A 230,686-nucleotide genomic window follows, 5' to 3' on the forward strand; every position below is an offset into this window, starting at 1 on the left:
CTGGTCGCCTGGTGCCGGGAGACCATGGCCGCCTTCAAACGCCCCCGCGCGGTGGTCCCGTTGCCGGAGCTCCCGCGCACCCCCACCGGCAAGATCCGCCGCGCTGAGCTGCGGGCCATGCTCCGCGACGCCGACGGGCACCGGGCCGGCCCCGTCCCACCGTCGAAGACACCGGCCTGACGCCCCGCTTCCCGTTCCCCCCGGCGCGTACCCGCCGCAACACGAAGGAGCCGCAGTGATCGACGGCGAGACCGTGGTCGACGCCCATGTCCACGCACCCAGGCTCGCCACGGTGAAACCGGCCTGGTCCGAGTGGGCCGAGAAGTTCTCCAGAACGCACCCCTGGCGCAGTGCCTACGACGAGCAGGGCGACCCCGTGCCCGAGCGTCTTGACGCCCTGATGGAGAGCGAGGGGGTCGACCGCGCGCTGCTGTTCTGCGAGTACAGCCCGCGGGCCACCGGCATCCAGCCGATCGAGGACCTGCTGCCGATCCTCGCGTACAACCCGGCCCGGTTCCGGTTGGTGGCCAACGTCAACCCGCATCTGCACCACCCGGTCGCGGCGGAGGCGGAACGCCAGCTGGACCTGGGGGCGGTGGCGGTCAAACTCCACCCCGTGCACGGTGGGTTCGACCCGGCCGACCGGGAGCTGTACCCGTTGTACGCGCGGTGCGCCGAGCGCGGTGTGCCCGTCATCATCCACTCCGGTACCTCCAGTTTCCCCGGCTCCCGGGCCCGGTTCGGCGATCCCCAGCTCCTGCTGGACGCCGTGGAGGACTTTCCCGACGTGCAGTTCGTCCTCGCCCACGGCGGGCGGGGCTGGTGGTACGACACCGCTGCCTTCCTCGCGCTGGCCACCCCGAACGTATGGCTGGACCTGGCGGGGCTACCGCCGCGGAAACTCCCCGAGTACTACGCGCGGTTCGACCTGCCCCGGCTCGCCGGCCGATGGATCTTCGGCACCGACTGGCCAGGCGTCCCCGGCACCGCCCGCAATGTCGCCGCGCTGCGTGCCCTGGACCTGCCCCAGCAGACCGTGCGCGACGTGCTGTCCGGCAACGCGGCGAAGGTCTTCCCCGGCCTCGGCGTCTGAAAGGGCGGGTGGCACCCGCTTCCCGTGGCCGCCGTCCCCCGTCCGGCGGCCGGCCTCACCCCGCGTCGTGCCCCGAGGTCAGTTCGTCCCAGCGCCGCAGCGCCACCGGACTCCATTCGGCGTGCCTGCGGTGGAACAGCTCGGCGGCCTTCGTACCGCTCCAGTCGGCGGGCAGCAGCGTCGGCGGCAGCTGGGGGTCGAGGAACGGGAAACGGCGCCACTCGTGCACCAGCATGCTCTGGGCGCACAGCACGGCGTCGTCGTCGGCGGGATGCAGCCCGGTGAACTCGTCGACGAAGACCTCGTAGCCCTCTTCGACCCCGCTGAGGTCCCAGGCGCGCGACACCATGGCGGCCTCGCTGCCCACGGCGCCGTACGACGCGACGAACGACATCGCGTCCCCGGCGAGGCCGAGTTCCTTCAGGACACCCAGGGCCTCGGGCTCACGGGTCGCGTGCGGGGTGACCCAGACGCCCGGTTCGGGGGAGCCGAAGCCCGCCCAGCTCAGCCGGGTACGCACCCGGTGCCGCAGATCGCGTTTGGTCTCCGGCACCGAGACCAGGATCACCAGCCAGCTGCCGTCCCACGCCTGGTCCCGCCTGCCGAAGTCGAAGATCCGCTGGGCGCCCTCGGTCAGCAGCCGGCGGCCGGGCGGGGTGAGCGCCCACCGCACCCGCCGGCCCATCCGCTCCGAGTCGAGCCAGCCTTCGGCGGCGGTGCGGGCGAGCGCCTGGCGGGCCGACTTCTCCTCGACGCCGAACATCGCCAGGGCCTCCACCAGCGCGGACGTCCACACGGGGCGCCCCTTCGGCAGCATGTACTCGCCGAGCATGGTCATCAGGAGCGAGCGCGCGCTGACGTCCCCGATCTCGCGCCGTCGACTGACCACCGGCCGGGCGCCGCGCGCCATGGCCCGGCCGCGCCGCGCGCCCCGGGCCGCACGGCCCGACGCCCCGTCCACCATCGTCCTTCACATCCCTCACTGCCGGCCGACCCCGAGATGCCGCCCGGCCGTCCGGCGCGCCGCGCAGCGGATCCGCGACCGCAGATTACTCGACAGATATATGTCGTGACGACAAAAAAGTATGGGACAACATCGGCCGGGCCGTGCAGCCGCCCCACCTCTCCGCCTTCTCCCGCGGCCCAGGGTCCCGCACCGCTCCCCAGCCCTCAGCCGTCCTCCGCGGTCACCCGATCACCGGGCGCGGGTGGTGTCGTCCCCGTGGCGCCCGCTGCGCGTCGCCCGGAGGCCGTCGACCGCCGAGAGGGGAGCAAGGCGGCGGGCAGGAGAGCGGTGGCGGCGAGTGCGGCCATGAGGAGCATGGCCGATCCCATGGGCGCAACGGTCGCCGTCGGGTGTGCGGCGGCCGTGGACGCCACGGATGGCATGACGCCGGTGGCTATGGCGATGCCCAGGGCGGACCCGACGTTGTTGGCGGTCTGCTTGAGGCCACCGACGACTCCGGCGTAGCGCGGGGGCGCGTCACCGACGACGGTGCCGGTGGCGGTGACCATGACGGTGGCGAAGCCCGCCCCCATGGCGGTGAACCCCGCAGGTCCCGCCCATCCGGCCCGACCGAGGGCGCCGAGCGCGGCGATGCCGAGTGCCACCAGGAGCACACCGCCCAGCGCGGTGCGGCGCGCTCCGACGCGGCGCAACGCCATGCCGGCGACGGGGGCTCCCACGATCATGAACGCGGTGAGCGGAAGAACCCGCAGCGCGCTGGTGAACGCGTCGAGGCCCAGCCCGTGCTGGAGGTAGAACGCGGCCGCGAACAAGGTGCCGAACACACCGGCGGTCGTGGCCAGCAGCATCGCCGTCGAAGCGGTGACGGGCCGGGAACGTGCCACCGTGCCGGGCACGATCGGATGCGTCGCACGTCGCTCGTGCGCCACGAGACCGGCGGTGGCGCACGCCGCCACGGCGAAGCCGAGCAGGATCGGTGCAGCGGTCCAGCCGTGCGCCGGAGCCTCGACCACCACCGCGACCAGGGCCGCGAGGGCCACCGCGAGCAACCAGGCGCCCGCCAGGTCCAACTGCTCCTGCGGCCTGCGGCGTACGACGCGTGGGATCCGCGTCGCGAGGGTCAGGGCGACGGCGACGAGCGCGAAGGGGACGTTGAGGAGGAACACCGAACGCCAGCCCAGGTGTGCCACCAGGGCCCCACCGAGGGCGGGACCCACCGCCGAGGCGATGCCGATCGCGCTGGTCCGGATGGCCACCGGCCGAGTGAGCCGGTCAGCGGGGTAGGCCGTGCGCAACAGCGCCAGCGTGGCCGGCTGGAGCAGCGCGGCGAAGACACCCTGGACGGCACGCAGGCCGATCACCCATCCGATGCCGGGAGCGGCGGCGATACCGGCCGACGCCGCCGCGAAGCCGCACAGGCCGGCGAGGAACGTGCCCTGGTGTCCGTAACGGTCGCCGAGGCGCCCGGAGACGACGAGCAGCGCGCCGACCGCGATCAGGTAGGCGGTGCTGGCCCACTGGACCTGTGCCACGCTCGCCGCCAGCCCCTGCTGAAGGCGGGGCTGTGCGACCAGCAGCACGGTGCCGTCCAGGGCGACGAGGGATGCCCCTGCGACGCTGGCCGCCAGCGCAAGTCGAGGGCGTATCGGGGCGTTCACCGGCGGACCGGACCGAGGTGCGCATCCAGGGCGGCACCGAGGAGTTCGGCGAGCCGGTCCGCGCCCGGTGGTTCACCCTCCAGCATGAGCGGCAGGCTGCCCCGACTCCACAACTGGGCGATGCCGTGCACGTTGGCCCAGAGCGCGGCGGTCGTCACCTCGGGCCCGCCGGCTTTGCCGGGGCGGTGGGCGAACGCCTCCGCCTGGTGCCGGGCGACCAGGTCCACCAGGCCCCGGAACAGCGGGAGGGTCGTTTCCCGAAGCCGTGGCTGGTCGGACGCCTGCCCGTCGCTGTCGAGCAGGTCGTGGCGGAACATCAGCTCGAACATGCCGGGGTTCTCGACGGCGAACCGCACGTAGGCCGTTGCGATCGCCGCCAGCCGTTCGCGCGGTGCCGCCGTGCTCTCGCCGGCCGCGGCGAACCGGGCCTTCAGGTCGGCGAAGCCGCGGTGGGCGATGGCGCTGAGCAGCGTGTGGTGGGTCGGGAAGTACCGGCGCGGCGCTCCGTGCGAGACGCCCGCCCGGCGGGCGATCTCCCGAAGCCCCAGCGCAGCCGTCCCCTCGGAGGCCACCAGTTCCACGCCGACGTCGACCAGGCGCTCGCGCAGAGGGGTCTCGATGTCCATGGAAGCGGTCTACCACCAGCGAGTAGACACTGTCTACTCGACGTTCGGGCAGGACAGCCTGCTCGCGCGAAAAGATCAAGCCCGGACCGTGCGGCTGTGCCAGGATGCTCGGCATGTCCGGTCGTGCACTGAGCTTCGGCGTGAAGGCGGAAAGCTACGAACGGTTCCGGCCGGGATATCCGGCGGAGCTCGCCGACGTGGTGATGGCGTACGCAGCCCACCCCGTTCGCACCGCCCTCGAGATCGGTGCCGGTACCGGCAAGGCGACCCGCCTCTTCGCTGGACGCGGGGTCGCGGTCACCGCGACCGAGCCGGACGCAGCCATGCTCGCCGAACTGCGCCGGCATGTGCCGGCCGACGTCAGGACGGTGCAGGCCGCCTTCGAGGACCTGGCGACGGGGGAGACGGCGGGGGAGAAGTACGGCCTGGTGTACGCGGCGGCGGCGCTGCACTGGACGGATCCGGCCGACCGGTGGCCGCGCATGGCCGCACTGCTGGAGCCGGGCGGCGTGTTCGCCTCGTTCGGCGGGCCCGTCCGGCTGGCCGACCGGGACGTGGCGGAAGCCGTCGCAGCGGCAAGGGCGCCGTTCCTGGAGAGCGACGAGATCCCGTCCCCGGACGGGACACCGCCGGAGCACGCCATGCAGTGGCCGGGGACGGAACTGCAACGGTCCGAGTGGTTCACCGATGTCCGCCAGTCGGAGATCCCGCGGCGTGTGACGTTCGGCGCCCGGGACTACGTCGGCCATCTGTCGACCATCTCGGCCTACCTCGTGTTGCCGGCCCGTGCGCAGGAGCAGGTGTTCAGCCGGATCATGCGGGTGCTGCCCGAGCAGGTCGAGATGGTGGCCGACATCACCGTGCACCTCGCGCGTCGGCGCCCCGAGCGGTAGGGCGCGCCGCCTCGCGCATCCTCGTCGACCGGTGCGGGGTGCGGGTGTCCCGACGACGAAAGGAGACCGTGTGGCGGCCGAATCCGCGCTGCTGCTCGCCGCGGCGGGCTTCGCCGCCGGCCTGGCCGGCTCGATCGCCGGGCTGGCCTCGCTGGTGAGCTACCCGGCGCTGCTGGCCGCCGGCCTGCCGCCGCTGGCCGCCAACGTGACCAACACGGTCGCGATGTTCTCCACCGCGGTGGGCACGGCGGCCGGCTCACGCGAGGAACTGCGGGGCCAGCGAAGGCGCCTGGGCCGGCTCGCGCTGCTGGCGGCGCTGGGTGGCTCGGTCGGCGCCGCGCTGCTGCTCGGCACGCCGTCCTCGACCTTCGAACGGGTGGTGCCCTGGCTGATCGCCTCGGGGTCGGTACTGATCCTGGCCCGCAATCCGCTTCGCCGCCTCGCCGCGAGGCGGTCGGGCATGGCCGACGGTGCCGTCCGCAGGGGGTTGCTACCGGCCGGTGCGGTCCTGCTGGTGGGGCTGTACGGCGGCTACTTCGGCGCTGCCGCCGGTGTGTTGATGCTCGCCGTGCTGTCGCTGTCCCACACCGAACCGCTGCCGGTCACCAACGCGGTGAAGAACATCGCCACGGGCGCGGCCAACGTCACCGCCGCGGTCGCCTACGCCTTCCTGGCACCGGTCGACTGGGGCGCCGCCGCGGCCCTCGGCCTCGGGTGCCTGGGCGGCAGCTGGATGGGGCCCGTGGTGGTGCGCCGGCTGCCCGAGACCCCGTTGCGCATCGCCATCGCGCTGGCCGGCCTCGGTCTGGCCGTCTCGCTGTGGCGCGCGGGGGGCGGGAGCTGACGGTTTCCCCGACGCCGGTGCGCTGCCCTAACGCCAGTCCGCGTCACGGGACGCCGACGGCGGCAGGGTCTCGATCTTCGCTCGGATCTCCTGCATGACGGCGACGATGCGGCGCTCATGCTCGTCGGTGAGCCGGGACACCGGCACCGAGCAGCTGATGGCATCGACGGGCGGTGCGTCGTAGCGCAGCGCGAAGCCGAATCCGGTGATGCCGACGACCGTCTCCTCGTGGTCGATCGAGTAGCCGCGCCGGCGGACCGTGGCGAGGTCGGCGAGCAGCGCGGCGCGTTCGGTGTGGGTGTTCTGCGTGCAGGACGCCAGCGGCCCCTCGGGCAGCGGGAGTTCGTCGTCGGGGCGTTCGGCGAGCAGCGCCTTGCCGAGGGCGCCGGCGTGCGCGGGGACCCGCCGGCCGACCCGGCTGATGGTGCGCAGGTACTCATGGGATTCACGGGTCGCGAGGTAGACCACGTCCGTGTCGTCGAGGCGCGCCAGGTGGATGGTCTCCCCGAGGGCGTCCGAGGCCTCGTCGAGATACGGGCGCACCCTTCGCACCCGGCGGTCGCCGTCGAGGTAGCTGGTGCCGGTGAGCAGGGCACGGATCCCGATGCCGTAGAGCGAGCCGGTCGTGTCGATGCGCACCCAGCCGTGTTCGACGAGGGTCTGCAACAGGGCGTACATGCTGCTGCGCGGTACCCGCAGCTGTTCGGAGATCTCCCGCAGCCGTGCCGGCCGGTCGCCCCGGGAGGCCAGCAGCTCCAGCACCGCGACGGTACGCACCGCCGACTTCACCTCGGGGACGCCCCCACTCTGCGACATGCACCGATCGTAGATCCGTCGCTGCACACCCATTGACCTCGTGCGCCGCGGGTCCCTAACCTCCATCCCCATACTTAGACGCTGTCTTCATATGAGGACAAGTAAGGCAACTGCTGGGACACCGCTCGAGTGGGGAATCGACTTCATGCCACTTGTTGTCGTCGGGATCAGCGTGCTGGTCCTGCTTCTGTTGATGACGAAGCTGCGTCTGAACGGCTTCGCCGCCCTGCTGCTCGTCGCCGTGGGCGTCGCAGTGGTCCGGGGGATACCCCTGGAGAAGATCCCGGACGTGCTCTCGGAGGGCATCGGGGGCCAGATCGGCGACACGATGCTCACCATCGGACTCGGCGCCATGATCGGCCGGGTGATGGGTGACTGCGGCGCGGCCCAGCGCATCGCGGGCAAGCTGCTCGACATCTGCGGCCCGCGCGGGGTGCAGTGGGCGATGGTGCTGAGCGCCATGGTCATCGGCGTCACCATGTTCTACGAGGCCGCCTTCGTCATCATCGTGCCCGTCGCGTTCACCCTGGTCAGAGTTACCCGAGCCAACCTGCTGTGGGTCGGCCTCCCGATGTCGATCGCGCTGTCCACCATGCACAGCTTCCTGCCCCCGCACCCCGGACCGACCGCGGTCGCCTCGACCTTCCACGCGTCGATCGGCCTGACGCTGCTCTACGGCCTCTTCATCGCCGTGCCGGCCGGCGCGCTCATCGCCCTGGTGTGGCCACGGCTGCCGTTCGTGCGGGCGATGCACCCCACCATCCCCGAGGGCCTGGTGAGCGAGCGCACGTTCACCGAAGAGGAGATGCCGGGGATGGGCTGGTCGCTGTCGGTGGCCCTGCTGCCCGTGGTGCTGATCGCCGGGGCCGCGATCACCGACATGGCCACCTCCGGCTCCGGTCCCGTCCTGCACACCGTCGCCTTCGTCGGTGCGGCGCCGATCGCCCTGCTGCTCACGCTGCTCGTCGCCGTCTGGGCGTTCGGACCGCGCATCGGCCGGAGCCTGGACGAGGTCAGCGCGTCATGCCGGTCGGCGGCCCAGGCGATGGCCATGATCCTGCTCGTCATCGGCGCGGGCGGCGCCTTCAAGCAGGTCCTCGTCGACGGTGGGATCTCCGACTACATCAAGGACGTGAGCGGCGGCTGGTCCATCTCCCCCATCATCCTGGCCTGGCTCATCGCGGTCATCCTCCGGGTGGCCCTCGGGTCGGCGACGGTGGCCGTGGTCACGGCCTCCGGCGTGGTGCTGCCGCTGGTGGCGGGCAGCGGGGTACACCCGGAGATCATGGTGCTCGCCGTCTCGTGTGGATCGATCGCCTTCTCCCACGTCAACGACCCGGGCTTCTGGATGTTCAAGGAGTACTTCAACCTGTCCGTCATCGACGCGATCAAGGCGCGCACCTCCTACACCACGGTGCTCGCCGTCCTAGGCCTGGGCGGCGTACTGGCCGTGGAACGGGTACTGGACGTCATCGGCGTGTGAGGCTCCCGAGCGTGTCCCGTGCTCGAGGTCACCGCGAGCGCATATCTTTCCGCAGCGTGCCGCCTCCCGGCGCGCGTACGCCCACGCGATCCGTTGGAGGAACCCCCGTCATGAGCCAGCCCGTCGTCACCGCGTTCACCGTCTATCCGGTCGCGGGCCGAGACTCGATGGCGCTGAACCTCTCCGGCGCCCACGGCCCCTACTTCACCCGGAACGTCGTGGTCGTCGAGGATTCCGAAGGGCGCACCGGGCTGGGCGAGGTACCGGGCGGCGAGCCGATCACCCAGACCCTGCGGGAGGCCGCTCCCCTCGTCGTCGGCGCACGCCTCGGCGATTACCAGGCCGTGCTGCGCGCCGTCGGGGACCGGTTCGCCGACCGCGACCGGGCCGGCCGGGGCGAGCAGACCTTCGACCTGCGCACCACCGTGCACGCCGTCACCGCCGTCGAGTCGGCGCTCCTGGACCTGCTGGGGCAGCACCTGGAGGTCCCCGTCGCCGCCCTGCTGGGCAACGGCAAGCAACGTGACGCCGTCCGGGTCCTCGGCTACCTCTTCTACGTGGGCGACCCCGACCGGACCGACCTGGAGTACGCCCGAGAGGCCGACGCGGACGTGGCGTGGTACCGGATCCGCCACGAGGAGGCGCTCACTACGGAGGCCATCGTCCGGCAGGCCGAGGCCACCCACGACCGGTACGGATTCAGCGACTTCAAGCTCAAGGGGGGCGTCCTGCCGGGCAGCGCGGAAGTCCAGGCGGTGCGGGCGCTCAAGGAACGCTTCCCAGCAGCCCGGATCACCCTCGACCCGAACGGGGCGTGGTCGCTGCGGGAAGCCGTCGACCTGTGCAGGCCCCTGGTGGGCACGCTCACCTACGCCGAGGACCCGTGCGGCGCCGAAGGCGGCTACTCCGGGCGGGAGATCCTCGCGGAGTTCCGCCGGGCCACCGCGCTGCCCACCGCCACCAACATGATCGCGACCGACTGGCGCCAGCTGACCCACGCACTGGCCTTGCAGTCGGTCTCCATCCCGCTCGCCGACCCGCACTTCTGGACCATGCAGGGGTCGGTACGGGTGGCCCAGCTGTGCAACGCGATGGGGCTGACATGGGGTTGCCACTCCAACAACCACTTCGACATCTCCCTGGCGATGATGGCCCACTGCGGCGCCGCGGCGCCCGGCGCGTACAACGCCCTGGACACCCACTGGATCTGGCAGGAGGGCATGGAGCGGCTCACCGTCGAGCCCCCGGCGATCGTCCAGGGCGAGGTCGCCGTCCCGGACACCCCCGGACTCGGTGTGCGGCTCGACAGGGACAGGCTGCTCGCCGCCCACGAGCTCTACCAGGAGAAGTCCCTCTCCGGCCGGGACGACGCGACCGCCATGCGGTACCTGATCGACGGCTGGGCGTTCGACGCCAAACGCCCGTGCCTGGTGCGCTGAGGCCCGGCACTGGAACGGTTCAGTAGATGGGTGCGCTTCCTGACGGTGGATCGGCACCCGATCGGCCCGCCGGGCACGGTACCCTCGGGGCGGCGCGCAGGGCGGGCGCCGGACGATGCCACTCAAACGGTTCCGTACCGCTGCGCGTTGCAGACGGCCCGGAGCGGCTCGCGTTGACGGGCGACCGGCGCGGTGACGGTGCACGACGATTCCGGGACGAGAGCGGGCGCGGCGAGTGAAGCAGCAGGATGGCAGGGCCACCATCAAGGACGTGGCGGCCCGAGCAGGTGTGTCCCCCTCGGCGGTGTCCATGGCGCTGCACGGCCGCCCCGGGGTGTCGGCAGCGACCCGCGAGCGCATCCTGCGCGCGGCCGGCGACCTGGGCTGGCAGCCGAACACCGCGGCCCAGTCGCTGTCCGGCCGGCACGTGCACACCGTCGGACTCGCCATCGCCCGCCCCGCCCGCATGCTCGGCCTCGAACCCTTCTACATGGAGTTCATCTCCGGCATAGAGAGCGTCCTGAGCGGCCGGTCCTGCTCGTTGCTGCTGCGCCTGGTCGAAGCCGGCCAGGAGACGGAGGTGCATCGCGAATGGTGGCAGGGCGGCCGGGTCAACGGCAGCATCCTCGTCGACCTGCGCGTCGACGACCCCCGTATACCCGCCCTGGCCCCGATCGGACTGCCCGCCGTGGTGGTCGGCCACCCCTCGCTGGCGGGGCCGTTCACCTCCGTGTGGACCGATGACGAGTCCGCCGTCCGTGACGCGGTCCGCTATCTCGCGGCCCTGGGCCACCGGCGCATCGCCCGGGTGGGCGGGCCGCCCGAACTCGGCCACACCCTGATCCGCACCGAGGCCTTCGACCGGACCGCTCGCGAACTCGGGCTGGCCGCACGCACCACCCACACCAGCTTCTCGGCCGACGACGGGGCACACGCCTGCCGCGCCCTGCTGCTCGCCCCCGACCGGCCCACGGCCATCATGTTCGACAACGACATCATGGCCGTCGCGGCCCTCGGCGTGGCCGCCGAGTTCGGCCTGTCGGTCCCCGGTGACCTCTCGCTGCTCGCCTGGGACGACTCGCAACTGTGCCAGCTCACCCGCCCGATGCTGTCGGCGATGCAACACGACGTCTTCGCCTTCGGCGCCGATGTCACCCGGACGCTCTTCGACGTCATGGAAGGCACCGCGGCCGAGTCGCACGCCGCGCAGTCGCCCACCCTGATGCCCCGCGGCACCACGGCACCGCCGCCCTACGGATGAGCCTGCCCTCCGGCCTCCTCACCGCCCTCTGACTGCCTTTTACTTACACGTTTTAGTTCCCGCTGCGTCGAGCATTGACATGCCCACGGCGTAAGCCTACCTTTCCAGAGCATTGGTCCAGGCCATCTGGTGAGCTCTGGCGACGGCGCCGCTCTGCCCGTCACTTGAAACGCTAAAGCTACCGGCTGGTCAGGTAAGGACCGTGGATGAGCCCTCGCGCGTGAGGGGCGTTCCGTGCGGGTCGTCCCGTGCGAGCCACGCTCCCTACGCGTCGCCCCGTACGTGCCACCCCCCCCAACCTCTGGAGCATGTGATGAGACATCTCCCCGCGTTCCGGTCCCGCAGGTTCCCCGGGCCCCGCCACCTGTACGCGCTGCTCGCCCTCCCGCTGATCGCCGGCGGGCTGCTGCTGTCCGATCCGGACCCGGCCGAGGCCACCGGCGCCACCGCCCCCTCCGCGGTGGTCGACTACCTGCACCAGATCACCGGCAACCACATCATCAGCGGTCAGCACAACAAGGAGCCGGCCAGCCAGCCCGGCGCCTACACCGCCAAGGCGCACGACATCACCGGCAAGTGGCCGGGCCTGTGGGGCGGCGACTTCCTCTTCGGCGCCTCCGACGTGGCCGACCGGCAGTCCGAGATCGACCAGGCCACCATCGAGTGGTCCCACGGATCGCTGGTCAACCTCACCTGGCACGTCTGCCCGCCCACCCGCGGCTCGTCGTGCGGCTGGGACCCGGGTACCGGAGTCGAGGACCACCTGTCGGACCAGCAGTGGAGCGAGCTGGTGACCGACGGGACCACGCTCAACACGGCATGGAAGCACCGGCTCGACGAGGTGGTGCCGTACTTCCAGCAGCTCAAGGACGCCGGAGTCCCCGTACTGTTCCGGCCCCTGCACGAGATGAACCAGGGCTGGGCGTGGTGGGGCGGCCGCCCCGGGGCGGACGGAAGCCGCCGGCTGTACCAGATCACCCATGACTATCTGAGGAACACCAAGGGCCTGGACAACATCATCTGGGTGTGGAACGTCAAGGACATCGCGGGCGGCGCCTCCCACGTGGCCGACTACTACCCGGGCGACGCCTACGCGGACGTGGTCAGCCTGGACGCGTGGGAGCAGAACTACCCGTCCACCGAGTGGTACCAGGCCATCCAGAACATCGCGCACGGCAAGCCGACGGCGCTGGCCGAGGTCGGGAAGATCCCCAGCCCGGCGGACCTGGACGCACAGCCGAACTGGGTGTGGTTCATGGTGTGGTCCGAGTACCTGACCGACACCGCCTACAACACCCCGGACGCCGTCCGTGCCACCTACAACGCACCCCGCGTCCTGAGCCAGGGCGAGTTCGGCATCCCCGGCGCAGGCACGGCCGCCTCGGCGAAGTAGGCCGCCCGCACCGTCCCGCGCCCCGGGCGACCGGGGCGCTCCGGGCGGTAATGTCAGCCCATGGCAAGGGATTCACTGCTCACCGGTCCGGTCGAGGTGCTTGCGTCGCGCGGCGTGGTCTTCACCGCACATCCGCATCCGGCCCTCGACGACGCACGGGACGTCTGCGCCACCCTCGGCGTGGCGCTGGAGGAGACCGTCAAGATGCTGGCGTTCGTGACACCGCAGGACCAGCTGGTGCTGGCCGCCCTGCCGGGACATGCCAGGTTGAAGTACGGGGCACTGGCCCGGGCGGCCGGTGTGCGCCGTGCGGACCTGCGGCCGGCGTCCGCGGAGCGGCTGGCAGAGGTCGGCATGGAGCCGGGCGGGGTCTGCCCCGTCTCGGCGGACAGCGCTGCCCTCGTCGTCTTCGACGAGTCGGTCGCCGACCTGGGGAACGTGTACTGCGGCAGCGGACGCCGGGACAGCTCCCTCGAACTACGCGCCGCCGACCTCATGGCCGCGGTCCCGTCCGCGCGCAACGCCGCCATCGCCAGCACGGGCTGAGGATTCGTACTCGGACGCGCTCACGTGCCAAAACGGCCGCCGGTGACACGGCAGCGTGCGGCCCGGCGGCGTCGACACACGAAGACACACGTGCCGAGCCACCGGGCCGCGTCCCATGTCACATGGCCGACGCGGCGGCGAAGTGCCTCACCTCGGGTAGTGGCCGCCCGGCAGCTGCCCGGTGTGCAGCGAGGCACCGGCACCGGAACCCATCTGCTCGAACCGGTCCTGGAACTGGGCGGCGATCTGCCGCGATTCCTGGCCGCGGTTCGGCTGCCCGGTGACGTCCATGGCCACCGTGAGCACCCCGCTGATCACGGACGCCCCGGGGGAGAGCTTCACCGGTGTGCAGGTGAACGAGTACGTCTTCGGCGACGATGAGTTGTAAGGGATCAGCTGGGCCTCGGGCAGGGTGATGGTCTGGCCGGTGTGGAAGGCCTGGTCCATCGTCTTGAACACACCCACCGAGTCCAGCCCGCTGAGCGCGTACCGGCCCCGGCTCAGCCGCGGTACGAGGCCGAAGGCATCGCCCTGGGTGGCGTTGGCATAACGCAGCAGGTGCTCCGGGCCCTCGGTAAGCATGATCGGGAAGGGCGCCCGGTCGAAGATCGCAAAAAGCTGCTGCTGCTGGGTCAGCAGGCTGTCACGGAGCTTGAAATCGGACAGCAGCGTCTCCGTGAGCTGCTGCATGGTCTCCTTGCGCTCCCGACCCCACTGGCGCGGCTTCATGTCGGCCACGCAGAGCGTACCGAGGATCATGCCATTGTGGTCGCGCAGCGGCGTGCCCAGGTACGAGCGTACGCCCATGTCGTTGACCAGCGCATTTCCCTTGAATCTGGGGTAGTCGAAGACATCGTCCAGGGCGAGCTGGGAACCCTGCGCGACAACGTGGGGGCAGAAGCCGTAGTCCGGCGGGGCTTCCCGGGCGACCTCGCTGAGGTCGAAGACTATGCCGTCGTTGTTCCTGGTGTCCGCGTCCTCCGACGCCGGTGGCAGGTACATGCCGCGGAACATCTGACGGTCATTGCTGATGAAGTTCACCATGGCGAGGGGCGCCTGGGTCAAGGACGCCGCGATTTTCGCTACGCGGTCGAACGTGGCTTCCGCGCCCACCGAGTTGAGGCCGAGGACCTGGAGCCGGTGGGTACGCTCCTCCGCGAGGCGGTCGTGATCAGGTGACAGGGAATCCATGACTGGAGATGAAACCAGATCCTTCCGGTTCCCGTACCGCCCTCAGTACGGAACTTTGGCTGTCTCCTGTCACATCCGCTACCTGACTGTCGCCCCGTCAGGTGCCTGAAGGCCACTGGTGGCATGGTCATCGGGGCCGGTCACGGGCTTGAGGGCAACCTGGAATCCTGTCCAGTTACGCTGAGTTCCAATCGTGGAACGATCAGTTCCTGCCAATCCTTGATGTGGCAACGACTCCATCGGTTCTTACATATGACAATTGTTCAGTGGTTGGCTGTTGGGACCTGTGAGCACAGCGGTAACCTCAGCGCGGCTCGATGGGCGGTACACGTGTGCGGGTACAGGTGTGTCGCGGCTGCCCTCGAGCTCGCATGGGTCGGAGCTCGAATCGCGGTCGGAGGGAGGGTCATGCGGTCGGCCGGGTGCATCGCCTCAGGGCGGGGCCTTGAGTTATCCCGCAGCGGCGAGTGTGGGGCCGGAACGATACAGCACGGTGGTTCTGGACAAGGCTCGTCGCCTGCTGTCTCTCCTGGTGGGAGACGCAGGGCCGCGGAACGCCCAGATCCCCTGTCGATGCCCCCCGAGGTGCCCGTGGGCACATCAGAGGGTGGCCGGGGGATCGCCCGGGGTGACGGAGCGGCATATGCTCCGTACGGTCGTCAGGCGCACCACACGCCGCACTCCGCTATCGGACGCTGACGGTACGAATCAGGACGCAGCCATCTCGTGTCGAATTCCCGCCTGTCAGAATCCGAGATTCCGCACCGCTTCGGCGGCACGGGATCGTCACGGCCGCCCCCTTGGGTTCGCATGACGCAGGCGCAGAGGCAGTAATCGCGGCGATACCCGGGGAAGCATCGAAGGAGTGTTCTTTGAACAGGTCGACAGCAAGCGTCGAGACACGGTCGGTGGCGGTGATCGGCATGGCCTGCCGGTTCCCGGGTGCCGCAAACGCCGACCAGCTGTGGGAGTTGCTGTGTGACGGTGCGGACGCCACAAGCGAGACGCCCCCTGACCGCTACGACGTTGACGCGCTGTACTCCGCAGATGCCCAGCCCGGAACCCTGCGCAGCCGCCGGGCCGCCTACATCCGTGACATGGCCGCCTTCGACGCCGAGTTCTTCGAGATGTCGCCCACCGACGCCAAGGAACTCGACCCGCAGCAGCGGCTGCTGCTGATGACGGCGTGGGAGGCCCTGGAGGACGCGGGCCAGCGCCCCGATGTGCTCGCCGGCTCCCGGACCGGCGTCTACGTGGGGAACACCCGGGCCGACTTCCTGGAGATGCAGTACCGCAAGGGGCTGAAGTCGGCGACGGCCGCGCAGTTCCACAACTACCGGCCGCTGCTCGCCGCCCGTACCTCCTACTTCTTCGACTTCCGCGGCCCCAGCGTGGTGCTCGACACCGCCTGCTCGTCCTCGCTGGTGGCCGTCCACAACGCCGTGCAGAGCATCCGCGCAGGGGAGACACCGCTGGCGCTGGCCGCCGGAGTGAACCTCAAGCTCCGCGCGGACGAGGGCGTGATGATGACCGCCGCCGGCACGCTGGCCCGCGACGGGCGCAGCAAGTTCGGCGACGCGAGCGCCGACGGCTACTCGCCCAGCGACGGCGTGGGCGTCGTGGTCCTCAAACCGCTGGCGAACGCGCTGGCCGACGGCGACCGGATCCGCGCGGTGATCCAGGGCAGCGCCATCAGCAACGACGGCCGCACCGGCGGCTCCCTGCTGACCCCCTCGCTGGCCGGCCAGATCGACGTGCTGCGCTGGGCCTACGAGGACGCCGGAGTCAACCCGGCCGACGTGGACTACGTCGAGGCGCACGGCGTCGGCTCCCCCCAGCTCGACCCGCTCGAGTTCGCCGCGCTCGGCGAGGTCGTCGGCCACGGCCGGCCCTGGGACCGGCCCTGCATGGTCGGCTCGGTGAAGACGAACATCGGCCACTCGGAGGCGGCCGGCGGCCTCGCCGGGCTGATCAAGACCGTGCTCTGCCTGGAGCACGGCCAGGTACCGCCCAACCTGCACATGCGCGCCCCCAACCCGCGGGTCGCCTGGGACCGCCTGCCGCTGCGGATGCCCGACCGGATCGAGGCACTGCCCTACACGGGTAGACCAGCCATCGCGGGGGTCTCCGGGCAGGGCGTCTCCGCGCTCAACGCCCACCTGGTGCTCCGCCAGGGCGACACCGTGGCCGCCGGCCGTATCCCCTCACCCCGCCAGGAGCACGGCGAGCAGGCGTACCTGCTGCCCCTGTCGGCGCGTACCCCCGAGGCCCTCGAAGACCTGGCCCGGGCGTACACCGCATATCTGAGCCCGCACGGCAAGGGCGGCGGCTACGCCTTGCGCGACATCTGCTTCAGCGCCTCCCTCCGGCGCCAGCACCACCCGTACCGCATGGCGGTGGTCGCCACCTCGCACGAGGAGATGGTCGGGGCACTGAGCGGCACCGGCGAACCCCGCCGCATCCGGCGCGGCCGGCCCGTCGTGGTGGTCGCCGAACGGTACTGCAAGGGCGAGGTGGTCGACTGGCACGAGCTGTACGACCCGGGCTGCCGCTACGTACCGCTGCCCGGCTATCCCTGGCAGACGCAGCGTTACTGGCCGGGCGAGTCGGAGCCCCAGCAGAACGGTGCCGACCTCGCCGACAACGTGCTGCGCGAGCACGCACGCACCGCTTACACCGAGACGTCGATGCTCTCCGAGATAGGCATCGACTCCCTGGCGATGCTGCGCATCATCGTGGACCTGTCGGAGAAGTTCGAACGCCAGGTGGAGCCCGAGGAACTGGCCCGGTTGCACGACGTGGCCGCGCTGCGGCAGTGGCTCCGGGAACTGGAGGCACAGACCGCATGAGCGATCCGCAGACCGCCTATGCCTGGTTCTCCCGCACGGCCGACCGGCTCGGCCATGCGTGGACCGCACTCGAGGTGGGCCAGGACAAGCTGACCTACGCCGAGCTGCGGGACCGGGCAGAAGCGCTGGCCGCCCGGATCGTCGCCGCCGGCACGGGGCACGCCCCCCGCCGGGTCGGACTGCTGGCGAGCCGCTCCGTGGCCGCGTACGTCGGCTACCTGGCGATCCTGCGGGTAGGCGCGGCGGTCGTCCCGCTCAACCCCGAGAACCCGGCGGCGCGCAACGCGTCCATCGCCAAGGCAGCCGAGCTCGATCTGGTCCTGACCGATGCCCCCGCGGCCGGGACCGATCTGGGCGTGCCGCTGCTGTCCGCGCAGCCCTGCGACGCCCCGGCCCTGGCCCCCGCGCCCCCGCCGCGGACCACGCCCGACGACATCGCCTACATCATCTTCACCTCGGGCTCCACGGGCACCCCCAAGGGCGTACCCGTGCGGCACCGCAACATCTGCTCCTACATCTCCCACCTCATCACGTGCTACGAGGCCGGGCCCGGCAGCCGGATGTCGCAGGCCTTCGACCTGACCTTCGACGGTTCGGTGCACGACCTGCTGGTGACCTGGGGTGCCGGCGCCACCCTGGTGGTGCCGATGCGGCATGAGCTGATGTCGCTGGTCAAGTTCATCAACAGCCGCCAGCTCACCCACTGGTTCTCGGTGCCGTCGCTGATCACCTTCGCCTCCCGGCTCGGCACCCTCGCTCCCGGCAGCATGCCCACCCTGCGCTGGAGCGTCTTCGGCGGTGAGGCACTGACCCTGGCGTCGGCACAGGCCTGGCAGGCCGCAGCTCCCCACTCGGCCATCGAGGTGCTCTACGGCCCCACCGAACTCACCATCTCCTGCACGGCCTACCGCCTGCCCGACGACATGGCCGCATGGCCGCGCCCGGCCAACGGCATCGTGCCGATCGGCACCCACCACCCCGGCATGGAACACGTCCTGCTCGACGAGGAAGGACGGCCCGCCCCCACCGGCGAGCTGTGCCTGCGCGGCGTCCAGCGCATCGACGGCTACCTCGACCCGCGCAACGACACCGGCAGGTTCCTCCTCTTCGACGAGCACGGCACCGCCCATCCGCTCCGCGAGGGCGAAACGGTCACCGACGCCCACTGGTACCGCACCGGTGACCGGGCCACCGAGGAGGACGGCCAGCTGCTGCACCTGGGCCGGGTGGACCAGCAGGTCAAGATCCGCGGTCACCGGATCGAACTCGGCGAGGTGGAGGCGTTGCTGAGGGAGCAGAGCGGAGTGGAGGAAGCCGTCGTCTTCGCGGTCGCCGGTCGCGACGGAGAGCCCGAGCTGGAGGCCGCAGTGACCGGCGCCGACTGCGACGGCACCCGGCTCTTCAGCGCGCTCGGCGACCACCTTCCCCTTTATATGCTGCCTCGCCGGATCGTCCCGTTCGATCACCTGCCGCTCAACTCCAATGGCAAGATCGACCGGCGGACGCTGCGCGCCACCCTCGACAGCACCCGCACCTGAACAGCCCCTGACCGCCGCACCGACCGGCAACGGCCCCTTCCCACCACCAGGGCCGACCGCCGACCGCCGACCGGCGTACCCCCCACGCCCCGCCCCCGTCCCCGTATGACTTGTCTGTGAGGCTCGCACATGTTTGACGCCATCGTGGTGGGAGCGCGCTGCGCCGGAGCGCCCACCGCCATGCTGCTCGCCCACGCGGGCTACCGGGTACTCATGGTGGATCGGGCGGACTTCCCCTCCGACACGCTCTCCACCCACCTCATCCATCAGCCCGGTGTCGCGGCACTGGCCCGCTGGGGCCTGCTGGACCGCATACGGGACTCCGGATGCCCCCCGTTGAACAACGCGATCTACGAGGTGGCCGACGTCCGGCTGGAGGGCTGCGCCCGAGGTGTGGAGGGACAGCGGGCGGGCTACGCACCGCGGCGCACCGTCCTCGACGCGATCCTGGTGGACGGCGCCGTCGAGGCCGGCGTCGAGTTCCGGGACAAGTGCAGCGTGACGGACCTGCTGCGGGACGAGGCGGGCCGGGTGGTCGGTGTGGTGGGCCGCTACCGCGGTGTCCCCTTCACGGAGCGGGCGCACCTGGTGATCGGTGCGGACGGGATGCACTCGAAGGTCGCGGCGCTGTGCGACGCCCCCTTCACCGTGCATAGACCCAGGCTGACCTGTGCCTACTACGCGTACTGGCATGACGTGCCAGCCGACCTGGAGCTGTACGAGGCTCCGTCGAGCTGGGTGGCGGCCGTGCCCACCAACGACCGTGCCACCCTCGTCCTCACCTACTTCCCGCAGTCGCGCTTCGACGAGGTGCGCACCACGAACACGTACCACGCCTACCTGGAGCAGGTGCGCACCACCGCCCCGGCCCTGCACGAGCGGCTCCAGGGCAAGGTGCTCGCCGAGCGGCTACGGGGCACGGGGGACCAACAGAACTTCTTCCGGCGCTCGCACGGCCCAGGGTGGGCGCTGGTGGGCGACGCAGGGCACCACAAGGACTCCATCACGGCACGCGGCATCAGCGACGCCTTCTTCCAGGCGGAGTGCCTCGTACGGCAGGTGAGCGGGCGGCTGGGCGGGGATCCCGGCCTGCTGGACGCGGCTCTCGAGGCCTACGAGCAGGAACGGGACGCGGCACTGACGCCGGGCTTCCAGGCGACGCTGGCCGCCGCGCAGCTCCAGCAGCACGAGCAGCGCCTGGAGTTGCTGCGCGCGGTGCAGACCGACCCCGACCTGAAGGCCATTTACTTCGACATCGTCGCGGGAATCGAGCCCATCAGCGCCCTCTACGTCCCGAAACTTCTCGCCTTGCTGTGAACCGTTCGCCTGTTTGACCCTGCGCCCGCATTCCTCCCAGTAGTTTGTGCGCGTGTGCAAGCCCAAGCCGGGTACTTGACCGTCCACGGACCACATATGCCAGGAACCCGGTAGAGTCCGTTCGGTCGTCCGTTCGGCTCCGCCACCACCTGGTGGGGGCTGGGCCAACCCGGAACGCCAGGTTCACAAGGCGCTGGACTCGTATGATTAGTCAGTCCATGATCCTGGTACGGTTCACCGGGTCGTGATCGTGATGACGGCACGTCAGACATGGCGCGCGCTGGGAAAAACAAGGCATGTCGCACCATTTGCTACCGCTACCAGTTTCGCTGCAGTTCAAGGAAACAGATGCCAGCTATACGCGACGGGCACACAGCTAGCAGAGCAGCTCACCGCAAATCCCTCCGGTCCTCATCGGTTCTTCCGGTGGCGATTCCGGCGGCGCTGCTCGTGGGGCTGTGGGGCTACACGGCAACCGGGCTCGTCGCCGACCAGATGCAGGTGCACGACGAGACGGCCCTGGCCACTTCGGTGGATGAGCCCGCTTTCGATGTGCTCACCAAGCTCCAGGTCGAGCGGCGTCTCACCGAGACCTGGCAGGCCGATCACGCCGAATCATCGCGGGTCGCCCTGGAGAAGGCGCGGAGCAACACCGACACCGCCCTCGACACCTACCGCCGCTCGTCGGAGTCCGCCCTCACCGGCAAGGAACTCCAGGACCGCGCCAAGTCGCTGAACACCGCGGTCGTGAAGCTCTCCGAGAACCGCAGCGCCATCGACCGGCGCAGCATGAGCAGCTCCAAGGCCTTCGAGTACTACTCGGACACGATCTCCCAGATCGCCGCCGTGATCGAGCTGGCCACCCGGCCCGACGACCCGGACCTCGCGAAGTCCAGCAGCGCCACGCGGTCCCTGATGCAGCTGACGGAGATGCTCTCGCGCGAGGACGCGCTGCTCTCCAGCGGGCTCGCCTCCGGGGAGCTGCCCGAGTCGATCCGCACGCAGTTCGCGCAGTACGTCGCCATCCAGCGGCACATCCGCACCGCCCTCCTGGACACCGACGACCTCCCTGGCAAGGAGGCCGCCGCCTACGAGCGCATCGTCAGCGACCCGCAGTGGAAGGCGCTGACCACCATCGAGGACGCCGTCACCAGCAGCTCCGGCACCAAGCCGCCGGCTGCGGCGAGCGGTTGGCGCACGGCGGTGGACACCGTCAACGGCGGTCTCCAGCGCACCGGCGCCGACTCCTTCGACGCACTCGCGGACGAGGGCTCCGACCGGGCCGACGCGCTGCTGATGCAGTTCATCCTCGGCAGCCTCGCCGTCATCGCCGCGCTGGTGGTCACCGGTGTCCTGCTGAGACGCTCGACCGGCGCCGCATCGCACCGCCTGACCGCGCTGCTGGCGCAGATACAGGAACTGGGCGAGCAGCGGCTCCCCGAGATCCTCCAGCAGCTGGACCGCGGCGAGCACATCGAGACCGACGGCGAGCTGCCCGTCGCGGCACCGGGCGCCGACGAACTCGAGCGCCTGGGTGTGTCGGTCAACCGCCTCGGCCGGGAGTTCGAGTCCGCGCTGGTGCGGCAGGCGCGCGGTCGGGAAGGCACCGAGAAGGTCTTCGCCAACCTCACCCGCCGCACCCAGATCCTGGTGCACCGCCTGATCTCCCTGCTGGACGATCTGGAGCGCAAGCACGAGGACTCCGACCTGCTCCAGGACATCTTCAAGGTCGACCACCTCGCCACCCGTGTCCGGCGGCACTCGGAGAACCTGGTGATCCTGGGTGGTTCCGCCCCCGGACGCCGCGGCATCCGCCCGCTGTCCATCACCGACGTGGTGCGTGGCGCGGTGTCCGAGACCGAGCAGTACCGCCGGGTCACCGTGCAGTCGCTGCCGCCGGGCCGGCAGGTGCTGGTGGCCGCGCGCGCCGTCACCGACATCACCCACCTGCTGGCCGAACTGATCGAGAACGGCACCACCTTCTCGCCGCCGGACACCCAGGTGCAGATCAGCGCCCGTAAGGTCGCCAAGGGTCTTGCGCTGCACGTGGAGGACCGCGGCCTCGGCATGCCGCCCGAGCAGTACGAGCACCTGAACGACCTGCTGGCCAAGCCGCCGCAGCCCGACATGGACGCGCTCGGCAAGGACCCGCGCCTCGGCCTGTTCGTGGTCGCGAAGCTGGCCGAGCGGCACGGTCTGAAGGTGTCGCTGCGCGAGTCCGACTACGGGGGGACCCTCGCGGTCGTCCTGGTGCCCGCATCCATGCTCGAAGAGCATGAGTCGTCGCTGCCGAAGGAGCTCAAGCAGGCCGCCGGCCTGGCGAACGGCAGCGCCCCGGTCAGGTTCCCCGACACCCTCGTGGCCGACAAGGCCCCGGCCGAGACGAAGCCTCCGGCCCGCAAGCCCGGCCCACCGAGCACCCCCACCGTGCCCGGCCCCCGGAGCGCGCCGCCGAGCACGCCCAGCGTGCCCAGCACACCGAGTGTGCCCAGCGTGCCGGACACGATCACCGTGCCGGAGATCGTCACGGCCCACGCCACCACTACTCCGCCGCAGTTCGAAACCCATGGGTTTCCCGACTATGGAGGCGCAGGACTGTTGCCGGCCTCGTCGGAAGGTCAGGAGGCGGCCGGCTCGCCGCCGTCGGCATGGTCGCCCGTGCAGGAGCACACCGGCGCCCAAGCCGATCCGTACCCCCAGCCGTACGGCGAGTCCGCCGGGACGTACGGCGAGTCAGCCGGTACGTACGGCGAGTCAGCCGGGACGTATGGCGAGTCAGCCGGGACGTATGGCGAGTCAGCCGGTACGTACGGCGACGCCTACGTCGAACCACAGATAGAACATGTCTCTCCGTCGGCCGGCCTCCTGGAAGCGGAGTCCTCCGGGCCGCTGGACGAGCCCACCGTCTTGCCCACCAGGACACGGGGCGCGAGTCTCGCAAGGCAGTTGCGAGAAGAGGCCGGCCCGCCGCGCACGGACCGGGAAAACGTTGAGGAAGAAGTGAGCAGTAGTTTCACACCTGGCAGGTCAGCTGCCAACATGATGGCCATTCAGCGTGAGACGAGGCGGGCCAGGGAAAGTCAGGCTCCCCAGCCCGCCGAGCTGAGTGGCCCGGCAGAGTCGCGTCAACACGGCACCGACGAACTGTGAGGGATGAACCGGTAATGACTGAACAGGTGGAAACCCTACCCAGGCTGGACTGGCTGCTGGACAGCCTCGTCGACAGGATCCCGGAGATCCACCACGCCATCGTCCTCTCCGAAGACGGCCTGACGCTCGCCAAGTCCAAGACGCTGGCCCGGGAGGACGCCGAGCAGCTGTCCGCCATCGCCTCGGGTCTGCAAAGCCTCTCGCGCGGTGCCGCCAACCGGTTCCAGGGCGGGCAGGTGCGCCAGACGGTCGTGGAGATGGACACGGCCTTCCTGTTCGTCACGAGCGCGGGTCAGGGAGCCAGGCTTGCCGCCTTCGCCAGTGACACGGTCGACGTCGGGATGATGGCTTTCGAGATGAACACGCTCGTCAAGCAGGTCGGCCAGTACCTGAGTGCGGCGCCACGCGTCGAAACCCAGTTCGTGCGGTACGGTAAGGGTGCCTGACCAGCCAAGGTCCGACGTCGACGGGGTCGGGCACCACGTCCGGCCCTATGCCATCACCGGGGGACGCACCCGCCACAGCGAGCATGAGTTCGCGTTGATCACGCTGGTGGTCACTCGTTCCCCGGATGGATTCGGCGAAGGATCCGTCGAACCGGAGTCGGCCGCGATCCTGGACATGTGCCGGTCGCGGGCGGTGGCCATCGCTGAGATCGCGGCACACTTGGACCTGCCGGTGAGCGTGGTCAAAGTGCTCTGCGGCGACTTGTTGAACTCGGATCTGGTCCTCGTCCAATCTCCGCCGAAGGAGAGCGACGCCCCGAGTGTGGAACTGATCGAAAGGGTCATGGATGGCATACGCCGCCTCTAACCCAGTCATGCCGACGGCGTTGAAGATTCTCATCGCGGGAGGCTTCGGCGTGGGCAAGACCACCATGGTCGGCTCCGTCAGCGAGGTCCCGCCGCTGGAGACCGAGGAACGCATGACCGTGGCCAGCCTCGGCCACGACAACCTGGCCGGTGTCGAGGGGAAGTTCGCGACCACCGTCGCCATGGACTTCGGTCGCATCACCATCGCTCCGGAACTGGTCCTGTACCTGTTCGGCACGCCCGGCCAGCACCGTTTCTGGTTCATGTGGGACGACCTGGCCCTGGGCGCCCTCGGTGCCGTGGTGCTGGCGGACACCCGCCGCCTGGAACAGTGCTTCGCCTCGGTCGACTACTTCGAGAAGCGTGGCACCCCGTTCGCCGTGGGCGTCAACTGCTTCCACGGTAGGCGCGAGTGGAACCCGGAGCAGGTCCGCAAGGCGCTGGACCTCGGCCCGGACACACCGGTCATGCTGTGCGACGCGCGCGACCGTGAGTCCAGCAAGAGCGTGCTCCTGGCGCTGCTCGACGTGGCGCGCGCCCAGGCCCTGGCCCGCTCGGCCACCCTGCCGGGCACCACCGGAGCCCTGCCCGGCCGCTGACGCCGGACGCGGTGACGCCGGCGCCCGGTGGGGCAGGCCGGCGCCGTGCCCGGCCGCGCGGTGACGCGTCGGCCGGCGGGCGGTGACCTGACACCGGTGGTGGAGTGGCTCACCACCGGTGGTGCGTCCGCGCGCCCCTCAACCGATGTGTCGACCCGTCACCAGGGCGGTGTCACCCGGCCGTCTTGGCGACCTCGACGGTGCACAGCGGGTCGGCGCGGAACGGCTCGAGCTGCTGCTCGCTCGCCCCGTCGTCGGTGATCAGCGTCCACGGCGTCTCGAACGCCGCCCACCAGTACGACTCCTCGCGGCCCAGCTTCCCGGAGTCGGCGAGTACGTACACGGCGCGGGAGCGGCTGATCATCAGCTGCTTCAGCGCGACCTGTTCCGGGCGGGCCTCGCAGAGACCACGCCCGGCCACCACGCCGTCCGCCCCGAGGAAGACGGCCTGCGCGGTGAGCCGGGCCACCGCTGCCTCCGCCAACGGTCCCACCATGCCGAGGCTGAGCGGGCGAACCGTGCCGCCGAGCACGATCAGCTCGATCCCCGGCACACCGGCCAGCGCTTCCACGGACGTCAACCCCGGTGTGGCCACCGCCAGATGGCCGCGCACCGCGAGCCGGGTGGCCAGCGCACCGACCGTCGTCCCGGCGTCCAGCAGCACCAGCCCGCTGCCGCTGATGTGCGTCTCGGCCACCCGTGCGATGGCCTCCTTCTCCCGACGGGCCAGCAACTCCCGCTCGTGCAGCGACTGTTCCTCACCGGCCGTCGACGACACCGCGCCACCGTAGGTACGGACGATCTCACCCGACGCGGAGAGCTGGCTCAGATCACGCCGGATGGTCGACTCCGACACCCCGTACCGCTGCGCCAGCTCCGCCACCGTCAGCGGGTGGGTCTGGAGCAGCTCGCGGATCGTGGCACGCCGATCGGCACCGCTCATGCCGTCTCGCTCCCCGTGGCCGTCGCCGTGCTGCCGTGCTCCGGCGTGGCGTGGCGCGGTGCCAGCTCCACGGCTTGGCGCAGTGCCTCCACCATGCTCGCCTCGTCGGCCCGGCCGGTGCCCGCGATGTCGAAGGCGGTGCCGTGGTCGACGCTGGTGCGGATCACGGGCAGGCCGACCGTGATGTTCACGCCGGCGTCCAGACCGAGCACCTTCACCGGACCGTGGCCCTGGTCGTGGTACATGGCGACGACCAGGTCGAAGTCGCCGCGTACGGCACGGAAGAAGACCGTGTCGGCGGGCAGCGGCCCCTGCGCGTCGACGCCGTCGGCGCGCACCGCCGCGATGGCGGGCACCACCTTGTCCTCCTCCTCGCCGTGGCCGAAGAGGCCGTTCTCGCCGGCGTGCGGATTGATGCCGCAGACCGCGATGCGCGGGGCGGCGACCCCGGATGCCGCGAGCGTCGCGTGACCGCGCCGGATGGTCCGCTCCACCAGGCCCGGCTCGATCTTCGCCACCGCGTCGACCAGACCGATGTGCGTCGTGACGTGGATGACGCGCAGCTGGGGTGCCGACAGCAGCATGGAGACCTCGGGCGTGCCGGTCAGCTTGGCGAGCAGCTCGGTGTGACCGGGGTAGCGGTGCCCAGCCGCGTGCAGCGCCTCCTTGTTCAACGGTGCGGTGCAGACGGCGTCCACCTGGCGCTCGGCGGCGAGCTCGGTGGCGGCCTCGATGAAGCGGTACGCGCCCTCCCCGGCCACCGGCGAGAGCTGCCCGAACGGCAGGTCGGCAGGGATGCCGCCGAGGTCCAGGCAGTCCACCTGCCCGGCCTGCCAGGTGGCCTCGGAAACGGAGCGGACCGGGTTGATCCGCAGCTCCACGCCGCAGAGCGCGACGGCCTTCTCCAGGCGGGCCGCATCGCCCACCACCAGCGGCCGGAACGGCAGCTTGGCAGCGGCGCCGGCCAGCGCCTTGACGATCACCTCGGGGCCGACGCCGGCGGCGTCTCCCATGGTGATGGCGACAACAGGTTCGGACATGGTGACATCCTTCCGCAGCCGCGGGTGTGCGGCGTCGTTCTTTCCGGCCGGATCAGGGGACGGCCGGGTGGGCGGCCGACCGGTCAGGGACACGGTGGGCCGGTGGGGGAGGGCTCGGTACGGGGGCCGGCGGCGCCGGCCGCCACGTGGGGTGCCCCAGCGGTGGGGGAGAGGGCCGGCCTCCTCGGTGCGCCGGTGTGGCCCGGCAGGGCGTGGGCGGCCCGCAGCAGGGTGCCCTCGTCGCCGAAGGCACCGGCCTTGGTGACCACCGGCAGCCCGGCGGGCGTGCGCATCCGCACCACCCCGGGCGCCGGCTCACCCTCGACGGTCAGGTGGGTCACGCCGACCGTGCGCAGCACGGCGCGTGCGGTCTCCCCGCCGGTGGCGACGAGTCCGCCGGCCAGCGGGAGCGCGTCCCGGGCGGCGGCGGCCAGCGCGGCGGCGAATTCCTGGGCCCTGGCCGGTGTCACGGGCAGCTCGGGATCGTGGCACAGCACCGTGTCATGCCCGGCCCGCAAGGCGGCCCGCACCTCTTGGGCCGCCGCCCGGCGGCCGTCCTGCCCGGCCGGCAGGGCGACACCCACCGCGGGCAGTCGCTCGACGACCGCCCGGCACTGGGCACGGGCCTGCTCGCTGCGGCTGCCGACGCAGATGAGCAGGGGACCTGCCGGGTCCGCGGGACGACGGGCCGAGACGGGTGTCGCGGTCGCGTCGCCGCCGACCCGTCCCGGGGCGGCCGGCCGGTGGGCCAGGCCCCCCGAGCCGACGAGCAACACGGGCAGGTCGGCGCAGGCTGCCAGGACGTCGGCCAGGTCGTCGTCGGTGAGCGCGTCCACGACGACCGCGTCGGACCGGCCGGCCGCGATGGCCAGCCGTGCGGCCGCCCGGCCGCCCCGCAGGGTGTCGAGGTCGAGCAGTTCCACGGTGAGGCCCACCGCCGTCAGCTGCTCGGTGAGCGAGGGCCGGTCCACCGGACGGGGCTGGCCCAGGGTGCCGTCGGCCACCAGGACCTGCCCGTCGCGCACGGTGCGGCCGGTGGCGGGGAAGGCGGGCGCCAGCACGGCCAGGCACGGTCCGTGGCGCCGGGCGCGCAGGGCGTCCAGGCAGGCTCGTACCTCCGGCCCGATGTTGCCGCGCAGGGTGGAGTCGATCTTCTTGTAGACGCGGGTCTCCGGGCCGGCCGCGGCGAGCGCCTCGTGCACCCGGGCCGCCGCCGCCGGTCCCGGCAGGTAGCGACTGTCGGTGTCGACGGCGAGCACGGCGGTGGTCGGCCTGGGTTCCGTGGCGTCCAGCAGCACGGCGACGTCCGTGCGGTCAGCGAAGGCCACGGCACTGTCCGCCGCCCCGGACAGATCGTCCGCGACGATCAGCAGGCCCGGGTCGTACGAGGTCACGGGGTCACGGTCCCTTCGGCCCGGTCGGCGGGTGCCGGCGCGTCCGCCTTGGGCGCGGTGTCCTCGTCGGAGGCGGCGGCTCCCGGCCCGGCATCGCCCACGGAGTCCGGGGCGAGCCGCTGGAGCCGCCGGTGGTACGCGGCGGTGGCCACCGGCACCAGCAGGGAGGTCACCACGACCGAGGCGGCCACCAGCACGGTCGCCTTGTCCGCCGCGGCCCGGTAGGCGGGGTTGGCGGCGGCGACCAGTGCGGGGACCGCGGCCGCGTTGCCCGCGGTGCTCGCCGCGGCGATGCCGGCCAGGCCGGTACCGCCGACCAGCCGGTCGGTCACGAACAGCGTGGTACCGGACACGATCATGACGAACAGGCCGAGCCCGATACCGAGCAGGCCCGCGGTCCACACGGTGGACAGGTCGATGCCGGCGCCCAGCGCAAAGCCGAAGAACGGGATCATGACCGGTACGGCGGCGCCGAGGAACTTCCGCATCTGCGGGTCCAGGTTGCCCAGCACCATGCCGACGATCAGCGGCAGGATGGCGCCGAGCATGGTCTGCCACGGGAAGGACGACAGGCCGGCCACGCCCAGCGTGACCATGGTGAGGAACGGCCCGGACTCCAGGCTCATGACCGAGTAGGCGGCCGCGTCCTTGGCCTTGCCGAACTGGCCCATCAGCGCCATGTACAGGCCGCCGTTGGTGTCGTTGAGCGCGGCCACCACGGCGAGCGTGGACAGACCGGCGAACGCTCCGCCGCCGACCGGGCTCTCGCCCAGGAAGTGCCCGAGCACGATGCCGACGACCACCGCGATCAGGGCCTTCACCACCAGCAGCGCGCCGCCCTTGCGCAGCACGTAGGGGGTGGTGCGCAGCTCGATGGTGGCGCCCATGCAGACGTAGAAGACGGCCAGGATGGTCAGCGAACCGGAGAACAGCGCACCGGTGAACGAGCCGAAGAACTCGCCGGTGCCTTGGTGCACGGTGTTGATCACCGCGCCGACGAGCAGCGGGATCAGCATCATCCCACCTGGCACCCGCTCCAGGCTCTTCTTGATCGGTATGGACATGGCGGCTCCCGTCTCGTTCGTGGACGGGTCTGCCGCCCTTTGCCCCGCCAGGCCGGCGAGGGGAAGAGGAATCAGGCGTTCCGTCCGCGGTCGACCGTAAACCCGAATGCGCGTTTCATGCAATGTGCTCGAAGTGAGCAAGGTGTCGGGCGACCCGAATCGTGCGGCGAGGCGGGCACGGCCCAGGGCGTCAGGGACCGCCGCGGTGCGCCGTGGCGCGCCAGGTCGAGGCAGGTCGAGGCAGGTCGCGCCGGCCGGCGCGGCGGACAGCGAAAAGGCCCCGCTCGATGAGCGGGGCCTGAGCCGTGCGTGCCGCGGAGTCGTCGTGCCGCGGGACCCGCTTGCTCAGATCGCGCGGCGGCCTGGGGCACCATGCGGCGCTGGCGGGGCGCCATGCGGCGATCGGATCCACCTGCTCTGGTGATCCGGCGGAATCACCAGAGCTTCGTGGTGCGCTCGCCGGTCCGCTCAGGTCCCGTGATCACCGCGGGGAGGCGGCGCCGGGACGTGGGACGGGCGGGGCGGCCGCGGGGATCAGAACTTGAACACGTTGTTCGTGCCGATCGCGGCGAAGCATGTGTTGGTGAATATCTCCTTGTACGACACCGGCGTGCCGTTCCACGTGCCCTCGGCGACGGCCTCCACCGGGGCGTACGTGGTGGGGCAGGCCGGCACTCCCGACACGTTCGGGAGCTTGGCGAAGTCTCCGCCGACCTCGGTCAGCGCGGCGCAGGCTTCCTTGGGGGTCGGGTGGGTGCCGCCCACCGGGTCGCACTCCAGGGTCACGCTGGACGGCTGCCCGGGATTGTTCTCCACCGGGATGAGGCCGAGGACGAGCGAGCTGGCCGCGGTCGTCGCGTCGTCGGCGGCGCTGGCCACACCGCCCGCGCCCAGCGCGAACGCTGTTGCGGCGGTGGCGGCGACGACGGCGGTGCGGGATCTGAGGAACGATCTGACGTTCATCTCTACCTCCAGTGTCCGTGGTCGGATACCGCCAGCGTGCGCCCGGCGGGCAGGTGCCCGGACAGCACAGCGGCCGCGACGGGCAGATGCCGCCGCGGCCGGGTGTGCGTGCCGGTGGCCCGCCATCCCCCGTCGGCCGGCGGACGGGAAGAACCTAGAGCCAGCCGCCGGTCAACGGGGCGTGCGGAATGAGCCATTGCTGAACAGCTCCTGTGGGTGGACCGCACGTCGGATAACGGAAATACGATCAGACAATCCCCTCGGCAATCTCGGCCTGTTCCCAGTCCGAGCCATACGCGGACGTGTCCGGCGTGCCGTAGGTGCGGCGTGCCACGTACCACCACACGCTGGCCAGAATCAGTACCGCGGCCAGCGCGATCACCGCGTAGTTCATGGAGTCGACGGTGATCGGCGACGACTGCGGCAGGCAGAAGAGGACGGTCACGAACGCCACCCAGACCACGGCCACCCAGCCGACCGGGCGGCTCCAGCGCCCCAGGTGCCACGGGCCGCGCTGGAAGCGGTCGCCCGCCCGCAGCCGCAGCAGCACCGGAATGGCGTACGCCGGGGTGATCCCGATGACGTTGATCGCCGTCACCGCGCCGTACGCGGTCGTGGAGTACAGCGAGGGCAGGGCCAGCACGCAGGCCACCACGACGGCCAGCCACACCGCCGGCACCGGGGTCTGGGTACGGCTGGAGACCTTGCGCCAGAGTGCGGAGCCCGGCAGGGCGTTGTCCCGGCTGAACGCGAACACCATGCGACTGGCCGCGGCCACCTCGGCGTTGCCGCAGAACAGCTGTGCCACGATCACCACCAGCAGCAGCACCTCCGCGCCGCCGGTACCCAACGAGTCCAGCAGGATCTGCGCGGGCGGCACCCCGGTCGGGCTGTTCTGGGTGCCCGCGTAGTTCTGTATGGAGAAGGTCAGACCCGCCAGCAGCACGAATCCGGCGAGCCACGACACCCAGATCGAACGCACTATGCCCCGGGCCGCGGAGACCGAGGCGTTGGAGGTCTCCTCGGAGAGGTGCGCGGAGGCGTCGTAGCCGCAGAAGGTGTACTGCGCCAGCAGCAGACCGATCGCCGCCACGTACAGCGGGTTCGACCAGCCGGTGTCGTTGTTGAACTTGGTGAACACGAACGAAACGGACTGGTGGTGGTCGGGCACGATGGCCAGCACGGCGACGATCAGCGCCACCCCCGCCAGATGCCACCACACGCTGGCCGAGTTGAGCAGGCTCACCAGCCGCACACCGAACAGGTTCAGCACCGCGTGCAGCAGCAGGATCGCGCAGAAGATCAGCATGGTGGAACCGGGGGTGGGCGTGAAGCCCCACTTCAGGTTGAGGAAGGCACCGGTGAACAGCGCGGCACCGTAGTCGATTCCGGCGATCGCGCCGAGCAACCCCAGGAGGTTCAGCCAGCCCGTGTACCAACCCCAGCGGCGCCCGCCGAGCCGGTCCGCCATGTAGTACAGCGCACCGGACGTCGGATAGGCGCTCGTCACCTCGGCCAGCGCCATGCCGATGAAGAGCACGAAGAGCCCGACCCCGGCCCAGCCCCACAGCATGACCGCGGGCCCGCCGGTGTTCAGGCCGAACCCGTACAGGGTCATGCAGCCGGACAGGATCGAGATGACGGAGAAACTGATGGCGAAGTTGCCGAAGCCACCCATACGGCGGGCCAGTACGGGGCGATAGCCCAGTTCACGTAGTCGTCGTTCTTCGTCGTGCGGCGGAGTCTTGCCGTCGGGCACGTTCGAACTCGACCAGGGGGCGCGGGGCACGGTGTTACCTCCATGAACAACAGACGACGGACGAAAATGTGAACATCAGGGGTGAAAGCACAAAGACGGCAAACCGGCGGCGCCACGGGATCACCGCGGCGGCGGCCGGGCGGCACTAACTGCCGGGGGAGCCGTCCAGCGATGCCAGGCACCGGGTGCGGGCCTGGACGAACAGCTCGATCGCCTCGGTCGTGTCCTGCGGATTGGACCCGCGGTACACCCAGGGCACGGGGGTGTAGTACGGCCCGAGCGCCTGGAACACCCAGGCGGCTTCTCGGAACTGGATGGCCCCCCACAGCCCGTGGGCGAGATGGCTGAGGTCCAGGAGCGAGCACTCCTGGGGAGAGACGTGGTCGAACCAGTCGTAGAAGGCGCGCCGCGCCTCCCGGGTGGCGTCCTCCGACACCCAGTGCAGGTCCAGCGCCTTGTCCCGGCGCTCATCGCGCCGGCGGTACCGCTCGACGTGCAGGTACAGCGGCAGCACGTGCAGCGCGGAGCCGGTCGGTGCCGACGCGACCGCCCAGTGCACGAAGTTGACGGCCTCGGTCAGCCGGCCGCCGGTGCTGGGACGGATGTACAGGAACTGCAACATCCGGTGGTAGGCCTCGCGGTTGAACGGGTCCCGCTTGTCGGCCTGCGCGAGCAGACCCCACGGGCCCAGCGGCAGCATCGGCTCCGGTGGTGCGGTGCGGTGCTCCGGCCACTGCTGCCACTCGTCCAACCGTGCCAGTGCCAGGAGGCACACCCACGGCACCGGATCGTCCTCGGCGGTGCGGGCCGCGATCCGGCAGGCCTCCCAGGCCGACTGCCACAACTCCTGGGTGTGCCGGCTGCCCTCACGGTGCGCCCGCAGTGCGCGCTCCACCGCGACCCGGCCGTACATCACCGCCGCCGCCACGCTCTGACGCTCCTCGGAGCGCCAGGCGTCGATCAGGTCGGTGCCGGCCGCCGCGGCGGCGAGGACCTGGGTGCGCTGGGTCCACACGGCCCAGTTGGTGGTGGCCTCCAGCAGGTTCCGCATGGACATCCAGCGTCCCGCCCGCAGTTCCTGAAGGGCGATACGGAGGTCGGAGTCATGCGCCGCAGGATGGTACGCAGGACGAAACCCGGGGGACATCAGCCTTGGACCCCAACGCGCGGGTGACGGACGGACAGAACTGGCAACGCGGTGCTCCGCAGAAGTACGTGGGGGGACTGCCTGGACGGCGGCCAGTGTAGAGGTGCGGGTTCCGGTGAACGGAAGGATCATCGGCCGTTCTCCACGCATAGTTGCGAAATGGATATAGAGAGTGAGCGCTGGTCGGCGGGTGCGCTTGACGGTGTCAGGCGCCTGGACCAGGCTGGCGCGCGGCATTGATCACCCACGAGGTACGGAAGTGACACCATGACGGGCCCGGTACTCGCCATCGACCAGGGCACTTCGGGGACGAAAGCCCTCGTCGTCTGCCCGGAGCGCGGGGTGCTGGGCTCGGCCACCGCCCCGGTCCACCCCCGCCAACTGCCGGGCTCACGCGCCGAAGTCGATCCGGCCGAGCTGTACGACTCCGTCGTGGCCGCCGGACGACGGGCCCTCGCGGCGGCCGGGGTCACCGTCTCGGCGGTCGGCCTGGCCAACCAGGGGGAGACGGTGCTGGCCTGGGATCCGGCGACCGGCCGGCCGTTGACCGACGCCATCGTCTGGCACGACAAGCGCGCCGAGGACGTCTGCCGCGACCTCGCCCCGCGCGCCGCGGAGTTGCAGCAGCTCACCGGGCTGCCGCTGGACGCCTACTTCGCCGCGCCCAAGATGGCCTGGATCCGCCGCAACCTGACCGGTCAGGGCGTGGTGACCACCACCGACTCCTGGCTGGTGCACCGGCTCACCGGATCCTTCGTCACCGACGCCGCCACGGCCGGGCGCACCCAACTCCTCGACCTCGACGGCGTCGCCTGGTCCCCGGCCGCACTGGACGCCTTCGGTCTCGGGGGCGAACGGCTGCCCGAGATCGTCGACGCCGGCTGCCGCGCCGGTACCACGACCGCCTTCGGGCCCGAACTGCCGGTCACCGGGCTGCTCGTCGACCAGCAGGCAGCGCTGCTCGCCCAGCGCGTCACGGAGCCGGGCCTCGCCAAGTGCACCTACGGCACCGGCGCGTTCCTTCTCGCGCCCACCGGCGAGATGCCCCGCAGGAGCGGTGCCGGCCTGGTCAGCTGTGTCGCCTGGCGGCTCGCCGGCCGCACCAGCTACTGCCTGGACGGCCAGGTCTACACGGCTGCATCGGCCGTCGGCTGGCTCACCGGCCTGGGGGTGATCTCCGGCGCCGCCGACCTCGACACGGTCGGTTCCTCGGTGCCCGACAGCGGCGGCGTCACCTTCGTTCCCGCGCTCGCCGGGCTCGCCGCCCCCTGGTGGCGCGGCGAGGTGCGCGGTTCGCTCACCGGGCTCGGCCTGGACACCGCACCGGGACACGTGGTGCGCGCCCTGTGCGAGGGCATCGCGGCTCAGGTCGCAGAGCTCGCCGACGCCACCGCCACCGACCTCGCCGCCCCGCTCGACGTGCTGCGGGCCGACGGCGGTCTGACCCGCTCGGCCCTGCTGATGCAGACCCAGGCCGACCTGCTCCAGCGGCCCGTGGAGGTGTCCGCGGTGCACGACGCCACCGCGCTCGGTGTCGCGGCCGCCGCGCGCCTCGGCCTCGATCCGACGCTGACCGTGGCCGACGCCGTCCCCGCATGGCGGCCGGCCGCGGTCTACGAGCCCCGCATCACGGCCGACGAGGCCGCGGCGCGGCGGGCGGAGTTCCGTGCCGCGGTCGATGCGCTGCTCGCCCCCGCCCCGGCCGCCGTATGACCGTCACCACCACCGGGCCGCTGCCGGACGCGCCCTACGACGTCGCCGTCATCGGAGCCGGCGTGGTCGGCTCCGCCATCGCCCGCGAACTCGCCCGCCACCGTGGCCTGCGGGTCGCGCTCGTGGAGGCGAACGGCGACGTCGGCGAGGGCACGTCGAAGGCCAACACGGCGATCCTGCACACCGGATTCGACGCCGTGCCCGGCTCCCTCGAAGCCCGCCTGATGCGCGAGGGGTCGGCGCTCCTCGCCGGCTACGCCGCCGAGACCGGCATCCCGCTGGAGCGCACCGGTGCCCTGCTGGTCGCCTGGGACGCCGACCAGCACGCCGTGCTGCCCGAACTCGCCGCCAAGGCACGCCGCAACGGTGTCGACGACACCCGCATCCTCGAACCGGCCGAGCTCTACGCCCGTGAGCCCCGGCTGGGCCCGGGCGCCCTCAGCGCCCTCGCCGTCCCGGGCGAGAGCATCATCTGTCCCTGGACGACCACCCTCGCCTACGCCACCCAGGCCGTCCTCGCCGGCGTCGACCTGCACCTCGGCTGCCGGGTGCGGCGCATCCGCGACCGCGCCGGCCGGCACGAGGTGACCAGCGGGCGCGGCGTGCTGCACGCCCGTTACCTGGTCAACGCCGCGGGCCTGGACGCCGACGCCGTCGACGCACTGATCGGCCGGCACGACTTCACGGTGAGCCCGCGGCGCGGCCAACTGCTCGTCTACGACACGTTCGCCCGCGCTCTCGTCCGGCACATCCTGCTGCCCGTGCCCACCGCGCTCGGCAAGGGGGTGCTCGTCGCGCCGACCGTGCACGGCAACGTGCTGCTCGGCCCGACCGCCGAGGACCTGCACGACAAGCGGGCCACCGAGTCCACCGCCGAAGGGCTCGCGGCGCTCCGCGAGAAGGGCCGGCGCATCCTGCCCGACCTCCTCGACGAGGAGGTCACCGCCGTCTACGCCGGGCTGCGGGCGGCCACCGAACACGACGACTACCAGATCCGGGCGGATGCCGAACGGCGCACGGTCACGGTGGGCGGGATCCGCTCCACCGGACTCACCGCGTCCCTCGGCATCGCGTCCCACGTCGCCGGCCTGCTCGCCGATGCCGGCCTCGACCTTCCCGCCCCCGACGACCTGCCGCCGCTGCGCATGCCGTCGCTCGGCAGGGACACCCCGCGCCCCTGCGAGCAGCCGGCGCTCGTCGCCGCCGACCCCGCGTACGGCACCCTCGTCTGCTACTGCGAGCGGGTCTCACGGGGCGAGGTACGCGACGCGCTCGCCGCCCCCGTGCCCCCGGCCTCCCTGGCCGGACTGCGGCGCCGCACCCGGGTGCTCAGCGGCCGCTGCCAGGGGTTCGCCTGCGGCGCGCAGGTACGCGACCTGTTCGAGCGGTCGCGGGCCGTCGGGCCGGTCACCGGAGCACCTCCGTGGGGTGCGGCGGGGTCGGGATGAGCCGGCGGTCGTGGCAGCGCAGCGGTGCGTGACACCGTGGGCGGGGAAACGAGGGGCACGGCAGGAGTGGTGGGCACGGTGCGTGCAGACGACGGGGCGGGCAGCGCAGAGGAGGCGGTGATGGGCGCGACGCAGCCACTGCCGTTGCGGACCGTGGACGTGCTGGTCGTCGGTGCCGGCCCCGCCGGTCTGGCCGCCGCTGCCACCCTGGCAGCCGGGGGCGCCGGCGGCGTCCTGGTGATCGACCGCGAGCAGCAGGCCGGCGGTGTGCCGAAGTACTGCCGGCACGGTGGCTTCGGCCGGCCGGGCGGCCCGCGCACCGGGCCCGAGTACGCGGCGCGGGCCGTCGAGTACGCGGTCAGGTCGGGCGCCGAGCTGCGCACCGGGGTCACCGCCCTCGGCTGGGCGGGTCCGCGCACCCTCGCCGTCACCAGCCCGCAGGGCCCCGAGCAGCTCGCCGCGCGCGGCGTCCTGCTCGCCACCGGAGCACGCGAACGCCCCCGCGCCGCACGCCTCGTGCCGGGCACCCGGCCCGCGGGCGTGTTCACCGCCGGGGAGCTGTTGCAGATGGTCCACCTGTACGGGCTTCCGGTGGGCTCGCGCGCCGTCGTCGTCGGCGCCGAACCGGTGAGCTACCCGGTGCTGGACGCCCTGCGGCAGGCCGGCACCGCCGCGGTCGCGATGGTCACCGCCCACCCGCACGGCCAGGGCGGCCGGGCCCGCGCCCAACGTGCCCGACTGCTCCGCGGTGTACCGCTGCTGACCGGGGCACACGTCACGGAACTGCGCGGCAGGACCCGGCTGACGGGTCTGGGGCTACGGCACGACGACGGTCGCACCGCCACGCTGCACTGCGACACGGTGATCTTCACGGGCGATCTCGTCCCCGACCACGAACTGGCCAGGAGCGGCGGCCTGCTGCTCGACCGGGGCACCCGAGGCCCCTGCGTCGACCAGGACCTGCGCACCTCATGCGAGGGCGTCTTCGCCGCCGGCGGGGGACTGCACGCCGTCGAGAGCGCGGCCACGGCGGCCCACCAGGGCGCGCTCGCCGCCCGGTCGATGCTCCGCCACCTGACGGGGACCGCCCCGGCCTGGCCGGAACCGGAGGAGGACCTCGTCCCGGTACGCGTCGAGGCACCGTTGCGCTGGATCGCACCCCACCGCATCCTCCCGGGTGCTCCTGCCGGCACCGGATTCCTGCTGTCCACGGACGCGTTCCTCATCCGGCCCACCCTGGTCGTCACCCAGGACGGACGGGTCCTGCACCGCGAACGCCACCACCGCACGGCCGTCCCGAACCGGACCGTCCGGCTCTCCGGCGCCTGGCTGCCTCGGGTGAGCGCCGGCGGGGGACCGGTGCATGTCGCCGTCGAGTGATCGGGATGAACGAGGCTGAGGGGTGAGGTGAGGCTGTTGATGGGGCTCAGCGGTCCTCGAACGACCCGTGGCGGCCCGCCCCTGCCGTGAAGCGCGCCGCACCCTCCGCCGCCGCAACCAGGACGCCCATGCCATGGCGGAGCTCCCCGGCCATCGCCGCCTGCTCGTCGAGGCCCTCCTGGTCCAGGACCGAGGCCCGGTCCGCACGCAGGCACGCCTGCGGGAACCGCGCGATCTGCGCCGCCAGTTCCTCCGCCTGCGCGCGGGCGCTGCCGGGCGGCACCACACGGTCGGCCAGACCCATGGCCAGGGCCTCGGCGGCGGGTACGGGACGGCCCGTGAGGATCATGTCCATGGCCCGGCCGGTGCCGATCAGCCGGGGCAGTCGCACCGTGCCGCCGTCGATCAGCGGCACCCCCCACCGCCGGCAGTACACCCCGAACACCGCGGTCTCCTCAGCGACCCGCAGATCGCACCAGAGCGCCAGCTCCAGGCCGCCCGCCACCGCATGCCCGGCGACCGCCGCGATCACCGGCTTGGACAGCCGCAGCCGGGTCGGGCCCATCGGCCCGTCACCGTCCGGCGCGACGCGGTTGCCGCGTTCGGTACCGATCGCCTTGAGGTCGGCGCCCGCGCAGAACGTGCCGCCTTCGCCCCACAACACCGCCACCCGCGCCGCGTCGTCGGCTTCGAAGGCGCGGAAGGCGTCGGCGAGCGCGGCGGCGGTGGCGCCGTCGACCGCGTTGCGCGCCTCGGGCCTGGCCAATACCACGGTCGTGACGTGCCCTTCGCGCTCACTGCGCACCGACATGCTGTCGCCCTTCCTGTCGCCTGACCGGGGGACGCCCTGCGCCTGCGCGGCCGCGTCCGGTTGCGTGGGTGCCGTCTCCCGTCGCGCCGGTCCTGTCCCGTGGCCCATCATCCACAAATTCGGTTGCGTGGCACGTTCGCGATCTCGTTACCTGGCGGTGTGACGCCGATGACGACAGGACGTACCGACACGTACTTCGTCTGCGCGACACCGCGTACCGGCAGCTCGTTGCTGCTCGGGCTGATGGAGTCCACCGGGGTGGCCGGCCGACCCCAGGCGTACTTCCGGGCGCCCGACGAGGAGCTGTGGGCGGAGCGCTGGGGCCTTGACCGCGGTGCCCAGGGCCGCGTCGACTACGCGGACTTCGTGCGGGCCGCGCTCACCGCCGGCCGCAGCGAGAACGGCGTCTTCGGCGCCAAGCTGATGTGGGGCACCCTCGACGAGGTCGTCGAGAAGCTGGCCGGGGTCCACCCGGACCTGGCCGGGCGGGACACCGCACTGTTGGAGCGGGCCTTCGGCCGTACCCGGTTCGTCTACCTGCACCGTGACGACATCCTGGCGCAGGCGGTCTCCTGGCTGCGCGCCGAGCAGACCGGCACCTGGTACATCGGCGGCCACGGCGAGATCGGCGGCGGGGCGGCCGGCGGCGGATCGCCCCGGTTCGACGCGGCCGGCATCGACCGGTGGATCCGCACCATCCGCGAGCACAACGCGGCATGGCAGGCGTGGTTCGCCGCGACGGGCATCCGGCCCCACACGGTGCGCTACGAGGATCTGGCCGCCGATCCGGCCGCCGTGGTCCGCGGCATCCTCGACTTCCTCGGTCTTGCCCTGCCCGAGGGGCGAGGCGTGCGGGCCTGGCACAGGCGCCAGGCGGACGGGCTCAATGCCGCGTGGATGGAGCGATACCGCGCCATGTACCGCGGGGACGGGCACCTGGACGGGCCGCTTGAGGCTCCTGGGGACCAGGACTAGGGTTCCCCAGAGGACGAGCTTGAAAGCTTTCAACCGCCAACCGCCCTTGCCCCGCCTTCTCGCCCCCCGCCCCTACGGAGCACTCCGGGACTGCCTGTGCAGCGTGTCTGTTTCCTGTTGAAGGTCCGCCGTGATCGCATCGACGAGTACCGCGCGCGCCACGCCGAGGTGTGGCCCGAGATGCTGGCCGCGCTGTCCCGTACGGGGTGGCACAACTACTCGCTCTTCCTCCGCGAGGACGGCCTGCTCGTGGGCTATCTGGAGACCGAGGACTTCGAGCGGGCCCGCGCCGCGATGGACGAGACGGACGTCAACGCCCGCTGGCAGGCGGAGATGGCCGAGTTCTTCGAGGATCTGGACGAGGCCGCCCCCGACGGCGCGATGCGCCCGCTCACCGAGGTCTTCCACCTGGCCTGACGGACCCTTCGTCCGGCCTGCCGCACGGCCCTACCGCTCATGGCCCGGGAGCCGTCCGCCACTCCCGGGCAGCTCCTCGCGCCCCGTTTCGGTCCCCGCGGGAAGTCGCTGGTAGGAGAACTGCTCGTGCTCCTCGTCGCGATGCCTCTCCGCCCGCTTGGCCCGCTTCAGAACGAGCAGGGTGACGGGTCCACTGAGCAGGGTGACCACCGGTACGAGCGCCCACCACGTCATGGGCCGTCCTCTCCTGCACGGCCCGAATCCGTGCACCTGTTTCGCCAACGGGCCCCAGCTTGCCGGAGTTCTTTAGAACGGGCAAAGGCGAGGATGCGAGATTTCCCTCCCTCGGCTACTGGACGGCGCGCTTGGTTACTGCCTAGTTTCATGCCCGTCGCCGAACTGGTGTGCTGCTCACCCAGCCGGGACCGCACCATCGCTCCTGCGCGCCGCCGACCCCTGTCCTGCGGCGCACGAAGGACGTGCCACGACCCCGAAGCATGCGATCGACGCACGACACCGAAGCCGGAGGTGAGGTCCGCTTGGACGACAGCACCGACAGACCCGGTGCCGTCCGCACCACCAGCACGGACGACGCGGGTGAACTACGGATGGCGGACCGCCCTCGATTCAGGGTCCTGGGCCCCCTGAGCATCACCAACGGCCTGGAGACCGCCGTGCTCCAGGCGTCCCGCCCCGCGGCCCTGCTCGCCGGCCTGCTGCTGCGGGCGAACACGGTGGTCTCCGCGGACTGGTTGCGCTGCCTCGTCTGGGGCGAGCGCACCCCGGCGAACGCCCGGTCGGCGTTACACACCTGCGTGTTGCGGCTGCGCCGGCTCTTCGAGAAGTACGGGGTCGGGGGCAACCTCATCGAGGCGGTGCCCGGCGGGTACCGGCTGAGCGCCGACGCGGACACCCTGGACCTGCTCGGGTTCCGCGCCACGGTCGCCCGGGCGCGGACCTGCGACGAACCCGAGGAAGCGGCACGGCTGCTCCGGGCGGCGCTGGCCCTGTGGCAGGAACCGCTGCTCGGCAACGTCAACTCCGAGCTGCTGCACCGCGACGAGGTGCCCCGGCTCGCCGAGGAACGGCTGCGGGTCGTCGAGGGACTCTTCGACGCCGAACTCCGGCTCGGCCGGCACCGCGAGATCCTGACCGACGCCTGGCAGGCGGTGCGCGCCCACCCGGCGCACGAGCGGCTCGCCGCCCAACTCGTCGAGGCGCTGTACCGCTCCGGCCGGCGGGCCGAGGCGCTCGCCGAGTACCGCCGGATCAAGGAACACTTGGCCGACGAGCTGGGCGTGGACCCCGATCCGTCGCTGCGCCGCCTCGAACTGGCCATCCTGCGCGGCGAGCTGCCGGACGAGCCGCGCTCCGCCATCCCGGTGGCCGCCCCGCGGTCCGTGCGGGCCGGGCCGCCCGCCGGCACCGCAGCCGCGGACCCGCAGGACGACCCCGCCACACCGGCACCGACCCCGGACGGCGCCACCGGCGCCGGCGTGCTGAAGATCCTGGTGGCGGCGGGCCTGTTGGAGGAGCGGCCGGAAGGCCGCTACCGGATGCACGACCTCTTGCGCACCTTCGCGCAGGCGGCCAGCGGCACCCCGCTGCCCGTCGCACCCCCCGGCCGGGACGACCGCTCCGACGCGGACGCGGCCCCGTCGCGGCCGGACGACTCCCCATGGCACCCCACGGAGGTTTGACTGCCATGACCGAGACGCTGACGCCCTATGAGGAGATCGCCGGGACACGGCCCCGCATGCGCAGGGACGTGCTCTACACGCGGACCCCGTCGGGAGTGCTGTTCCACAACGCCCAGGGCGGCTTCAACGTCTCCTCCAAGGAGGCATACCGGTTCGCCACGGTCCTGGTGCCGCATCTGAACGGGGAGCGCCGGGTCGAGGACCTGTGCCAGGGCCTCGGGGAGCGCCAGCGCGACATGGTGGTCCGCCTCGTGCACGCACTCTACGCGCGTGGCTTCGCCCGAGACGTGCCCCCAGGCAGCGACGCCGCGGTGCTGCCCGAGCCGGTCGCCGAGCGGTTCGCTGAGCAGATCGGCTACCTCGACCACTACGCCGACGCCCCCGCCGAGCGCTTCGGCCGGTTCCGCGACACCCGGGTGGCGGTGCTCGGCGACGACCCGCTGGCTCGCTGGGCCGCGCTGAGCCTGCTGCGCAACGGCTGCGCCACGGTCGGCGTGACCGCGGACGTGACCGGCGCTCAGGAGTGGCGCGAGGTCCGGGAGGAGGCCGACGCACTGGCGTCCGCCGGCTGCCCCGTCGCGCTGGAGAGGGCGGGCGGCGACGGGGGACAGGACGGTGCCGCGCCGCCGGACTGGTCCGCGCTCGAGGGTTACGACGTCGTGGTGGCGACCGGTCAGGACGCCGGGCTGCGGCACCTGGTGCGGCTGCTGGAGCAGGGTGTGCCGCGGGGGCGCACCCTGCTGCCCGCCTGGCAGTTCGGGCGGAAGCTGGTCGTCGGCCCGTCGATGACGGCGGACGGCACCGGCTGCTGGTCGTGCGCCGCGCTGCGGTTGGGGGCCAACGGCGCCGCCGCCGACGCCGCGCAGCTGTGGAGCGGCCTGAGCCCGGCCGGACCGCTGGACGGTGGGGCGGCGCCGGTCACCGGACCGCTCGCCGCCATGGCCGGCAACCTGCTGGGCTACGAGGTCTTCCGGCAGCGCACCGGAGCCCTGCCCGCCGAGACCGAGCGGCAGCTGATCGTGCAGGACCTCGACTCGCTCGACGTCGCCGCCGAGCCGCTGCTGCCGCACCCGCGCTGCCGGTACTGCGGCCCTGCGCCGGCCACGGCGGACGGCACCGAGCCGGCCCCCGACCTGCTCGCCGTCGACCTGGACGCGGCGGACACGCCGGCCGGGCCGGACGCCCTGCCGGCCGACGGGGCGGCCGACGAGCAGGCGGCCCGGGACGCGCTCGCCGAGCTGGACCGCCGTGCGCCGCTGGTGCAGGAACGGGCCGGCGTCTTCGGCGCCTTCACCGACGAGGACTGGGAGCAGACCCCGCTCAAGATCAGCACGGTGCGCCTGGGCATCGCGCCGGGCCGGCACCGGGAGGTCGCAGCGTGCGACGTGCACCATGTCGCGGGCGCCCGGCTGCGGGCGCTGCTGGCGGCGGCGGAGGTGTACGCCGAGCACGTGGTGCCGGCGGCGGTGCTGGACGGTCCTGCGCTGGAGAAGGCCCGCGCCACCTGGCCGCTCGTGGCGCCCGCCGCGCTGGCCATCTCCAGCGGCCTGGCGGCCCGGCCCGACGCCGTCGCCCGGTGGGCAGCGGCGACGTCCCTGCTCGACGGGCGCACCCACCTCGTGCCGGCCGCCGCCCTGCGCCCCTTCGGCCCGGAGAACGCGACCGGTGTGTTCGAGCGGACCGGCGCGGGCATGTCCGCCGGGGCGACTCGGGACGCCGCCGCGGCAGGCGCCCTGGCGTCGGCCCTCGCGTACGACGCCCTGCGCCGCGCGGTGCGCCACGAGACGCCGGTGACGTCACTCGAGCTCCAGCGCCTCGCCGACGACCCCGAACTGCTCTTCCTCACCCGTTCCGCCGGCCATCTCGGCGTCACCGTCGAGCTGCTGGACCTCGGTTCGGACCCGCTCGCCGTGGTGCTGGCCCGCGCGGTGGACCCGCGCACCGGCGCGTGGCGCTGGGCCGTCGCGGGCTCGCCACGACGGCGCCAGGCGGTCCTCGAGGCGCTGCGCGACCTGCTGGGCGCGGTGCAGCGCGCCGCCCAGGTGGCCGACGGCTCCGACGGTGTGCACGGTGGTGCGGGCGATCCGCTCTGGGCCGGCCTCGACGTGGGCACCCTCGCCGCGGCCGGCGACTGCGGGGCGGCCCTGGACGCGGCGGTCACCTGGCACACGGCCCTGGACGCCCTGCGCGCCGCCGGCCGGGACGCCCTGGTGGCCGATGCGGACGCGGCCGACCTGCGCTCCGGTGGCGTACACGTGACCCGCGTACTGCTCGTCGACGGGATGCGGCACGGTGACTGAGGTGCTCTCGCCGCAAGGCCCCGGGGCGGGCGCGGCGCGTGTAGAGCGCCCTGTCCAGCCGCCGGGGCCGGGCCGTGCCCCGCTGGCCGTGACGGGCTTCACCGGTCCCTGGCGGACGGCCTGCGCCCGGCTGGCCGACGCACTCACCGCCCGCCTCGCGCCCCATGCCGCGGCCGGCCTGACCGGCCTGGACGTCGAGGTGTCCGCCCTGGGCGCACGTGACGAACTGGCCGTTTCCGCAGCCGATTCGGCCGACCCCGACCGGGTGCCGGTGCGCCTGTACGGGCACACCGCGGTGGTCGGGCCGTTCCCAGCGGCGCAGGGGGTGCGTTCCTCGGCAGGGGAGCGGCGGCCCTGCGCGCTGTGCCTGGCCCGCCGCTGGCAGGCGGTGCGCGCCGACACGCTGCGGGACGCCGTCGAACTCGGCGACGGCACCCGGGCGGCGGGCAGCCCGCCCGGCACCGGAGGCTTCGCGGCGGACGCCCTCGCCGCGCTGGTCGCCGGGCACCGCATCCGGGAGCGGGCCGGCGGCGGCCGCGTGGCCGGCTACGCCGCGGTGTACCTGGTCGATCTGGAGACGCTGCACGTCTCGGCCTTCCCGCTGGTACCGGAGGCGGAGTGCCCGCGCTGTGACGTCCGCACCGACGACGGGCCGGAGGCTGCCCGGGTGGTGCCGGAGTCCGCGCCGAAGCCGACGCGGAACACCTTCCGGCTGCGCCCGATCGACGCCTACCACCTGCCGTTGGAGGCGTTCGTCAACCCGGTCACCGGCATGCTCGGCCCCTCGGTGGTGCCCGATCTGGCGTCGGCCTCGACCTCGTCCGTGGTGGGCGCGTTCACCACACGGTCCGGCAGCTACCTGCGGGACTGCTTCTGGGGCGGGCACGCGGGCAGCTACGGGACCAGCGTGCGGGTCGGGGTGCTGGAGGGCCTGGAGCGGTTCGCCGGCATGCGGGCACGTGCCCGGCGCACCACGGTGACCGCTTCCCTGGACGAGTTGGGCGAGACGGCGCTCGACCCTCGGGTGTGCGGTCTGTACGACGACGCCTGCCACGCCGCCGAACCGGATCTGCCGCGGTTCGACCCGAGCCGTCCGATCGCCTGGGTGTGGGGCTGGTCGCTGCGCGACGAGCGCCCCGTGCTCATCCCGGAGATCCTCGCGTACTACCACGCACCCGGCGGGGCACGGCGACGGTTCGTCCAGGAGAGCTCCAACGGCTGCGCCTCCGGCGGCAGCATGACGGAGGCGGTGCTGTACGGCCTGATGGAGGCCGTGGAGCGGGACGCCTTCCTGCTGGCCTGGTACGGCCGGGCCCCGCTGCCCGAGATCGACCCCGCGAGCAGCACCCGCCCCCAGACCCGGGCGATGATCGACCGGCTCGCCCTGTACGGCTACCGCGCCCGGTTCTTCGACACCCGCGTCACCTTCCCCATCCCGGTGGTGACCGCGGTCGCCGAGCGGGTCGACGGCGGCCTGGGCCGGATGTGCTTCGGCGCCGGCGCCGGCCTGGACCCGGAGGCGGCGCTCGCCGCGGGGCTGTGCGAGATCGCCACCGACTCCGTCAACCTGCGCCGCCGCACGGTGCGCGAGGAGCGCCGGCTGCGGGCGATGGCCGACGACTTCGACCGGGTGGCCGTCCTGCACGACCATCCGCTGCTGTACGGACTGCCGGAGATGGCGCCGTACACCGCGTTCCTGCTCGACCGTGAACAGGGCGAACGGGGTGAACGGGGCGAACGCGGGGCGGACGGCGCGGACGGTGACCGGGCCGGCCGCCCCATGACGCCGCTCACGGCACTGGCGTCCGGGCCCGGCGCGCTCGTCCCGGGCGATGACCTCCGGGACGACCTGGAACGCTGCGTCGCCGCGGTCACCGCGCACGGCTTCGACGTGCTGGTCGTCGACCAGACCAGCCCCGAGCAGCGCGACCTCGGCTTCGCCACGGCCCGGGTGATGGTCCCGGGGCTGCTGCCGATCGACTTCGGCTGGCGGCGCCAGCGCGCGCGGCACCTGGCCCGTACCCGTACCGCGCTGCGCCAGGCCGGCCTGCGCACCCGGGACCTGCGCACGGACGAGATCAACCCGGCGCCGCACCCGTTCCCCTGAGCACGCCGCCGCACCGACCCACCCGCCTGCCGACCGTTCACGAAAGGGAGTGGCCATGGGGTTCGCCCATGAGTACGCCACCGCGATCATGCGCAGAGGCCGGATCCCCATGGAACCGGCCGACTGGGTGCCCGACTGGGGCGACCGCCCGCGCAAGGGCAAGTTCTTCCCCGGCGTGGACTCCTTCCCGCTGCCGGACGGCGGCTGCCCTGCGGACGCCACCCTGCACCGCGGCCTGTACGGGCCGGGCGGCGAGCGGCCGTTCGACCTGCCGCTGCTGGGCGCGATGCTGCGGGACTCCTACGGTCTCGTCGGCCGCCGCCTCGCCGTGCAGGCCAACACGGACCTGGGGTCGCTACCGTTCTACCGGCACGCCAACTGGTCGCGCGGCACGGCCTCCGGCGGCGGGCTCTACCCGGTCGGCGTGCACTGGGTCACCGGCCCGAGCGGTCCCCTCGCGCCGGGCGTGTACTACTACTCCACGCCGCACCACAGCATGCAGCGGCTGCTCGCCGGGGACGTCACGGGCGAGGTGCGGGCGGCGCTCGGCGGGCGTGCGGCGGCCGACGGCTGCGACCAGTTCCTGGTGCTCGGCGTCTCCTTCTGGCAGAACGCGTTCAAGTACAACAGCTTCTGCTACCACGCGGTCACCATGGACGTGGGCACCGTGCTGGGGACCTGGCGCTTGTGGGCGCGTGCGGCCGGCGCGCACATCGGGCCGCACCTGTGGTTCGACGAGCCGCGCCTGGGCCGGCTGCTGGGCCTCGACGCCGACGAGGAGGGGCTGTTCGCGGTGGTGCCGCTGCGCTGGCGGGGCGCCGCGCCGCGCACGGAACGACCGGTCGACGCAGGAGTACCGGGTGCGCCCCGGGTGCGCCTGTCAGACCAGGTGCTCTCCCGGCGCGTGACCACCTTCGAGACGGTGCAGCGCATCCACGCGGCGACCCTGGAGGGCGCCGCGTACCCGCCCGCCCCAGGGGCCCTCACCCCGGCGCTCCCGGCGCCCCCGGCACCGGACGCCCGGGTGGTCGCGCTGCCCGAGCCGCCGCCGCTCGACATGACCGTACGCGCGGCGCTGCGGCACCGGCGCAGCAGCTTCGGCCGGTTCGAGGCGACCGAGCCGATCGACGCCCGGCAGCTGTCCGGCGTGCTGGCCGCTGCCGACGGGTGCGGCGGCCTCGGCAGCGAGCCGGAGACCGCCGGGCAGACCCCGCTGACCAGCCTGTACGTCATCGTCAACCATGTGTCCGGGGTGGCACGCGGGCTGTACCGGTACGACCGCGACGGCCGGTCGCTGCGGTTGGTGAAGGAGGGCGACTTCGGGGCGTTCCTCCAGACGAACTACTTCCTCTCCAACTACAACGTCGAGCGGGCCGCCGCCGTCCTGGTGCCGGCGGTGCGCACGCACGCCGTCCTGGACGCCGTGGGGGACCGCGGCTACCGGCTGGTGAACGCCACCGTCGGCGCCGTCGCGCAGTCGGTCTACACCGCGTCCGCCGCACTGTCCCTCGGCTGCGGGGTGGCCCTGGGCTTCGACAGCGTCTCCTTCGCCGAGCAGATGGGCCAGGACGACGTGACCGGTGAACTGCCACTGCTGATCATGATGATCGGTCATGAGCGGCCCCGCCCGGCCGACTTCCGCTACGACATCGCCTAGCCATGCGCACCATCACGGGGAAGGGGGGACCGTCATGACCACGACGGACTCGACGACCGCGGCCACCGCCGCACGCGCCGCGTGGCTCCTCAACGACCGCTTCATGCTGCGGGTCGCCGGACTGCCGATCGAGACGGTGCACCGGCTGCGCTGCCCGGACGTCGCCGACTGGGCGGAGCGTGCCCTCACCGAAGAGCGCCGTACGGCGCACCTGGGGGAGGCACTGAGCGATCCGCTGGCCGAGGAGGTCGGCCGCACCGAGGACGCCGCCGTGCGCCGCCGGCTGCTCGCACTGCGCCGCCAGGTGTTCAACAACCGCCTGCCGTCGGACCGCGCCGCCGCCCGTGCGACGGCCTCGGCCATCGGCGGCGAGACCGGGCGGCTGCTCACCGAGTGGCTGCACGCCCGGGAGCGGTGGGAGGAGCTACGGGGCGCCGGAGCCGGACTCCTCGCCGCGGGCCTGGCGCGCAGCAGGGCCGAGCTGCGTCGACTGGCCGCCGACGAGGAGCGGCTACGGCTCGGACTGCTGCTGGCCTCGCCCACGCTGGAGACCCGGCTGGACGACTACATCCGCGCCACGGCCGCCGTCCCCGACAAGAAGACCCGCAAGAAGGAGCGGTCACTGCTGGCCTACCTCTACCGCACGGCCTGCAAGACGAGCCCCTTCAGCACGTTCACCGGAGTCGCGCTCGGCGGATTCCGCCCGTCTGCGGAAGGGCACGCGTCCCCGGGAGCGGACGGGCGCCTCCCCCTGGGCACGGGCGTGGACGTACCCGCGCACCCGGACGCGGGCGCGTCGGCGGGACCGGTTCCGGACCTGCCGGTGGCCGACGAGTGGCGCGGCCACCCTCGGCTGAACGTCGTCGTGCTGGCCCGCCTCGCGGAGCTGATCGCCGCCGATCCGGCCCGCCGCGACGACCTGCCGGTGGCCCTGGCCAGCGGCTGGAAGCTGGACGACGACCGGGTCCGCTATGTGCAGCGTGCGGTGACCGCGGGCGACGACAGCGCCCCGGTCAGCTTCGACGCGGCCCAGGACCGGCTGTTCTTCCTGCGCCGCAGCGGTGCGCTCCAGGGCATGCTGGGCCTGTTCGCGCAGCGCCCCCTGATCCCGTGGCGGGAGCTGTCGGGCTGGCTCAGGGACCGGACCGGCGCCCTGGCGCCGGAGGCCGAGCGCTACACCACGGCCCTGTACGAGCTGGGCATGCTCCAACTCCCGCTGCTCGCCACCGATGTGCACGCCGCCGACCCGCTGGGCTCCTTCCGGGCCGCGCTGCGCTCGCTGGGCCGCCCGTGGGCCGACCAGGTCGCCGACCGGCTCGGCGGGCCGGCGGCCGCCGTGGCCGAGTACCCGTCCGCCGCTGCCGCCCGCCGCCGTGACCTGCTCACCGGGCTCCGTGCCGAGCTGGGCGCGCTCCAGCAGTTCCTCGGGGCGAAGGAGCCCGTCCTGCCGCAGACCCTGCTCTACGAGGACACCGCCGCCGGCACCGCCGTGGCCCCTGCCGAGACCTGGTCCCGCCTCGCGGCCGGGCCGCTCACGTCGCTCGCCCGGATCCTGCCCGCGTTCGACGTGGCCCTCGCCCAGCGGCTCACCCTGAAGGGCTTCTTCCTCGCCCGGTACGGTCGCGGCGGTCGCTGTGACGACCTGTTGCGGCTGGTGCACGACTTCCACGAGGACATCTTCCGGCAGTACCTCCAGTTCACCGCCACCAAGGACACGTACGACGCGGACGGCGCGTACGTACCCGAGGAGAACTGGCTGGGCATGGCGGAGATCACCGCACTCGACCGGGCAAGGGCCGCCCTGGGCGACCGGATGCGGGCGCGCTGGGCCGAGCTGCCCGCGGACGCCGAGGAGTTCGTCCTCGACGAGGAGACCGTCGAAGCGGTCGCGGCCGAACTCGCCCCCGCGGCACCCGACTACCAGCCGCAGAGCCACTTCCTCCAGCTCGCCCGGCGGGACGGCGAACCGCTGGTGGTGCTCAACAACTCCTTCGGCGGGCTGTGTTTCCCCTTCACCCGCTTCACGCACTGCTTCCCGGCCGGGACGACGCAGGAGAGCGGTGACCTCACCGAGGCGCTCCGCGCGACCCTGCGGCGCTGGCAGCCGGACGGCGCGGTCTTCGCGGAGATCACCGCGGGCGCGGCGACCACCAACCTCAACCTGCACGGGCGGCTGACCGACCACGAGATCGTCTGCCCGGGAGAGCGCAGTTCGGCGCCGCCCGAGGACCGGATCCACCTGGACGACCTGTACGCGGAGCACGACGAGGCGGCGGACCGCCTGGTGCTGCGCTCACGCCGGCTGGGCCGTGAGGTGGTGCCGCTGTACCTGGGCTATCTGGTGCCGATGGTGCTGCCGGAGATCCCGCGCACCCTGCTGCTGCTGTCGCCCACGGCGCGTGCCGTCCCGGACGTGTGGCGGGGAGTGCCCCAGCGGCCGGCCGTGGACGGTGTCACCTGCCGCCCCCGGGTGCGCTACCGCAGCGTGGTCCTCCAGCGGCGCGCCTGGACAGTGACGGCCGGCGCGCTGCCCGGGCGAGAGCCGGGGGACGACGACGCGCGGTGGTTCCTCGGCTGGCACCGGTGGCGCACCGCACACGGCCTGCCGGCCCGGGTCTTCGCGGCCGTCCACGAGGAGCAGGACCCCGCGGCGACCGACGGTCCGGGGCGGGACGGCGGCGGGGAGGAGGCCGGCGCCGCCTGGTTCGGCGGTTCCAAACCGCAGTACGTGGACTTCGACAGCCCGTTGTCGCTGCTGGCCCTGGAGGGCCTGCTCGCCCGCAGACGGGCCCGGGTGGTCCTCACCGAGATGCTCCCCGGCGAGCAGGAACTGCACGTGCGCTCCGCGCGCGGCCACCACGTCGCCGAGCTGGCCGTGGAACTCGTCCCCCGCCCGGTCGCGCCGGGCCGCCGCCCCGACGGCGCCCAGGAAGGATCGAAATGACCGCACCGACGACGCCGGCGGCCGGCGCACCCGCGCCCTGCACACAGCCCGGCGCATGGCAGGCCGTGCACGTCTTCTACGCCGCGTCCCCCCGACCGCTGCTGCTGGACTGCGTCCGGCCGCTGGTCGACGCGCTCACCGAGGAAGGGCTGCTGTCGGGCTGGTTCTTCATCAACTACTGGCTGGAGGGACCGCACCTGCGGCTCCGGCTGAAGGCGAGCAGCCCGGCCGCCGAACCGGTGGTCCGGCAGCGGGCCCACGAGGCGATCGACGCCTTCCTGCGCCAGCGCCCCGCCCTGTACGAGGTGAAGGCCGGGTTCCTGGCGGACCTGTACGAGACGCTGTTCAAGCTGGAGTACTCCGACGAGCAGCGCGCCGAACTGCTCGGCCCGGACGGCCGGATGCGGCTGCGCCCGAACAACTCCTTCGCCGACCTGCCCTACGAGCCCGAGTACGGCAAGTACGGCGGTCCCGCCGGGGTCGAGCTGGCCGAATGGCACTTCCAGCACTCCAGCGACCTCGTGATCGAGGCGTCCCGGACCATGAACCTACATCTGCGCACCATCCTGCTGGGCCTGTCGGCGCAGCTGATGATGGTCATGTCGGCCACCATGATCCCCGACGCGGAGGCGCTGGGTACCTTCCTGGACCGCTACCACACCTTCTGGAACAACGCCTTCAGCGGCACCAACTTCACCGCACAGCAGGGGTACGACCGGGCCTACGCCGAGATGGGCGGCTCGCTGGTGGAGCGCTTCCGGCAGGTCCGGGCGGCGCTCGCGGACGGTGCACCGGAACGGTTGCCCGGTTTCCTGCGCGGCTGGGCGGAGCACTGCGGCGAGCTGCGACGCCGCGTCGAGAAGCTGGCACGCGACGGTGAGCTGGTCTTCCGATCCTGGGACGGCACCCGTGACATCACCCTGTCCGACCCCGGTGACGCCCTGCCGATGCTGCTGTCGCCGTATATGCACATGACCAACAACCGGCTGTCGATGACCATCCGGGACGAGGCGTTCCTCTCCTACGTGCTGGCCCGGGCGCTGCGCGAACCGACCCAGGCGGTCCCGCGATGACCACCAGCGCGCTGCTCGCGGCGCGCCCGCGGATCGCCGCGCACGTGGTGCTCGGACCGGAGCTGACCCGCGGCCCCGCCGTCATCCACCTGCTCAAGGACGGGCGGGACGGGCGCCGCATGGAGGTCGGCCCGAAGGAGTACTTCATCATCGCCCGGCTGGACGGCACCAGGTCGCTGGAGGAGATCGGGCAGGCGTACGCGGAGCGGTTCGGCGCCCGGCTCGGCGAGGCCCAGTGGGGGCAGATGCTGCGGTTGCTGCACTCCCGGCGGCTGCTGGACGACGGATCGGCCGCCCGGGCGCAGGGGACCGCGACCGCATCCGCATCCGGCTCCGGGACCCCGGCCGCCGCCGCACCGTCCCCCGCGGACCCGACGGGCCCGGCGGACGGCACCCGCCGGTCCACCCTGCTGAACGGTCACACCCGGCTGGTGGCGGACGCCCCTCGCCTCATGGACCGGCTGTACGCCGCCACCCCTGCCGTCGCCCGCCGCCCTTCCGGCCTGGCCGTGCTGGGCGCGGCCGTGCTCGCGCTGCTCGTCGGCATCGGTGCGCACGCGGGCGAGCTGGTCCGGCAGACCGCCCGTACCGTGCACCAGCCGGTCCTGCTGCTGGCCGTCGGCTGCGTGCTGTGGGTGAGCCTCGCCGTGCACGAGCTGGCGCACGGCCTGCTCGCCCGGGCGTGCGGCGGGCGGGTGGTGGAGATCGGCCTGCGCTGGCGGCTGATGGCCACCTATCTGTACTGCGAGGTGGCGGACGTCCGGTTCTTCCCGCACCGCCGGCAGCAGGTGGCGACCGCCGCCGCCGGCGCCGTCGCCAACCTCGTCTTCCTGCTGCCGTGGTACCCGCTGTGGGCGCTGCTGCCGCAACACGCCCAGGCCCGGACGCCGCTGGGTGCGCTGCTGCTGCTGGGCACCGCCATGGCGCTGCTCAACCTCGTCCCGCTGCCACCGCTCGACGGGTACAAGGCGCTCTGCTACGGCCTGGGCTGCGTGGAACTGGCCACCGGCAGCCGGGCGTTCGTCCAGCTGCTGGGCGCCGCGGCACTCCGGCGCGGTCCGGGCGTGGCCGCGTACCGCACGCGGTTGCGGCTGGTCTACGGGGGCTATGCGCTGCTCTGCGCGGCCCTGGCGGTCGCCTTCCTCGCCGGGTGCGGGCCCGCACTGCGCATCCTGCTGCCGGAGCGCTGGGCGGGCGCCGCCCCCTACGTACCGCTGGCCGTGGCGGCCGCCGCGCTGCTCCTGTGGGCCCTGGGCCTGGTCGGCCGGCGGCTGCACGGCCGGCGCCGGCAGGACGCCGCGGCCGGCGACTCCCGCGCCGCGGACGGCTCCGGCACCGCTGCCGCGACGGCGGTCCGCCCCGGAGCGGCACCCGCACCCGCGCACCCCCCGCAGGGCGCAGCCCGCGCCGCGCCCCCTGACGACGACGCCGGCACCCATCCACCCCAGCAGAGGAAAGGCGAGATGACCGCAACCGAAGACGCCACCCCCACCGAGCCCGTTGTCGTGCTCGACTCCGTCAGCAAACGCTACGGGGAGGTCCAGGCGCTCGACGGTGTCTCGCTCAGCGTGCGCCGCGGCGAGTTCTTCGGCATCCTCGGGCCCAACGGAGCGGGCAAGACCACCCTCGTGGAGATCGTCGAGGGGCTGCGGCAGGCCGACGGCGGCACCGTGACCGTGCTCGGCCGCACCCCCTGGCCACGTGACATCGCCCTGCTGGGCCGCCTCGGCGTGCAGACCCAGGCCTCGGCGTTCTTCGTCCGGCTGACCGCGGGGGAGCACCTCCAGACGGTGGCCGCCCTCTACGGGCTGCCCCCCGAGGCCGCGGAGCGCGCCCTGGAGACCGTCGGGCTCACCGAGAAGCGCGACACCCGGGTGGACGCCCTGTCCGGGGGGCAGCGTCAGCGCCTGGCCCTGGCCAGTGCGCTGGTCCACGAGCCGGAGCTGATCTTCCTCGACGAGCCGACGGCCGCCCTCGACCCCGAGGCCCGCCGGGACCTGTGGAGCGTGCTGCGTTCGCTGCGCAGCGCCGGCCGCACCATCATCTACACCACCCACTACCTCGACGAGGCCGAGGCGCTCTGCGACCGGGTGGCGATCGTGGCCCGCGGCAGCCTGGTGGCGCTCGACACCCCCCGCAACCTGATCCGTGCGCTGGGGGCCCCGGCCCGGCTGCTGGTCCCCGCCGCCGACCTGACGGTGGAACAGGCCCGCGGCCTCGAAGGCGTGGACCGCGTCACCACCGAGGGCGGCGAGCGGGTCCTGGAGACCGCCACCGCCAACCGGGTCCTGGCCGCCCTCGGCGACCTCGTCGACATCGAGGCGGTGCAGGTGCGCACCGCCACCCTCGAGGACGCCTACCTGACGCTGACCGGAGTGGAGGACCACGCGTGAGCCGTTACGCCGCACTGACCAAGGCCACGTACCTGGCGAGCCTGCGGGACACGACGACGGTGTTCTTCACCTTCGCCTTCCCGCTCGCCTTCCTGGTGCTGTTCGGGCTGATCTTCCAGGGCCAGCAGGTGGGGGACAGCGGGCTGTCCTCCATCAACTTCATCGCGCCCGGCGTGCTGTCCTGGGGCATCGGCAACGCGGCGGTGTTCTCGATCGCGTTCGCCCTGATGCACTGGCGCCGGGACGACATCCTGCGCCTCATCTGGCGCACCCCGACGCCGCTGCGCACCGTGTTCGCCGCACGCTGGACCATCGCCGTCGTGATGGGGCTGATCCAGACGGTGCTGTTCACCGCCATCGCGCTGCTGCCCGTCTTCGGGCTGCACCTGGCGTCGAGCTGGCTGCTGGCGCTGCCGCCGATCCTCTTCGGCATCACCGCGTTCCTGACGCTCGGCATGCTCGTCGGCACCCTCGCCAACACGCCCGAGGCGGTCGCCGCCATCGCCAACGTGGTGATGGTGCCGATGGCCTTCCTGTCCGGGTCGTTCTACCCGGAGGAGCTGATGCCGGGCTGGCTCCAGAAGGTCGCCACCGTGCTGCCGCTGCACTACCTGAACGACGCGCTCACCGACGCCTTCGGAGGTCGCGGCGGCACCGGTGGCGTCGCCGTGGACTGCCTGGGCCTGGTCGTCTTCGCCGTCCTCTTCGGGCTGCTCTCCGCCCGCCTCTTCCGCTGGAGCAACCAGACATGACCACCCACGCCGCCGCTCCCGAAGCGGCCGCGGCACCCGGCCGAGCCGGCAGACCCGGCCGACCGCTGGAGCGGGCCCGCCGCGCGCTGGCACGCGGGCTCGCCGCCCGGGCCCGTGCCGGGTCGCTGCCGACACCCCGGGTCGCCGTCATCGGCGCGGTGAACGCCATGGGCGAACGGCAGCACGACCAGGGCGGGTCGAGGGAGGCGGACGGCGGACCCGGGCCGCACGAGGCCCTGGTGCACCTCGCTCCGGACGCCGTGCTGATCGGCCCGTGGCAGGACACCGCCGGCGGCGCCACGGCGTGCGGGGCCTGCCTGGCCATCCGTTGGCAGCGGCTGCGCACCCGCAGCGAGCGGGACGCCCTGGAGACCGGCCTGGTCACCGTGCCGGTGGGCGACTGGCCGCCACTGCCGGACCACACCGTCGACGCCGTCTGGGCCCTGTACCTGCGCGCCACCACCGGAGGCCCGGCGCAGGACGCCGGCACCCGGCACGTCACCCCCGCGCACGGCGCCGCGGCACCGCGCGCCGGCAGATCGACCGCCCCGACCCCCGCCGCCGACCCGGTGCTGCCCCGCGTCACCCGGCTCGACCTGCGGACCCTGCTGGTGCGCACGGTGCCGCTGCTACCGGAGCCGCTCTGCCCGCACTGCGCTCCGGCCGTGGCCGCGGACACGGCCGGGGACGCGGTCCCGTCGCCGCTGGTGTCCAGGCCCAAGCCGGACCCGGGCGGCTACCGCCTGCGCCGCCCCGGCGACCACCCGCTGCCGACCGAAGCGCTGGCGAACCCGGTGTGCGGCGTGCTGGGCGCCGCGACCTGGCGGGACGTCACCTCGCCGACCACCGCGCCGGTGGCGGGCACCGTCTTCATGCGCGGCTACGCCGGGCTCACCGACGTGACCTGGAGCGGCCAGGCCAACTCCTTCGCACGCAGCCGCGACCTGGCCTTCCTGGAGGGCATGGAACGCTACGCCGGTACCCACCGCCGCGACCGCGCCTCCATGACGGTGGACTCCCTGGCGAACCTGGGCGACGCCGCCCTGGACCCGCGCACCTGCGGGCTCTACGCGCCCGAGACGTACGCGGCCGACCCGATGGTGGCACCGTTCGACCCCGAGCGGCCGATCCCCTGGGTCACCGGATACTCGTTGCGCGACGAACGGCCGGTGCTCGTGCCGGCCCGGCTGGTCTACTACAGCGCCGGCACCGCGGCCGACAACTTCGTCTTCGAGTGCTCCAACGGCTGCGCCATCGGCTCCTGCACCGAGGAGGCGGTGCTGCACGGGCTGCTGGAACTCATCGAGCGCGACGCCTTCCTGCTCGGCTGGTACGGGGATCTGCCGCTCACCGAGATCGACCTGGACTCCTGCGCGTCACCCGCCGTGCGGGCCATGATCGCCCGGGCCGCACTCCAGGGCTACGACGTCCACGTCTTCGACAACCGGGTGGACCTGGCGGTACCGGTGGTCACCGGGCTGGCGGTGCGCCGTGACGACGGCCCGGGCGCCCTCGCGTTCGCCGCGGGAGCGGCCTTCGACCCGGAGGTCGCGGTGGAGTCCGCCGTCGCCGAGATCCTCACCTACATCCCGCACCTGCCCCGGCAGGTGGCCGAGCGGCCGGACGAACTCGCGGCGATGGCACGCGACTACCACCTGGTGCGCCGGCTGCCCGACCACGCGGCGCTGTTCGGGCTGCCGCAGATGAAGCGGTACGCAGGCAGTTACCTCCGTCCGCCGGCGCTCCGCCCGCTCGGTGCGGTCTACGCCGGCTGGCAGCAGCGCCGGCCGGGCACCGGTGACCTCCTCGACGACGTGCGGCTGCTGCGCGACGACCTGGTCGGGGCCGGCTGCGACGTCATCGTCGTGGACCAGACGACGCCGGAACAGCGGTGCGCCGGGCTGGTCACCGTCTGCACCCTGGCACCGGGCCTGCTGCCGATCGACTTCGGCTGGGCGCGCCAGCGCGCGTTGCACCTACCGCGGTTGCGCACCGCCGCACGCCGCGCCGGGCTGCGCGCCACCGACCTGACCGACGCGGAGCTGCGCCGGGTCCCGCACCCGTTTCCGTGAACCGGCCGGTCCGCCATCCGGCAGTCGGCGACCGCCGGTCCTGGCCATGCGTCGGCACCCGGGGAGGGCGAAACCTCCCCGGGTGCCGAGTGCGCCGCGTGTCAGGCGGTGCAGCTGGTGGTGCTGGTGGTGCTGGAGCACGTGCTCGTGCTGGAGCAGCTGGTGGACGAGCCCAGCATGACCTCGCTGGCGTCCGAGTAGTCGGTGATCTCGAAGGTCTCGGCCTCCAGGTCCAGGATCTCCTGGGCGAGGGAGGCGAGGCTGATGTCAGGAGTCTTGTCCACGATCGCTCCTTTTGTAGTAGGAAGACGGACACCGGTACGGCCCGAGGCCGTGCCGGACGCGCCGGGTCGGGCGGTGCCGCGGACACCGCAGGATCCGGCACCGTCCTTTCTACGCGCGTCCACTCACACCGCCCCCTCCATCCGCTGTCACTTCGCTGTCACGACCCGACGGAGACCCGACGATGAGACCTCCCGCCGCCGCGGAGCCCGCCCACAGACCCGGCCCGCTCCCCGGTGTCGCACCGCTGCTGCCGCCCGTGGTCGAGCTCTACCTCGACCTGCACCGCGCCCCCGAGCTCTCCGGCGCGGAAGAGCGCACCGCGGCCCGCTTCGCCACCTGGCTGGCGGCCGACGGCTACCGGGTCGAACGCGGCATCGGCGGCCATGGCGTGGTGGGCGAACTGCGCAACGGTCCGGGCCCGGTGGTGCTGCTCCGTGCCGAACTGGACGCGCTCCCGGTGCGGGAGGCCACCGGGCTGCCGTACGCCAGCACCGCGACCGGCACCACCGCCGACGGGCGTACCTGCCCCGTGGCGCACGCCTGCGGCCATGACGCCCATCTCGCCTGCCTGGCCGGCGCCGCCGCCTGGCTGGCCCGGTCCCGCGACCGCTGGCAGGGCACCCTGCTGATCGTCGGCCAACCCGCCGAGGAGACCCTGAGCGGCGCACGCGCCATGCTGGAGGACGGCCTCTACCAGCGCTTTCCACCGCCCGCCGTGGTCCTCGCGCAGCACACCGCGCCGTTCCCGGCCGGGATGGTGGCCCACGGGGACGGCGCGGTGATGGCCGGCAGCACCACCCTGGAGGTCGTCATCGAAGCGAGCGGCGGTCACGCCGCGACGCCCCATCTGTGCGCCGACCCGGTACTGATAGCCGCCGCCGCCGTGCTGCGCCTCCAGGCCGTCGTCGCCCGCGAGACCGCGCCGGCCGAGCAACTGGTCCTCACCGTGGGGGCGTTGCAGGCAGGCCTGATCGGGAACGTGGTGCCGGACCGCGCGCTGCTGCGGGTCACGGCACGTGGCTTCACCGAGCAGGTGCTGGACCGGGCGGCCGCCGCGGTGGAGCGGATCGTACGGGCGGAGGCGGCGGCCTCGGCCGTGCCAGCGGAGGTCGGCGTCCGGGTGCTGTCCCGGTCCGCCGCCACGGTGCCCGATCCGATCGTCACGGACGCGGTCCGCGCGGCACACCAGGCGCAGTTCGGGGCGCACCGGGTGGCCCGCTGGCAACCCTGCCTGGCCACCGAGGACTTCCCCCTGCTCACCGGCGCCGGCGCGGCGCTGCACGGGCTGCCGGAGATCAGGGCGGGCTACTGGATGCTCGGCTCGGCGGGCCCCGACCAGTGGGCGGCGGCACCCGGCGACACCGCCGCGGAGAAGCTGGCGGCGCTCCCGCAGAACCATGCGCCGCAGTACCGTCCGCATGCCCGGCTCACCCTGGAGACGGGCGTCTCGGCCCTGGTGGCGGCGGCCCTCGCCGAGTTCGGGCGGGCCACCGGCGAGGACGTCGAACGGTAGCGCCGGGCTGCCGCGCGCCGGGGCGGTCGCGTCCCGGCACACGGCGGCGTCCCACGGCTGCGCGGTCCGGCCGGCCGTGCTGGTGCGCCACGGCGGGCCGGCACGTCATGCCGCAGGTCACCCGGGTGCCGCGGGCCCCGGGGCGGGCGCGGTGGGCCGGAGCTGGTCCAGGGCCGCGACGGTGCGGTGGCCCGGGACGTCGGGGCCGCGCGGGTCGTCGTCGCGCCGCACCCCCACGGTCTGCCACCCGGCCTCGGCGGCGGCGTCCAGTTCCGCCGCGACGTCGCTGAGGAAGACGGTGTGCCGCGGCGCCGTGCCGATCGCCGCGGTGATCTTCCGGTACGACGTGGCGGACCGCTTGCCGCCCGCCGTGGTCAGGTCGTGGTAGCCGCACAACAGGCCGGACAGATCGCCGTGATTGCTGTACGTGAACCAGTTGCGCTGGGCGTCGACCGAGCCGGAGGAGTAGATGTGCACCCCGATGCCGTGCTCCCGCCAGGTCGCGATGGCCCGGGGCACCTCGGGATAGACGTGCCCGGTCAGGGTGGCATCGGCGTACCCCGCGGCCCAGATCGCGGCCTGCACCGTCTTCAGCGACGGCATCTTGACGTCGTCGTCCGTCCACCGCTGAAGCAGCGCGACGGCGTCGGCTTCGGTCAGGGCCGGGTCGCCGGCGTCGGCGCGCACCGCTTCGAGCGCGTCCGGCACGGCCGACCGGCCGGCAGCGGAGCGCCGGTCGGCGAACCAGCCGGCGAACCGCTCACGGGCGTACGGGAACAGCACGTCGTGCACGTGCCCGGCAGAGCCCGTGGTGCCCTCGATGTCGAGGACCACGGTGTGCACGGACAGCGAGATCACCGGCCGGACTCCGTCAGCTCGTCAAGACGCGGGAAGTCCTGGGAGATGGGGCTCCCGGTGAAGTCGCCCACCCAGCCGTCCTTCTCCTTGAAGAAGCGGATGGCGGTGAAGTCGGGGCGCTCTCCCATGTCGAACCAGTGCCGGGTGCCCGCCGGTACGGACAGCAGATCGCCCGCGGTGCACACCACCGCGTACACCCGCCCGTCGAGGTGGAGGTAGAAGCAGCCGGTGCCGTGCGCGAAGTAGCGGACCTCGTCCTCCGCGTGGCGGTGCTCGTCCAGGAAGGTCGAGCGGGCCTTGGCGGCCTTCTCGACCCACTCGGGGCCCTCCTCGGGGTGCAGCTGGGCGACGTCCACGACGACCAGGCCGTCCCGCGCGCACAGCTCGTCGACCTCGGCGCGGTAGGCGTCGAGGATCTCCTCCTGCGCCATGCCGGGCAGGGCCGCCGGGCGCACCGGCCACCGCCGGAAGGCGACGCCGTGCTCTTCGAGGGCCTTGCCGATCTGATGTTCGTCCTCGGTGCGCAGCACCGTCTCGCCCGGCGCGTCGTCGGGCATGACCTGAAGCAGTGTCATCACAGTCACCTTTCCGTGGGCTGAGGGGTGCGGACCGTGGCGTGGCCGGTGAGCAGCAGCAGCTGGCAGATGGACTCCACGCACTCCAGACGGTTGCGTGCCTCGGTGAGGTCCCGGCCCCAGGTCGTGATGCCGTGGTCCGCCACGAGCAGGGCGGGGGGCGCCTGCGGAGTGCTCGACAGGTAGCGGGCGACGTCGTCGGCGATCCGGGAGACCGCGGGCCAGTTGACGAAGACGGGCAGGTCGGTCCGGGACGGATCGGCGAGCCCCAGACCCTTCAGCAGCTCGAACCCGTCCAGCGGCAGTACGCCGACGTCCTCGCCCGGCGCCGGCCTGGCCACCGCGGTGGCGTAGGGCGAGTGGACGTGGATCACGGCGCCGGCGTCGGTGGTCGCGTAGACCGCGGCGTGGATCGCGGTCTCGGCGGAGGCCCTGCGCGTCCCGGTGCCGACCGGCTCGCCCGTGCCGGCCTGCACCAGGACCATGTCGTCGGCGCCCAGCTCGCCCTTGGACAGCCCGCTGCCGGTGATCAGGGCGTGACCGTCGCCGTCCGGCAGGCGTAACGAGATGTTGCCGGCGGTGCCCGGCATCCACCCCCGCCCGTACAACGCCTTCGACATGGCGGCGATCTCGGCGCCGAACCGCAGGGCCGGGGACTGCGGTGGCTCCTGCGGGTGCACGGCCCGCGCTTCGGAGACCAGCGCGGTGACCAGCTCGCCCGGGGTGACGTCGAAGGCCGGGTTGTACACGGCGGCGTCCGGGGGCGCCGTCGTCGTGCCGGCGAAGGCCGTCACCTCGTCGGCGGAGCGCTCCTCCACCACGATGTCGGCGCCGTGCGCGAGTTCCGGGTCCCAGGTGGATTCGGGTGCGACGACGACGAACGGGATGCGGTGGCGCGCGGCGGCGACCGCGAGGCCGTAGGTGCCGATCTTGTTGGCGACGTCGTTCCCGGCCGTGATCCGGTCGGCGCCCACCAGGACGACGTCGACGAGGCCCCGGTCCATCGCCGCGGCGGCCGCCGAGTCCACGCAGATGCGGTAGGGGATGCCGGCCTCGCCGAGTTCCCACGCGGTGAGCCGGGCACCCTGCAACAGCGGCCGGGTCTCGTCCACCAGGACCTCGTCGACCAGGCCACGGCGGGCCAGCTCGACGATCGCACCGAGCGCCGTGCCGACCGCGGCCGTGGCGAGCCGGCCGGTGTTGCAGTGCGTCAGGATGCGCAGCGGACGCCTGTCGACGAGGCGTGTCACGACGTCGGCCGCGCGGTGGGCCGCGGCCCGGTTGGTCTCGACGTCCTCGGCCAGCATCGCCCTGGCCTCGGCGAGCACGGCGTCGGCGCCCTCCGGCAGACACGCCAGGGCGCGCTGCACGCCCCAGGCGAGATTGACGGCGGTCGGACGGGCCTCGGCCAGCCGCTGGGCGTCCGCCCGCACGGCCTTGTCGTCCGGTGCGCCGTCGGGGAGTCGGTGGCGGCGGGCGGAGAGCGCCACGCCCAGGGCGCCGGCCAGGCCGAGCGCCGGCGCCCCGCGGACGGCCAGCGCGCGTATCGCGTCGATGACCTCGTCGACGGTGTCGAGCCGGAGCAGGTGGTAGGCGCCGGGCAGGGCACGTTGGTCGACTGCGACGATGCTTCCTTCGTCCCAGCTGAGGGACGTCTCCAACGGGGTGTCGGCGCCGGGCGGGTGGACCGCTGGATGACTCATGCCGAGGGCTCCTTTGCGGTTTCACGCACGTGGGGCCACGACGACGAGTTCGCTTCCACAGCCCGATCCCCTCCTCGTGGACGCGCGGCTTCGCGGAACGACTTGGGCACCATCATCGCCCTGAAGGCCCCGCCCCGTCGACGCCGCCCGGCCGATGTTCCTACGCCTGCAACAGTGCGGCCCGGTCGTGGAAGGCGTGCCGTACGGCTTCGATGCCGGGCCTGTCCCGGGTCGGGTGGACCCGGTTGGTGAGCAGCACGGCGTAGCGTCCCGTGGCGGGGTCGATCCAGATGCTGGTGCCGGTGAAGCCGGTGTGCCCGTAGGCGTCGGGCCCGAAGGAGGAGCCGACCGGTGAGCCGACCGGGTCCTGGCCCTGCCAGGCCAGGCAGCGGCGCAGGGCCAGGGTGTCGGTGTGCCCCGCCGTCATCAGCGCGAACGTGTCCGGCTTCAGCAGTGCGCGGCCACCGCCGGCCAGGGCCTGACCCAGGCGTTCCAGATCGGCCAGCGGCGCGAAGAGCCCCGCGTGCGCGCAGACGCCGCCGAGCACCGCCGCGTTCTCGTCGTGCACCTCGCCGACCACGGTGCGACCGCGCCAGGGACACCGCTCGGTGGCCACCGCACGGGCCCGGCCGGCCGCATCGGGAGTGAAGACGGTGCCGGTCATGCCCAGCGGTGCGCACACCAGCTCGGACACCAACGCGTCCAGCGGTCGCCCCGCGGCGGCCTCGGCAACCAGACCGAGCAGGATGAAGCCCTGCGAGGAGTACGCGACCCGGGTGCCGGGTGCGGCCTGGAGCGGTAGTGCGCCGAGCGCCCGCAGCAGCTCGGACCTGGTCGGACGGGAGCGGTAGAGGGGGACTTGGCCGGGCAGTCCCGAGGTGTGCGTCAGGAGCTGATAGAGCGTCAGATTGGCTGCGGTGCTGCCGCGGTACTCCGGCCGATGGGTGCCCACGGTGTCGGTGAGGGCGAGCGCGCCCCGTTCGACCAGCGCCATCACGGCGAGTCCGACGATCGGTTTCGTGACGGACGCGAGGTCCCACAGCTCGTCGCCGTCCAGCGCGCCGTCGTCCACGGTGCCGACGTCCCCCGTGCGGTCGTTCGGGTTGCCGCTGCCGGCCCCGTCCGCCCCGCCCCAGCTTCTGGTGCCCGTCCAGCCGCGGTCCAGCGGGCCGTCCGCTGTCCCCACCGACCAGGCGGCACCGGAGTAGACGCGGCGCCGTCGGCCGTCGGCCAGCAACTCCGCCAGGCTGCTCACGCCATGCTCCCGCCGGTCGTACGGGTCGCTTGGTCCGCTGGGGCCGCGATCCCCAACTGTGGCGCCGAGCGTCCCAGGCCTGCGGAGACGGCGCGGGCCGCGGCGCGCACCATGGGGCCGAACACCGCGACGCTCGCGTCGTCCAGCGAGAACGTCAGCCCCGACACGCCGATCGCCCCCACGGGGTGCCCCGCGGCGTCGAGCACCGGTGCGGCGACGGACCGGACGTCCGGCTCGTCGTACTCGTCGTCGAGGGCGTAGCCGCGCCGGGCGGTCTCGTCGAGCGCGGCGCGCAGGGCGACGGGGTCGGTGAGGGAGCACGGGGTCCGGGCGGGCAGGGCGGCGCCGTCGAGCAGTACGTCGGCCAGGATCGCGTCGGACTGCTCCGGCGGCAGCGCGGAGAGCATCGCGAGTCCGACCGCGCTGGTGTGCAGGGGTGTCCGGTCGCCGGGTCGGACGCTCATCCGGTACTCGCGGGCCGGTTCCGACATGTCCAGATGGACGGCTTGGGCGCCGTCGCGCACCGCGTAGTGGGCCAGTTGGCCGGTGCGGCGGCGCAGGTCGGCCAGGGCCGGGCGGGCCAGCCGCAGGTCGGGCCCGGTGTGCAGGGCGGCGGCCGCCAGGCCCAACAGCCGTGGGCCGGCGCGGTAGGCACCGCCCTCGGCGGCCTGCGCGAAGCCGCACTCCGCCAGGGCGCGCAGATGGCGGTGGACGGTGGGTTTGGTCAGACCGGTGCGACGGGCGATCTCGCCCAGGCGCTGCGGCCCGCCTGCCCGCGCCAGGGCTTCGAGCACGTCCATCGCCTTGTCGACCGGGCCCTTGGCGGGTTCGTGCGCATGCGAAGAGGTGTTGACCGGTTTCCCCATGTCGCTTAGCTTAACCCCACCTCGTTCCGGAATTCGGAACGATCGATACGTTCAATGGAACGATGCGTCGGAGGTGGACGGTGGGCCAACGCGACACACCGGAGCGGGCCGGTCCCTCGACCCGGTGCGACACGCCGGAGCATGACGGGCCGCCAGGCCCTGGCGCAGCGCGCGCCCGCCAGGCTCCCGAGCAGCGGGCCGCGCACCGGCCGGACCCGGGCCGGGCAGCGGGGCGCCGGTCCCGCCGGGAAGCGCTGCGCCTGGGCGGCCTGCTGGTCCCCGCGCTGTCCGCGCCCGCGCTGCTGACCGGGTGCGGTGCCTCGCCCGGCCGCGGCGCCGGCAATGTGCTACGGGTGTCGCAGCCCACCGACCCCACGACGCTGGATCCCCAGAAACAGGGCGACATGGCGTCGATGAACGTGCTGGTCAACATGTTCGACACGCTCACCACCCGGGGCCGTGACAACCGGCTGCACCCACGGCTCGCCCTGTCGTGGGCGACCCGCGGCCCGCGGGTGTGGCGCTTCACGCTCCGCCCCGGGGTGACCTTCCACAACGGCGAGCCGTGCGACGCGGCAGCGGTCAAGTTCAGCATCGAGCGGCTCCTGGACCCGGCGACCAAGTCACCGATCGTGGAGCTGCGTTACGTGCGGGGCGTGAGCGTCGTCGACCGGCTGACGGTGGACGTCCACACCACGCTGCACGACCCGATCCTGCCGGACAAGCTGTCCCTGTTCGGCGGCGTCGTGGTGCCGCCGCGGCACCTGGCCGAGGTGGGCGACGACGCCTTCGCCGCGCACCCCGTCGGCACCGGCCCCTTCACCTTCGTGCACTGGCAACGCGACCACGAACTGCGCATGCGCGCCTGGGACCACCACTGGCGGCGCCGCCCGCACATCGACGAACTGGTCTTCAGCCCCGCGCCGAACGCTTCCTCGTCCCTGGCCGCCCTCCAGAGCGGTGGGATCGACCTGGTCACCGGGCTCACCCCGGACGCGGCGCAACAGCTCGACGGCTACACCGGCGTCACCCTGGACAGCTACACCGGCATCCGCACCTCGTACCTGTCGCTGAACACGCTGGACGACGGGCCCCTGAAGGACGCCCGGGTGCGCCAGGCCCTCAACCACGCGATCGACGTACCGCTGCTGATCAAGGCCGTGCTGGGCGGCAAGGCCCGCGAGGTGCCCGCGATGATCCCGCGCGGCGCCTTCGGGTTCGATCCCGCGGTCAAACCGTTCACCCGCTCCGTGGCGACCGCGCGCAGGCTGCTCGCCGACGCCGGCCACCCGCACGGCATCAGCACCACCCTGACCGCGTCCAACGTCGACTCCAACGTCGCCGAGGCGCTGTCCGGCCTGCTGGCCAGGGCCGGTGTGCACGCCAAGGTCGACCTGCTCGACCCCGGCACCTACGCCGCCCGGCTGACCTCCAGCAACCACGCCGCGCTCGGGCCGATGTACCTGGCGGCCAGCACGGTCTGGACGCTGGACGGCGAGAGCATGGTGCAGTCCAACGTGCGCAGCGACCGCCGCCAGAGCCGCTGGCACTCCAAGGAGGCGGACGGGCTCGTCGACCGCGAGGAACTCTCCGTCGACCCCGCCGCACGCAAGCGGGCCTTCTCCGACCTCCAGCGGCTGATGCGCACGCAGGCCCCCTTCGTCTTCCTCTACCAGCTCGACAACATCTACGCCCGCAACGACCGGCCGCACTGGCGGCCCGGTGCCGCAGGCGTGCTCGACATGGCCGATGCGGAGGTCTCCCGATGAGCCCACGCCCCTTCCGGCACCCGCACGCCGACGCCGACGCCGTCGGCACGACGGACGCCTCCGCTGCGGACGCCGACGCCTCCGTCGGCACGACGGACGCCTCCGGTCCGACCGGCGGTGCGGCGCGGCCCGGCGGCGGTTCCGTCTCCCGCGGCACCCGGGTCCTGTGGATGGTCCTCGGCCGGGTGGCCGGCGCCCTGCTGGTGCTGCTCTGCACGGCGACGGTGTCCTTCTTCCTCGTACGGCTCTCCGGAGACCCCGTCAAACTCCTGCTGCCGCCCGACGCCACCGCCCACCAGGAGGCCGTGCTGCGCGGCAGCCTGGGCCTGGACCGGCCGCTGGTCACGCAGTACCTGGACTATCTGTGGGGGCTTCCCCGGCTCGACCTGGGCAGCTCGCTCTTCTACCACCAACCCGTCAAGGACGTGCTCGCCGATCGGCTGCCCGCCACGCTGCAACTGGCCGCCGGCGCCCTGGTGGTCACGCTCGCGGTGGCGCTGCCCGCCGGGGTGATCGCCGCGATGCGGCGCGGGCGGGCCACCGACCGGGGTGTGATGACGGGGGTGCTGCTCGGCCAGTCCACCCCGCCGTTCTGGGTCGGCATCCTGCTGATCCTGGTGTTCGCCGTCGGGCTGCACGCCCTGCCCGCCTCCGGGTACGGCACCTTCGCCAACCTGGTCCTGCCGTCCATCACGCTGTCCGTCTACTCCGTCGCCGTGATCGCGCGGCTGCTGCGCTCCTCGCTCATCGACGTGCTCGCCGCCGACCACATCCGCACCGCACGCGCCAAGGGCTTCGGCCCGCTGAAGGTGGTGCTCACCCACGGGCTGCGCAACGCCTCCCTGCCGGTGGTGACCGTCATCGGCCTGGAGGTCGGCAGCCTGCTCGGCGGCGCGATCCTCACCGAGCAGGTGTTCTCCTGGCCGGGCGTGGGACAGCTGACCATCGAGGCGATCTCGCACCGTGACTTCCCGCTCGTGCAGGCGGCCGTGCTGTTCTTCGCCGCGACCTTCGTCGTGGTGAACCTGCTGGTCGACCTCTCCTACCGGCTGCTCGACCCGAGGGTGAGGGCCTCCTCATGACCGTCGTCTCCACCACTGAACGCCCGAACGCCGCTACGGAGGCGGAACGCCACGGGCCGCGGTCGGCGGCGCTGCGTACCCTGCTGCGCAACCGGCTCGCCCGCACGGCACTGGCGTTCCTCGCGCTGTTGCTGCTCACGGCCGTCCTCGCACCGTTGTTCGCGCCCGCCGACCCCAACGCGCAGGACCTGCTGATGCGGTTGCGCCCACCGGCCTGGCAGAGCGGCGGCTCCGGCGCCCATCCGCTCGGCACCGACCAGCTCGGCCGCGACATGCTCTCCCGCGTCGTCTACGGCACCCGGGTCTCCCTGCTGGTCGGCGCGGGCGCCGCGGTGCTCGCCGGGGTGGTCGGAACCGTGGTCGGGCTCGCCGCCGGGTTCTTCGGCGGCTGGCTCGACCGGGTGCTGATGCGGCTCGCCGACATCCAACTCGCCTTCCCGCCGATCCTGCTGGCCCTGGCGATCGTGGGCTTCCTCGGCTCCGGGCTGTGGTACGTGATCCTCGTCCTGGGCTTCACGGGCTGGGTGTCCTACGCCCGGGTGGTGCGCTCGGAGGTGCTGTCGCTGCGCTCGCGCGACTTCATCACGGAGGCGCGCGCCATCGGCGTCACCGACGGCGCCATCATGCGCCGGCACCTGCTGCCGAACGTCATGGCGCCGCTCGCCACCATCGCCACCCTGCACGTGGCCGCGGCCATCGTCGCCGAGGCCTCGCTGAGCTACCTCGGGCTCGGCGTGCCCAAGGAGACCGTCACCTGGGGCTCGATGCTCGCCGACGGCCAGCTGTACCTGGGCACGTCGTGGTGGGTCGCGGTCTTCCCCGGCGTGGCCCTGATGCTCACCTCGCTCGCCATCAACATCACGGGCGACGCCCTGCGGGACGTCGCGGACCCGAAGGCGTACCGCCGATGAACGACCTGCAACCCGACCGGGACCCCGCCGAGCGCGGGCCGCTGCTCGACATCGTCGGCCTCCGCGTCGACTTCCGGCTCGACGACTCCGTCGTGCACGCCGTCCGGGGCGTGGACCTGAGGGTCGCGGCCGGCGAGACCGTCGCCGTCGTCGGGGAGTCCGGCAGCGGCAAGACCGCCACCGCGCTGTCCGTGCTGCGGCTGAACCCCGAGCCCCCGTGCGCGTACCCGGGCGGTGAGATCCGCTTCGACGGACGCGATCTGCTCACCCTGTCCGAACCGGAGCTGTGCCGGATCCGGGGCCGGGACATCTCGATGGTGTTCCAGGACCCGATGACCAGCCTCGATCCGCTCCAGCGGGTCGGCACCCAGGTCGCCGAAGTGCTCCGCCACCACCGGGGAGTGTCCCGCGCGCAGGCGCGCAAGACGGCGCTGGCGGCGCTGGCGGAGGTGGGCATCCCCGAACCGGAACGCCGCTACCGGCAGTACCCGCACGAGCTGTCCGGAGGCCTGCGCCAGCGGGTGATGATCGCAACGGCGCTGGTGACCCGGCCGCGGGTGCTCATCGCCGACGAGCCCACCACCGCCCTGGACGTCACCGTGCAGCGCCAGATCCTGGATCTGCTGCTCGATCTGCAACGGCGGCACGGCATGGCGATCGTGCTGATCACCCATGACCTGGGCGTGGTGGCCGAGACCGCCGACCACGTCGTGGTGATGCACCACGGCCGGGTCGTGGAGAGCGGCACCGCACTCGACGTCTTCGACCACCCCGCGGACGACTACACCCGCCGTCTGCTGGCCGCCACCCCCCGTCTGGAGCGGGCATGACCACCACCACACCGACCCCCACGGCCACCCCCGCCGCCCCGGTCCTCGTCGAGCTGACCGGCCTGCGCAAGGAGTTCGGCGGCGCGGCGGGCGGCGTCGCGGTCGACGACGTGTCCCTGACCGTGCACGAGGGCGAGACGCTGGCGCTGGTCGGCGAGTCGGGCTGCGGCAAGACGACCCTGACGCGGCTGCTGCTGCGGCTGCTCACGCCCACCGCGGGACGGGTCAGCTTCGCCGGCCGGGACCTGGCCACGCTCTCCCCCGAGGAGCTGCGCCGCCTGCGGCGCCAGATGCAGGTGGTCCTCCAGGATCCGTACTCCAGCATGAACCCGCGCTGGCGGATCGCCGACATCGTCGCGGAACCGCTGGTCACCCATGACCCGGCGGCCCGCGGGCGGCGCGGCAGGGCAGGGACCCGGCGGCGGGTGGGCGAACTGCTGGAGGCGGTCGGCCTGACGGCCCAGATGCAGGACCGCTATCCGCACGAGTTCTCCGGCGGTCAGCGCCAGAGGGTCTCGATCGCCCGGGCCCTGGCCCTGGAGCCGCGCCTGGTGGTCCTCGACGAGCCGACCAGCGCGCTGGACGTCTCCGTGCAGGCCCGCATCCTTGACCTGCTCGCCGAGTTGCAGCAACGGCACGGCCTGACGTACGTCTTCGTCTCGCACAACCTCGCCGTGGTCCAGCAGGTGGCCGACCGGGTCGCCGTGATGCGCAGGGGGCGCATCGTGGAGGTGGGCGACGCGGCACAGGTCTTCCACGCGCCCCGGCACCCGTACACCCGGCAACTGCTGGACGCCGTACCGATCCCCGACCCACGCCGGGCCCGCCGCGCGGGCGGTACGGCGCCGCAGGCCCCGGCGGACGCGGTGGTGCCTGCGGACGGGGCGGGGGCAGACGAAGCCGTCCCGGACGGCGGCGGGGCGGTGGACCCGGGCGGCGCGCCGTGAGCCCGCCCGGCCCGCCGTACCCACGGCCCCCGCGCCAGCCGTGCCTACACGTGGGACAGGACGAGCCCCGCGCCGCCCAGCAGGGCCACGTCGTCGACGGCCGCCTCGCTGACCAGCACCCGGGGCAGTTCCGCGGCCACCGCCGCACCGTCGCGGCGCAACCGCCGCTCGATCAGCGCCCGGAAGCGCTCGCCGCCGTCCCGTGCCTCGCCGTGCAACACGAAGAGGCCGGGCGCGAACAACTGCTGCACGTTCACCAGGCCCAGGGCGAGGTTGTCGGCGTACTCCTCGACCACCTCGCGGGCCGCCGCGCCGTCCTGCCGGGACAGCGTGCCCAGGGACGCCTCGGTGCCGAGCCCGGCCGCTGCCGCCCGGGCCCGCAGCCAGCGGGTGGTGGCCAGCGTCTTCCAGCAGCCGCGGCCACCACAGGTGCAGCGCTCACCGCTGGCCGACACGGTCATGTGGGCGCCGCTGCGCCCGCCGTGCGGAGCCAGCACCTCGCCGTCGTAGAGGATGCCCACGCCCAGCACCTCACCGGTCGACACCGACGCGAAGGTGCGCCGCCCACGGCCGGCACCGAACCAGCGGTCGCCGAGCACCTGGAGCCGCGCCCGGTGCTCGACGTGCACCGGTACCCCGGTCAGGTCGTGCAGCCGCGCGGCGACCGGATAGCCGTGCAGCGCGGGCGCGTCGTTGACCTCGGTGATCACGCCCGCGTCCGGGTCGACGAGCCCGGCCGCCGCGATGCCGATGCCGACCGGCCGCCGGTCGGCGAAGACGCCGGCGGACCGGGCGAGGGCCGCATCGACCTCCGCGGGCCGCGGCACGGCGGCGTCGTACGCCACCTCCGACCGGTCGAGCACCCGGCCCGAGACGGTGAGGACCGCCGAGCGGATCCGCCCGGGCAGCAACTCGACCGCTCCCAGCATGCGGGGCGCGGACGGGGTGGACGGTTCCGGCGCGGGCTCGGGCACCAACCGCAGCGAAGGACGTTCATGGACCATGCGCCGACTCTGCCACGCCGGGCATTTCGGATGGGAGAGCCCTGAGATGACGAAAGCCAGCACGATGAGCCCAGCCACCGGACCCGACCCGGACTCCGGCACCCCGAACGCCACCGACCCGACCACCCACCACCCCGGCCACGATCCCGGCACCGCCGGCGAACCGGCCCACCTCACCCGGCTCACCTGGCGCGCGGTGCGCGACGCCGGGGCGCACGCCATCGCGTTGCTGCCGATCGGCTCGCAGGAGCAGCACGCCGGACATCTGCCGATGGGCACGGACACAATGCTCGTCGAGGCCGTCACCGACCGGGCGACGGCCCTGCTCACCGCGGAACCGGACGCGCCCGCGCTGGTACGGCTGCCCACCCTGCCCTTCGGGCACAGCCCGCACCATCTCTTCGCCGCCGCGCTGTCGCTCTCCGCGCCCACCCTGGCCGCCGTCCTGGACGACCTGCTGGAGTCGCTGGTGACCAGCGGCTACCGCCGGATCATGGTGGTCAACGGGCACGGCGGCAACGACGAGATCATGCGGCTCGCCGTGAAGCGCTTCGCGCTGCGCGCCCCGGCCACCGTGGCGGCGTGCTCGTACTGGACGCTCGCGACCGGAGAGGAGTCCGCGGAGCGCCCGGCGCGCACCCCGGGGCACGCCGGCTGGTTCGAGACCTCGCTGATGCTTGCCGCCCACCCCGACCTGGTGCGCACCCCGGTGCCGGTGCGCGCCCCCGTGGAGCCGCCGCTGTTCGACCGGCCGCCGTACCCGGGCCTGACCGTCGAGCGGCACGGCGAGTGGCAGCGGGTCGGCGGCGCCACCGACGACGCCTCCGAGGCCGACGCGGAGCTCGGCCGCCGGCTGCTGGACGACCGGGCCCGGGGCCTGGCCCGGGCGATCCGCGCGTTCGACGCGGCAGCCCCCGCGGCGGAGCCGTCCGCCACCGCGGACCAGACGACCGCCCACGCGCGAGGAGAGGCATGAAGATCACCGACATCGAGGTGCAGGTCGTGAACCTGCCCCTCACCAACCCGTTCACCAGCTCCTTCGAGACCAAGACCGGGGAGACGCGCACCGTGGTCCGGCTGCGCACGGACGACGGTCTGGAGGGCTGGGGCGAGACCATGTGGGGGAGGCCGGTCGCCGCGATCATCGAGTCGATCGCCGGGGACCTGATCGGCTCCAGCCCGTTCGCGCTGGAGCGTTTCCACCGCAAGCAGCACATGGTGCCGTTCTTCTACGGCTATCTCGGCTACGCGGCGATCGCGGCCCTGGACGTGGCCTGCTGGGACGTGATGGGGAAGGCCACCGGCCAGTCCGTCACCGACCTGCTCGGCGGTCCGGTACGCGACGAGGTGCCCATCACCGCACTGGTGACCCGCGCGGACGCGCTCGGCGCCGGCGCCGCCGCGCTGCCGGCGGCCCTCGCCGACCATGCGGCACGGGTGGTCGCCGAGGGCGGCTTCGAGGCGGTCAAGCTGAAGGGCACCCGGGACGTCGAGGGCGACGTGGCGATCCTGCGGGCGCTGCGGGCGGCCCTGCCGGGGGTGAACCTGCGGGTGGACCCGAACGCCGCCTGGTCCGTGCCGGACGCGGTGCGGGCCGGGATCGCCCTGGAAGAGCTCGACCTGGAGTACCTGGAGGACCCCTGCGTGGGCATCGAGGGCATGAGCCAGGTGGCGGCCAAGGTGCGCATCCCGCTGTGCACCAACATGTGCGTCGTCCGCTTCGAGGACTTCGCCCCCGCGGTGCGGCTGAACGCGGTGGACGTGGTGCACGGCGACGTCTACAAGTGGGGCGGCATCGCGGCCACCAAGGCGCTCGCGGCGCACTGCGAGACGTTCGGGCTCGGCATGAACCTGCACAGCGGGGGAGAGCTGGGCATCGCGACCGCCGCGCACCTGGCCGTGGTGGCCAGCACGCCGGTGCTCTCGCGGGCCATCGACAGCATGTACTACCTGCACGCCGACGACATCGTGGAGCCGTTGCACCTCGAAGCGGGCCGGCTGCGGGTGCCGGACGGGCCCGGCCTCGGGGTCCGGGTGGACGAGGACAAGCTGCGGCACTTCGCGGCGGTCAACGAGCGCGACGGGGACCTGACGGGGTGAGACCGCCGGCGGCCGTCACTCACGCGGTGCGGACGGCCGCCTTGCAGCGGGAAGCCATGCGTGAACGCCGGCGGGTGCCGAGGACTACGCGGAGATGCCGGTGAGGGCGAGGAACTCGCCGCGCGAGCGGGCGTCGTCGCGCAGGGTGCCGAGCAGCGTGGAGGTCAGGGTGCTGGAGCCGGTGGCCCGTACCCCGCGCAGGGTCATGCAGGTGTGCTCCGCCTCGATGACGACGCCGACCCCCTTGGGTTCCAGATGGGTCTGGAGCCAGTCGGCGACCTGCTTGGTGAGGCGCTCCTGCACCTGCGGGCGGCAGGCGAAGTGCTCGACGACACGGGCCAGTTTCGACAGGCCCAGGATGCGCCGGCCGGGCAGGTAGCCGACATGGGCGGTGCCGACGAAGGGCAGCAGATGGTGCTCGCACACCGAACGCAGCGGGATGCTGCGCGCCAGCACCAGTTCGTCGTAGTCCTCGTCGTTGGGGAAGGTCGTCAGGTCGAACGGGCGCGGGCTGAACAACTCGGCGTAGGCGCGTGCCATGCGGCCCGGGGTGCTGCGCAGGCTCTCGGTGTCGGTACTGATGCCCAGGGCCCGCAGGAACCGTCCGGCGGCGGCCTCGGCCGCGACCAGGTCGACACCGTCGGTGTCGTGGACGACGCGCAGCGGGGCCGTGACGGGCGCCGCGGACCCGGGGCCCTCCGAGCCGGACTGCGGGTCGAACGGAGGCCCGTACGAGTCCGCGAGAGCGGCGCTGCCCCGCCGTATCGCCCGCTCCGTGCGCTCCTTCTGCCGGTGCAACCGATCGGTCATCGCAAGAGCCTCCTTTTTCGCCAACAAATATTGGTCTTAAGTGGATTGGGGGTCAACCCCCCGCCCGTCGGATCCGCTCCGGCCTGGCCTTCGTCCACCGCCGCGGGAGCTACTGTGTGAGGGTGGTCGCCGATATGCACGCATCGCCCGGGACGGGCCCGTCGCCCGGGGCGGGGCCCCTGCCCGGGGCGGGGCCCCTGCCCGGGGCGGGCCCGTCGCCGGGTGCGGACGCCTCGTCACGGGCGGGCGCGTGGCCCGCGGTGGACGATGCGGCGATCGACTCCGTGAGCGTGCTCGGCGAGGACTCGCGCCGGCGGATGTTCGCCTTCATCCGGCACGCCCACCGGCCCGTCACCCGGGACGAGGCGGCCGAGAGCGTCGGCATCTCCCGCAAGCTCGCCGCCTTCCACCTCGACAAACTCGTCGACGCCGGCCTGCTGCGCGCCCGCTACGGGGTGCCAGGAGCCGCCCGCAGGGTGGGCCGTCAGCCCAAGGTCTACGAGGTGGCCGACACCGAGATCCGCATCAACATCCCCGACCGCCGCCACGAACTGCTCGCCGAGCTGTTGCTCACGGCCGTGCTCACCGAGCAGGACGACGAGAACGCCGTTCAAGCCGCGTTGCGCACCGCCCGGGAACGGGGCAGCGGCCTCGGTACGGCCGAGCGCACCACGAGCTGCCCCGGCGTGCGGGGTACGGCAGCAGGCCTGGCGGCCTGTGAACGCATGCTGGAGCAGCACGGCTTCGAACCGACCCGCCCCTCGCCCGACCGGCTGCGCCTGCACAACTGCCCGTTCCATCCCTTCGCCGGCCGGGCCCCCGAGCTGGTGTGCGGCATGAACCACGCCTTCGTCACCGGCTACCTGCAAGGGCTGCAGATCACCGGTGTGCGGGCCGCCTTGGCGCCAAGACCCGACGCCTGCTGCGTCGAGATCGGCCCCGAGCACGCCTGACCCCGGGCGTCGACAGGGCGTCGTTGACCATGGGACCTGCTGGCGTTTCCGGCCCTACTGGCTCGCCTGCAACAGGGCGGTGCCCCTCGGCGTCAGGGTGTGGATCATCTGATTGCCCGACCGCGTCGCGGCGAGCAGCCGTGCTTCGCGCAGGACCGTCGCATGCTGGCTGGCCGTGGACGGGCTGACCCCGGCCCGGCGGGCCAACTCCGTGGTGGTGCAGCCGTCCTCGGCCGCCCGGAGCACCGCTGCCCGGGTGGCCCCGAGGAGTCGCCGCAGGCCGTGCAGCGCGTTGTCGCACCCGGGCTCCTCCTGCCACCCCGGCTCCTTGCCGACCGGATAGACCAGTACCGGACGCAACCCCGAATCGCAGAAGGTGACCGGGGAGTGCCAGCAGAAAACGGACGGCACCAGCAGCAGCCCTCGGCCGGCCAGGTACACGTCCCGCTCGTGCGGGTAGTCCATCTCCAGCACCGGGCGCCGCCAACGCAGCAAGGGCCACAGGCTGCCGAGCAGGCCGTCCACGCCCCGGGTGACCATCACGCGCGCGAGCGTCATGCGTTCGACGTCGACGAGGGTGCGGATCCGCTCCCAGTACGGCGCCAGCACCAGCTGGTGGTACTGGCGCAGGGTCTCCTGGAGCAGCGTGACGGCCGGTGCCTCCCCCTCCGCCAGCGGGCCTAACCAGGAGGGCCGGTGCGCCGGCACGGACAGGTCGTCGCGGAGCCGGCCGCGCGGCGTGCCCGTGATCTGTGCGATGCCTTCGTCGAGCCCGGAGTCTCCTGGAACGGCGTCAGGAAATCCGGGAAGTCGCCGACCGAAGGCATGAGACAGCGGATCAGGCTGGCCCGCTGGCGGGGCAGGGCACACAGCCGGCGCCTGGCCGCCCTGCACCAGCCCTCGAACACCAGTCGCCCGTAGGTACCACTGAGCACGTGCACGCTCAACACGGTCTCCCACATCGGATCCGGACCCGCCGCCACGCGTAACCCGGCAAGGTCATCGCCCGTGAAGTGCATCCTCAGCACCATGTTCCCCCTAGAAAGACGATGAACGGACGTGCCCCGAGCAGCACCGCCCTGCGCGCCTGCGACCAGCATGTTTCGTCAGGGACCACAACACCCTTATCGTCCGGCCGCCAGTCGGGACATCCTTGGGTGATGTCGAAAGGCTGACAGACGCCGGCATTTCATACCAGAGCGCATCTCGTGCCGAACGCCGCCGGCCAGGGTGTGCTGTGAAGACTTGGGGGTGCGCTCGTATGGGACCCGCAACGGACAAGGAGTTCGTGCCATCGCGCTACGTCAGCCTGTCGCACCAGGCGGACGGCGCGCTCGTACTGCACTGTGCACGCACCGGGGCCATCGGAACCGTCGAGGGAGAGCTCGCGGCGGACGCCCGGCGGGCACTGCTCCCCGACACCGTCTCGCGCCGTGACGACAGCCCGGTCGTGAGCGACCTGATCGACGGGGGGTTCCTGGTGCCCCGGGGAGTGGACGAACGCGCCCTCGTCACCCACCAGTACGCCGGTCGCTACGTCGACAACAGTCTGCATCTCATCGTCATGCCCACCGAGCAGTGCAACTTCCGCTGCGTGTACTGCTACGAGGAGTTCAAGCGCCCCAGGATGAAGCCCGAGGTGGTCGAGGGCATCAAGAACCTGGTCGACGGCGACGACGACCTGGATTTCCTGGCCCTGTCCTGGTTCGGCGGGGAACCCCTCCTGGCGTCCGACATCGTGCTGGACGTCACCGGGCACCTCAGGCGCAGCTGTGAGGCCAAGGGCGCCGGGTTCACCGCGCTGGCCACCACCAACGGCTCGCTGCTGACACCCGCGTACGCGGACCAGGTGATACCGGCCGGCCTCAGCCAGTTCCAGATCACGCTGGACGGCCTCGCGCACGAACACGACGCCCGCCGGGTGGGCGCCCTGGGGGAGACCGCCTTCCACACGATCTGGCGGAACCTGCTGTACCTGCGCAGCACCGACCACGACTTCACGGTGATGATCCGGCACAACTTCGATCCGGAGAGCCACGCGCGGTTCCCCGATTTCCTGGCGGAGCTGGAGCGGGAGTTCGGAGCGGACGAGCGCTTCTCCATGGAGCTGTCCGCCATCGGCAAGTGGGGCGGCCCGAACGACGACAACCTGCACGTCTTCGAGGGCCGCGACGCTTCCCGGGCCGTACTGCACAACAAGTGGCTGGCCCTGAAGGCGGGCTTTCCCGACGCGATCTCGCAGCAGAAGATGCAGCCGAACGGGGCGGTCTGCTACGCCGCGAACCCGCACTCGTTCGTCGTGGGCCCCAACGGCGACCTGCACAAGTGCACCGTCGAACTCGACTACCACGACCGGAACATCGTCGGCAGCATCCACCGCGACGGGTCGCTCACCCTGGGCTGGCAGAAGATGGCCCTGTGGTGCGAGACCGACGGGTCCAGCTGGGACGCGCCGACGAAGTGCACCACCTGCTACTTCAACCCCTCCTGCCATGGCGCCGTCTGCCCCAAGGAGTGGATGGACGAGCCCGAGTGCGCCTGCCCGAACGCCAAGCAGTCCATCGGCGAGACGCTCACCCTCATCCGTGAGGAGAGCCTGTACTCACGGATCCGCTAGCTGGCAGCCCGCTGTCCCTGTGGGACTGCCGGAGAGGAAAACCACCGTCCTTAAGAGGAGGCAGTCATGACCTGGATCAACAAGGGGTCCCAGGACGCCATGCGCAAGCGGTCCAACGGGAACAACTGCAACTGCTGATCGACGGCAGCCCATCGGAGATGTCCGGGCGGGGCGGTCCAGCCGCCTCGTCCGGGCACGGACGAAGGAGCGACGCACCGTGAAGACGAACGCACCGTGCCGCAGCGCCCTGATCCTGCGCGCCTGGTCCCTCGACGCCGCGCTGACCGACCCCCTCACGACCGCTCTGACGGCCCGGCTCGCGCCCCGGGTCGAGCAGCGGACCGTCCCTTTCGACACTCCCTGCGACACCCACGGCGGCCACGACCTCGCGGTGGCCGTGCTCGCACCCGGCTCGGCCGACGACCCTGCCGTGCTGCGGGACCTGACGTCCTTCGCGGGCCGGATCCGCACCCGGGTCGCCTGCATCTGGGCCCCGGGCGGGGCCGCCGACGACGGCAGCGCACCGGGCGCGCACCAGCTCGCGTCCCTGGGCTGGACCGTGATACCGCCGGTCGTGGCCCAGCGGGACATCAGCGGCAACCGTTGGGAGCTGCTGCCGCCGCTCAGCGACGTCGTCCTGCCGACCGTCTGGCGTGCCGTCATGCGGTCCCTGCGCGCCTCCTACTGGGACGAGGCCGTCGCCGAGGAGCCGCGGGTCCCCACCCCCGCCGCGGTGCGCGGGCCCCTCGCACCCGTCGACGTGCTCATCACCCAGCGGCAGGGCGGCGGCGGTCGGTGACGACACAGACGCCGCAGGCCCCTCGCCCGGCGTGGCGCGAGGCCCCGTACCGGCGGTTGCTGATCGGCCAGGGCACGTCACTGCTGGGCGACCAGGTGTGGCTGGTGGTCCTGGCGTGGCTGGCGACGGGTCGGGTGGCGCCGGGCCTCGCCGGGCTGGTCATCGCCGCTCCGTCGATCCCGCGGGCCCTGCTGTTCCTGTGGGCCGGCGCCACCGTCGACCGGCGCGCCCCGGAGCGGGTCGCGGTGGTCTGCGACGTGCTGCTGGCCGCCGTCTTCGTCATCGCCGCCGGCCTCGCCTGGACCGCCGGAGCCGCCCAGCTGACCGTGCTGCTGGCCGCCGTGGGTCTCACGGTGGGCATCGCCGACGCCTTCTTCTTCCCGGCCACCGCCGCCCTCAGACCGAGGCTGCTGGCCGAGGAGCAACTCGCCGGCGGCACCTCCGCCTACGAGATCGTCAGCCGTACGGCGATGATCGCGGGGCCGGTGCTCGGCGGCGTGCTGGTGGGTTTCTCGGCCGTATGGCTCGCCTGTGCGGCGAACGCGGCGACCTTCCTGGTCTCGGCGGTGTGCCTGGCCGGACTGCGTCCCCGCTCCGCACCGCACGCCACCGCCCCGCACCGCCGCACGCTCGGCATGGTGCGCGAGGGCCTGGCCTACCTCTGGTCCCACCACCAGCTGCGTGCCCTCGTCGCCGTCCTGACCGCGTTCAACCTGGCCATCGCCGGTGCCCTGAACATGGGCGGCATCCTGGTCGCACGGCACCGCGGCATGGGACCGACCGGCGCCGCCGCCCTGTTCACCGGGTTCGCCGCGGGCGCGATCGCGGGCGCGCTGACCCTGACGCTGCGCCGTCCGAAGGACCGGGACGACCCGATGCGCTGGATCGGCGGCGCAGGGCTCCTCCAGGCGATCGGCATCGCCTGCATCGCCTTCTCGGGCGACGCCGTGCAACTCGCCGGGGCGTCCCTGCTGTCAGGGGCTTCCTCCGCGATCATCGGCGTGCTCGCCTCCACGCTGGTGCAGCAGGCCACCGACGATCGCTTCCGTGGCAGGGTGAACAGCGTGACCGGCCTGGTCAACTACGGCGTTCCGCCGCTGGCCCTCGGCCTCACCGGAGTGCTGGCCGACTGGCGGGGACCCACCGCGGCCCTCCTCGTCCTCGCCGCCGCCGAGGCGGTGGCGGCAGCGACCTGCCTGCGCCGCGAACACCGCCGGCACGTCCGTGACCGCACCGACCCCGCGCCACGAGCGAGCCACTGACCCGCCGGCGACGGTTCGGCGCCTGGAAGGACGCCCGGAGTGACGCCTGGAGAGCGCCCTGGAGGGACGCCCGAAGGACGCTGCTCCAGCCTGCCGCCGAAGGTAAGCTGAAGCCCAAGTGCTCGCCCTGCCGGGGACGTGCAGGGCGCAGTCGGCTGCAGGCGCGTGCAGCCCTTCCCTGACAAGAGAAGGAGCCGTCGTGCCCACGCGCCACCCCCTCCGTCTGCGTGCCACCGTCCGCACCACCGTGGCCGGCGCCGTCGCGCTGGCGGCCACCTTCACCCTGCCGGCGCTGGCCGGCCCACCGAGCGCCGTCGCGGCCACCGCCGCCGCCCCCACCGCCGGCCAGAACATGGGCGCCCACTACGACTCGACGGCCTCGCACATCACCTTCCGGGTGTACTCGTCGCGGGCGACCCGTATCGAGGTGTACCTGTACGCGGCGGCTTACGGCAGCCAGGAGAAGGTCTCCTACCCGCTGTCCGAGGACGCCTCCACCGACATCTGGTCGGTGACCGTTCCGGTGGCGACGCTCAAGGACACCTACGGCATCACGGGCCCGGTGTACTACGGCTACCGCGCCTGGGGCCCGAACTGGCCGTACACCTCGTCCTGGACGAAGGGCTCGTCGGCCGGCTTCATCGCCGACGTGGACTCCCAGGGCAACCGCTTCGACCCCAACAAGCTGCTGAGCGACCCCTACGCACGCGAGCTCAGCCACGATCCGCGCACCCCGGCGAACACCAGCGACACCGTCTACGCCACCGGTTCGCAGTACCGCGCCCTGGACAGCGGCAACTACGCGCCCAAGGGCATCGTGCTGGCCGACGACACCACCAGCACCGGCACCAAGCCGACCAGGGCACTCAAGGACGACGTCGTCTACGAGGTGAACGTGCGGGGCCTGACGAGGAACGACCCGTCGGTCCCGGCCGCCTACCAGGGCACGTACCAGGGCGCCGGGCTGAAGGCGGCGAGCCTGGCGGCGCTCGGCGTCACCGCGGTGGAGTTCCTGCCCGTGCAGGAGACGCAGAACGACGCCAACGACGTGGACGCGACCTCGACCAGCGGCGACAACTACTGGGGTTACTCCACGCTCGACTACTTCGCACCGGACCGCCGCTACGCCGCGGACCGCTCGGCGGGCGGTCCCACCCGGGAGTTCAAGGCCATGGTGAAGGCGTACCACGACGCCGGGATCAAGGTCCTCAGCGATGTCGTCTACAACCACACGGCCGAGGGCGACCCGCAGAACGCCGCAGGCGCGAGCACGTACAGCCTGCTGTCCTGGCGCGGCCTGGACAACCCGACGTACTACGAGCTGACGTCCGACCTCCAGGGCCCGTACGACAACACCGGCGTGGGCGGCAACTACAACACCTACAACCCCGTCGCACAGCAGATCATCCTGGACTCGCTGGGCTACTGGAAGGACTCCATGGGAGTCGACGGCTTCCGGTTCGACCTGGCACCGGTGCTGGGCAACACCTGCCAGTCGGGCTGCTTCCGGTACAGCAGGACCGACTCCGCCACCGCGCTGAACCGCATCACCGCCACCATGCCGGCACGCCCGGTGCAGGGCGGCACCGGCACCGACTGGATCGCCGAACCGTGGGCCATCGGCGACGGCACCTACCAGCTCGGCAACCTGCCGGCCGGCTGGTCGGAGTGGAACGGCGACTTCCGCGACACCCTGCGGGCCGACCAGAACGACCTGGGCGTGGTGAACGTGACCCCCGGTCGGCTCGCCGACAGGATCGCCGGATCGTCCGACCTGTTCCAGGACGACGGCCGTGCCCCCGGGAACTCCGTGAACTTCATGGTCGCCCACGACGGCTTCACCCTGGCCGACCTGTACGCCTGCAACGGCAAGAACAACGGGCAGGCCTGGCCGTACGGCCCGTCCGACGGCGGCTCCGACGCCAACTACTCGTGGGACCAGGGCGGGGTGGCCGCCGACCAGCGCAAGGCCGCCCGCAACGGCCTCGCCCTCCTGATGCTGTCGGCGGGCACACCGATGACGACCGGCGGCGACGAGTACCTGCGGACGCTGCGCTGCAACAACAACCCCTACAACCTGGACTCCTCGGCGAACTGGCTGACCACGTCCTTCAGCGGCGACCAGAGCACCTTCCGGGGCTACGCACAGCGACTGATCGCGTTCCGCAGGGCGCACGCGGCGCTGCGACCCACCGGGTTCTACCGGGCCACGGACGCAAACGGCAACGGCATGGACCAGCTCGACTGGTACACCCCGGCCGGGTCGGCACCCGACAGCGCCTACTGGTCCGACCCGAACGACCACGCGCTGGGCTGGCGGCTCGACGGCACCGAACTGGGCGACGCGAACAGCGCCCTCTACGTCGGCTACAACGGCTGGTCGGGCGATGTCACCTTCACCCTGCCGTCGCCCGGCGCCGGCAAGAACTGGTACCGGGTCACGGACACCGCCGGCTGGGCCGAAGGACCCGACCAGATGGCGGCGCCCGGCTCGGAAGCGCTGATCGGCGGCGCGGGCACGACCTACACGCTGCACGGTCGCGCCCTGCTCCTGCTCATCGCCAAGTAGGCCCCGCGAGCCCAGCATGATCCAAACGACCGGCCCCAGGCCACCCGCCTCCGGACACGGCCCCCCACTCGCGGGCGGATGCGTCAGCCGAACAGCTCCGGTCGCTGCTCCGCCAGCGCGATCAGGCCGCCGGCCGCCAGCATGTCGATCAGGAACGGATCCGCGGGGCGCCCCGAGCACGTCTCGCCGGTCGCCGTGTTCGTCACCAGGCCGGTGGTGATGTCGACCGTGAGCGGGTCGCCCTTGCGGGCGAGGGCGGTGACGCCCTCGGCCTCCAGGGCTGGCAGTCCGATCTCGAAGCAGTTGCGGTAGAAGGTCCGGGCGAACGTCTCCGCGACCACGCAGCCGATCCGGGTGGCCTGGAGCGCCTTCGTCGCGATCGCACGGCCGGACGACTGGCCGAAGTGGCGGCCGGCGACGACGATGTCGCCGGGCCGTACCGCATGCGGGAACTCCGGGTCCAGGTCCTCCAGGACGTGCTTGACGATCTCGTCCATCGGGTCGAAGACGTAACGGGACTTCACCAGCTGGTCGGTGGGGATGTTGTCGCCGAACGTCCAGCACCGTCCTTCGAACCGCCCCGCGAGCCCGCTCCCGGAGCCCACCGCGCCCGCGGCGGCCCCGGCCGCCGGTGCGCCCGTCGTGCCTCCACTGCCTGCGGCCGTCATGCCACGCCCCTCTCCGCACCCGTGTCCGTACCCTTCGCGGCCGGCACCGCGCCGTGCGCCCGGGCCGCGCCGACCAAGGCCGCCCCCGTGATCTCCCCGGCCACCGCCGACGCCGCGACCGTGCCCGCCGACGCCAGGTACACGGCCGCCTCCGTGCTGCCGTTGCGGCCGGGAAAGTTCCTGGAGTGGGTGCAGACCATCGCTTCGCCCGCGGCCATCGCGCCCATGTTGATCGCCTGGTTGGAGCCGGTGGACGGGGGGAACCAGGTCGCGCCCGCCTCGTGCAGCGAGGCCACCAGACCCTCGCGTACGGCCTCGGCGAACACCTCGCGACTGGACGGCACGATGTTCAGGCGGGTGTGCGGATGGACGCGCCGGCCCCGCAGCACCTCGGCCGCCTCCCGGATGTCCTCGATGCGCCCGCCGCCGTGCCCGCCGAGTTCGGCCCAGCCGACCGGGGTCCCGGCGACGTCCGTGACCGGCTTGGTGTTCCCGACCGTCGGCGGGCAGGCCACCTGCGGTACGACGGCGCCGACGTCGTACCGCAGCACCGTCGCAGCGTCCTGGGCACCGTCACCGCGCGGCAGCTCGCCGGCGAAGCCGCCGGACGGCCCACCGGGCAGCGTGCGGACGAACGCCGCGGTGACCTCGTCCGGTTCGACGTACGCGCACTTGGCGCCCAGGTCGACGCAGAGCAGCGGGAACAGCCAGCGGTCCCAGAAGGACGCCTGCTTGACGTAGGGGCCCGCGAACTCCAGCGCCCGGTAGTTCAGCGCGCCCTCACCGATCTGCGCGACCAGCCACAGCGCGACGTCGCGCGCCGTGGTGCCGGGCCGCGGCGTCCCGTGCAGCTCGATGCGGACCGTCTCGGGGACCCGGAACCACGCCTTCCCGTGCGGCAGCACGGTCCCCGCGTGCGAGTCGTTGCCGAGCGCCACCGCGAGCGTCCCGAGCGCCCCGTGTACCGGGGTGTGACTGTCCGAGCCGACGACGATCATGCCCGGCCGGACGTACCCGCCGCGCACCGCCGCGTGGTGCAGGTTGCCGTTGCCGCAGTCCAGCAGGGTGATGCCGTGCTTGCGTGCCCATGCGCGGTTGGCTTCGAGGATCTGCGCCTGGCGTTCGGTGGGCGGTGAGAAGTGGTGGTCGAAGACCATCACCGCACGCTCCGGGTCGGGGATGGGACGGCCGATGCGCCTCTCGTACACCTCGGAGGTGAGATAGCCGCTGAGGTCGTGCATCAGCAGCCGGTCCACCTGCGCGATGACGATCTCACCGGGCTCGACCGAGGCCCGGCCGCTGGCCCGGGCGAGGATCTTCTCCACGAGGTTCATGACCCGTCTCCTTCGGTGCGGCCGGCACCGGCCGCCGCGGCCACCCGAGATGTGCGCGTCTCGGCCAGCACCTCGGCGGGGTTGGTGATCACCCCGCGGATCGCGGAGGCCGCCGCGGTGGCCGGACTGCCCAGGAAGATCTTCGACTGGTAACTGCCCATCCGACCCTGGAAGTTGCGGTTCGCGGTGGACAGCGTGGCCTCGCCGTCGGCCATGGCGCCGCCGTTGCCCGCGCAGGCCCCGCAGCCGGCGTTGGTGATCATGGCGCCGGCGTCGATGAGGGTGGCAAGGACGCCGGTCGCCGACGCCTTGGCCATGACCGCGCTGGAGGCGGGGGTGACCACGAGCCGTACGCCCCGTGCGACCCGGTGCCCGGCCAGCACCTCGGCGGCGATGGCGAGGTCGTCGTACTTGGCGTTGGCACACGACCCGATGAACACCTGGTCGAGCCTGGTGCCGCTGACCTCGTCGACGGCGACGACGTTGTCCACCGTGTGCGGGACCGCGATCTGCGGGGTGAGCGCCGAGCAGTCCAGGCGCACCACGTCACGGTAGGCGGCGCCCGCATCGGGCAGCAGCACCTCGTAGCCGTCGGCCGGGACGCCCGCCTCGTCGTGCAGATAGGCCCGGGTGATCGCGTCGGGCGCCACGTAGGCGTTCTTGGCGCCCATCTCCATCGCCAGGTTGCAGAACGTCATGCGTTCCGACACCGACCGGGAGGTGACGTACGAGCCGCCGAACTCGGCCGAGCAGTAGGTCAGCCCGTCGGCGCCCAGGTCGCCGATGAGCTTCAGCATCACGTCCTTCGCGTACGAGCCCACCGGCAGCGCCCCGTCGACCTCGATGCGCACGGACTCGGGCACCTTGACCCACAGCTTCCCGGTCACCCAGGCCGCGGTGATCTCGCTGAAGCCGACTCCGGTGCCGAAGGCGCCCAGCGCGCCGTAGATGGTGGAGTGCGAATCGGTGCCGATGATGAACTGACCCGGCCTGACCAGGCCGTTCTCCATCAGCACGATATGCGCGATGCCGGCCTGCACGTCGAAGAAGTTCGTGATGCCCATCCGCTCGGCGAACGTCCGGCAGAGCTGGTGGTCGGCCGCGGTCTTGGCGTTCATGGCCGGCGAGATGTGGTCCATGACCATGGCGACCCGGTCGCGGTCGTAGAGCCGGTCGACGCCCATGCGCTCCAGCGTGCGGATGCACCGCCAGCTCGCGGTGTGGCTCATGTAGAGGTCGGGGTAGGCGTCGACGATCTGCCCGGGGGCGAGGTCGTGCTCGCCGGACGCGCGCTCTATCGCCTTCTGGGCGAACGTCCTGGGGGCCTCTGTCGGCTCGGTGCTCATCGTGCCGTGCCTTCCTCTGCGGCGTCGGCCTGCTGGAAGCTGCGCATCAGATGGGGGATCAGGCCGCCGTCCTCGAGGATGTCCCGCAGGCCTTGCGGATACGGGGCGAAGGTGAAGGTGCCGCCCGCGGTCTCGACGGTGCCGGCGTCGTAGTCCACCCACATCTCGCCCGCCGGCTCGCCCTCGCCCGCGGCGGCGCCCAGCGCCTGGACGGCCCCGGGACATTCGACGGCCACCAGGCCGGTGTTGATCGCGTTGCGGAAGAAGACCCGCGAGAACGAGACGGCGACCACGGCCTTGACGCCGGCACCGATCAGGCAGCTCGCGGCCTGCTCGCGGGCGCTGCCGCAGCCGAAGTTGCGCCCGGCGACCACGACCCGGCTGGCGCGGAGGCGTCGCTGCACCTCGGGGCCGAGCGGTTCGAAGGCGTGCTCGGCGAGTTCCGCCGGGTCGATGCTGACGAGGTAGCGGCCGGGGATGACGACGTCGGTGTTGACGTCGTCGCCGAAGACGATGGTGGTGCCGCCCACGCGGTGTGGGCTGTCGGATTGCATGACGGGTGTGCCTCTCTGCCGGACGGGCCCGAAGGGCGGTGGGACGGTGTGCACGGCGCTCTCACGGACTCGTCGACTCCAGGAACCAGTCCGTCGGCACCTCGTGGCCGAGCCCGCGCTGCTCCGCCAGCCGGAGCGCCCGTGCGCACACGGCCGCGAACTGCACGCCCATGCCCGTGTTGTTGGCGAACACGGTGATGTCCTCGGGCGAGCGGCGCCCCGGCGCGGCGCCGATCAGCACCTCGCCCAGTTCGCGGATCTCGTCGAAGGCCATCCGGCCGCGTTCGACGGGGCCGAGGATGTCGTACTGCTTGTCGTGGTGGACCTGCTCGCGGGAGAGCACGGTGATGCGGTCCGCCCGGTCGAAGGTGGTGTCGTCGAGCTCCCGGCGGGTGGCGGTGCCGTCGGGTGAGGTGATGGCCGTGACATGGGTGCCGGGCTCCAGCCAGGCCCCGTCGAAGCAGGGCTCCATGGTCGCCGTCGCACACGTGACGATGGCGCAGCCCGTGACCGCGTCCCGCGGGTGGTCCACGGCGACGATGCGGCGGCCGGTGCGTTCGCTCCAGGTCTTGGCGAAGGTCTCACGGTGCTCGGAGGTGGGGCTGTACACCCGCACCTCCTCGATGCCCGGGCGGACCAGCAGCAGCGTCTCCAGGTGCGCCTCGGCCTGCCAGCCGGAGCCGAACATGCCGGCCACCGTGGCGTCCTCGCGGGACAGCTCCCGGATGCCGAGCGCGGAGGTGGCACCGACCCGCATCTTCTGGATGTAGCTGTCGTGCAGGATCGCCAGCGGTTCCAGGGTGGTCAGGCTGTACAGGGTGACCAGGCCGACGAAGCGTCCGCCCGGCGCGGCCGGGACGAGACGGCGGCGCTGTACCCCGCTCGGCAGGGTCTCCACGCCCGCCAGGTCGGACGTGATGCGCAGCGCCCACACCCCGCTGGAGACGTTGCCGCCCTCCTGCGACTTGAAGCGGTAGCAGAAGCCGGGGTACCTCTCGTCCTCGACCGGGAAGTAGGTGTGGTTGCGGGGGCGGTTGGCGCCCAGGCCGCGGGTCAGCTCGCCGTAAGCGGTCTGGAGGGTGTCCAGGCACTCTTCGGCGGTCAGCACCTGCTGAATGTCGTCGTTGGACAGAATCCTCACTGCGTGGACCTCCCGCCGGGCGCTGCCGCCCTGTTGGTGCTCTGCTCGTGCCGGTCGTTCTCGTCGTGCTGCTCGTGCTGGTGGGAACCGTCGTCGCCGAGTGCCCCGGTGCCGCAGCCGCGGGTGAGGGGCCGGGCGCCCTGCGCGGTGACGAACACGGTGTCGGCGAGCGCCGCGTAGCCGCCGCCCGGCAACAGCGCGTCGACGGTGACGGCCACGGCGGAACCTGCCCGCAAGGGGGTGCCGGCGGGCCGTACGCGGTACTCGCCGCCGGATGCCAGATCCGTCTGGTCCACCCAGCCGACCTGGGCGTTCGAACCCTCCGGCAAGCGGTCGAGCGCGGGACGCGCGGCTGCTTCCAGGTCGGCGTCGCAGGCACCCTCGCGTGCCGCGGCCAACGCCGCCTCATGTGCCTCGCCCAGCGCGGCGGCCCAGCCGGACCCGGCCGCGCCCGCCAGCCGGGCGGCGTGCACCCACAGCGTGCGGTACTGCCCGGTGACCTGCACGCACTCCACGCCGTCCAGGCCGTGGGCGGTGTGCACCTGGACGTCGAGGAAGCCGGCGCCCCGTACGAGGCGCTCCACCGTGGCGACCCGGTCCCGCCCGCCGGGACCCTCTGCGGCTGCGGCGGGGGGGGGCGAGCCTTCGGTGCCGGCCGGGGCGGCATCCTCGACCGCCGCGTCCACGGCCCGGCCCACGACCCGCCCCGCCTCCGCCAGCAGCGCACGCTCGGCCGCCGAGGGCACCGCGCGCTGCTCCCGCACCCAGGAGGGCAGTTCGCGCACCTGCCAGCCGGGCAGTGCGGCACGTAGTTCGGCGACGACGGACGCGGGCCACAGGGGCGCGTCGATCAGGCCGAGCGTGCCCGGCTCGCCGCCGCCGGGCAGTTCCGCCGCGGCCTTGGCGGCGAGCGCACCGAACTGCTTGCCGCTGGCGATCCGGGTCACCGTCGACACCCGCCGCATCCACGGGTGCACCCGCGGCGAGAGCTTGGTGAGGAACACCGGCTCCCCGGTGGCCGGGACGGCGAGCACCCCCTCGTTCCAGTAGATGCACAGGTTGGTGAGGTAGGCGATGTCGTCGGAGGCGAAGACGTCCCCGTAGACCAGCGCCAGGTCCACACGCTCTTCGGCCAGGCGACGTTGCAGGTCGGCGACCCGCTGGCGCCATTCGTCCACCGGCACCTCGGCCGGGTCGAGTACGACGAGTCCACGCTTCATGCCGCGGCCTCCTTCCCCGGGCGGCCGGTTCGGCCCTGCGCGCCCTCGGCCGAGTGGAACAGCTTGCGTTCCGTGCTGATCAGCACCTCGGGACCGTCCTTGGTGACGCGTACCGGATCGCCCAGTACGTGGTAGCCGGCGATCGGCGTGTAGGTGTTCGGGTGGATGATGAAGACGGCGTTCTCGGGGAGCACGGTCTCGTTGCCCTCGATGATCGGCGTCTCGTCCAGGTGCAGCCCGTGGCCGTGGCCGCGTACCCGGGTGTACGTGCTGGTGCAGTACTCGCCGTAGCCGTGCCGGCGGAAGACGTCGTTCTGGGCCTTGGCGACGTCGTGCGCGGTGACGCCGGGCCGGGTGGCCGCCATGCCGGCCTCCACGGACTCGTTGAAGAGGTCGAAGGACCTGCGTTGCGCGTCGCTGGGCGGGCCGACCACCGCCGAGCGGCAGATCTGCAACCAGTAGCCGGCCATCTGCGGTGTCAGCTCGGTGCGCACCATGTCACCCGCCTCCAGGGAGCGCGGGGTGGGCGCCGTCATGCCGCGCACCTCGTCGCCACCGGAGGCGATCAGCATGAAGTTGTCCTCGGCGCCGAGCCGTTTGATCTCGGCCTCCACCTCGGCGACGATCCGGTACTCGGGCAGCCCCGGTTCGAGCACGTCGACGAAGGCCTGCCAGCCGGCCGCGCAGACGGCCGCGGTGCGCCGCATCCGGGCCAGCTCCCAGTCGCTCTTGACCAGCCGCACCCGGTCCATGAGGGCGGTCGCCGAGACGAACTCCGCACCCGGCAGGGCCCGCCGCAGTGCGTCGGCCAGCAGCCCGGGCAGCAGCTCGAGGTGTGCCACGCCGACCCGCCGGGGCCGCAGGTCACGCAGGGGATCGGTGAGCGCGGCGGGCTGCGGGGCGTCGAGCAGGGCGGTGCGGCCGACCCAGCCGGGCGCGGCCAGCGCCGGCAGGTCACTGCGGCGCGTGGAGAAGGCGCTGACCTCGGCGGCCGCGGAATCGGCGGGGAACAGGACGAACGACGCGGCTCCCGTCAGGCGTGCGTCGGTGAAGTACCGCACGTTCTCCCTGCGCCAACCGGGCGCGAAGGCCAGCAGCGCGTCCAGACCCTCCTCCGCCATCGCGGCGCGCACCCGGCGATGGCGGAGATCACGCTCGGCGAGGTCGGCCGGGTCGAGGGAGGTGCCTGGGGCGGTGGACGTTTGTGGGGTGCGGGATGGGGTGGTGATCATCCTTCACCTTCCTGTTCCGGGTCGTACGGGGTGGTGGCCATCGGCAGCGGTGTCGTTCGGCGCCGTGCCGCGTGCCGCGATGTGTGCCGTGATCTGCTCGACCGTCTTGCCGCGCGTCTCGAAGGTGGCGAGCAGCGCGGAGATCCCGGCGAGCACCGAGACACCGGCGAAGAGCACGAAGAAGACATAGCCGGGGGCGTGCGCGGCGAGGATCCAGCCGATGACCGTGGGAATGACGAGCCCGCCCGCCTTCTGCCAGGCCGCCGCCCAGCCGAGGCCCGTCGCGCGGTTCACCGTCGGATACAGCTCGCTCGCGTAGACGAAGAGGGTGCTGCCCGCGAGCCCGCTGCCGAAGAACGTGGCGCAGCAGCCCAGCACCACCACCGCACCCGTGGCGTCCGCCGCTCCCCACACCAGGCAGAACGCGCCGCTCACCAGGAACGAGACGCCGATGGTGATGCGCCGGCCGATCCGTCCTGCGATCTGCCCGGCGAGCAGCGCACCGGCCACACCGGTGGCGGTGATGATCGCGGTGTAGGTGAGGCTGCCCAGCAGGCTGTTGCCGCGTTTCTCCAGGATCGAGGGGAGCCAGGTGGACAGGCCGTAGAGGAAGGCGCCAGCGCACAGCTCCATGAACCAGAGGGAGACGGTGAAGGCGGCGTAGCGCGGGCTGAGCAGGTTCAGGACGGAGCCGGCGGGGTTGCGGGCCGAGGCCTCTTCCTCCGGGAGCACGACGCCGGGTTCACCACGGCCGGACGGGGCCTTGGCCGGCCGATCGTCCTCGGCCGGGGTCGCGGTGGCCGTGTCCTTCGGCGCACCCGATCCGGCCGCACCCGATCCGGCCGCATCCGAGCCGGCGGCATCCGGTCCGGCCGCCAGCGATCCGACGATCTCCCGCGCCGCGTCGACGCGTCCGTGCCGCAGCAGATAGCGCACCGACTCCGGCAGCACCGCCAGGATCAGCCCGCTGACCAGCACGGGGACCGTCCCCACGACGAACATCGCCCGCCATGACAGCGCCGGCACGAGCGCCGCACCGACCACGGCGGCCACCGGCAGCCCGATCAGCCACGCTCCGGTGGCGCTGGTGACCAGGGGAGCGCGGTGTCGATGGGGCACGAACTCCGTGATGTACGGCAGCACGATGGCGATCTCGGCGCCAAGGCCGATGCCTTGGCAGAACCGCGCCGCCATCAGCGACGAGTAGTCCCAGGAGAGCGCGGCGAGCACGGAGAACCCGCCGAAGACCAGCAGGCAGAACGCGAGCGGCACCTTGCGGCCGAACCGGTCGGAGACCGCCCCGGCGACGGCGGCACCGACGAGCATGCCACCGAAGAGCACGGAGCTGAGGTAGCCGGCCTGGTCGCTGGTCAGGTGGAAGTCCGGGATCACACCAGGGAGCACGACCCCGGTCAGATTGATGGTGAATCCGTCCAGGAAGTGCCCGATCAGCGCCGTGCCGTAGATCACCGCATGGCGTCGGGTGAAGCGGGAGTGGTCGAGTCGGTGGAGTAGCTGGGCCGGTTGTGCGGTGGTCGTGCTGTCGGGCGCGCGGTCACGCGTCATGATCGATGCCACCTCCTTGTGGCTGACTCTGCGTCTCCCGGGCGGAAGTGAGGAGCGGGAGCGGGAGCGGCTGTACGGGACAGGGCGGCCCGTGCGTGGTGCCGCGGCGGTCCGTGCGTACGGGGCCCTGTCGGTGGCCCGGTGAGCACACGCGTCGCCTCGATCGGCGTTGCGCGGGGATCCGCGTGCCTGCGGGCGGGGCGTGCGCGGGTCTTGCCGGGCGCTCGGGGATCGGCCGGCCGCGTGGCAGTGTGTCGCCGGGCCGGAACGCGTCGCTCGCACTCGGGCGGCGAGCGATCGGGAGGGTGGAGCACCGGGTCGCCCACGGTGCTGCGGTGGTGCGGAGCTGCGGTGGTGTGGCGGTGTAGAGCTGCGGTGGTGTGGCGGTGGGCCGCCTGCTCACCCGTGGGGTGTGCGGCGGGCGACGTGCTACCGGCTGTCCAGGTGCCCCTGGATCTCGGCGTACAGCTGGTAGAGCGCGGGACGGATCAGGTCCCGTGTCTCCTCCGGCAGGCGCGCGGTGAGTTCTGCCGTGAACTTCCCGAGCGCCTGGTCGCCCGCCTCCAGCGCCGCGAGCCCCGTGTCGGTCAGGGCAAGGCGCATGGTGCGACGGCTGGTGTGGGACACCCCGCGGGTGAGCAGCCCCTGCTGGACCAGCTTGTCGACGCTCTGCGACACGGTCGACGGGTTGCGGTGGGCGAGCTTGCACAGGGCGGTCAGCGAGGTGTGGCCGTTGTTCACCCGGGAGAGTATGCGGTACTGACGGATCGTCAGCGGTTGGCCCAGGCCGGCCAGCAGCTCCGTCTGCAACCGGGTGAGTCGGCCGCCGAGGGCGAGCAGCACCTCGCCGATGTCGTCCGGTGTGGGGGCTACCGCGTCCGCGTCAACGGGTTCCGCTGCGACTGCTCCCGCGGTCCCGGCATCGGTAATGCCATCGCCAGACCTCCTCGTGTCGCCCTTGCCCGAGCCTTTGACGGTGCCGCCCCGGTCCTCCTGGGGGGCGTCGGCGTCTGCGGAGGACGAAGCGCGCGAAGCACCTGCTGGTGTCACTTTGGCCTCCGAACTGTTCGGTACCCGAAGCTTTTCGTTGCAGGGGAAGTTACCGCCGCCTCGTGGCCGCGGCAAGGGGTGCGGGTGAGAAACTTCGGTCACCGAACAGTTCGGCGGAAGGGAGGGTGCCAGGGTGAGGCCTCAAGGGATAGCGCCGGTGAGGGGATACCGGCGGGGGTGGGCGGCGTTCGCGGTGCACAACGGCGGAAGCCGCACCGTCCACCCCGAACCGGGTGGACGGTGCGGCTTCCGCCGGGCGAGCCGTGCGCTCCTGTACCTGCCGCCTAGCGCGTGGTGGGGCGGGACAGGTAACGGCCCTGGGGGGTCCCGAGGACCTTGCCGTCCCCGTAGATCTGCTGACCGCGCAGGAACGTGGACTGCACGCGCGCACCGATCTCCATGCCTTGCAGCGGGGTGTACTCCTGAGCCGACTCCGAGTCGGCCGCGTCCACGATCCACGACGTCGACGGATCCACGAGCACCACGTCGGCGTCGTAACCCGGGGCGATCCGGCCCTTGGTGGGCAGGCCGAAGCGCTGTGCCGGCGTCCAGGCGGTCAGTTCCGCGACCTTCTGCAAGGGCAGGCCGTGGGCGGGCGCCGCACCGGCGAGGCCCGGCAGCAGGTACTCCGTACCGCCGAACCCGGACTTGGCCGCGAACACGTTGCTCTTGGGATCGCCGAACTTCGTCTCCTCCTTGCAGCAGGCGTGGTCGCTGACGACCCAGTCGACGTGGCCCGCCACCAGGTGCTCCCACAGCGCGTCCACGTCCTCCTGCGGGCGCAGCGGCGGGTTGACCTTGCCGCCGATGCCGGACGCCGTCTCGATGTTCGCGAGCAGGTGGCCGATCGTCACCTCTCGGCGGAAGTTGACCTGCGGAAACGTCCTGGCCATCAGCATGGCCGACTCGATCGCCTTGCGCGACGACAGGTGCAGCAGGTTGATGTTGGGCAGCTCCGTCTCGGCCGCGAGGAAGCTGGCGATGGTGACCGCGAGCCCTTCCGAGTGCGGTGGGCGCGAGGCGCTGTAGGCGGCGAGACCGTCGAGTGTGCCCTCCTCCTCGACGATCCTGGTGTAGGCCGTCATGATCTCGGCCGTCTCGCAGTGCAGGGAGAGCGAGATGGCGTCCGCGAGCTCCGGGTGGGCCTCGCGCGCCGCCTGCACCCCGCGCATCACGAACTCGAAGTGCGCCAGGTCGTAGCGCTCGTCGGGCGGGATCATCAGGAACGCGTTCTGGTCGGCGGAGCGCCCGTGCAGGCCGTGGCTGCCGTAGAACATGAAGATCTTGAACGAGGTGACGCCGAAGCGTGCGATCAGCTCGGGGATCTCGTCGATGTGCGACTTCTGCATCGGCGCGAGGTGGAACCCGTAGTCGACGTGCGACCGTCCTTCGGCGGCGTCGAGCACCAGAGGGAAGATCTCGTGGTAGCTGCCGCCGCGGTTCATGTAGTACTGGCCGGTGCGCATGTAGGTGAGAGCCGTGGTCACGCCGCCCTGGGCGCACGCGCCGCTTTCGGTCGCCGTGTCGTCCGACAACGGGTTGTAGATTCCCCAGTGCTGGTGTGCGTCGACCACTCCGGGAAACGCGAGCAACCCCTTGCCGTCGACCACCTCGCCGGCCCCGGACACTTCAATGTCGGGGGCGATGCGGTGGAACACCCCGTTCTTGATGCCGATGTCCGTGGTGGGGATGTCCGATGCGTCGTGCCTCACCAGACGGACGTTCTTGATCAGCAGGTCCAGCTCGGTCATGGTGCTCGTGCCTTCCTCTATCGCGTGGTGTCCGTGGTGTCCGTGGCGCCGGACAGGGCGTTCGCCGCCTGCCAGGCGAGTCCGAGCGCCGGCAGCAGGCCGTTGCCCGCCAGATAGCCGTCCGCGCCCCGCCCGGAAATACCGTGTGCCGCCCCGCCCGAGGCGAAGAGCCCTCGGATCGGCGACCCCTGGCCGTCGAGGACGTGCGCGTCGCCGTCGACCACGAGGCCGCCCTGGGTGTGGAACAGGGCGGGGATCACCTCGACGGCCGCGAACGGCCCGCGCAGCGGCCCCTCGAAGAACGTCCGGCCGAACCGGTCATGCCCGGTGGCCGCCGTGGCCAGCGCGACCTGGTCGGAGACCGACTCCTCCAGGGCCTTCGCTGCACACCCGGTGCGTTCGGCGAGCGCGGTCAGGTCATCGGCCCACACCAGCGCTCCCGCCGCCACGGTCTGCTGGAAGTCCGAGAAGGGCAGGCACAGGTCGTGGATGCGGCGATCCATGACGATCCAGCCGCGCGCGCCCGGGCGGGCGGCGAGCGCCGCCGCGTACTCGGAGTAGCCGGTGGTCTCGTCGCCGAACCGGCTGCCTGCCGTGTCCACCATGATCGCGCCGTGCATGACGGTGGCCCACCCGACCAGCGTCCGTGAGCGGCGCGCGAGTGCCGCGTGGCCCTGGTAGGCGTCCATGAACGCGGACCGCGCGCCGTGCCGCAGCCCGATGGCCAGGCCGTCTCCGGTCGAGAACTGGCCGCCGTGGTAGTCGGCCGCCGCGATCTGGGGCAGGTGCCGCTCCACGAGGCCCCGGTGGGCGCCGTAACCGTTGGTCGCCAGCAGTACCGCCCGGGTGGCGATGGTCTCCCGCCGGCCGTCCGGGTACTCCACGACCGCGCCGGTGACCCTGCCGGCGGCACCGTCGGGGCCGCGCTCGACGTCCACCAGCCGCGCCGGGACCAGCAGGTCGATCGAGGGGGAGCGCCGTACCCGTTCGTACAGGTGCCGCAGCAGCGCCGAGCCGTGCCGGGTGCGCACCGTGTGCAGCCGGTCGGCGCTGTGGCCCGGATAGCTGAAGTCCCGCACCAGCTGGAGCGGTACGTCCACACCCTCGGCCAGCCACTCCACCAGCGGCGCACTGATCTTCGCGAGGGCGGCCGCCAGCGTCGGATCCGCCGTGCCACGGGTCTTCGCCGCGATGTCGGCGAGGAAGCGCGCGGGACCGTCCTCGACGCCGGCCGCACGCTGCCAGCGGGAGCCCGCACCGGGGATCATCGCGGTGGACATCGAGGTGTTGTTGCCGCGCAGGAACTGCTCGTCGGGGTCCACGACGAGCACGCTCAGGCCGTGCTCAGCCGCCCTGAGCGCACCGGCGAGACCACCCCCTGCACCGGCCACCACCAGGTCCACTCCCCAGTCGTCCGGGTCCCTCGCCGCTTCCGGGGTATCGGCCCTGTCTGCTTCTCCTGTCATGTCCGGCCTCCCGCCGCCAGGAGCCGCAGCGCCAGTGCCGCCGGGTCCACCAGCTCCACCGAGTGCCGTGCGTCGGTGTCCACGGCCGAGCAGCCGTTGATCACGGCCCGTACGCCCCGCGCCGCGAAGCCGTCGAGTGCGTCGTGCACCGCGTCGTTCCAGTGCCGGGTGTCGGCGATGGCGTCGAAGGCGAGGTCGAGCACGGTCACACCGGCGAACCACGGACCGTAGCCGTACTCCTCGATCCGCTCGGCGAACGCGTCGCCGATCACGCGGTTGCGGGTGACCGCGCCGAAGGTCCGTCCGGTCGCGACCAGGTGCGCCGCGCACAGCCGCAGCATGCCGACGGTCGGGACCCGCGCGCCGTCCGGTGCCACGGGGACGGCGGGGTCGAGCACGCAGTCCGGCATCCGGACGGCGAAGCCCTCGGATGGCGCCGCGGCCAGCGCCCGGGCCACCGCGGTGGTCGAGGCGGCGATGTCGTCCGGGGTCGCGAGCTCGCCGGGCGCATCGCCGCCCGCCTCCTCGAGGACGCAGGTGACTCCGGGCGGCGAGAGCCGCCGGTAGCGGTCGCGGCGTCGTGCCAGCTCGCCGGCGGCCATCCGGATCGGGGTGACGGAGAGGATGTTCATGCGGTGCCTCCTGGTACCGGTGCCGGCGGCGGCGTGCGGGCGGCGAGCGCCCGCAGCGGCGGTCCCACGTCGTCGGCGGTGCACAGGGCGTCGGCCGTGCGCCGCAACCGTTCCACCACGGCGCGCCCGCCCAGCAGTCCGGCGAGCACCGGCGACAACGTGTCCGAGGTGAACGGATGGTGGCTGCTGTCGCCGACCGGATGCGGTGCGCTGAGCTCCACGCGCCGGCCGCCAGCCAGCACCGCCGTCAGCCGGGTGGCGCGCTCGTCCGGTAGCCGCGCGGTCAGCGCCGGGTCCTCCGTGACCCTCACCCGGCGGGCGAGCGCGAAGACATCGGGCCGGTCGGCGGCGGTCGCCTCCGCCGCCGCGGGGGTCACCGCGCCGTCCAGCAGGGCCGTGGCGACGGCGTAGGGGATCGAGAACATCGCCCCCAGGCTGTTGTTCCAGTGCGTGCGCCGCAGCGGTGCGGCCAGCGCGTGCGTGTCCACGCGCACCTCGACCACTGCGTCGACGAGCTGCGCCTTCGTCACGGTGCGCAGATGCCGGGCGCGTAGCTGAAGGGCCAGGTCGGCGGCCGGGTGGGTGTACGAGCACGAGGCGTGCCGCTTGAAGTAGTTGTGCTGGATCTGCCAGTCCTCGCCCAGCCCGTCGGTGAGCACCTCGGCCGCGAAGTCACCGAGCAGGGTGCCGAGCGACAGGGCGGCCGTGCCCGTGTCGCGCACGACACCGGCCGCGGCCAGCCGTGCCGCGGCGAGCCCGGACACGGCAGCGGCGCCGATCCAGGCGTCCCGCACGCGGTGCCCGTCGAGCGCGGAGTCGAAGTGGCCCGCGATCGGCAGTCCGGCGGCCGTGTCGATGGCAGCCGCGACCTGCGGCGCGGGCAGGCCGAGCAGGATCGCGCAGCCGGCGGCGGCGCCGGTCACGCCCCAGTTACCGTGCGGATGGACGCCCCGGTGCAGCGCGGTGGCGCGACCGAAGCGCGCGGCCACCTCGTATCCGGCGAGCAGGGCACGCGCGGTGAGCTCGCCGGGGGAGCCCGACGACGCGGCCAGGGCGAGGATCGCGGGGAACGCGTGGCCGGCGGGATGGCCCTTGGCGTACTTTCCGCCCTCGTCGAGCTCGTTGCACACCAGAGCCGTCGCGTTCAGGTACGCGGCGGTGTCCACCTGCGTCAGGACGCCGGCGCCGAGCACGGGTGCGTCGCCCGCGGGCTGCGGCCAGGCGGCTCGGATGCGCCGCTGGCCCTCGGTGCCGGCTCCCGCGAGCGTCACCGCGAAGGTGTCGAGCAGGACCAGCGAAAGCCGGCTCCGCACCGCGTCCGGCACATCGGACCAGGCCAGTCCGGCCGCCCAGCGCGCGAGCTGCGAGGTGTGCTCCCGCGCCGCGGCCTTGGCGTCGCCCGCCGGGGAGGGGCGGTCGCATACGGCGGCCAACTGTGCGTCGGATGGTTCGGAAGGCACTCGCCCACCTCCTTCCCTGATGTTCCACTCAGCGGAACGATCATTGCCTCAATGGTTTCAGTGATCCGGAAACGACGTCAACACCTACCAGGAAGATCGGACCAACCGCGAGATTTAGGGCCGCTTCCCTTGACCGGGTGTGGTGTCAGTGTTTCCCTGATGTTCCATTGAGCGGTACGGACAAGAGATCGATCCGAGTGAGCCGCGGATCGCGAGCCAAGGGAACAGGCAAGAATGAGCCCATGACGACCCAACCTGGAACCGAGACCGCCGGCCGAGTCATCGACGTTCTCCTGCTGTTCACCGATGGACCCGACGACCTCGGGGTCTCCTGGATCGCGCGTGAACTCGGCCTCAGCAAGGCCGTGGTGCACCGCATCCTCCAGACCCTCGTCGCCCGCGGCATGGTGGTGCTCGACCCGCAGACCCGGCTGTACCGGCTGGGCCCGACCGCCGCGGCGCTCGGCGCCCGTGCGCTGCGCGAGTTCGACCTGCGCGCCGTCTCCGCCGGCACCCTTCGCCGCCTGGCGCAGGAGACCCGCGAGACGGTGACGCTCACGGCCCTCGTGCCCGGCGGGCGTGCCTACATCGACCAGATCGTCAGCACCCACGAGGTGAAGATGACCGTGGAACTCGGCCGCAGGTTCCCGCTGCATGCGGGCAGTTCCGGCAAGTGCCTCCTCGCCTTCCTGCCGGACCGGCAGTGCGAGGAGATCCTCACCGCGGAACTCTCCGCGCTCACCGACAGGACCATCACCGACCCGGCGACGCTCCGCACCGAACTGGCCGCGATCAGGGAACTCGGCTACGCGAGCTCCCAGGGCGAGCGGCAGGCCGACGCCGGCTCCGTCGCCGCGCCCGTGTTCGGCCTCGACGGTGACGTCCGCGGCTCGGTGTCGGTGTGCGGGCCGCGCTCCCGCTTCACCCCCGAGTTCGTCCGCGCCTGCGCGCCCCGCGTGGTCGAGGCGGCACGTGACATCTCCCACCTGCTCGGCTGGCAGGCCCCCGGCGCCAACGGGCGGGTGGCGTCCCTCGCGGCCTCCTCGCACGCGACGACGGAAGGATCTCCATGAACGACACCGCACCCACCGGCCGGGCGGCCGGCCGGGCCGCCCTCGACGGCATCAAGGTGCTGGACATCGCCACGCTGTTCGCCGGCCCCCTCGCCGCCACCCTGCTCGCCGACTTCGGCGCCGACGTCACCAAGGTCGAGCACCCCAAGGGCGACCCGGTGCGCCATCACGGCGCGAGCAAGGACGGCGTGGGCCTGTGGTGGAAGATGCTCTCGCGCAACAAGAAGGCGATCACCCTCTACCTCGGCAGCCCCGAGGGGCAGGACATCTTCCGCCGCATGGTCGCCGACGCGGACGTCGTCATCGAGAACTTCCGCCCCGGCACGCTGGAGCGCTGGGGCCTCGGCTACGAGACGCTGGCCGAGATCAACCCGCGCCTGGTACTGGCCCGCGTCACCGGGTTCGGGCAGCAGGGCCCCTACTCCAAGCGACCCGGCTTCGGCACCCTCGCCGAGGCGATGAGCGGGTTCGCCGCCATCACGGGCCAGCCCGACGGGCCGCCGACCCTCCCCCCGTTCGGCCTGGCCGACGGCGTGTCCGCGCTCACCGCCGCGTTCGGCATCATGACCGCACTGCGCGCGAGGGAGCACACGGGCCGCGGCCAGGTGCTCGACCTGGCGATCATCGAACCGATGATCACCCTGCTCGGACCGCAGGCCATCACCTACGACCAACTCGGCCAACTCCAACCGCGCACCGGCAACAGGTCGGCGAACAACGCCCCGCGCAACACCTACCGCACCAAGGACGGCACCTGGGTCGCCGTCTCCACCAGCGCGCAGTCCATCGCCGAGCGGGTGATGCGGCTGGTCGGACGCCCCGAGTACATCGACGAGCCGTGGTTCGCCTCCGGCGCCGAACGGGCCCGGCACGCGGACGAGTTGGACGACGCCGTCGGCTCCTGGATCGCCGAGCGCACCCGCAGCGAGGTCATCGCCGCGTTCGAGGAGGCCCAGGCCGCCGTGGCGCCGATCTACGACATGGCCGACATCTTCGAGGACCCGCAGTTCCAGGCCCTTCAGACGATCACGGAAGTGCAGGACGAGGAACTCGGCAGCATCAGGTTCCAGAACGTGCCCTTCCGGCTCAGCGACACCCCCGGCACGGTCCGCTGGCCCGGCCAGCGCAAGGGCCGCGACACCGCGGAGGTGCTCGGCGCGTACGGCGTCGGCGCCGACGCGATCGCCTCCCTCGCCGAGCGGGGCGTCATATGAGCACCCCGGACCACCCCATCTGGACACGGTCCTGGCTGTACGTCCCCGCCACCCGCGCCGACCTCCTCGACAAGGCGATGCGTGGCGAGGCGGACGCCGTCGTCCTCGACCTGGAGGACGCCGTACCGCCCGACCGCAAGGACGAGGCACGCGCCGCCGCGGTCAAGGCCGTGGGCGAGGACTGGCCCAAGCCGCTGTGGCTCCGGATCAACCAGGTCCGGCTCCCGCACGGGCAGGCCGACCTGGCGGCCCTCGCCGGCGCCCGGGTGCCGGGGCTGCGGCTGCCCAAGTGCGAGAGCCACCAGGACATCGCGACCGTGCTGGACCACGTGGACACCCGGCTCCACCTGCTGTTCGAGACGGCGCTCGGGGTGGAACGCGCCTTCGAGCTCGCCACCGCCGCCCCGCAGGTGACGTTCCTCTCGCTCGGCGAGGCCGACCTCGGCGCCGACCTGCGAGTCCGTGGCGACCAGGCGCTCGACTGGGCGCGGGCCCGCCTCGTCAACGCGGCGCGGGCGGCCGGCCTCGCGGGCCCGGTACAGAGCGTGTGGACCGACGTGACGGATCTGGCCGGTCTCGCCACCAGTACCGAACGCGCCGCTGACCAGGGATTCTTCGGAAGGTCCGTGGTCCATCCGAAGCAACTTCCCGCTGTCAACGCGGCCTTCACCCCGCGACCCGAAGAGGTCGACGAAGCCCGCCGGCTGGTCGACTCCCTGCACCGGGCCCAGGACGCCGGCAGCGCCGCCTGGCTCGACGACCGCGGTCGGCTGATCGACCCCGCGGTCGTGGCCCGCGCCCACTGGGTGCTGGACCGCGTGAGCTGACCGCCCGCGCACCCCAGCGCACGGCAGGCGCACCGCACCCCCAACCCGCACTCCCAAGCAAGGCAGGTCATGACCGCACCCCAGCCAACCCAGCCGTCCGACCATCCCCTGCTCGCCGCGCTCCCGGCGGACCCGCACATCGTCGAGCTGGGCCAGCCGCTGTTCACCGGGATGCCGTGCTCGCCCAACCACCCCGGCTTCCGTATGACCCTGGCACGCCGCCACGGCGACATGGTCCGCCCCGACGGGGGCTCAGCCGCCAACGAGGTCATCGTCACCGGAGGCCATGTCGGCACCCACATCGACGCGCTCAGCCACGTCAGCCACCAGGGCAAGCTGCACGGCGGGATCGACGCCGCCGAGGCACAGACCGGCGGGGCCTTCGCGCAGCACGGCGCCGAGCAGACCCCCGCCATGGTCACCCGGGGTGTGCTGCTCGACGTCGCCGCCGTGCACGGCGTCGACACGCTGCCCGGCGGGTACGGCGTCACCGCCGAGGACCTCCAGCGCGCGGCCCGACTGGGCGGCGCCGAGCCCGGGCAGGGCGACGTCGCCGTCGTACGCACCGGCTGGGCGCGTCACTTCGACGACCCGGTCGCCTACCTCGGCAAGGAGTCCGGCGTCCCCGGCATCACCGAGGACGCGGGCGCCTGGCTCGTGGCACGCGGCGTACGGGCCGTCGGATCCGACACCACCGCCTGCGAGCAGATAGCACCGGGCGCCGGCCACAGCGTGCTGCCCGTCCACCGGCTGCTCCTGGTCGAGCACGGCGTCTACATCATGGAGCACCTCGCCCTGGAGGACCTCGCCGCAACCGGCCAGCACACCTTCCTCTTCGTCGTCACCCCGCTCAGGATCGTCGGCGGCACCGGGTCTCCCATCCGCCCCATCGCGGTGGTGGCCTGATGCCCGACGACCCCAGGCCCACCACGACCCCCGCCCAGCGTCTCGCCGACTTCGCCGTGGCGACCCGGGACGGTGAACTCCCCGCCGAACTGCGCGAGAAGGTCACCGGGCACCTGCTCGACCTGCTCGGCAACAGCCTCGCCGCGCTACCCGAACGGCCCGGTGCCGCGGTGCGGGAACTGGTCGACGAATGGGGCGGCACCCCCGCCGCCACCGCCATCGGCTCCACGACCCGGCTGCCCGCACCCTCGGCGGCGCTGGTCAACGGCACCCTGGCGCACAGCCTGGACTTCGACGACACCCACCTGCCGTCCGTGCTGCACCCGTCGGCTTCCGTGCTGCCCGCGGCCCTCGCCACCGCGGAGGCGGTCGGCGCCACCGGGGCGCGACTCCTCGATGCCGCCGCCGTCGGTATCGAGGTCACCTGCCGGCTCGGCATGGCCCAGTACGACGAGGAACTCGGCAACTCCGTCTTCTTCGACCGCGGTCTGCACGCCACCGCCATCTGCGGAGCGATCGGCGCCGCCGTGGCCGCCGCCATGCTGCGCGGCATCGACGCAGCGGGCATCTGCTCGGCGATGGGCATCGCGGCGAGCATGGGCTCCGGCATCATCGAGGCCAACCGCACGGGCGGCACCGTCAAACGGGTGCACTGCGGCTGGGCCGCGCACGCCGGTGTGGTCGCCGCCGACCTGGCACGGCTCGGCCTGACCGGGCCGCCCACCGTCTTCGAGGGCCGCTTCGGCTTCTTCCAGGCGTTCTGCGGGGCACATTTCGACGCGGACGGCGTGGTGGCGGCCCTCACCGAGGGACTCGGCCGCCACTGGGAGCTCTCCCGGCTGTTCATCAAGCCGTACCCCTGCAACCACTTCACCCACGCCGGGGTGGACGCCGCCATGCGGCTGCGCCGCCGCGGTGTCGACCCCGCGCGCATCAGCCGGCTGACGCTCGGCGTCCCCGCGCCCGTCCTGCGCACCATCGCAGAACCCGCGGCCGAGAAGGCGCACCCGCGCTCCGGCTACCACGCGGCGTTCAGCGGCCCGTACACCGTGGCCGCCGGACTGCTCGCACGGCCCGGTGCACCGGGCCACGGACTCGGTGTGTTCCACGAGGACTTCACCGACGAGGCAGCGGCAGATCCCGCGCGTCTCGACCTCGCCGCACGCGTGACCTGCGTCGCGGACGAGGAATGCACCGCCGTCTTCCCACACCAGTTCCCGGCCGTCCTCACCGCGGAACTCGACGACGGATCCACCATGACCGAACGGGTCATGGTCAACAGGGGGAGCCCGCAAGACCCGCTCGACGCTGCCGAACTCACCGCGAAGTTCCTCGCCAACGCCCTCGGCGCGGGTGCCGAGCCCGCCGTGCGGGCGCTGGCCGACGAGGTGTGGAACATCGCCGGGGCCGCCGACACCGCCGCACTGACCCGCGCCCTGTCCGCGGTGGTGAGCAGCCCATGAGGCAGCACAGATTCCTCCTCACACCATCGAGGTGATTCCATGCATTCCTCGCGTTCCCACGTGCGGTGGCTGACGCTCGGACTGATCGTCGCCCTCATCGTGATCAACTACATCGACCGGAGCGCGATCGCCTACGCGGTCGACCCGCTCACGAAGGCCTTCGGCATCAGCACGTCCCAGTACGGGCTGATCAGCAGCGCCTTCTCCATCGGCTACATGGTCTTCGCCTTCCTGGCCGGCCCGCTCGTCGACCGCTACGGCGCACGGCGCATCCTGCTCGTGGGGGTGGCCCTCTGGTCGGTCGTCACCGCGGTGACCCCCGTGGCGGGCTCCTTCGTCGGCCTTTTCGCCACCCGGATCATCCTCGGTGCCGGGGAGGGCCCCGGGTTCCCCGCCGCGACCCGCACGGTCAGTCGCTGGATGCCGCTGAAGGAACGCGGGATCGCCCTCGCGATGGTCGGCGGCGTGGCCGTGGCCGGCTCGCTGCTGATCGGCGGTCCGCTGGTGACGCAGCTGATCGCGGCCCTGAGCTGGCGCGGCATGTTCTGGGCGCTCGCCGGGCTCGGCGTGCTGTGGTGCGTCGTCGCCGGCGCGCTGCTCAAGAACACCCCCGACGACCACAAGCGGGTGTCGGCGGCGGAGCGCGCGCACATCGCCGCCGGACAGCGAGAGGAGGAACGTGCATCCACGGGGCGCGTCCAGTGGCGCCCGATCCTCACCAACCGGAACCTGTGGATCATCGCGGTGGGGTACTTCGCATGGGGCTTCATGTTCTGGGGCTTCATGTACTGGCTGCCGGAGTACCTGTCGTCGGAGTACGACCTCAGCATCACCGCCGTGGGCCTGTTCACCGTGGCCCCCTGGGCGGCCGGCATCGTGGGCGCCCTGATCGGCGGCGTGATCACCGACCGCGTCTTCACCCGCACCGGCAGCGCGCGGAGCCGCCTCACCATCATGGGGACCGCGCTGCTGCTTTCCGGCGCCGCGCTGATCCCGATCTTCACCGCGCCGTCCCTGACCGTCTCGGTGACCTTCATCTCGATCGGAGTCGGCTGCGGCTTCGTCACCGGTGGCATCTGGTGGGTCGCCGCGATCGACGCGGCGCCCTCGCAGCCCGGTGTCGCGGCCGGTTTCGCCGACGCGGCGTTCGCCCTGTCCGGCATCGTCGCGCCGTCCGTGATGGGCTTCATCGTCAGCGTGACCGGCAGCTTCTCCAGCGGTTTCGTGGTGATGACGGTACTGGCCCTGATCGGCGCCGGATCGATGCTGATCCTTCCGAAGCGGGCCGCCGGGCAGGTGCAGCAGCCCGCCGACACCCCGGCCGACCTGGCCACCCGGGCCCGGTGAGAACGCACCCGCGCAGCCGACCGACCCGACCGCCGCCGCCCGCACCGGAACATGGTGCGGGCGGCGGCGGTCGGCCGTGCAGGGGGTCAGGGCCCGGTGACCGCCGGTTGCTCGGCCGGTTCGGTCGGCTCGGGCACCGGCCCTCGGTCGGAGCGGGTGCGGTCACGGGCGCCGAGGCGTAGCACGACGAGGCCCGCGAGGAGCATCGGCACCGACAGGGCGTAGAAGACCGCGGAGGCCGACCAACCGGCGCCGATGGCCGTGCCGACGGCGAGCGGGCCGAGGATCCCGCCGACCCGTCCGATGCCCAGCGCCCAGCCGACTCCCGTCGAGCGGATGGCGGCGGGATAGTAGACGGCGGCGAGTGCGATCAGGCTCTTCTGCCCGCCACTGACGCTGACCCCGGCGAGGAACGTCGCCGTCAGCAACAACCAGACGGGGGAGTGCAGGACGACGCCGGTGAGGGCGACGAAGACGAAGCCGACGCCGTACAGGACGGCGAGGGTGGCGAAGGCACCCAGCCGGTCCATGGCGGGTCCGGTGACGAACGCGGCGGCGATGCCCCCGACCGTGGTGAGCGTGGTGGCGGTGACGACGACGCTGTTGGAGTCGCCGAGATCGCTCAGCATGGTGGGCAGCCAGCTCTGCAGGGCGTAGAACTCACCGAGGTTGATCATGAAGACCAGCCAGAGCAGTACGGTCCCCACGATCTGCTTGCGGGTCACCAGCGCCGACAGGGCCGCCCGGGTCGAGCCGCCGTCGGGCTCGTCCAGCACCACCACGGGTCCGTCGTGCTTCGCGGGGCGCTCGGGAAGCTCCCGCCCGATGCGCCGCAGCGTGCCGTAGGCGCGGTCGATGCCCGCGTCCGTCCCCTGCTTGACCAGCCACAGCGGCGACTCGGGCAGCCACTTCAACAGCACCGGCACCAGCAGGAACGGCGCCAGGGCCCCCACCCAGGGCATGATGCGCCAGCCGTGCGCGGGGATGAGCCAGCCCGAGACGGGCCCGGCGACCGCGAAGCCCACGGAGAAGCCGCAGTAGATGGCCAGGACGAAGCTGGCCCGAAGCCGCTTCGGGCTGAACTCCCCGGTGAGGGTGACCGCGGACGGTGCCGCGGCGCCCAGCCCGATGCCCGCGAGGAGACGCAGGACGAGCAGCTCGGTGACGTTCTCGGCGCCGGCCGTGCCCAGCGTGGTGACGCCGAAGATGACGGCGGCGCCGATGATGACACGGCGGTGCCCGAACCGTTCCGAGAGCGGGGACAGCACGAGGTAGCCGATCATCAGGCCGACCAGCGCGGCGGAGAACACGGGCCCGAGCGCCGCGGACTGGAGCCCCCAGTCCGCGGCGATGTGCGGGGCCATGAAACTGATGGCCTGCGTGTCGAACCCGTCCAGGAACATGACGAGACCGCACAGGGTGACCACGGCGTACTGGTATCGGGTGACACGTCGTTCGTCGACGAAGTCGGGGAGACGCACAGGAAGGTGCCGGGACATCGCTACCTCGATTCGCGGGGAGCCGGTCGGCGGGGCGGGGCGGGGCGGGGAGAGGCGGGGCGGCGGTCAGACGGCTGCTGCGGTAGCGGCGTCCTGGCGTTGCTCGCCGGAGGCCACGAACGCGTCGCAGAAGAAACGTGCGGGGTCCAGTGCCCCCTTGGTGGTGAGCGTGTCGAGGGCGGCGCGGGTCATGGTGTCGCTTCCGCAGGCGTAGACGTCGTGGCCGGACAGGTCCGGGTGGTCCGCCAGCGCCGCGTCCTGGACGTGGCCCACGCGGCCCGGCCAGCCGGTTTCGGGTCGGGACAGCACGGGCGTGAAGGTGAGCCAGGGCAGCCGCGCGGCCCAGCCTTCGGCGGTGTGCCGCTCGTAGAGGTCCTGCTCCCGGCGCCCTCCCCAGTACAGGTGGAGGGGTCGTTCGTCGCCGCGTCTGACGCAGTCCTCGATGAGGGAACGCACCGGGGCGAACCCGGTGCCGGTGGCGAGCAGGACCGCGGGCCGGCCGGACCCGTCGGAGTCCGTGTCGAGCCCGAACTCGCCGTGCGGCAGTTCGACGGTGAGCTGGTCCCCCTTGCTGAGGCGGGGGGCGATCTGCGCGGAGAAGCGTCCGTGCGGAACCACGCGGACGTGCAGCAGGACGCTGTCGTTGCGGTGCGGGGGGTTGGCCAGGGAGTAGCTGCGCGTGTCGCCGTCGGGAAGAAGCACCTTGAGGTACTGACCTGCGGTGAACCTGACGCGCCGCCCCGCGGGAAGCCGGAGCTGGAGGGTGACGACATCGTCGGCGGGCCACGTGACCCGGTGCACCCGCAGGGTGTGCACGGTCCGGGACACGGCGCCGCGCTCGGTGATACGGCGCGGGGCGACCACGAGGTCACCGCGCGGCCGGGTCTGGCAGAGCAGCACGTCGTCCGCAGGGCCCTCGACCGCCCCGTGCCCGCGCACCTCGGCCCGCCCCCCGGCGAGCCGGCCCGCGCAACTGGAACAGACTCCCTTGCGGCACGAGTGGGGCAGGGCGTATCCGGCGCGTTCAGCGGCGTCGAGAACGCTTTCGTCGGGGGCGCAGGAGAAACGGATGCCGGTGTCGGCGACGGTGACCTGGTGGTTCATGGACGGGTCTCCCCAGAGTGGGCGGGGTCGGCGGGCGGGGCGCTCGGGGCGGTGCCCGCGGTGAGCCGGAGCGCGGTGAGGACGGCCGAGGGGTCGGCGACGCCGCGGCCCGCGATGTCGAAGGCGGTGCCGTGGCCGACGCTGGCGAAGACGAGGGCCGCACCGACGGCGAGTGCGGCGGCACCCCGTCCGGCCAGCAGTTTGACGGGGATGTGGCCCTGGTCGTGGTACATGGCGACGTAGGCGTCGAAGCGCCGCTCTCCCGTGCGGTCGCCGAGCACCATGTCGGCGCCGAACGGGCCGTGCACGTCGATCCCTTCGGCGCGCAGCATGCGCACCGCGGGTTCCGTGACGCGTTGGTCGTCGTCCCCGAAGAGGCCGCCCTCGCCGGCGTGCGGGTTGATCCCGAAGACCGCGATGCGCGGTGCGGCGATTCCGGTCCCGGTGAGGTAGGCGTGCGCGGCACGCGCGGCGTGGCCGACCCGCTGCGGGGTGAGCTCGCCGGTTGCGTCGGCCAACCGCTGGTGGAGCGAGGCGTGCACGATGCGCAGCCCACCCCCGACCAGCAGCAGGCAGACCCGCTCCTGCGCCACGCCCACCAGCCGGGCGAGCAGCGACGGGTAGCCGGAGAAGCGGATGCCGGCCGCGTTCACGGCCTCCTCGGAGTGCGGGCATCCGACGACGGCACGGGCGCGCCCCGCCTGGACGGCAGCGACCGCCGTGCGCAGCGCAGCGATGGTCGCGGCGCCGGCCTCGGCACGTATCTCACCCGGCCGGAAGGCCGCGGGGGGCAGCGCTTCGGGGACCGGCAGCAGGTCGAGGACGTCCGCCTCGGCCACGGCCGTGCCGTCACCCTCGCGCACCCGCAGCCCGGACCGGGCCGCGTAGTGCCCGACGACGTGCCGGTCGCCGACCACGACCGGGGCCCCGGTGCCGAGTTCCCGTACCGCCCGTACGGCGAGTTCGGGTCCGACACCGTTGGGGTCACCGGTGGTGAGCAGGGTCCGGAGCGCCGGCCGGACGGGCACCCGGACGGCCGCCTCCGGGGCGGCGGGGTGGCCGGGCGCGGTCACAGCGGGATCGCCAGCAGCGTGTCGACGGCCGGGCTGTCGAGGACGACGGTGCGCTCGGCGAGCAGCAGGCGGGTGTCGTCGTACACGTAGCGGTCCACGTAGCGGCCGGTCGCGAAGACGCTGGTGGCTCCGTCCCGCATGATGCGGGCGACCAGGAACCCGGTCTCGCTGCGCACGCCGTCCGTCGACTCCTCGAGGATCGCGGGCATGCCGAGGATGTGACGGTAGGCGTGCTGCTCGTAGATGTTCGCCTCGCGCAGGGCCGAGATCCGGTCGGCGAGCATGTCCCGGTTGTCTGCCCAGACCAGGCCGGCGGGCAGGCCCTCCCGGTGGTTGGCCGCTGTGGTGATCCGGTAGTGGGCGTCGGCGGTGAAGAACGACGGCCACTCCTCGAGACGGTCGCCGTCGATGCAGCGCGCGTAGGCGGCCTGTGCCTGGGCGACGTCCCGGAAGGCGTCGGCTTCCCGGGCCGGCCGTGCGGGGGCGGTGGTCACTGGGCGGCCTCCTTCTGCTGGGCGGCTGCGGTGCCGGGGAGCGGGCGGGCGGCGACGGGCTGCGGGGCGGTTGCGGGGGTGGGGGCGGTGCCAAGGTCCATGCCGCTGCGGTACTCCTTCCAGAAGCCGCGTACCGACGCCTCGGTCACCCGGCTTCCGCTGGAGGCGGCGTCGGCGCCCCCCATCTCCAGGACCGCCTGCTGGGTGGCCGCCCCGGCGATGCCGCGCTGGACGAACCCGCCCACGCAGCCGTCCTCCATGGAGACGAATCCGGCCGGCCCGACCAGGTTGGACTGCTTGAGTCGGACCTGCGTCTGCTCCGGGGTGTCGTCGGCGAAGCCGAGGTACGTCCAGTTCAGCCGGGTGGACGCGACCCCGCGGGGCAGGATCTGGCGCACCGCCACCGCGTTCTGGATCTGCTGGAGCACGAAGCCGGGGAACACCGACAGGATCTGGAGGGTGATGTCGTCGCCGACCTCGCTGAAGCCTTCCAGCAGGGACGGGTCCTTCAGCGTGTACGCGCTGTCGGACCGCAGGTTCTGGCGGCTGTAGCCGCCGTCCTTCTCCGCGCCGTCGATCGCCGAGTACGACACGTGGTGGGCACCGGACTCGCTGACGATGATGCCGCCGCGCTGGCTGAGCCGGTTGATGCCGAACGTGGTGAAGAAGAGGTGGAGGATGCTGGCGTGGTAGGAGTCCTTGACGTTCTCCACGTAGAGCTTCCAGTTGTTCGGCAGCACCTGGGTGAAGCGGCCCAGCACGACCGGTGTACGGCCGCCGAGGACGCGCTCTATCCGACCGCGGACCTCGTCTCCGAGATAGTCCTCGATGTCGTCGACGTCGTCGTCGAAACTGCCGAAGACCAGGCCGTGCAGGGAGGCGATGCGCAGCTTGCGCGGCCCGTGGTCCGCCAGGCAGAAGTGCCGGGGCATGCCGCCCTGGCCCTTGATGCCGTCCTGGAAGGCGACACCGGTCAGGTCCCCCTGGAGGCTGTAGCTCCAGGCGTGGTAGACGCAGGTGAAGTCCTTGGCCCCGTGGCCGCCGTCGTCGAAGGCGAGGAGGGCTCCGCGGTGGGCGCAGCGGTTCTCGAAGCCGTAGAGCTCACCGTCCTCGTCGCGTACGACGATGACCGGGGTGTCGCCGACGAAAGTGGTCCGGTAGTCGCCGGCCTGGGGTACCTCGGCCTCCAGGCAGAGATAGCTCCAGTAGGGGCCGCGGAACAGCTTCTCCTGCTCGGCCCGGAAGACGTCCTGGCGCTGGAAGACCCAGTAGGGGACGCGGGTCAGCTCGGCGGGCCAGGCGAGGCTTTCAGCCTCACTGCCCGGGGAGACCGTGCTGGTCACGGGTGACTTCCTTTCCCGGGCGCTGGGGGAGCCCGGATGCCGCATGGGTAGATCGTGTTCGCAAAACGAACGCAACTACGATTTCGCGAACATGTAAGCTACGCGGCGAATCCACTGTCAAGGGGTCTGCGCACACAACGGGGAGTTCGATGCCGGAGGAACCGCGTCCGCGTGCACCCGAGGGAATGGCCGGTCTCGCCAAGGGACTCGCGGTCCTGGAAGCCTTCGACGCCCGGCACACCAGCCTCACCATCACCGAGGCGGCCCGCCTCACCGGGTTGGCCAGGGCCACCGCACGCCGGTGCCTGCTCACCCTCGTCGACCTCGGGTACGTGACCCAGGACGGGAACGACTTCCGGCCCACCCCCCGGCTCATCCGGCTCGCCGAGGCCTACAGCGCCACCGATCCGCTGCCCCGGCTGGCCCGGCCGCAGCTGGCCGCGGCCCGTGGGATCCTCACGGAATCGGTGTCGTTGGCGGTCCTGGAGGACGGCCTGTCGGTGTTCGTCGCGCGCGCCGAGGCGGAACGCATCGTCGCCGCGGGCGTCCGGATCGGGGCCCGGCTGCCCGCCGGCTCCACCGCCACCGGCCGGATCCTCCTCGCCGCCCTCGACGACGCCGAGATCGACGCCTACCTCACGTCGTTCGAACCCGTCGCGCGCACCCCGAAGACGCTCGTGGACAGGGCGGAGATCCGGGCGGCCATCGCCGCGGCGCGCACCGACGACGTGAGCTTCACCGACGAGGAGTTGGAGCTCGGCATGCGCTCCATGGCCGTCCCCGTCAGGGACTCCCGGGGCGCGGTCCGTGCCGCGCTGAGCGTGAGCGTCTTCACCGCGCGTATCTCCCTGGCGGGCATGCGTCGGGAGTTCCTCCCGGTGCTGCGGGAGCACGCCGACGCGATCGGCAAGATGCTCTGAACCACCGCGAGGTTCGACGTGTCCGGAGGGCCGAAGGGCGGCGGCGCCGCCCCCTTCGGCCGTGCTCAGTGCCGCAGCAGGGCCGCGACGCCGTCCGTGCAGCGGACCGGGGGCAGGATCTCCGTGAAGGAAGCGCCACCGAGGACGGCTGACCGCAGCAACAGGGGACGCGCCGGGGCGCTGAAGACGGTGGGGTCGTCGCCGAAGACGGTGGCATCGCTCCCGAGCACCTGCCGGTCACGCTGGGAGGCGTAGAGCAGGCTTTCGTCCTCGGTGCCGACCGGCGCCAGGAACAGTGTCTGCACCCGCCCCTGCGACAACGCCTCCTTGACGGCGGGAATCCCTTGCAGCGCCCGGTCGCCCGCAAGGGCTTCCCCCAGCTGCCGCAGGGCATCCGCGTGGTTGGCCGCCATCACCTCCCGGAGGGCCTGGTCCGCCGCGCTGCGCAGGGCGGCACGTGCCGACGCGTCGGTGCGCCCGCCTCCCACCTGGACCAGGGGACACGACACCATGGGGGCCAGGTGCTCCCGCAACAGGCCGAAGGCCTTGGGGTCGCCGGCGACCAGGATCACCTCCGCTTCCACCGCGGCAACGGCGTCCCGCACGTCCTCGGCGGCCCGGGCCGTGTTCGCTCCCCACACGCTGGCCGTGCGCCGGTGGAAGGAGGCCTGTGCCTCGGCCCCCGCGCGGACCCGACTGATGTGCAGGGTGCTGCCGTTGAAGGTCCGACGGAACGCCGGCTCGTGCGCCGCGGCCGGATAGGCGTCCACGTCCGCCCCCTCACGGTCGACCGCCACCACCACGTGCGGCACTTGGTGATCGCGGTCGAAGGCCACGAGTAGCGGGTCGGGCACCGGCAGGTAGCGCGCCTGATCGGCCGGCGGAGGCGCCGCCATCGTGTAGGTGCCCAGTACCTGCCCGGCCGAAGCGAACAGCGCCTCGCCTTGGGGCCCCGGCAGATCGCCGACCCCGCCCACGACCGCGTCCAGCGCACCGAGGGTGTCCTCGCCGGCCCCCTGCCCCGCCAGCGACCGGCGGGCCGATCGCCACCGCGTGTCGATCAGCCGGTCGGCGTCATGCGTGGCACGGGTGGTGTCGAGGTGGACGGAGGCGACCGGGGCCTCCCCCTCGTAGAGGGCACGCAGATAGGTCAGATCCATGCGGCACCGGGGGTGTCACCCCCACCCTTCCGAAGGGAGCAAATCCGATAAAACAGACATTAGCAGCGGTCGGCGCCCCGTTCGGGCACCGGTCACCGCTGGCCGGGCCCGGGCCCGCCGGCCCACGCCGTGCCGACAGAAGGTCTCCGGGGACCGCGTCACCATGGGGATCCGCCGCCTCGCCGATCCGCCACGCAGCGCGCATCCTGGAGGGGGAGTCCGACTCTTGCGGCCGTCGGCTGCGCGTACGTGCCGACGACGACAGTGCGCGCCGGCCGGTCCCGGAGCCGAAGGCACGGCCTGGGACCGCGCCGTCGGCCGTTTTTCCGGGCGGCCCGCGCCACCGCATCACCCGAGTGGCGCATCGCCTCCCGCTGTCCCTGGTCCGCGCGCTGGCCGGTCCCGCCGTCCATGACCGCGAGGGAGGTATCAGTGTGGGTGAGCAGCATGCGGACGAGCAGAACACGGCTGAGCAGGACACGGGCGAGCGGCGTCCGGGCGGGTCGGGCGCCGACCCGAATGCGCTGGTGGCCGGGCTGGCGTGTGCGTCGCTGGTGGACGCGATGGGCCGCCTCTACGGGCACCGGGCGCACATCCTGAGCCTGGTCAGTCCCACTCCGGAGCGGATCCTGTTCGGTCCGGCGGTGACCATCGCCTATCTGCCGCACCGCGACGACCGCACCGAGACCAACGAGCTGGGCTTCGGCGGCTGGTTCTACCGTGCGGTCGCCGACGCCGCGCGGGGCAGCGTGCTGGTGCTCTCCAGCGGGGGCTACCCGGACGCCTCGCACGGTGGCGGCACCAAGCTGTCCCGCCTGCACAACCACGGCCTCGCCGGCGTCCTCACCGACAGCAGGCTGCGGGACTTCGGCGAACTCGCCGGCTATGACTTCTCGACCTGGTGCGCGGGTGAGGCCACCCACTGGGGCGGCGGCACCGTGACCCCGTCGGCGGCGAACGTGCCGGTCGAGGTGGGCGGCGTCTGCGTGATCCCCGGCGACTACGTCTTCGCCGACCGCTCGGGCGCCGTCGTCATCCCGGCCCGGGGCCTGTCGGACGTGATCGCGCAGGCCCGCCGTGTCGACGCGGACGACGCGCGCTCCCTGTCCGAGATCCGCGCGGAGGACCCCGAGCGGATGCGCACGGGCGATCAGCGGGCCACCGAGCAGTAGACACGACGTGGCCGGCACCGCGGCGGCCAGGGGTCGGGCGCGACGCGGGCGCCACGCGGCGGTGACGTGACGCACGGGCGGCCCTCGTGCGCAGCGTGCTCCGCGTCCGTCGACGTCTCGGTGTCGCCGCCGTTTCGTTCGGCTGTCGGGGTGGTACGTCGGCGCCCGATGCCGCGTTGTCGCGGTGTTGATCGCCGGGCCAGCACCATGGTCAGCGTTGCGCCGCGGTGAAGGGCACGGCGGCCCGATGCGCGGAGGGTGCCGTATGACCATCTCGAGCGAGGACCGGCCGGCCCCCGCACCGCCGGCCCGTTACGACGATCTGCGGGCGCTCTACGTCAACTGCACCCTCAAGCGCTCCCCGGAACGCAGCAACACCCAGGGCCTGGTCGACCGGAGCATGGAGATCATGCGGACACAGGGGGTGCAGGTGGAACTGGTCCGTGCGGTTGACGAGGACATCGCCACCGGTGTCTGGCCCGACATGACCGAGCACGGCTGGCCGAGCGACGCCTGGCCCGCGCTCTACGAGCGGGTCCTGGCGGCCGAGATCCTCGTCCTGGCAGGGCCCGTGTGGCTCGGCGACAACGGCTCGGTGACCAGGAGGGTCGTCGAGCGGCTCTACTCCTGCTCCAGCCTGCTCAACGACCGTGGCCAGTACGCCTACTACGGCCGTGTCGGGGGTTGCCTGATCACCGGCAACGAGGACGGTGCCAAGCACTGCGCCGCCGCCGTCCTCTACAGCCTCCAGCACGTGGGATACACCATCCCGCCGCAGGCGGACGCGGGCTGGGTCGGCGAGGCCGGCCCGGGCCCGTCCTACCTGGACGCCGGCTCGGGCGGCCCCGAGAACGACTTCACCAACCGCAACACCACCTTCATGACCTGGAACCTCCTCCACCTGGCCCGCCTGCTGAAAGACATGGGCGGCATCCCGGCCTACGGCAACCAGCGGTCCGCCTGGGACACCGGCTGCCGCTACGACTACGAGAACCCGGAGCACCGGTAGGACCGGGCCGTTCCGGCTGGGTCGGCCAGGCGCACGGGCTACGACGGTGACGCCTTCAACCGCCCTGAGGAGCCCGGTCGATGACGAGGACTCATGGCGCACTGCACCGTCAGAACATGCTTCTATTTTCGAAGCGCCATGTGCTAGCGTCACGCACATGCTTCGGTTTTCAAAGCACGCAGGGTCGCCGCGCATCGCCCCCGTGGAACCGCCCTACGACCCTGAGACGGCCGCGGCCCTGAACCTGCTGGGCGCGCCGATCGCCCTGTTCAGGATCTTCGCCCGCCGCCCGGAGCGAGCGCACGGCATTCACGGCTGGGGGCGCTACTACCTGTCACGCCGTTCGGCCCTGGGCCTGCGTCATCGTGAGTTGGTGATCGACCGCACCACGGTGCGGTGCGGAGCCGGGTACGAGTGGGGCGTCCACATGGCGACCTTCGCCGAAAAGGCCGGATTCGACGCCCACCAGATCCGTTCCCTCGTTGCGGGAGGCCCGGAGGACGGCTGCTGGGCCGACCCCGCGGACCGCGCCGTGCTGCGTGCGGTGGACGCCCTGTGCGCGACGCACGACCTGTCCGACGACCAATGGAGGGAACTGACGGATGCGATCGGCCAGGAGGCGACCGTGGACCTGCTGCTGCTCTGCGGGTGGTACCACGCGATCTCCTTCACCGCGCGTGTCCTGAGGCTTCAGCCGGAACCCGGAACGCCGGCCTTCAGCGACTACGGGTCGTGCGAGGGCGTGTACCCATGAGAAGGCGTCGCGTTCGGGTCCTCGCGGAGCCGTACGCGCGCCCGTCAGAGGAGTTGTCCGATGGCTCACGACCATCACACCTACAACGGTCTGCGGGTCAGCGTCGATGGCCCAGTCGCATCCGTGACCATCGACCATCCGCCGATGAACCTGCTCGATTCGGTGCTGCTCGACGATCTGAGCAGGCTCGCCGCCCAACTGGAAAGCGACGAGAACGTCCGCGTCGCGGTGTTCGACAGTGCGGACCCCGCCTACTTCATCGCCCATTACGACGTCCAGGCCCTGCTGGACAGGCCTGCCACCACGCGCAGGGCCGGCACCCTCAAGCCGTTCCATCGCCTGATGGAGACCTACCGGACGCTCCCGACGGTCACCATCGCGCGCATCCGCGGACGGGCGCGCGGCGGCGGCAGCGAGTTCGCGCTGAACCTCGACATGCGCTTCGGCGTCATCGGCGAAACGATCCTCGGCCAGTTCGAAACCGGCGTCGGTCTGATTCCGGGTGGTTCCGGAACCCAACGGTTGGCGCAGCTGGTGGGACGGAGCCGTGCCTTGGAGATCATCCTGAGCGGCGGCGACATGGACGCCCGACTCGCCGAACGCTACGGCTGGATCAACAGGGCGCTGACCGCAGCGGAGATCGGCCCCTTCGTCGACACCCTCGCCCGCCGCATCGCCGCGTTCCCGTCGCACGCGGTGAAACTGGCCAAGCAGGCCGTGGACGCTGCCGGTCCGCCCGGACACGAGGGACTCCTCGAGGAGGCATACCTGTTCGGGCAGGCACTGGCCGGCACCGAAACCAGGAAGCGCCTGCGGGACTTCCTCAACGCCGGCGGCCAGACCCCCGAGGGCGAACTGGACATGGACTGGCTGCTCGAGCGGCTCTGACCAGGCAAGCGCCGCACCACCCGCTGTGCTGCACCGGTTCGGTCCGCTATGCGCCGGTTGAGGCGGTGCCCTAGGCGGACACCGTCACGGCCCGCACTGCCGCATGGCCGCCGTCCTCTTCCCCGGCCCGGACGACTGACCGCGCCGCCCGCATGGCTCCCCCTGCCAGGCACCGCTACTCGGCAGCCCAGGCACACGTCAGGGGATCGATCCACCGTTCGGGCTAGCTCCGTGCAACCGGATCGTCGTCTTCCAGTGCCACCGCCCATGCGCCGGACCACGCCACGAGTGGGCGTAGCGCCTGGTGCGCACCGCGGCCCAGTTCGGTGAGCCGGTAGGCGGTGTCGGGCTGCTGCTCGACGATCCGGGCGTCGAGCAGTTCGGTCAGTCGCTGTCGCAGGACGCTGGACGACATGCCGTCGCAGCGCTGCTGAAGCGCCCGGAACCCGAGCGCGCCCTCTCTCAGTTCCCAGACGATCCGCAGGTTCCATCGACGTCCGAACATGTCGAGCGCGGCCATCAGGGGGCGCCCGGTGCTTGAGCCACGGACCGGAACCCCCGGCCTCGGCGCTGGCAATGCGTCACCTCCCACCCTCTCGGTGTTTCGGATTCCGACACGGTACCGCCCCGTCGACGAGCGGAGCGGGCACACGCGACGGGGAAAGGGGAACGACCGGTGACGCTGCTGCTTTCCCGATCGGACCTGGCTACGAGTTGTGCACGATCCACCGGGTGCAGTTGAGGAGTTCGGTGTCGGTGGTGGGGTGCCAGGCCAGGCCGCAGGAATCGGCGAGTTCGGTGCCTCGCTTGGCGGAGAAGCGCAGGTGACCGTTGCGGAACAAAGCGTTGAGGCCGTCGGTGTCGGGTTCCGGCAGGAAGGTGAGCAGGGGTGACTCGTCGCCGCCGGCCGCCACGGCGCGGTAGAAGTCCGGATAGTCCACCGGGCGGAGCGGCACCAGTTCGGCCAGCGCCGCCATGACCTGTTCCAGCGGGACGGCCTCCGGCCGCAGCAGGTGGAAGGTCTCGTTGTCCCGGCCGGTGCCAAGGGCACCCACCACTGCCGTGGCGACCTCGTCGACCGGTGTCCAGTCGGTGACGGCCGTCGTACGCGGGCTGAGGCCGAGGCGGGCGCAGGCGCGCAGCAGCAGGTCCAACTGGGCGTGCCGGTTGCCCGCGCCGGTGAGCGAGTGCGGCATGACCTCACCGAGCCGATGGACGGTGACCGGTACGCCCCGTGCCCTGGCCGCCGTCAGAAGCTGCTCGGCCGCCCACTTGGAGCGGCTGTAGCCGTCCTCGGGCAGTTCCTCCGGGAGCGGGTCCTCCTCCAGCACGCGCTCCCTGCCGTCCTCGTCCGGGAAGACACCGAGGGTGGAGAGGTGATGCAGGCGCTTGGGCCTGCCGGTGGTGGCGAGCCGCAACAGCTCCCCGGTGCCCACCACGTTCGGCGCGCGCAGTCCGGGATAGCCCAGGGCCAGGTTGACCAGCGCGCCGCAGTGCAGCAGTGAGTCGACGCGCCCGGCCAGCCGGGTCCAGGCCTTCGTGCTCAGGCCCAGGCGGGGCTGTGCCAGATCACCCGGGACGAGAACGATCCGCCGCGCGTCGTGGGACCGCCCCAACCGGGCCATCACCTCGGCGACGCGGTCGGCCTGGCCGCTGGAGCGCAGCAGGCAGTGCACCACCGCGTCGGTGCGGTCGAGGAGTTCGCCCAGCACATGGGCGCCGATGAAGCCCGTCATACCGGTGAGCAGCACTTCAAGCGGTTCGCCGGTGGGCGTCGGACCGGGCCCGGGGCGCAGGACGGACGCGCGTGCGATGTCGGCGAGCAGCAGCGCGCGGTCGTCGGGACCCGCACCGTCCTGGTGCAGCAGCGCCGCCTGCTCCCGCAGCGTCGCGGCGGCGGCGAGATGGCGCGGCGGGACCCGCACGCCCAAGGCGCGGTGCATGGCGGCCGAGAGACGCTGAAGGGTGAGCGAGGTACCGCCGAGAGCGTAGAAGTCGGCCTCCGGGCCGGGGTCGGCGCCGCGCAGATCGGCCAGCAGCTCCCGCCAGAGCGCGGCGACGGCCTCCTCCTGCGCGGTGAGCCGCCCGCCCCCTGCCTGACCGGCGAGCCGTAAGGAGGCGAGCTCGGCCAGTGCCCGGCGGTCGGTCTTGCCGTTGGGCGTGAGCGGCATCCGATCAAGCAGCAGGAAGGTACGCGGCACCGCGTGGGCCGGCAGCAGGGCACGACTGTGCGCGTCGAGTTCGGTGGAAGTGAGCGTCGCGTCGGTGGTGACGCAGCACACCAGACTGCGCAGGTCGCCCTCGCCGTGGATCACTGCCCGGGCCTGCGCCACCTGCGGGTGCGAGGCGACGGCGGCCTCCACTTCGAGCAGGTCGATCAACACCCCGCCCAGCTTGACCTGCTGGTCCTGCCGCCCGACGAACATCAGCAGCCCGTCGGGCCGCTGCCAGGCCAGGTCCCCCGAGCGGTAGAGCCGGCGTCCGGGCAGCTCGGGAAAGGGGTTCTCCACAAAGGCCTCCGCCGTACGGGCCGGATCGTGCAGATAGCCGGCGCCCAGGCAGTCTCCGCCGAGGTGGATCTCACCGACCTGCCCGGGCGTGACCAGCGCCCCGTTCCCGTCGAGCAGCACGGCACAGGTGTTGTCGATCGGGCGGCCGATCGGTATCGGTCCGGTGTCGGCATCCGAGATCTCGTGGAAGACGGAACCTATCGAGCACTCCGTCGGCCCGTAGGTGTTGGTGAGCCTGACCTCCGGCAGCAGCTCGCGGAACGAGCGGACGGCGCTCGGGTCGATCGCCTCGCCCCCGATCAGCAGATGCCGCAGGGAGGAGAGCCGCGCCGGCAGCCCCGGGTCGGAGTCGAGCAGATCGACCAGGGTGTTGAAGACCGAGGGCACGAAATCGGTCATCGTGACACGGTGCCGGGCGATCTCGTCGATGGTCCGGGTGAGGTCGAGGACGCCCTCACGGCGAGGCAGCACCACCCGGCTGCCCTTGGTGAGCGGCCAGAGCAGCTGCCACATGGAGGAGTCGAAGACATGGCGGCTGTTCTGCAACACCACGTCCGGACCCGCACCGAAGCGCCGCGTCATCGTCAGGAACCGGTTGAGCAGACCGAGATGCCCGTTGAGCGCGCACTTGGGGGTCCCCGTCGAGCCGGAGGTGAAGAAGCCGTAGATCAACTCGTCGGTGCCGGGCACCGCGTCGCGCACGGGCCCCACGCCGTCGGGCGCGCCGGTCCCGGTCACGCGCAGTACCGGCACACCGAGCCCGGGAACCGGGCCGGGTCCGGTCCGCACCGCCAGTGGCGGCCGCAGCGCCGCGACGCTCTCGTGCAGACGGTGCTCGGGCCACGCGTCGTCTATGGGCACGAACGGCGCGCCCAGCTTCATCGCGGCCAGCATCACCACGGCCAGCTCCTGACCGCCGGCCGTGATCACGGGTAACAGATCGCCGCGGCGTAAGCCACGCCTGCGTAACTCACCGGCCCAGGCCGCCGCCAGCTCGATGATCTCGCCATAGGTGAGGCAGGTGTCGTCCCACAGCAGTGCGGGCCGCTGGGGTGCCCGCCGCGCCTGTTCCTCGATCAGGTGAATAGTCGTCCGGTCGGCGGGATAGTCCACCCGGCGCCCCTGGAAGTCGGTCAGGAGCTGGTGTTTGAGTGCTGAGTGCACTTTTCTCCCCTCACGGTCGTGGAAGGCCAACCCTGTACCATTGCTTGCCAATTGACAGTAAGTCCGAGAGGGGATCTGTCGGTGCGTCTTCGTCGCTTCGGCCGGACTGGGTGGCAAGTCGGCGAGATCGGCTACGGTATGTGGGGCATCGGCGGCGGCCCCGGTGGCTGGACAGGCGGTGACGAGGACAGCGGGCGCGAGGCGCTGCGCCTCGCCGTGGATCAGGGCTGTACCTTCTTCGACACCGCCTGGATCTACGGCCGAGGCCACAGCGAGCTGCTGCTGGGCGAGTTACGCGCCGAGTACCCCGACGGGGCGATCCGGATCGCCACCAAGATTCCGCCGCTGGACCGGAACTGGCCCACTCGCCCGGGCGCCCGCTTCACCGAGGTCTTCCCCGACGCGCACGTGGCGAAGTATCTGGCGCTCAGCCTGAAGAACCTCGGGGTGCAGCGCATCGACCTGATGCAGTACCACGTGTGGGACGACAGCTGGGCGGCCGATGACGAGTGGCTCGCCCAGGCGGCCCGGATGAAGGAACGCGGCCTGGTCGAGGCGGTCGGCATCAGCGTCAACCGGTGGGAGCCCAGCAACGTGCTGGCCGCGCTGGAGACCGGCTTGGTCGACTCCGTTCAGGTGATCTACAACATCTTCGACCAGGCCCCGGAGGACGAGCTCTTCGCCGCCTGCACCCGGCACGACGTCGCCGTGATCGCCCGGGTACCGTTCGACGAGGGCACCCTCACCGGCACCCTGACCAAGGACACCCGCTGGCCCGAAGGGGACTGGCGCAACAGCTACTTCGTCCCGGCCAACCTCGCGGCCAGCGTGGCACGCGCCGATCGCCTGCGCCCCGTCGTCCCCGAGGGGATGACCATGCCACAGCTCGCCCTGCGCTTCATCCTCCAGCACCCGGCCGTCAGCACGGTGATTCCCGGTATGCGCACCCCCGCGCACGTCCGAGCCAATCTGTCCGTCAGCGACGGAGTCGCCCTGCCGGCCGAGCTGATGGACGAGCTGCGCTCCCACCGCTGGGACCGGGTGCCGACGGAGTGGTCGCAGTGACACCGCCGAAACGGCCCGTCGTGGCCGTGGTCGACCCCGTCTCGACGGGCTCCCAACTCGCCGAGGGGTTCGCCGGGCGCGGCTGGGACACCGTGGCCGTCTTCACCCCGGGACAGATGCCGGCGGCGTACCGGCAGTCCTTTCGTCCCGAGGGCTACCGGGCCGTCATCGATCTCGGATCGGTGGCCGACCCGGCCGCCGAAGTCTCCCGCCATCAGCCGTCGCTGGTCATCACCGGCTCCGAATGGGGAGTACGTGCCGCCGACGAGCTCGCCGAGCGGCTCTGCCTGTTGGGCAACGGCACCCGGCTCAGTCCCTCCCGCCGCGACAAGTACGCGATGGTCGAACAGCTGCGCCTGGCCGGGGTGGACGCCGCGGAGAGCATCGCCTGCGACGACGTGGAGAAGATGATCGACTGGGCCGACGCCGGCGGCCACTGGCCGCTGGTGGTCAAGCCGTTGGCGAGCGCGGGCTCCGACTCGGTGGCGATCTGCGCCGACGAGGCCCAGGCCCGCGCCGCCTTCGCCCGTATCCACCGGCGGAGCGACCAGATGGGCAACTTCAACGAGCTGGTCCTCGCCCAGGAGTGCCTCGCCGGCGCCCAGTACTTCGTCAACACGGTGAGCCGGGACGGGCGCCACTTCGTCCACGAGATCTGGCGCGAGCAGCGGGCGAGCGTCGACGGCGCCGTCGTCTACGACTACCAGGACCTGCTGGCCCCCGACGGTGATCCCCAGCGAGACCTGGCCGCCTACGTGGCACGGGTGCTCGACGCTCTCGGCATCGCCCACGGCCCCGCACACGCCGAGGTGATGCTCACCGCGCGCGGACCCGTACTCATCGAGATCGGCGCGCGGCTGGAGGGCGCCGTCACCTCCCGCGGCCCTCGGGCCGCCACCGGCCACAGCCAGGTGTCGCTCACCGTCGACGCGTACACCGATCCCGCCGCGTTCGCCCGCCTGCCCGGCACCGACTACCGGCTCCTGCGGAGCCTGCGGGTGGTGTGCCTGATCGCCGCGCAGGACGGGCACCTGGCTGCCGGACCGCTCGCGCAGGTGCGCGCGCTGCCCAGCTACCTCTGCGGCTCGACCGACCTGCTGGCCGGCGGAGACGAGGTCCGCCGTACCGTCGACCTGTTCAGCTCGCCCGGACACCTGTATCTGCTCGGCGACCGCGAGCAGATCGAGCACGACTACCGGCGCGTTCGCGAGATCGAGCAGGCCGGCCTGTACCAGGGCGAGCCCGCCGGATGAGAGTGCGGCACATCCACAGCGTCCACGAACTCAAACCCGCGGACTGGGACCGACTGTCGGCCGGCCGCAGCGTCTACCTCGGCCGCCCCTGGCTGGAATGGGCCGAAGGTTCCGACGACTACGAGAGCCGGTACCTGCTCGCGGAGGAACCGGACGGCTCCGTGGTCGGCGCGCTGCCCACCTATTTCTGGCGCGGCGGCTCCGGTGTCTCCATGAACCAGGCCTACCACCCGCTCGACCTGCTCGCCGTCCCTCGCCTGGGAACCGAGGCGGAGGCCGACCGGCACCTCTGGATGCCGCTGCTTCTGCTCGGCTCGAGGGCCGGCTACCACGGCGGCGTACTCGTCGACCCGGCGCTGCCCGCGGCGGGCCGCGCGCGGGTGATCGCCCGGCTGATCCAGGCGGCGGCCGAGTTGGCCGAGACCCTCGGTGCCGCGGCGACGGCCCTGCTGTACGCACCGCAGGCCCACGCCGAGGAGTGCCTCGCCGCGCTCGCCGCACTCGCGCCCGACGTACCGACGCCCTCGTACGCCCCGCTGTCCGCGGAGGCGATCATCCCGGTCGCGACGGTGGACACCGAACGCTCCGCCCGGCGCCGCCGCGAATGGCAGCGCGAAGCCCGCGCCTTCGCCGACTCGGGCGGCTCGGTCCACCGCGTCCGCCTCTCCGAGTGCTACCGGCAGGCCGGCCCGCTGCTCGGCCTGCTCCAGCGCAAGTACGGCGCGGATGACACCGACGAGTCGATGACGGCGTACCTGGGGCAGCAGGCGGCCTGTCTCGATCCGTGGAGCGAGGTCTTCCTCGAACGCCGCGACGGCCGCCTCACCGGCTTCGCCCTCTGCTACCTCTGGGGCGACACCCTGCACGTACGCGCCGCCGGCTTCGCCCCTGACGCCGGCCCGTACGCCTACTTCAACCTCGCCGTCTACGAGCCGCTCGCCCTCGCGGCGTCACGCGGCCTTGCCTGGCTCGACCTCGGCACCGGCGCCTACCGTGGCAAGCTCCTGCGCGGCGCCCGGCTGCGCACCACCCACGCCCTGGTCTGGCCCCCGCGGGGAAGCCGGGAGTCGGTACGCTCCGCGCTCCTGCTGCCCGGCGAGGACTACCTGGACGCGACCGGCTGACCCCTTCGGCGGCGAGCCCCGGCCGGCGGTACGGCTCCCCATCGAGGCCGGGGCCCCGCCGCCGGGTGCCCCGCGGTCTCGGAGGGGGAGCCCGGTCTCACAGCTTGCTGTCCGGCAGGCCCAGTTCCGCCTCGATCAGGTCCGCATAGGTGTCACGGCGGCGGATCAGACGGCTGGTGGAGCCGTCCACGAGCACCTCGGCCGGGCGCAGCGAGGAGTTGTACTGGCTGGCCATCGCCATGCCGTAGGCGCCGGCACCGAAGATGCAGATGACGTCGCCCTCGGCGAGCGTCGGCAGCCGGCGCTCCCGGGCGAGGTAGTCGGTCGACTCGCAGATCGGCCCGGCGATGTCGTAGCCGGTGAGGCCGGGCAGGTCGATCCACCCGGAGCGGGTCGGGGGCGCCAGGCGGTCGACGGGACGGACGGGCCACATGAAGTGGAAAGAGTCGTACAGCGCGGCGCGGATGAGATTGTTCATCCCGGCGTCGACGATCGCCACCCGGTGCCGCCCGGCGTCCTTCAGATAGCGCACCCGGGTCAGCAGGACACCGGCGTTCGCGGCGATCGAGCGTCCGGGCTCCATGACGACCTTGCCGCCGGCCGCCACGAACGGCTTGAGGACGGGCGTGATCGCATCGGCGTACACCCCCCAGCCCGGTGCGGCACCCGTCTCGTACTCGGCGGCGAACCCGCCGCCCATGTTGACGAGTTCGATCTCGTGGCCGTCGGCCCTCAGCTTGTCGACCAGGTCCAGCACTCGGGTGAGCGCGACGGTGTAGGGCTCGGGGGAGTGGATCGGTGAGCCCAGGTGGACATGGACACCGGTCAGCCGGACGTGGTCCAGCAGCGAGGCGCGGGCGAACAGCCGGGGCACCCGCTCCAGGTCGATGCCGAACTTGCTGCCCCGGACACCCGTGGTGGTCTTCTCCGGGGTCCCCTCGCTCTGCACGTCGGGGTTGACCCGGATCGCGGCCCGCGCGGTACGGCCCATCGACCGGGCCACCCGGCCCAGGAGTTCGAGCTCCGACTCGGACTCGACGTTGACGCAGCCGATCCCGGCGGCGATGGCCTCGCGCAGTTCCGACTCGGACTTGCCGACCCCGGCGAAGACGATCCGCTCGGCAGGGATGCCCGCAGTGAGAGCCCGGTGCAGCTCGCCGCCGCTGACCACGTCCGCCCCGGCGCCGCCCGCGCCCAGCTCGTGCAGCAGATGGAGGTTGCTGCACGTCTTCACCGCGTAGCAGACCAGCGGGTGCAACTCGGAGAAGGCCGCGGTGAGATCCGCGAGGTGCGTACGGAAGGTGTCGCGCGAGTAGACGTACGTCGGGGTGCCGTGTTCGGCGGCCAGCTCCTCCAGGTCCACACCCTCGCAGCGCAGCACTCCGTCGTGATAGTGAAACCTGTCCACCGGCGTCCTTCCAAGAGCTCAACGGTCGGGGACGATCCTAGTCGAAGCCCCAGTTCGAAAGGCCCTGTTGTCACCCTAAGTTGACACGAGGTCGGCCGGTAGGGCCTGCCTGCGAGGGAGGGGCGAACAGATGATCGCAAGCGGCCCGAACAACAACGCGCCGGACATCACCCACAGCGCCTCGCGCAGTCCCAGGACGGTGCCGAGCGCGCCACCGGCCAGGGTGCCCAGGGGCACCATGCCGTACGCGACGAACCGGAAGGAAGCGTTCATCCGGCCGGTCATGGTGTCCGGTGTGAGGGTCTGGCGCAGCGATACCTGGAGGACGTTGGAGAGACCGGTCGCCAGGCCGGAGACGGCGAACCCCGTGCAGACCACGGCGAAAACGGCGAGTCGGCCGCCCGAGGCCGCGGGCACCAGCAGGAACGCGCTACAGCCCAGCACGGAGCCGGCCGCGATGGTGGGTCCCAGGCCGATCCGGCGGGCCCAGCCCTCGGACAGGAAGGTGCCGAGCGTCGAGCCGATGCCGGCCGCCGCGAGCGACAGTCCGAGCAGCAGCGGCGAGAATCCCAACTCGCGCACCGCATAGACCAGGTAGAGGACCAGGGCGCCTTGCTCGCAGGCGTTGAACACGGCCGTCTCGATGGCCAGCGCCCGCAGTTCGGGCTGGCCGAACACGAAGACCAGCCCGGCCCTGACGTCCTGCCACCAGGTGGCCGCCGCCTGCCGTACTCCGCCCGGCGCCGCCTTCTCGACGGCCTGTCGGGGCGTCGGCCTGATCAGGGCCAGGGTGAGTGCCGAGAAGGCGAAGGAGAACGCGTCGATGACCAGGGCGCCGGCCGCGCCGACCGCGGTGCAGACCAGCCCGCTCAGACCCGGCCCGCCGAGATCGGCGGCGGACTGGCTGGCCTGGAGGTTGCGGTTGGCGCGGGTGAGTCTGTCGCGGCCGACGAGCTGGGGGACATAGGCGAGGTTCGCCGAGTCGAAGATCACCTGGAAGACGCCGACCAGGAACGGCACGGCGTACAGCCACCACAGCCGCAGCCAACCCATCGCGTGCAGTACCGGCAGGACGAGCACCAGTGCCGCACGGGCGACGTCCGCGACGATCATCAGCCGGCGGCGGTCCCCCCGGTCGACGAGGGGGCCCAGCGGCAGCGCGAAGAGCAGGAACGGCAGATAGCGCAGGGCGGCGATCACTCCGAGCTGCCCGGCATTCGCGTCGAGCGAGACCACCGCGAGCAACGGGAGGGCCAGCGTGCCCAACTGGGTACCGACCAGGGACAGGCTCTGGCCGAGCCAGAGGGCGCCGAAACCGTACCGCCGTCGCGGTGGTGCGGTCACACGTAGCTCCTCTTCCTTCAGCCGCTGGTCTCGATCAGTGGCTTGCGGTGGATGCCGTCGTACTGGTCGATCAGGTCTCCGTTCAACTCCCGCATCATGCGCAGGCGTTCGTCGAGGAGATCATAATAGGAGAGGTGATCGCTGCTCATCGGTGAGAGGTAGACGCTGATCACCTCGGGGTTCTCTTCGATGTCGAATTCGAGCCGCTCGTGCTTGTTGCGGAAATCGGCCGTACCCGGCAGCAGTGTCCGGTTGTAGACGTTGAAGTACGGCACCACACGGGAGTCCCGGTCCAGCAGCGCCTCGCGCAGTTGGAGACTTCGGCGCAGATAGTGGTCGATCGCCGGCCGGTCGTCGCCGTCGTGGCCGATCAGCACGTTGAAGGTCTGATACGTGACGCCGAAGTCGAGCATCGCGTCGAGGATCTCCAGTTCCTCCTCGAAGCCGCGCAGTTTGTTGAACTTCGACGTCGGGTCGTCGCCGAGGAACTCAAGCGGAATCTGCACGCGGTAGCAGCCGCGCCAGATGTCACCGGAGCGGTCGCTCCAGAACAGGTGCTCCATCAGTTCCAGGTCCGGCTGCCCGAGGTCCAGGAACTTGCCGAACTCCAGCCCGTTGGCGAACTCCCAGGAGAAGCCGTACTCCCGGGCCATCCGGAAGATCTCGAAGACCTCCTCGCGGCCGCTGCGGTGCAGCATGGTGCCGCGGCCGCTGCGCTGGAGCCGGGAGAGGATGTTGTCCTCCTGGAAGAGGATGTTGCGGATGCCCATCTCCCGGAAGTAGGCGAAGTGCTTCTCGACCGCCTCCGGCGACATGTGGCGGTACTTGCCCCGCATCGGTGTCGCGCAGAACGAGCAGGTGCGGTAGCAGCCGCGGGACGACTCGAAGCAGATGAACGGCGTGGCGACGTTCTGCGGCGGGGTGCCCTCGCCGGTGTCGTTGTAGTCCTGGTAGTTGGTGACGAGGTCGAGGGCCATCGGCTCCAACTCGTCCATCTTGAGGGACGGGCCGCCGAAGACGATGTACCCGCCGTTGTACTCACGGCAGAACGCCGCCTGGGTGAGAGGCTGTCCCTTGGCGACGGCCTCGATCACCTTGGCGAAGAGGTACTCGCCGTCCAGCTGGACGATCACGTCGAAGCCGTTGTCCAGGTACCACTCGGGGCGGGCGGTGGCGTCCATGCCGCCGCCGACCACCAGGGCCTTCGGGTTGACCGCCTTGGCGTGCTTGGCGAAGTCGGCGACGGAGCCCGCCGAGTTGGTGAAGTTGTTGGAGATGCCGATGATGTCGGCCTCGCGCAGCGTGGTGTCGTAGCGCTCGAACACCCCGCCGTAGCGCAGGCACTCGATCACCCGTGGCCCGTAGTCGAAGGACTTGTAGAGCACCGGCTCGTCCTCGTCCACCTGGGTGTCGATGATCCGCAGTTGGGCCTCGACGCCCCACTGCGCGAGGAAGCTGCGGGTGCCGGCCGCCAGTGTGGCCAGCGCGCTCTTCGGGTTGAGGACCCGTACGGGGCTGATCGTCTCGGCTTCCCCGGCGAACCGCTGGCCGGGGTAGGGCGCGTAGTAGAGATCGACGAGCATGCCGCTCACGCTCCCGTGCCGTCGTGCGTACCGCTGCCCGCGTAGATGCCGTCGTAAAGACGGTGCAGCTCACGGTCGTTGAGGGAGTTGGTCATCTCCAGTCGCTTCTGGTAGATGTCCCAGTAGGTGAAGTGGGAGTTGTCGATCGCGGAGAGGAAGATCCCGATCACCTCCGGGTTCGCCTCCACGTCGAAGGCCAGGAGGTCGTGCAGGGTCGTCCAGTCACGGGCGCCGGGCAGCAGCGACAGGTTGAAGACGTTGAAGTACGGCTGGTACGAGGAGCCACCGAGGGTGCCCAGCTCGTCCTTGATGCGCAGGCAGTAGTCGTTGAACTGGTCGATGGCCTCGGCGTCCTGCTCCGGATAGCCGATGAACAGATCGTAGGTCTGGTGGCCGATACCGTAGTCGGTGAGCATGGTCGCCAGGATGTCGACCTGCTCGTCGAAGCCGAGCAGCTTGGGGAAACGGCTCTTGCCGATGTTCATGTTGTCGAGTGGTATCTGCACCCGGTAGCAGCCGGTCCATCCGTCGGCCGACTTGTCGTTGCCCAGCAGAGCCTGGGCCAGCTCGTGGTCGAAGCGCCCGTTCTGGCGGAACTTGCCGAACTCGATGCCGTTGGCGAACTCCCAGGCGAAGCCGTACTCGCGGATCATCCGGAAGATCTCCAGGAGTTCCTCCCGGCCGCTGTCGTACAGGAAGCGGCCCGTGCCGTTCTGCTGGATGCGCGAGAGCGGGTTGTCCTCCTGCCAGACGATCGTGCGGATGCCCCGCGAGCGGAAGTACTTGAGGTGCTCCTCGACGGCCGCGGGCGACATGTAGCGGTACTTGCCGCGGGAGGGCGCCGTGCAGAAGGAGCAGCGCCAGGCGCAGCCCCTGGAGGTCTCCCAGCAGATGAAGTTGGTGCCGACACCTTCGGGGGGTGGACCCTCGGCGGTGTCGGTGTATAAGGACAGGTCGCCGACCAGGTCGAGCGCCATGGGCGGCAGGGTGTTCATGTCGATCATGTGTGACATGTCGACCTTGCGCGCCGTGCGCTCGCGGGTCGCGATGTTCGGCACGGTGCTGAAGTCGCCGCCCTCGGCCCAGGCCTGGACGACACGCGAGAACACCCACTCTCCCTCGCCCTGGACCACCAGGTCCACCCCGCGCTCCAGGTAGTACTGCGGCCGGGCCGTCGGGTCCACGCCGCCCGCCACCACGAACGCCTTCGGGTTGACGCTCTTGATGAACTGCGCCAGATCGGCCGTGATCTGTGCACTGTTGGTGAAGTTGCAGGTCAGTCCGTGGATCTCGGCTTCCTTGATTTTTTCGACGTAGTCCTCGAAAGGGGAACCGAAGCGATAGCAGTCCATCTGGTGCGGACCGTACGGGATGGTCTTGTAGGCGATGCGCTGGCCGCCGAGCTGCATGTCGACGATTTCGATTTCGCAGTCGAATCCCATCGTCTCCGCGAACATCCGCAGCCCACTCGCCAACGTCGGCAGCGCGCTCTTCGGATTCAACGGTCGTTCGGTGTTGATCGGCTCGTCGAAGCCGCGGAACATCTGCGAGGGAAATGGCGCATAGTAGAGGTTGACTTTCATGCGTGAGGCTCCCGGGAGTGAGCGGTCGAAGCGCAGCGTCAGTCGAAGTGGCCAAGTGTCACCACATTACTGATGGCCGGTCAAGGAGCAATAATTGCAGGAGGGTCGCGGAAGCGGAGCGGAATCCGCCGTTCAGGCGAAACGGGCGCGAATGAAGGTGAAGATCATAAATCTTCCGGCCGTGCGGCGAGTTCTCCGAAGATCCTGAACGCATTCTTGCGCAACACCAGGTGGTTATGCAGCATTCTGCCTCGTGGACACCCAAACCTCCGGTACGGCGCCGGTCCTTCGTACTGCCGACTCCGATCTCGAAATCCGCAAGCTAAGACGCCACTTCGGTCACTTCGATATCCTCTTCTTCCTTCTCTGCACTCTCGTCGGCCTCGACACCATCGGTACCGTCGCCGCCCGTGGACCACAGGCCTTCACCTGGATGATCGTGCTGGCGATCATCTTCTTCGTGCCGTCCGCTCTGCTCTGCGCCGAATTGGGCAGCGCTTTCCCTCAGGAGGGCGGTCCCTATCTCTGGGTCCGGCTCGCCTTCGGCCACCTCGTCGGGGCTGTCAATACCTTCATGTACTGGGTCACCAACCCGGTGTGGTTCGGCGGCACGCTCACGGTCTCCGCAGTGACGGCCTTCACCACTTTCTTCCGCGACGGCCGACCATTCGGCACCCTCGGCTTCTATCTCTTCACGCTGGGATTTGTCTGGTTCGGCATCTTGACGGCCGTGGTCTCCTTCCGTATCGGCAAGTGGATCCCGGTATTGGGAGGCTGGACCAGGCTGGCGCTGCTGATCCTTTTCACCGGTACCGTGCTCATCTATGCCGCCCGGCACGGCGTGCACGGTTTCGGCCTCGCCGACTTCACACCCGGCTGGTCGGGATTCGTGGCCCTGGTACCGGTGTTGATATTCAATTACGTCGGATTCGAACTGCCCAACAGCGCCGGTGACGAGATGGTCGACCCCCGGCGGGACGTGCCTGCGGCCATCTTCCGCAGCGGCGTGCTGGCCGTACTCCTCTACGCCCTGCCGGTCCTGGGCGTCCTGCTGGTCCTCCCGACCAAGGCCGTCACAGGGCTCAGCGGCTTCCTCGACGCGATGCGACAGGTCTTCAGCGTGTACGGCGGCTCCACCGGACCCGACGGCACGGTCACCCTGACCGGCGCCGGCCTGGTGCTCGGCGGCATCTGCGCGGTGCTGTTCATCCTCACCCTGCTCTCCTCCGGTGTCGCATGGCTCATGGGCACCGATCGGGCGCTGGCGGTCAGTGGCTACGACGGCGCCGCACCCCGCGCCTTCGGAGTCATCTCGGAACGGCTCGGCACCCCCGTCCGGGTCAACCTGCTCAGCGGCCTCGTCTCCACCGGAGTCCTCGTGCTCGCACACCAGCTCACCGGGGGCGAAGCCGCCAAGCTGTTCGGCGCGGTGCTCTCGCTGGCGCTCTCCACCACCCTGCTCAGCTATCTCGGGATCTTCCCCGCGCTGCACATCCTCAGGCGGAAGTACCCCGACGTCCCCAGGCCGTACCGCGTCCGCTACCCGCGCACCATCGGCTGGCTGCTGACCGCGCTGATCGCCTTCGCCACGGTCCAGCTGCTCCTGCCCGGCATCGGCGCGCACTGGTTCGGACCGGGATACGCCCCCTCGGGCTGGGCCCCTTCCGAACGCTGGACGTATCTCGCCACGGAGGCCATTCCCCTGGTGGTCTTCGTCCTCATCGGGGTCGCCTTCTGGTTCGCCGGTGCTCCGACCCGCAGGCGCTCCTGAGACTCCCGGCCCCGGCGTCGCCGGGACCTGAGCCACTCGGTCTCACACCGGCCCGGCCGGGCACGGCCGTCGCACGCCCCGTCGCGCGCGTGTCCGTTTCCTCCGGGCCGTCTCGGCAGCCGTTCGCCGTGCCGGAACCGATCCCCGGACTCCCGGCTTCCGTGCGGAGCGTCGGAGTGACGGTGATCACGAACGCCCTTCTCAAGGGGCTGCGTAGGCTTGTGGCGTCGTCGAGCGGAGGTAGGGGAGCGCCGGTGAGGCTCTCCGACATATGCCTGACGACGCGCCAGAAAAGGCAGCGGGTGGTCAGCGTGCGTCCTGAAGGGCCTGGGGGGCGCTGCCCCAGCCCGCCACTCGTTGTAGGGTGAAGAGATCGCCCTTGACCTGCAAGAACGCAGGCAGGGAGCCTAGCGCCAGGAGTACCGCGATGCTGCGCACCATGTTCAAGTCGAAGATCCACCGTGCCACCGTCACCGAGGCCGACCTGCACTATGTGGGCTCCGTCACCATAGACGCGGACCTGCTGGACGCCGCGGACCTGTTGCCCGGCGAGCTGGTACACATCGTCGACATCACCAACGGGGCGCGTCTGGAGACCTATGTCATCGAGGGCGAGCGCGGCTCCGGGGTCATCGGCATCAACGGCGCAGCGGCGCACCTCGTGCACCCCGGGGATCTCGTGATCATCATCAGCTATGCCCAGGTCGACGACGCGGAGGCCCGTGCCCTGCGCCCCCGTGTCGTCCATGTCGACCGGGACAACCGCATCGTCGCCCTGGGCGCCGACCCCTCCGAGCCGGTGCCGGGCGGCGACGCGCGGCGCGGGCCGCAGGCGGTGCCGGCCGGGGCGTGAAGCGTCCGCCTCTTGCGGAACGCTGCGTTTGCGGCCCGCGCGCCGGGTACGCGAAGGGGAAGGCCACCAGCCGATGACCGGATGACGATCCGGTCTGGAGGCAGCAATGACTCACCCATTCCCCGATCCGGTGCCTCCGGCACCGAACCCCGGTCCCGACCGTCCGGAACCGCCGACGCCCTTCCCGGAGCCGGTACCCGGCCCTGACCCGGTGCCGGGCCCCGGGCCAGGACCCCGGCCGACCCCGGAGCCGTCACCGTCGCCGATCCCCAAGCCACCGGGACCGGACCCGGTGCCCGAGCCGGAGCCGGGACCCGCGTCCTGACTAACGGGCGGCCGGCCCTTCGGGGCCGGCCGTCGCCGTGTCCGCGCCCCACGTGAAGCAGGGGAGTGCCTGGTACCAGGCAGGCCCCGCGGGTCCGGCACGCACTCGACGAGCAGTCCTACGCCTCGACTACGCCTCGACTACGCCTCGACCTCCGAGCGGTCCTGACCCCACAACGTGTGGAAGGACCCCTCGACGTCGGTGCGCCGGTAGGTGTGTGCGCCGAAGTAGTCCCGCTGCCCCTGCGTGAGCGCGGCCGGGAGCCGGTCGGCGCGCAGCGCGTCGTAGTACGCGAGGGCCGCCGAGAAGCCCGGCGTCGGCACGCCCTGCTGCACCGCCGCCACCAGCACGGCCCGCCAGTCGTCCTGCGCAGCGGCGATCTCCTCGGCGAAGCCCTTGTCGGCCAGCAGGCTCGGCAGGTCCGGGCGGGTGTCGTAGGCGGCGCGGATCCGGTCGAGGAACGCGGCACGGATGATGCAGCCGCCGCGCCAGATCGAGGACACCGCACCCGGGTCGACGTTCCAGCCGTACTCCTCGCTGCCCGCGGTGATCTCGTGGAAGCCCTGGGTGTACGACACGATCTTCGACGCGTACAGCGCCTGCTCCACCTGGTCGGCGAAGGCCGCCGCCGCCTTCTCACCCATCGGCTGGGCCACCGGGCCGGCCAACTCGCGCGAGGCCGCGCGCAACTCGGCGTGGCCCGACAGCGAGCGGGCGAAGACGGCCTCGGCGATGCCGGAGACCGGCACGCCCAGGTCGAGCGCGATCTGCACCGTCCAGCGGCCGGTGCCCTTCTGCTCGGCACGGTCCAGCACCACGTCCACGAACGGCTTGCCCGTCCGGGCGTCCACGTGCGCCAGCACCTCCGCGGTGATCTCGATCAGGTACGAGTCGAGCCGGCCGGTGTTCCAGGTGCGGAAGATCTCGGCGATCTGCGCGGGGGAGTACCCGGCCACATCGCGCAGCAGTTGGTACGCCTCGCCGATCAGCTGCATGTCGGCGTACTCGATGCCGTTGTGCACCATCTTGACGAAGTGTCCGGCGCCGTCGGGGCCGCAGTGCGTCACGCACGGCGCGCCGTCCGCGGCCTTCGCTGAGATCTTCTCCAGCATCGGCCCGAGCGAGGCGTAGGACTCCGTCGAGCCGCCCGGCATGATGCTCGGCCCGTGCAGGGCCCCCTCCTCGCCACCGGAGATGCCGGTGCCGACGAAGTGGATGCCGCGCTCGCGCAGCTCGCGCTCGCGGCGCCGGGTGTCGGCGAAGTGCGCGTTGCCACCGTCGATGATCATGTCGCCGGGCTCCAGGAGCGGCGCGAACTCCTGGATCACCGCGTCGGTCGGATCGCCCGCCTTCACCATGATGATCAGACGGCGCGGGCGCTCCAGCGCGGCGACGAACTCCTCCGGTGACTCGGCGGGAACGAAGTCGCCCTCGTCGCCGAAGTCCCGCACCAGCTCCCGCGTCCGGGAGGGAGTGCGGTTGTGGACGGCGACCGCGTAGCCGTTGCGCGCGAAATTGCGGGCGAGGTTGCGCCCCATCACCGCGAGCCCCGTCACACCGATCTGGGCTGAAGTGCTCATTGCCGTAGCTCCTGGAATCGGATGTAAAGATCGTTGACGGCAAGTATGACCCGACGGCCCCGGTTACCCGCGCCACGGCGGCCCCGACGGAGCCGTCGGGGTCCGTGGTCGCTTTCGGACGCCCGTGGCCGGTATCTCCGGGACCGTGCCGGTGCGCCCGGTGTGCCGCCGAACCGGTGAAGCCGCAGGACAGAACGGGTGTGAGCGCGCGGGGGAGCAGCACGATTGCGGCCGTGGCGCCCCGAAATGCTCGACTCATTGCTCTCTTGTCCACTCCGGTTCCCGGCACTTACCGTTGCGGCGCTTCATGCCGCGGCGCCCGGGGCTCGCCCCCGGCCATCTGACGAGGGGATGCCCATGGCCGTACGCGGTCGTCACCGCCGTTACCAGCCGGGCCGTATCAACCGCGCATCGCTGACGGTGACCGCGGGCGGCGCCGGGCTCGCCATCCCGCTCATCGGGGCCACCACCGCCCAAGCGGCCGACCTGGACACCTGGAGCAAGGTCGCCGCCTGCGAGTCCGGGAACAACTGGAACATCAACACCGGCAACGGCTACTTCGGCGGGCTCCAGTTCAGCCAGTCCACCTGGGACTCCTACGGCGGGCGCGTCTACGCGTCCCGCGCCGACCAGGCCAGCAGGGACCAGCAGATCGCCGTCGCCGAGAAGGTGCTGAAGGGACAGGGGCCGCGGGCCTGGCCCGTCTGCTCCGAGCGCGCCGGCCTCAGCAGCGGCGGGGCCGCCCCGCAGATCACCCCCGCGAGCAGCACGCACACCCAGGCCACCGGACGGGCCCGCAGCAGCGCCGCGGACGTGAAGCCGGAGACCACCCCGCAGTCCCGCGCGGGCACCGCCGAGACGTACAAGGTGGTGCGCGGCGACACCCTCTCGGGCATCGCCGAGGAGCGCGGTGTGCACGGCGGCTGGCAGCAGCTCTACCAGGACAACCGCAAGGTCATCGGCGCCGACCCGGATCTGATCCTGCCCGGCCAGCGCCTGGCCCTCGACGGATCGCACGCGGCCGCGCCCCGGCACCCGGCCGCGCACCAGGCCGCCCCGCAGCACCAGACCGCCCCGAAGAAGAAGCAGACCGCTCCCAAGAAGTCCACGCACGGGACGACGGCGCCGAAGACCTCCACCGGTTCCGGCCATGCGCACCCCTCGGCACCCGCCAAGACCTCCAAGCCCGCGGCGCACCCCGCGAAGAAGAAGTCGCCCGAACACACCTCACGGCCCGCCAGCCACCCCGCCCACCACACCCAGCACCTGATCGCGCCGGTGTCCGCTGCGATCGGCACGCCGTACCACGAGACGGGCAGCAGCTGGTCGAAGGGCTACCACACCGGCGTCGACTTCCTCGTGCCCACCGGCACCTCCGTCAAGGCCATAGCGTCCGGTCAGGTCGTCGCGGCCGGCTGGGGCGGTTCGTACGGCTACCAGGTGGTGATCCGGCACGCCGACGGCAAGTACAGCCAGTACGCCCATCTGTCCGCGATCTCGGTGAAGTCCGGCCAGCAGGTGAACGGCGGTCAGCGGCTCGGCCGCTCGGGCGCCACCGGCAATGTGACCGGCCCGCACCTGCACTTCGAGGTGCGGACCGGGCCCAGCTTCGGTGACGACGTCGACCCGCTGGCGTATCTGCGTGCGGGCGGCGTCAAGATCTGAGTTACGGCGCGATGAGTAACGGACGTGCGGCCGCGCCGTCGGCGGTCCGTCCGCGGTCGCACGCTCGCGGCATCCAGCCCCGTGGCGTCCGGGGCTGAGCGGCCGTCACACGATCGTGCTGCCACCGCGGGGTGGCACGCCGGCACCCGGCCGTTGGGCGCCCCACGGCCGGGCGAGGCTCTGGCCATGCGCCACGACCGGGCGAGGCTCTGGCTGGACACCACGGCCGTGGGCACCGTGCAGCCGTGTCACGGTCTGAGCCGTGCACAGCACATGAGCTGGCCGTCCGGGGTCCTGTGCCTGCTGTCGCGGCGCAAGGGCAGCCTGGTCAGCCGGGTCGCTTCCGGCAGCTCACGCACGCCCGGGAGATCCGTCACCCGCCGCAGGCCCGGCTCTTCCGGAAGGCCTGGTCCTTCTGCGGGACGGACGACTGCGGCGGTGGAGCGGGCCAACCCCGGCAGGTCGGCCACGCCCGGCAGACCCGTCACGTCCCTGGGATCCGACACCCCCGCGGCGCTCCCCGGTCCACCGGGCCCCGTCGCCTCGGGGAGATCGGACTCTGCGGCCACTCCCGGTGCCCCCGTGGCTCCCGGTGGGTCCGTCAGCTCCGCCGCCGTGTCCGGCACGATCGGGATGACCGGGACGGCCCTGGGTGCCGGCACGGTCGGCGTCCCCCGATGCCCGGGTGACGGCTGCTGCGGCAACGGTGCGGTCCGTGCCGGTGACGGGATGCTCACCACCGTCGACGGCCCACCGGCGTCCTGCACCGCCATGAAAGCTCCGCCGGGCGGCAGGCTGCCGTCCTGTGCGGCGGCCGAGCCCGCTGCCGGGTGCGAACCGTGCTCCCGCCTCGGCTCCGGGAGCGCGGGCGATGCGCCGGCGGGCGGTACCGCGCTGGAGCGCACGCGCTCCATGGTCAGCAGCACCACACCACCGGCCGCCAGGACACCGCAGGCCAGCGCGCTGATGGTGCCGGCCCAGCCGTACCGGAAGCCCTCGCCGAACATGGTCAGGCCGACCGCTGCGGCCACCACCGGATTGGCGACGGTCACCATCGACAGCGGCGCCGTGAGCCCCGCGCCACGGTAGGAGGCCTGGGATAGCAGCATGCCCGCGGTGGCCAGCACGGCGATCACCAGCAGGCTCGGCAGCCGCAGGGTCAGCGACGTCCCGCCCGTCCAGTCAAGGGCGACGGTCTTGGTGAACACCGACCCGATACCGAAGGCGACGCCCGCCGCCGCGGCGAGCAGCACGCTGCGCACCGCGGGATGCCGGTGCGCGGCGTGCGCGCTCACCATCAGAGCCACCACCAGGCCCGCCGTGATCAGCGCCACCAGCATCCGCTCCGGACCGCTCAGCGACTGGCTGTCCGACGCGCTGGTCAACGACAGCAGACCGGCGAGCCCCACCGTGGCCATGACAGCGCCACGCCACGCGGTCGCCCCGGCTCGCCGGCCCACGAACAGGGCGGCCATCGGAAGGGCGAAGACGATGGTCAGCGCGCCGGACGGCTGCACCAGGCTCAGCGGCCCGAAGGCCAGTGCCGCCACGTGCAGCAGGGCGCCCAAGCCGTTGAGGCCGACCGCGGCCCACCAGACCGGGCGGCGCAGGGGCGCGTACTGCATCGCGGGCGCATCCGCCGCGACCCTCTCCTGAACGATGGCGCCGCCCGCGTAGGCCACGGCGGAGATCAGGGAGAGCAGCACGGCCAGCGCGAGATCGCTCATGACAGGCTCCCCTGCACATGACACGGCGTGCAGGGTGCGCAGCGCACGGTGAGACCCAGCCCTGCGGGCGAAGAGACGGCATCCATGCTCTCCACGATGCCTCGCAGAACGCCGTGCGTCGTCGTTCTTGAGCATGCTCACGGTCATACTGCCGATGGAGTACGACCGGCCGAACGTCCTCCCCGGGGTGGTCAGCCCCCGGAGGTACAGCCGGAAGCACCGGTCTTGACGCACCTGACTCCGGCGCCCGTGCCCCGGTCTCCCGGCGGTCCGCGACCACCCCGCCGGCCGGGGCGCCCGCGCAGGCGGGGCACCGTCCTCGCGGTTTGGCACCTCCTGCCGCGCCTCACGTAAAGTTCCGGATTCGGAACGTCTTCTGTGGGCGTGCCGAAGGCGCCCGGCGAACCGGGGGAGCCGGTGGGTAGGCGGAGAGTGGAAAAGGGCACGCGGCAATGACGGTGACAGACGACGGCCCCGAGCACGATGTCAGCTCGGTCCGGGCCCCAGGGCCCCGTGCCGAGGCGCCCGGGGCCGCGATGGCCTCCGTGCCCGAAGCCCGGCTCGCGGAGGAGCACGAGGCGCGGTACGGCCCCGGCATCGACCCCGAGCGGCTCGCCGTCTGCCTCAGCGTGCTCGACGAGCTCAGCACACTCGAGGTCGACCACCCCGACGCGATCGCGGTGCGCCGCGCCACCTCGGGCATCTACCGCACCGTCAAGCAGCGCCGCCGTCAGGAACGGCGCGCCGCCAAGACCGCCCACGACAAGGCCGTGACCGAGGCGACCGCGACCGGCTCGGCCGAGCGCATCGACGACGAGACCCGGGGCGTGCTGCCCTCGTCCACCACCCGGGGCGAGATCGCCGGCATCCTGCGCCGCCCGCGCTCCTGCTACATCTGCAAGACGCGCTACACCGAGGTCGACGCCTTCTACCACCAGCTGTGCCCCGAGTGCGCCATCGACAACCGGGCCCGGCGCGACGCCCGCACGGACCTCTCCGGCAAGCGCGCGCTGCTCACCGGCGGCCGGGCCAAGATCGGCATGTACATCGCGCTGCGGCTGCTGCGGGACGGTGCCCACACCACGATCACCACACGCTTCCCGAGCGACGCCATACGCCGCTTCAAGGCGATGGACGACAGCGACGACTGGATCCACCGGCTGAAGATCGTCGGGATCGATCTGCGTGACCCGGCGCAGGTCGTCGCGCTCGCCGACTCGGTCGCGGCCCAGGGCCCCCTCGACATCCTGATCAACAACGCCGCCCAGACCGTGCGCCGCTCCCCGGAGGCGTACCGCGAACTGCTGGCCGCCGAGTCCGCACCGCAGCCCACCGGTCAGCTGCCCGCGGCCGAGGTGATCGGCTCCTTCGGCTCCGGAGCGGTGGCCGCGCTGCCCGGCGCGCGCCAGGGCGGCCTGAGCGCCCGGGACGTCACCGAGTTGGCCCTCGTCTCCGGCTCCGCCGCGCCCGCCAGGATCGCGGCCGGCACCGCGATCGACGCCGGCGGTCTGGTGCCCGACCTGCACGACAGCAACAGCTGGGTGCAGTCCGTCGACCAGGTCGACCCGGTCGAACTGCTCGAAGTGCAACTCTGCAACTCCACCGCGCCGTTCATCCTGATCAGCAGGCTGCGCCCGGCCATGGCCGCGGCCGTCGCGGCCGGTGCGCGGCGCGCCTACGTCGTGAATGTCTCCGCGATGGAGGGCGTCTTCGACCGCGGCTACAAGGGCGCCGGCCACCCGCACACGAACATGGCCAAGGCAGCGCTGAACATGCTGACCCGCACCAGCGCCCAGGAGTTGTTCACCAGCGAGCGCATCCTGATGACGGCGGTGGACACCGGGTGGATCACCGACGAGCGACCCCATCCCGACAAGATGCGCCTCGCCGACGCCGGATTCCACGCCCCCCTCGACCTCGTCGACGGGGCAGCGCGCGTCTACGACCCCATCGTGCGCGGCGAAGCGGGCGAGGACCTCTACGGCATCTTCCTGAAGGACTACCGGCCCGGCCGGTGGTGACCGGGCAGGGCCTGCACCCGCGGTACGGGTATTTCCGGTCATCTTTCCGGCTGCCGGGTCCCCGCCTCGCTCGCCCTCACCCGAACGGATCAGCGGCCGCCGTGCCGCCTGAGGGCGCTCCGCCGAACGAGCCGCCAGGCCCGCATGGCGCTGTCCGGCGGGGCCGGGCGACCTGCGGCAGGCTTGCAGGGCCGGCCCCGGTCCCCCGGGTGGGCGGCGCCCGCCTGCGTGGTGTACGCATCCGACGGATCATGGCTGAGAAGAAACCGATGGCAGCGCCGGGGCGCCCCTAGTATTCTTCGCTATCGAGCGGGCATGCGCTCACATGGTTAACCTGGAACGGAAAGTCCGTTCTCGGAGCCACATCCGGATCCATGTACGACCGGGACCAACCGGTCATGGCCTGCTCCCAGCGAACCACCGGCGCCACCGCGACCGCATTTCAGCTGATCCTCCCAAGCCCCACCGGGTGTAGGCGCCTGGTCCACGGCGGGCCGGCAGCCTGTCCCGCGGGTTACCCGACACAGAAGGAGTGCGCGGTGACACCAGAGAAGACGACGAGCGAACTGCCCCCCAGGGAGGGCACCGAGCGGCTCTCCGCCGGCCCCGAGACCCTCGGCAGCCTGGACGTCTGGGCCAGATCAGCACCGATCCGCCTCGCCGGCTACGAGGACGACCTCGCCGAGCCCCACATCCTCCCCAGCGTCGACTGAACCACCGGCGTCGACTGCCCCTCCCGTGCGCCCCGTTGCCGGGGCCGCACGGGCCTTGGGCGCCGCCACCGCACAGCGCGCCACGCGCCGTAAGGGCCGTCACAGGCGAGGGAGCGGTGTGTGGTGCGCCGCCGGATGGCCGTGGGCGAAGACCACCGCTGCCATGTCGTCCTGCTGACCGCCCCCGGTCCACCGCTTGACGTCGTCGACGAGCGCCTGCACCAGTTCGTGCGGATTCTTGAACGTACGGTGGGCGAGTACCCCGGAGACCGGATCGTAGAAGACTCCTCTGCTGTCCCGTGCCTCGACCACACCGTCCGTGATCAGCAGCAGGAACGCCCCCGGGGGGAGCCGTACCGTGTCCACGGACGACACCGCCCCCTGCCCCATCCCGGGCAGTTGCATGCCCAGTGGCAGCCGGCGGTCGCCCGGGTCGAGCCGGGTCACGGCGCCGTCGTGCACCAGACAGGGCGCCGGGTGCCCCAGATTGACCAGGCGCACCGTCGCCCCGTCGGCCGAGAACTCGACGAGCACCGCGGTCGTGAACTCCTCGGAGTCCGTCAGCGCGGCCCGGCGCTCGCTCTCCCGGCTCAGCGCGTCATCCAACCGCTGCGCCAGCTCCACCAGCGACGGGACGTGCTCCGCCTCCTGACGGAACGCACCGATGGCGACCGAGACCGTGCCGACGGCCTGGAGCCCCTTGCCGCGTACGTCGCCGATCAACGCCCGTACCCCGAACGGGGTGTCCTGCACCGCGTACAGGTCCCCGCCGATCCGGGCCTCGGCCATCGCCGCCTCGTAGCAGGCCGCGATCCGCAGCGGCCCCACCGTGTCCGGCAGGTCCGGCAGGATCGCCCGCTGGGCCGCCTCCGCGACGTCGAGGGTCCGCACGAGCTGTCGTCTCTGCCGGTACAGCATCACGTTGATCGCCAGCGCCACCACACCGACGATCGCGATGTCGGCGGCGTTGATGATCAGCGCGACCATCTCACGGCCCAGGTACACGTCGAGCCCGAGGGACAGCAGGCAGGCGACGACGAGCAGGCACAGCGCCAGGCGGAAGGTCAGCAGGGCGCCGGCGACGATCGGAGCCGCGGCCAGCAGCGGCAGCCCCATGTAGGGCTCCGGCCCGTAGAGGTCCGCCAGGGCGCCCCCCACCAGCAGCGCCACGCACCACACCAGCTGCGGGTGGTTCCTGGTGGGGCGCACCGAGTCGATCACCACGACGTCACCGGGCAGCGCCGGCGGGCGCGCTGCGGCGGTCGGCTCCGTCGACGGGGGCGACGAGGGTGACGACCACCGGACACCACTCCTTCCGCTGCCTGCGGCAGAGCAGTTCGAAGGACCTTCAGCCAACGTAACCCTGGCAGGGTGGCCGTGCACCTTGGCCCCGGCCGGAGCCGGCCGCGACACGCACGCCGGCACATCCCGCACCGTGCGCAGGGACGCACGCAGCTCGGGACCTTTCGGATATCGGGCCCCACGGTGACCGGGGATTTTCCGTGAATGCAGGATGGGCGTGCCGTCGGCCGGGCAGTACCGTCCGTGGCAGAGCCGTATCCGACCGCCGGAGCGTCCGTTCCTCACCGGATGCACACCGGCCCTCCTCGACCACCGACCCCAACGACCCGCCCGTCACGTCCCCTTCCCCCTTCCCGCGTCCCACCGAGCACCGTCCTCAGCGACTCAGCGACCGAGTAAGTCAGCGAGTCACGGACCAGCGAGTCACGGACCAGCGAGTCACGGACCAGCGAGTCATGGGTCACGAACCGGTGAGCCGGCGACCACGGCCGCGCTGGCCTGCGCCGACTCGTACGCCGACTCGTATCGGACCGCACTATCCATCCCACCCGTCCCGCCAGCCTCACCGGTCCCACCACGGAAACACCCGACAGCACCCCAGCAACGCAACGGAGCATCCTTCATGCATGACGACCGCACACTGGTCGAGTCCCGGCTCAGGCGTGTCCTCGACGAGCGCATCAGGCCGGCCGTGTATCCGCAGTCCGTGCCCCTCGACGTGGCGGTGTGGCATGCCCCCGATGAGCCGGTGCCCGTAGAGGAGGGCCTGGCGGCCGAGCCCGAGCCGATCTCCACCGGCGAGCGGTGGGGTGCCCCGTGGGGTACCAGCTGGTTCCGCGTCACCGGCACCGTCCCGGCCGACTGGGCGGGCCGCACCGTCGAGGCCGTACTGGACCTCGGCTTCCACCAGGCCGGGCCCGGATTCCAGTGCGAAGGCCTGGTCTACCGCCCCGACGGCACCCCGGTGAAGGGCGTGCACCCGCGCAACCAGTGGGTGCGCATCGGGTCCCCCGTCGAGGGGGGCGAGCAGGTGCACCTGCACATCGAGGCCGCTTCCAACCCGGACATCATGGGCCCCGTCCCCTTCACACCCACCCCGCTCGGCGACAAGGGGTCCGCCGGCAGCGACCCGCTGTACACGCTGGGCCGCATGGAGCTCGCGGTCTTCGACGAGACCGTGTGGCAGCTGATCACCGATCTGGAGGTGGCCGGCGAGCTGATGCACGAGCTGCCGCTGGAGTCGCCGCGCCGCTGGGAGCTGCTGCGCGCCGTGGAGCAGACCCTGGACGTGGTCGACCTCCAGGACGTGAACGGCTCCGCCGCCGCGGCCCGGTCCCGGCTGGCCGGGGTGCTCGCCGAGCCCGCGGTGGCCTCGGCGCACCGCATCAGCGCGGTCGGCCATGCGCACATCGACTCGGCCTGGCTGTGGCCGCTGCGCGAGACGGTGCGCAAGGTCGCCCGGACCGCCGCCAACATGACCGCGCTCATCGAGGACGAGCCGGACTTCGTCTTCGCCATGTCGCAGGCCCAGCAGTGGGCGTGGATCAAGGACCACCGGCCCGAGGTGTGGGCGAAGGTGAAGAAGGCCGTGGCCGAGGGGCGGTTCGTGCCGGCCGGCGGCATGTGGGTGGAGTCCGACACCAACATGCCCGGCTCGGAGGCGATGGCCCGGCAGTTCGTGCACGGCAAGCGGTTCTTCCTCGACGAGTTCGGCATCGAGAACGAGGAGGCCTGGCTGCCCGACACCTTCGGGTTCGCCGCCGGCCTGCCGCAGATCATCAAGGCGGCCGGCAGCAAGTGGCTGCTCACCCAGAAGATCTCCTGGTCGCAGACGAACTCCTTCCCGCACCACACGTTCCGCTGGGAGGGCATCGACGGCACCCGGATCTTCACCCACTTCCCGCCCGTGGACACCTACAACTGCGAGATGTCGGGCCGTGAGATCGCCCACGCGGTCCGCAACTTCAAGGACAAGGGCAGGGCACGGCACTCGCTGGCGCCGACCGGCTTCGGCGACGGTGGCGGTGGCACCACCCGTGAGATGGTCGCCCGGTCGGCGCGGATGGGCGGCCTGGAGGGCGCGGCGAGCGTCGTCTGGGAGACCCCGAAGGAGTTCTTCGAAAAGGCCGAGGCCGAGTACCCCGAGGCGCCCGTCTGGGTGGGCGAGCTGTACCTGGAGCTGCACCGCGCCACCCTGACCAGCCAGGCCAAGACCAAGCAGGGCAACCGTCGCAGCGAGCACCTGCTGCGCGAGGCCGAGCTGTGGGCCGCCACCGCCGCCGTGCGCACCGGCTTCGCCTACCCCCACGAGCAGCTGGACCGGCTGTGGAAGACGGTGCTGCTGCACCAGTTCCACGACATCCTGCCCGGCTCGTCCATCGCCTGGGTGCACCGCGAAGCCCGCAGGACGTACCAGCAGGTGGCCGAGGAACTGCACGGCATCATCGCCGGCGCGCAGCGGGCGCTGGCCGGCGAGGGCGACCTGCCGCTGGTCTTCAACGCGGCACCGCACGCACGCGACGGGGTGCCGGCCGGCGGCGCCGCGGTGCCGGCAGACCGCGCCCCCGTCACCCTCTCGGCACGCCCCGACGCCGGCCACGTACTGGACAACGGCCTGCTCCGGGTGGAGATCGACGGACACGGTCTGGTGGTCTCCGCGTACGACCTGGCGGCCGATCGCGAGAGCATCGCACCGGGACGGGCGGCGAACCTGCTCCAGCTGCACCCCGACTTCCCCAACATGTGGGACGCCTGGGACGTCGACGCCTTCTACCGCAACTCCGTCACCGACCTCGTCGCAGCGGACGAGGTGGTGGCCGACGCGGGTCCGGGGGAGGACGGGGCCGGTCCGCGGGTGCGGATCGTGCGCTCCTTCGGCAGCTCCACGGTCACGCAGGTGCTGACGCTGGCTGCGGGCGAGTCGCGACTCGACATCGCCACGGAGGTCGACTGGCACGAGACGGAGAAGTTCCTGAAGCTGGCCTTCCCGCTCGACCTGCACGCCGAGCGGTACGCCTCCGAGACGCAGTTCGGGCACTTCTACCGGGCCACCCACACCAACACCAGCTGGGAGGCCGCCAAGTTCGAGGCCTGCAACCACCGCTTCGTCCACCTGGACGAGCCCGGCTGGGGCGTGGCGCTGGTCAACGACTCGACCTACGGCCATGACGTGACCCGCACGGTGCGCACCGACGGCGGCACCACCACCACGGTACGGGCCTCGCTGCTGCGCGCCCCGCGCTTCCCCGACCCCGAGACCGACCAGGGCGTGCACCGTTTCCGGCACGCGCTGGTACCGGGCGCGGCGATCGGTGACGCGGTGCGCGAGGGCTACCGCATCAACCTGCCCGAACGGCACACCGGCGGCGCGGCCGAGGTTGCACCGCTGGTCACCGTCGACGACGACGTCGTGGTGGTCACCGCGGTCAAGCTGGCGGACGACGGCAGCGGGGATGTCGTGGTGCGGTTCCACGAAGCGCTCGGTGGGCGGGCGAAGGCGGTGGTCACGGCGGGCTTCCCGGTTGCCGCCGTGACCGTGACGGACCTGTTGGAGCGTCCGTTGGCCGACGCCACGGGGCCGGACCGTGACGGAGATGCGATCTCCGTCGCGCTGCGCCCGTTCCAGCTGATGACCCTCCGCCTACGGCGGGCGTGAGGGGGGCGCCTCCGGCGCCACATAAGGGGCGCGGGGAACTGCGCGCTCAGCTCCCACCGGCCGAGTGGTCCGGCTGCGACAGAAACAGCCCCACCGGGACGGTGACGACCTGACGGCCTCGTCGTGGCCGGTCGCGCAGTTCCCCGCGCCCCCCTTTATTGCGCCTGCGGCGCTCCGTCAGGGGCGCGGCGAACTGAGCGAGTAACCCGCCACCGGCTGGTGGTCCGGCGACGGCCGAGACTGCCCCTTTGGTGCGGTGGCGACCTGCGGGCCTCGTCGTGGCCGGTCGCGCAGTTCCCCGCGCCCCTTTTGGCGCTTTCGGCGCCCCGGCGCCCCGGCGCCCCCCGGCAGGGAGGGCTGCGCGGTCTCAGCCGTCCAGCTGGCCCTTGAGCCACTCCTCGACGCCGCCGACGTGCGCGGCCGCCGCGGCGCGCGCCGCCTCGGGATCGCGTGCCGCCAGCGCAGCGTAAATGCGCTCGTGTTCGCGCCGGGTGCGCTCGAACGCGCCTTCCTGCTGGTAGCCGCGCCACACCCGGGCACGGAAGGTGCGCGAGGAGAGGCCCTCGAGGATCGCCGCCATCGTGTCGTTGTCGGCCGCCGCCGCGATGGCGCGGTGGAACGCGAGGTCGTGGGCGACGATGCTTTCCCAGTCGTCGGTGGCGCTCATCGCGGACAGATGCTTGTCGACCTCGGTGAGCTGGTCCGGGGTGATGCGCGCGGCGGCCAGCGCGGTCGCCGTGGACTCCAGGATCCGCCGCACCTCCATCAACTCCACCAGCGCCGGACCCCGGGACAGGTCCGCGACCACCCCGAACGTCTCCAGCAGGTCCTCGGCCTGTAGCCGGGTCACGTAGATGCCCGAGCCGTGCCGGGCCTCCAGCATGCCCATCACCGTCAGCGCCCTGATCGCCTCCCGCATGGAGCTACGCGAGATGCCGAGCTGCGCCGCGAGCTCACGTTCCGTGGGCAGCCGTTCGCCGGGCTCCAGACGACCCTCGGCGATCATCGCCTTGATCTGCTCGATGGCGCGCTGCGTCACCGTGCCCTTCTGCGGGGCGCTCTCGGCGCTGTGGTTCACGCAGGTCCTCCCGTTGCCTTGAGTGCGGCGCAGTCTAACGACGATGTGGTCCGACCACTAGAAAAGACGGCATGGAGTCTTCGCAGGAAAACGGCGAAAACTTCCCGACAGAGGGTGTTGCCATAGTTGAGTGGTCTGATAAATATTCGTCCGGCCGGGGTTGGACGCCCGGCCGGGCGCGCGGTCTGCGCGCGTTCGCTCCCGTTCACCGCGAGTGAGGAGTGCCGTCAGATGGCCGGCAGGACAGTGCGGAACAGGCGAATCACATCGCGGGCGGTGGGGGTACCTCCCACGTCCTTCAGGCAGTGGGGGAGTGCAGTGGCGGTGGCCGCCTGCGCGGCCCTCGTGCTCACGGCGTGCGGCAGCACCAACGACACCGGCGCGGCGAAGGGCGGCGGAGACGGCAAGGGCAACGGCAAGGTGGGCGTCATCCTGCCGATGCTGACCTCCCCGTTCTGGCAGTCGTACAACGACTACGTGCCCAAGATGGCGAAGTCCGAGAAGGTCGACGCGCTGCGCACGGTCAACTCCAACGGCGACCCCTCGCAGCAGATCACCGACATCAACAACCAGCTGAACGAGGGCGTCGAGGGCCTGGTGGTCGCCCCCCTGGACAGCGCCGCGATCTCCGCCGGCCTCGACCAGGCCGACCGCAAGGGCGTCCCGGTGGTCGCCGTCGACGTCGCGCCCGAGAAGGGCAAGGTCGCCATGGTGGTGCGCGCCGACAACGTCGCGTACGGCAAGAAGGCCTGCGACTACCTCGGGCAGCACGTCAAGAGCGGCAAAGTCGTGCAGATCATGGGCGATCTGGCGTCCGTCAACGGCCGGGACCGCTCCGAGGCGTTCCGCACCTGCGTCAAGAAGAAGTACCCGGACCTGAAGGTCCTGGAGATCCCGGCGAAGTGGGAGTCCGACGCCGCGGCGTCCAGGCTGGACACCCTGCTCAACGCCAACCCCGACATCAAGGGCATCTACATGCAGGCCGGCGGCGTCTACCTGGCGCCCACCCTGCAAACCCTGAAGTCGAAGGGGATGCTGAAGAAGGCGGGGCAGAAGGGCCACATCACCATCGTCTCCAACGACGGCATCCCGCAGGAGTACGCGTCCATCCGCAAGGGTGAGATCGACGCCACCGTCTCGCAGCCCGCCGACTCCTACGCCAAGTACGGCATGTACTACATCAAGGCGGCGATGCAGGGGAAGACGTTCAAGCCGGGCCCGACCGACCATGACTCGGTCATCGTCAAGCTGCCGAACGGCATCCTCGAAGACCAGCTGCCGGCGCCGCTGGTCACCAAGAGCAACGTCGACGACCCGAAGCTGTGGGGCAACACGGTCAAATGAGCGACGCGAGCAGTTCCGCATCCGCCACGCCCGCCGTCTCTTCGCCGCCGCCGCTCGCCGAGGCCCGGGGCATCGTCAAGCGGTACGGCCCCACCGTCGCGCTCGCTGACGGCCGGCTGAGCGTGCGGCCCGGCGAGTCGCACGCCCTCGTCGGACGTAATGGCGCGGGTAAATCCACGCTGGTCAGCGTGTTGACCGGGCTTCAGGCGCCGGACGCGGGGACCGTCTTCTTCGACGGTGAGCCGGCGCCGCAGCTCGCCGACCGCAGCGCCTGGCGGCGCAGGGTGGCCTGCGTCTACCAGTACCCGACCGTCATTCCGGAACTGACCGTCGCCGAGAACCTCTTCCTCGCCGACATCCACCTGACCCGGCCGTCCCGGCTCCGCCCGGGCCGGGCCGCCCGGCAGCGTTCCGCCGAGTCCGCCGAGTACGCAGCCGCGGCCCGTCGCACCACCGGCCGCGGCGGTCTGCTCAGCTGGCGCAAACTCCGTGCCGAGGCCGCCCAGGTCCTGGAGACCTGGAACGTCCGGGTGGACCCCGACGTGCGCACCGCCGAGCTCAAGGTCGAGGACCGGCAGATGGTCGAGATCGCCAGGGCGCTGAGCTTCGGCGCCCGCTTCATCGTCCTGGACGAGCCGACCGCGCAGCTCGACAAGCGCGAGATCGAGCGGCTGTTCACCCGTATGCGGGGGCTGCAAGAGGCCGGCGTCACCTTCCTGTTCATCTCCCATCACCTCCAGGAGGTCTACGAGGTCTGCCAGACGGTCACCGTGCTGCGGGACGCCCGCTGGATCACCACCGCGCCGGTCGCCGAACTCGGCCGGGCGGAGCTGGTGGAGGCCATGGCGGGCGAGCGGATCGCCGACCGGGTCGACGAGGCGCGCGATGCGGTGCCCGACGAGGCACCGGTGGTGCTCGCGGTCGAGGGCCTGGCGGGCGAGGCGTACGACGGCGTGGACCTGACCGTGCGCCGCGGTGAGGTCGTCGGTCTCGCCGGCTCCAGCGCCAGCGGCAAGATCGAACTGGCCGAGACCCTGGCCGGCCTGCACACCCCCCACCAGGGCAGCGCCGAAGTGTCCGGCAGCCGGCTGCCGTTCGGCGACGTGCAGGCCGCGTTGCGGGCCGGCGTCGGCTGCGTGCCACGCGACCGGCATGAACAGGGCCTGGTCAAGAGCATGACCATCGGTGACAACACCACCATGAGCGTCCTCGAGCGCCTCGGCCGCTACGGGTTCGTCGGCACCGAGCGGCGCCGCTCGGTCGCACGCGACCTCATCAAGCGGCTCGACATCCACACCCAGGGCCCCGACCAGCCGGTCTCCGACCTGTCCGGCGGCAACGCCCAGAAGGTCGTGATGGCCCGGGCGCTCGCCTCGGATCCCAGCGTGCTGGTGCTGATCAACCCCACCGCCGGGGTCGACGTGAAGTCCAAGGAGTCCCTGCTCGCGCGGGTGGACAGCGCACGCGAGGACGGCACCGCCGTGCTGGTCGTCTCCGACGAGCTCGACGACCTGCGGCGCTGTGACCGCGTGCTGGTCCTCTTCCACGGCAGGGTCGTCGCGGAGCACGCCGCCGGCTGGAGCGACCGCGAGTTGATCGCCTCGATCGAAGGAGTAGACGTTGGCTGACACGAAGGCCCCGTCGGCCTCGGACACCCCCAGGAAGGATCGGGACGCCGACCGCGCCGCGGCCCGGTCGGTGCTGCTGCGCCGGGCCCGTGAACTCGCCCTCGTTCCGGCGCTCGTCCTGCTGCTGGTGCTGGGCGCGATCGTCAACGACTCGTTCCTGACGCAGCGCAACCTCATCTCCATCCTGGGCGCGTCCGCCGCGCTGGCGATGGTGGTGCTCGCCGAGTCGCTGGTGCTGATCACCGGCAAGTTCGACCTGTCGTTGGAGTCGGTCGTCGGTATCGCGCCCGCCATCGGTGCGCTGCTGGTGCTGCCGGCCGCCCAGTCCGGGTTCGGCACCGAGCTGCCGACCGGCGTGGCGCTGCTGGTGATCCTCGCCGTCGGCGCGGCCATCGGCGCCTTCAACGGCATCCTCGTGGTGAAGTTCCGGCTGAACGCCTTCATCGTCACGCTGGCCATGCTGATCGTGCTGCGCGGCCTGCTCGTCGGCGCCACCAAGGGCAAGACCCTCTTCGGCCTGCCCGATGCCTTCTACACGCTCGCCACCAGCACGTTCCTGACCGTACCGGTCTCCGTGTGGCTGGCCCTGGCCGCGTTCGGGGTGGCCGGCCTGATGCTGAAGTACCACCGGTGGGGGCGGGCGCTGTACGCGATCGGCGGCAACGCGGACGCGGCGCGCGCCGCGGGCATCCGGGTCGAGCGCGTCATGCTGGGCGTGTTCGTCGTCGCCGGCACCCTCGCCGCCGTCGGCGGGCTGATCCAGACGGGCTACGTCGGCGCCATCAACGCCAACCAGGGCCAGAACATGATCTTCACGGTCTTCGCGGCCGCGGTCATCGGCGGCATCAGCCTGGACGGCGGCAAGGGCACCATGTTCGGCGCGCTCACCGGCGTCCTGCTGCTCGGCGTCGTGCAGAACATGCTCACGCTGGCCCAGGTCCCCTCGTTCTGGATCCAGGCCATCTACGGCGGAATCATCCTGATCGCCCTGGTGATCGCCCGTGTCACCACCGGCCGCGCCCAGGACTGACGCCGCGCACGGAAACACCCCAGACCGAAAGGCCTCCTGTGACCCCGACCGGTACAACCGACGCCCGCATCACCGCGGTCGACACCTACGACATCCGTTTTCCCACCTCCCGGGAGCTCGACGGCTCCGACGCCATGAACCCCGACCCGGACTACTCGGCCGCCTACGTGGTGCTGCGCACGGATGCGGCGGACGGCCTGGAGGGGCACGGCTTCACGTTCACCATCGGGCGGGGCAACGACGTCCAGGTCGCCGCGATCGACGCGCTGCGCGAGCACGTGATCGGGCGGCCGGTGTCCGCCGTGTGCGCCGACCCCGGCTCGGTGGCACGCGACCTGACCGGCGACAGCCAGCTGCGCTGGCTCGGTCCCGAGAAGGGCGTGATGCACATGGCGATCGGCGCGGTCGTCAACGCCGCCTGGGACCTGGCCGCCAAGCGCGCGGACAAGCCGCTGTGGCGGCTGCTCGTGGAGGCGGACCCCGAGTGGCTGGTGGACCAGGTCGACTTCCGCTACCTCACCGACGCGCTCACCCGCGAGGAGGCCCTGGACCTGCTGCGCCGGGGCCGCGAAGGGGCGGCCGAGCGCATCGAACGGCTGCTGGAACGCGGCTTTCCCGCCTACACCACCGGGCCCGGCTGGCTCGGCTACAGCGACGAGAAGCTGACCCGGCTCGCCACGAAGGCCGTCGCCGAGGGCTACACCCAGATCAAGCTGAAGGTCGGTGCCGACCTCGAGGACGACATCCGGCGCTGCCGGCTGGCGCGCTCGGTCGTCGGCCCCGATGTGCGCCTCGCCATCGACGCCAACCAGCGCTGGAACGTCGACGAGGCCATCGAGTGGACCCGGGCGCTCGCCGAGTTCGACCTGTACTGGGTGGAGGAGCCCACCAGCCCCGACGACATCCTCGGCCATGCCGCGATCCGCCGCGGCGTCGCTCCGGTGAAGGTCGCCACCGGCGAGCATGTGCAGAACCGCGTCATCTTCAAGCAGCTGCTCCAGGCCGGCGCCATCGACATCATGCAGATCGACGCCGCCCGCGTCGGCGGCGTCAACGAGAACCTGGCGAACCTGCTGCTGGCCGCCAAGTTCGGCGTCCCGGTCTGCCCGCACGCCGGCGGCGTCGGCCTGTGCGAGCTGGTCCAGCACCTGTCGATGTTCGACTACGTGGCCCTGGCCGGCACCACCGACGACCGCATGATCGAACACGTGGAGCACCTCCACGAGCACTTCGTCGACCCGGTGGTGGTCGTCGACGGCCACTACCGTGCACCGTCCGCGCCGGGTTTCTCCGCCACCATGCGGCCCGAGTCGATCGCGGAATACACCTATCCGGGCGGCGCCTTCTGGGTCGCCGACCTCGCCGAGCGAAAGGATTCAGCGGCATGACGGACGACCCGACGGGCGCCCAGGAGTTCACGGGCTACAAGGCCCTGGTGACCGGGGGTGCCTCGGGCATCGGCCGGGCCACCGCCGAACTGCTGGCCCGGCGCGGCGCCCACGTCGCGGTGCTCGACCGTGACCCCGCAGACCTGCCGGAGACCGGCGGACCGCTCGTCGCGCACCGTGCCGACGTCACCGACGACGCCTCCGTGCGCGCCGCCGTCGGTGCGGCGACCGACGCGCTCGGCGGCCTGGACATCGTGGTCAACAACGCCGGCATGGGCGCCCAGGGCACCGTCGAGGACAACGACGACGCCGAATGGCAGCGGGTCTTCGACGTCAACCTGCTCGGCATCGTCCGCACCACCCGTGCCGCCCTGCCCCACCTGCGCGCCTCCGCCGCGGCCGGCCGCGCACCCGCGATCGTCAACACCTGCTCGATCGCCGCCCTCGCCGGACTGCCGCAGCGCGCCCTCTACAGCGCCAGCAAGGGCGCCGTCTACGCGCTCACCCTCGCGATGGCCGCCGACCACGTCCGCGAGGGCATCCGGGTCAACTGCGTCACGCCTGGCACCGTCGACACCCCCTGGGTCGGCAGGCTGCTGGACGCCGCCGACGATCCGGTCGCCGAGCGGGCCGCGCTGGAGGCCCGGCAACCCACCGGGCGCCTGGTGACCGCCGACGAAGTGGCCGCCGCCATCGCCTACCTGGCCGGGCCGCACTCCGGTTCCACCACCGGCACCGCACTCGCCGTGGACGGCGGCATGCAGGGGCTCAGGCTGCGGCCGGCCGGCCGGTGAGCGGGGTGGACGCGCAACCGGTACAACCGGCGCTCCCGGTACGGACCCTGCGCTCGGGGCCGGTGGCGATCACCGAGCTGGCCTTCGGCGGTGCCGCGATCGGCGGTCTCTTCACGCCGGTCGACGACGAGGCGGCCCGCGGCGCCATCGACGCCGCCTGGGAGGCCGGCATCCGGTACTTCGACACGGCGCCGCACTACGGCATCGGCGTGTCCGAGCGGCGTCTGGGCGCCGCCCTGGCCGACCGGCCCCGGGCGGACTTCACGCTCTCCACCAAGGTGGGACGGCTCCTTCAGCCGGTCACCGGCGACCCGGTGGGCGACGACCTCGCGGACGGCTTCGCGGTGCCCGCCACGCACCGCAGGGTGTGGGACTTCAGCGCCGACGGGGTACGCCGCAGCCTGGACGAGAGCCTGGCACGCCTGGGCATGGACCGGGTCGACCTGGTCTTCCTGCACGATCCGGACGACCACGGCGAGCAGGCGTTCCGCGCGGGCTATCCGGCGCTGGAGCGGCTGCGCGCGGAAGGCGTGGTCGGTGCGATCGGGGCCGGCATGAACCAGACGGCCATGCTCACCCGTTTCGTCCGCGACACCGACGTCGACGTGGTGCTGTGCGCGGGCCGCTACACCCTGCTCGAACAGCCGGCGCTCGCCGACCTGCTGCCCGCGGCCGAGCAACGCGGCGCCTCCGTGGTCGTCGGCGGCGCCTTCAACTCCGGGCTGCTCGCCGACCCGCGGCCCGGCGCCACCTACAACTACGCCGCCGCGCCCGCCGACGTGCTGGAGCGTGCGCTGCGCCTCAAGGAGGTGGCCGGGCGGCACGGCATCAGCCTGCGGGCTGCGGCCCTGGCCTTCCCGCTGGCCCACCCGGCGGTCGCCGGCGTGCTCGTCGGCGCCCGGTCGGCGCAGGAAGCACACGACTGCGTCACCCAGTACGCGACGGCGGTGCCCGCGGACTTCTGGGCCGAGCTACGGGCCGAGGGGCTGCTGCCCGACGAGGTGCCGGTGCCCCATGCGGCCACCGGCGGAGAGGAGAACCGGAACCGATGAGGGTCGCCCTGCACACCACGGTCCGTGCCGAGCGCATCGAGGAGTACGAGGCGGCACACCGCGCGGTCCCCGTCGAGCTGACCGACGCGATCCGTGCCGCGGGCGCCACCTCCTGGACGATCTGGCGCAGCGGCACCCACCTCTTCCACCTGCTGGAGTGCGAGGACTACGCTCGCCTGCTCGACCAGCTGGAGAAGCTTCCGGTGAACGTGGCCTGGCAGGCGCGGATGGCGGGGCTGCTGGACGAGAACCACGACTATTCGCCCGCCGGCGCGGACGCCGGCCTGCCGATCGTATGGGAGCTGCCATGACCGCGCAGGGGGGAACGGCCCCGCTGGACGGCGCGATCCTCGACGCACACCACCACGTCTGGGACCTGTCCGTCCGTGACCAGGACTGGATCACCGGGCCGAAGATGGCCCCGATCCGGCGGAACTTCAGCCTCGACGACCTCGCTCCCCAGGCACAGGCGCAGGGCGTCACCGCGACGCTGGTGCAGACGGTCACGGTGGCCGAGGAGACCCCGGAGTTCCTGGCGCTCGCCGAGGGCAGCGACCTGGTCGCCGGGGTGGTCGGCTGGACCGACCTGACCCGCCCGGACGTCGCCGAGACCCTCGCGGGGCTGCGGGCGGTGCCCGGCGGGCGGCACCTGGTCGGCATCCGCCACCAGGTGCAGGGCGAGGACGACCCGCAGTGGCTGATGCGCACCGATGTGCGGCGTGGTCTGACCGCGGTCGCCGACGCCGGCCTCGTCTACGACCTGCTGGTGCTGCCGCACCAGTTGCCCGCCTCCGTGGCGGTCGCCGCCGCGCTGCCCCAGCTCACCTTCGTCCTGGACCACCTGGGCAAGCCCAACATCGCCGCCGGTGACCTGGAGCCCTGGGCCACCCAGGTGAAGGCGCTCGCCGCCCTGCCGAACACCGTCTGCAAGCTGTCCGGCATGTTCGAGTCCACCTGGGACTCCTGGACGATGGACGACCTCCGCCCGTTCGCCGACACCGTGCTGGACGCCTTCGGACCCAGCCGGGTGATGTTCGGCTCCGACTGGCCGGTGAGCACCCTGGCGGAGAGCTACGCCGTCGTGGTCGACACGGCGCTGCGGCTCACGGCACACCTGAGCCCTGCGGAGCGGGCGGAGATCTTCGCGGGGACGGCGACGCGGGTGTACGGCCTGTGAGCGTTCGCCCGGGGCGGTGCTCTGGGGCAGGGGCGCGCACGGCGCACATATGGGGGCGCGGGGAACTGCGCGACAAGCCACGACGAGACCGTCAGGTCGCCACCGTCCGAAAGGGGCTGTTCCTGTCGTGTCCGGGCCGCCGGGCCACCGGGCCACCGGGCCACCGGGCCGCCGGGCCGCCGGGCCCCGGGGAAGGGGGCTCAGGGACCGAGGGGCTCGGGGCCCGTCAGGGCCCCGTGTCCAGCCGCGTCGGCGGCCAGTACTCCCGCACGAACGTGCGCTCCCAGCACGCCCCGGTCGCCCGCAGCTCGGCCGGTGTGGTGAAGCGGTAGCGGTACAGGCGGGCCCGCACCAGGCGGGGCGGCCGGTCCGCGGGGAAGGGCGAACGGTGCAGCAACCGCAGCGTGTCACGATCGCCTTCGAGCAGACGTTCGAGTAGTCCGCCGAACCAGGAGCGTGCGTAGGCCGGGGAGAGCCCGGCGAACCACATCATCCAGTCGAGTCGCAGGTGGTAGGGCGCGAACTGGCGCGGCCAGCGCCGCGGGTCACCGGGCTTGCCCTTGAACTCGTACGCCTGCCAGTCGTCGTCCGAGCGCGGTACCGCCTCCGCGGTGCCCTCCACGACGACCTCCTGGCGGACGCGGCTGACGCTGCCGAAGGCGCCGTAGGTGTTCACCAGGTGCAGCGGGTCGAACGAGTAGTTCATCAGCTGACGGCGGGAGAACAGATTGCGCGCCGGTCGCCAGCTGAGCACCAGGATCAGCGCGGTGACGGCGAGGACCACGGCCTCGTACCAGGCGGGGGCGGCGGGTTGGGTGCGCTCGCCGGCGATCGGTGACAGGTCGAGCGCGGCGAGGGCCACCACGATGGTGATCCAGTTCAGCCAGGCGAAGTTGCCCGAGGCCACCAGCCACAGCTGCGTGACGATCATCAGCGCGGCCGCCACCGAGGCGACCGGCTGCGGGGTGAACAGCAGCACCGGGACGATCAGCTGGGTGACGTGGTTGGCGGCCACCTCCACCCGGTGCAGGGGCCGTGGCAGCCGGTGGAAGAGCCAGCTCAGCGGACCCGGCATGGGCTGGGTCTCGTGGTGGTAGTCCAGACAGGTGAGCCGGCGCCAGCACGCGTCACCGCGGATCTTGATCAGGCCGGCGCCGAACTCGACCCGGAAGAGCGCCCAGCGCAGCAGGAACAGCAGCACGATCGGTGGCCCCACCCGGCCGTTGCCGAGCCAGATCGCCAGGAACCCCACTTCGAGCAGCAGCGACTCCCAGCCGAAGCCGTACCAGGTCTGGCCCACGTTCACGATCGAGACGTACAGCGCCCAGGGCAGCGCCCACAGCAGCAGCGCGCCCCACAGCGGCAGCTCCCCGTCGGCGCCCGCGAGCAGCGCCAGCGCCACCGCGCAGCCGGTCCACGCGCAGCCGGCGAAGAACCGGTCCGAGTAGTGCGCGTGGAAGACGCTCGGTGCGCGCCGGAACGGCACCTGCGCCACGAAGGCGGGGATGGGCAGCATGCCGCGGCTCCCCAGCAGCGGCCGGAACTGCCGCGCCGCCGCCAGGAAGGCCACGAGGTAGATCGCTGCCAGACCGCGCTGGAAGACCAGCCGGCTCAGCCCGTAACCGTCGGCGGTGAACCAGTCCATGCACCCCAGTGTGACGTTGAGTCACGCTGGGGACGTCACCGATCACCGTAGTCATGGGTTCGCGCCGGCCTGAGATCGGCAGCCGGCAGAAGGTATGAAAGTTGTATAAACTTCGCATTTGGAGGAGCGGGGAAGAGGCGCGAGAGTCGGTGACTGCGGCAAGGTGGCCCCATGACTGAGCGGGGAGCGATGACCCCGACACCCCCGGAGGACTGGCCCGCCCACCCGGACCCGATCCTGGCGCTCAACGGCATGGGCACCTTCGACTGGGACCTCGACAGCGGGCGGATGTACGTGGACGCCAAGGGTTACCAGATCCTCAACGTGCCGCCGGAGGAGTACGACGGGATCGCCTTCAACCTGGGTGCGCTGCTGCTGCCCGCCGAGGCGGCGCACATCGACACGGTCATGTCGGACGCACTCAAGAGCGGCGCCCCGCACTACGGCGCCTACTTCCGGGTCCGTGACGACGACGGCACCCTGCGCTGGGCCCACACCCAGGGCTACATCCGCCGTGACGACAGCGGTCGGCCGCGCCGCATCCTCGGCGTGTTGCGCGATGCCACCCGCGAACTCGACGAGGTCGCGGCACGCCCTGACCACACTCCCCGGGGCGAGGAACAGCAGCGGCGGACCAGCGTCGTGCAGCGCACCACCGCGGCGCTCGCCCACGCCCGCACCGTCCAGGACGTCATCGACGTCCTCCAGGACGGCGACCGCCTGCTGAACCTCGGTGCGTCCAGCCTGGTCATGGGGCTGGTGGAGGCCGGCAGCATCCGCCTGGTCACCGAGGGCGCCCAGGGGTACACGGTGCCCGGAACCGAGGTCAACCGGATCGAGGAGCCGTACCCGATGACCGAGGCGGTGCGCACCCTGAAACCGCGGTTCGTCGAGTCGCCGGACGACTTCGCCGCCTCCTACCCGATCCTGTGGCCGCACCTCTCCCACCTCGGCATCACCTCGGCCGCCTATCTGCCGCTCATCGTGCAGGCCAGGCCGATCGGGGCGCTCGGGCTCATCTACCTCCACAAGACCGGCTTCTCCGACGAGGAGCGCAACGTCCTGCTGGCCCTGAGCAGCAGCATCGCGCAGTGCCTGCAACGGGCGATGTTCTTCGAGCACGAGCGTGACCTCGCGTCCGGCCTCCAGCAGGCCATGCTGCCGCGCACCATCCCCGAGGTGCCCGGCGCGGAGATCGCGGTCCGCTACCGTTCCGCAGCGCTGGGCCGCGACATCGGCGGCGACTGGTACGACGTGATACCCCTGCCCGGCGGCCGGCTCGGCGTGGTCATCGGCGACGTCCAGGGCCATGACACGCATGCGGCGGCCGTCATGGGCCAGCTCCGTATCGTGCTGCGCGCCTACGCGACCGAGGGCCACACCCCCGCCGCCGCCATGGCCCGGGCCTCCGCCTTCCTCCACGAACTCGACACGGAACGCTTCGCGACCTGCCTCTACGCCGAGATCGACCTGGCCACCGGCGTGCTGCAACTGGTGCGCGCCGGCCATCTGAACCCGCTGCTGCGGGGGACCGACGGCTCCTGCCGGCGGCTGCCCGTGCAGGGCGGGCTGCCGCTGGGTCTGGCCACCGAGTTCGACCAGCTCGCCTATCCCGTGGTCACCATGGAACTCGACCCCGGACAGACCCTGCTGCTGTGCACCGACGGGCTGGTGGAGCACTCGGGCAACGACCTCGACGACGGACTGCAATCGCTCATCACCATGATCAACACGGCGCCGAAGGAGCTGCCGGACCTCGCCGACCTGCTGACCGACTCCTTGGACGCGGTGCGCGGCAAGGACGACATGGCGCTCCTGCTGCTCCGCCGCCGCGCCACCGAGGCGCCGCAGCTCGGCGGACGGCTGCAACAGCACGTCCCGGCCGGCGACGCCGAGGCGCTCGCGGAGGCCCGGCACATGATCCGGGCCGCGGTGCAGGCCTGGAGCACCGGGGAGCGCGCCGACGAGATCGAACTCGTCGCGGGCGAGCTGATCAACAACTCCCTCATCCACACGGGGGGCGCCGCCGTGGTCACCCTGCGGATGCTCGCCGGCTCGGAGCGGCGACTGCGCATCGAGGTGGAAGACGGCTCCAGCGCGCTGCCGCGCCGCCGGGAGGCCGGGGAGTCCGGGCTTTCCGGGCGTGGCCTGCTGCTGGTGGACCGGCTGGCGGACGTGTGGGGCGTGGAGTCGCGGGGCAGCGGCAAGTGCGTGTGGGGCGAGTTCGTGGTGCCGCCGCGGGAGTGACCGCCACCGGGTCGGGCGATGCCCCGCCGGCCGCCATGCCGGGTCCCTGCACCGACGCGCACGGCAAGCCGCCGCACCGCACGCGGTGGCACCCTGGGAGCCATGCCCGAACTCCCCGAGGTCGAAGCGCTCAAGGACACCCTGCGCTCCCGGTTGACCGGCCACGCCATCGTGCGGGCGCTGCCGACGGCGGTGAGCGTCCTGAAGACGTACGACCCACCCGTCACCGCCCTGGAGGGCCGCACCGTCACGGCGGTGCAGCGGCACGGGAAGTTCCTCGACGTCGATGCCGGCGGACTGCACCTGGTCGTCCACCTGGCCCGCGCCGGATGGCTCCAGTGGCGCGACCGCCTGCCCGACGGTCCGCCCAGGCCGGGCAAGGGCCCCCTCGCGCTGCGCGTGGCGCTGGACACCGGCGAGGGCTTCGACCTCACCGAAGCAGGGACGCAGAAACGTCTCGCCGTCTGGGTGGTGCACGACCCCGGGCAGGTACCCGGCGTCGCCCGGCTCGGCCCCGATCCGCTGGCCGCCGACTTCGACGTCGACACCCTCGCCGGACTGCTCGCCGGCCGGCGCCAGCAGGTCAAGGGCGCGCTGCGTGACCAGAGCCTGATCGCCGGGGTCGGCAACGCCTACAGCGACGAGATCCTGCACGCGGCGAAGATGTCCCCGTTCAAACCGACCGCACGGCTGACCGCCGACGAGGTGCAGACCCTCTACACGGCGCTGCGGGACACCCTCGTCCCCGCGGTGGAGCGGGCCCGCTCGGTCACCGCCGGACGGTTGAAGGCCGAGAAGAAGAGCGGCCTGCGGGTGCACGGACGCACCGGCGAACCCTGCCCGGTGTGCGGGGACACGATCCGCGAGGTGTCCTTCAGCGACTCCTCGTTGCAGTACTGCCCGACCTGCCAGACCGACGGCAGGATCCTCGCGGACCGGCGGCTGTCACGGTTGCTGAAGTAGCGCGGCGGACCGGCCGCGGCGGCGACCCGATCACCGGCGCGCCGCGACAAGCCGCACGGCCGGCCCGCTCGACCCTCTACACTCCACCCGCATGCTGCGCGTACTGGCGGTGGACGACGAGGAACCCGCACTCGCCGAGCTGCTCTACCTGCTGCGGGCCGACGACCGGATCGGGCACGCGGAGGGGGCCACCGACGCCACCGAGGCACTGCGGCGCATCGGCCGCGCACTGGACGCGGAGTTGCGCCAGGGCGGCGCCGACGACACCTTCGACGTGCTCTTCCTCGACATCCAGATGGCCGGGCTCACCGGCCTGGACGTGGCCCGGCTGCTCGCCGGCTTCGCACGACCGCCACTCATCGTGTTCGTGACCGCCCACGAGGACTTCGCGGTGCAGGCCTTCGACCTCAAGGCCGTGGACTACCTCCTCAAACCGGTGCGCAGGGAGCGGCTCGCCGAGGCGGTCGGCCGGGTCGTCCACCAGATCGCCGTCACCCGGCCCGCCGACCCCCCGCCGACCGTCGGCGCCGACCGCATCCCCGTCGAGCTCGGCGGCGTCACCCGCCTCCTCGCCGTCGGGGACATCACGTACGTCGAGGCGCAGGGCGACTACGCGCGGTTGCACACCCCGAACGGCAGCCATCTGGTGCGCATCCCGCTCTCCACCCTGGAGGAGCGGTGGGCGCCCCACGGATTCGTCCGCATCCACCGCAGCCACCTGGTCGCGCTGCACCGCATCGACGAGCTCAGACTGGACGGCGGCGGCATGAGCGTGCGCATCGGCGGAGCGGAGCTGGCGGTGAGCCGCCGGCACACCAGCCGGGTGCGGGAGCTGCTGATGCGGCGCCCGGAGGGCTGAGGCAGGGGCACGCCCGGTCTTCGCCCCACGGTCCCCGCCGGTACGCGGGTGCGCCGGGGTCTGCCCCGACCGTCGCCCTTCGTGACCTTCCCTTCCGGCAGCGCGCTGCTTACACTCCACGCCGTGTCGCCCAGTGCAGAGCCCGCACCCCGCCGTGAGCGGGTCACCGGCGAGCCCCGTCGGGTGCACCGGCTGCCGGGGTATCGCACCCAGTGGGAGATCGACGAGCAGACCACGCTCGGTGCCGCCTACGTCCGTTCCCTCATGCGCGGCCAGCTGCGGGCCGGACTCACCGCCTTCGCGCTGCTCGCACTGCCCGTGATCACCCTTCCGCTGTTCTTCGACGCGCTGGGCAACGCCACCGTGGTGTGGCTGGTGCTCGGCTTCGGCTGCTATCCGCCGCTGGTGGCGCTCGCCTGGTGGTACGTGCGGCGTGCCGAGCGCAACGAACGTGACTTCGCCCGCCTGGTGCGCGGTGCCGGTCACCACCCGGGACCGCCGGGCACACCATGAACGACGGCTACGTGATCGGCGCGGTGGCCTTCGTGGTGCTCGCCAGCGTCCTCATCGGCGGTTTCGGGCTGCGCATCTCGCGCACCACCTCCGACTTCTACGTGGCCTCCCGCACCGTGGGGCCCGCGCTCAACGCGGCCGCGATCAGCGGCGAGTACCTCTCCGCGGCGTCGTTCCTGGGCGTGGCCGGACTGCTGCTGGTGTACGGCCCCGACATGCTCTGGTACCCGGTCGGCTACACCGCCGGTTACCTGGTGCTGTTGATCTTCGTGGCCGCACCGCTGCGCCGCTCGGGCGCCTACACGCTGCCCGACTTCGCCGAGGGACGCCTGGAGTCCATCGGGGTTCGCCGGGTCGTCAGCTTCCTGGTGGTGGGTACCGGATGGCTGTACCTGGTGCCGCAACTCCAGGGCGCCGGCCTGACGCTGGGCACCCTCACCGGCGCGCCGCGCTGGTTCGGCGCGCTGCTCGTCGCCGCCGTCGTGGTGCTCGCGCTCGCCGCCGGGGGCATGCGCAGCATCACGTTCGTGCAGGCCTTCCAGTACTGGCTGAAGCTGACCGCGCTCCTCGTGCCGGCGTTCTTCGTGCTGCTCGCCTGGCACCGCGACGGCGCCACCCCGCCCGACTTCCCCACCGACCCGTCGACGGCCTGGCCCGACTCGGGCACCGGTCAGCAGTTCGCCAGCAGCCGCGCCGAGCACCCGCTCTACGCCACCTACGGGCTGATCACCGCCACCTTCCTCGGCACCATGGGCCTGCCGCACGTCGTGGTGCGCTTCTACACCAGCCCCGACGGTCGCACCGCACGCCGCACCACCGTCGTCGTGCTGGCGCTGATCGGCCTGTTCTACCTGCTGCCGCCGCTCTACGGCTGGCTGGGCAGGCTGTACGAGCCCGGGGTGATCGGCGCCCGGACCCCGGGGGACGCCGACGCCACCGTGCTGCTGCTGCCGGGTCGGGTCATCGGCGGGCTCGGCGGCGATCTGCTGGGCGCGCTGGTCGCCGGGGGCGCGTTCGCGGCGTTCCTGTCCACCGCGTCGGGGCTCACCATGGCCGTTGCGGGGGTGCTCAGCCAGGATGTGCTGCCGGCACGCGGGGTACAGCACTTCCGGCTTGCCGCGGTCCTGGCGATGGGGGTGCCGCTCGGGGGAGCGCTGGTGGTGAGCGCGGTACCGGTGGCCGACGCGGTGGGGATGGCCTTCGCGGTCTCCGCGTCCGCGTTCTGCCCGCTGCTGGTGCTGGGCATCTGGTGGCGCCGGCTCACCCCGCCGGGCGCGCTGGCCGGGCTGCTGCTCGGGGGCGGTTCGGCGTTCGTGGCGGTCACCGTGACCGTCGCGGGGGTGGGGCCGGCGCGCACCGGCTGGTCGCACACCCTGCTCGCCTGGCCCGCCCTCTGGTCGGTGCCGGTCGGCTTCCTGGCGATGGTGCTGGTCTCCCTCGCCACCCCCGGCAGCGTCCCGCCGCACACCAGCGCCACCATGACCCGGCTGCACCTCCCCGAGACGCTGAGCGTGCCGCGGTCCGCGGCCGCTGCGGAGGGCGGTGGGCTGCGGTCCGCGGGCCGGCCCTCGGACCCGGACCGCCCGACCACGGACGTGCCGCCACGGGACCACCCGAGCGTGCCGGAGCAGGAGGGGGAGCGGACGTGACCGGGACCGCCGCGGCCGTGCTGGTCGCCCTGTGTCCGCTGCTGCTGGCGGGCGGGTTCCTGGTGGGCCGGCGTACCGCCCATCCGCGGGGCCACAGCGACGTGGGTTCGCCCGTGGAGCACGCCACCTTCGAGACGCTGCACACCGCCTCGCTCGCCGCGCCCCCGCTGCGTGCCGGCCTGACCGAGGACACCGCCCGCAAGTCGGCTCGCCGGCTGCGCAGCCTGCTGGGCACCGATGCGTTGTGCGTCACCAACCGCTCCACCGTGCTCGCCTGGGACGGCACCGGCGAGCAGCACGGCAGGCAGGTGATGGAGAGGCTGGCCGGGCTGCTGGAGACCGGCCGCTCGACCGCCTTCGACTGCGGCTGCGGCGACACGGACTGCTCCCTGCGCTGGGGAGTGGCCGCACCGATCGTCGTCGACCAGCGGGTGGTCGGGGCGCTCGTGGCGTATGCGACCCGGGACTTCGCGGTGCTGGCCCGTGCCACCGACGAGGTGGCACGCTGGGCCTCCGTACAGCTGGAGCTGGCCGAGCTGAACCGCTCCCGTACCCGGCTGATCGAGGCGGAGATCAAGGCGCTGCGGGCGCAGATCTCGCCGCACTTCATCTTCAACTCGCTCGCCGCCATCGCCTCGTTCGTCCGCACGGATCCCGAGCGGGCCAGGGAGCTGCTGCTGGAGTTCGCCGACTTCACCCGGTACTCGTTCCGGCGGCACGGGGAGTTCACCACGCTCGCCGACGAGCTGCACTCCATCGACCAGTATCTGGCGCTGGTGCGGGCCCGGTTCGGCGAGCGGCTCTCGGTGACCTTGCAGATCGCGCCCGAGGTGCTGCCGGTGTCGCTGCCCTTCCTGTGCCTTCAGCCGTTGGTGGAGAACGCCGTCAAGCACGGCCTGGAGGGCGTGGTGACCCGCAGCTCCATCACGATCAGTGCCAAGGACGCGGGAGCGGAGGCCGAGGTGGTGATCGAGGACGACGGGGTCGGCATGGCGCCGGAGCGGCTGCGCAGGATTCTGCGCGGGGAGGGCGATCCGACGTCGGGCATCGGCCTGTCGAACGTGGACGAGCGGCTGCGGCAGGTGTTCGGGGACGACTACGGCCTGGTCATCGACACCGCGGTGGGCGCGGGCATGCGGATCACCGTACGGATCCCCAAGTACCGGGCGGGGGTGCACTCCTCGCCGCCTGGCCGTGACGCCTGACGGCACTTCGTGCCGGGCGCGCACCGAGCCGGCGGCTGTGGCGCGCACCGGGGTGGACCGGGCTGGATCAGCGGCGCGCACCGGATCGGGGGAGCGATGCGGCGAGGAGGCGTCAGAAAAGGTGGATCGCCAGATGGCCGAGCGGCAGCCCGAGCTGCCAGGCCGGCGTCCAGACCTGGGGCCCCTCGTCCTCCTCGGGGACCGGGCCGCCGCCGGGTACCGCGTCCAGGTCCGGCGCCAGCAGCTCGGTCTCCTCCAGCCAGCGCCAGGCGGTGGCGGCCAGCTCCAGGTCCGGGCCCAGACTGCCGGCGGCGAGGGCGTCGGCGGACAGCAGCGCCATCCGCTCGCGCACCCAGTCCCGCCACGGCTGGTCGTAGGCCGTCAGCGACAGCCAGGTCTCCAGGTGGGCCATCACCCCCAGGCCCTGGAGCGCGGTGAGCTCGCCGTCCGCGTCGGACAGGAAGATGGTCAGCGCCAGCGCATCCCGGCCGGCGCGGAACTCGAACGACGTGGGTGGCATCAGATCGCCGGTGCGCAGCACCTCGTCGGCGACGTACTCCGCGTACAACCACGCCATGGGGACCGTCAGCTCACCCCCACCGGCGCCGTCGGTACTTCCTTGGCCCCTGTGCTGCATGTCCTCCCGCCTTCCTCCGGTCCGTGCGTGTGCCGGCCGGGCCCGTCCGCCTGTGGAACACGGATAAGGACAGCCGATTACTCAACCAGCCCACTGGCAAGGCGCTTTGCGAAGCCTTTGCTGCGGTCGTGGTTTCATCCCAGGTCCGGTGCGTACCCGGGAAGCTGGCGCCGCAGCGCACGCAGCGCGTAGTAGGCACGGGACTTCACGGTACCGGGGGGGATCCCCAGGGTCCGGGCGGCTTCCGCCACGCTGGCCCCGCGGAAGTACACCTGCACCAGGACGTCACGGTGGTGCGGCGTGAGACTCTTCACAGCCGCGCGCACGTCGAGCATGGCCGCGGCCCGCTCCGCATGGTCGGTGCAGACCTCGACGCCCTCCAGCCCCGCTTCGCCGACCTCGGCGGGACGCGCCCGGCGGGCCCGGCGTGCGTCGATCGCCAGGCGCCGGCCGACCGTGAACAGCCACGGCCGTACCGAGTCGTAGTCGGCGCGCAGCGCCTCGGGGTGTTGCCAGGCGCGGACCACGGTCTCCTGCACCAGGTCCTCGGCGCGCTGCCGGTCGCCGTCGCTGAGCCTGAGCAGCAGCGCGAAGAGCGGCCCGGAGTGTTCGCGCAGCAGCTCGGCCAGCTCGTGCTCTTCGGTGGTCGCCGTCATGGCCGTATGCCAACGCACCAGGTCGGATGAGGACAGGGCGTGGGCCGGGGTCTGCGACGGGCGGTCGAAGCCGTCGGTGAGCGGTGCGGCGAACGGGGCACCGTCGACGAACGGTGCGGTGAACGGCCTCCGGCCCGGATGGCCTGCGGTGCGGGGCCGCTGGGGCGGCGCTGGCCTGCCGATCCGGGGAACGCGCCGGGATGGCGCCTTGACTCCGCATAAAGCCTATATACGGATTATGTGCATCGCGGTGACGAAGCCCCGACGACCGCGGGTTCCGAGTGGGAGGCCCACCCATGCCCGAGTGCACCGGACGCACCAGACGCGGTGAGCACGACACGTGCCACCTGCCCGACCGACGCACCACCACGCTGACCGCACGCAGCGCGGCGTCCGTCCCCCTCGTCCTGGCCGTGCTGCTGCTCGGCGTGGCGGGGTGCGGGCAGCGGCACGAGCACTCCGCGGCACCGGCGTCCGCATCGGCCTCCGCCGCGGCGCACGGCGCCGGGGTCGCGGGGCACGGCTTCACGCTGGTCGCCTCCGGCGACGTGCTCCCGCACGACTCGATCATCCGGCAGGCGCAGACCGACGCGGCGGGCCAGGGCTATGACTTCGCCCCCATGCTCGCGGGCGTCAAGTCCGTCGTCTCCCGGGCCGACCTGGCCATCTGCCACATGGAGACGGTCTACGGCGGGAACGGCGACTACACCGGATACCCCGCTTTCAAGTCCCCGCCCGAGGTAGCCAAGGGCCTGCACGCCACCGGATACGACGCCTGTTCCACCGCCTCCAACCACACGCTCGACGACGGCACCGCGGGCGTCGGACGCACCTTGGACGCACTGGACCGGGCCGGGGTGCGGCACACCGGCTCCGCCCGCAACGCGCGCGAGGCCGTCGGCCCCACCTGGCTCGACGCACGCGGCGCCCGGGTGGCGCACCTCGCGTACGCCTACGGCACCAACGGCATTCCGGTGCCCCAGGGCCGGCCGTGGCTGGTGAACCTGATCAACCCGGAACGGATCCTCGCCGACGCCCGCGCGGCACGCCGGGCCGGTGCCGACGTGGTGGTGGTATCCATGCACTGGGGCACCGAATGGCAGGACGCACCCGACGCCCAGCAACTGCGCCTGGCCGAACGGCTCACCGCGGCCAGGACCGGCGCACGCCCCGACATCGACCTCGTCCTCGGCACCCATGCCCACATCCCCCAGGCCTACGAGAAGCTGCACGGCACCTGGGTGGTCTACGGCATGGGCGACCAGATCGCGGGTGACATGGTCAACTACGCGGGGGAGCACGACCCGCGCGGCAACGAGAGCACCCTCGCCCGTTTCACCTTCGCCCCGCCCGCGCACCGCGGCGAGCGGTGGCGGGTGACGAAGGCCGAGTTCATCCCGCAGTGGTTCGACACCGCGGCCGGGCGCGTGGTCAACCTCAACGCCGCGATCGCCCGCGGGAGGGCACTCGCACCGGTACGGGACCGTATCCGCACCGTGGTCCTCAGCCGTGGCGCCGGGCAGGCCGGCCTGGTCATGGGGCAGTAGGACCGCCGGCCGAGCCGCCGGAGCCGTCCGGCTCGCCGCCCGGGGCGGTGGCGTCCTTGGAGAGGGTGACGTCCTCGGCTGCGGAGCCGGGGCCGGCTGCGGAGCCCGTCGTGGCCAGCAACGACGACCGGCGCGAGTAGCCGAAGTAGACGCCGAGACCGATCGCGAACCACACGGCGAAGCGCACCCAGGTCACCCACTGGAGGAACGTGATCAGCCAGAGCGAGAAGACCACGCCGACGGCGGGCACCACCGGCATGCCCGGAGTGCGGAAGGTGCGCGGCAGGTCGGGACGCCGGTAGCGGAGCACGATCACGGCGACACAGACCACCACGAAGGCCAGCAGGATGCCGATGTTGGTCAGCTCCGCCGCGTCGGCGATCGGCAGGAAGCCGGCGATCACCGCCGACGCCGCCCCGACGATCCAGGTCACCCGGGTCGGCACACGGCGGGTCGGGTGCGTCTTGGCGAACCACTTCGGGAGCAGCCCGTCCCGGCTCATCGAGAACCACACCCGCGTCACGCCCAGCATGAACGTGAACATCACCGTGAGGATGCCGATGATGGCGCCGACCGCGATCACGTCGGCGAGCCCTCCGAGGCCCACCGACTTGAACGCGCTGGACAGGCCGCTCGCCTTGTCGATGTGCTTGTAGTTCTGCATCCCGGTGAGCACCAGGCACACCAGCACGTACAGCACCATGGCGATGATCAGCGAGTAGATGATCGCCTTGGGCATGTGGCGCTGGGCGTCCTTCGACTCCTCGGCCGCGGTGCTCATCGCGTCGTAGCCGAAGACGGCGAAGAACACCGTCGCCGCGCCGGTGAACGCGCCGCCGACACCGTAGGGGAAGTACGGGTGGTAGTTGCCGGTGCTGACGTGGAAGAAGCCGACCACGATCACCAGCAGCACCACCAGGATCTTCAGCGCCACCACGAAGGTCTCGAACCGCGCCGCGTTCTTGATCCCGAGATTGAGCAGATACGCGATGAGCAGGCACAGCAGCGCGGCGAACAGGTCGACCCGGTGCCCGTCCCCGCTGCCCGGCGCCCCCAGCATCCAGGCGGGCAGATGGGCGCCCATGTCACCGAGCAGGAAGTTGAAGTAGCCGGAGATGCCGATCGCGACCACCGCCACGATCGCCGTGTACTCCAGCAGCAGGTCCCAGCCGATGCACCAGCCGGCGAGCTCGCCGAGGACCGCGTAGCCGTAGGTGTACGCCGACCCGGCCTTCGGGATGAGCCCGGCGAACTCCGCGTACGACAACGCTGCTGCGGCGCTCGCCACGCCCGCGATCAGGAAGGAGAGCAGCACCGCCGGGCCCGCGGTGCCGTTGGCCACCGTGCCGGCGAGTGCGAAGATCCCGGCGCCGATGATGCCGCCCACGCCGATCGCGGTGAGTTGCCACAGGCCCAGCGTGCGGGTGAGCTGCTCGCCCTCGCCGCCCGGTGCCGTGTCGGAGATCTGGTCGATCGGCTTGCGGCGCAGTACGCCCTCACCCAGACGGAGTCCCGCCATGAGCCCCACCTCTCCGTGGACACGCTTCTCGGCTGATGGCCGATCATGATGTCTGACGATCGTCCCGTAGGGAAGACGGCGCACTCGACCGGTCCACACCATGGCGTCCACACCGCGCCGGTGCGGGCGCTGCCCGGTACCCCGTTCGGTCCCGGGACGCGCCGTCACTCGCTCACGACACCCGTGCCACCGGCCTCACGGCACCACCGTCACCGGCCACCGTCCCGCCTTCACCAGCCGGATGGCCACCGAGCCGACGAAACGGTGGCCGGCCTGTTCCGAAGCGCCCACCACCACCGCGTCCGCCGTCAGCTCGTCCGCCGCCGTCACCAGCCCGTTGTAGGGGTCGCCGCGGAACGTGTGGAACTCCCAGCGCACCTCGAATATGTCCCTGACCCGCTCGGCAGCGGTACGGATCTCCCGCACCAGGCTCTCCGCGATCTCGTCCGTGGTGTCGGTGACCGGGACCCCCAGCGCGGCGCCCGCCGTCATCACCGGCTGCACGTACACCAGGGCGAGCAGGGCGTGCTGCCGCCGGGCGAGGCCGCCGGCGTACGCGGCCGCCCGTAGGGAGGACTCGGAGCCGTCGACTCCCACGACGATCACCTTGGGGCCGTCGGTGCCGCGTTCGAATCGGGTGGACTGTTGATCGGTCACAGCGCGAGGCTAGCGGAAGGGGTTCCTCCGGGAGTCTCGTGGTGTCGCGCCGGAGCCTGCGGGCGGATCCCGGGCGCCGCACCGGGCCGTCCGAGCAGGAGTCGCGGTGCCTGCCGGTGCCCGTCAGTGCACGTCGACCATGCGGGCGAAGACCACCACGTTCCCGTCGTAGCCGTGCTGCTTGGAGAAGCCGCCGCCGCAGGTGATCACGCGCAGCTCCGGCTTGCCTGTGCTGCCGTAGACCCGGTCGCCCGGGAAGTTCTGCTTCTCGAACACCTCGATGCCGTAGACCTCGAAGACGGCGGTCTTGCGGTCCCGGCGCAGCACCTCGATGTGGTTGCCCTTCTTCAGCGACCCGAGGCCGTAGAACACGGCGGGTCCCCGGGCGTTGTCCACGTGCCCGTCGATGACCGCCGTGCCCGCCTCGCCGGGCGAGACGGCGCCGGTGAACCAGCCGGCGAGGTTGGGGTTTTCCGGCGGCGGCGCGCCCACCCACCCGTCCCCGTCGAGTCCGACGGGGGTGATCGGCGCGTCCACCTTGATGCTCGGGATCACGACCCGGTCGACCATCGAGTACGGCAGCGGCTGGATGCCTGGTGGGGGCACCGCGAAGCTGGAGCGGGTGTCCGGGGCCGCGGCTGAGGCGGGCTGCGGCGGGCTGTCGTTGAACTCGCCCGACCCGTTCCTGATCAGCGCGAGGCCGGTGAGCAGGACCAGCGCGAGCGCACCCCACGGCGTGCGCCTGTGGGGCCGCTGCTCCTGGGCCAACCGGGCCGACTGGGACGAAGGCATTCGCTTTCCTTATGGGGACGGTGGGGACAGGCGGGAGGCAAGGCCCGCCACGCGTGATGCGCCTACCTGCGCCTGTCTGCACGCTAAGCGCATCGCACGCGGACGGCGACGCGACCGGGGCGAACGGGTGGTGGCCGGCGCGGCGTCCTCGGCCATCCGAGTCCGGCCGGACTCGAACCGGGCGACGGCACGTGACCTGCGCGGACTCCAGGGTGCCGGGGGGTGCTCGGCGTGTCGTCTCACCGGTACGGAGGAGTCCCGAAATGCGGGTGGACCGGGCGCATCTGAGGGTCGGTCTGGAAGGCGTTCTCGCCGATCGACCGGGGACGTCCCCGGTGCGCCTTCCGCGGAGGATCGCATGAGCAGATGTCGAGCCCTGGCGGTTTCGGCCGTCACGGCCGCCACCGTCGCCCTCGCCGCGCCCACGGCCGTGGCCTGGGACGACCCCAATTCCATCGTCGTCAGCCCCAACATGACCGCCCCGGGCGGCCAGATCACCGTCTCGGTCGACGCCCCGGAGTGCCGCTCGACCGGCGGCACCGTCTCCTCACCCGTCTTCCCGACCACCCCGCTGCAAGGGATGCCCGGCAGCAACCGGGTCAGCGCCAGCGTCCGGGTGAACCAGAACGCGCGCGCCGGCTCCTACAGCGTCACGGTCCGGTGCGACGGCAGGAGCATCACCAAGCAGAACGCCTTCACCGTGATCGGCGGTGTGCAGGGCGGTCTGGGCGGTAGCAGCACGGGAACCGCCCCCACCGACATCGCGATCGGTGGCGGACTCGTGGCAGTGGCCCTGGTGAGCGGCGGCGTGGTGATGATGCGCCGGCACTCGGCGCGCCGGGCGGCCTGATCGCACGCATCGTCGCCGGGCACGCGGGTGGCCGCGTCGTTGCCGGGGCCGCATGCTCGGCCACGGCCGTCGCGGCCGTCGCCCGGCCTGTGCAGGGTGGCCCTGGCCCGGGGCAGGCCGGCGGACCCGGACCACGTCGGTGGACCGGGTCGCTTGCTGAGGGAGGGGCACGTACGCCTCGCGCCCCGCGTCGGCTGCCGCCCGGCGCCGTACCCGCCCGCACGGGTGCGGCCGTCCGGGCAGGTCAGGCGCTGCCGTTGGGGGCGGTCGGCGGCGGTCGGGGGCGGTCAGGGGGTCGTAGGAGGGGCGGGGGACGTAGTGTCGGGCGGCGGTGTGTCGCCGGACGCGTGTCGTCGCGAGCGACGGTAGGCCAGGCCGAGTGCGCTGGCGAGGAGCAGGACGCCCACCGCGATCTGCTGGAGGTCGAAGCTGGCGAGGCTGCCACCGAGGCCCGCCTGCACTCCGTGCTGCGGTGGTGGCCCGCCGTGGTGCCCGCCCATGATGGTCAGTCCGATGGTGCGCATGGCCCCGTCGGCGCAGGCGAACCTCACCTGGTACTCGGCGCCGGGCCGGGCGTCCCAGTCGACGACGGCCGTACGGGTGCCGGAGCGCGGGTGGACCGTCACCGGGGTGAAGACCCCCGAGGACACCGTCGTGTCCCCATGGCAGCCGCTCACGATGAGCATCACCCGGCCGCCCGGGGCGATCACGGTCGGTGAGAGGTGCGCGCGGAACGCGGAGTCCCCATGACGAGGTGGCAGACCGTCCGGATGCGTGGCCGCCGCGGCCGGCGGGCGAGGGACGGTGAGGGCCAGCGCCACGGCGCCGAGCAGTGCGACCGGGGCGGCGCGTCGTATCGCGCGCATGGGACGTCCTCCAGGTCCCGAGGGGGCGACCGCGGATCCCTTCCGCTCGCTGAGAACCCTCGATAGCGAAACGCTAAGGAGGCGCGCGGCATGGCGCGATCGGTGTCGCACGAACGGGCCAAACAACAGCGCTGATGGGGTGAGACGGAAGCGAGCTCCGCGTTGCCGGGGGCCGTCACTCCCGACAACACAGCGGGTGGCGGGGCGTGTCGCGACGGCAGGACGGTGGCCGTCAGCAGGGGTGGGCGTTCGAAGGGGAACTGCTCCAGCCCGTTCGTCACACCTTGGCTAGGACGAGAACAAGCCATTCCAATCTGGGGGAGTTCCCGAGTGGAAACACGGCGCACAGGGATCCGGCCGCCCTCGCCCGCGCCCGTGCCCCGATCGACGCCCTCACGCGCTCCGGCCGGAAGCGTACGACCGCCCGGCACCCGCCGCGCCCGGCCCTGGCCCATGGCAGCGCGGCGAAGTCGCCCGCACCGTTCCCCTTTGCGATGCGTCGGCGAGAACCGAGCCGGCACCGGGGGAGTGCGCGTTCGGGAGGGAGAACCGGCCAGGACGCCTGGGAACCACCCCTCGGGCATGGCAGCCTTCTGACAGATTTGGCGTATTTATGGCATGTGTTTTTCGGCACTTGCCGCAGGCAGTGACCGAGAACGGACCGCCAATTTCCGTTTGGGCTCGCCCCTTTGGCGGACGATCAGTAGCCTCAGCTCGAACACCGGAACGCCCCACGTCTTGGAGACCTTGATGGACCGTCCGCCCCGGGCCCCGCGTGGCGTCGATGTCACGACGCCCAGCGTGTCCCGTATGTACGACTACTACTTGGGCGGCTCCTACAACTTCCAGGCCGACCGGGAAGTGGCCCGCAAGGTCCTGACCTTCCTGCCCGGGGTGCCCAAGGCGGCCCAGGCGAACCGTGCCTTCATGCGGCGGGCCGTGGAGTACGCGATCGGGGCGGGCGTGACCCAGTTCCTCGATGTCGGCGCGGGCATCCCCACGTTCGGCAGCGTCCACGAAGTCGTCCGGCGGGCCGGCGGGGACGCGCCCCGGGTGGTGTACGTCGACCATGACCCGGTCGCCGTCGCGCACGCCACGGAAGTGCTCCGTGACGTCCCGTCAGCGGGTGCCGTCACGGGCGACCTGCGCAAACCGCGCGACATCCTGGCGTCCGAACTCGTCGGCCAGCTCCTTGATCTGACCCAGCCGGTCGCCGTCCTGCTGCTCGCCGTGCTGCACTACCTGAAGGACGGTGACCGTCCGTACGAGGCGGTGAGCGAACTCCTGGGCGCCATGGCACCGGGTAGTCTGCTCATCCTCACGCACGCTTCGTACGAGGGGATGTACGTCCCGGTCGAACAGGTGGGCGGAGCCATGGATGTCTACCGGGACATCCACAATCCAGTGATCATGCGCTCGCGTGACGAGATCGCGCGGTTCTTCGAGGGATACGACATGGTGGAACCGGGGCTCGTGTCGATGCCGCACTGGCGGCCCAAGACCGCTGTGGAGGACGAAGCCCCCTTCGCCTTCTCGGCGTTCGCGGGCGTGGGGCGCGCGGCGTGACCGCGGAGCCGGACGGCCCGGAGGATCGACTGCGCCGCTTCGCGACGATCTGGAGTCGCGCCGTCTTTCCGGTGACCGCCACCTCGTTGAACCGCGCGGAGTTCGACGCGCTGCTCATGCCGCTCGCCCGTCAGCTGCGGGACGCGCTGCTCGCCCGCACCCTCGACGCCGCGCAGGGCCAGGCGATCGGCGCCGCCCTCGTCGAGGTGCACTGCACCGACCCCGAAGCGCTCAGCCGCACGCTCGACGTGGTCGACGCCTACCTGGTGCTGTACTGCGGCGGTGACGGGTCCACGGAGGAGCTGCGGTCGCGCTCGGCACGCTTGCAGCACGCGGTCGCCGCGGGCTACGCCGGGGCGCTGCGCGATCGAACGCTGATCGAGCAGGAAGCCATCGCGCGTGCCGCCCAGGAGGCGCGCTACGCGGTCGCCGAGGCGCTGCACACCAGCGAGGTGCGCTTCCGCGCGGTGTTCGAGGAGGCCGCCACCGGCATCGGCATCGCCGACCTCGACGGCTGCATGCTGGAGGCCAACGACGCCCTGGTGCGGATGTTCGGCGGCTCCGAACAACTTGTTCGCGGCCGCAAATTGAAGGACTGGTCGCACCCCGAGGACACCCCGCACCTGTGGCGGCTCTACGACGAGCTGGTGCGCGGCGAGCGTGAGCACTACCGGGTGGAGAAGGCCTTCCACCGCCCGGACGGAACCGTGCTGTGGACCAATCTGACGGTCTCGCTGCTGCGGGACGCCGAGGGCCGGCCCCAGTACCAGCTGGCGTTGATGGAGGACACCACCGAGCGTCGCCTGCTCAATCTGCGGCTGCGCTACGAGGCCACACACGACGCCCTGACGGGCCTGCCCAACCGGACGCTGTTCTTCGAGCGCCTGGAGAAGGCCCTCGCGGCGGGCGACGGGATGCGGTTCGGGCTGTGCTACCTCGACCTCGACGGTTTCAAGACCATCAACGACAGCCTCGGGCACGCCGCCGGCGACCGGCTGCTGGTGGAGGTCGCCGACCGGCTCCAGGCCTGTGTGACGGTGCCCGGCGAGATGGTCGCCCGGCTCGGCGGCGACGAGTTCGTGGCGCTGACCTCCGGGCCGTGCACCGAGACCGACGTCGACGACCTGGCCGGCCGCATCATGACCGCGCTCGCCACCCCCGTGCGCATCGAGGGCCGCGAGCTGACCGTGCGCGGCAGCATCGGCATCGTCGAGGGGCCCGCGAAGGAACGCAGCCCGGCCGAGGTGCTGCGCAGCGCGGACATCACCATGTACCGCGCCAAGCACGCCGGCGGCAATCGCTACGAGCTGGCCGACCCCGAGGCCGACCAGCGCACCATCACCCGGCACGGCCTGACCACCGCGCTGCCCGTGGCCCTGGAGCGGGGCGAGTTCTTCATCGAGTACCAGCCGCTCGTCGACCTCGGCGACGGCAGCGTGCGCGGCGCGGAGGCACTGGTGCGCTGGTCGCACCCGCAGCACGGCGTGCTCGGTCCGGACCGCTTCATACCGCTCGCCGAGAACACCGGCCTCATCGTTCCGCTCGGGCGCTGGGTGCTGGAGGAATCGGTGCGCCAGGCCCGGCACTGGCAGGACCGGCACGCGGACGCGGGGCCGCTGCGGATCAACGTCAACCTCTCGCCCTGCCAGTTGCACCACCCCCAACTGGTGTCCGACACGGTCGACATCCTGGACCGCCACGGGCTTGATCCCTCCGTGCTCTGCCTGGAAGTGACCGAGTCGGCCCTGATCGGAGCCGACGACGATCTGTTGAAACCGCTGCGGCGGCTCTCCGAGATGGGCGTCAACATCGCGCTCGACGACTTCGGCACCGGCTACTCCAACCTCGCCAATCTGCGCAGGCTGCCCGTCGGCATCCTCAAGCTGGACCGCTCTTTCACCCAGGGCATGCAGCAGTTCCCCGCCGACCCGACGGATCTGAAGATCGTCGAGGGCATCGTCTCCCTGGCCCACAGCCTGGACCTGTCGGTGACCGTGGAGGGCGTGGAGACCGGCGCGCAGGCGGAGGCGCTGCGTGACATGGGCTGCGACACGGCCCAGGGCTGGTACTACGCGCGCCCCGGGCCGCCGGACCGGCTCCACCAGCTGGCGCTCGCCGACGCGACGAGCTAGGTGTGCTGCCCCGGGACGAGCGTGTCAGCGGGTCTCGTCGTGCCGGCCCGGAAAGTGCCTCCAGTGTCCGTCGGAGACGACCTCGACGGTGTCGTCGGTCACCTTGATGGCGGTGTCATCGTCGATCGCGTACGCCGGGCCCGGGATGGAGATGGCCCACTTCTCGGCGTCGGCCATGGTGTTCTCCGGCAGGTTCTCGTGGTCCAGGTGCGGGAAGATCGAGAAGTCGACGACGCCCAGCGTGCTGGTGTCACCGGTGGGTGGTTTCCAGCTGTAGGACTCGACGAAGTCCTGCCCGATGTCGGGGGTCATCACCATGCTCCCGGCGCTCGCTCCGACGTAGACCGTCTCGTGCAGTGACGGCAGGAGGTCTTCCAGTCCGGACTGCCGCATCCAGTGGCACAGGTACAGGGCGTCGCCGCCTCCCACCAGCAGGGCATCGGTCTCCCGTACCAGGGGGACCCAGTTCTCTTCGTCGATGCTCGGAAGCGCGGTGAGCTCGAGCACCCCCAAGGACTTCCAACCCAGTTCGCACATGGTGATGACGGATTGCCCCGTGATCAGCCGGTACGCACTGCCGGTACCGCCGGCCATGGCGTACGCCGCGGTGGGGACGCAGAGCGCAGAGGACTCGGCGATCGGCTTACCCAGCAGGTCGACCAGCGCTTTCTCGATACTCGGGTTCTTGATGCCGGCGGACGTGAGCAGAAGGTTCAAGTTTCCTCCCGGTTCGGGTGCGAGGGTGCAAGGGTGCGATCTGATGGATAGACCCCGGACCACCTCGAAACTCATCGCCGAGCCGGGCGAAACTGCATCAGGCTGCCGCCCGTTCGTCCTGGCCGGCGGGTTTGCCGTTCTTGAAGCAGACGCCGTCGCGGACGTCGCCACCCGGCGGTTCAGCGCCCGAGCGAGGAGAAGTCGTCCCGGGACAGCGCGTGGACGACGCAGGGACGGCCGAGGACGGTGTCCTCGCGCAGGGGCGTGAAGCCGAGGCGCTGGGCGACGGCGGATGAGGCGGTGTTGTCTTGATGGATCATGGACGTGATCTGCTTGCACCCCAGGGCGTCGAAGCCCCAGGTGAGAACGGACCGAGCCGCTTCCGTGGCATAGCCCCGTCCCCAGTGGCGACGCGCGAAGGTCCAGCCGATCTCGGTCTCGTCGAACTGCTCCCACCAGTGCAGGCCGCAACGCCCTATCGCCTGTCCGGTGCTGCGTAGTTCGACGGCGCACAGCCCGTGACCGCGCTGGGCCCACTGCTGCTGGATCTCGCTCAGGCGTGCCGCGGCCTGCTCGTGGGTGTAGCTGCCCACGAACCGGTTGACCTCGGCATCGGCGTGCAGCCGCACCCACCAGTCGGTGTCGGCGTCGGTGAGAGGGCGCAACCGCAGGCGTTCCGTGGTGATCACCATCATTGGTCCTTGCTGTCCGAAGGTGAGTGATGACGGGTCGTGCAGGGCGATGGGTGGGGCGGGTTCGTCGGTTAGATAGGGGAGGCGCCCCGTCCAGCTCACCGTGCGAGCAGCATCCGCTGAAGCTCCCGGGCCGCTCGGGGCGGCGCGACGTCGCTACGGTGTGCGAGTGCAATCGTACGGTGTAGACCTGGACGGGCGAGCGGCGTGACGCGCAGGCCCCGGCCGGCCCGCTGGGCCACCATGTGCGGCACCACGGCCAGCCCGAGCCCCGCCCGGACGAAGCCCAGGACCGCGTCCATCTCGCCGCCCTCGACCGCGAAATCCGGCTCGAACCCCTCGGCGCGGCATGCGGCGACGGTCAGTTCCCGCAGGTCGTAGCCGTGCCGGAACATCACCAGGCGCTCGCCTTCCAGGTCGGGGATCCGTACCAGCGTGCCGTTCCCGGGTGCCGGCGCATCGGGGGAGGAGACCACCACCAGGTCCTCGCGGAGCAGTTCCACGGTCGTCAGGGCCGGCGACGGCGTGGGCAGGGGCAGCACCACCAGCGCGAGATCCAGCGCCCCGCGCGCCAGCTCCCGCACCAGGTCGTGGGAGCCGCTCTCCTCGATCAGCAGCCGGATGCCCGGATAGCGGTCGTGGAAGGCGCGCAGCACGTCGGGCAGCAGCCCGGTGCACATGCTCGGTGTCGCACCGAGCCGCACTCGTCCGCGGCGCAGCTGTGCCAGCTCCTGCACCTCCTGGCGTGCCGTGTCGGCGTCCGCGAGGATGCGGCGGGCCAGCGGCAGCAGGGCTTCGCCGGCGTCGGTGAGGGTGATGTTGCCCCGGGCGCGGCGGAAGAGATCGGCGCCCAGCTCGCGCTCCAGCGAGCGGATCTGCTGGGAAAGCGAGGGCTGTGCCACGTGGACGAGCTCGGCGGCCTGGGTGAAGTGCCGGGTCTCGGCGACCGCCACGAAGTACTGGAGTTGCTGGAACTGCATGGGGCCAGGATAGACGTTAATAGTTTCTGACTATGGAAATGAGCTATTCCATCTCTTGGACCGATCGCCCCTCTTCGTCCTAGCGTCTTGACCCATGGCACTGGCAACACGGACGGCGGCCCGGCGAGAGCACCGCCCGTCCATGACACGCACGCTGTGGGACTCCTCCGTCGGCAAGAAGACGGTGATGGCCGTGAGCGGCCTCATCATGCTGCTCTACCTGGTCGTCCACATGTTCGGCAATCTGAAGATCTTCTTCGGGCCCGGCACCTTCAACGACTACGCCCACTGGCTGCGCACCATCGGCGAACCGTTCATGCACTACGAGTGGACGCTGTGGGTGATCCGCGTCGTGCTCGTCGTCGCCGTCGTGGCCCACGCCACCTCCGCGTACCAGCTCAGCCGCCGTGACATCAGGGCCCGCCCCACCAAGTACGTGCACACCAGGGCCCGCGCCAGTTACGCAACCCGCACCATGCGCTGGGGCGGCGTGATCCTCGGACTCTTCATCGTCTGGCACATCCTCGACCTGACCACCGGCACCGTGCACTCCGGCGGGTTCCAGGAGGGCCACCCGTACCAGAACGTCGTGGACACCTTCTCCACCTGGTACGGCAACGCCATCTACATCATCGCGATGCTCGCGCTCGGCCTGCACGTCCAGCACGGCTTCTGGAGCGCCGCACAGACCCTCGGTGCCGGCAGCCGCACCCGGGACCGCATCTTCAAGATCATCGCCAATGCGCTCGCCGTGGTCCTGACGGCGGGCTTCATCGCCGTACCCGTCGGCGTCATGACCGGATTGGTGGCCTGACATGCCCGCTTCGCACTCCAGCAGCAGCGCTGACTCCGAATACACCGAATACACCGGCTACACCGAGTACGCGGCCTACACGACCGGCGAACCCGTCGCCGACACCAAGGCGCCCGCCGGCCCGGTCCACGAGCGCTGGGACACCCGCCGCTTCCAGGCGAAGCTGGTCAACCCGGCCAACCGCCGCAAGCACACCGTGATCGTCGTCGGCACCGGCCTGGCGGGAGGCTCCGCGGGCGCCACGCTCGCCGAGCAGGGCTACCACGTGGTGCAGTTCTGCTACCAGGACTCACCGCGCCGCGCCCACTCCATCGCCGCGCAGGGCGGCATCAACGCCGCGAAGAACTACCGCAACGACGGCGACTCGATCCACCGCCTCTTCTACGACACCGTCAAGGGCGGCGACTTCCGCTCCCGCGAGTCCAACGTGCACCGGCTCGCCCAGATATCGGTGCAGATCATCGACCAGTGCGTGGCCCAGGGCGTGCCCTTCGCGCGTGAGTACGGCGGCCTGCTGGACACCCGCTCGTTCGGTGGCGTGCAGGTCTCACGCACCTTCTACGCCCGTGGCCAGACGGGCCAGCAGCTGCTGCTGGGCGCCTACCAGGCGCTGTCCCGGCAGATCGCCGCGGGCAACGTCGAGATGCACCCGCGCACCGAGATGCTCGATCTGATCATGGTCGACGGCCGGGCCCGCGGCATCGTCGCCCGCGACCTGATCACCGGCAAGATCGACACCTACTTCGCGGACGCGGTCGTCCTCGCCAGCGGTGGCTACGGCAACGTCTTCTACCTGTCGACGAACGCCATGAACTCCAACGCCACCGCGATCTGGCGCGCCCACCGCAAGGGCGCCTACTTCGCGAACCCCTGCTACACGCAGATCCACCCCACCTGCATCCCGCGCACCGGCGACCACCAGTCGAAGCTGACCCTGATGAGCGAGTCGCTGCGCAACGACGGACGCATCTGGGTACCCAAGGCCAAGGGCGACACCCGGCCGCCGAACGAGATTCCCGAGGACGAGCGCGACTACTACCTGGAGCGCATCTACCCGTCCTTCGGCAACCTCGTCCCGCGCGACATCGCCTCGCGCGCCGCCAAGAACGTCTGCGACGAGGGCCGCGGCGTGGGCCCCGGCGGCCAGGGCGTCTACCTGGACTTCGCCGAGGCGATCCAGCGCATGGGCCGCAAGGCCGTCGAGGCCAAGTACGGCAACCTCTTCGACATGTACCAGCGGATCACCGACGAGGACCCGTACCAGGTCCCGATGCGGATCTACCCCGCCGTGCACTACACGATGGGCGGCCTGTGGGTCGACTACGACCTCCAGACCTCCATCCCCGGCCTGTTCGCGATCGGTGAGGCCAACTTCTCCGACCACGGCGCCAACCGCCTCGGTGCCTCCGCGCTGATGCAGGGTCTGGCGGACGGCTACTTCGTGCTGCCGTCCACGATCAACGACTACCTGGCCCGCAACCCCCACAAGGACGAGGTCACCGCCGAGCACCCGGCCGCGGTGGACGCCCTGAAGGAGACCGAGGACCGCCTGGCGCGGCTGCTCGCCGTCGACGGAGACCGCACCCCGGACTCCTTCCACCGCGAGATCGGCGAGCTGATGTGGGAGTTCTGCGGCATGGCCCGCAGCGAGTCGGGGCTGCACAAGGCCCTGGAGCGGATCCCGGCCATCCGCGAGGAGTTCTGGCGGCGCATCAAGGTGCCCGGCACCGGTGAGGAGTTCAACCAGTCGCTGGAGAAGGCCAACCGGATCGTCGACTACCTGGAGCTCGCCGAGCTCATGTGCCTCGACGCCCTGCACCGCAGCGAGTCCTGCGGCGGCCACTTCCGCGAGGAGTCGCAGACCCCGGACGGCGAGGCCGAGCGCAAGGACGACGAGTTCGGCTACGCGGCCGCCTGGGAGTACACCGGCACCGGTGCCGCCCCCGTCCTGCACAAGGAAGACCTGGTCTTCGAGTACGTCCACCCCACTCAGCGGAGCTACGCATGAAGCTCACCCTGCGCGTCTGGCGGCAGAAGAACGCCGACGCCGAAGGCGCCATGTCCACCTACGAGGTGGACGGCATCTCGACCGACATGTCCTTCCTGGAGATGCTGGACACCCTCAACGAGGAGCTCATCCTCAAGGGCGAGGAGCCGGTCGCCTTCGACCACGACTGCCGCGAGGGCATCTGCGGCGCGTGCAGTCTCGTCATCAACGGCGAGGCGCACGGCCCGGAGCGCACCACCACCTGCCAGCTCCACATGCGGGCCTTCAAGGACGGCGACACGATCGACATCGAGCCGTGGCGTGCCTCGGCGTTCCCGGTCGTGAAGGACCTGGTCGTGGACCGTTCCGCGTTCGACCGGATCATCCAGGCGGGCGGCTACGTCACCGCGCCGACCGGTGCGGCGCCCGAGGCGCACGCCACGCCGGTGCCGAAGGCGGACGCCGACTTCGCCTTCGAGCACGCCGAGTGCATCGGCTGCGGCGCCTGCGTGGCGGCCTGTCCGAACGGCGCGGCGATGCTCTTCACCTCCGCGAAGATCAACCACCTCAACGTGCTGCCGCAGGGCGCTCCGGAGCGTGAGACCCGGGTGCTGGACATGGTGGCGCAGATGGACGAGGAGGGCTTCGGCGGCTGCACCCTCACCGGGGAGTGCGCGACCGCCTGCCCGAAGGGCATCCCGCTCATGTCGATCACCGGCATGAACAAGGAGTGGCTGCGGGCGACCCGGCAGGCCGGCAAGCGCTGACCAGGTCGGACGCCGGCAGAAGAGGGCGGGAGTCAGTCTCACTGACTCCCGCCCTCTCGCGTTGCCTCTCGGTGTTCGCGACACACCTCCGACGCGCTCGGCTGACGATCCAGGCTGAGCAGGCCGTCTGTACCCGCTTCGTCGCAGTTCGGGGCACCTGAGCGCTCTTGCCGACGCCGGTGTCGGGAACCTGGGCTAGGATGCCGACATTGGTGTCGGCAAAACCTGTCGGCGCTTCCCCCTGCCTTGGAACAGGTGATTTCAGGATGTACACGGTGATGAACCGGATACCGGTCCCCGCGGCCGGCGCGGCGGCGTTCGAGGAGCGGTTCGCGGGGAGCATGCGCGGGACCCTGCCCGGCGTGCCGGGCCTGGTCGGTGCGCGGCTGCTGCGTCCCCGGCAGGAGGGCGGGGTGTACGTGGCGGTCATGGACTTCACGGACGAGGAGGCGTTCACGGCCTGGATGCGTTCGGACGCCTTCCGCGCCGCCCACGCCCAGGGACCCTCCGCCGGTGGGGCGCCCACCGACGGGCCGGGCGGCGGTGTGGAGGTCTTCGAGACCGTCGTCTCCGTCGGCGCCTGAGGCGAAGGGTCCTGTCGTGTTCCTCGCTCTTCGTGATCTGCGCTTCGCCCGCGGGCGGTTCGCCCTGATCGGCGCCGTGGTCGGCATGATCGCCGTCCTGGGCGTGATCCTCTCCGGGCTGGCCAGCGGCCTCGCCGACTCCGGCGTCTCCGCCCTGCGCGCCCTGCCGGCCACCCACCTCGCCTTCGACCACTCGGCCACCGGCGAGTTGTTCTCCCGCTCCACCGTCACCACCGACACCGCCGCACGGTGGGCCCGGCAGCCCGGCGTCCGCAAGGCCGAGCCGCTGGGCCAGCAGCTCGTGCACGCCCAGATCGGCGGCACCGGCGGCAAGCAGCTCGACCTCGCCGTGCTCGGCGTCGAGCCCGGAGGGTTCCTCGCCCCCGTGCCGCTGTCCGGCAAACCGCTGTCCGACAGCGGCCCGAACGGCGTCCTGGTCAGCGAGGAAATCCTCAAGGAGGGCGTCAGGATCGGCGACCGCCTCACCGCCGGCCAGGCCGGGACCGAACTGACCGTCACCGGCACGACCGGCCACGCCTCCTTCGGCCACGTCGGCGCCGTCTACGCCCCGCTGCCGCTCTGGCAGCAGCTCCACTACGGCCTGCCCGGCGCACTGCCCGACGCGGCCGCCCACCAGGCCACCGCCGTCGCCCTGCAACTCGCGCCCGGTACCGACACCGCCGCCGTCGACCAGCGCCTGGGCACCCGGACGGTCGACCGGGCCGGCGCCTACGCGGCCTCGCCGGGCTACACCGCCGAATCCAGCACCATGACCCTCATCCGCGGCTTTCTCTACGCCATCTCCGCCCTCGTCGTGGGTTCCTTCTTCACCGTGTGGACCATCCAGCGCCGCCACGAGATCGCCCTGCTGAAGGCGATCGGCGCCTCCACCGGCTACATCCTGCGCGACGCCCTCACCCAGGCCGCCGCCGTCCTGCTCGCCGCCACCGCCGCCGGAACCGCCGTCGGCCTGGCCGTCGGCGGAGCGATGAACGGATCCGCCCCCTTCTCCCTCCAGACCGGCCAGGTCACCCTCGCTGCCGCCCTGCTGATCGTCCTGGGGCTCGCAGGAGCCGCCGCCGCCATCCGCCGCATCACCAAGGTCCAGGCCCTCAGCGCACTCGGAGCCAACCGATGAACCACCCCGCCCCCGCACCGGCCCCCGCCCCCGGCTGCCCCCAAGGGACCGCCGTACTGCGCCTGACCGGCGTCACCCTGCACCTGGGCCGCGACCAGCAGCAGGTCACCGCCCTCGACGCGGTCGACCTCGCCGTCGCCCCCGGAGAACTCGTCGCCGTCACCGGTCCCTCCGGATCGGGCAAGTCCAGCCTCCTCGCCGTCGCCGGCGGCTTGCAGAGCCCGACCCGCGGCACCGTCCACGTCGCCGGGACCGATCTGACCACCCTCAAGGAGCACCAGCGCACCGCCCACCGCCGCCGCCACATCGGCTACGTCTTCCAGCACGCCAACCTCTTCGCCTCCCTCACCGCCCGCGAGCAGCTGCTGCTCACCGCCCACGCCGCCGGGCGGCTGGATGCCGCCACCCGTCGCCGCGCGGACGAACTCCTCGAAGCCGTCGGCATGAGCGCCCGCGCCGGCCACTGCCCCGACCGCCTCTCCGGCGGCGAGCGCCAACGCGTCGGCATCGCCCGCGCGCTCGTCCTCGCCCCCGAGGTCCTGCTCGTGGACGAGCCGACGTCCGCCCTGGACCGCGCCCGCGCCCGCGACATCGTCGGCCTGCTCGCCCAGCAGACCCGTGCCCACCGCACCGCCACCGTCATGGTCACCCACGACCACGAGATACTGGACACCGCCGACCGTGTCCTGACCCTGCGGGACGGCCGCCTGACCTGACCGCGCCCCCGAAAGGCACCCCGCCCCATGCCGAAGATCAACGCCGCCACCGTCGCCGAGCACCGTGCCCAGCAACGCGCCGCGCTGATCCAGGCCGCCGTCGACGTCCTCGTCGAACAGGGCGCCGCCGCCGTCACCCCGGCCGCGGTCGGCGCCCGCGCGGGGCTCGCCCGCTCCAGCTTCTACCAGTACTTCCCCTCCGCCGCCGCCCTGCTCGCCGCCATCGTCGAAGAGGCGTTCACCGCCGCCGACGCCGCCACCGCCCAGGCCCTCGCCGACCTACGCGAACCCGTCCAGCGCCTCGACGCCTTCATCCGCACCGAACTCCTCCTCGCCGCCCGAGGCGCGCACCGCCCCGCCAAAGCACTCATGCAGGCCGACCTCCCGCCTGAGTGCCTGGCCCGCGTCCACGAACTCCACCACCGCCACAACGCCCCCCTCCAGGCCGCGATCGCCGCCCTGCCCGGCGACGCCCCCGAACTGACCGGCCAACTCGTCGGCGGCACCGTCCAAGCCGCCATGACCGCCGTCGAACACGGCGCCGACCCCGTCCGCGTCGCCGACCGCGCCCTCGCCCTCCTACGGCACGGACTCACCCCGCAGAGCGCCGAGCAGTCCGACGACCACCCGGCCACAGCTCAGGGCCGAGCCGTGCCACCAGCGTGATCATCCACCCGGCTCGGGTAGCCACCGGACCGGCGACGCCGGCACCATGCCCGGCCGCGTGCGCGGATGCCGTCGGGGACCCGTGCGAACGTGGTGGCGTCGTTGACGTCGCCCCCTGGCAAGCACGGTCGACAGCGGCAGGCCCCGGCCGTCGACGGTGAAGGCGGACCCCGGTGGTCGGCCCTGCCCGGGACCGGCCCAGTGCCTGGCGCGTCTGCGAGCGGCCCGGATCGTCCGGTTCCTCCCGCCGGCGTCGGGTCCGACGCCTCCTCCAGAGGTCGTCCGACACACCTCCGGCACCCGGTGGCGCTGGCACCTCCTGACAGACTGCGCCGCATGTCAAAGGGCCGCGAGAGGTGATCTACACGTTCGCCCCGGAGCCGTGTCGTCAGCGTTTCAGCATCCGCTCACCCCTGCTCTCGCCCCAGGCCATACGCGCGCCAGCAAACGGCGGCAGAACTGAACGCAGGGAGTCCACGCCGTGGATCCCGCGTCCCGCTCGCCCCGCCGTGACCCTGGAGCCAGCCATGACCGCTGTCCCCGCGCCAACCGTCCCCGCGGCGCCGCCCGCCCCCACCGTCCCCGAAGCATCCGAGGCCCCGTCCTCCGCACCGGCCCGTTACACCGTCTCGCTCGCCCGCGACGCGTCCGACGTACGAGCCGCCCAGCGGCTGCGCCACGACGTCTTCGCGGCGGAGCTCGGCGCGCACCTGCGGGACGCACCGGAGCCGGGCATCGACGCCGACGCGTTCGACGCGTTCTGCGACCACCTGCTGGTCCGCGACGCCACCACCGAACAGGTCGTCGGCACGTACCGGCTGCTGCCGCCGGACCGCGCCGCCGCGGCCGGGGGGTGGTACTCCGAGGGCGAGTTCGACCTCGGCGCGCTCGCCGGCATCCGCCCGGAACTCGTCGAGGTCGGCCGTTCCTGTGTGCATCCGGACCACCGCGACGGTGCCGTCATCGGTCTCATCTGGGCCGGCATAGCCCGCTACCTGACCGAGGGCGGTCACACCTGGTTGGGCGGCTGCTGCTCCGTGCCGCTCGACGACGGCGGCAGGCTCGCCGCGGACACCTGGGACCAGGTACGGGAACGGCACCTGGCGCCCGAGGAGTACCGGGTGCGGCCCCTGCTGCCCTGGCGACACGAGACCGTCAGCAGGACCGCCGGGACCGCGACCGACACCGGCCGCACCGCGCTGCCTGCGCTGCTCCGCGGCTATCTGCGGCTCGGGGCCTGGGTCTGCGCACCGCCCGCGTACGACCCCGACTTCGGCGTCGCCGATCTGTACGTGCTGCTGTCGATGCGCCGCCTCCACCCGCGGTACCTGCGGCACTTCCTCTCCCTGTGCCCGGCGTCATGAGCACCTGGCTGCCCAGCGCGCCCTGCACTCCAACGGCGTGCGGAGCCCGGGTGCCCGCCGCTGCTGCGCTGCCGCGCGCGCTGCTCCGGCTGGCCGCCCTCGCGGCCGTCCTCGTCGTCGGGATAGCGCTGTCCCCCCTGGCCGCCCGCTGCGCCCCCGGCCGGCGCGCCCGGTTGGTCAGGCTCTGGTGCAGGGCCCTGCTGCACGCGGTCGGTGTGCGCCTGCGGGTCGACGGTGACCTGACGAGCCGCCCCGGCCGGGCCGGATCCGAAGGGTGCTCCGGCGTGACCGGCGAGGGCGGCGGACAGGCGGGTGGCTCCGGAAGGAACACCACCGAGGGCCGGGCGGGCGTGCTGGTCGTCGCCAACCACATCTCCTGGCTCGACATCCCGGTCCTCGCGGCCGTCCGGCCCGCCCGGATGCTCGCCAAGTCCGAGGTACGCACCTGGCCCGTCGCCGGCCGGCTCGCCGTGCGCGGTCGGACCCTCTTCATCGACCGGAGCCGCCCGCGCGCCCTGCCCGGCACCGTCGCCGGGATCGCCGCGGCGCTACGGGACGGCGCGGCCGTCGCCGCGTTCCCCGAGGGCAGCACCTGGTGCGGCAGGGACCGGGGGCCCTTCCGGCGCGCCGTCTTCCAGGCCGCCCTGGACGCGCACGTACCGGTGCAGCCGGTCGGCATCGCCTACGCGCTCGGCTGCAAAGCGCCCAGCACCACGCCGGCGTTCGTCGGCGACGACACCCTGATCGCGTCCGTGTGGCGGGTGGCCGCCGCCCGCGGACTCGTCGCGCGGGTGCGCATCCCTGCGGCGCTCGACGTCGGGGACCATCCCGACCGCCGCTCGCTGGCCCGCGCGGCACAGGACGCGGTGGACGGGGCGCCCTCCGCGTACCGGCGTGGCGGCTGCGGCGCGCCGCAATGACGCACCTCACACCCGCGCCGGGGCCGAAGCCGCGCCGGGAACCACCGGCGCCCGCCTACCCTTTCCGGGTGACGGACAAAAGACCGCTGGCCCTGTTCGACCTGGACGGCACCCTCGCGGACACCGCGCACCGGCAGGGCTTCCTGCGGCGCAGGCCCCGGGACTGGAACGCGTTCTTCGCAGCGGCCGTCGACGACCCGCCCCTCGCGGCGGGCATCGCGCTGCTGCTGGAGCAGGCCCGGCACTGCGAGATCGGCTACCTCACCGGCCGGCCGGAGCGCTGCCGCGCGGACACCGAGGCCTGGCTCGCCGCACAGGGGCTGCCGAAGGGCCGCATCTGGATGCGCCGCAACGACGACCGGCGGCCCGCCCGGCACACCAAGCTCCAGGTGCTGCATGACATCGCGGCGCACCGCACCGTCGGCGTGTTCGTCGACGACGACGAGCTGGTGTGCGACGCGGCCGAGCGGGCCGGCTTCCCGGTCGTACGCGCCGACTGGGCCCGCCCGTCCGCGGCGCTCAAGGACGCGCAGGAGCGCGCGGGCCGGACCTGACCGCCGGCGCGTGCGGCCGCGGCCGGAGCGATCCCGCGGTGGCCGATCTGCCGCCGCCCTGGATGCCCTCGCCCGGCACGCCGTGCCGGGGACGGCTCAGCCGGTCGCGTCCTCCAGGCGGAAGCCGACCTTGAGCGCCACCTGGTAGTGCTCGATCTGCCCGTCCTCGATCTGACCGCGTACCTCCGTCACCTCGAACCAGTCGAGGTTCCTGATGGTCTGCGAGGCCCGCGAGACCGCGTTGCGGATGGCCTGGTCGATGCCCTCGTGGGAGGTGCCGACGATGTCGGTGACCCGGTAGGTGTGTTCACTCATGTGCGTCCTCCTTCGTATGTGTCCGTGTGCGTCCTGCTGTGTGCGCCGGGTGCGCCCGGCCGGGCGGCACGGGCGTCCGCTACGCCGCCACGCTCAGCGACAGCGCGAACCGCTCGGCCGCGTCGGTCCACCAGTGGGTGCGGACCAGCCCCGCGGCGGCCAGCTCCGCGTCGACGCCGGCCGCGCGGAACTTCGCCGACACCTCGGTGCGCAGGTCCTCGCCGGCCGCGAAGTCGACGGCGAGATCGAGCGCCGGGATCTTCACGGTCTGCGGGGTACGGGAGCGCAGCCGCATCTCGATCCACTCGCGCTCCGCGTCCCAGACGGCGACGTGCGTGAACTCCTCCGGGCGGAAGTCGGCGGCCAGCTCACGGTTGACCACGCTCAGCACGTTCTTGTTGAAGGCGGCCGTGACGCCCTCCGTGTCGTCATAGGCCGCGACCAGGACCGACTCGTCCTTGACCAGGTCGGTGCCGAGCAGCAGGGCGTCGCCGGGGGCGAGCAGCGAGCGCACCGCGGTGAGGAACCGGGCACGCTCGGGCGGCAGCAGATTGCCGATGGTGCCGCCGAGGAACGCCACCAGCCGAGGCCCGGGGGTGTCCGGCAGCGTCAGGGATCCGGTGAAGTCGGCGACCAGCGCGTGCACATCGAGCTCCGGACGTTGCGCGAGCAGTGCCTCGCCCGCTCGGGTGAGGGCGCTCTCGCTGACGTCCACGGGGACATAGGCACGCAGGTCGGTCAGCGCATCGAGCAGGTACCGGGTCTTCTCCGAGGATCCCGAGCCCAGCTCCACCAGCGTGCGCGCCCTGCTCACCGCGGCGATCTCGGTGGCGCGGGTACGCAGGATCTCGCGCTCGGCACGCGTCGGATAGTACGCGTCGAGCCGGGTGATCTGCTCGAACAGCTTGCTGCCGCGGGCGTCGTAGAACCACTTCGGCGGCAGCGTCTTGGGCGTGGCGGTCAGACCGTCACGCACGTCCGTGCGCAGTGCGGCGCCGGTGGCGTCCTCGGGCAGGCTGCGGGTGACGTGGAAGGGACTCATGAGGGCTCCTTCAGCGAGGTCAGCCGGACGTCGGCAGGGGTCGCGACGATCAGGGTCCGCTCCGGCGCCTCGCACCAGCGCGGATCGTCGTCATAGGGTTCGGAGGCCACCACGACCCGGGGGCCCGGGCCAGTGCGGTAGTACAGCGCGTCGCCCCACGCTGTGGCCATGATCGCCGAACCGTTGGTGAGCAGCAGGTTGAGCCGCGAGCCGGGCGCGGCCCGCGCCACGTCACGCACGGTGTCCGCGAGCGCCTCACCCGCCCGATCGCGGTAGTCGCCGTGCCGCAGCCGGTGCAGCACCAGCGCCCACACCAGCGCCGAGTCGCTGCGCGCCGCGAGGGAGAGCAGCTCGACGGGCGGCAGCGTCGTGGCGAGCGGTGCCAGGGAGCCGGGCCACCCGGCGACCGCGCCGGTGTGGCTGAACAGCCACGGCCCGTCGGCGAACGGCGCCGCGGCGGCGGCACCGTCCGCACCGCGCTCCGTCGCGTCCCGCACCGCCCCGAGCAGCGCACCGGTGCGCACCACCCGGGCGAGGTCCGTGAACGACTCGTCGGCCCACACCGGCCCCGCCCTGCGGTAGCGGGCCGGCACCGGATCGCCCGCGGCGTACCAGCCCACCCCGAAGCCGTCCGCGTTGACCGTGCCGTGCCGCTGGCGACGGGGTGCCCACGACTGGCGGACCAGGCCGTGCGGAGGATCCACGAGCAGGTCGCCGAACGGCACGGTGGGACCCAGATAGGCCAGATGGCGGCACATCAGCGCACCTCCCGCATGCCCACCCAGGCCGCCCGGCCGATGTCCGGTGGCGCATCACGCGCGGTGCGGAAACCGGAGAAGATCTGCCGCCGTACGGGGTAGTCCCAGTTGCGGAACGTGCCCCGGCAGACCACGTCGGCCACCGCGAACGAGCCCCCGCGCAGCACCTTGTGGTCACTGCCGAAGAACACCTCGGAGTACTCCTTGTAGGGGAACGGCCGAAAGCCCGGATACGGCAGGAAGTCGCTCGCCGTCCATTCCCACACGTCCCCCATCAGCTGCCGCGCCCCGCACGGCGCCTCCCCGGCCGGGTAGCTGCCGGCCGGTGCCGGGCGCAGATGGCGCTGGCCCAGGTTGGCGTGGTCGGCGCGTGGATCGGCGTCGCCCCACGGATAGCGCATCGAGCGGCCCGTGACGGGGTCGTGGCGGGCGGCCTTCTCCCATTCGGCCTCGGTGGGCAGCCGGCGGCCCGCCCACCGCGCATACGCGTCCGCCTCGTACCAGCTGACGTGCAGCACCGGCTCCTCGGGCGGTACCGGCTCGGTGACGCCGAACCTGCGCCGCACCCACGCCCGGCCCTCCCGCCGCCAGAACAGCGGTGCCGTGATGCCGTGCTCGCGCAGATACGCCCAGCCCTCCGGGGCCCACCAGCGCGGCTCGTCGTAACCGCCGTCAGCGAGGAACATCTGGTACGCGGCATTGGTCACCGGCACCGTGTCGATGAAGAACGGCGGGACGAGGCGGCGGTGCGCGGGGCGCTCGTTGTCCAGCGCCCAGGGCTCGGTGGAGGTGCCCATGGTGAACGGGCCGCCCGGCACCAGGACCTCGGCAGATGCGACGAACTTGGCAGCGGCGCCCGGATCGGGGTCCGGGGCGGTCAGCGCCACGGGCCCGTTGCGCAGCTGATGGGTGATCAGCATGGTCTCGTCGTGCTGCTGCTCGTGCTGCGCGATCATGCCGAAGGCGAAACCCGCCGCGGTGAGCGGCGTGCCGTCGAACCTGGTGCTCTCCAGCACGTCGAGCGCCCGGCCGCGTACCTCGGCCGCGTACCTGCGGGCCTCACGCGGCGGCAGCAGCGGCAGGGTGGGACGTTCCGCCCGCGGATGCTCGAAGGCGTCGTACAGCGGATCGATGTCCGGCCGCATCGCCGGGCGGCCTGCGACCGCCCGCAGCAGCCACAGCTCCTCCTGGTTGCCGATGTGCGCGAGATCCCATACCAGTGGCGACATCAGCGGAGAGTGCTGCGCCGTCAGTTCGGGCTCCGACACGCACTCCGTGAGCAGCGCGGTACGCTCCCGGGCCGCCAGCAGTGCCGCCAGGGCGCGCTTTCTGAGCACGTCGGCCGACGTCTCGGAGGCGGTGGTGGGATCGGTCATGACGGCAGGTCCTTCCCCATGACGGTCAAACGGTCGATCAGGTCGTCCGCCGGGCAGCGCCCGCGGACGACATAGCGTTCGGTGTACGCCGCCACCAGGTCGAGCACCGTCCGGGTGGCCCCGAGCCGGGGCAACGCCTCCAGGGCCGCGGCGAAGCAGACGGCGGCGGCGTCCTGGAGCTCCGGATCGGCCAGCGCATGGCGGGCGGCGGCCAACCACAGCGCGTTGCGCGGTGCGGGCGCCGGGCCCGCGCGCTCCGCCAGCGGCTTGACGACGCGGTAGGCGGTCTCGGTGGCGGCCTCGTCGTCGAAGAGGGCGGCCGTGACGGCGAGCGGCACGATCCAGCCGTCGTCGCCCGACTGGGCATCGATCATGCGCAGTTCGAGATGGCCGCGCGGGCGCACCGGCGGGAAGAGAGTGGACAGGTGGTAGGAGAGGTCGGCGCGGGTGAGCGGGCGCGGTGCTCCGCAGCGCACCCAGGAACGGGGCGTCAGCCCGTACGGCACCAGCCAGGGGCCGTGGTCGGCACGGATACACATCACGGGGGCGTCCAGCACGCGTCTGGCCCAGGCCGCGCGCGGCTCACCGTCCAGCCGCGGCGCGGCCGACCTGCCCGGTTCGATGCTCGCCCACAGCCACTGCCGCGACGAGCGCCAGCCGCTCAGCCGGCCGCGCAGCAGGGGTGAGTTGGCGAAGGCGGCCACCAGGACGGGCCCCAACAGATAGGCCAGCCGCCAGCGGCGCGCATGACCGAGCGGACCCGGCTCCTCGTAGCCGGCGTCGAGGCAGACCTGGACCGACGCCGAGGAGCACATCATGCCGCGCCCGGCGGGACCGGTCCGGTCCAGGTAGGCCTCCATGGCGTCGTACCGGGGTTGGCGCAGCAGTCGGGCCGGGGGGCGCCACGGGTCGGTGCCAAGACCGGTGAGGGCGAGGCCGAAGGCGCCGAGCGTGGTCCGCACCAGGGCCAGGTCGGCCGAGACGGCCGACACGCACTCCATCAGGGACCCGGCGGGCGGCGAGCTCAGCTCCAGCTGGCCGCCGGGCTCGACGGTCAACGCCGAGTACAGGGGCAGCGCCCGTACCGCGGCGTACACCGCCTCGAAACGGTCGGGTGTCAGCGGTAGATGCGGGCGGTGCGGCTCGTGGACAAGCCACTCCACCTCCACGCCGGTGGTGCGCGGTGGGCCCGTCTTGAAGCAGATGCCGCGCACCAGCGCCTCCAGATCGGCCTCGGTGGCCGCCGGATCGCTCTCGGTAGGGTCGCCCTCGATCATGACGCGTCCTCCTGATCCCCCAGCTGAAGATCATGAGCCGGCCTGGTCACGGGTGGGCCGCGTCGTCCGTGCCCCACCCGTCCCCAGTGCCCCAAGGCAACAGGGGTGCCCCCAGGCCGCTCACGCCGGGCCGCACGGAGACTGAAGGGTCCCGCGTGCGGCCGGCGGGGTGCGTGTTCCCCGTTCGCCGGGTGGCATGCCGGCGAGTACGGGGGGTGGTGGTGCGCCGGCGTGGGGCGGGTGGGTGCCGGCGCGGCCCGACTCCGCGCCGGCGATGGGCCGTTGCACGCCGGCGACGGGGGTCTCACTGCCAGCCGTAGCGCTCCTGAAGGCGGTGGATCACGAGGTTGAAGCGCATCCGGTCCAGCGCGCACGCCTCGCGTCGCATGCCCTTTTCGTGCACCCGCAGTACCCGGTCGATGTCCACCCATGAGTCCCGGCCTTCCCGGTCCCAGGGACCGTTGCCGATCGGCACCCACTCACGGTCGTGGTCGTGCCGCTTGCTGGACAGCTGGACGGCGAGCAGGGTGCCCGCCGCCTCGCGGGCGACGACCAGGACCGGCCGGTCCTTGCCACGGCCGTCGTTCTCCTCGAACGGTACCCACGTCCAGACGATTTCGCCGGGGTCGGGATCGCCGTCATGAGCGGGCGCGTACTCCGTCCGCACCTTGCCCACCCGGTCGGGCCGCGCCTGCGTGGTCGCCGTGGGTCCGCTCTGGCCCGGCGTGTCGTACTCGATGTACTCGGTCATCCGGGTCACGTTAGGGCCTGGTCGTCCGCGTCCGGAGTCCGGGGCCCGGCACCGCGGGCGTGGCGGCAATCGTTCCTTGGGCGCCGGAGTTTGCCGGGTGTCCGTGCCGCCGCCACCTGTAAGTGGAAGAATACGGGGCGTCATGGCGCGGATACCGAACGAGCAGGCAGCACGGCGGCAAGCGGCACGGCGGCAAGCGGCACGGCCGCCGGCCGGGCCGCCGGTGCCCGCGCCCGCCGGCCCACCGGACGGGCCGGCCGGCGGCGCGGCCGCGGCGGCGACCGGATCCGCCGTGCTGACCGGCGCCCCCACCAGCACGGACGTCGCCCGGCTCGCCGGAGTCTCGCGGGCCACCGTCTCGTACGTGCTGAACAACACCACCACCATGCGGATCAGCGAGGCCACTCGGCAGCGGGTACTGGCCGCGGCCGAGGAGATCGGCTACGTGCCGCACGCGGCAGCGCGCAGCCTGCGGGCCGGACACAGCCGGATGGTGCTGATGCCCGCGCCGAACGTGCCGCTCGGCGCGCTCTACGGCGGATTCCTCGGCGATCTCCAGCAGGCGCTGGGCCGTTCGGAGTACACCGTGGTCCAGTACGGCGGGGTGGGCCGTACCGGTGACGACGCCGCCCGTGCGTGGGCGGAGTTCCGGCCCGTCGCGGTGCTCGCCCCGGCCGGGCACGGCCTCGGGCCATGGGGCGTGGCGTTACTGAAGCGCTCCGGCGCCCGTGCGGTGCTGACCCTCGGTCCCGAGCGGGTGGACGGTGCGCACGCCCTGCTCACCGACCACCGCAAGGTCGGCCGGTGCGCCGCCACCCATCTCCTGGAGCGCGGGCGCACCGCACTCGGTCTGATCGTGCCCGGCGAGCGTGGCCTGGAGGCGGTCTCGCACGCGATCGCCGCGGGCATGCGGCACGCCCTGGCGGACAGCGGCGTCCCGGGGGCCACGCTCACCGAGGTGCCGCTCGACCGCACGGAGGAGGCGGCCGCCCGCCTTGCGTCCCGCTGGCGCGGCCTCGGCCTCGACGGGGTCTTCGCCCACAACGACGAGTACGCGATGCTGCTGATGCGCGCCTTGCAGGACGAAGGCGTGGCGGTGCCCGCGCAGACCGCCGTCATGGGCGCCGACGACCTGCTGCTCGGCCGGCTGCTCCGGCCGCGGTTGAGCACGGTACGGATCTCGCTGCCGTCCGCCCAGACCCTCGCCGCGCTCGTCGACCGCCTGGTCAACACGCCCGGTGGGCAGCCCGAGGTGCACGACCTGCTCCGAGCCACGGCGGTGCGGCGCGAGTCCACGTGAGGGGCACGGGCCAGGCCCGTGCCCCGGTGCCCGCGGCGTGCGGCACGCCCAGGTTCGACTCCGCCTCTTGACGGGCCTTACCGTCCCTCGCGGGGCCGGGCGGGGTCTCGCCCCGTGGTCCGGCCCCTACGTGGCCGCTACGCTTCCGCCGGTCCGCCGCCGTCGGGGCTGGCGCCGCCGTCCGGGCTCGCGCCCCGTGCCTCGGCCGCTGCGATCGACTTGCGGACCTCGTCCATGTCCAGGTTCCTGGCCTGGCCGATGACGTCGTCCAGCGCCGCTTCCGGCAGGGCCCCCGGCTGGGCGAACACCGCGACCTGGTCCCGGACGATCATCAGCGTGGGAATCGACTGGATACCGAAGGCCTGCGCCAGTTCAGGCTGCGCCTCGGTGTCGATCTTGCCGAAGATCAGGTCCGGGTTGTCTTCCGCGGCCTTCTCGTACACGGGCTCGAACTGTTTGCACGGACCGCACCACGATGCCCAGAAATCGATCAGGACAAAGTCGTTCTCCGTGACTGTCTGGTCGAAATTGTCTTTCGTGAGCTCCACGGTGCTGCTCATGACGTAACTACCTCTTCGTCGATGGACCGAGCCGGTCCCTGATCCTGCCAGAACCCAGCACACCACTCGTAGTGGCCTGCGTCGGCCCGGCCGTTCCCCGCGCGCGTACCCGTGTGGCATCCGCGCACACCTGCTAGCAGACTGACTTTCATGACGGATGCGATCGAGTACGACGTGGTGGTGCTGGGTGCGGGGCCGGTAGGGGAGGTCGCCGCGGATCGGGTGCGCGCCGCAGGTCTGAGTGTTGCCATCGTGGAGAGCGAACTGGTCGGCGGAGACTGTTCTTACTGGGCCTGCATCCCCAGCAAGGCGCTGCTGCGCCCGGTGATCGCCCGTGCCGACGCGCGCCGGGTCTCCGGCGTGCGGACTGCGGTGCAGGGACCGCTCGACGTGCCCGGTGTCCTCGCCCGGCGCGACAGCCAGGTCACGCACTGGAAGGACGACGGCCAGGTCGGCTGGCTGAACGGCATCGGGGCCGATCTCTACCGCGGCCAGGGCCGCATCTCCGGAGTACGCCAGGTCACCGTGAGCGGCTCGAACGGTGCCAGGCAGGTGCTGTCCGCCCGGCACGCCGTGGTCGTCGCCACCGGCAGCTCGGGAGCGGTGCCGCCGGTGCCGGGGCTGGCCGAAGCCCGGCCGTGGAACAGCCGGGACGCCACGTCGAGCCAGGAGGTGCCCGACCGGTTGCTGGTGATCGGCGGCGGCGCCGTCGGCTGCGAGATGGCCACCGTCTGGCAGGCGCTCGGCTCCCGAGTGACCATGCTGGTGCGCGGCGGTGGGTTGCTGCCGCGCATGGAGCCGTTCGTCGGGGAGCTGGTGGCCGAGTCGCTGCGCGAGGCGGGCGCCGAGATCCGGACCGGGGTGGAGGCCACCTCCGTGACCCGCACTGGGGACACGACCACCGTCGAGCTGTCCGACGGGGTGAGTATCGAAGCCGACAAGATCCTGGTGGCCGCCGGGCGCGTGCCGCGCACCGACGACATCGGTCTCGACACGATCGGCCTGGAACCGGGTTCCTGGCTGACCGTCGACGACAGCTGTCGAGTGGCGGGCTTCGACTGGCTGTACGCGGCCGGTGACGTCAACCACCATGCGCTCCTCACCCACCAGGGCAAGTACCAGGCGCGCATCCTCGGTGCCGCGATCGGCGCCCGCGCCCGGGACGGGGCGGCGCTGTCCACCGAGCCCTGGGGCCCGTACACGACGACCGCCGACCGTGCCGCCGTGGCGCAGGTGGTCTTCACCGATCCCGAGGCCGCCGCGGTGGGACTCTCCCTGGCCGAGGCGGAAGCCGCCGGCCACCGGGTGCGCGCCGTCGACCAGGACATGTCGAGCGTCGCCGGGACCGGCCTGTTCGCCGACGGCTACCGCGGCCACGCCCGCATCGTCGTCGACCTCGATCGCGAGGTGCTGCTCGGAGTCACCTTCGCCGGCCCCGGTGTGGCGGAGCTCCTGCACTCCGCGACCATCGCGGTGGCCGGTGAGGTGCCGATCGACCGGTTGTGGCACGCGGTCCCGTCGTTCCCGACGATCAGCGAGATCTGGCTGCGGTTGCTGGAGGCCTACCGCGACGGGGCGTGAGCGCATCCCCGGCCGGCACACCCGGTGCTGAGCCCGGCTCGGGGGAGGGGCGTGTGTGAGGGGTGCGGGTGACGGGCGCGTGTGACGGGTGCGTCCGCGGTGACCGAAGGCGCCCGCCGCCACCCCATGTGTCCGCGGTGAGCCGTCGGCTGCCGCGGTCGTTGGCATGCCGCCGTCCGGGCCGTGGAAACCGACGTGAGGCCGATCCGGCACGCTGGATACGATCGCGGCCGGCGGAAGGAAGAGCGACGTGGTGGCCAGGCCCAGCATCAAGGACGTGGCGCAGTACGCGGGCGTCTCCCCGAAGACCGTCTCGAACGTCATCAACGACTACGAGCACGTCTCCGAGCGCACCCGCGCCGCCGTCCGCGAGGCGATCGACGCGCTGGGCTACCGGGTCAACATCGTCGGCCGTCAGCTGCGCCGCGGTCGCACCGGCATGATCGCCCTGGTGGTACCGGAACTGGACGTCGCCTACTTCACCGAGTTGGCCCGGCACGTGATGCTGGAGGCCGACCGGCGCGGCGGCACCGTGCTCATCCACGAGACCGGCGGCCGTCGAGAGCGGGAACTGGCCGCGGTGAGCGGTTTCGACGTGCAGTTCACCGACGGTGTCATCCTGAGCCCGCTCGCCCTGCTGCCGCGCGACGTGACCAGCCGGGACAGCCGCTTGCCGCTGGTGCTGCTGGGGGAGCGGACCGCGCCCCGCGGCACCGGCGGCGTCGACCACGTGGGCATCGACAACGTGGCCGCGGCCCGTGCGGCCACCGCGCACCTGCTGGCCAGGGGGCGGCGCCGTATCGCCGTGGTGGGCGGCGCGCTGCGCGGCCCTCAGGGCACCGACCGGCTGCGCACCCACGGCTACCGCGAGGCGCTGCGCGCCGCCGGTGTGCCGTTCGCCACCGACCTGGTCGTGCCCGTTCCCGCCTTCCACTGGCAGGACGGCGCACGTGCCGCGACCGACCTGCTGGCCCGCGCCGAGCCGCCGGACGCGCTGCTCTGCCTCAACGACCACTTGGCGTTGGGCGCGGTCCGGGCGCTGCACGAGCAGGGCCGCACGGTCCCCGGGGACCTGGACGTGGTGGGCTTCGACGACATCGAGGCCGCCCGGTTCAGCATCCCGACCCTGACCACGGTGGCCCCCGACAAGCGGGAGATCGCCCGTGCGGCCGTGAACCTGCTGATGGACCGTGTCGAACGCCCCGAGGAGCCCCGTCCACCCGAGGAGTACACGGCGGCGCACCGCCTGATCGTCCGGGAGAGCTCGGGCGGTTGACGCGGGGCGGCGACGGTCCGTCCGCCTGGTTGCGGACGGTGCGGTCGACTGCTGCCCTTGGGGCGAGGGCGCGTTGCCGCGGTCACGGATCCCTGCGGCGACCCGGTTCCGCTCGGTCCTGACGGAGGTGAAGGCGTACCGGGTTCCCTCCGTCCGGGCGCTCCTCGGCAAGGGGTGCGGCATTGACAGGCCCGCACGCCCTCTCTACGGTGTCCGCGCGTGGTTACATCGTTGTAAAAGCCGTTGGTGCACGGCACCGGCAACGGCTTCCGCAGCAGGGGTGTCCCGGAGGGGTTGACGCATGTCCGCACGTCCCGCTCGCCCGGCAGGCCGCAGAGGCCCGCTCGCCGCCGTGTTGTTCGCCCTGGTCAGCGTGGCGGGGTTGGTCCTCGCACTGCTCCCCGCGCAGGCCGCTCCCGCCGATGTGCACCCGTCGTCCGTCGCCGGGGCGCAGCCGGCGGCAGCCGCCTCGGCCAACCGCGCGAGGACCGCCGCCGCTGGCACCTTCCGCAATCCGCTGAACCCCGGTCCCGACCCGTTCATGACCTACTTCAGCGGCAACTACTACCTGACGACCACCCAGGGCGACAGCATCCGGATGTGGCGCTCCCCGTCCCTGGGCACGCTGCTCGACGCGGCGCCCCTCACCGTGTGGACCGACTCCGACGCCTCGCGCAACCAGCACATCTGGGCACCGGAGTTCTACCGCTTCGACGGCCGCTGGTACCTGTACTACACGGCCGACGACGGGGTGGACGACCACCACCGCATCTACGTCCTGGAGTCCGACGGCGACGACCCGGCGGGCCCGTACCACTTCAAGGCGAAGCTGGTGCCGCCGAACCACACCGCCGACTTCGCCATCGACCCGGGCGTCCTCCAGGTGAACGGCCGCCTGTATCTGGCCTACAGCGGGATCAACCAGTACCAGCACAACGGCCTGAACCTCGCCCCGATGTCGAACCCGTACACCGTCTCCGGCGACGCCGTCGCCCTCAACGCGGCCGGTGGGTGCTCCGAGGTGCGGGAGGGGCCCGAGTTCCTGTACCACGGCGGGCGGACCTGGCTCACGTACTCGACGTGCGACACCGGCAAGCCCGACTACCAGCTCTGGATGATGTCCCTGCCGGACGGCGCCGACCCGATGGTGCCGGGCAACTGGGCGCAGACCCAGGGCGCGGTGTTCTCCCGTGCCGACGGCAACGGCGTCTACGGCCCCGGCCACCACGCCTTCTTCCGCTCCCCGGACGGCACCGAGGACTGGATCGTCTACCACGCCAAGAACACCAGCACGTACACGTACGACAACCGCACCACCCGCGCCCAGAAGTTCACCTGGAACGCCGAGGGCAGCCCGAACTTCGGCACCCCGCTCGCCCAGGGCGCCACCCAGGACCTGCCCTCCGGCGACCCCGGCTCGGGGACCTACTGGATCAACGACGACGGACGCTCCAGCGGCGCCGGCAGCGTGACGTTCGCCGGCGGCACCTGGAACTCCGGCACCGGTTGCGGTGTGCAGTGCTTCTGGGGCGACGACCACTGGCTGGACCAGGCCGGTGCCACGGCCACGTTCACCTTCGCCGGCACCCGTATCGCCCTGCTCTCGGTGCGCGACGTCGGCAACGGCTATGCCGACATCAGCATCGACGGCGGCGCCGCACAGCGCGTCGACTACTACGGTGCGGTGCGCACCGGCGAGGTGGTGCAGTACCTCAGCCCGCGGCTGGCCTCGGGGCAGCACACCCTCCAGATCCGGGTGACCGGCACCCACGACGGCAGTTCGTCGGCCTCCTTCATCAGCGTGGACCGCGCCGAGGTGTTCACCGACTGACCCGAAGCCGGGGCGTCTGCCACCCACGGCCCGTCGGTGAACGGCGTCGGCGCCGGCTCGGTGCGGCGTCGCGTTCACGACCGGAGTGGGAGGCTACGCCCCGGCCGGGGTGTAGTGGTGCGCGCGCACCCGGCGCAGCCACGCCTCAACCGCCGCCTCGTCCGGCTGCTCCGGAAGCACGCTGCGGGTGGTGTCGAAGGCGTCCTCGAACCGTCTGAGCAGCGGAAGCGCCACCGAAGGGTCGGCCGCGACCTGCTCGCTGAACCGGTGGTAGGCGTCGGGGTCCTCGACCCGGATGGTCAGTCGACCGGTGGCGTACAGCTCGAAACCCTGCTGGCACAGCCGCTTGAGGTGCCGGGCATGCTTGGCCGTGCGCTTGCGGACATGGGCGGAGAACGCGCCGTCACCGCGCGTGGACAGGCGCTTGAACTGCTGGGCGGCGTAGCCGAGGTAGGCGGCGCGAACCCGTCGCGCGGACAGCAACGCGGTACGCAGGGCGACCAGTTCGTCCCCGAGCGGGGTGCGCACCTCGTACAGCTCGTCCGGCAGCCAGACCAACTCCATGACCGTCGGATTGCCGCCGAGCGCGAGACGGCACCACTTGGCGGCCTCGTGCAGGGCGCTGTCCGGAGCGGTCGTGACGTGGGACTCCTGCGGCGGGTGCAGGCCGTGCAGCTTCTCTGTGGGGGCCGCGAACACGCCGAGCCGATCCACGTCCGAGCCCGCGCGGGCCAGGCCGTACGCGGTGGATCCGACGATGCCGGACAGCAGTACGTGCTCGGTCGTCATGGCCTGCCCTCCCTGGCCCCGGCATCCTTGGGTCGCGTGCGGTCCACCCGGCGCGGGGCGGCCACTGCGCCCCATCATGCGGAAAGGCTCGCCCGCCGGGTAGCGAATTTCCCGACCTGGCGGCCGGTACCCCGACGCACTGCCCGGGAGAGCGCGCCAACCGCTCTGCCGGGCACGAGCGTTGGCCTTGACCGGCGTGACATTCGGCTCCTCGAATAGTTCGTCTGGGGTAGACGGTCGTCCGTTCGCCAGGGCTGACGGGTACGCGTCGTCGTTCGTCTTGGTCTTGGTCTTGGTCGTGGGCCTAGCTTGGTCTTGGGCTCGGTCTCGACAACGTGGGCGGTCGTCATGGGGGAGGCGTCAAGGCATGACCGGTCACCGCGCCTTGCCGGCGCTCGCTCCGTCGGGGGACCGGAGGTGTGGGCGCCCGGACACCACATCCCGCTTCCTCCGCGCCCTGCCGGACCCCACCCGACTGCGGCTGCTGGAGCACGAGCAGGCCGGTGAGCGGACCTCCGCCGACCGCATCGCGTACCCGGGGATCTCCCGGCCCCGGGTCTCGGTACGGCTGTCCTGCCTCCCCAGAACCGAAGGTCGGATGTCATGAGCGCCCTTGCCGAGGCCACTGCGCCCGACGTGTCCACGGCGCCCGCCGTGCCCGCTTGGCGGCTGCTGCTCGGGTACATCCGCCCGCACCGTTGGTCCCTGCTGCTCGGTGCCGTGCTGGCGTTGGCCACCGGCGGTACCGGACTCGCCCTGTCCATGGTGGCCCGCTCGCTCATCCACGACCTCGGACAGGACCGGTCGATCACCGGCGCGCTGCTCGGCATGTCGGCCCTGGTCATCGCCAACGCGGCGCTCGGCGCACTGGGCTCGTACGTACTGCGCCGCACCGCCGAGTCCGTGGTGCTGGGTGCCCGGCGCACCCTGTCGTCGTATCTGCTGCGGCTGAGCATCACTGCCGTGGACCGCACCGAGCCGGGCGATCTGATGGCCCGGATCACCTCCGACACCACCCTGCTGCGCGCGGTCACCACCGACTCCCTGGTCGGCCTGGGCACCGGCGGGCTCACCCTCTGTCTTCTCCCTCATCGAGAAGTTCTACGACCCCACATCGGGGCGCATCACGCTCGAGGGCCGGGACCTCGACCAGTGGGACCTGCCCGGCCTGAGGTCCGCCATCGGCTACGTCGAACAGGACGCGCCGGTGCTTTCCGGGAGCCTGCGCGACAACCTGCTGCTCGGCAACCCGGACGCCGAACAGGCAGACGTGGACCGGGTCCTGAAGACCACCCGTCTGGACGGTCTCGTCGCCCGACTGCCCCACGGCGTGGACACCCTCGTCGGGCACCGCGGCACCAAGCTCTCCGGCGGTGAGCGCTGGGGGTACCCCCAGGCTTTCGCTCTGGGGGAGTGTCGCGATCGCTCGCGCCCTGCTGCGCCGCCCCCGCCTGCTGCTCCTCGACGAGGCCACCTCCCAGCTCGACGCCGTGAACGAGGCCGCGCTGCGCGACACCGTCGCCGACGTGTCCCGTACCACCACGGTGCTGGTCGTGGCGCACCGGCTGTCCATCGTCACGATGGCCGACCGGATCGTCGTCATGGACGCGGGCCGGGTACGCGCCGTCGGCACCCATGCCGAACTCGTCGCCGCCGACCCGCTGTACGCCGAACTCCCCGCCACCCAGTTCCTCGCCACCACACCGGACGGCTGAGCAGACTCCTGTACGGCCTTGGGGTGCCGCTATCAGGACAGTCGCGCAGGCTCCTTCTCCTGCGGCATGCGGTATCCGTACAGCTCCCGTTCGACCTCCTCCAAGCTCCTGTTCTTCGTCTCGGGCACGAACCGGACGGTGAACACGAGGGCGAGCAGGCTGACGGCGGAGAACAGGAAGAAGGTGCTGGACGACCCTATGCCGTCCACGAGGACCGGGAAGAACTGCGAGACCAGGTAGTTGCCGCCCCAGAGGGCGAAGGTGGCGATCGACGCCGCCACGCCGCGGACATGGGTCGGAAAGATCTCCGAGATGATCACGTAGGCGACGGTGCCGAAGGACACGGCGAAGAAGGCGACATAGCCGAGGATCAGCGCCAGCAGCAGCGGGGCGCTCGGATGTGCCTCCCTGAAGACCACACCGATGCAGGCGAGCAGCACGGTCATGGCGGACGCACCGGTCAGCAGCAGGGTACGGCGCCCCACCTTGTCGATCAGCCACATCGACACCAGGGTGGCGGCCACCAGGGTGATGCCGATCAGGACCGTGCTCGACATGGCGTCGTTCGTCTCCAGACCGGCCGACGTGAACACCTCGGGGGCGTAGTAGAAGATCGCGTTGATCCCGGTGATCTGCTGGAAAAGTGCCACCGCGAAGCCGATCAGGAGGGTCTTGCGGAAACGCGGCGCGAGCACGTCCCGGACGGTGGCGCCGGTGCCCTCCCGCGCCACCGACTCCTCGATGACGGCGAGCTGTGCCTGGGCCTGGGATGCGGTCGGGTTGATCCGCCGGAGGACCGCCAGGCCGTCCTGCCGCCGCCCGTGCCGTACCAGCCAGCGAGGGCTCTCCGGAACGAGGAAGAGCAGCAGGAAGAACAGGACGGCCGGCGCCACCCCGATGCCGAACGTGTAGCGCCAGCCCCGGTCGACGTTCCAGGCGTCGCCGTTGGAGCGTGCGACGAAGGCGCTGACCGTGAACACCACGAGATTGCCGATGGTGTTGAAGAGCTGGTTGAACGACACGAGACGGCCACGGATGCGGGCGGGCGCCACCTCGGCGATGTACAGCGGGGCGATCGTGGTCTCCGTGCCGATCCCTATCCCGACGATGATGCGGGCCAGAACCAGCAGCTCGGAGCTGGGCGCGAAGGCCTCCCCGAGCGCGCCGACGACGAAGACCACGGCTGTCGCCAGCATGACCCTCTTGCGGCCGATGGCGTCACTGAGACGGCCGGCGATGACCACACCGATGATGCAGCCGACGATGATGCTTGACGTCACCCAGCCGAGACCTCCCGGACCGAGCCCGAAGCGCTCCTGGATGAAGCCGGCGGACCCCGAGATGGCTCCGTTGTCGAAGCCGAACAGGAATCCGCCGACAGCGGTCACACAGGTGATGAGCAGGACGCTCGCCGTGGACCCGGCCGAGCGCCCGAGGGCGGTGTTCTCCATGGGAACCTCCGTGGTTCGAGGCGGGAACAACTCTGTTCCGCGCCGGACCCGTCTGTGCGGGTGATGCCGGCCGGATTCGGATCCGGCCGGCACGATCAGCTCCCTGTGCCGCGGGAGGGGCTCTGCCCCGGCATGGACCGACACACCGTGACCTGCGGCAACAGCGAGACCGGGGAGGGGTCGGGGCTCAGGCCGGCGGTCACCGACGCGGCGTTCGACGCCCCGCAGGCCGCGGCCATGTGCAGGTGGGCTTCCCAGCCGGCGGCCGGGTCGGCGAGCAGGCTGCCGACGAGCCCGGCGCAGAAGGCGTCACCGGAACCGACCGCGCTGCGCACCCCGACCTGCGGCGCCGTCACCTCGAACGCCCCCTCCGCGGTCAGGGCGCGGGCCGGCCGGGCGCCGTCCGTGACGACCACCAGACGGACCCCGGCGGTCAGCCAGGTGTGGGCGGTGGCGAAGGGATCGCCGCCGTCGGCGACGTCGGAGAGCTCGTCGAGGTTGACCTTGACGACATCGGGCACGGCGCCGGCGCCCGCCGCCAGGGCCTCGCCGTGCGCGTCCAGTACCGTGAGCACGCCGTGCTGCCGGGCCTGGGTGATCCACCGGGCGTACTGGTCGTGCGGGACACCGGGAGGCATGCTGCCCGTGCACACCAGCGCCGCGGTGTCGGCGAGCAGCCGCTCGAACGCCTCGTCCAGCCGGTCCCGCTCGGGCGCGGCGATCCGGGGGCCCGGGGCGTTGTAGACCGTGGCTCCCTCAGGGTCCGACTGGTCGACGAGGACCTCGCAGATCCGGGTGGCGCCGGCCGTCGGGACCAGTGCGGCGGCCAGCCCCTCCGCGTCGAGCAGCTCCTCGAAGAGACGGCCCGTCGCGCCGCCCGAGTATCCGACGAGCAACGGGACCGGAGCCGTGTCCGGTGTGCCCGCAAGCGCCCCGGACCTGGTCAACTGGGCCAGCACCCGGGCCACATTGACCCCCTTGCCGCCGGCCAGGGTGTCGCCGCCGACGAGCCGGTGCACGGTGCCCGGCCGGTGCTCGGACACCACCAGCAGCCGCTCGACGGCGCTGTTGAGTGAGGCGATCAGAACTCTCATGTCAGCTCCCGGTGCTGGTCGCCCGGATGTGCCGAGCGGGCTTCGGGCGCCGTGCCGCCGCGGGCCTCGGGCAGGGCGGCTTCGCGGGCGATGGCCGCCGCGCCGAGTGCGACCGGCTCGGCCAAGGGGCTGATGTGCAGCGGCACCTGCCACCGCTCGCGGCGGTGCGCGGCCATCTCGGGTCTGCGGAACAGCGAGCCCATCAGGGCCACTGAGGCGGGCCGGGTGCCGGCCAGCTCGCACATCTCGTCCACCCGGGTGCGCGTCAGGTCCGCCAGATGATCGAGGCAGGCCCGGACGACGTCCACCGGGCGGGCCCCGGCCGGCAGCCCGGCCAGGTCGAGGAGGCCGGTGCCGGTGTCGTCGGCGTGCACCGTCACGCGCAGCGCGGGCAGGCCGTCCGCCCGCGTGCCGGCGAGACCCTGGAACAGGGCGTCGAAGTCGCCGCCGTGGAACAGCTCGGCGAGCAGGTGCACCACCTTGCCGGAGGGCGTCGGATAGCCGAGCAGGTAGCCGTCCTCGCGCCAGGAACGCTCGTGATCGATGCCCAGCTCATAGGACCGCTGTCGGGGTGCGAACGTCTCGGTGGTGACCATCAGGTACTCGGAGGTGCCGATGGAGTCGAAGACACCGGCGCCGCTCATCGCATGCACCTGGCGGGCGGCCACCACCTGGTCGTGCCCGCCGACCACCACCCGAGCGCCCGGGGCGATCCGGACGCCGGGCAGTGCCTGCGGCACCAGCTCCCCGGCGACCGCCCCGGTGGGCAGGGCCGGCGCGAACAGCTCGGGGGCCAGGTCCAGCAGTTCCAGCGTGGGCAGGTGCGGTGCCAACGTGGTCAGGTCGAAACACTGGCTGTGCGTGACCTGGGAGGTGGCGCCGGCCCATTCGCCCGTCAGACGCTGGGTGACGAAGGTGCAGAAGTCCACCCAGCGCACCGTCGAGCGCCACGTGTCCGGCTCCCGGGCGCGCAGCTGTGCCGTGCGCTCCGGGGTCTGGTTGAGCCGGTGGCGCAGCCCGGAGACCCGGTACTGCTCGAAGGCGTCGAGCCGCGCCGTGACCTCGGGGGCGAGGGCCCGAGCCGGCCAGGACTCCCACCAGGCCAGCGAAGGGTGGACCATCCGGCCGGCGCGGTCCACGGCCACGGACTCCTCCTGGCCGAAGGAGGCCACACAGGCCCCGCCGAGCGGGCCGTGCCCGGCCGCTGTGGTGCGGGCGTACTCGCCGATCAGGTCGGCCGTGGTGCGCCAGATCGCCTCGGCGTCATGGAACGTCAGGCCGTCGGCGAGGACGGTGGGTGTGCGGACGCGTCCGGCGGGCAGCTCGGTGCCTTCGGCGGTGACGCCCGCCACCTTGAGATGGGTCGTACCGATGTCGATGCCGAGAAACCACATCGTTCCTGGCGCCCTTCCGTGCGGTGAGGGGGGATCAGAGGCCGAGCTTGCCCGGGTTGAGCAGCCCGTTCGGGTCGAGGGCGTGCTTGAGGCGGCGGAGCAGCAGGTGCGCGCCGCCCAGCGACTGCCGGGTGTACGGGGAGCGGGCGAGGCCGCCGCCGTGGTGGTGGGAGAGCTCCGCGCCGTGCTCCAGGGCGACCCGCATGGCGGTCTCCCAGACGGTCTGGAGCCGCTGCACCGCCGCCTCGTCCGTGCCGGCGTGGCCGCGCAGGATCAGGTAGAGCGAGGTGCCCTGGGTGTAGACGTGGGAGAAGTGCGCGAGCACATCGTCGGCGAGCGGGGCCAGTGCCTTCGTCAGGGCGTGGTAGAGCGGCAGGATGCCGCTCCAGGTGTGGGCGACCTCGATGGTCTCCGCGTAACCGCCGTCCTGGGCGAGCAGGTTCTCCACGCCGGAGAAGTCGAAGCGCCTGGTCATCCACTTCTCGACGCCCTCGGGTCCGGCGGGTGCGCCGCCGTGCCCGGCCACGATGTCGTCCAGCGCCGCGGCCTCGGCGCGCGCCATGGTGTCGAGTCCCTGGGACCCGGTGAACAGGACGGGAGTGTCGATCGAGTCGTCCTGGAGGACATGGCGCGCCTCGGCGGTGTCGTACAGCCTGAGGAGGAACGGGCGGAGTCCGGCCGCGGCCTGGGCCCGCAGGACCGCCACGCCGGCCTCCACGGACGGCAGCGTGTAGGTCTGGAGCAGCTGCACGGGGGCCGTCGGGAAGATCTTCAGCGTCACCGAGGTGATCACGCCGAGCGTGCCCTCCGAACCGAGGAAGAGCTGCCGCAGATCCGGGCCCATGGCGGCGCGCGGCGACGCGCTCAGCCGCACGGTCTCGCCGGTCGCCAGGATCACCGTGTAGCCGACGACCAGGTCTTCGATGCCGCCGTAGTAGGACGAGAACTGGCCCGTCGCCAGGGTGGCCAGCCAGCCGCCGACGCTGGAGCGGTGCAGCGACTGCGGGGAGTGGCCGAGGGTCCAGCCCTGGCGCTGGAGCTCGGTCTCGAGCTGCCCGCCGTTGTACCCCGCGGAGACCCGGACGGTCATGTCCGTCTCGTTCACCGCGAAGCTGTCGGGAATGCCGGACACGTCCAGGACGAGGCCGCCGCGCACCGGCAGGGGCTGGCCCGTCACGGACGATCCCAGAGCCCGGACGGTGACGGGCAGATCGTGGTCGGCCGCCACCGCCAGTGCCGTGCGGATCTGCTCAGGGGAGTCCACCGCCACCACGGCGTCCGCCTGATGGGTGTGGCGGCCGAGGCGGGCCAGCTTGGTGGAGAGCGGCCAGGAGTCGTGACTGGAAGCGGCGAGCGTCTCGGCGTCGGTGCGCACGGCATCCGGTCCGAGCTCGCGTGACAGGGCGGCGAGTGCCGAGGAGGGATCTGCCATGGGAACTCCAGGTGTCGCTGAATCCGGGGGCGCGTGGTGTCCGCCGAAGCGCCGCGGGCCGGGAGGGCCGCGCCGGAGCGGCTCGATTGACAGCCGCCGAGAGGGATCCTAAGCTCAATACGCAATTCTCTGCAAGCTGCATATTGAATTCCCGGGCAGAGTTTCCTCGGGATGGAGGGTCCGAGCCCCCGCACCTCCGCCGCATCCGCGCCGGACGGGGACCGGGTCGGATCCGTGGGACAGGACGGAGTCAGGCACGACATGGACGCACGCACGGGTAAGAAGATCCGCTTGGGCCGCCTGGTCAGGCCGGAGAGCGGACGCGCAGTCGTGGTGGCCGCCTCCCACGGGGTCAACAGCGGCCCGCCGGCCGGGCTGCGCACCGCGGACGAGATCCGCTCGGTGTTCGCCACGCTGCGCGGAGCCGACGGCGTGATGGTGACGCCCGGCATGATCCCGCTGGTGGAGGACACCTTCACGGGCCGCGACCGGCCCGGCCTGATCCTCCACCTGGACTGGAAGAACCACGCTCGCGGCCTGTACACGCCGGGCGCCGACGGGCGTAGCGAGGGCGTTCTCGCCCAGCTGTCCGACCTGGAGTCGGTCGCTGCTGCCGGGGTCGACGCCGTCATGACGTATCTCTACGTCGGCCAGCGCGACGCCCGCCTTGAGCGCGCCGAGGTGGAGCGCAATGCGCGGATCGCCCGCGACTGCGAGCGGCTCGGCCTGGGCCTGATCATCGAGCCCCGCTCCGCGCTGGAGGGTGACGATCCGGGCGCGCTGTCGGCGAAGGTCATGAGCATGTACTGCCGCATTTCGGCCGACATCGGTGCCGACCTGGTCAAGGCCCTCTGGCCGGGTTCCGCCGAAGCCTTCGCCGAGGTCACCGAGAGCTGCTACGTGCCGGTCCTGCTGGCCGGCGGCAAGGGCGGTGACGACCCGCTGGACACGGTCTCACTGGCCCACCAGGCGATCACCGCCGGCGCCGGCGGTGCCATGTTCGGCCGTCGGGTCTTCCGGGCGGACCGACCTGAGCAGGTGTTGTCGGCTCTCCATGCGGTCGTCCATGATGGGGTGTCGGTCGATCAGGCGATGTCCCTGATCGCCTGAGGCGCATGATCCGATACGGAGTCCGAGGGTTTGGTGTGACCGCATCCATGACGTCCACCGGCGGGACCGCCGGTCACACCCCCTTGGAGACGATCGCGCGAGACGCGCTGCGGCTGGGCACCGGGGGCCGGCTGCCCACCACGCTCCATTACCAGGAGGCGCTGGAGGTCGGCTCCGGCACCGTCCAAAAAGCGCTCAAGGAACTCCAGCACGAGGGTGCCGTCTCGCTCGTCGCGCGCGGCCACATGGGGACGTTCATCACCGAGCTGGACACGGCCCTGCTGTGGTCCGCCGCCCGGCTCAGCCCCGTACATTTGCTGCTCCCGCCGAACGCGCCGCCGGAGTCCCTGCGGGTCGCCTCGGCGGTGGCCGAGCGGTTCGCGCCGTTCGGCGCGTTCACGACGGTCGGTCATCTGCGCGGCGCCGAGGCCCGCCTCCACGCGCTCGACGCCCAGCGGGCCGACATCGCCGTCATGTCGGCCGGCGCGGCCCGCGATCTGCTCGACACCGAGGAAGCGGGCCATCGCACGCTCACCCTGGAGCCGGGCACGTACTACGCCCCCGGCACCCTGGTCGTCGTCACCCGCACCCCGGCGCGCGACGGCACCACGGGCAGCTCGGCACCCGTGAACCCGGGAGACCTCCGGATCGGCATCGACCCCGGTTCCGACGACCACAAGCGCCTCACCCGCGCCGAGTTCCCCCCGGGCAGCGGACAGCACGTCGAGACGGACTTCACGCATGTGCCGCGCGCCGTCCTGCTCGGCGAGATCGACGCCGGCATCTGGCACACGGTGGACTCCCTGATCCCGCTCGACGCCGCAGGACTGACGGTCGCCCCGCTCCGTCGCCCGGAGGCCGTGGCCCTCGCCGACCGCATCTCCCCGGCGGTGCTGGTGGCCACCCGTGACAACATCCCGGGCATCCTGCTCGCCCGCTCCCTGACCGAAGACCCCTCCCTCACCCCCACGGCGGAGCCCGAGCTGCACGGCCCGCCGCAGGTCAGGGACCCGCTGCGGCTCCGTCTCGAACAGCACCAGGGCTGATCCGCGGCACCCCCCTTCGGCGGCCCCCGGGGCGAAAGGAACCCTCACCGCGCGCGTCACGCGGATCGATCAGGAACGGAGAAGCGGCCGGCTCGTCCGGCTTCTAGCGTGAGGAACGGCGGCACACACACCGCCGAAACCTCACGAGGAGACCTCATGACCGCCCCACTGGAAACCATCATCTATCCCGTCAAGGACCTGGCCCTGACGAAGGCACTGTTCTCCAAGGTGCTGGGTGTCAAGCCGGCCCAGGACGAGGCGTACTACGTCGGCTTCGACCTCGGCGGCCAGAGCCTGGGCCTGGACCCGAACGGGCACGCCAAGGGGATGACCGGCCCGGTGTCCTACTGGCAGGTGCCCGACATCGAGGCGGCCGTGCGCGACCTGGTCGCCGCCGGGGCCACCGTCCAGCAGGAGACCCGCGACGTCGGCGGCGGCAAGCTGATCGCCGTCGTCACCGACGCCGACGGCAACGGCATCGGCCTCACCCAGAACCCGTGACGGCGGGACGTTGACCACCTGACCCGGCTGCGCGGAACCGGTGACCAGGGGAGCGCAGGGGCCGTGCGACGCACCGGACACCGCATCCAGGGCGTCCGGGCGGGCCCCCGCGCGCCCCTGGCCACGGGCGGTTCCGGCTACGGCAGGCCCCCGGGCCGTTCCTTGAGCGCCGCCCTCTGAGGCGTTCGTCCACCCGTGAGGCATACGGGTTACGGTAAAAATCGGCCGCGCGGCGTTCGGAGAGCGTTAAGAGCACTGCCGTTCGCCTCGCCGTCGCGATCTGCTGGCCGGAACCGGTGCGCCCGTGGAAGAGGCAGGCGGGGCCGCCGCGACCGTCGTCGGCCGTGGCAACGCGACAGCGTCGTCCGCTCCGTTCCGGGCGCGTCCTCCGAAGGCGTAGGCGTGCCACCCGCCGCGGCGGGGGCTCAGTGCCCCGGCCCGCGGCCGAGGCGCCGGTCGAGACCGTGACCAGGAATGAGGACACGCCGATGCATCGCGTGCTTGTGGTGGATGACGAACCCCAGATCGTCCGCGCCCTGAGGATCAACCTGCGGGCCCGCACGTACGAGGTGGACGCGGCGTACGACGGTGCGGAGGCGCTTCGGCTGGCCGCCGCCCGCCACCCGGACGTGATCGTCCTCGACCTCGGCCTGCCGGACATGGACGGCATCGAGGTCGTCAAGGGGCTGCGCGGCTGGACCCGCGTCCCCATCATCGTGCTGTCCGCCCGGCACGCCTCCGACGAGAAGGTCGAGGCCCTCGACGCCGGCGCCGACGACTACGTCACCAAGCCCTTCGGCATGGACGAGCTGCTGGCCCGCCTGCGCGCCGCGGTGCGCAGGGCCGCGTCCGCCGAGGGCACCGGCGACACCTCCGTGGTCGAGACCGCGGCCTTCACCGTCGACCTGGCGGCCAAGAAGGTGAACAAGAGCGGCACCGACATACGGCTGACGCCCACCGAATGGCACCTGCTGGACGTCCTGGTGCGCAACACCGGCCGGCTGGTCACCCAGAAGCAGCTGCTCCGCGAGGTCTGGGGGCCCGGCTACGGCACCGAGACGAACTACCTGCGGGTCTACATGGCCCAGCTGCGCCGCAAGCTGGAGGTCGACCCCTCCCGCCCCCGCCACCTCGTCACCGAACCGGGCATGGGCTATCGGTTCGAGCCCTGACCGGCGTCGGGTGGGGAGGACCCCGTGGCCGACGCGTCGGCGGGCGGGTCGTCCGGTTGTGCCGTGCGCTCCGCGGATACCTCGTCAGGCAGCGTCGCACCGTCGGCCGAACCCGGGCCCGCTGCGACCGGGCCGGCGGGCAGGGTGAGGACCATGGTGATCCCGCCGCCGGGCGTCTCCTCCGGGGCGAGGGAACCGCCCATCGCCTCGGTGAGACCCCGGGCGAGGGCGAGGCCCAGGCCGACGCCCGTGCGGTGGCTGCGGTCGCCGAGCCGCTGGAACGGTTCGAAGACCCGGTCCCAGTCGCCCCGCGGGATGCCGGGACCGCGATCGATGACACGCAGTTCCAGATGGTCGGCATGGGCGCTGGCGGTGACGAGCACCGGCGTCCCGGCGGGGGTGTGGCGCACCGCGTTGGCGATCAGATTGGCCAGCACCCGCTCCAGCAGGACGGCATCCGCGATGAGATCCGGCAGACCGCCGGGGGTGCGCACCTCCACCTGTTCGGGTGCCACATCGGTGAGCGCACTGGCGACCGCCTCCTGCGCCGTGACCGGTGCGAGGGAGACACCCAGCGCGCCGGCCTGGAGCCGGCTCATGTCGAGCAGGTTGGCGATCAGCCGGTCGAGCCGGTCGAGTGACTCCGCCGCGGTGGCGATCAGTTCGTCGCGGTCCTCCGGGCTCCAGTCCACGTCCGGACTGCGCAGGCTGTCCACGGCCACCTTGGCGGACGACAGCGGGGTGCGCAGGTCGTGGCTGACGGCATTGAGCAGCGCGGTGCGCATCCGGTCCGCCGCGGCCAGCGGCCGGACCTGCTCGGCGGTCTCGGCCAGCCGCTGGTGACGCAGTGCGACGGCCGCCTGGGCGCCGAACGCCTCCAGCACCCGCCGGTCGGATGCGGGGAGCGTACGGCCGCGCAGCGCAAGCGTCAGGGAGTCGTCCACCAGGACGTCCGCGTTGCCCTCGTCGGGGGTGGCGCAGGGCGGGCCGCCGGTGGTGGCGACGATGCGCCAGGCCTGCGGGTCGCTCTGCGTGCGGGGGGTCTGCGGCGCCTCGGGACGGCGCTCCAGGAGGGTCACCGAGGTCAGCGTGAACGTCTCGCGCAGCCGCTCCAGGATGCCCGTCACGCCCCGGTGCGCCGGCCGGTCGGGGGTCGACGCCATGTCCTGGTCGGCGTCGCGGAGCATGTCTCCCGCCAGGGTGGACAGCACCTGGGCGTCGGCTCTCGCCTCGGCGGCCTCCCGGCTACGGCGCGACGACAGGTCGACGACGGTGCTCACGGCCACCGCCACCGCGATGTAGACCACCAGCGCCAGCAGGTTCTCGTGCTCGGCGATGGTGAAGGCGTGCAGCGGCGGGGTGAAGAAGAAGTTGAGCAGCAGCGAGCCCAGGACGGCGGCGAACAGCGCCGGATAGAGCCCGCCGACCAGCGCCACCCCGACCACCGCGGCCAGGAACAACAGGATGTTGCTGGGCAGCGACAGACCGGAGAGGCCGGCCGCCAGCAGCAGGGTGAGCAGCGGCAGCCCCACCGCGGCGAGTACGAAGCCGGCGGCCCGCCGACGGCCGGCGATCGCTCCGCTCGGGCCGGCGGCACGGCTGCCCCGGCCCACCTCCTCGTGGGGCACCAGGTGCACGTCGATCGGCCCCGACAGCGCGGTCGCGGTGACCCCCACACCGCGCGAGAACACCTGCGCGAGGCGGCTCCGCCGGGACGCGCCGAGCACCAGCTGGGTGGCGTTGACCCCGCGGGCGAAGTCGAGCAGTGCCGTGGGCACGTCCTCGCCGACGACCTGGTGGTAGGTCCCGCCGAGGTTCTCCACCAGCGCCCGCTGCCGGGTCAGGTTGGCGGGGCTCGCGTCGATCAGACCGTCGTTGCGGGCGACGTGCACGGCCAGCAGGTCGGCGCCCTTGGTGCGGTCGGCGATGCGTGCCGCGCGGCGCACCAGCGTCTCGCCCTCCGACCCGCCGGTGAGCGCCACGAGGACCCGCTCGCGTGCCTCCCAGGTGCCGCGGATGCGGTGCGCGGCACGGTAGCGGTCCAGCTGGTCGTCCACCTTGTCGGCCAGCCACAGCAACGCCAGCTCGCGCAGCGCCGTCAGGTTGCCGACCCGGAAGTAGTTGCCGAGGGCGGCGTCGACCTTGTCGGGGCCGTAGACGTTGCCGTGCGCCATCCGCCGGCGCAGTGCCTCGGGGCTCATGTCGATCAGTTCGACCTGCTCGGCGCGGCGCACCACCTCATCGGGCACCGTCTCGCGCTGGGGCACTCCGGTGATCTGCTGGACGACGTCGTTCAACGAGTCCAGGTGCTGGATGTTGACGTTGGACACCACGTCGATGCCGGCGTCCAGGATCTCCTCGATGTCCTGCCAGCGCTTGTCGTTGGGGGAGCCCGGCACGTTGGTGTGCGCCAGTTCGTCGATGAGTGCCACCTCGGGGCGCCGGGCGATGACCGCCTCGACGTCGAGCTCGGTGAAACCGGCACCCCGGTGGGTCAGGGATCTGCGCGGGATGACCTCCAGGCCCTCCACCTGCTCGACGGTGCGGGCCCGGCCATGGGTCTCCACGAAGCCGACGACCACGTCGGTGCCGCGGCTCCGGCGGCGGTGGGCCTCGCCGAGCATGGCGTAGGTCTTGCCGACGCCCGGCGCGGCGCCCAGGTAGATACGCAAGCGCCCGCGTGCCATCCGCCACTCACCTCCCTAGCAAGGGCCCCGTCACCTGCGCTGCGGGGCCCCGCGCCCATTGTGGCTCACCCCCGACCGGAGCTGAGCAGGGCGGTTGGCCGGTGCCGTGCCGTCAGGCGGGTGGGCCGTCCGTCCGTGGGGTGAGCTTCGGCCGCCACCCGGCGGCATCCGCGTTGGCAACGCGTCAAGAAACGCCGACGAAGCGATCGGAAGGTGTCAACACACGGCGTCGCCGGCCGGCTCACGCGGTCTGCTGACGGTGCGGGACGGCGTGCGCCACCACCGGGGCGGCAGCCGGTCGCCGTACCCGCCGTGCAAGACGGACGCAGGAGGGGCCATGACCATGCCGGTGCAGCTGCGAGGGCTGCGGGGGCGCGTCCTGCGTGCCGTTCCGGAACCGGTCGCCACACCCTTCGTGTGGGCGGCCGCGTTCGCCGGGTCCCTGCTGCTGGTGCCGGTGCTCACGATGGCCGGTGCCCTGGCACATCCGGTCGCCGCCCTCGCCGGCTACTGCCTGCTGGGCGCGGTCCTCGGGCTTGCCGCGCGGGCCGCCGCCGCGCCGGGGATCGCCGTGCTGTGCTGGTTGGCGTACGACGGTTTCGTCGTCCACCGCGAGGGCGAGCTGGGCTGGGCCGGCTCCGAGGACCTGGCCCGGCTGGCCGTCCTGCTGGGCGCACCCCTCCTCGGCCTCGCGGCCGCCCGCACCGGCCACGCCGTCCGGGCGTACCACCGCCTCGTCCCGCCCCGCACCACACCGGACACGCGGACGTAGTCGATGCGCATTCTGGACGCCCTGCATCCCTAGCATTGCGGCAGTGACCACCTTCCCCAAACGGTTCCTCCTGGGCCGTCCGCTGCGCACCACGCAGATCGGGGAGACTCTGCTGCCCAAGCGGATCGCGCTGCCGGTGTTCTGTAGCGACCCGCTCTCGTCGGTCGCGTACGCCACCGAGGAGATCCTGCTGATCCTGGCCCTGGGCGGTACGACCCTGCTGCACCTGTCCTGGTGGGTGGGCGCCGCCATCGTGGCGCTGCTGGTGGTGGTCACCGCCTCGTACCGGCAGACCTGCCACGCCTACCCGAACGGGGGCGGGGCCTACGTCGTCAGCGCCGACAACCTCGGGGCCACGGCCGCGCTCACCGCGGCCAGCGCGTTGCTGGTCGACTACGTCCTCACCGTCGCCGTCTCCGTCGTCGCCGGAGTGGCCGCGATCACGTCCGCCGCACCGGCCCTGGCCCGGCACGCGGTGGCGCTGTCCATCGCGTGCGTGCTGCTGCTCACCCTGCTGAACCTGCGCGGCGTCCGGGAGTCCGGGCGGATCTTCGCCGTCCCGACCTACGGTTTCGTGCTCGGCGTCGGCGTGATGTTCGTGTTCGCCGCGGTGCGGTCCGCGGTCGGTGCGCACCTCGAGGCCGAGTCCGCGCATCTGCCGATCCACGCCACCGGCACCTTCGCCGGCCTCGGCCTGGTGCTGCTGGCCATGCGGGCGTTCGCCTCCGGCTGCACGGCGCTGACCGGGGTGGAGGCGATCAGCAACGGTGTGCCCGCCTTCCGCAGGCCCAAGGCCCGCAACGCCGCCACCACCCTGGCCGTCATGGGTGCCCTGTCGGTGACCATGTTCACCGGCATCACCGCGCTCGCGCTCGTCTGCCACGTACACGTCGCCGGCGACCCCACCGAGCTCGGCCTGCCGGCCGGCGCGCACACCCCCACCGCGCTCGCGCAGGTGGCCAAGGCGGCCTTCGGTGACTGGAACTTCCTCTTCTACTACGTGCAGGCCGCCACGGCCGGGATCCTGGTGCTGGCCGCCAACACCGCCTTCAACGGCTTCCCGATGCTGGCCTCGATCCTCGCCCAGGACCGTTACCTGCCCCGCCAGTTGCTCAACCGCGGTGACCGGCTGGTCTTCTCCAACGGCATCGTGCTGCTCGCCGCGGCGGCCATCGGGCTGATCGTCGTCTTCCAGGCCAAGGTCACCGCGATCATCCAGCTCTACATCATCGGCGTGTTCGTCTCCTTCACGCTCTCCCAGACCGGCATAGTCCAGCACTGGCGCAAGGAGCTGCGCGGCACCGTCGACCCGGCGGAGCGCCGCAGGATGCACCGCTCCCGGGCGATCAACGCGACCGGCGCCACCTTCACCGGGATCGTCCTGGTGATCGTGCTGATCACCAAGTTCACGCACGGCGCGTACATCGTCACCGTCGCCATGCCGCTGCTGTTCCTGGCGATGAGGGCCGTGCACCGGCACTACGAGCTGATCTCCACGGAACTGGCGGTCGCACCGGACGCCCACCCCGAGCCACCGTCGAACAACCACGCCATCGTGCTCGTCTCCAAGATCCACGCCCCCACCCTGCGGGCGGTCGGCTATGCCCAGTCGATCCACCCCAGCTCGGTCGAGGCGCTCACCATCAGCGTCGATCCCACCGAGACCGCGGCCCTGCGCAGGTCGTGGGACGAGCACGAGATGGGGGTGCCGCTGGTCGTGCTCGACTCGCCCTACCGGGAGATGAGCCGGCCGGTGCTGGAGTACGTGCGCACCCGGCGCCGCGAGAGCCCACGCGACGTGGTCACCGTCTTCGTCCCGGAGTACGTGCTGGGCCGGTGGTGGGAGCAGCTCCTGCACAACCAGACCGCGCTGCGGCTCAAGACCCGCCTGCTGTTCACCCCGGGCGTGATGGTCACCAGCGTCCCCTACCTCCTGCCGTCCGCGCAGCGGCACCGGGACGCGGCACACGCGGGCGGGGGCAGCACATGGGCCGCGGGCGGCACCGCGCCGAAGCGGCACGAACCGGGCGACGGGGGCCACCCGGACTGACCCCACGGCCCGCCCGCGTCCGGCTGCGGAGTGCGGACGGGCAGGCCGACGCGGACGAGGAGGCGTCCCCGGATATCGGGCAGCGCGCGCCGACGCCGGACGCGTACCGTTCCCCACCGGATGTCAGGCGACGTGGGGGAGAGGGCCCGTGACGCGGCGCAAGCGCACCGATGACGGCCTGGGGCGGTTCGCGTACGAGCGGACCAACCGCGGCGGACGGGCGGGGGTGCCGCCCGACACCACGGTCGAGCGGGCGGTCGAGGCGCACCGCCGACGGTGGGGTGCCGAGGCGGAGGACCAGCCGCTGGTCGTCGAGTGCCACGACATGTGCGACCTCGGCGCGTTGTCCCGGCTGCCCGGCCTGCGGGACCTGGACCTGACGTCGAAACGGCTGACCGACCTGAGGCCACTGGCGGCCCTGACACGGCTGGAGACCCTGGAGATCGAGGCGCCGGTGACCGACCTCGCCCCGCTGGCCTCGCTCACCCGCCTGGACGAGCTGATCCTGCGCCGGACACGCACCACCGACCTGCGCCCGCTGGCCGCCCTGCCCGCGCTGACCTCCCTCGAGCTGACGGACACCCGCATCGACGACGTCCACCAGCTCACCGCGCTGCCCGCCTTGCGCCGCCTCGTCATCGTGCACGCCCCGCTGACGGACGCCACCCCGCTGGCCGGGATGGCGCTGGAGACCGTCTGGCTCGCGCTCACCGGGGTGGCGGCGGCACCGGAGCCGGCCGGCCCGGCGCAGTGGACGGTGTTGCCGCGCAGCCCGGAGCAGACACCGCCGGTGCCACGGGTCCCACCGCGGGTGCCGGTGGCCGACCTGCTGGTCCGCTACCGCCGGGCGGCGCACTGCTACCACCAGCGGCACGCCCGTGGTGACCTCGACGCCCGGGCGGCCGCCGGGCGCGGCCTGCTGGCCTCCCGTGACCCGGCCGCGATCGGCGAGTGGCTGTGCTCGGACCGCCGGATGCACTCCCTGCTCGACCTCATCGCATGGGACGGGGAGCGCCGGCCCGAACTGGAGCTGTGCGGTCTGACGTTGCGCGGCGGCCGTGGCAGCACCGGATTCCCCACGGACAACCCCTGGCACCTGCCCCGCCTCGCCGACCCCGAGCAGGTGGTCCGCCAGGTGTGGGCACCGCTTGCGGACCGTGCCCCGGCGGCCGTCGACGAGCTGGCGCGGCGGGTGTTCGCGGTGGCCCTGGTCCGCCATGCCACCGGCTCCCGCCTGGCCTATCTGTACGGTGCCGCATCCCGGTGGGACCGCGACATCGACTGGGCGGCGTGGTCGGTCGAGGAGCTGATGGGCGCCGACGTCATCCGGGCCGACCTGTGCTGGGCAGGGCCGCCTCGTACCACGTCCGACCGTTTGCCGGTCCACCCGCTCGGCGGCCCGCTCCCGGCGCCGCTGCGCGAACTGGCCGCCGTGCACGCTTCGCTGGCGTTCAGCACCTGGGCCAGCCGGATCCATACCGGCGACCTCGATCTCCGGGACGTCCGGGGCGAGCCGGCCGGCGTGGACACCGGCGCAGCGCACCGCCGCGGACAGCGCGCCGACGAGGACCCGGACGCGTTCCGGGGGCGGTTCGTCGAGTTCGCCGGGTGGGGCTGGGGCGACGGGGTCTGCACCCTGGACCTGGACGTGCTCGACGCGTTCGGCAACCCCATCGTCGCGTGGTACGGGCCCGAGGACGATCCCGACGCCGGCGGGACGGCCCCGTTCTGGAGCTGGTTCGAGCGGATGGTGCACTTCTCGATGGGGGCAGACGTGACCATCTGAGCCGGCCGGGCTCCCCGGACCCGCTACAGCAGGTGCTCGATCCGGATCGGCAGCTCCCGCACCCGGCGCCCCGTGGCGTGGAACACCGCATTGGCCACCGCGGCAGCCGCGCCGACCATGCCCACCTCGCCGAGGCCCTTGACCCCCAGCGGGTTGACGATGGGATCGTCCATCTCCACGAACTCGATCTCGACGTCGGGCGCGTCCGCGTTCACCGGGACCAGGTACTCCCCGAGGCTCGCGTTCGCCCAGCGGCCGTCCCGGGTGTCGATGAACGTGCCCTCCAGCAGGGCCTGGCTCATGCCCCACAGCATGCCGCCCATCACCTGGCTGTGCGCCATCTTGGCGTTGAGGACGCGGCCCGGCGCCATCGCGCTGACCATCCGCCGTACCCGGACCACGCCCAGCTCGGGGTCGACCGCGACCTCGGCGAACTGGGCGCCGAAGGTGACCAGCCCGTACGGGGTGTCGGACCCCGGCGGTTGCCAGCTGCCGATCGCGTCCATGTCGGTCAGGAAGCGCCGCTGCATCAGGTCGCTGTACGACTCCCCGGTGTCCGGCCGCTCCTTCAGCTCCATGCGGCCGCCGCGTACCACGACGCCGGCCGGGGAAGCGCCGTGCAGGGGGGACTGCGGGTCCGCCACGGCCTGCCGGATCAGCTGCTCGCGCAGGGTGGTGGCCGCCGTGTGCACCGCGGCGCTGATCATGCCGGAGCCCGCCGAGCCGACCGCGGCGGCGACGTTCGGCAGATCGGTGTCGCCGTACTGGAAGTGGACGTCGCCCACCGCCACCCCGAGACCGTCGGCGGCGACCTGGGTCATGGCGGTGGCGACTCCGGTGCCGATGTCCTGCGTGCCGCACTGCACCACCGCCGACCCGTCGGCGTACAGGCGGGCCCGGGCGCGCTGCGGCTGCATGGGGAAGACCTGCGGGTACCCGGCGGTGGCCATGCCCTTGCCGATGAGCCAGTCGCCGTCCCGCTCGGAACGTGGCTCCGGGTTGCGCGACTGCCAACCGAAGCGTTCCGCGCCGCGCCGGTAGCACTCCTCGGCGCCGTCGCTCGACCACGGGTTGCCGCTGACGGGGTCGGCGCCGGCGTGGTTGCGCAGGCGCATCTCCAGCGGGTCGATGCCGAGGGTGTGGGCGAGCTCGTCCACGGCGCATTCCATGGCGTACATGCCGGTCGTCTCGCCGGGCCCGCGGGTGAAGGTGGGCGTCATCGTGTTGCTGCGGATGAGACGGTAGACGCCCTCGTAGTTCGGGCAGTCGTAGGCCTGCGATGCGACGCTCAGCGACGGCTCGGCCCAGTCGTCGAAGTGCGAGGTGAGGGAGAGCTTGTGGTGGCGCAGCGCGGTGAGCCTGCCGTCGCTCTTCGCCCCGAGCTCGATGCGCTGCTCCTGGGCCTCGCGGTGCCCGCACGAGGTGAACATCTGCTCCCTGGTCAGCGCCAGCTTCACGGGCCGGTCCACGTGCCGCGCCGCCAGCGCGGCCAGCGTGACATGCGGCCAGATCATGGCCTTGCAGCCGAACCCGCCCCCGACGAAGTCGGCGCGCACCCGCACCTTCGACGGCGCGATGCCCAGCAGTGCGGCGACGGTGTTCTGGCTCGCGGCGATGCCCTGCGTGGAGTCGTACAGGGTGAGCCGGTCGCCGTCCCAGACGGCGGTGGTGGCGGACGGCTCGATCGGGTTGTGGTGGTTGGGGGCCATTCGGTACGTGAGGTCGACGCGGGCGTCCGCTTCGCGGAGCCCGGCCTCGACGTCACCGCGGGAGCTGCGTCCGGGGATGAAGCCCGCGAAGATGGCATCGGGCTCGTACGCATGCTCCCGGCCCTGGTCCACCGTCGTCGTCGGAACGCCCGCTTCGTAGTCGACGTGGACCTGGCGCGCCGCGAACCGGGCGCGTTCCGGGGCGTCGGCGATCACCAGGGCCACCGGCTGGCCGAAGTAGTGCACCACGTCGTCCTGCATGGGGAAGAAGGTCTCCCCGGGGGCGGCGTGGCCGGCCAGCGACGGCAGCAGCCGCACCTTGGCCACCCTCGGCAGGTTCCGGTGGGTGAGCACGGCGAGCACACCCGGGGCGCGTTCGGCGGCGGTGGTGTCCATGCCGGTGACGCGCCCTTCGGCGATACGGGCGCCGACGAGGGCGGCGTACGTGATGCCCGGCAGGGCGATCTCGGCCGAGTAGCGGGCCCCTCCGGTGACCTTGGCGGGGCCGTCGACGCGGTCGAGGGGCTGGCCGACGGCTTCGAGGGTGGCTCCGGTGGTCATGCGAATCCTCCCGCCTCGGCGGCCGTGTGCAGGGCGCGGACCATGGTCCGCCGGGCGAGCTGCACCTTGAACGCGTTCATCGGGCGCGGCTGGGCGGGCTCCAGCTCCTCGACCGCCGCACGGTCGAACAGGTCGGCGCCCGGTGGCTGCCCGGTCAGCACCGCCTCGGCGCGACGCGCCCGCCACGGCTTGGTGGCCACCCCGCCCAGGGCCAGGCGGACCTCCTGGATCACCCCGTCCTGAAGCGCCAGCGCCACCGCGACGGAGGCGAGCGCGAACTCGTAGGACGCGCGGTCACGCACCTTGAGGTACAGCGACCCGCGGGCCATCGGGACCGCGGGCAGCCCGATCGCCGTGATCAGCTCGCCCGGGGCAAGCGGATGTTCCCGCTCCGGTGTGTCGCCGGGGAGCAGGAAGAAGTCGTCCGCGGGGATCACCCGGGGCCCGGTCTCGCCCTCCACGTGCACCATGGCGTCCAGGGCGACGAGTGCGACGGCCAGGTCCGAGGGGTGGGTGGCGATGCACTGCTCGCTGGTGCCGAGGACGGCATGGCCGCGGTTCACCCCGTCCAGGGCCGCGCACCCGCTGCCCGGCACCCGCTTGTTGCAGGCCGACTCGGTGTCCCGGTAGTAGGAGCAGCGCACCCGCTGCATCAGGTTGCCGCCCATGGAGGCCATGTGGCGCAACTGGGGGGAGGCTCCCTGGAGCAGCGCCTGGGAGAGCATCGGGAACTTCCGCGCCACGGCCGGGGACTCGGCGACGTCGCTCATGCGGCACATCGCGCCGATCCGCATCCCCCCGTCGTCGAGGTCCTCGATGGCCGTCAACGGCAGCCGGCCCACGTCCACCAGATGCCTGGGGCGCAGCACGTCGAGGCGGAGCAGGTCGATCTCGGTGGTGCCGCCCGCCAGGTAGGCGCTGCCCGGATCGGCGGTCACCGCCGCGATGGCGCCGGGCACATCGCTCGGGCGGGTGTAGCTGATCGTTCGCATGTCAGTCGCCCGTCCTCTGGTCGCGCACGGTACGGATGGCGGAACGGATGTGGGGGTAGGCCGCGCACCGGCAGAGGTTGCCGCTCATCCACTCGGCGATCTCCTCGTCGGACCCGGCGTGGCCCTCCTCCAGCAGGGCGATCGCGGACATCAGCTGACCCGGTGTGCAGTAGCCGCACTGGAAGGCGTCCTGCTCCAGGAACGCCCGCTGCATCGGATGCAGTTCGGCGCCGTCGGCGAGCCCTTCGACGGTGGCCGTCTGGAGGCCCTCGCAGGCGATGGCGAGGGTCAGGCAGGACAGCACCCGACGGCCCTCCACCCACACCGTGCAAGCCCCGCAGGTTCCCTGGTCGCAGCCCTTCTTGGTGCCCGTCAGCTCCAGGCGCTCGCGCAGCACGTCCAGCAGGCTCACCCGGGGTTCCAGGTCGACCACGTACTCGGTGCCGTTCACGGACAGCTCCACCGGGACGCTGTGCGGTCCCCGGGTCTGCACGGCGGCGGACTCGGTGACAGGCACGGAGGCCCGCTGATCGGTCACGGCACTCACCTCGGACTTCACGTCGTATGGCGAGCCCGGTCCGGCTGTCGCCCGGTCCTGACCTCGGACGGCCGTTGCCCGGCACCTGTCGGATCGGCACTCGATTCCGGGGCAATCTTGGAGCGCGGCAGGCCGGATCCGGCTGAGCGGCGCGGGCGTGTTCCCCGCGATAGCCGCAACGGCGGACAGCGGAATCCCGACGCCCTACCGCGCAGCCAGGCCACCCGCGCCAGCGGGGTGCCGGACCGGACGGCTGCTCCCTGCCGAGCTATCCGCTGGTGCTGTCGATGCGCTGCTCGGTCCAGATGGTCTTGCCCGCACCGGTGTAGCGGGTGCCCCAACGCTCGGCGAACTGGGCCACCAGGAGCAGCCCGCGGCCCCCTTCGTCGGTGGTGTGGGCATGGCGCAGTCGCGGCGCGGAACCGCTTCCGTCGGAGACCTCGCAGGTCAGCGTGGAGCCACGGATCAGCCGCAGTCCGATGGGTGCCTTGGCGTGCCGGATCGCGTTGGTGACCAGCTCGCTGACGATCAGTTCGGTGACGAACGCCGCATCGTCCAGGCCCCACGAGGAGAGCTGTCCGGCGACGAGGGAGCGGGCGGTGGCGACGACCGCGGGGTCGGCCGGCAGCTCCCACGAAGCCGTCCGGTCCTCACCCAGTTGATGGGTGCGCGCCACCAGCAGCGCGGCGTCGTCGGCCGGCCGGGCCGGCAGGAGCGCCGTGCTGAACGCCCGGCACGCCTCGTCGGGAAGGTCCGGCGGATCCGTCAGCAGCGTGGTCAGCCGTTGCTGCCCCGCCGTCGCCCCGTACGCCTGGAACAGACCGGGGGTGTACAGGGTGAGCAGGGCCCCCTCCGGAAGGTCCAGCTCCAGCGTGCCGAACGGCGGCCCCGGCATGCCCAGCGGCTCGGCACGCGGCGGTTGCAGGGTCTCCACCCGGCCGTCGGGGTAGCGGACGATCGGTCCCGGGTGCCCGGCCGATGCCAGGCTGCAGTGCCGGGAGACCGGGTCGTACACCAGGTACAGACAGGTGGAGCCCACACCGCTGCCCTCCGTGCCGTCCGTGACGCGCCCGGTCCTGGCCCGGCCGTCGTCCCCGGCCATCCGGAACACCAGGTCGTCGAGGCGCGCGAGGAGCTCGTCGGGTTCCAGGTCCAGGTCCGAGAGGGTGTCGACGGCCGCGCGCAGCCGCCCCATGGTGGCCGCGGCCGCCATGCCGCGATCGGCGGCTCCGCCGGCCACCAGTGCCAGCCGGGCGCCCGACAGCGGGATGACGTCGACCCAGTCGCCGCCGGAGCCGCCGCGGATGTAGCGGTGCGCCACCTCGAGGCCGTCCTGCGTCGGCAGGTCCTGCGGCAGCAGGCTGCGCTGCAACGAGACGAGGGAGGTGTGCACGCGCACGTACCGGCGGGCGTTGTCCAGGCCCAGGGCCGTGCGATGGGCGAGCTCCGACACCAGGGACAGATCGTCGTCGGTGAAGGGGCCCAGGTCCGACCAGCGGTAGAGGGTGACGATGCCCAGCACGAGGTCGCGCGCGACCAGCGGCACCAGCATCAGGGAGTGGACCTTGTCCTCCAGCATCCGCCGCCCCCTGAGCGGATCGCGGAGCACCCAGTCGCTGTCGTCCCGCACCGGGCTGACCAGGCGTGGCCGTAGATCGGCCAGGGCCTTGGAGGACGGTGCCGCCAGCGGGAAGGTGCTGACCTCACCCACCTCGTACACCCCCGGCTGGACGTCCTCCCGGCGGGACCGCGACGCCGCCCGACGCAGCACCACCCCTTCGCCGACCGGGCCGGGGAACAGCTCCTCGCCCAGCAGCACCGCCTCCAGCACCTCGAGCGCGACGCTGTCGGCGAGGTGCGGTACCGCCAGATCGGCGAACTCCTGCGCGGTGTGCACCACGTCGAGGGTCGAGCCGATCCGGGCGCCGGTCGCCAGCACGGAGAGCCGCTCCTGCCTGCGGTCACGCTCGGTGACGTCGAGGAAGACCTCGGCCACGCCCAGCACCCGTCCGGCGGCGTCCTCGAGGCGGTAGGCGGTTGCGCCGTACACGTGCTCGCGATCGGGGTCGGCCGGAGGCCGCGCCCGCTTGCGGTAGCCGAGCACCGGCTCGCCCGACGTCAGCACCCGGCTCAGCACCTGCTCGGCCCGTTCGGAGCCGAAACCGGGCCAGGCCTCGCTGAGCTGCTGTCCTGGGGTGTCCCCTGCGGGTGGGCCCAGCATCTGCTCGGCGGCCGGGTTGCACACCAGCAGCCGCAGGTCGGGACCGAGGACGAGGACACCCACCGGAGTCTCGGTGAACAGCGCCCCCCGCAGGGCCATGACGTCCCCCATCTCCGGGGCGCCGCCGGCCGGGGCGAGCAGGACGCTCCAGCGCGGCCCCGTGACGCCCGCCGGCTCCGGTCGGACGGCCAGCCGGCAGCGCACCACGCCGCCGTCGTCGTGCCGCACCAGTACGTGCCCGTCGGCGGGCCCGCCGCCCCCGCGGGCACCGACGACATCGGCAACCTCGTCGGCGCCGGCCATCAGGGCGATGACCGGTCGCCCCACGACCCGGTCCGCCGGGTAGCCGAGCAGGCGCTGGGCGGCGGTGCTCCATTCGGTGACGATGCCACGCGCGTCGACCACCACCCGGGCCCATGCGTCCGCCGGGGGCCCGGCGCGCCGGCCACCGCCGTACACGTTGTCGGACGTGCCCATCACCACCAGCCTCGCCGTGGTCGATGCCTCCTGCTACCTCCCAGTGTTCCTGTCCGCAGACGACGGTGCGAGGCCAGCCGGCGGCGCGCCGTCGCGTGTCACTGCCACCGGCGGACTCCTGAAGCGCCCCGATCGGCTGATCGCGCAACGGTCGCACGGCGTGCTGACGAGCTGGCTACGCTTCGGCCATGGCTGCGGGCTTCGAACACCTTTCCCTTGACGCGGACGGCGACCCGTCCCTCCTGCCGGTACCGGGCCTGCGGTACGTCGCCGACTGGCTCACGCCCGCCGCATGCGGGAAGACGCTGTCCCGCATCGACGCCGCCGAGTGGTCCGCGGAGTTGCGCCGACGGGTGCAGCACTACGGTCACCGCTACGACTACGGACGGCGCAGCGTGCGCGCCGACCCGGCGGCGCGGACCGCACCCGACGTGCCCTCCTGGGCCCGCGAGCAGGCCGCCCGGCTGGTCAGCGAGGGGCTCATGGACGAGGCCGCCGACCAGGTGATCGTCAACGAGTACCAGCCGGGCCAGGGCATCAGCGCGCACGTGGACTGCGTGCCCTGCTTCGGCCCGGTGGTCGCCGCGATCTCGCTCGGTTCCGGCTGCGTCATGGACTTCACCCATCCGGTGGACGGCACGAAGGCCGGGGTGTACCTGGCACCCGGCAGCCTCTGCGTGATGACCGGCCCGGCGCGCTACACGTGGCGGCACGCCATCGCGGCCCGCAAGAGCGATCCGGGCCCCGGCGGGCGGGTTCCCCGGAGCCGGCGGGTGTCGGTGACGTTCCGTACCGTCCTCGCCCCGACTTCCCCCGCTGCCGGGCCCCGCGGTGATGCGCAGCGCTGAGGGTGCCATTCCGGTGCCGCCGGCCACGCAGACGACGCGGGGTGTTCGGTACTTCGAAAACTGGGCCGAAACTATCGGCACTTCAAGGCTCGTCAAATACCCTTTCAATCCCTGTTGATGGGAAGTTTTCCCTGCAAAAAAGTAATGGGTAAGTAAAGTTGCTCTCCAGCCGCCTATTGCGAAGGGCTGGATGGGTCGATACTTCCTCTCGGTGCTTCGAAATTTTTCGAATGCCCTTCCTTGTGTCATGCGCACGACCGCCGGATCGGAGGGCGTGGTGCCCCGGCTGCCATGCGACGACGGCGACACCCCCACACACCCGCAGTCCAGGGGAAGGACCTGCTCATGCCCAAGAGATTGAGGGCAACCGTGACCGCCCTGGCGGCCACGCTGCTGCTGACCGCCGGTGCGATGGCCGCGACGTCGGCCAGTGCCGCGCCGTCCGGTGCCACCGCCTCGTTGCAGGAGGTGACCAACTTCGGCAACAACCCGGGCAACCTGCGGATGTACGAGTACGTGCCCGACAGCGTGAAGGCCAACCCGGCGATCCTGGTCGCGGTGCACTACTGCACCGGTACCGGTCCGGGCTTCTTCTCCGGCACGGAGTTCCGCTCACTGGCGGACCAGCACGGCTTCATCGTGATCTACCCGGACGCCAATGTCTCGGGCCAGTGCTTCGACGTCTCCTCGCCGCAGGCGCTCAAGCACGACGGCGGTAGTGACCCGACGTCGATCGCGTCGATGGTCACGTACGTCGAGCAGCACAACCAGGCCGACGCGAGCCGGGTGTTCGTGGCGGGCGCGTCGTCCGGCGCGATGGAGACGGACGTCCTGCTCGGCGACTACCCGGACATCTTCAAGGCCGGCGCCGCCTTCATGGGCGTGCCCTTCGCGTGCTTCGCCACGACGGACGGCTCCTCGTGGAACAGCCAGTGCTCCAGCGGGCAGATCACCCACACCGCCCAGGAGTGGGGCGACATGGTCCGCAACGCCTACCCGGGGTACTCGGGGGCCCGCCCGCGGGTGCAGTTGTGGCACGGCACGTCGGACACGACGCTGAACTACCACAACTTCGGCGAGGAGATAAAGCAGTGGACGAACGTGCTGGGCGTGAGCCAGACCCCCGTGTCGACCCAGACGTCCGGTAACACCACCCGGACCCGCTACGGGGCTGACAGCGACCAGGCGCCCGTGGAGGCCTACAGCCTGTCCGGCGTGGGTCACTCGCTCATGCTGCCCGGCGAAGCCGCCCAGGCGATCACCTTCTTCGGCCTGAACGGCTGACCCGCGCACGACCGGGGGCGCGGGCACGGCGCCCGTAACCACCGCACATGAGGGACGCGCGCACACCGGCCCGCGGGAGGCACCTCCCGCGGGCCGTGTGCGCGCGGACCACACAAAGCCGGCCCAGTTTGCTTGCGTCCGCAACCTTGCAGGTCACCCGGCGTCCCGGGGTACGGTGCTCAGCACCCCAGCAAGAAAACCGTGCCCGCGAACAGACCCTGCTCGCGCACGGCGCGCACCGTCTTGCGCCGTGCGCCGTCCGGACCGGACGGTGGCGGCGCCCGCGCGCTCGCCCTCGAGCAGGAGGACCCCCGTGCCTTCCCCGTCCCCTTCCATCGCCGCCCGCCTTGACCGGCTCCCCATCACCGGCTGGCACTGGCGACTGATCGTCGTCGTCGGCCTGGGCGCCTTCTTCGACCTCTACGAGATCTTCCTCGGCGGAGTGCTCGGCGCGGTGCTCACCGACACCTGGTCGCTGAGCAGTACGCAGAAGTCGACCGTCATCGCCTCCGCGTTCGTCGGCATGTTCGTCGGCGCCAACCTCCTTTCCATCGCCGCAGACCGGCTCGGCCGCCGCCGGATGTTCCTGGTCAACCTGGGCCTGTACTCGGTGTTCTCGCTCGCAGCCGCGTTCGCCCCGAACCTCGGCGTGCTCATCGGCCTGCGTTTCCTGGCCGGTCTGGGGCTCGGTGCCGAACTGGTGCTCGTCGACACCTACCTGGCCGAGTTCCTGCCGCGCCGGGTGCGCGGGCGGTACATCTCCTGGGCCTACACCGTCGGTTTCGTCGGGGTGCCGATCGCCGCCCTGCTGGGTGCCCGGCTGGTCGCCAAGCACGAGCTGCTCGGGATGGACGGCTGGCGGTGGCTGCTGGTGTTCGGCGCGCTCGGTGCGTTGCTGATATGGGTGGCCCGCAGCCGGCTGCCGGAGTCACCGCGCTGGCTGCTCGCCCAGGGCCGGGCGGACGAGGCGGCCGTCCTGGTCACCGGCATCGAAGAACGGGTGCGTGCCGAGACGGGCGGGGAGCTGCCGGCGGTGGCGGAGGAGGAGCCGGGGGAGGTGCGCCGGCATGTGCCGCTGGGAGAGATGTTCGGCGCGGCCTACCGGCGCCGCACGGTGATGCTGTGGATCTTCCAGGTGCTCCAGACGGTGGCCTACTACGGCTTCGGCTCGCTGGCACCGGTGGTGCTGCTGTCGAAGGGGTACGAGGTGACCGAGTCGCTCACCTACGCCTCGTTGAGCTTCCTCGGCTACCCGATCGGCTCGGCGCTCGCGGTGCCGCTGATCGACCGGATCGAGCGCAAGCTGCTGATCATCGGCTCGGCGGTCGGCATCGGGGTGCTCGGCGTGGTCTTCGCGGCCGCCCGGATGTCCTGGCTGATCGTCGCCGCCGGCTTCCTGCTGACGGTGTGCAGCAACATCTTCTCCAACGCCTTCCACACCTACCAGACCGAGATCTTCCCGACCGGCATGCGCAGTTCGGCGATCGGCATCGCCTACTCGCTCTCCCGCCTCACCTCGGCCGTGCTGCCGTTCATCGCGATCCATGTGCTCGACTCGGCCGGCCCGACCGCGGTCTTCACCGGATCGGCCGTGCTGATCGGGCTGCTCTGCCTCGACATCGGCCTGCTCGGGCCGCGGAGTACCGGACGGAGCCTGGAGCAGGTGGCCGAACGGGTCCCGGAGGCCGGCCCGGACGGTTCGACGGGCGACAGCGCGGCGGAGCCGGCGGGGCGTTGACGCCGGGGCGGCCCCGTCGCCGTCGTCCTCGTATTCCGCAAAGGTTGGGGCAGCGGCCTTGACGGCGGCTTTGGTCTAGTCCAAATATGGTGGGCGCTTCGGTGTTCCGGCGCCGGCAGGGTCGCATCCGCCGGCGCCGGAACGCGGCACCCCCACGCCGTCATGGAAGGACACGACTATGCGCCGACCTCTCTTTGGCATGCCCTCATCCAGAACCCGTTTCCGCGCGGGCGCCGAAGGCGCCTCCGGGCCGGTTTCGCGTGCCGCGGTGGGCGCGGCGGTGGCCGCGCTCACGGTCGGTACGGCGCTCGTGGCGGTGCCCTCGGCGTCGGCGGCGCCCCAGGCGCTGGCGGCGGGCACCTTCGCGCCGTACACGGACATGTCCAACTCCAACGAGGGGCTGCTCGACACAGCCATCACCGGCCACGGCGTCAAGACCTTCACCGCCGCCTTCGTGCTCGGCTCGGGGTGCAACCAGATCTGGGGTGACACCCTCCCGGTCGGCAACGACTCCTTCACCGACCCGCTGATCCGCAAGGCCCAGTCCGAAGGCGCGTCCGTCATCATCTCCTCCGGCGGCGCGGCCGGCCTGCCGCTCGCCTGGTCCTGCACCGACCAGAGCGCCATCACGGCCGGCTACCAGAAGATCATCGACTCCTACGGGGTCAACTCGCTGGACTTCGACATCGAGGGTGCGGCCATCGCGGACACCGCAGCGGCGACCCGCAACATGCAGGCGATGAAGACCCTGAAGGCGGCCAACCCCAGCCTGACCTTCTCCGTGACCCTCCCGGTGCTGCCCAGCGGGCTCACCGCCGACGGCGTCAACATCATCAAGGCCGCCAAGAGCGCGGGTGTCAAGATCGACAACGTCAACATCATGACGATGGACTACTACCAGGGCTCCCAGGACATGGGCCAGGCGGCCATCTCCGCGGCCGAGGCGACGCTGGGCCAGATGCAGTCGGTCGACTCCGGCTACGGCTACGGCAACGTGGGCATCACACCCATGATCGGCGTCAACGACGACGGCTCGGTCTTCTCCCTCGCCAACGCCGCCACGGTGGCGAGCTGGGCCGCGAGCCACGGCGTCGGCCGGCTGTCCTTCTGGTCCGTGAACCGTGACACGGCGTGTGGTGGCGTGGCGGCGCAGCAGGTCGCCAGGCCCGACGCCTCGTCGACCTGTAGCGGGGTGTCGCAGAGCCCCCTGGCGTTCACCGACGCCTTCAACTGAGGACCGGCGGCCCGCCAGGAGTGACCCCGCGCACCCGCCGGGAACCACGTCCTCCTGCCGGGTCGTCCCGCACCACGTGCCCGTCCCGCACCGCGTGTCCCGGCGGATCGCCCGGTGCGGGACGGGCCCGCCCGATCAGCCGTCCTGCCCCTCGAGCGCCGCCTTCACCCGTTCCGGGGTGAGCGGCAGCGTCCGCAGCCGTGTGCCGGTGGCGGCGAAGACGGCGTTCCCGATCGCTCCGCCCATGAGCCCGATGGCGGGCTCACCGGCGCCGAGCGGCGGCTGGTCCGGCTGGTCGATGAGGATGGTCTCGATCTCGGGGACCTCGTTGAACCGCACCACCTCGTACTGCTTGCCGGGGTGGTACGTGCTGGTCTCCCACACCACCGTCGTCACCCGGTCACCCGAGTAGCCGACCTCTTCCTTCAGGGCACGGCTGACGCCCTGGACGACGTTGCCCTCGATCTGGTTGCGCAGCCCGTCCGGGTTGACGATCAGACCGCAGTCGTGGGCCACCACGACCCGGGTGACCCGCACTTGGCCGGCCGCCAGGTCCACCGTGACCTCGGCGTAGGCAGCGGCATAGGCGTACTTCACCTCGTACTGCTGGAACGCCACCCCCGCCCCGACACCGTCACCACCCTGCGGGCGGGCCTGCCAGGCCGGCCGTAGCGCCTCGCAGACCGCGACGGCGCGGGGGTCGGTCAGGGACGCGATGCGCAGTTCGAGCGGGTCGAAGTCGCCGGCGTGCGCGAGTTCGTCGAAGAACGACTCGTTGGTGAAGCTGTTGGAGAAGCCACCGAGCGAGCGCAGTGCCGTGGTGCGCGGCAGCCGGTAGGTCAGCGGGCTCGACGGGGTGGCGGAGTTCTCGCCCGTCGTCTCGAAGGTCTTGACCAGCCGGGCCTCCACGCGCTGGAGGACGTCGTAGGTGAGAGGGCAGTTGCGGCCCGAGGAGTCCACCGAGGAGCCGGGCAGCGGATCCGGCAGCCGGCCGCTGAGGGCCCCGGGGAGCAGACTCCCGGGATTGTCCGCCGACGGGCGGCTGTTGGTCGGGGGCGCGTAGTTCAGGTGCGACCAGGCGATGATGCCGCTGCCGTCGACGGCGCCCTTCATGTCGTGTGCCTGGGCCGGGCCGAGCGGTTCCCAGCCGTGCTCGTCCATCCGGGTCCACTGCACCCGCACCGGCTTGTGCACCGCCTGGGAGAGCAGCGCGGCATCCGCCGAGGCGTCGTCGGCGCCGTTGTGGCCGTAACAGCCGCTGCCCTCCGCGTAGACCACGTGCACCAGCGACTCGTCGAGCCCGAGCAGCCCGGCGACGGCGCCCCGCAGGGCGGTGACGTTCTGGGTGGCGGACCAGACGGTGGCCTGGAAGCCGGTCTGCGGGTCCGGCGCCGCCCGGACGTCGGCCACCCCGGTGGACGCGCCCATGCCGCCGTGCATCTGGAACGGGGTGAAGTACTGGGCGGTGAGCACGGTGTCCGCCGAGGCGAAGACCGGGTCCACGTCGCCGTCGATCTCGACGACGGTGGCGTACGAGTTCGCCGGGTCGCGCAGCGCGGACGGCAGGTCCTCCTGGGCGATCAGGGCGGGCCCCTCGTCCCAGCTGACGGTGATGCCGGTGTCCGGGTCGGCGGCGCGGACCGCGGCCCACTCGGTGCTGGCGACGACGCCGATGAACCGCTCGTGCTGGACGACGTCCACGAACCCCTCGATGGCCCGCGCACGCTCCAGGTTGCCGATGACCGGGTTGCGGGAGTTACGGCCCGCCGGGCGCACCACACGGCCGTGCAGCGTGCCCTCGGGGGCCACGTCGGACATGAAGCGGAAGGTGGCGTCCAGCTTGCCGGGCAGGTCGACGCGTGGTTGCTCGGTGCCGACCACGACGTAGTCGTCCGGGGCGACCAAGGGGGCGTCCTTGTCGAGCGGGACCACCGAGTCGCCGTCCGCCAGCAGGGTGGCGTAACCGACCTGCGTGCCGTCACCGCCGCGCACCTGGAAGTGCCCGTCCGCCGCGACCAGGTCGGCCGCGTCGACGCCGAAGTGGGCGGCGGCACGGGCGAGCAGTTCCGCGTAGGCCGTCGCGGCGGCCTGGCGCAGTTGGACACCGCCGGTCTGGATGCTCTTCGAACCTGCCGTGGTGCCCTGGCTGACGGTGCGTTCGGTGTCGCCCTGCACGTAGGAGACGTCCCCGACGCCCAGCCGCAGTTCCTCCACCACGATCTGGGTCAGCGCGGTCTGGATGCCGGTGCCCAGCTCCACCTTGCCGCTGAAGACGGTGATCGCGGCCGGGGTGAGCACCAGCCACGACTCCGGGTCACCGGGCGAGCCGTTCTCGGCGGTGACCCGGATGGAGCCGTCATCGGCGCGCGGATGCCGCTGCGATCCGCGCTGCGCGGCCTGGGCCGGCGCGCCACCGAGCAACGAGAAGCCGACGGCCAGACTGCCCGTACCGAGCAGGAAACCACGGCGGGAGAACGGGGTGGTCGGGGCGCTCATAGGGATTCCTCCGCGGCTGCTTTGCGCTTCGCGCCGGTACAGGGCCGACCGGGTGAGGGGGGCGTCGGGTATGGCCACGCGGACGTCAACGGACCATCTCCTCGGCTGCGGAGCGGATCGCCGCGGTGATCCGGGTGTGGGTGCCACAGCGGCACAGGTAGTTGCGGTCGTTGTCCTCGCCGGCGCCGGAGAGGAAGTCCCGTATCTCGTCCGCTGACGGCACCGCACGGTTGCCCGCGGCGATCCGGCCCTCCAGCCAGCCGAGCGCGCCCATCACCATGC

189 protein-coding genes and 2 pseudogenes (2 of these 191 cut by a window edge) are annotated in these 230,686 nt (G+C 72.1%); 110 read left to right on the forward strand and 81 right to left on the reverse strand.

The annotated features are described in order from the left end of the window. Together NQO67_RS02160 and NQO67_RS02165 are read left to right on the forward strand one after the other, a co-directional pair. Positions 1-180, forward strand: partial view of a benzoate-CoA ligase family protein gene (locus tag NQO67_RS02160; RefSeq protein ID WP_255945723.1) — the 3' portion only. Its footprint begins 1,440 nt before the window's first position; 180 of the gene's 1,620 nt are visible here — the last part of the coding sequence; the start codon falls outside the window, past its left edge; its stop codon occupies positions 178-180. Positions 181-235: 55 nt separating this feature from the next. After that, on the forward strand, positions 236-1,093 hold the full coding sequence (locus NQO67_RS02165) for an amidohydrolase family protein (protein WP_255945724.1): 858 nt from the start codon (positions 236-238) through the stop codon (positions 1,091-1,093). A gap of 55 nt (positions 1,094-1,148) precedes the next feature. On the opposite strand, the gene NQO67_RS02170 is transcribed toward NQO67_RS02165, so the two are convergent. From NQO67_RS02170 to NQO67_RS02180, 3 genes are all read right to left on the reverse strand, one after another. After that, positions 1,149-2,057 carry a PaaX family transcriptional regulator gene (locus tag NQO67_RS02170; RefSeq protein WP_255945726.1) on the reverse strand — a complete coding sequence of 303 codons (909 nt, stop codon included), beginning with the start codon at positions 2,055-2,057 and terminating at the stop codon, positions 1,149-1,151. 206 nt (positions 2,058-2,263) lie between these two features. Beyond that, entirely contained in the window at positions 2,264-3,718 is a 1,455-nt protein-coding gene (locus NQO67_RS02175; protein ID WP_255945728.1) for an MFS transporter, read from the reverse strand. Next, positions 3,715-4,344, reverse strand: a complete 630-nt coding sequence (locus NQO67_RS02180; protein ID WP_255945730.1) for a TetR/AcrR family transcriptional regulator — start codon at positions 4,342-4,344, stop codon at positions 3,715-3,717. The genes NQO67_RS02175 and NQO67_RS02180 overlap by 4 nt, the downstream gene beginning before the upstream one ends. A gap of 113 nt (positions 4,345-4,457) precedes the next feature. On the opposite strand from NQO67_RS02180, the gene NQO67_RS02185 reads away from it, so the two are divergent. Together NQO67_RS02185 and NQO67_RS02190 are read left to right on the forward strand one after the other, a co-directional pair. Next, positions 4,458-5,237, forward strand: a complete 780-nt coding sequence (locus NQO67_RS02185) for a class I SAM-dependent methyltransferase (RefSeq protein WP_255945732.1) — start codon at positions 4,458-4,460, stop codon at positions 5,235-5,237. Positions 5,238-5,307: 70 nt separating this feature from the next. Beyond that, the gene (locus NQO67_RS02190) at positions 5,308-6,081 is read left to right on the forward strand and encodes a sulfite exporter TauE/SafE family protein (protein ID WP_255945733.1); all 774 of its coding nucleotides are present in this window, start codon (positions 5,308-5,310) and stop codon (positions 6,079-6,081) included. 27 nt (positions 6,082-6,108) lie between these two features. On the opposite strand, the gene NQO67_RS02195 is transcribed toward NQO67_RS02190, so the two are convergent. Continuing rightward, positions 6,109-6,897, reverse strand: a complete 789-nt coding sequence (locus tag NQO67_RS02195) for an IclR family transcriptional regulator (protein WP_255945734.1) — start codon at positions 6,895-6,897, stop codon at positions 6,109-6,111. A gap of 145 nt (positions 6,898-7,042) precedes the next feature. Between NQO67_RS02195 and NQO67_RS02200 the strand changes: the two genes are divergently transcribed. From NQO67_RS02200 to NQO67_RS02220, 5 genes are all read left to right on the forward strand, one after another. Continuing rightward, entirely contained in the window at positions 7,043-8,380 is a 1,338-nt protein-coding gene (locus NQO67_RS02200; RefSeq protein ID WP_255945735.1) for a gluconate:H+ symporter, read from the forward strand. Between the two features lie 110 nt (positions 8,381-8,490). Next, complete coding sequence (locus tag NQO67_RS02205) at positions 8,491-9,819, forward strand: enolase C-terminal domain-like protein (RefSeq protein WP_255945736.1); 1,329 nt, start codon at positions 8,491-8,493, stop codon at positions 9,817-9,819. A gap of 235 nt (positions 9,820-10,054) precedes the next feature. Beyond that, positions 10,055-11,080 carry a LacI family DNA-binding transcriptional regulator gene (locus tag NQO67_RS02210; protein WP_255945737.1) on the forward strand — a complete coding sequence of 342 codons (1,026 nt, stop codon included), beginning with the start codon at positions 10,055-10,057 and terminating at the stop codon, positions 11,078-11,080. Positions 11,081-11,393: 313 nt separating this feature from the next. Continuing rightward, positions 11,394-12,473, forward strand: coding sequence for a glycoside hydrolase family 26 protein (locus NQO67_RS02215; RefSeq protein WP_255945738.1), 1,080 nt, complete (start codon positions 11,394-11,396; stop codon positions 12,471-12,473). Positions 12,474-12,533: 60 nt separating this feature from the next. After that, positions 12,534-13,019, forward strand: coding sequence for a YbaK/EbsC family protein (locus NQO67_RS02220; protein ID WP_255945739.1), 486 nt, complete (start codon positions 12,534-12,536; stop codon positions 13,017-13,019). A gap of 147 nt (positions 13,020-13,166) precedes the next feature. Here NQO67_RS02220 and NQO67_RS02225 read toward each other — a convergent pair whose 3' ends face one another. Next, positions 13,167-14,210 carry a GAF domain-containing protein gene (locus NQO67_RS02225; protein ID WP_255945740.1) on the reverse strand — a complete coding sequence of 348 codons (1,044 nt, stop codon included), beginning with the start codon at positions 14,208-14,210 and terminating at the stop codon, positions 13,167-13,169. 872 nt (positions 14,211-15,082) lie between these two features. Between NQO67_RS02225 and NQO67_RS02230 the strand changes: the two genes are divergently transcribed. From NQO67_RS02230 to NQO67_RS02260, 7 genes are all read left to right on the forward strand, one after another. After that, positions 15,083-17,059 (forward strand): beta-ketoacyl synthase N-terminal-like domain-containing protein, encoded by a 1,977-nt coding sequence (locus NQO67_RS02230; protein ID WP_255945741.1) that lies wholly within the window; start codon positions 15,083-15,085, stop codon positions 17,057-17,059. After that, positions 17,056-18,597, forward strand: coding sequence for an amino acid adenylation domain-containing protein (locus NQO67_RS02235; RefSeq protein WP_255945742.1), 1,542 nt, complete (start codon positions 17,056-17,058; stop codon positions 18,595-18,597). Before NQO67_RS02230 ends, NQO67_RS02235 begins: the two co-directional genes overlap by 4 nt. Before the next feature lie 129 nt (positions 18,598-18,726). Further along, positions 18,727-19,914 (forward strand): NAD(P)/FAD-dependent oxidoreductase, encoded by a 1,188-nt coding sequence (locus NQO67_RS02240; protein WP_255945743.1) that lies wholly within the window; start codon positions 18,727-18,729, stop codon positions 19,912-19,914. 426 nt (positions 19,915-20,340) lie between these two features. Beyond that, complete coding sequence (locus NQO67_RS02245; protein ID WP_255945745.1) at positions 20,341-23,064, forward strand: nitrate- and nitrite sensing domain-containing protein; 2,724 nt, start codon at positions 20,341-20,343, stop codon at positions 23,062-23,064. Between the two features lie 14 nt (positions 23,065-23,078). Next, positions 23,079-23,510 carry a roadblock/LC7 domain-containing protein gene (locus NQO67_RS02250; RefSeq protein ID WP_255945747.1) on the forward strand — a complete coding sequence of 144 codons (432 nt, stop codon included), beginning with the start codon at positions 23,079-23,081 and terminating at the stop codon, positions 23,508-23,510. Continuing rightward, positions 23,503-23,877: a DUF742 domain-containing protein gene (locus tag NQO67_RS02255; RefSeq protein WP_255945749.1), complete on the forward strand. Its 375-nt coding sequence runs from the start codon at positions 23,503-23,505 to the stop codon at positions 23,875-23,877. The genes NQO67_RS02250 and NQO67_RS02255 overlap by 8 nt, the downstream gene beginning before the upstream one ends. Then, positions 23,858-24,475, forward strand: a complete 618-nt coding sequence (locus NQO67_RS02260) for a GTP-binding protein (protein ID WP_255945750.1) — start codon at positions 23,858-23,860, stop codon at positions 24,473-24,475. The genes NQO67_RS02255 and NQO67_RS02260 overlap by 20 nt, the downstream gene beginning before the upstream one ends. Before the next feature lie 172 nt (positions 24,476-24,647). Here the strand turns inward: NQO67_RS02260 and NQO67_RS02265 are convergent, their stop codons facing one another. The 7 genes from NQO67_RS02265 to NQO67_RS02295 all read right to left on the reverse strand — a co-directional run bounded on the left by NQO67_RS02265 (position 24,648) and on the right by NQO67_RS02295 (position 32,785). Beyond that, positions 24,648-25,418, reverse strand: coding sequence for a DeoR/GlpR family DNA-binding transcription regulator (locus tag NQO67_RS02265; RefSeq protein WP_255945752.1), 771 nt, complete (start codon positions 25,416-25,418; stop codon positions 24,648-24,650). Beyond that, on the reverse strand, positions 25,415-26,458 hold the full coding sequence (gene pdxA / locus NQO67_RS02270) for a 4-hydroxythreonine-4-phosphate dehydrogenase PdxA (protein ID WP_255945754.1): 1,044 nt from the start codon (positions 26,456-26,458) through the stop codon (positions 25,415-25,417). The genes NQO67_RS02265 and pdxA overlap by 4 nt, the downstream gene beginning before the upstream one ends. Before the next feature lie 83 nt (positions 26,459-26,541). Beyond that, positions 26,542-27,852, reverse strand: a complete 1,311-nt coding sequence (locus tag NQO67_RS02275; RefSeq protein ID WP_255945756.1) for a four-carbon acid sugar kinase family protein — start codon at positions 27,850-27,852, stop codon at positions 26,542-26,544. After that, the gene (locus NQO67_RS02280; protein WP_255945758.1) at positions 27,849-28,916 is read right to left on the reverse strand and encodes a 2-keto-3-deoxygluconate permease; all 1,068 of its coding nucleotides are present in this window, start codon (positions 28,914-28,916) and stop codon (positions 27,849-27,851) included. The genes NQO67_RS02275 and NQO67_RS02280 overlap by 4 nt, the downstream gene beginning before the upstream one ends. A gap of 534 nt (positions 28,917-29,450) precedes the next feature. Continuing rightward, positions 29,451-29,879: an SSI family serine proteinase inhibitor gene (locus NQO67_RS02285; RefSeq protein WP_255945760.1), complete on the reverse strand. Its 429-nt coding sequence runs from the start codon at positions 29,877-29,879 to the stop codon at positions 29,451-29,453. 247 nt (positions 29,880-30,126) lie between these two features. Then, on the reverse strand, positions 30,127-31,668 hold the full coding sequence (locus tag NQO67_RS02290) for an amino acid permease (RefSeq protein WP_255945762.1): 1,542 nt from the start codon (positions 31,666-31,668) through the stop codon (positions 30,127-30,129). Positions 31,669-31,783: 115 nt separating this feature from the next. Next, positions 31,784-32,785, reverse strand: coding sequence for a hypothetical protein (locus tag NQO67_RS02295; protein ID WP_255945764.1), 1,002 nt, complete (start codon positions 32,783-32,785; stop codon positions 31,784-31,786). 267 nt (positions 32,786-33,052) lie between these two features. Between NQO67_RS02295 and NQO67_RS02300 the strand changes: the two genes are divergently transcribed. From NQO67_RS02300 to NQO67_RS02310, 3 genes are all read left to right on the forward strand, one after another. Next, a complete protein-coding gene (locus NQO67_RS02300; protein WP_255945766.1) occupies positions 33,053-34,498 on the forward strand; it encodes an FGGY family carbohydrate kinase in 1,446 nt (481 codons plus the stop codon). Further along, positions 34,495-35,946: an NAD(P)/FAD-dependent oxidoreductase gene (locus NQO67_RS02305; RefSeq protein ID WP_255945768.1), complete on the forward strand. Its 1,452-nt coding sequence runs from the start codon at positions 34,495-34,497 to the stop codon at positions 35,944-35,946. The genes NQO67_RS02300 and NQO67_RS02305 overlap by 4 nt, the downstream gene beginning before the upstream one ends. Before the next feature lie 120 nt (positions 35,947-36,066). After that, on the forward strand, positions 36,067-37,326 hold the full coding sequence (locus NQO67_RS02310) for an NAD(P)/FAD-dependent oxidoreductase (RefSeq protein ID WP_255946702.1): 1,260 nt from the start codon (positions 36,067-36,069) through the stop codon (positions 37,324-37,326). A 46-nt stretch (positions 37,327-37,372) separates the two neighbouring features. On the opposite strand, the gene NQO67_RS02315 is transcribed toward NQO67_RS02310, so the two are convergent. Then, positions 37,373-38,137: a crotonase/enoyl-CoA hydratase family protein gene (locus NQO67_RS02315; RefSeq protein ID WP_255945770.1), complete on the reverse strand. Its 765-nt coding sequence runs from the start codon at positions 38,135-38,137 to the stop codon at positions 37,373-37,375. Positions 38,138-38,305: 168 nt separating this feature from the next. Here NQO67_RS02315 and NQO67_RS02320 point away from each other — a divergent pair, with 168 nt between their 5' ends. Both NQO67_RS02320 and NQO67_RS02325 read left to right on the forward strand, forming a co-directional pair. Next, a complete protein-coding gene (locus tag NQO67_RS02320) occupies positions 38,306-39,112 on the forward strand; it encodes a Stf0 family sulfotransferase (protein WP_255945772.1) in 807 nt (268 codons plus the stop codon). A 96-nt stretch (positions 39,113-39,208) separates the two neighbouring features. Beyond that, positions 39,209-39,529 (forward strand): L-rhamnose mutarotase, encoded by a 321-nt coding sequence (locus NQO67_RS02325; protein ID WP_255945774.1) that lies wholly within the window; start codon positions 39,209-39,211, stop codon positions 39,527-39,529. 30 nt (positions 39,530-39,559) lie between these two features. On the opposite strand, the gene NQO67_RS02330 is transcribed toward NQO67_RS02325, so the two are convergent. After that, positions 39,560-39,763, reverse strand: coding sequence for a hypothetical protein (locus NQO67_RS02330; protein WP_255945776.1), 204 nt, complete (start codon positions 39,761-39,763; stop codon positions 39,560-39,562). A 305-nt stretch (positions 39,764-40,068) separates the two neighbouring features. Between NQO67_RS02330 and NQO67_RS44515 the strand changes: the two genes are divergently transcribed. The 10 genes and pseudogenes from NQO67_RS44515 (at position 40,069) to NQO67_RS02375 (ending at position 56,527) form a co-directional block, all read left to right on the forward strand. Further along, positions 40,069-41,229: an AfsR/SARP family transcriptional regulator gene (locus tag NQO67_RS44515; protein WP_374118884.1), complete on the forward strand. Its 1,161-nt coding sequence runs from the start codon at positions 40,069-40,071 to the stop codon at positions 41,227-41,229. A 5-nt stretch (positions 41,230-41,234) separates the two neighbouring features. Then, positions 41,235-43,529 (forward strand): TOMM precursor leader peptide-binding protein, encoded by a 2,295-nt coding sequence (locus tag NQO67_RS02340; protein ID WP_255945778.1) that lies wholly within the window; start codon positions 41,235-41,237, stop codon positions 43,527-43,529. An 88-nt stretch (positions 43,530-43,617) separates the two neighbouring features. Beyond that, positions 43,618-45,636 (forward strand): TOMM precursor leader peptide-binding protein, encoded by a 2,019-nt coding sequence (locus tag NQO67_RS02345; protein ID WP_374118885.1) that lies wholly within the window; start codon positions 43,618-43,620, stop codon positions 45,634-45,636. Positions 45,637-45,691: 55 nt separating this feature from the next. Then, positions 45,692-47,293, forward strand: coding sequence for a nitroreductase family protein (locus NQO67_RS02350; protein ID WP_255945780.1), 1,602 nt, complete (start codon positions 45,692-45,694; stop codon positions 47,291-47,293). Between the two features lie 34 nt (positions 47,294-47,327). Then, positions 47,328-50,237 (forward strand): lantibiotic dehydratase, encoded by a 2,910-nt coding sequence (locus NQO67_RS02355; RefSeq protein WP_255945782.1) that lies wholly within the window; start codon positions 47,328-47,330, stop codon positions 50,235-50,237. Next, positions 50,234-51,310 (forward strand): lantibiotic dehydratase C-terminal domain-containing protein, encoded by a 1,077-nt coding sequence (locus NQO67_RS02360; protein WP_255945784.1) that lies wholly within the window; start codon positions 50,234-50,236, stop codon positions 51,308-51,310. The genes NQO67_RS02355 and NQO67_RS02360 overlap by 4 nt, the downstream gene beginning before the upstream one ends. 452 nt (positions 51,311-51,762) lie before the next feature. Then, a pseudogene (locus tag NQO67_RS44520) lies at positions 51,763-52,152 on the forward strand (site-2 protease family protein); the annotation flags it as partial. 621 nt (positions 52,153-52,773) lie between these two features. Next, a complete protein-coding gene (locus NQO67_RS02365; protein ID WP_255946715.1) occupies positions 52,774-53,703 on the forward strand; it encodes an ABC transporter ATP-binding protein in 930 nt (309 codons plus the stop codon). After that, a complete protein-coding gene (locus NQO67_RS02370) occupies positions 53,700-54,455 on the forward strand; it encodes an ABC transporter permease (protein ID WP_255945786.1) in 756 nt (251 codons plus the stop codon). The genes NQO67_RS02365 and NQO67_RS02370 overlap by 4 nt, the downstream gene beginning before the upstream one ends. Then, complete coding sequence (locus tag NQO67_RS02375) at positions 54,452-56,527, forward strand: TOMM precursor leader peptide-binding protein (RefSeq protein WP_255945788.1); 2,076 nt, start codon at positions 54,452-54,454, stop codon at positions 56,525-56,527. Before NQO67_RS02370 ends, NQO67_RS02375 begins: the two co-directional genes overlap by 4 nt. A 101-nt stretch (positions 56,528-56,628) precedes the next feature. Here NQO67_RS02375 and NQO67_RS02380 read toward each other — a convergent pair whose 3' ends face one another. Next, entirely contained in the window at positions 56,629-56,811 is a 183-nt protein-coding gene (locus NQO67_RS02380) for a thiazolylpeptide-type bacteriocin (protein WP_255945790.1), read from the reverse strand. Positions 56,812-56,993: 182 nt separating this feature from the next. Between NQO67_RS02380 and NQO67_RS02385 the strand changes: the two genes are divergently transcribed. Beyond that, entirely contained in the window at positions 56,994-58,325 is a 1,332-nt protein-coding gene (locus NQO67_RS02385) for an amidohydrolase (protein ID WP_255945792.1), read from the forward strand. A 117-nt stretch (positions 58,326-58,442) separates the two neighbouring features. Here NQO67_RS02385 and mtnC read toward each other — a convergent pair whose 3' ends face one another. The 5 genes from mtnC to NQO67_RS02410 all read right to left on the reverse strand — a co-directional run bounded on the left by mtnC (position 58,443) and on the right by NQO67_RS02410 (position 63,582). Beyond that, positions 58,443-59,183 carry an acireductone synthase gene (mtnC, locus tag NQO67_RS02390; protein ID WP_255945794.1) on the reverse strand — a complete coding sequence of 247 codons (741 nt, stop codon included), beginning with the start codon at positions 59,181-59,183 and terminating at the stop codon, positions 58,443-58,445. Beyond that, the gene (locus tag NQO67_RS02395; protein ID WP_255945796.1) at positions 59,180-59,758 is read right to left on the reverse strand and encodes a 1,2-dihydroxy-3-keto-5-methylthiopentene dioxygenase; all 579 of its coding nucleotides are present in this window, start codon (positions 59,756-59,758) and stop codon (positions 59,180-59,182) included. The genes mtnC and NQO67_RS02395 overlap by 4 nt, the downstream gene beginning before the upstream one ends. Before the next feature lie 5 nt (positions 59,759-59,763). Next, positions 59,764-61,461 (reverse strand): S-methyl-5-thioribose-1-phosphate isomerase, encoded by a 1,698-nt coding sequence (gene mtnA, locus NQO67_RS02400; RefSeq protein WP_255945798.1) that lies wholly within the window; start codon positions 61,459-61,461, stop codon positions 59,764-59,766. A gap of 160 nt (positions 61,462-61,621) precedes the next feature. After that, on the reverse strand, positions 61,622-62,716 hold the full coding sequence (locus NQO67_RS02405; protein ID WP_255945800.1) for a serine hydrolase domain-containing protein: 1,095 nt from the start codon (positions 62,714-62,716) through the stop codon (positions 61,622-61,624). Next, a complete protein-coding gene (locus tag NQO67_RS02410; protein WP_255945802.1) occupies positions 62,713-63,582 on the reverse strand; it encodes an IclR family transcriptional regulator in 870 nt (289 codons plus the stop codon). Before NQO67_RS02410 ends, NQO67_RS02405 begins: the two co-directional genes overlap by 4 nt. Positions 63,583-63,644: 62 nt before the next feature. Here NQO67_RS02410 and NQO67_RS02415 point away from each other — a divergent pair, with 62 nt between their 5' ends. The 5 genes from NQO67_RS02415 to NQO67_RS02435 all read left to right on the forward strand — a co-directional run bounded on the left by NQO67_RS02415 (position 63,645) and on the right by NQO67_RS02435 (position 69,121). Then, positions 63,645-65,351 (forward strand): ABC transporter substrate-binding protein, encoded by a 1,707-nt coding sequence (locus tag NQO67_RS02415; protein WP_255945804.1) that lies wholly within the window; start codon positions 63,645-63,647, stop codon positions 65,349-65,351. Positions 65,352-65,521: 170 nt separating this feature from the next. After that, a complete protein-coding gene (locus NQO67_RS02420) occupies positions 65,522-66,433 on the forward strand; it encodes an ABC transporter permease (RefSeq protein WP_255946717.1) in 912 nt (303 codons plus the stop codon). Beyond that, positions 66,430-67,344: an ABC transporter permease gene (locus NQO67_RS02425; RefSeq protein ID WP_255945806.1), complete on the forward strand. Its 915-nt coding sequence runs from the start codon at positions 66,430-66,432 to the stop codon at positions 67,342-67,344. The genes NQO67_RS02420 and NQO67_RS02425 overlap by 4 nt, the downstream gene beginning before the upstream one ends. Further along, positions 67,341-68,174, forward strand: a complete 834-nt coding sequence (locus NQO67_RS02430) for an ATP-binding cassette domain-containing protein (RefSeq protein WP_255945808.1) — start codon at positions 67,341-67,343, stop codon at positions 68,172-68,174. Before NQO67_RS02425 ends, NQO67_RS02430 begins: the two co-directional genes overlap by 4 nt. Beyond that, a complete protein-coding gene (locus NQO67_RS02435) occupies positions 68,171-69,121 on the forward strand; it encodes an ATP-binding cassette domain-containing protein (RefSeq protein ID WP_255945810.1) in 951 nt (316 codons plus the stop codon). Before NQO67_RS02430 ends, NQO67_RS02435 begins: the two co-directional genes overlap by 4 nt. Positions 69,122-69,165: 44 nt before the next feature. Here the strand turns inward: NQO67_RS02435 and NQO67_RS02440 are convergent, their stop codons facing one another. Further along, positions 69,166-70,125, reverse strand: a complete 960-nt coding sequence (locus NQO67_RS02440; RefSeq protein WP_374118886.1) for an ROK family protein — start codon at positions 70,123-70,125, stop codon at positions 69,166-69,168. A 46-nt stretch (positions 70,126-70,171) separates the two neighbouring features. On the opposite strand from NQO67_RS02440, the gene NQO67_RS02445 reads away from it, so the two are divergent. Then, positions 70,172-71,101, forward strand: a complete 930-nt coding sequence (locus NQO67_RS02445; protein WP_255945812.1) for a creatininase family protein — start codon at positions 70,172-70,174, stop codon at positions 71,099-71,101. After that, the gene (locus tag NQO67_RS02450; RefSeq protein WP_255945814.1) at positions 71,098-72,225 is read left to right on the forward strand and encodes a mandelate racemase/muconate lactonizing enzyme family protein; all 1,128 of its coding nucleotides are present in this window, start codon (positions 71,098-71,100) and stop codon (positions 72,223-72,225) included. Before NQO67_RS02445 ends, NQO67_RS02450 begins: the two co-directional genes overlap by 4 nt. An 84-nt stretch (positions 72,226-72,309) precedes the next feature. On the opposite strand, the gene folE is transcribed toward NQO67_RS02450, so the two are convergent. Continuing rightward, the gene (gene folE, locus NQO67_RS02455) at positions 72,310-73,035 is read right to left on the reverse strand and encodes a GTP cyclohydrolase I FolE (RefSeq protein WP_255945816.1); all 726 of its coding nucleotides are present in this window, start codon (positions 73,033-73,035) and stop codon (positions 72,310-72,312) included. A 134-nt stretch (positions 73,036-73,169) separates the two neighbouring features. Here folE and NQO67_RS02460 point away from each other — a divergent pair, with 134 nt between their 5' ends. Further along, positions 73,170-73,988 (forward strand): helix-turn-helix transcriptional regulator, encoded by an 819-nt coding sequence (locus tag NQO67_RS02460; protein ID WP_255945818.1) that lies wholly within the window; start codon positions 73,170-73,172, stop codon positions 73,986-73,988. A gap of 54 nt (positions 73,989-74,042) precedes the next feature. Here the strand turns inward: NQO67_RS02460 and NQO67_RS44135 are convergent, their stop codons facing one another. Beyond that, complete coding sequence (locus NQO67_RS44135) at positions 74,043-74,696, reverse strand: ArsR/SmtB family transcription factor (RefSeq protein WP_255945820.1); 654 nt, start codon at positions 74,694-74,696, stop codon at positions 74,043-74,045. Between NQO67_RS44135 and NQO67_RS02470 the strand changes: the two genes are divergently transcribed. The 5 genes from NQO67_RS02470 (at position 74,685) to NQO67_RS02490 (ending at position 81,235) form a co-directional block, all read left to right on the forward strand. Further along, on the forward strand, positions 74,685-74,909 hold the full coding sequence (locus NQO67_RS02470) for a hypothetical protein (RefSeq protein WP_255945822.1): 225 nt from the start codon (positions 74,685-74,687) through the stop codon (positions 74,907-74,909). The two genes, NQO67_RS44135 and NQO67_RS02470, sit on opposite strands and share 12 nt — an antisense overlap. Before the next feature lie 340 nt (positions 74,910-75,249). Further along, positions 75,250-76,605 (forward strand): radical SAM/SPASM domain-containing protein, encoded by a 1,356-nt coding sequence (locus NQO67_RS02475; RefSeq protein ID WP_255945824.1) that lies wholly within the window; start codon positions 75,250-75,252, stop codon positions 76,603-76,605. 217 nt (positions 76,606-76,822) lie between these two features. Further along, positions 76,823-77,404 carry a hypothetical protein gene (locus NQO67_RS44140; RefSeq protein WP_255945826.1) on the forward strand — a complete coding sequence of 194 codons (582 nt, stop codon included), beginning with the start codon at positions 76,823-76,825 and terminating at the stop codon, positions 77,402-77,404. Beyond that, positions 77,401-78,666, forward strand: coding sequence for an MFS transporter (locus tag NQO67_RS02485; protein WP_255945827.1), 1,266 nt, complete (start codon positions 77,401-77,403; stop codon positions 78,664-78,666). Before NQO67_RS44140 ends, NQO67_RS02485 begins: the two co-directional genes overlap by 4 nt. Positions 78,667-78,865: 199 nt before the next feature. Next, positions 78,866-81,235: an alpha-amylase family glycosyl hydrolase gene (locus tag NQO67_RS02490; RefSeq protein ID WP_255945828.1), complete on the forward strand. Its 2,370-nt coding sequence runs from the start codon at positions 78,866-78,868 to the stop codon at positions 81,233-81,235. 83 nt (positions 81,236-81,318) lie between these two features. Here NQO67_RS02490 and NQO67_RS02495 read toward each other — a convergent pair whose 3' ends face one another. The 13 genes from NQO67_RS02495 to NQO67_RS02555 form a co-directional block, all read right to left on the reverse strand. Further along, on the reverse strand, positions 81,319-81,903 hold the full coding sequence (locus tag NQO67_RS02495; protein WP_255945829.1) for a LeuD/DmdB family oxidoreductase small subunit: 585 nt from the start codon (positions 81,901-81,903) through the stop codon (positions 81,319-81,321). Next, a complete protein-coding gene (locus NQO67_RS02500) occupies positions 81,900-83,237 on the reverse strand; it encodes a 3-isopropylmalate dehydratase large subunit (RefSeq protein WP_255945830.1) in 1,338 nt (445 codons plus the stop codon). The genes NQO67_RS02495 and NQO67_RS02500 overlap by 4 nt, the downstream gene beginning before the upstream one ends. Further along, positions 83,234-84,583, reverse strand: coding sequence for a 3-isopropylmalate dehydratase large subunit (locus tag NQO67_RS02505; RefSeq protein WP_255945831.1), 1,350 nt, complete (start codon positions 84,581-84,583; stop codon positions 83,234-83,236). The genes NQO67_RS02500 and NQO67_RS02505 overlap by 4 nt, the downstream gene beginning before the upstream one ends. Beyond that, positions 84,580-85,137: a LeuD/DmdB family oxidoreductase small subunit gene (locus NQO67_RS02510; protein WP_255945832.1), complete on the reverse strand. Its 558-nt coding sequence runs from the start codon at positions 85,135-85,137 to the stop codon at positions 84,580-84,582. Before NQO67_RS02510 ends, NQO67_RS02505 begins: the two co-directional genes overlap by 4 nt. Positions 85,138-85,198: 61 nt before the next feature. Next, a complete protein-coding gene (locus NQO67_RS02515) occupies positions 85,199-86,278 on the reverse strand; it encodes an ornithine cyclodeaminase family protein (protein ID WP_255945833.1) in 1,080 nt (359 codons plus the stop codon). Continuing rightward, a complete protein-coding gene (locus NQO67_RS02520) occupies positions 86,275-87,498 on the reverse strand; it encodes an aminopeptidase P family N-terminal domain-containing protein (RefSeq protein WP_255945834.1) in 1,224 nt (407 codons plus the stop codon). The genes NQO67_RS02515 and NQO67_RS02520 overlap by 4 nt, the downstream gene beginning before the upstream one ends. Further along, positions 87,495-88,730: a M24 family metallopeptidase gene (locus NQO67_RS02525; RefSeq protein WP_255945835.1), complete on the reverse strand. Its 1,236-nt coding sequence runs from the start codon at positions 88,728-88,730 to the stop codon at positions 87,495-87,497. Before NQO67_RS02525 ends, NQO67_RS02520 begins: the two co-directional genes overlap by 4 nt. Positions 88,731-88,733: 3 nt before the next feature. Next, positions 88,734-90,296 (reverse strand): MFS transporter, encoded by a 1,563-nt coding sequence (locus NQO67_RS02530; RefSeq protein WP_255945836.1) that lies wholly within the window; start codon positions 90,294-90,296, stop codon positions 88,734-88,736. 429 nt (positions 90,297-90,725) lie between these two features. After that, positions 90,726-91,346, reverse strand: a complete 621-nt coding sequence (locus tag NQO67_RS44145; RefSeq protein WP_255945837.1) for a MarR family winged helix-turn-helix transcriptional regulator — start codon at positions 91,344-91,346, stop codon at positions 90,726-90,728. A gap of 284 nt (positions 91,347-91,630) precedes the next feature. After that, positions 91,631-93,097: a dihydroorotase gene (locus NQO67_RS02540; RefSeq protein ID WP_255945839.1), complete on the reverse strand. Its 1,467-nt coding sequence runs from the start codon at positions 93,095-93,097 to the stop codon at positions 91,631-91,633. 17 nt (positions 93,098-93,114) lie between these two features. Further along, entirely contained in the window at positions 93,115-94,563 is a 1,449-nt protein-coding gene (locus NQO67_RS02545) for an FAD-dependent oxidoreductase (protein ID WP_255945841.1), read from the reverse strand. Further along, positions 94,560-95,195 carry an aspartate/glutamate racemase family protein gene (locus NQO67_RS02550; RefSeq protein ID WP_255945843.1) on the reverse strand — a complete coding sequence of 212 codons (636 nt, stop codon included), beginning with the start codon at positions 95,193-95,195 and terminating at the stop codon, positions 94,560-94,562. Before NQO67_RS02550 ends, NQO67_RS02545 begins: the two co-directional genes overlap by 4 nt. Next, positions 95,192-96,655: an MmgE/PrpD family protein gene (locus tag NQO67_RS02555; RefSeq protein ID WP_255945845.1), complete on the reverse strand. Its 1,464-nt coding sequence runs from the start codon at positions 96,653-96,655 to the stop codon at positions 95,192-95,194. Before NQO67_RS02555 ends, NQO67_RS02550 begins: the two co-directional genes overlap by 4 nt. A 242-nt stretch (positions 96,656-96,897) precedes the next feature. On the opposite strand from NQO67_RS02555, the gene NQO67_RS02560 reads away from it, so the two are divergent. From NQO67_RS02560 to NQO67_RS02585, 6 genes are all read left to right on the forward strand, one after another. Further along, complete coding sequence (locus NQO67_RS02560) at positions 96,898-97,728, forward strand: IclR family transcriptional regulator (RefSeq protein ID WP_255945847.1); 831 nt, start codon at positions 96,898-96,900, stop codon at positions 97,726-97,728. Beyond that, entirely contained in the window at positions 97,725-98,942 is a 1,218-nt protein-coding gene (locus NQO67_RS02565; RefSeq protein ID WP_255945849.1) for a CaiB/BaiF CoA transferase family protein, read from the forward strand. Before NQO67_RS02560 ends, NQO67_RS02565 begins: the two co-directional genes overlap by 4 nt. Then, on the forward strand, positions 98,939-99,769 hold the full coding sequence (locus tag NQO67_RS02570) for an HpcH/HpaI aldolase/citrate lyase family protein (RefSeq protein ID WP_255945851.1): 831 nt from the start codon (positions 98,939-98,941) through the stop codon (positions 99,767-99,769). Before NQO67_RS02565 ends, NQO67_RS02570 begins: the two co-directional genes overlap by 4 nt. A 69-nt stretch (positions 99,770-99,838) precedes the next feature. Then, positions 99,839-100,675: a cyclase family protein gene (locus tag NQO67_RS02575; protein ID WP_255945853.1), complete on the forward strand. Its 837-nt coding sequence runs from the start codon at positions 99,839-99,841 to the stop codon at positions 100,673-100,675. Then, positions 100,675-102,138 carry an MmgE/PrpD family protein gene (locus NQO67_RS02580; RefSeq protein WP_255945855.1) on the forward strand — a complete coding sequence of 488 codons (1,464 nt, stop codon included), beginning with the start codon at positions 100,675-100,677 and terminating at the stop codon, positions 102,136-102,138. Before NQO67_RS02575 ends, NQO67_RS02580 begins: the two co-directional genes overlap by 1 nt. 39 nt (positions 102,139-102,177) lie before the next feature. Continuing rightward, positions 102,178-103,485: an MFS transporter gene (locus NQO67_RS02585; RefSeq protein WP_255945857.1), complete on the forward strand. Its 1,308-nt coding sequence runs from the start codon at positions 102,178-102,180 to the stop codon at positions 103,483-103,485. Positions 103,486-103,571: 86 nt separating this feature from the next. On the opposite strand, the gene NQO67_RS02590 is transcribed toward NQO67_RS02585, so the two are convergent. The 5 genes from NQO67_RS02590 to NQO67_RS02615 form a co-directional block, all read right to left on the reverse strand. Further along, complete coding sequence (locus NQO67_RS02590) at positions 103,572-104,984, reverse strand: MFS transporter (RefSeq protein WP_255945859.1); 1,413 nt, start codon at positions 104,982-104,984, stop codon at positions 103,572-103,574. Positions 104,985-105,050: 66 nt separating this feature from the next. Continuing rightward, on the reverse strand, positions 105,051-106,088 hold the full coding sequence (locus NQO67_RS02595; RefSeq protein WP_305125254.1) for a 2Fe-2S iron-sulfur cluster-binding protein: 1,038 nt from the start codon (positions 106,086-106,088) through the stop codon (positions 105,051-105,053). Then, complete coding sequence (locus NQO67_RS02605; RefSeq protein ID WP_255945861.1) at positions 106,085-107,161, reverse strand: PdxA family dehydrogenase; 1,077 nt, start codon at positions 107,159-107,161, stop codon at positions 106,085-106,087. Before NQO67_RS02605 ends, NQO67_RS02595 begins: the two co-directional genes overlap by 4 nt. Then, positions 107,158-107,655 (reverse strand): aromatic-ring-hydroxylating dioxygenase subunit beta, encoded by a 498-nt coding sequence (locus tag NQO67_RS02610; protein WP_255945863.1) that lies wholly within the window; start codon positions 107,653-107,655, stop codon positions 107,158-107,160. Before NQO67_RS02610 ends, NQO67_RS02605 begins: the two co-directional genes overlap by 4 nt. Continuing rightward, the gene (locus tag NQO67_RS02615; RefSeq protein WP_255945865.1) at positions 107,652-108,998 is read right to left on the reverse strand and encodes an aromatic ring-hydroxylating dioxygenase subunit alpha; all 1,347 of its coding nucleotides are present in this window, start codon (positions 108,996-108,998) and stop codon (positions 107,652-107,654) included. The genes NQO67_RS02610 and NQO67_RS02615 overlap by 4 nt, the downstream gene beginning before the upstream one ends. Before the next feature lie 149 nt (positions 108,999-109,147). Here NQO67_RS02615 and NQO67_RS02620 point away from each other — a divergent pair, with 149 nt between their 5' ends. After that, on the forward strand, positions 109,148-109,918 hold the full coding sequence (locus NQO67_RS02620) for an IclR family transcriptional regulator domain-containing protein (RefSeq protein WP_255945867.1): 771 nt from the start codon (positions 109,148-109,150) through the stop codon (positions 109,916-109,918). A 65-nt stretch (positions 109,919-109,983) separates the two neighbouring features. Here NQO67_RS02620 and NQO67_RS02625 read toward each other — a convergent pair whose 3' ends face one another. After that, entirely contained in the window at positions 109,984-111,078 is a 1,095-nt protein-coding gene (locus NQO67_RS02625) for a baeRF2 domain-containing protein (protein WP_255945869.1), read from the reverse strand. 434 nt (positions 111,079-111,512) lie between these two features. Here NQO67_RS02625 and NQO67_RS02630 point away from each other — a divergent pair, with 434 nt between their 5' ends. From NQO67_RS02630 to NQO67_RS02645, 4 genes are all read left to right on the forward strand, one after another. Beyond that, positions 111,513-112,250 (forward strand): RraA family protein, encoded by a 738-nt coding sequence (locus NQO67_RS02630; protein ID WP_255945871.1) that lies wholly within the window; start codon positions 111,513-111,515, stop codon positions 112,248-112,250. 265 nt (positions 112,251-112,515) lie between these two features. Beyond that, positions 112,516-113,259, forward strand: coding sequence for a flavodoxin family protein (locus NQO67_RS02635; RefSeq protein ID WP_255945873.1), 744 nt, complete (start codon positions 112,516-112,518; stop codon positions 113,257-113,259). Between the two features lie 157 nt (positions 113,260-113,416). Then, positions 113,417-114,013 (forward strand): carboxymuconolactone decarboxylase family protein, encoded by a 597-nt coding sequence (locus NQO67_RS02640; RefSeq protein ID WP_255945875.1) that lies wholly within the window; start codon positions 113,417-113,419, stop codon positions 114,011-114,013. Positions 114,014-114,073: 60 nt separating this feature from the next. Beyond that, the gene (locus NQO67_RS02645; RefSeq protein WP_255945877.1) at positions 114,074-114,901 is read left to right on the forward strand and encodes an enoyl-CoA hydratase/isomerase family protein; all 828 of its coding nucleotides are present in this window, start codon (positions 114,074-114,076) and stop codon (positions 114,899-114,901) included. Positions 114,902-115,124: 223 nt separating this feature from the next. Here the strand turns inward: NQO67_RS02645 and NQO67_RS02650 are convergent, their stop codons facing one another. Both NQO67_RS02650 and NQO67_RS02655 read right to left on the reverse strand, forming a co-directional pair. After that, positions 115,125-115,406 (reverse strand): winged helix-turn-helix transcriptional regulator, encoded by a 282-nt coding sequence (locus NQO67_RS02650; protein WP_374118887.1) that lies wholly within the window; start codon positions 115,404-115,406, stop codon positions 115,125-115,127. A 202-nt stretch (positions 115,407-115,608) separates the two neighbouring features. Further along, on the reverse strand, positions 115,609-118,575 hold the full coding sequence (locus NQO67_RS02655) for a non-ribosomal peptide synthetase (RefSeq protein ID WP_255945881.1): 2,967 nt from the start codon (positions 118,573-118,575) through the stop codon (positions 115,609-115,611). Between the two features lie 81 nt (positions 118,576-118,656). Here NQO67_RS02655 and NQO67_RS02660 point away from each other — a divergent pair, with 81 nt between their 5' ends. Genes NQO67_RS02660 through NQO67_RS02670 form a run of 3 tightly spaced genes read left to right on the forward strand, consistent with a single transcriptional unit; the run spans position 118,657 to position 122,017 of the window. Continuing rightward, positions 118,657-119,640, forward strand: coding sequence for an aldo/keto reductase (locus NQO67_RS02660; RefSeq protein WP_255945883.1), 984 nt, complete (start codon positions 118,657-118,659; stop codon positions 119,638-119,640). Next, complete coding sequence (locus tag NQO67_RS02665) at positions 119,637-120,893, forward strand: ATP-grasp domain-containing protein (RefSeq protein ID WP_255945885.1); 1,257 nt, start codon at positions 119,637-119,639, stop codon at positions 120,891-120,893. Before NQO67_RS02660 ends, NQO67_RS02665 begins: the two co-directional genes overlap by 4 nt. Beyond that, the gene (locus tag NQO67_RS02670; RefSeq protein ID WP_255945887.1) at positions 120,890-122,017 is read left to right on the forward strand and encodes a GNAT family N-acetyltransferase; all 1,128 of its coding nucleotides are present in this window, start codon (positions 120,890-120,892) and stop codon (positions 122,015-122,017) included. Before NQO67_RS02665 ends, NQO67_RS02670 begins: the two co-directional genes overlap by 4 nt. A gap of 97 nt (positions 122,018-122,114) precedes the next feature. Here NQO67_RS02670 and lysA read toward each other — a convergent pair whose 3' ends face one another. The 4 genes from lysA to NQO67_RS02690 form a co-directional block, all read right to left on the reverse strand. Then, on the reverse strand, positions 122,115-123,425 hold the full coding sequence (gene lysA, locus NQO67_RS02675) for a diaminopimelate decarboxylase (protein WP_255945889.1): 1,311 nt from the start codon (positions 123,423-123,425) through the stop codon (positions 122,115-122,117). Between the two features lie 75 nt (positions 123,426-123,500). Continuing rightward, positions 123,501-124,769 (reverse strand): MFS transporter, encoded by a 1,269-nt coding sequence (locus tag NQO67_RS02680; RefSeq protein ID WP_255945891.1) that lies wholly within the window; start codon positions 124,767-124,769, stop codon positions 123,501-123,503. Positions 124,770-124,786: 17 nt separating this feature from the next. Beyond that, positions 124,787-126,352 carry a B12-binding domain-containing radical SAM protein gene (locus NQO67_RS02685; protein WP_255945893.1) on the reverse strand — a complete coding sequence of 522 codons (1,566 nt, stop codon included), beginning with the start codon at positions 126,350-126,352 and terminating at the stop codon, positions 124,787-124,789. 5 nt (positions 126,353-126,357) lie between these two features. Then, the gene (locus NQO67_RS02690) at positions 126,358-127,935 is read right to left on the reverse strand and encodes a B12-binding domain-containing radical SAM protein (RefSeq protein ID WP_255945895.1); all 1,578 of its coding nucleotides are present in this window, start codon (positions 127,933-127,935) and stop codon (positions 126,358-126,360) included. A 253-nt stretch (positions 127,936-128,188) separates the two neighbouring features. Between NQO67_RS02690 and NQO67_RS02695 the strand changes: the two genes are divergently transcribed. Together NQO67_RS02695 and panD are read left to right on the forward strand one after the other, a co-directional pair. Further along, positions 128,189-129,706 (forward strand): APC family permease, encoded by a 1,518-nt coding sequence (locus tag NQO67_RS02695; protein WP_255945897.1) that lies wholly within the window; start codon positions 128,189-128,191, stop codon positions 129,704-129,706. Positions 129,707-130,133: 427 nt separating this feature from the next. Next, entirely contained in the window at positions 130,134-130,559 is a 426-nt protein-coding gene (gene panD / locus NQO67_RS02700; protein ID WP_255945899.1) for an aspartate 1-decarboxylase, read from the forward strand. A 465-nt stretch (positions 130,560-131,024) separates the two neighbouring features. Here the strand turns inward: panD and gnd are convergent, their stop codons facing one another. Beyond that, positions 131,025-132,464 carry an NADP-dependent phosphogluconate dehydrogenase gene (gene gnd / locus NQO67_RS02705; RefSeq protein ID WP_255945901.1) on the reverse strand — a complete coding sequence of 480 codons (1,440 nt, stop codon included), beginning with the start codon at positions 132,462-132,464 and terminating at the stop codon, positions 131,025-131,027. Between the two features lie 357 nt (positions 132,465-132,821). On the opposite strand from gnd, the gene NQO67_RS02710 reads away from it, so the two are divergent. Beyond that, on the forward strand, positions 132,822-134,129 hold the full coding sequence (locus tag NQO67_RS02710) for a transglycosylase family protein (protein ID WP_255945903.1): 1,308 nt from the start codon (positions 132,822-132,824) through the stop codon (positions 134,127-134,129). 248 nt (positions 134,130-134,377) lie between these two features. Here the strand turns inward: NQO67_RS02710 and NQO67_RS02715 are convergent, their stop codons facing one another. After that, positions 134,378-135,856: a DMT family transporter gene (locus tag NQO67_RS02715; protein ID WP_255945905.1), complete on the reverse strand. Its 1,479-nt coding sequence runs from the start codon at positions 135,854-135,856 to the stop codon at positions 134,378-134,380. Positions 135,857-136,308: 452 nt separating this feature from the next. Between NQO67_RS02715 and NQO67_RS02720 the strand changes: the two genes are divergently transcribed. Together NQO67_RS02720 and NQO67_RS02725 are read left to right on the forward strand one after the other, a co-directional pair. Further along, positions 136,309-137,877, forward strand: coding sequence for an SDR family NAD(P)-dependent oxidoreductase (locus tag NQO67_RS02720; protein WP_374118888.1), 1,569 nt, complete (start codon positions 136,309-136,311; stop codon positions 137,875-137,877). Between the two features lie 539 nt (positions 137,878-138,416). Then, on the forward strand, positions 138,417-138,590 hold the full coding sequence (locus tag NQO67_RS02725) for a hypothetical protein (RefSeq protein WP_255945907.1): 174 nt from the start codon (positions 138,417-138,419) through the stop codon (positions 138,588-138,590). A gap of 99 nt (positions 138,591-138,689) precedes the next feature. On the opposite strand, the gene NQO67_RS02730 is transcribed toward NQO67_RS02725, so the two are convergent. Then, positions 138,690-139,814, reverse strand: a complete 1,125-nt coding sequence (locus NQO67_RS02730) for a PP2C family protein-serine/threonine phosphatase (RefSeq protein WP_255945909.1) — start codon at positions 139,812-139,814, stop codon at positions 138,690-138,692. A 700-nt stretch (positions 139,815-140,514) separates the two neighbouring features. Here NQO67_RS02730 and NQO67_RS02735 point away from each other — a divergent pair. Then, positions 140,515-143,547, forward strand: coding sequence for an alpha-mannosidase (locus NQO67_RS02735; protein ID WP_255945911.1), 3,033 nt, complete (start codon positions 140,515-140,517; stop codon positions 143,545-143,547). Positions 143,548-143,914: 367 nt separating this feature from the next. On the opposite strand, the gene NQO67_RS02740 is transcribed toward NQO67_RS02735, so the two are convergent. Then, positions 143,915-144,625, reverse strand: a complete 711-nt coding sequence (locus NQO67_RS02740; RefSeq protein WP_255945913.1) for a FadR/GntR family transcriptional regulator — start codon at positions 144,623-144,625, stop codon at positions 143,915-143,917. 231 nt (positions 144,626-144,856) lie between these two features. On the opposite strand from NQO67_RS02740, the gene NQO67_RS02745 reads away from it, so the two are divergent. The 8 genes from NQO67_RS02745 to NQO67_RS02780 are packed head-to-tail and all read left to right on the forward strand — an operon-like array spanning position 144,857 to position 153,038. Next, positions 144,857-145,969, forward strand: coding sequence for a sugar ABC transporter substrate-binding protein (locus tag NQO67_RS02745; protein ID WP_255945915.1), 1,113 nt, complete (start codon positions 144,857-144,859; stop codon positions 145,967-145,969). Further along, entirely contained in the window at positions 145,966-147,597 is a 1,632-nt protein-coding gene (locus tag NQO67_RS02750; protein WP_255945917.1) for a sugar ABC transporter ATP-binding protein, read from the forward strand. Before NQO67_RS02745 ends, NQO67_RS02750 begins: the two co-directional genes overlap by 4 nt. Further along, the gene (locus tag NQO67_RS02755; protein ID WP_255945918.1) at positions 147,590-148,627 is read left to right on the forward strand and encodes an ABC transporter permease; all 1,038 of its coding nucleotides are present in this window, start codon (positions 147,590-147,592) and stop codon (positions 148,625-148,627) included. Before NQO67_RS02750 ends, NQO67_RS02755 begins: the two co-directional genes overlap by 8 nt. Before the next feature lie 38 nt (positions 148,628-148,665). Then, on the forward strand, positions 148,666-150,015 hold the full coding sequence (locus tag NQO67_RS02760; protein WP_255945919.1) for an L-fuconate dehydratase: 1,350 nt from the start codon (positions 148,666-148,668) through the stop codon (positions 150,013-150,015). Further along, complete coding sequence (locus tag NQO67_RS02765) at positions 150,012-150,809, forward strand: SDR family NAD(P)-dependent oxidoreductase (RefSeq protein WP_255945920.1); 798 nt, start codon at positions 150,012-150,014, stop codon at positions 150,807-150,809. Before NQO67_RS02760 ends, NQO67_RS02765 begins: the two co-directional genes overlap by 4 nt. 5 nt (positions 150,810-150,814) lie before the next feature. Next, a complete protein-coding gene (locus tag NQO67_RS02770) occupies positions 150,815-151,861 on the forward strand; it encodes an aldo/keto reductase (protein ID WP_255945921.1) in 1,047 nt (348 codons plus the stop codon). After that, positions 151,858-152,172, forward strand: a complete 315-nt coding sequence (locus tag NQO67_RS02775) for an L-rhamnose mutarotase (RefSeq protein WP_255945922.1) — start codon at positions 151,858-151,860, stop codon at positions 152,170-152,172. The genes NQO67_RS02770 and NQO67_RS02775 overlap by 4 nt, the downstream gene beginning before the upstream one ends. Then, positions 152,169-153,038, forward strand: a complete 870-nt coding sequence (locus NQO67_RS02780; protein WP_255945923.1) for an amidohydrolase family protein — start codon at positions 152,169-152,171, stop codon at positions 153,036-153,038. Before NQO67_RS02775 ends, NQO67_RS02780 begins: the two co-directional genes overlap by 4 nt. 226 nt (positions 153,039-153,264) lie before the next feature. Here the strand turns inward: NQO67_RS02780 and NQO67_RS02785 are convergent, their stop codons facing one another. Next, positions 153,265-154,683, reverse strand: coding sequence for a lipase maturation factor family protein (locus NQO67_RS02785; RefSeq protein ID WP_255945924.1), 1,419 nt, complete (start codon positions 154,681-154,683; stop codon positions 153,265-153,267). A gap of 171 nt (positions 154,684-154,854) precedes the next feature. Here NQO67_RS02785 and NQO67_RS02790 point away from each other — a divergent pair, with 171 nt between their 5' ends. From NQO67_RS02790 to NQO67_RS02815, 6 genes are all read left to right on the forward strand, one after another. Continuing rightward, a complete protein-coding gene (locus NQO67_RS02790) occupies positions 154,855-156,930 on the forward strand; it encodes a SpoIIE family protein phosphatase (RefSeq protein ID WP_255945929.1) in 2,076 nt (691 codons plus the stop codon). A gap of 102 nt (positions 156,931-157,032) precedes the next feature. Then, positions 157,033-157,893 (forward strand): Fpg/Nei family DNA glycosylase, encoded by an 861-nt coding sequence (locus tag NQO67_RS02795; protein ID WP_255945930.1) that lies wholly within the window; start codon positions 157,033-157,035, stop codon positions 157,891-157,893. Between the two features lie 91 nt (positions 157,894-157,984). Beyond that, the gene (locus tag NQO67_RS02800; protein WP_255945931.1) at positions 157,985-158,752 is read left to right on the forward strand and encodes a LytR/AlgR family response regulator transcription factor; all 768 of its coding nucleotides are present in this window, start codon (positions 157,985-157,987) and stop codon (positions 158,750-158,752) included. Between the two features lie 123 nt (positions 158,753-158,875). Next, positions 158,876-159,265, forward strand: coding sequence for a DUF485 domain-containing protein (locus NQO67_RS02805; RefSeq protein WP_255945932.1), 390 nt, complete (start codon positions 158,876-158,878; stop codon positions 159,263-159,265). Further along, entirely contained in the window at positions 159,262-160,914 is a 1,653-nt protein-coding gene (locus NQO67_RS02810) for a sodium/solute symporter (RefSeq protein WP_255945933.1), read from the forward strand. The genes NQO67_RS02805 and NQO67_RS02810 overlap by 4 nt, the downstream gene beginning before the upstream one ends. Next, a complete protein-coding gene (locus NQO67_RS02815; protein WP_255945934.1) occupies positions 160,911-162,119 on the forward strand; it encodes a sensor histidine kinase in 1,209 nt (402 codons plus the stop codon). The genes NQO67_RS02810 and NQO67_RS02815 overlap by 4 nt, the downstream gene beginning before the upstream one ends. A gap of 112 nt (positions 162,120-162,231) precedes the next feature. Here the strand turns inward: NQO67_RS02815 and NQO67_RS02820 are convergent, their stop codons facing one another. Together NQO67_RS02820 and NQO67_RS02825 are read right to left on the reverse strand one after the other, a co-directional pair. Further along, the gene (locus NQO67_RS02820; protein WP_255945935.1) at positions 162,232-162,756 is read right to left on the reverse strand and encodes a hypothetical protein; all 525 of its coding nucleotides are present in this window, start codon (positions 162,754-162,756) and stop codon (positions 162,232-162,234) included. Between the two features lie 134 nt (positions 162,757-162,890). Next, positions 162,891-163,412 carry a sigma-70 family RNA polymerase sigma factor gene (locus tag NQO67_RS02825; RefSeq protein WP_255945936.1) on the reverse strand — a complete coding sequence of 174 codons (522 nt, stop codon included), beginning with the start codon at positions 163,410-163,412 and terminating at the stop codon, positions 162,891-162,893. Positions 163,413-163,708: 296 nt separating this feature from the next. Between NQO67_RS02825 and NQO67_RS02830 the strand changes: the two genes are divergently transcribed. After that, complete coding sequence (locus NQO67_RS02830) at positions 163,709-164,959, forward strand: CapA family protein (RefSeq protein ID WP_374118889.1); 1,251 nt, start codon at positions 163,709-163,711, stop codon at positions 164,957-164,959. Here the strand turns inward: NQO67_RS02830 and NQO67_RS02835 are convergent. The 3 genes from NQO67_RS02835 to NQO67_RS02845 form a co-directional block, all read right to left on the reverse strand. Next, complete coding sequence (locus NQO67_RS02835; RefSeq protein WP_255945937.1) at positions 164,946-166,478, reverse strand: amino acid permease; 1,533 nt, start codon at positions 166,476-166,478, stop codon at positions 164,946-164,948. The two genes, NQO67_RS02830 and NQO67_RS02835, sit on opposite strands and share 14 nt — an antisense overlap. A 195-nt stretch (positions 166,479-166,673) precedes the next feature. Next, entirely contained in the window at positions 166,674-167,135 is a 462-nt protein-coding gene (locus tag NQO67_RS02840) for a universal stress protein (RefSeq protein WP_255945939.1), read from the reverse strand. Between the two features lie 123 nt (positions 167,136-167,258). Further along, positions 167,259-167,927 carry a class F sortase gene (locus NQO67_RS02845; RefSeq protein ID WP_255945941.1) on the reverse strand — a complete coding sequence of 223 codons (669 nt, stop codon included), beginning with the start codon at positions 167,925-167,927 and terminating at the stop codon, positions 167,259-167,261. Positions 167,928-168,285: 358 nt separating this feature from the next. Here NQO67_RS02845 and NQO67_RS02850 point away from each other — a divergent pair, with 358 nt between their 5' ends. Continuing rightward, the gene (locus NQO67_RS02850) at positions 168,286-168,777 is read left to right on the forward strand and encodes a hypothetical protein (RefSeq protein WP_255945943.1); all 492 of its coding nucleotides are present in this window, start codon (positions 168,286-168,288) and stop codon (positions 168,775-168,777) included. Between the two features lie 287 nt (positions 168,778-169,064). On the opposite strand, the gene NQO67_RS02855 is transcribed toward NQO67_RS02850, so the two are convergent. Beyond that, positions 169,065-169,643 carry a hypothetical protein gene (locus NQO67_RS02855; protein ID WP_255945945.1) on the reverse strand — a complete coding sequence of 193 codons (579 nt, stop codon included), beginning with the start codon at positions 169,641-169,643 and terminating at the stop codon, positions 169,065-169,067. Between the two features lie 750 nt (positions 169,644-170,393). Here NQO67_RS02855 and NQO67_RS02860 point away from each other — a divergent pair. Then, complete coding sequence (locus NQO67_RS02860; protein WP_255945947.1) at positions 170,394-171,209, forward strand: SAM-dependent methyltransferase; 816 nt, start codon at positions 170,394-170,396, stop codon at positions 171,207-171,209. Next, a complete protein-coding gene (locus tag NQO67_RS02865; protein ID WP_255945949.1) occupies positions 171,206-173,341 on the forward strand; it encodes a putative bifunctional diguanylate cyclase/phosphodiesterase in 2,136 nt (711 codons plus the stop codon). The genes NQO67_RS02860 and NQO67_RS02865 overlap by 4 nt, the downstream gene beginning before the upstream one ends. Positions 173,342-173,365: 24 nt before the next feature. Here NQO67_RS02865 and NQO67_RS02870 read toward each other — a convergent pair whose 3' ends face one another. The 3 genes from NQO67_RS02870 to NQO67_RS02880 all read right to left on the reverse strand — a co-directional run bounded on the left by NQO67_RS02870 (position 173,366) and on the right by NQO67_RS02880 (position 175,730). Continuing rightward, the gene (locus tag NQO67_RS02870) at positions 173,366-174,058 is read right to left on the reverse strand and encodes a Type 1 glutamine amidotransferase-like domain-containing protein (protein ID WP_255945951.1); all 693 of its coding nucleotides are present in this window, start codon (positions 174,056-174,058) and stop codon (positions 173,366-173,368) included. Between the two features lie 179 nt (positions 174,059-174,237). Next, on the reverse strand, positions 174,238-174,750 hold the full coding sequence (locus NQO67_RS02875) for a GNAT family N-acetyltransferase (protein WP_308295609.1): 513 nt from the start codon (positions 174,748-174,750) through the stop codon (positions 174,238-174,240). Positions 174,751-174,848: 98 nt separating this feature from the next. Continuing rightward, positions 174,849-175,730 (reverse strand): LysR family transcriptional regulator, encoded by an 882-nt coding sequence (locus tag NQO67_RS02880; protein ID WP_255945955.1) that lies wholly within the window; start codon positions 175,728-175,730, stop codon positions 174,849-174,851. 142 nt (positions 175,731-175,872) lie between these two features. On the opposite strand from NQO67_RS02880, the gene NQO67_RS02885 reads away from it, so the two are divergent. The 10 genes from NQO67_RS02885 (at position 175,873) to NQO67_RS02930 (ending at position 185,240) form a co-directional block, all read left to right on the forward strand. Continuing rightward, a complete protein-coding gene (locus NQO67_RS02885) occupies positions 175,873-176,544 on the forward strand; it encodes a succinate dehydrogenase (protein ID WP_255945957.1) in 672 nt (223 codons plus the stop codon). Between the two features lies 1 nt (position 176,545). Continuing rightward, positions 176,546-178,552 carry a fumarate reductase/succinate dehydrogenase flavoprotein subunit gene (locus tag NQO67_RS02890; protein ID WP_255945959.1) on the forward strand — a complete coding sequence of 669 codons (2,007 nt, stop codon included), beginning with the start codon at positions 176,546-176,548 and terminating at the stop codon, positions 178,550-178,552. Beyond that, positions 178,549-179,298: a succinate dehydrogenase/fumarate reductase iron-sulfur subunit gene (locus NQO67_RS02895; RefSeq protein ID WP_255945961.1), complete on the forward strand. Its 750-nt coding sequence runs from the start codon at positions 178,549-178,551 to the stop codon at positions 179,296-179,298. The genes NQO67_RS02890 and NQO67_RS02895 overlap by 4 nt, the downstream gene beginning before the upstream one ends. 266 nt (positions 179,299-179,564) lie before the next feature. Continuing rightward, entirely contained in the window at positions 179,565-179,882 is a 318-nt protein-coding gene (locus tag NQO67_RS02900; protein ID WP_255945963.1) for an antibiotic biosynthesis monooxygenase family protein, read from the forward strand. A 16-nt stretch (positions 179,883-179,898) separates the two neighbouring features. Next, positions 179,899-181,020 (forward strand): ABC transporter permease, encoded by a 1,122-nt coding sequence (locus NQO67_RS02905; protein ID WP_255945965.1) that lies wholly within the window; start codon positions 179,899-179,901, stop codon positions 181,018-181,020. Continuing rightward, complete coding sequence (locus tag NQO67_RS02910; RefSeq protein WP_255945967.1) at positions 181,017-181,736, forward strand: ABC transporter ATP-binding protein; 720 nt, start codon at positions 181,017-181,019, stop codon at positions 181,734-181,736. Before NQO67_RS02905 ends, NQO67_RS02910 begins: the two co-directional genes overlap by 4 nt. Before the next feature lie 27 nt (positions 181,737-181,763). Continuing rightward, entirely contained in the window at positions 181,764-182,402 is a 639-nt protein-coding gene (locus NQO67_RS02915) for a TetR/AcrR family transcriptional regulator (RefSeq protein ID WP_255945969.1), read from the forward strand. A gap of 527 nt (positions 182,403-182,929) precedes the next feature. Continuing rightward, positions 182,930-183,766, forward strand: coding sequence for a GNAT family N-acetyltransferase (locus NQO67_RS02920; RefSeq protein WP_255945971.1), 837 nt, complete (start codon positions 182,930-182,932; stop codon positions 183,764-183,766). Continuing rightward, entirely contained in the window at positions 183,763-184,686 is a 924-nt protein-coding gene (locus tag NQO67_RS02925) for a lysophospholipid acyltransferase family protein (protein ID WP_255945973.1), read from the forward strand. Before NQO67_RS02920 ends, NQO67_RS02925 begins: the two co-directional genes overlap by 4 nt. A 68-nt stretch (positions 184,687-184,754) precedes the next feature. Then, positions 184,755-185,240, forward strand: coding sequence for a phosphatase domain-containing protein (locus NQO67_RS02930; RefSeq protein ID WP_255945975.1), 486 nt, complete (start codon positions 184,755-184,757; stop codon positions 185,238-185,240). Between the two features lie 96 nt (positions 185,241-185,336). Here NQO67_RS02930 and NQO67_RS02935 read toward each other — a convergent pair whose 3' ends face one another. The 6 genes from NQO67_RS02935 to NQO67_RS02960 all read right to left on the reverse strand — a co-directional run bounded on the left by NQO67_RS02935 (position 185,337) and on the right by NQO67_RS02960 (position 190,759). Next, positions 185,337-185,555 (reverse strand): dodecin, encoded by a 219-nt coding sequence (locus NQO67_RS02935; protein ID WP_255945977.1) that lies wholly within the window; start codon positions 185,553-185,555, stop codon positions 185,337-185,339. 79 nt (positions 185,556-185,634) lie between these two features. Continuing rightward, entirely contained in the window at positions 185,635-186,597 is a 963-nt protein-coding gene (egtD, locus tag NQO67_RS02940) for an L-histidine N(alpha)-methyltransferase (RefSeq protein ID WP_255945979.1), read from the reverse strand. Continuing rightward, positions 186,594-187,355 (reverse strand): ergothioneine biosynthesis protein EgtC, encoded by a 762-nt coding sequence (gene egtC / locus NQO67_RS02945; RefSeq protein ID WP_255945981.1) that lies wholly within the window; start codon positions 187,353-187,355, stop codon positions 186,594-186,596. Before egtC ends, egtD begins: the two co-directional genes overlap by 4 nt. Then, positions 187,355-188,731, reverse strand: coding sequence for an ergothioneine biosynthesis protein EgtB (egtB, locus tag NQO67_RS02950; RefSeq protein ID WP_255945983.1), 1,377 nt, complete (start codon positions 188,729-188,731; stop codon positions 187,355-187,357). Before egtB ends, egtC begins: the two co-directional genes overlap by 1 nt. Further along, positions 188,728-190,008, reverse strand: a complete 1,281-nt coding sequence (egtA, locus tag NQO67_RS02955) for an ergothioneine biosynthesis glutamate--cysteine ligase EgtA (protein WP_255945985.1) — start codon at positions 190,006-190,008, stop codon at positions 188,728-188,730. Before egtA ends, egtB begins: the two co-directional genes overlap by 4 nt. A gap of 304 nt (positions 190,009-190,312) precedes the next feature. Beyond that, positions 190,313-190,759 carry a type II toxin-antitoxin system PemK/MazF family toxin gene (locus tag NQO67_RS02960; protein WP_255945987.1) on the reverse strand — a complete coding sequence of 149 codons (447 nt, stop codon included), beginning with the start codon at positions 190,757-190,759 and terminating at the stop codon, positions 190,313-190,315. A 142-nt stretch (positions 190,760-190,901) separates the two neighbouring features. On the opposite strand from NQO67_RS02960, the gene NQO67_RS02965 reads away from it, so the two are divergent. Next, positions 190,902-192,059, forward strand: a complete 1,158-nt coding sequence (locus tag NQO67_RS02965) for a LacI family DNA-binding transcriptional regulator (protein ID WP_255945988.1) — start codon at positions 190,902-190,904, stop codon at positions 192,057-192,059. A 137-nt stretch (positions 192,060-192,196) separates the two neighbouring features. Here the strand turns inward: NQO67_RS02965 and trxA are convergent, their stop codons facing one another. After that, positions 192,197-192,619 (reverse strand): thioredoxin, encoded by a 423-nt coding sequence (gene trxA, locus NQO67_RS02970; RefSeq protein ID WP_255945990.1) that lies wholly within the window; start codon positions 192,617-192,619, stop codon positions 192,197-192,199. Positions 192,620-192,769: 150 nt separating this feature from the next. On the opposite strand from trxA, the gene NQO67_RS02975 reads away from it, so the two are divergent. The 3 genes from NQO67_RS02975 (at position 192,770) to NQO67_RS02985 (ending at position 197,307) form a co-directional block, all read left to right on the forward strand. Continuing rightward, on the forward strand, positions 192,770-194,200 hold the full coding sequence (locus tag NQO67_RS02975; RefSeq protein ID WP_255945992.1) for a dihydrolipoyl dehydrogenase family protein: 1,431 nt from the start codon (positions 192,770-192,772) through the stop codon (positions 194,198-194,200). Positions 194,201-194,453: 253 nt separating this feature from the next. Beyond that, positions 194,454-195,476, forward strand: a complete 1,023-nt coding sequence (locus tag NQO67_RS02980) for a LacI family DNA-binding transcriptional regulator (RefSeq protein WP_255946746.1) — start codon at positions 194,454-194,456, stop codon at positions 195,474-195,476. A 301-nt stretch (positions 195,477-195,777) separates the two neighbouring features. Beyond that, complete coding sequence (locus NQO67_RS02985) at positions 195,778-197,307, forward strand: family 43 glycosylhydrolase (protein WP_255945994.1); 1,530 nt, start codon at positions 195,778-195,780, stop codon at positions 197,305-197,307. Between the two features lie 93 nt (positions 197,308-197,400). Here NQO67_RS02985 and NQO67_RS02990 read toward each other — a convergent pair whose 3' ends face one another. After that, positions 197,401-198,096, reverse strand: coding sequence for a nucleotidyltransferase domain-containing protein (locus NQO67_RS02990; RefSeq protein ID WP_255945996.1), 696 nt, complete (start codon positions 198,094-198,096; stop codon positions 197,401-197,403). A 367-nt stretch (positions 198,097-198,463) separates the two neighbouring features. On the opposite strand from NQO67_RS02990, the gene NQO67_RS02995 reads away from it, so the two are divergent. Together NQO67_RS02995 and NQO67_RS03000 are read left to right on the forward strand one after the other, a co-directional pair. Beyond that, positions 198,464-198,703, forward strand: a complete 240-nt coding sequence (locus NQO67_RS02995; protein ID WP_255945998.1) for a hypothetical protein — start codon at positions 198,464-198,466, stop codon at positions 198,701-198,703. Further along, positions 198,700-199,811, forward strand: a pseudogene (locus NQO67_RS03000) (ATP-binding cassette domain-containing protein). The gene NQO67_RS02995 and the pseudogene NQO67_RS03000 overlap by 4 nt, the downstream one beginning before the upstream one ends. Before the next feature lie 32 nt (positions 199,812-199,843). Here NQO67_RS03000 and NQO67_RS03005 read toward each other — a convergent pair. The 4 genes from NQO67_RS03005 to NQO67_RS03020 all read right to left on the reverse strand — a co-directional run bounded on the left by NQO67_RS03005 (position 199,844) and on the right by NQO67_RS03020 (position 205,182). After that, positions 199,844-201,262, reverse strand: a complete 1,419-nt coding sequence (locus NQO67_RS03005) for a sugar porter family MFS transporter (RefSeq protein ID WP_255946000.1) — start codon at positions 201,260-201,262, stop codon at positions 199,844-199,846. Between the two features lie 95 nt (positions 201,263-201,357). Beyond that, positions 201,358-202,356 (reverse strand): 1-phosphofructokinase family hexose kinase, encoded by a 999-nt coding sequence (locus NQO67_RS03010; protein ID WP_255946002.1) that lies wholly within the window; start codon positions 202,354-202,356, stop codon positions 201,358-201,360. After that, positions 202,353-203,750, reverse strand: coding sequence for an FGGY family carbohydrate kinase (locus NQO67_RS03015; protein ID WP_255946004.1), 1,398 nt, complete (start codon positions 203,748-203,750; stop codon positions 202,353-202,355). The genes NQO67_RS03010 and NQO67_RS03015 overlap by 4 nt, the downstream gene beginning before the upstream one ends. 34 nt (positions 203,751-203,784) lie before the next feature. Then, positions 203,785-205,182 (reverse strand): FAD-binding oxidoreductase, encoded by a 1,398-nt coding sequence (locus NQO67_RS03020; protein WP_255946006.1) that lies wholly within the window; start codon positions 205,180-205,182, stop codon positions 203,785-203,787. A gap of 261 nt (positions 205,183-205,443) precedes the next feature. On the opposite strand from NQO67_RS03020, the gene NQO67_RS03025 reads away from it, so the two are divergent. The 4 genes from NQO67_RS03025 (at position 205,444) to NQO67_RS03040 (ending at position 209,011) form a co-directional block, all read left to right on the forward strand. Then, positions 205,444-206,292, forward strand: a complete 849-nt coding sequence (locus NQO67_RS03025) for a class I fructose-bisphosphate aldolase (RefSeq protein ID WP_255946008.1) — start codon at positions 205,444-205,446, stop codon at positions 206,290-206,292. Between the two features lie 35 nt (positions 206,293-206,327). Continuing rightward, positions 206,328-207,338 (forward strand): YhfZ family protein, encoded by a 1,011-nt coding sequence (locus NQO67_RS03030; RefSeq protein WP_255946019.1) that lies wholly within the window; start codon positions 206,328-206,330, stop codon positions 207,336-207,338. Between the two features lie 156 nt (positions 207,339-207,494). Beyond that, positions 207,495-207,839 carry a VOC family protein gene (locus tag NQO67_RS03035; RefSeq protein WP_255946021.1) on the forward strand — a complete coding sequence of 115 codons (345 nt, stop codon included), beginning with the start codon at positions 207,495-207,497 and terminating at the stop codon, positions 207,837-207,839. Between the two features lie 488 nt (positions 207,840-208,327). Continuing rightward, a complete protein-coding gene (locus tag NQO67_RS03040; RefSeq protein ID WP_255946023.1) occupies positions 208,328-209,011 on the forward strand; it encodes a response regulator in 684 nt (227 codons plus the stop codon). Here the strand turns inward: NQO67_RS03040 and NQO67_RS03045 are convergent. After that, the gene (locus NQO67_RS03045; RefSeq protein WP_255946025.1) at positions 208,993-211,698 is read right to left on the reverse strand and encodes a DUF4118 domain-containing protein; all 2,706 of its coding nucleotides are present in this window, start codon (positions 211,696-211,698) and stop codon (positions 208,993-208,995) included. The two genes, NQO67_RS03040 and NQO67_RS03045, sit on opposite strands and share 19 nt — an antisense overlap. A 337-nt stretch (positions 211,699-212,035) precedes the next feature. Here NQO67_RS03045 and NQO67_RS03050 point away from each other — a divergent pair, with 337 nt between their 5' ends. The 3 genes from NQO67_RS03050 (at position 212,036) to NQO67_RS03060 (ending at position 216,306) form a co-directional block, all read left to right on the forward strand. Further along, entirely contained in the window at positions 212,036-212,470 is a 435-nt protein-coding gene (locus NQO67_RS03050) for a hypothetical protein (protein ID WP_255946027.1), read from the forward strand. A 43-nt stretch (positions 212,471-212,513) separates the two neighbouring features. Next, on the forward strand, positions 212,514-214,520 hold the full coding sequence (locus NQO67_RS03055; RefSeq protein ID WP_255946029.1) for an APC family permease: 2,007 nt from the start codon (positions 212,514-212,516) through the stop codon (positions 214,518-214,520). Between the two features lie 148 nt (positions 214,521-214,668). Beyond that, the gene (locus NQO67_RS03060) at positions 214,669-216,306 is read left to right on the forward strand and encodes a leucine-rich repeat domain-containing protein (RefSeq protein ID WP_255946031.1); all 1,638 of its coding nucleotides are present in this window, start codon (positions 214,669-214,671) and stop codon (positions 216,304-216,306) included. Between the two features lie 23 nt (positions 216,307-216,329). Here NQO67_RS03060 and NQO67_RS03065 read toward each other — a convergent pair whose 3' ends face one another. From NQO67_RS03065 to NQO67_RS43665, 4 genes are all read right to left on the reverse strand, one after another. Further along, the gene (locus tag NQO67_RS03065) at positions 216,330-218,576 is read right to left on the reverse strand and encodes a xanthine dehydrogenase family protein molybdopterin-binding subunit (RefSeq protein WP_255946033.1); all 2,247 of its coding nucleotides are present in this window, start codon (positions 218,574-218,576) and stop codon (positions 216,330-216,332) included. Next, positions 218,573-219,568: an FAD binding domain-containing protein gene (locus NQO67_RS03070; protein ID WP_255946035.1), complete on the reverse strand. Its 996-nt coding sequence runs from the start codon at positions 219,566-219,568 to the stop codon at positions 218,573-218,575. Before NQO67_RS03070 ends, NQO67_RS03065 begins: the two co-directional genes overlap by 4 nt. Position 219,569: 1 nt before the next feature. Then, positions 219,570-220,106: a (2Fe-2S)-binding protein gene (locus tag NQO67_RS03075; RefSeq protein WP_255946037.1), complete on the reverse strand. Its 537-nt coding sequence runs from the start codon at positions 220,104-220,106 to the stop codon at positions 219,570-219,572. A 268-nt stretch (positions 220,107-220,374) separates the two neighbouring features. Further along, a complete protein-coding gene (locus NQO67_RS43665; RefSeq protein WP_305125258.1) occupies positions 220,375-222,804 on the reverse strand; it encodes a SpoIIE family protein phosphatase in 2,430 nt (809 codons plus the stop codon). Between the two features lie 188 nt (positions 222,805-222,992). Here NQO67_RS43665 and NQO67_RS03095 point away from each other — a divergent pair, with 188 nt between their 5' ends. From NQO67_RS03095 to NQO67_RS03110, 4 genes are all read left to right on the forward strand, one after another. After that, positions 222,993-223,652: an alpha-ketoglutarate-dependent dioxygenase AlkB gene (locus tag NQO67_RS03095; protein WP_255946039.1), complete on the forward strand. Its 660-nt coding sequence runs from the start codon at positions 222,993-222,995 to the stop codon at positions 223,650-223,652. 345 nt (positions 223,653-223,997) lie between these two features. Then, on the forward strand, positions 223,998-224,936 hold the full coding sequence (locus NQO67_RS03100; protein ID WP_308295610.1) for an extracellular catalytic domain type 1 short-chain-length polyhydroxyalkanoate depolymerase: 939 nt from the start codon (positions 223,998-224,000) through the stop codon (positions 224,934-224,936). Positions 224,937-225,249: 313 nt separating this feature from the next. After that, complete coding sequence (locus NQO67_RS03105; RefSeq protein WP_255946041.1) at positions 225,250-226,674, forward strand: MFS transporter; 1,425 nt, start codon at positions 225,250-225,252, stop codon at positions 226,672-226,674. A 199-nt stretch (positions 226,675-226,873) separates the two neighbouring features. Next, positions 226,874-227,908: a chitinase gene (locus NQO67_RS03110; RefSeq protein WP_255946044.1), complete on the forward strand. Its 1,035-nt coding sequence runs from the start codon at positions 226,874-226,876 to the stop codon at positions 227,906-227,908. A 135-nt stretch (positions 227,909-228,043) separates the two neighbouring features. Here the strand turns inward: NQO67_RS03110 and NQO67_RS03115 are convergent, their stop codons facing one another. Together NQO67_RS03115 and NQO67_RS03120 are read right to left on the reverse strand one after the other, a co-directional pair. Then, positions 228,044-230,404 (reverse strand): xanthine dehydrogenase family protein molybdopterin-binding subunit, encoded by a 2,361-nt coding sequence (locus NQO67_RS03115; RefSeq protein WP_255946046.1) that lies wholly within the window; start codon positions 230,402-230,404, stop codon positions 228,044-228,046. Between the two features lie 85 nt (positions 230,405-230,489). Continuing rightward, a protein-coding gene (locus NQO67_RS03120; RefSeq protein ID WP_255946048.1) for a (2Fe-2S)-binding protein crosses the window boundary here: on the reverse strand, positions 230,490-230,686 show its 3' portion. Its footprint extends 340 nt past the window's final position; 197 of the gene's 537 nt are visible here — the last part of the coding sequence; its start codon lies off the right edge, out of view; it ends in the stop codon at positions 230,490-230,492.

It is taken from the genome of Streptomyces odontomachi (assembly GCF_024435355.1).
In the GTDB taxonomy this organism is placed as follows: Bacteria; Actinomycetota; Actinomycetes; order Streptomycetales; family Streptomycetaceae; genus Streptomyces; species Streptomyces odontomachi.

Bases quoted from the DNA above. Each gene is read 5' to 3' on its own strand.
- NQO67_RS02595 (WP_305125254.1), bottom strand. From the start codon at position 106,088: ATGAACCACCAGGTCACCGTCGCCGACACCGGCATCCGTTTCTCCTGC.
- NQO67_RS02995 (WP_255945998.1), top strand. From the start codon at position 198,464: ATGACCGGTCACCGCGCCTTGCCGGCGCTCGCTCCGTCGGGGGACCGG.
- NQO67_RS02575 (WP_255945853.1), top strand. From the start codon at position 99,839: ATGACCGCACCCCAGCCAACCCAGCCGTCCGACCATCCCCTGCTCGCC.
- NQO67_RS02560 (WP_255945847.1), top strand. From the start codon at position 96,898: ATGACGACCCAACCTGGAACCGAGACCGCCGGCCGAGTCATCGACGTT.
- NQO67_RS02990 (WP_255945996.1), bottom strand. From the start codon at position 198,096: ATGACGACCGAGCACGTACTGCTGTCCGGCATCGTCGGATCCACCGCG.
- NQO67_RS02305 (WP_255945768.1), top strand. From the start codon at position 34,495: ATGACCGTCACCACCACCGGGCCGCTGCCGGACGCGCCCTACGACGTC.
- NQO67_RS02235 (WP_255945742.1), top strand. From the start codon at position 17,056: ATGAGCGATCCGCAGACCGCCTATGCCTGGTTCTCCCGCACGGCCGAC.
- NQO67_RS43665 (WP_305125258.1), bottom strand. From the start codon at position 222,804: ATGGGCACGTCCGACAACGTGTACGGCGGTGGCCGGCGCGCCGGGCCC.
- NQO67_RS02890 (WP_255945959.1), top strand. From the start codon at position 176,546: ATGCCCGCTTCGCACTCCAGCAGCAGCGCTGACTCCGAATACACCGAA.
- NQO67_RS02875 (WP_308295609.1), bottom strand. From the start codon at position 174,750: ATGGTGATCACCACGGAACGCCTGCGGTTGCGCCCTCTCACCGACGCC.
- NQO67_RS02355 (WP_255945782.1), top strand. From the start codon at position 47,328: ATGACCACGACGGACTCGACGACCGCGGCCACCGCCGCACGCGCCGCG.
- NQO67_RS02825 (WP_255945936.1), bottom strand. From the start codon at position 163,412: ATGACGGCGACCACCGAAGAGCACGAGCTGGCCGAGCTGCTGCGCGAA.
- NQO67_RS02445 (WP_255945812.1), top strand. From the start codon at position 70,172: ATGACGAAAGCCAGCACGATGAGCCCAGCCACCGGACCCGACCCGGAC.
- gnd (WP_255945901.1), bottom strand. From the start codon at position 132,464: ATGAGCACTTCAGCCCAGATCGGTGTGACGGGGCTCGCGGTGATGGGG.
- NQO67_RS02415 (WP_255945804.1), top strand. From the start codon at position 63,645: ATGCGTCGGAGGTGGACGGTGGGCCAACGCGACACACCGGAGCGGGCC.
- NQO67_RS02810 (WP_255945933.1), top strand. From the start codon at position 159,262: ATGAACGACGGCTACGTGATCGGCGCGGTGGCCTTCGTGGTGCTCGCC.
- pdxA (WP_255945754.1), bottom strand. From the start codon at position 26,458: ATGTCCGAACCTGTTGTCGCCATCACCATGGGAGACGCCGCCGGCGTC.
- NQO67_RS02185 (WP_255945732.1), top strand. From the start codon at position 4,458: ATGTCCGGTCGTGCACTGAGCTTCGGCGTGAAGGCGGAAAGCTACGAA.
- egtD (WP_255945979.1), bottom strand. From the start codon at position 186,597: ATGAGTCCCTTCCACGTCACCCGCAGCCTGCCCGAGGACGCCACCGGC.
- NQO67_RS02205 (WP_255945736.1), top strand. From the start codon at position 8,491: ATGAGCCAGCCCGTCGTCACCGCGTTCACCGTCTATCCGGTCGCGGGC.
- NQO67_RS03020 (WP_255946006.1), bottom strand. From the start codon at position 205,182: ATGGCAGATCCCTCCTCGGCACTCGCCGCCCTGTCACGCGAGCTCGGA.
- NQO67_RS02785 (WP_255945924.1), bottom strand. From the start codon at position 154,683: ATGGACTGGTTCACCGCCGACGGTTACGGGCTGAGCCGGCTGGTCTTC.
- NQO67_RS02300 (WP_255945766.1), top strand. From the start codon at position 33,053: ATGACGGGCCCGGTACTCGCCATCGACCAGGGCACTTCGGGGACGAAA.
- NQO67_RS02220 (WP_255945739.1), top strand. From the start codon at position 12,534: ATGGCAAGGGATTCACTGCTCACCGGTCCGGTCGAGGTGCTTGCGTCG.
- NQO67_RS02820 (WP_255945935.1), bottom strand. From the start codon at position 162,756: ATGCAGCACAGGGGCCAAGGAAGTACCGACGGCGCCGGTGGGGGTGAG.
- NQO67_RS02625 (WP_255945869.1), bottom strand. From the start codon at position 111,078: ATGGATCTGACCTATCTGCGTGCCCTCTACGAGGGGGAGGCCCCGGTC.
- NQO67_RS02915 (WP_255945969.1), top strand. From the start codon at position 181,764: ATGCCGAAGATCAACGCCGCCACCGTCGCCGAGCACCGTGCCCAGCAA.
- NQO67_RS02690 (WP_255945895.1), bottom strand. From the start codon at position 127,935: ATGAAAGTCAACCTCTACTATGCGCCATTTCCCTCGCAGATGTTCCGC.
- NQO67_RS02715 (WP_255945905.1), bottom strand. From the start codon at position 135,856: ATGAGCGATCTCGCGCTGGCCGTGCTGCTCTCCCTGATCTCCGCCGTG.
- NQO67_RS02640 (WP_255945875.1), top strand. From the start codon at position 113,417: ATGCTTCGGTTTTCAAAGCACGCAGGGTCGCCGCGCATCGCCCCCGTG.
- NQO67_RS02435 (WP_255945810.1), top strand. From the start codon at position 68,171: ATGACCACCACCACACCGACCCCCACGGCCACCCCCGCCGCCCCGGTC.
- NQO67_RS02590 (WP_255945859.1), bottom strand. From the start codon at position 104,984: ATGTCCCGGCACCTTCCTGTGCGTCTCCCCGACTTCGTCGACGAACGA.
- NQO67_RS02885 (WP_255945957.1), top strand. From the start codon at position 175,873: ATGACACGCACGCTGTGGGACTCCTCCGTCGGCAAGAAGACGGTGATG.
- NQO67_RS02240 (WP_255945743.1), top strand. From the start codon at position 18,727: ATGTTTGACGCCATCGTGGTGGGAGCGCGCTGCGCCGGAGCGCCCACC.
- NQO67_RS02430 (WP_255945808.1), top strand. From the start codon at position 67,341: ATGAACGACCTGCAACCCGACCGGGACCCCGCCGAGCGCGGGCCGCTG.
- NQO67_RS02265 (WP_255945752.1), bottom strand. From the start codon at position 25,418: ATGAGCGGTGCCGATCGGCGTGCCACGATCCGCGAGCTGCTCCAGACC.
- NQO67_RS02960 (WP_255945987.1), bottom strand. From the start codon at position 190,759: ATGACCGAGTACATCGAGTACGACACGCCGGGCCAGAGCGGACCCACG.
- NQO67_RS02310 (WP_255946702.1), top strand. From the start codon at position 36,067: ATGGGCGCGACGCAGCCACTGCCGTTGCGGACCGTGGACGTGCTGGTC.
- NQO67_RS02425 (WP_255945806.1), top strand. From the start codon at position 66,430: ATGACCGTCGTCTCCACCACTGAACGCCCGAACGCCGCTACGGAGGCG.
- NQO67_RS03025 (WP_255946008.1), top strand. From the start codon at position 205,444: ATGGACGCACGCACGGGTAAGAAGATCCGCTTGGGCCGCCTGGTCAGG.
- NQO67_RS02180 (WP_255945730.1), bottom strand. From the start codon at position 4,344: ATGGACATCGAGACCCCTCTGCGCGAGCGCCTGGTCGACGTCGGCGTG.
- NQO67_RS02295 (WP_255945764.1), bottom strand. From the start codon at position 32,785: ATGTCCCCCGGGTTTCGTCCTGCGTACCATCCTGCGGCGCATGACTCC.
- NQO67_RS02780 (WP_255945923.1), top strand. From the start codon at position 152,169: ATGACCGCGCAGGGGGGAACGGCCCCGCTGGACGGCGCGATCCTCGAC.
- NQO67_RS02385 (WP_255945792.1), top strand. From the start codon at position 56,994: ATGAGACCTCCCGCCGCCGCGGAGCCCGCCCACAGACCCGGCCCGCTC.
- NQO67_RS02195 (WP_255945734.1), bottom strand. From the start codon at position 6,897: ATGTCGCAGAGTGGGGGCGTCCCCGAGGTGAAGTCGGCGGTGCGTACC.
- NQO67_RS02215 (WP_255945738.1), top strand. From the start codon at position 11,394: ATGAGACATCTCCCCGCGTTCCGGTCCCGCAGGTTCCCCGGGCCCCGC.
- NQO67_RS02340 (WP_255945778.1), top strand. From the start codon at position 41,235: ATGACCGAGACGCTGACGCCCTATGAGGAGATCGCCGGGACACGGCCC.
- NQO67_RS03040 (WP_255946023.1), top strand. From the start codon at position 208,328: ATGCATCGCGTGCTTGTGGTGGATGACGAACCCCAGATCGTCCGCGCC.
- NQO67_RS02450 (WP_255945814.1), top strand. From the start codon at position 71,098: ATGAAGATCACCGACATCGAGGTGCAGGTCGTGAACCTGCCCCTCACC.
- NQO67_RS02965 (WP_255945988.1), top strand. From the start codon at position 190,902: ATGGCGCGGATACCGAACGAGCAGGCAGCACGGCGGCAAGCGGCACGG.
- NQO67_RS02765 (WP_255945920.1), top strand. From the start codon at position 150,012: ATGACGGACGACCCGACGGGCGCCCAGGAGTTCACGGGCTACAAGGCC.
- NQO67_RS02710 (WP_255945903.1), top strand. From the start codon at position 132,822: ATGGCCGTACGCGGTCGTCACCGCCGTTACCAGCCGGGCCGTATCAAC.
- NQO67_RS02520 (WP_255945834.1), bottom strand. From the start codon at position 87,498: ATGAAGCGTGGACTCGTCGTACTCGACCCGGCCGAGGTGCCGGTGGAC.
- trxA (WP_255945990.1), bottom strand. From the start codon at position 192,619: ATGAGCAGCACCGTGGAGCTCACGAAAGACAATTTCGACCAGACAGTC.
- NQO67_RS03065 (WP_255946033.1), bottom strand. From the start codon at position 218,576: ATGACCACCGGAGCCACCCTCGAAGCCGTCGGCCAGCCCCTCGACCGC.
- NQO67_RS02720 (WP_374118888.1), top strand. From the start codon at position 136,309: ATGACGGTGACAGACGACGGCCCCGAGCACGATGTCAGCTCGGTCCGG.
- NQO67_RS02280 (WP_255945758.1), bottom strand. From the start codon at position 28,916: ATGTCCATACCGATCAAGAAGAGCCTGGAGCGGGTGCCAGGTGGGATG.
- NQO67_RS02935 (WP_255945977.1), bottom strand. From the start codon at position 185,555: ATGAGTGAACACACCTACCGGGTCACCGACATCGTCGGCACCTCCCAC.
- NQO67_RS02910 (WP_255945967.1), top strand. From the start codon at position 181,017: ATGAACCACCCCGCCCCCGCACCGGCCCCCGCCCCCGGCTGCCCCCAA.
- NQO67_RS02565 (WP_255945849.1), top strand. From the start codon at position 97,725: ATGAACGACACCGCACCCACCGGCCGGGCGGCCGGCCGGGCCGCCCTC.
- NQO67_RS02440 (WP_374118886.1), bottom strand. From the start codon at position 70,125: ATGGTCCATGAACGTCCTTCGCTGCGGTTGGTGCCCGAGCCCGCGCCG.
- NQO67_RS02495 (WP_255945829.1), bottom strand. From the start codon at position 81,903: ATGACGGCCGCAGGCAGTGGAGGCACGACGGGCGCACCGGCGGCCGGG.
- folE (WP_255945816.1), bottom strand. From the start codon at position 73,035: ATGACCGATCGGTTGCACCGGCAGAAGGAGCGCACGGAGCGGGCGATA.
- NQO67_RS02500 (WP_255945830.1), bottom strand. From the start codon at position 83,237: ATGAACCTCGTGGAGAAGATCCTCGCCCGGGCCAGCGGCCGGGCCTCG.
- NQO67_RS02505 (WP_255945831.1), bottom strand. From the start codon at position 84,583: ATGAGCACCGAGCCGACAGAGGCCCCCAGGACGTTCGCCCAGAAGGCG.
- NQO67_RS02895 (WP_255945961.1), top strand. From the start codon at position 178,549: ATGAAGCTCACCCTGCGCGTCTGGCGGCAGAAGAACGCCGACGCCGAA.
- NQO67_RS02860 (WP_255945947.1), top strand. From the start codon at position 170,394: ATGGACCGTCCGCCCCGGGCCCCGCGTGGCGTCGATGTCACGACGCCC.
- NQO67_RS02315 (WP_255945770.1), bottom strand. From the start codon at position 38,137: ATGTCGGTGCGCAGTGAGCGCGAAGGGCACGTCACGACCGTGGTATTG.
- NQO67_RS02975 (WP_255945992.1), top strand. From the start codon at position 192,770: ATGACGGATGCGATCGAGTACGACGTGGTGGTGCTGGGTGCGGGGCCG.
- NQO67_RS02925 (WP_255945973.1), top strand. From the start codon at position 183,763: ATGAGCACCTGGCTGCCCAGCGCGCCCTGCACTCCAACGGCGTGCGGA.
- NQO67_RS02410 (WP_255945802.1), bottom strand. From the start codon at position 63,582: ATGGGGAAACCGGTCAACACCTCTTCGCATGCGCACGAACCCGCCAAG.
- NQO67_RS02685 (WP_255945893.1), bottom strand. From the start codon at position 126,352: ATGCTCGTCGATCTCTACTACGCGCCCTACCCCGGCCAGCGGTTCGCC.
- NQO67_RS02285 (WP_255945760.1), bottom strand. From the start codon at position 29,879: ATGAACGTCAGATCGTTCCTCAGATCCCGCACCGCCGTCGTCGCCGCC.
- NQO67_RS02795 (WP_255945930.1), top strand. From the start codon at position 157,033: ATGCCCGAACTCCCCGAGGTCGAAGCGCTCAAGGACACCCTGCGCTCC.
- NQO67_RS02800 (WP_255945931.1), top strand. From the start codon at position 157,985: ATGCTGCGCGTACTGGCGGTGGACGACGAGGAACCCGCACTCGCCGAG.
- NQO67_RS02855 (WP_255945945.1), bottom strand. From the start codon at position 169,643: ATGCGCGCGATACGACGCGCCGCCCCGGTCGCACTGCTCGGCGCCGTG.
- NQO67_RS03050 (WP_255946027.1), top strand. From the start codon at position 212,036: ATGACCATGCCGGTGCAGCTGCGAGGGCTGCGGGGGCGCGTCCTGCGT.
- NQO67_RS02570 (WP_255945851.1), top strand. From the start codon at position 98,939: ATGAGCACCCCGGACCACCCCATCTGGACACGGTCCTGGCTGTACGTC.
- NQO67_RS02350 (WP_255945780.1), top strand. From the start codon at position 45,692: ATGGGGTTCGCCCATGAGTACGCCACCGCGATCATGCGCAGAGGCCGG.
- panD (WP_255945899.1), top strand. From the start codon at position 130,134: ATGCTGCGCACCATGTTCAAGTCGAAGATCCACCGTGCCACCGTCACC.
- NQO67_RS02460 (WP_255945818.1), top strand. From the start codon at position 73,170: ATGCACGCATCGCCCGGGACGGGCCCGTCGCCCGGGGCGGGGCCCCTG.
- egtB (WP_255945983.1), bottom strand. From the start codon at position 188,731: ATGACCGATCCCACCACCGCCTCCGAGACGTCGGCCGACGTGCTCAGA.
- NQO67_RS02735 (WP_255945911.1), top strand. From the start codon at position 140,515: ATGCATGACGACCGCACACTGGTCGAGTCCCGGCTCAGGCGTGTCCTC.
- NQO67_RS03110 (WP_255946044.1), top strand. From the start codon at position 226,874: ATGCCCTCATCCAGAACCCGTTTCCGCGCGGGCGCCGAAGGCGCCTCC.
- NQO67_RS02835 (WP_255945937.1), bottom strand. From the start codon at position 166,478: ATGGCGGGACTCCGTCTGGGTGAGGGCGTACTGCGCCGCAAGCCGATC.
- NQO67_RS02775 (WP_255945922.1), top strand. From the start codon at position 151,858: ATGAGGGTCGCCCTGCACACCACGGTCCGTGCCGAGCGCATCGAGGAG.
- NQO67_RS02745 (WP_255945915.1), top strand. From the start codon at position 144,857: ATGGCCGGCAGGACAGTGCGGAACAGGCGAATCACATCGCGGGCGGTG.
- NQO67_RS03035 (WP_255946021.1), top strand. From the start codon at position 207,495: ATGACCGCCCCACTGGAAACCATCATCTATCCCGTCAAGGACCTGGCC.
- NQO67_RS02850 (WP_255945943.1), top strand. From the start codon at position 168,286: ATGAGCAGATGTCGAGCCCTGGCGGTTTCGGCCGTCACGGCCGCCACC.
- NQO67_RS02510 (WP_255945832.1), bottom strand. From the start codon at position 85,137: ATGCAATCCGACAGCCCACACCGCGTGGGCGGCACCACCATCGTCTTC.
- NQO67_RS02650 (WP_374118887.1), bottom strand. From the start codon at position 115,406: ATGTTCGGACGTCGATGGAACCTGCGGATCGTCTGGGAACTGAGAGAG.
- NQO67_RS03005 (WP_255946000.1), bottom strand. From the start codon at position 201,262: ATGGAGAACACCGCCCTCGGGCGCTCGGCCGGGTCCACGGCGAGCGTC.
- NQO67_RS03100 (WP_308295610.1), top strand. From the start codon at position 223,998: ATGCCCAAGAGATTGAGGGCAACCGTGACCGCCCTGGCGGCCACGCTG.
- NQO67_RS02580 (WP_255945855.1), top strand. From the start codon at position 100,675: ATGCCCGACGACCCCAGGCCCACCACGACCCCCGCCCAGCGTCTCGCC.
- NQO67_RS03115 (WP_255946046.1), bottom strand. From the start codon at position 230,404: ATGAGCGCCCCGACCACCCCGTTCTCCCGCCGTGGTTTCCTGCTCGGT.
- NQO67_RS02365 (WP_255946715.1), top strand. From the start codon at position 52,774: ATGACCGCAACCGAAGACGCCACCCCCACCGAGCCCGTTGTCGTGCTC.
- NQO67_RS02845 (WP_255945941.1), bottom strand. From the start codon at position 167,927: ATGCCTTCGTCCCAGTCGGCCCGGTTGGCCCAGGAGCAGCGGCCCCAC.
- NQO67_RS02880 (WP_255945955.1), bottom strand. From the start codon at position 175,730: ATGCAGTTCCAGCAACTCCAGTACTTCGTGGCGGTCGCCGAGACCCGG.
- NQO67_RS02525 (WP_255945835.1), bottom strand. From the start codon at position 88,730: ATGATCACCACCCCATCCCGCACCCCACAAACGTCCACCGCCCCAGGC.
- NQO67_RS02225 (WP_255945740.1), bottom strand. From the start codon at position 14,210: ATGGATTCCCTGTCACCTGATCACGACCGCCTCGCGGAGGAGCGTACC.
- NQO67_RS02250 (WP_255945747.1), top strand. From the start codon at position 23,079: ATGACTGAACAGGTGGAAACCCTACCCAGGCTGGACTGGCTGCTGGAC.
- NQO67_RS02750 (WP_255945917.1), top strand. From the start codon at position 145,966: ATGAGCGACGCGAGCAGTTCCGCATCCGCCACGCCCGCCGTCTCTTCG.
- NQO67_RS02540 (WP_255945839.1), bottom strand. From the start codon at position 93,097: ATGACCGAGCTGGACCTGCTGATCAAGAACGTCCGTCTGGTGAGGCAC.
- NQO67_RS03045 (WP_255946025.1), bottom strand. From the start codon at position 211,698: ATGGCACGCGGGCGCTTGCGTATCTACCTGGGCGCCGCGCCGGGCGTC.
- NQO67_RS02635 (WP_255945873.1), top strand. From the start codon at position 112,516: ATGACCATCTCGAGCGAGGACCGGCCGGCCCCCGCACCGCCGGCCCGT.
- egtC (WP_255945981.1), bottom strand. From the start codon at position 187,355: ATGTGCCGCCATCTGGCCTATCTGGGTCCCACCGTGCCGTTCGGCGAC.
- NQO67_RS02830 (WP_374118889.1), top strand. From the start codon at position 163,709: ATGCCCGAGTGCACCGGACGCACCAGACGCGGTGAGCACGACACGTGC.
- NQO67_RS02645 (WP_255945877.1), top strand. From the start codon at position 114,074: ATGGCTCACGACCATCACACCTACAACGGTCTGCGGGTCAGCGTCGAT.
- NQO67_RS02200 (WP_255945735.1), top strand. From the start codon at position 7,043: ATGCCACTTGTTGTCGTCGGGATCAGCGTGCTGGTCCTGCTTCTGTTG.
- NQO67_RS02420 (WP_255946717.1), top strand. From the start codon at position 65,522: ATGGTCCTCGGCCGGGTGGCCGGCGCCCTGCTGGTGCTGCTCTGCACG.
- NQO67_RS02670 (WP_255945887.1), top strand. From the start codon at position 120,890: ATGAGAGTGCGGCACATCCACAGCGTCCACGAACTCAAACCCGCGGAC.
- NQO67_RS02620 (WP_255945867.1), top strand. From the start codon at position 109,148: ATGCCGGAGGAACCGCGTCCGCGTGCACCCGAGGGAATGGCCGGTCTC.
- NQO67_RS02360 (WP_255945784.1), top strand. From the start codon at position 50,234: ATGACCGCACCGACGACGCCGGCGGCCGGCGCACCCGCGCCCTGCACA.
- NQO67_RS02260 (WP_255945750.1), top strand. From the start codon at position 23,858: ATGGCATACGCCGCCTCTAACCCAGTCATGCCGACGGCGTTGAAGATT.
- egtA (WP_255945985.1), bottom strand. From the start codon at position 190,008: ATGATCGAGGGCGACCCTACCGAGAGCGATCCGGCGGCCACCGAGGCC.
- NQO67_RS03010 (WP_255946002.1), bottom strand. From the start codon at position 202,356: ATGAGAGTTCTGATCGCCTCACTCAACAGCGCCGTCGAGCGGCTGCTG.
- NQO67_RS02395 (WP_255945796.1), bottom strand. From the start codon at position 59,758: ATGACACTGCTTCAGGTCATGCCCGACGACGCGCCGGGCGAGACGGTG.
- NQO67_RS02330 (WP_255945776.1), bottom strand. From the start codon at position 39,763: ATGACGTGGTGGGCGCTCGTACCGGTGGTCACCCTGCTCAGTGGACCC.
- NQO67_RS02375 (WP_255945788.1), top strand. From the start codon at position 54,452: ATGACCACCCACGCCGCCGCTCCCGAAGCGGCCGCGGCACCCGGCCGA.
- NQO67_RS02900 (WP_255945963.1), top strand. From the start codon at position 179,565: ATGTACACGGTGATGAACCGGATACCGGTCCCCGCGGCCGGCGCGGCG.
- NQO67_RS02550 (WP_255945843.1), bottom strand. From the start codon at position 95,195: ATGAACATCCTCTCCGTCACCCCGATCCGGATGGCCGCCGGCGAGCTG.
- NQO67_RS02475 (WP_255945824.1), top strand. From the start codon at position 75,250: ATGGGACCCGCAACGGACAAGGAGTTCGTGCCATCGCGCTACGTCAGC.
- NQO67_RS02585 (WP_255945857.1), top strand. From the start codon at position 102,178: ATGCATTCCTCGCGTTCCCACGTGCGGTGGCTGACGCTCGGACTGATC.
- NQO67_RS02545 (WP_255945841.1), bottom strand. From the start codon at position 94,563: ATGACAGGAGAAGCAGACAGGGCCGATACCCCGGAAGCGGCGAGGGAC.
- NQO67_RS02320 (WP_255945772.1), top strand. From the start codon at position 38,306: ATGACGACAGGACGTACCGACACGTACTTCGTCTGCGCGACACCGCGT.
- NQO67_RS02790 (WP_255945929.1), top strand. From the start codon at position 154,855: ATGACTGAGCGGGGAGCGATGACCCCGACACCCCCGGAGGACTGGCCC.
- NQO67_RS03015 (WP_255946004.1), bottom strand. From the start codon at position 203,750: ATGTGGTTTCTCGGCATCGACATCGGTACGACCCATCTCAAGGTGGCG.
- NQO67_RS02530 (WP_255945836.1), bottom strand. From the start codon at position 90,296: ATGACGCGTGACCGCGCGCCCGACAGCACGACCACCGCACAACCGGCC.
- NQO67_RS03070 (WP_255946035.1), bottom strand. From the start codon at position 219,568: ATGCGAACGATCAGCTACACCCGCCCGAGCGATGTGCCCGGCGCCATC.
- NQO67_RS02920 (WP_255945971.1), top strand. From the start codon at position 182,930: ATGACCGCTGTCCCCGCGCCAACCGTCCCCGCGGCGCCGCCCGCCCCC.
- NQO67_RS02985 (WP_255945994.1), top strand. From the start codon at position 195,778: ATGTCCGCACGTCCCGCTCGCCCGGCAGGCCGCAGAGGCCCGCTCGCC.
- NQO67_RS02170 (WP_255945726.1), bottom strand. From the start codon at position 2,057: ATGGTGGACGGGGCGTCGGGCCGTGCGGCCCGGGGCGCGCGGCGCGGC.
- mtnA (WP_255945798.1), bottom strand. From the start codon at position 61,461: ATGAGTCATCCAGCGGTCCACCCGCCCGGCGCCGACACCCCGTTGGAG.
- NQO67_RS03095 (WP_255946039.1), top strand. From the start codon at position 222,993: ATGGCTGCGGGCTTCGAACACCTTTCCCTTGACGCGGACGGCGACCCG.